Source organism: Shewanella eurypsychrophilus, from assembly GCF_007004545.3.
GTDB lineage: Bacteria > Pseudomonadota > Gammaproteobacteria > Enterobacterales > Shewanellaceae > Shewanella > Shewanella eurypsychrophilus.
The window spans coordinates 2,707,031-2,937,716 of record NZ_CP045503.2; the positions used below are offsets into that span (position 1 = coordinate 2,707,031).

Here is a 230,686-nt window from a genome sequence, read left to right on the forward strand (position 1 = left end):
GTTTTTTAGCATCTCGTCCTAAGAGCTGGGAAAATGAAGCTATTTCCTTAATGCTTGATATGGCTAGAGAATCAAAAGAGAAGGGCGATAACTGTAGAGTTCATATCGTCCATCTTTCATCGGATGAAGGGTTAGAATCCATTGCGACGGCTAAAAAAGAAGGTTTACGTTTTACCGCTGAAACCTGCCCGCATTATCTGACCATAGCATCAGAGAATATTCCCGATGGCAAAACCTTGTTCAAGTGTTGTCCACCCATCCGTGAAAACAGTAACCGTGAGCATTTATGGCAAGCCATAAGCGATGGTCGATTAGACTTTATCGTCTCAGATCACTCACCTTGTACCCCAGAGCTTAAACACATAGACAGTGGCGATATAGAAAAAGCATGGGGTGGAATTTCAGCGCTGCAGTTTGGTTTACCACTTATCTGGACCGAAGCTAAAGAACGCGGTTTCACCTTAGTAGACTTAACTCGCTTGATGTCGAGTGAAACGGCTAAGTTTGCTGGACTAGACAGCATTAAAGGCCAAATAAGTGTCGGGTTTCATGCCGATTTCTTAGTCTTTGATCCCGAGCACAGCTACACCATCACCAATGAGATGATCAAACATCGTCACAACATTACTCCCTACGCAGGGCGCACGGTAACGGGTCAAGTACAACACACGTTTGTACGTGGCCATCATGTTTACCAGCAAGATGAATTTATCAATGCACCCGTTGGGCGACCTTTACTTAAGGGACGACTGTAATACCAGTCGGTATAAGCGCTACAAGCATTTTTAAAGAATAACTAAATAACAACTAAATAAAGAACAGGAAGTCGAAGCTATGATGCTAGATATTGATACACAGCAACAAAACCAGTTAACAGGCGCAGCCCTTAAGCTTGAACAAAAATTTAAAGCCCAATATGTCGATCTGGCCAGCGAAGGCGTTGGCGGTGAAACGATCGCCTGTAGTGATGATTTTTTTGCCGAGATGGAAAACTTGATCAAGCCAGGTCGCGGGATCTTTATCGATGATAAGTTTACCGAACGCGGTAAGTGGATGGATGGCTGGGAATCTCGCCGTAGCTATGGTCGTGATAATGGCCGTGAATTCGACTGGTGTGTGATCAAGTTAGGCATAAAGGGTGTCATTCAAGGCCTGGATATCGATACCAACTATTTCCGCGGTAATGCACCAGAAGCGGTATCGGTTGAAGCATGTGTGAGTGAAGTTGAGCCTGATGCTGAAACGGTTTGGCATACAGTCCTTACCCAAACAGCTGTAGAGGCTCACAGCCAAAATATTTTTGAAATCAGCAATGATACTGCTTGGACCCATATCCGCTTTAACATGTTCCCAGATGGTGGCGTTGCACGCCTTCGCGTATACGGTGAAGCCGATGTGAATTGGGAACACTTTATTCCTGGTGAGTTAATCGATCTTGCTTACATTAAGAATGGCGGTAAAGCCCTGCTAGCCAGTGATATGTTCTTCAGTGATAAGAATAATCTGATAAGACCTGGCCGTGGTGTCAATATGGGTGATGGCTGGGAAACTAAGCGACGTCGTGACTTAGGTCCAGATTGGTCAATCGTCAAGTTGGCTTCTGAGGGCAGTATTAACAAGGTAGTTATCGATACGTGTCACTTTAAAGGCAACTTTCCCGATACCTTCTCATTAGAGGGAATGGTGTCAGACAGTGATGATTTCACCCATGGTCAACAGGAAGATAACTGGCAACCCATTATTGGACGCACAAAGTTAACAGCCCATCGTGAGCATCTTTTCATCAATGAGCTGTTAGCTACGAGCGAACAAACCTTTACCCACGTACGCCTCAATATATTCCCAGACGGCGGCATCTCTCGCATGCGTCTATTTGGTAAACGCAAAGGTTAACGGGTGCTGATATGAACTTAGAACAGTTAAATTGTTTATCAAACAGTGAAGCTACCCATGCCTTTATGCAGTGCTGCACTGCATCGAATTGGGTCAAGGCGATGGTCGATGCGCGGCCATTCGCCGATGATAAAGCATTGGCTAAAAGGGCAAACTCTGCCTGGTCTGATGCGGTTGAAGCGGATTTTATCGAGGCATTTGAAGGCCATCCGCAGATTGGTAATGTGGCGAGTCTAAGAGCAAAGTATGCAAATACTAAAGAGCTCGCCAGTGGTGAGCAAAGTTCAGTGAAGCAAGCTTCTGAGCAAGTCTTGGTCGATTTAGCCCAGGGCAATGCTGATTACCTTGAAAAATTTGGCTTTATATTTATCGTTTGTGCCACAGGTAAAAGTGCACAGCAGATGCTGGATTTGCTGCTCGCACGTTTGCCTAATGATAAGGCCACTGAACTTGCTAATGCTGCAGAAGAGCAGCGCAAGATCTTCCACCTAAGGTTAGATAAACTACTGTGAGTAATACATTATGAGTCAAATTACTACCCATGTACTGGACATCACGCGCGGCAGTCCTGCGCAAGAACTGCCTATTACACTGTCTGCTCACTCTGATGGTGCTTGGCATGAGTTAGCCTCGGGCGTCACTAATTCTGATGGACGCATTGCTGGTTTACTTGCCGATGAAGTGCAGCTTAAAGCGGGGATATATCGGATGCATTTTGATACCGGCAGTTACTTTAAGGCCAATAGCGAAAAGGGTTTTTATCCCTTTGTCGATATTGTATTTGAACTCGATGGTTCAAACAGTCATTACCATATCCCTTTGTTGCTTAGCGCATTTGGTTATTCAACCTATCGCGGCAGCTAACAGGGCTTAATCGTTTAACAGTAAAAGATGTTCCACAGGTAAAACAGCAGAATGGAAAAATTGATGACCGATAACGTACAAGTGATCAGCTCTAAGCTATTAACGCCTAGACCATTAACACAGGCGGCGTTCAGCGCCTATGGTGATGTGATTGAAGCCACCGCGGACAGTAATAACTTTGCTATTAACGATGGCCTGACTCAACGTTATCATGATTTAGCTAACGTCGATGTCAGCGATAATAATGGTCGTACCTTGATCAGTATTTTTCGCTCACAGCCGTTAGCACAACCCATTTCCATCGGCATGATGGAGCGTCACCCACAGGGTAGTCAGGCATTTATTCCTATGGGACAAAATGCCTATTTAGTGGTCGTGGCGCCTGCAGGTGAATTAGATGTCAGTCACATTGAAGTGTTTATCGCCAATTCAGATCAAGGCGTTAATTACCATAAAGGGACTTGGCATCACTTCTGTCTAGCATTAGGAGGTGAAAGCGATTTTCTCGTGGTGGACAGAGGAGGTGAGGGGGACAACTGCGACGTAGTGAAGTTAGATGGCTCACTCTTAATCACGCAAAGTTAAACCGATAATACCAATCAATATTGGTACTTCTATCATAGTTAAATAATAAAACTCAAATAATACGATGATAAAAAGGTAAATAACATGTTGAAAGTATACCGGGGAGAAATTCTGCATTTTTTGGCTGACCCTGCCAAAGTTGCTCTTGAAGAGAGTTATCAGCATATTGAAGATGGGCTGTTAATCATTGAGGATGGATTGATACAACAGGTGGGGGATGCAAGTGTATTGCTACCCACATTAGATCAGTCCATCGAAGTGATCCACTATGAAAATGGCTTAATCATGCCTGGTTTTATCGATACCCATGTGCATTACCCGCAAACAGAGATGATCGCCTCTTATGGTGAACAGTTACTCGAATGGTTAGAGAATTATACGTTCCCTTTTGAGCGCCAATTTGAAGATCTAGAGCATGGGAAAAATGTGGCTGAGTTCTTTTTAACTCAGTTATTAGACGCTGGAACAACGACTGCATTAGTGTTTGGCACGGTACACAAAGAATCGGTTGAAGCCTTCTTCACCGTGGCACAGCAGAAAAAACTGCGTATGATCTGTGGCAAAGTATTAATGGACCAAAACTGCCCTGATTACTTATCAGACACGGCGCAATCGGGATATGACGACAGCAAAGCACTGATTGAAAAGTGGCATAAAACTGATCGTTTACAATATGCCATCACGCCAAGATTTGCTCCAACTTGTTCTCCCGAACAGCTCAACAAAGCTGGCCAACTGCTAGCAGAAAACCCGAGTGTATATCTTCACACCCATATTAGTGAAAACACCGATGAAATCGCCTGGGTTAAAGAACTCTTTCCTGACAGTAAAAGCTACCTAGACGTGTATGACCAGAGCAACTTGCTCGGTCGTCGCAGTATTTTTGCCCACGGCGTCCATCTGCATGATGAGGAGTGCCAACGTCTAGGTGAAACCCAATCAGCAATCGCTTTTTGCCCAAGTTCTAATCTATTTCTAGGCAGTGGTTTATTTAACCTGCAACAAGCACAAAAGTATGATGTCAATGTCGGTTATGGCTCAGATATCGGTGCAGGTACCACCTTCTCGATGTTAAGCACCATTAATGAAGGCTATAAGACCCAGCAACTGCGTGCACAGAAATTGAGCCCATTTCAATCCTTCTTTCTGGCGACATTAGGTGGGGCAAGGGCATTAGATCTAGAAGGTACGATTGGTAATTTTACTAAAGGGGCTGAAGCCGATTTTATCGTACTCGATTATCACGCTACCCCTCTGATGGATAGACGAATGCAGCATTGTACTTGTTTGTCTGAAAAGCTATTTATTCTAAGCATGTTAGGCGATGAGCGTCATGTAAAAGCGACGCATATTATGGGTGAACGCGTGTAGGCGTTATTGCTGTAATAAATTAAAACTTAATAACTAAAACTATAAATTATAAAATTAAGGAAGATTATGGATCCCTATATTAATGAGTGGTTAAACTTAATCATTCGCTTCGCTCACGTGATCACAGGTATTGCCTGGATTGGTGCATCGTTTTACTTCGTCTGGTTAGATAACCATCTCGAAAAGCCCCCTCAATGGAAAGCCGATAAAGGCATTGGTGGTGATCTCTGGGCCATTCATGGTGGTGGTTTTTATGAGGTCGCAAAATATAAGCTGGCACCACCTCAGATGCCAACCACTTTACACTGGTTTAAATGGGAAGCGTATACCACCTGGTTAACAGGTTTCCTATTGTTATCATTGATGTTTTACGTGGGCGCCGAATCCTATTTGATTGACAGGCGCATTGCAGATCTTAGCCAGGTCCAAGCGATTGCGATAGGTATTGGGGCGATTGCTGTCGGTTTTGGTAGCTACGAGATTTTGGTCCGTACTAAATTAAGAGAGCACGGCATTCTTCTGGGCATTATCTTATTGATCGTCGGTACGGCTTTATCTTACGGACTAACCCAAGTATTTAGTGCCCGTGGAGCCTACATGCATATGGGCGCCATTATCGGTACCATTATGGCGGGTAACGTGTTTTTTGGCATTATGCCTTCGCAACGCGCCTTAGTTAAAGCGGTAGAAGAGGGCACGACTCCAGATCCCATCTATGGACTAAATGCTAAAGTGCGCTCGACGCACAATACTTATACCACGCTGCCGATCATCTTCATTATGATCTCTAACCACTACCCAATGACCTATAACCACAGTGCGAACTGGCTCGTCCTTATGGGGATTATCTTAATTACCGCAGCGGTACGTCAGTACTTCGTGTTACGTCATTTTGGCAAGCATAAGCCATTGATTTTGGCCGGCAGTGCACTTGCAGCTATCGCCCTTGCTGTTGCCATTTCGCCCACCCCCACTGAATTAACCGAAGCGCAAAAGACACAAACGGTTAACCTTGAGCAAGTTAAACAGATTATTGAGCAACGTTGTAGCAGTTGTCACTCCGATGCGCCAACCGATGATGTGTTTACCATCGCGCCAGCTGGCATTGTATTTTCAGATGAAGCTAGCATAACCCAATGGGCACCGCGTATTCAGGCTCGTGTGATAGATGCTAAAGACATGCCATTTATGAATAAAACTCAGATGACAGAGGAAGAGAGAACGACCTTAGCTATCTGGCTGGCGGATACAAGTCGCCAGTAATTCGAAGCTGTGCTTATTCTGATCTATGGTCAAGGTTCACTTGCCAAAAGGTAATCAAAAGCCTCACTAAGCGAGACTTTTGAGCTTGATATTGACTCGATAGTCTAAAAAAAGCATTAATAGGTCTAGCATTAAAAATAATAAATATAACAGAAAGTTGAACCGATTTTGTTCAGTAATCGATTAAGGTAATGGGTTGTAATATGAATAAACGAGTAATGAAGCATGGCTATAAAGTCGCCGAAAGTTTGTATAACTTTGTCGAGCATGAAGTATTGCCTGGGACTGGTATCGATGCTGAAAATTTTTGGCAGTCATTGGCTGATATATTTACTGAGTTCACCCCGAAAAACCAGCAACTACTCGCTACCCGTGTTCACTTTCAAAAGCAAATTGATGCATGGCATTTAGATAAAAATAATCAGCCGTTTAGCCAAGAGAAGTATCAAGCGTTTTTAGTCGACATTGGCTATATCGTGGCAGAAAAAGAAGATTTTTCTATCACGACGACTTATGTCGACGAAGAGGTTGGTACAGTGGCTGGGCCGCAACTCGTGGTGCCACTAATGAATGCCCGCTTTGCTTTGAATGCGGCAAATGCTCGCTGGGGCAGTTTATATGATGCTCTGTATGGCACTGACGTGATCAGTGATGATCATGGAGCTGAGATCACTAAAAGCTATAATCCTGTGCGCGGCGCAAAAGTACAAGCCTATGCACGACAATTTCTCGATGGCGTGATCCCATTAACCCATGGTAGCCATAACGATGTGATTAGCTACCAAATTGCTGGTGCAAAATTGGTAGTTAATTTGCAAACCGGTGAGCAGGTTAGCTTAGTTGAGCCAGAAAAATTTATTGCATTCAACGGGGATGAACAAAACCCGAGTGCGCTGTTATTTAAGAACCATGGCCTGCATGTAGAAATTAAGATAGACCCGAGTATGCCAGTGGCTAAAACTGATCCTGCATCGGTGGCTGACATTATTTTAGAGTCAGCGCTCAGTGTCATTCAAGATTGCGAAGACTCAATCTCGGCAGTAGATGCTGAAGATAAAACGGCGGTCTATCGTAACTGGTTAGGCTTGATGAAAGGTGATTTAAGTGAAACCTTACAAAAGAAAGGCAAATCGATTACCCGCACCTTAAACCCTGATAGACAATATAAAACGTTAGATAATGAAGCCTTGATCCTACCGGGGCGCAGTTTGCTATTTGTACGCAATGTCGGGCATCTAATGACCAACGATGCTGTCTTGACTCAGCACAATGAGCAAGTCCCTGAAGGGATCTTAGACGGGCTAATTACCACGCTTATCTCATTACACGATCTAAAAGGTAACTCTGCCTATAAAAATTCCCGCCAAGGGAGTGTCTATATTGTTAAGCCTAAGATGCACGGCCCTGATGAAGTAGCATTTAGTAATGCGCTGTTTACCCGTATTGAAGGGTGTTTAGGTTTGGCAACCAATACCATCAAAATGGGGATCATGGATGAAGAGCGTCGTACCTCGGTTAACTTAAAAGAGTGCATTCGCGCCAGTAAAGAAAGAGTTGCCTTTATTAACACAGGCTTTTTAGATAGAACCGGTGATGAGATCCATACCAGCATGTACGCAGGCCCTATGGTACGAAAAGAGCTGATGAAAAATGAAGCGTGGATCAGTGCTTATGAAAACCGCAATGTACGCATTGGCTTGCAAGCTGGATTTAAAGGCAAGGCGCAGATAGGTAAAGGAATGTGGGCGATACCCGATGAGATGGCCAATATGGTTGAAACCAAGATTGGTCATCCAAAATCTGGTGCAAATTGTGCCTGGGTACCGTCACCAACGGCAGCGACGCTGCATGTGTTGCATTACCATCAAGTGAACGTTAACCATGTGCAAGACAACAAGCTTAAGCAGTTTTCAGCTGAAACTTGTGACAGTGAATTAAGCGCTCTGCTAACCATACCGTTATTGAGTCATGCAACTGAATTGACTGCCAATGAAATTCAAAATGAATTAGATAACAATATTCAAGGCTTGCTGGGATATGTGGTTCGTTGGATAGATCAAGGCACAGGTTGTTCAAAAGTACCTGATATTAATAACGTCGGGCGTATGGAAGACAGAGCCACGTTACGAATTTCTAGTCAGCACATCTGTAATTGGCTCCATCATGGATTGTTAACAAGTGAGCAGGTTATCGCATCTTTACAAAAGATGGCCCAAGTGGTCGATAGACAAAATATCACCGATTCAAGCTATGAACCTATGGCAACAAACTTTGATACCAATATAGCGTTTAATGCGGCAATGGATTTGATTTTTAAAGGGAAAGAGCAACCAAGTGGCTATACCGAGCCGCTATTGCATCAAAGAAGAATTGAAGTAAAGGCTCTAAATTAATGTAAGAAGTTGGATATAGATACCATTTTTCATGGTTGAAAAGAGGTAACTTTTATTATCTAATTAACGAAAAATCAGTGACATGCTTTCATGTTGCTGATTTTATCTTTTAATATACATTAATACAGAGTTAACTTTTACAGGGAATTATAGTGGCAAAAGCTAAAGGGTCAGAAGGCAATATTCGACAAAAGAATAAGGCGGTTATTTTCAATGCTGCTAAGAAAGAGTTTGTCACCTACGGCTTTAAAGGTGCATCTATTAAGCGAATCGCCGAACGAGCCAATATTGCCAGGGCAAATATTCATTATTATTTTCAAGATAAAACTGATCTGTATCAGCAACTGCTAAGTAACATCATCGACGTGTGGAACAGAGAGTACGATACTTTGACTGTCGATAAAGAGCCAAAAGAAGCACTTAGTGCTTATATTCGTGCAAAAGTTATGCATTCTAAAGACGATCCTGATTCATCAAGGATCTTCGCTAGTGAATTGATCCATGGCGCCCCAGTATTAAATGACTACCTCAATGGCGATTTCAGAGAATGGTTAGAAAGCCAAGTAAGCGTCATTGAAGCTTGGATCGATCAAGGCTTAATCGATAAGGTTAATCCGCATCACCTGCTATTTCTTATTTGGAGTTCTACCCAGCATTACGCAGATTTTAATGTGCAGGTTGTTGCCGCGTTAGATAAAGAGTCAATGACTGACGATGACTTTGAAGATGTTGTCACCTCGCTGACTCAGATCATCCTCAAAGGTTGTGGGATCAAGTAAGAAGTGCGTTTCGAATACGCAAGCTCACTTCTGAGGACGGCAACAATTCGGCTTTGAGCTTCTGGAGCGTTTCGTTACCAGAACGTTCGCAAGCTTCTAATGAAGCTTAATTTTTTTGCTTCATTTTGCTTCATTTTGCTTCGTTTTTTTCGTTCGCTTCATTTTGCTGATATATCATTGGGTAGCATTTTGAAGGTTAGACCTTCAAGGCTACCAAATCTTCTCTGATTTGGTAGCTCGAAACCGCATCGAAACAGAATATTCCCCCTTCAACATAGCCACCCATAATTCCAGCCGCTTTCTCAAGCACCAACTAAGCTTAAAGTAGTCGCACTTGCATTGAGGTTGTTATGGCTAGACCCAGAAGCACATTAGTCAGTATCGAAGATACACCGTTTTACCACTGTATTTCGAAATGTGTGCGGCAATCCTGGCTCACAGGAGTCGATAAATTTACCGGAAAGTCATATGAGCATCGTCGAGATTGGGTTGAATCAAGAATTCTTGAGTTAGCCGAAGTGTTTGCGATAGATGTAGCAGCTTATGCTGTAATGTCTAACCATCTGCACTTGGTATTGAGAGTCGATATCTTTGAAGCTAATTCATGGACAGATAGAGAGGTGGTAGAGCACTGGCATCAACTGTTCAAAGGCTCTGACATTACTCAGAAGTTTGCTCAAGGAGAGTTAATTGAAAGCTTTGAGGTTGCAGGTCTAAAACACTCTATTGCTCAGTATCGAAGTCGGCTTAGTGATATTAGTTGGTTTATGCGCGCATTGAATGAACCGATTGCCAGGAGAGCGAATAAAGAGGATGGTTGTACTGGGCGATTTTGGGAGGGACGCTTCAAATCCCAAGCTTTATTGGATGAAACTGCGGTTCTGGCTTGTATGGCCTATGTTGACCTCAACCCAATTCGAGCCAAGGTGGCTGAGGCCCCTGAAACCTCTGATTTCACCAGTATTAAAAAACGCATCAAAGCAGCAAGAAAGGGAGAGCAACCCGAAGCACTTTTACCCTTTATTGGCAATGAGCGAAAAGAGATGGTTAAAGGACTCATGTTCAGCGCTAAAGATTACCTGCAATTGGTTGATGAAACAGGACGAATAATCAGAGCCGATAAACGAGGCGCTATTAGCCCAGATTCACAAAAAATACTCAATAGACTCAATATCCCTCAGGAAAACTGGCTGAAACTCACCACCGAATTTAGCCGCTTGTTTAAAGGGCCAGTCGGTACAGTTCAAGAGTTAGGTGTCTATTGCGAGCACTTAGAGCGAAAACGCAGACAAGGGGCAGCTAATTGCCAGAGGTGGCTCTGCAGCAGTTAACAAACCGTTAATGACTTAATAAACGGTACAACTTAAGATAAATAGCAGACCGAATCGAAATTCGGTCTTTTGGCTGCCTTAATCTAAGTGAGTCACCTTGTCATTTATCGATTTTCATCCATTTAGCTTTTACCTAGGCACATTTACCTACAAATATCTCAATCTTAACACTCCTCCCGACAAATCAGATGAAGTGGCAAATCATGGATATGTAAAATGGGTGGCTATGTTTATCTTACTTCAACAAATAGGTTAGCGTCTCAACCACTTGATCAACATTTGTCGCCCAAGCATGTGCTGCGGCGTCTACTTCTTTGAGGGGGTGGATGATATCTTCACTGTGCAGAGTGATGTAGGGTTTGCTGAGTGCAGCACAGTAGCCTGCATCAAAAGCGGCATTCCACTGTTTGTATTTGTCGCCAAAACGGATAATGGCGATATCACAAGCTTCAATCATGGTTTTGGTTCTAATCGCATTCACTTTTGCTGAGCGATGATCGCGCCAAAAACCTTGGCCTTCATCAGTATTGGCTTGCTTGAGTTGATCGCCGGCGCTGTCGCTCTGGTCGTGATCGGTAACGGCTGATGAGAAGACGATATTCAGATCGAGTTTCTGACAGGCTTGAATGATCTGCGCACGCCAATCGCTGTGGATCTCTCCAGAGAGGTAAACATTTAATTGCATCTTGACTCCTATGCTTTGATTTTTGTTTAGTTGTTATTTTTTTTAAGCACTGCGTGTTTCTTTTGCTCGTACTAACACTCGATCTGGATCAGATAAATCCAGTAACGAGAGTACCTGCAAAACAGGTAATTCTCTAGCCATCTTTAATGCTAAGGGGATATAAAGATGGCTTAGCATTAAAGATTGAAATAGCTCGCGAGCCCTTGCTCTTCGGCGAGTTTCGCCGCGACGGAAGCGACGGCTAAATCTTGCAGCCCTACACCGGTGCCATCGAATAGGGTGATCTCATCATCACTTGTACGTCCAATTTGAGTACCATTGATGACTTCTCCGATGGGAATGATGTCTGCTTGGTTAATTAAACCTGCCTTGATAGCATGCTGCGCTTCACCTAAGGTAATTGACTGAGCTAGCTCGTCGGTAAACACTCTCGCTGATGCAAAAATATTGGCATCAACTTCCTGTTTCCCTATGGTATCAGTGCCCATACAGGCGATATGAGTACCAGGTTTTATCCAGTTGGTATCAATTAAGGCTTCAAATGCAGAGGTGATGGTAATGATCACATCTGCCTGAGCACACAGGACTTCACGGCTAACAGATTCAAATGGGAGCGATAATTCATCACATATCACGGCCAGCCTGGTTAAGTTTTCTGGCTCCTTGTTCCATGCGATCACCTTTTCAAAATCACGCTGTTCTAATGCGGCGCGCAGTTGGAATGTTGACTGATGGCCAGCGCCAATAAGCCCCAGTACTTTTGAATCATGTCTTGCTAAATGGGCAATAGAAACGGCTGATGAGGCAGCGGTACGAATTGCAGTTAAATAGTTACCGCCTACCAGCGAGCGTAACTTACCCGTGTCGGGGTCAAACAAGATCACTGTCGACTGATGGTTAGTCAGATCTTTTTGAATATTCCCAGGCCAATACCCGCCAGACTTTAGTCCCAACACCATACCGTCACGGTCAAAGCCTGATTTAAAACCATATAGCGCATCAGCGTGGCCGATGGCTTCGCGGATAACAGGGAAGTTATAAGCACTGTTTTTAGCCATGGCGGAAAACACGTTTTCTACTGCACTAAAGGCCTCTGTGCGGCCCATGATCTGTTGACACACAGCTTCAGAGACAACACTGACGCCTTTACTGGTATTTTGGTTTGAATTAGTCATCGAATACTTCCTAAATTATGGGGAAACCCTGGTTTGCATATAAGGGTGAATTAAGGCTTTTATGTTAAAACTGACGTTATCTCTGTATAGATGGAAAAAGCTCCCACAGGCGAGTCTAAAAGGCGGTCATACTTCAAGAATGCACCGGTTTACACAGGAGCAAAGCGTAGCTGGGAACTAATACCAATTGGTATATGAAGCAATGGAAAACCTTTTACACTCGCACAGTGAGAGAAACGTGAAACTGTTTAATGTTACTTATCCATCTATTTAACCGTTTATCGGTTGTGTTACCTTTTTGTCATCATCAGCCTTAAAGTGTGAGGCTTAGTAAGCTTTACCACGGGCAGAAATTGGCCATAGTGTTTCAACTTTACCGTTGCGCACTCCGACATAGTAATCATGAACATTACAGGTTGGATCGCAGTGACCCGGTACTAGCTTAAGCTTGTCGTTGATTTTTAGTGCGCCATTAGGATCTGAGATAACCCCGTGCTCATCAGAACATTTAATGTATTCAACATCATCACGACCGAAGATATAAGGTAAGCCACTGTCGACCGATTGCGCTTTAAGCCCTGCATCACAAATCGCTTTGTCTGTTTTGGTATGGCTCATCACAGAGGTTAAGATGAAAAGCGAGTTTTCAAATTCAGAGATTTTTTTGCCGTCTTTATCATGAATACGTTGATAATCAGCGTCCATAAAGGCGTAAGAGCCACACTGTAGTTCATTGAAGACTCCAGAGCTGCCTTCAAAGTAGTAGGAGCCTGTTCCGCCGCCACCAACGATGTCACACTCTAGACCTTCAGCTTTTAGCATTTCAATCGTGCGAGCAACCATGTTGCAGGCGATATCAATTTTCTCTTTTCGCTCAAGAAAATTTTCCATGTGCTGCATCGCACCTTGATACGCCTGAATACCCGCAAACTTAAGTCCAGGTGTCGCTGCAATAGCTTTGGCGATATCAACAACAGGTTGACCTTCAGATACACCACAACGACCTGCGCCGCAATCTATCTCAACCAGACACTCGATTTCAGTATTATGCTTCTTAACGGCCGCGGCTAGCTCGGCAACATTATCAATATCATCAACACAACAAAGCGTACGGGCACCCAATTTAGGTAGACGGGCTAAACGGTCAATTTTTGCAGGATCTCGTACTTGGTTTGAAACCAACACATCTTTAATGCCTCCGCGAGCAAATACTTCTGCTTCAGATACCTTTTGACAACACACGCCGCAGCTATCACCGAGTTGTTCTTGCAATAGGGCGATATCGACAGATTTATGCATCTTGCCATGGACGCGGTGACGAACACCCATCTCTTTAGCAAGTTGTCCCATCGTTTTTATATTGCGCTCTAGTGCATCAAGATCAACCACTAAGCAAGGTGTTTGGATATCCGCTTCATCCATTCCGGGCAGTGCAGGTACGTCATAACCCACTTCTAAATCATTTGTTAGTGTCATGTTTATCTCCAAACATCAATTGTTATTAATATACTGATAGGTTCTAGGTTCTAGGTTCTAGTTGTTCATCCAAGGGAGCTTATCTAAATCGACATTGCCGCCAGTGATAATGATCCCAACACGCTTGCCTTTGAACAGTTCTGGGTTCTTCAAAATTGTGGCGAGGGTCACGGCGCTGCTTGGCTCGATAACGAGCTTCATACGCAACCAAACCAGTTTCATCGCCGCGACAATTTCATCTTCGGTGGCCGTTAAAATATCGGTTACATGGTTTTTCACAAAGTGCCAAGTCAGGTCTTTTAAGGGGACTTTTAGCCCATCGGCGACGGTATTAGGGGCATCGTCGGCAATAATGTACCCAGCTCTAAAAGAACGGGCTGCATCATCAGCATTAAGCGGCTCTGCGGCATATATTTTTACATCGGGGGCGATTGTCGATAAGGTTAAACAAGTGCCAGAGATCATGCCGCCTCCACCGATAGGGGCGATGACAATATCGAGGTTATCGACTTGATCAATTAACTCTTTCGAGCAAGTCGCCTGACCGGCTATCACCCGTGGATCGTTATAAGGGTGAACAAAATCAGCACCTGATTTGGCCACCACTTGTTCGAACACCGCTTCACGTGAGCTAGTAGAAGGTTCACATTCGACAATGGTGCCGCCATAACCGATAACAGCATCTTTTTTTGCCTGAGGCGCGGTGCGTGGCATGACTACGGTAGCGGCTATGCCACGTTGTCCAGCGGCGTACGATAATGACAGCGCATGGTTACCCGATGAGTGAGTTGCGACGCCAATCTTGGCTTTCTCTTCGCTTAACCCAAACACTGCGTTACATGCGCCACGTACCTTGAATGCGGCGGCTTTCTGTAAATTTTCACATTTAAAGAACAGCTCTGCACCCGTTAATTCGTTTAAAAACCGAGAGGTGAGTACTGGGGTCTTATGGATGTAAGGCTTAATACGTTCATGGGCGATTAGCACATCCGCATAAGTTGGAATGGTCATGGTTGGATTGGTTGTACGGGTCATATTTTCCTCTCAATACTCATTGTGCTAACGCTAAATTCAATTTCACTGTATGGAATATAATCATCCCTCGCAATGCATTTGGATTTCACAATGCGGAATCAAAGGTGCTTTTTTTAGCTGTTTACTGCTGTATTGTTACGGTAAATCAGCAGTTATCTTAAAGTGACTTGATGAATGATGGGGTTTTCATAATATGGAATATGACTGTATTTGCAGTATTAGCTTGTTTGATTTACGGCTCGTTTTCGAATAAGCAGGGATATGTTGTGCGCTTAGGCCTGGATATGTTGACCGTCATTGTTAACTAGAGTTAGGCTAACCACCTGATGTTAAAACAACCAAGAAAGATCAGCAGGCCCTGAATATGAAAAAAGAAAAACCAGAATCAAGAATCCAAGTGATAGACAGAGCTGCGACCTTGCTCGACGCCATCTCTCGCTATTCGATGCCAGTGACCTTGAAAGCGTTAAGCGCTGATACAAATTTAGCGCCATCGACGGCTTTTCGAATTTTGCATTCGTTAATCGATAATCGTTTTGTCGATAGGGACGCTGCTGGTAGATATTTATTAAGTGGCAGATTAATCAGGCTCAGTAATAACCCCAATACCAACATCGACTTTAGAAAAGTAGCGATCCCGTACATGGAAAAGTTACGCGATAAGTTTGGTGAAACGATCAACCTCACCACACGTGAAGGCGATGTGGTGATCTACGTTGAGAAAGCCATACCCAATAGAATGATGCATGTCCAACAGATCATCGGTAGCCGTGCACCCTTACATGTCACTGGTGTAGGAAAAATGATGTTGGGCATGGAAGGGGAAGAGGGGATAACGGGTTATGCTCAGCGGACGAATTTACCGACGTATACTCGCAAAACATTTTCACGTTTAGATACGCTAATTACTGAGTGTGTTGGCTGCGCCAAGCAGGGCTTTGCTTTTGATAACGAAGAAGCAGAGATGGGTGTCGGTTGTATCGGGGTGTTACTTCACGATCGGTATGGCGAAGTCGTGGCTGGCCTGTCTGTTTCTGCCCCTATTGAACGACGAAAAGATGAGTGGCTAGACGATTTAATTGCAACAGGGAAAGCAATCTCTGCCGAATTGGGCTTTATCGAGAGTAAGGCCATAGCGGTATAACAGTTAAAATAAACGATCCAAAATGAAAGAGTTATGGATATTAACCATATATAAATAAGGGGGTTATGGATGTTGATCATAAATAGATTAAATCAAGTGGAAGCCAAATTTATCATAGAGGGTGCGGTCATTAAGGCCAATAAACTGGGCGTGCCTATGTGCATTTCTGTTGTTGATGAATCAGGCAGCTTAATCGCTTTTGAACGCATGGATGGTGGCAAGATCCACAGCATTACCCTATCACAAGATAAAGCATTCACTGCAGCATCGTCCCGCAAGGCAACACATGAAGTCAATCAAGCTTGTATCCCTGGACATGAGAATAACTTATTTGGTATCCATACCGCGCTAGGCGGTCGAATGTGTATCATTGGCGGTGGGCTCCCCATCTCGTTTGAGGGCAAGGTCATTGGGGGGATCGGCGTGAGTTCTGGCACACCCAAGCAAGACTTAGCGTGTGCACAAGCTGGGGTGGATAGCTTTAATCGCATGTTATCTCAAGCTGCCAGCTAAGGGGTTTTAAGTGATATAAAACCACTTGATAACCCTCAACATGGCAAGGTTTGTTGGCCTATTTTACTGCATTTTTACGCTTATACTTCAAGTACACTAACGCATCCACTCTGGTGGTAAATACATGGTCTGCAGATATTTTATCGAGCAGTTTTATTTTGTTAAAATCACTGCGGACGCGTTCACAGACACTCGAGAGTAGTACTTCACGTCCCTCATCTTGATAACTCAAAATGATCTCTTCAATTGCTATGGTACTGGTTATACCGACAAATCGAGCATTGGTTAGATCGATCAACAGATCTTTATTTTCATCAGCATTAGAGACGCACTGCTTCAAACCTCGGGCGACACCAAATCCTATGGGACCAGAGATTGTCAGTAGGGTGACTCCATCTTCTATCTCTGTAAATATTTGCCGTTCAATAAAAGGCAGATGCTCAGCCTCTTTTGCCGTGTACAGCTTGATATTGTCCAGTTGTAACTCAGACAAGCGGCGTATAGTGACTAAATTATCGATAAATACGCCAATTAGCACTGCAGTCACTAGATCAAAAACGACAGCCATTACCATGGTCGATATCATCAGCACCACACTGAACAGAGATATTTTGTGAATGCGTTTAAGGAAATTCCAATCAATAATGCTGATGCCAACATGCATCAGTATTGCGGCCAGTACAGCAACTGGGATATAGGCAGTATATTCGCCCGCCCACAATACAATGGCTAAAATAAACAGTGAATGAAGAATGCCTGACAGAGGAGTGGTACCACCCGCTCTTAAGTTGGTTACGGTGCGCATTGTCGCGCCGCCACCAGGCAAAGCACCAAACAAGCCAGCAACCAAATTACCAATACCTTGGCCAACAAGCTCTTGATCAGAATCATGTAGGTCGTTATTGAGACTATCAACGGTCAGTGAAGTCATGAGTGAATCGAGTGTGCTTAAGGTCGCGATCAGCAGGGCTGATTTTACCATTTCGCCAGCTAAACCACTGTCCCATAAAGGCAAGTGAAAAGAGGGTAACTCACTGGCTATGGCTCCCACTACCGGAATGTCGCTTGCCGAAACGAGATAAAATATAGTGGCACCAGCCACTGCAATGATGCTTGCTGGCACGATATGGCTGAATTTTCTAGGCCACACAAAGAGCACCAATAGGCAAGCGAGTCCCACTAAGGTATTAGTGTTGATGAACGTGTTGACTGATAGGTTTAGGTCAAGCAATGAACTCCCAAATAAGGGCTCTATTTGTGACAGAATAATTAACACCCCAATCCCCGATGTGAAACCTGATATCACAGGGTAGGAGACCAAAATGAAATACTTACCTAGCTTGAAAAAACCAAATAAGATTTGAAAGACGCCAGCTAAGCTCACTACAGTAAATGCAGCGGCTAAGCCGTGTTCGGGTGACTGTGCGACAAAACTGCTCACTATCGCAACCATAGCCACGGTCAAACCGGTATTTGGCCCCGATATTTGTTGGTTGGTACCACCAAAAATTGAGGCAAATAGGCCTGTTATGATCGCACAATAGATGCCAGCAGTTGCACCTATTCCTGAGGTGACACCAAATGCTAGTGCGAAAGGCAGTGCAACAATGGTTGAGGTCAGCGCACCAAAGATGTCACCTTTGATAGACTGTCGATTAAAATGTGATAGTGAAAGCATAGCGGCCTAATTGGAAAGTTTGCTGGGCTATTTTAGCAAGATTATTGGCAATGATATGCTAATAAATAATCTAATTTGTGAATTTTTACTATGTGAAATGTTATCAGTCGTTTTGACTAGATATCAATTGTAAACTTGCAATCATTTTATTTAAAAAATGTCTATTTCTGTACAAAGACTCTCTATAGCTTGATTTATAAACAACTTAAAGTAAGTGGTTAATTATTCCCCTGCTATCTACGATAGACACTAGCATCAGTAAGGTCTGATGCGCTTTGCAATATGTTGTGTCAGTAGAAAATATCGCTCAGGCATGCTTGTTATCTAGGGACTGTCGCGCATCTGTTTTCACTTACTTAACCATCCAGCTGTTAACTTCCACATTGTGAAATTGAAACGGTTACTTTTTTGTTAACTTTAGGTTATTTATGTGCTTTATTGGGTTAGCTACAAAGAAATTGGGTCCAACACAGCCTCTTTCTAATCATTAGCCGCAGCTGGTATTACCTTTGTTAACTGGGTCAGCATCTAACAGGTCACATTTAAAAATAAAAAATGGCCTTAATAATCAATCAACGAGAGTACTGTAGTTATGGAACAGGTTAGTAAAGATACTTACGAAGAACAGGGCAAGCTGCCGCAAAAGGGCGGTTTATTAGAACGCATTTTCAAGCTGTCTGCACACAGCACCACAGTTAAAACTGAACTGATGGCAGGTTTAACAACCTTTGTGACCATGTCATATATCATGTTTTTAAACCCCATTATCATGTCTAAAACAGGTATGCCTTTTGATGGTTTATTTCTTGCTACCTGTCTAGGCGCCGCTATTGCTACCATCATGATGGGACTTTACGCAAACTGGCCTGTCGGTCTTGCGCCTGGAATGGGGCTTAACGCTTTCTTCACCTTCTCGGTAGTAGGCGGTATGGGCTACAGCTGGGAAGTAGCACTTGGCGCAGTATTCCTCTCTGGTGTGTTATTTGTGTTGATGAGCGTTACGCGTTTAAGGGAGTGGATGTTAGATAGTATCCCCTTAAGTTTACGCCTAGCCATGACAGCTGGTGTGGGTTTATTCCTTGGCTTTCTCGGATTACGTTTTACCGGTATCGTAGTGCCTGATCCAGACAATGCTTTAGCGCTTGCCGATATGACACATTTTGGTTTCGGTCAGTTTGGCCCTGAAGCGCCTGCTCTTGGATTCTTAAGCTTCTTGCTTATCTCTGTGCTTAGCTATCGTAAAGTATTTGGCGGTATCTTAATCGGTATCGCGACGACCACGTTAATTGCTTTTGCTATGACTTGGTTGTTACCCACTGATTTCTTTGTTGTCTCTGAAGCGGCTAAAGCATTTGCTCCAGCATCTGGTTTTGTTAGCTATAACGGTATTATGGCCATTCCAGAGTTCTCTGCACTTGAGCCCATCTTATGGAAAGCTGATATTGTAGGGGCATTTCAAGTCGCCCTAATACCAGTGATTGTGACTTTCTTGTTTGTGAACATTTTTGATACTGCCGGCACCTTAATGGGTGTTGCAGAGCGTGCAAACCTTCAAGATGAGAATGGGAAGATTAAAGGACTAAGCAAGTCATTGAAAGCTGACTCGCTAGCGTCAGTCATTGGTACTGGGTTTGGTTGTCCACCCGTGACCTCTTATGTCGAGTCTGCTGCGGGTGTTGAAGTCGGTGGCCGTACCGGTTTAACCGCTGTGACTATTGGTTTATTGTTTGCGGTAGGTATGTTCTTCTTGCCATTGGCACAGATGCTACCTGGGTTTGCGGTAGATGGCGCGCTGATCTACGTGGCTATGTTGATGATGAGCTCACTACGAGGCTTAGATTGGAATGATCTAACTGAGTATGCGCCAGCTGTTTGTACCACGATAATGATGGCCTTTACCTTCTCAATCGCAAACGGTATTGCTTTTGGCTTTATCACTTATACTGTACTGAAAGTCGGTGCGGGTAAATCTAACCAGATCTCAAAGGGTGTATGGGCACTGACTGCACTCTTTGTTGCTAAGTTTATCTTTATTACCTAAGCCATAAATCGCGATCAGCATAACTATCCGCTAAAGCCTTTCACTTGAAAGGCTTTTTTTTGACTAAAGTTATACCAATTCCATTAAACATATGATCAATTCAGAGCTTTCTCAGGGCTTTAAATTTAAGGCGCATTGTTGACGAAATGGTTATTCCCTTTTGAGGCAATGCAACGCAGAAGTAGAAGCCCTGAGAAGCTCAAGAAGTGCGGGTTTAAAAACACTTTAAGCTGCGAAAGTGGCTTTCGATATACGACTGCATGGATGCAGAAGGTAGGGCGAAGCAGGATGCCAGAGCCGAGAATAACTATTAGCTTCAATCCCCTTATCTTGCCTACAGCGTTTTTAACTCCCGCTGAATGGTCACTTATTTAATGGAAATGGTATTAAACTGTTCATTATTGGGAGTTATGCTTGCTAATGCCATCTAGAGTGTCGGATGTTGCCTTGATAGTGAAGAGATACCGCTGGTGAGTCTAAGCAATCACTTTTCAGCGAGACCAATCATTAGCCATAAGCAGTGACTATCCAGTCTTGATTAATCATTCTCAGTGATAAAGGCTAACACTCAATAAATCACTAATCAGCAAATTAAAATATGATTGGCTAGACTGCCATATTATTAGTCTTGTACGTCGCACTATCCATCTCACGGTTGCAATGACAATCGAACGCTTAGGTAGAGCAGATGTATAATAAAGCAGTTTATTTAAGGTTTGAGTCTACAGTTAATATAAAGTTCCACATTCAAGGCTGGAGGTTTTTATAAGTTACTTGAACATTTACATGGCGTATAAATATTAATTTATAACAAGTATGCTTTAGATGGCTTAGTTACTTTAAATGATGGGTGTAGGGTGGAATAAAATTGAATGTGATGAGGCTTAAGATGCTTGTATTTAATTTTGTTTTCAGAGTGGTTTTTAATTGGTTTGGCAATTGTTCGTTTGTAGACTGTAATTCCTAATTCCTAATTAATCGATAATTATATTGATTGTTTATTTAAAACCGTTTTAGCAAATAGTTAATCTATTCCAAATGTAGCAAAATAACAGGAATAGCAGTTGTGAACCCTGCTATCCCTTTTGTTCAATTTAGGGTATTTAGACCTTAAAACAAAATTCTGTAATGTGGAAAAGGCTGTTTTGATTCCGTATAGTGGAATCAAATGGCTAAAAAAAATAGCCTATTGGTTCAATGCATCTTCAAGCGCTGCTAGACATAAAGTGACATTTTCACTTCTTGCTGCATAGCCCATAAGACCAATTCGCCATGCTTTACCTGCAAGATCACCAAGACCAGCCCCTATCTCTAAGTTGTACTTATTGAGGAGGTAGTTACGCACTTTTGCGTCATCTGCGCCCTCAGGAATGTAGATAGCGTTAAGCTGAGGTAGGCGCTCATCTTCAGGAACGATGAACTTAATACCTAATTTATCGAGTCCTTTCGCAAGGGCTTCATGCTGCTCTTTATGGCGCGCTATGCGGTTTTCAAGGCCTTCATTTTGTAACTGCACTAAAGACTCATGTAATCCATACAGTGAATTCACAGGGGCAGTATGATGATAAGTTCGCTTGCCATCACCCGACCAATAGCTCATCACAAGTGATTGATCTAAGAACCAACTTTGAATGACAGTTTTACGCTCTTTGATTACATTGACCGCTTTTGGACTGAATGAAATAGGTGATAATCCAGGCACGCATGACAAACATTTTTGCGAGCCAGAATAGATAGCGTCAATGCCCCAGTCATCAACCTTTAGTTCAATGCCACCAAGGGATGTCACAGCATCAACAATCGTCAAGCAGTCGTGGCGCTGTGCTAATGAACACAATGCTTTAGCGTCAGATACAGCCCCGGTTGAGGTTTCTGCATGAACAAATGCGACGAACTTAGCATCGGGATTTTCAATCAAGGCTTGCTCTACTTTATCTACCTCAACAGCACGGCCCCATGTTGAGTCAACGACTACCGCCTCTGCACCAATTCGGGTGACATTTTGGAGCATGCGATCACCAAACACCCCATTGCGGCAGACTATGACCTTGTCACCGGCTTCAACCAAGTTAACAAAGCAGGCCTCCATACCAGCAGAGCCGGGAGCGGATAGTGCAATAGTAAACTCATTTTTGGTTTGAAAAGCATACTGAAGTAGCGATTTTACTTCATCCATCATTCCAACAAATAGTGGGTCAAGATGGCCTATTACAGGTCTTGATAGTGAAGCCAGAACTTCAGGACTAATGTCTGATGGGCCAGGACCCATTAAGATCCTACGTGGTGGATAGAAAGATTTTATATTCATTTTAATACGCCTTTATTTTTATGAATGTTGGTCAATTAACCATTTGATAACAAAGCTTGTCACAAGTGTCAAGTTCTGAGTGTGTTGCATATTTATTTATCTTTAATACTTAAAGCAGTGGCTAAAAATTAAGTTGACACGAGTGATGAGGTTTGTAAGTTTAATTAAGGTTTAACTAAAACATAAACTGTCGTTAACAGTTTTATTTGACCTGCTTGATTTGTGTTTGTCTATGGTTTGAATAATTCTGGAATTAATAAGTTAATTAATTTTTAATGTTTTATAAATCTCATGCTGAATGACTTTACTCATAAAGAATATCAGTAATAAATGCAAAATATAAAAAATAACGTTAATAAGGGATGATTATGAAGTTCTGTAAAATTGCTAGTGCTATTACTACAAGTCTAATTGTATCGTCAGCATTCATAACGACAAGTGCTACTGCAGAGAATTGGAGTAATACAGAAGTACAACTACAAGCCTTGGGTGAATTGGAGCGAGTGGGTACCGGTGGTACTGCTGATACCACTATTGTGACTTTTCAGCACGCTGGCGGTTGGGATTACGGTGATAACTTCTTCTTCGTTGATTACAGTCGTTACAGTGTCAATGATGATGCTAACTTCCCCGTAGAAGATAGCAGCGAATTTTACGGCGAGTGGTATTCAAACTTTAGTTTGGGTGCAATCACTGGCAGTGATTTATCTTTTGGCCCAGTGAAAGATATCGGTGTCGTGGCTGGTTTTAACTTTGCTCCTGAAGTTGATAGTGCATGGGTTTTGCCTGGTGTTAGGTTCGCACTAGACTTACCAGGGTTTGCATTCGCACAGATTGATGTCACTGGTTATATGCATCAAGGTGGCGGTAGTGCCTCTTCTCCGGTTTTCACTGTTGTCGATGAAGCGTCTAGTTTTATGGTCGACTTTGCTTGGGCTTATCCCTTCAAGCTTGGTTCTACAAGCTGGAGTATAGAAGGGCACTTAGAGTATATAGATGGTCGTGAACAAACCAACAACTTCGGTACTACAGATCTTGAGTACTGGATCCTGTTTCAACCACAACTCCGTCTAGATTTAGGAGAGGTGCTTGGCACTAAGGCTAACCAACTGTTTGTGGGTATTGAATACCAATACTGGAAAAACAAACTGGGTGAAAAAGGTACCGATGATAATACTGCACAATTCTTAGCAGTATGGCGCTTTTGATCGTATATAGATGGATCTAACCTGCATCCAAAATCTGACGCTAGCAAGTACTAATCTAAATACTTGCTAGCGATCAGCTAAATGCATAGCTAACACTTAGTGCGACAATATAGAGATTCAATTACAGCTCCCGTTTCAGATAAAAAGCGCTTTTCCCCAAGATTTGGAGCATTGCTATCTGCACTTCAGTCTACAAAAATATATTTATCCAAGGGTCACTTATGAGCAACTTAAAACAACGCGCGCTGGATTACCACGCGTACCCCACGCCAGGAAAAATAGCGGTCGAAATTACTACCAAGGCAGAGACAAGTGATGATCTGTCTCTGGCATACAGTCCTGGGGTTGCAGAGCCTTGTAGGGAAATAGCCGAAGATCAAGAGAATGTCTATAAATACACAGGCAAAGGTAACAGTGTTGCTGTGATATCCAATGGCAGTGCAGTACTGGGTTTAGGTAACTTAGGGCCTATGGCATCAAAGCCTGTGATGGAGGGCAAAGCACTGCTCTTTAAACGATTCGCCAATATTGATTCATTTGATATCGAAGTGACTCATGATACCTGTGATGAATTTATCAATACCGTAGCAAGCATTGCAGACACCTTTGGTGGGATCAATCTTGAGGATATTAAAGCTCCGGATTGTTTTGTCATTGAAAAAGCGCTACAAGAGCGCTGTAATATTCCGATATTTCATGACGATCAACATGGCACCGCCATAGTCACCGCGGCGGCCTTGCTTAATGCATTAGACATTCAAGATAAAGATATCACCCATGCGGATATCGTCTGTTTAGGTGCAGGGGCTGCAGCGATTGCTTGTATGGAGCTTCTTATCCAATGTGGTGCTAAGCGTGAGAAAATCTACATGCTTGATACTAAAGGGGTCGTGCATACTCGTCGCACCGATCTCAATGAGTACAAAACCTTGTTTGCCAACAATACCGATAAACGTACCCTTGATGATGCCATAGAGGAAGCGGATGTATTCATTGGTGTATCTGGTCCTAATTTACTCTCTGCAGAGCAGTTATCCAAAATGGCCGAACGACCGATAGTATTTGCCTGTTCTAATCCGGATCCTGAGATAAAGCCAGAGCTTGCTCACTCAGTCAGAAACGATCTGATTATGGCAACGGGTCGCTCTGATTATCCAAATCAGGTCAATAATGTGCTCTGCTTTCCATTTATCTTTAGGGGCGCGTTAGATGTACGAGCGTGCAAAATAAATAATGAGATGAAACTCGCAGCGGTTGACGCAATACGCACACTGGCAAAAGAGCCTGTACCACAAAGTGTGTTACAAGCCAGTGGTGAAAGTGCCTTAAGCTTTAGCCGCGACTATATAATTCCTCGCCCTATGGATCCTAGACTGTGCAACAGGGTGGCTAAAGCCGTTGCACAAGCTGCCGTTGACACAGGAGTGGCTGCACTGCCAATGCCAGATCACTATGTTTAAGTGCTAAAGCTATGTGCTCTAAGTACTAAAGCTAAGTACTATATCTGAGTCATAGCTCAGCCACTTGCCTGCTAGCAAGTTTCAAGTAGCTTTTGGTAGGGTTCATTGGGCTAGTTTCTTACTTGGTTAGTTTGCTGAGTACCAAAGCTTCATTGTTGTTTATTGCCTGCAGCAGGTGCTGTAAATGGATTTACGAATGTCACGATCACAAGGATGTGAATGAGTGACCTCACATGTAGCTACTTCAGTGGGTCGCTGCAAGTACAGTCCCTGTAAGCTCTACCAAAACATCCATGTTTTGGAAGCCCACCGCCGCATCTACATCGGGTTATTAATTTCTTCGATTGGATTTAGGGCTCGTAACTAACTTCTGGACAAAAATGTGATGACTTGTCGGATCACAAGTTACTTAAATATCCATTTAATTGGTTTCATTAGGCTAACTTTGTATTGGATTATTTTCAGGTAAACATAACTTCATTGTTATCTATTGCCTGCAGCAGGCTCACATGTAGATACTTCAGTGGGACGCTGTAAAGCCATCCCTGGCCGCTCTGCGGTTTCATCCTTGAAACCGAAGCCCACTGCCGCATCTACATCAGGTTATTCATTTCTTCGATTGGAGAGTAGGTCAGTAACTCGTTTCTGGACAGGAATGCGTTAGAATATTAACTCTAACATGCCCCCACTGGATTAGAAAAAGTAAGGTGGATACGGTTCAGAGGAAACAAATATATTGGAGAGTACCGCACTTCGGAGTTAAATTCTGAAACTACTTTTTAGACAACACACACATTTTAAAGCAGTAAAGCAAATAATAAAACGCGATAGGAAACATAAGTAACTTCAAACCAACTGACATAAAAAACAATACGTTAGACATGCTCAAAAAATCACTGTCGTAATAGATATAATCAGCTCCCCTAAGCATTATCGTGCGTCCGTGAGTAGTTACTTGATAAAAATCAAAGAGTATGAAAACTAACAAAAATAGGCATATAAACGAGAAAACTATTGATGGTTTACCCAGGGCACTGACATTTTTCATTTTTTACAAACCCCTAATTCACTAAAATAAGTCTTTTCATATCACAAAGTATGGTGAACGGATATGCGATAACGCCTTTAGAATGGGCCGGAGAAAACTGGCGCTTTTTGTGCGCAGCACAAAACGTGACAGTGGGCCTGTAAATAACTTTATCTGTGCCCATTGTATGAAATTTCATCGTCGTATATGCCAATATCCTTTCTCATTTCAGAAAAAACTTTAAGACTTTAATGCGAAACTCAGAGAACGAGTAATTATCCTGCTCTAAAGCATCATACAAATAATCTACCGTATCATTAAATGCATCAAATACATTTTGAGGTGCAAATAAGGATAATTGGGCAACAATATGCAATCTCTGCCGATCAAATTCAATCAAGTGATCTTTGGTGAGTCCTGATGTAGTAATTAATGAAGTAAACTCGACCAGTGGTGCTGTTGTTACTTTATATAATTCTATTTTATGCTGATAGTTTAACGACCGTTTCTGCACCAACGTGTCTAGCTGACTTTTAAATTCAGAGAGTTCTTTGTCATGCTCAGATTTTTCACACTGCAATATACGTTGCGCCCACATTTTTCCAAGGAAGCTTGATAGAGCGAATATGATTACGCCTCCTCCACCTAAAGACAGGAGTATAGCCTGTGCTATTTCGAATGCTTCAGTGCTCAATATGTGTTCTCTCTTTTGAAGTTAACGCCTGCTTAAGCAGACAAAAATGGCTGTCTATACTTGTTGAGGAACGAAACAAAGCCAACCGTTTTTGTTCCGACTTAAAGCGCTTGTTGAACGCAATTAAACAACACAGCTACTATTTGACAACCACAAGAAACTACCAAATAGATCACCGAAAGCCCACATAATAGTGCCTAGAATCGATGCTACGTATATTGCATGGTGAAGCCATTGCCTGACCGTAGTCTGGTTTGAGAGTAAAGTATTATACTTTTTAGGATTAGCTTGCAGATAGCCCTGCATAAATACTGCCAGCCCCACTAAAAGACCTCCAAACCTTGGCGTCCAACAAATACTTGGATTGATTACCTCGGCGATCATAGATAAAGCCAAAATGAATACATTTAAACCAATTACTAGTATCAACGGCCATATCTTTAGCATCATTATACTTTCCCTTGCGACTAGTGCTCCCACTAACATGAGCGATCTGCGACTTAGCAGTCTTATTCAATAGCAGCACGATAACGTTCTTGGCTGCTCAATTAACACTCCAAAGATACCATCGCTAAGTCTTTGTTGTAAATCGAATATTTTTGGTGAATAGGTAAATAATGCACAAAATACTGCTGAAGAAAGAATGCGTCTTTGTTTACGAGGTTGGTACAACACTTTTTAACATTTCTCAGTAGATTGATATGTATAGGTTTTCTCAAATGTTACAAAATTATCGATGCGTAGAAAGCTCATTTTGCGCATCCTTTGACGCCAAAATCATCTCAATTTTAAGCAAATCAGTTATACCTGTATAGGCAATCAGTCTGTGGGGCGGCAAGTCAAACGGTCAAAATAGATTAGAAAAAGTAAGACTATGTTGACTGGATCTGGATCGCCTAGTTGTTCCTACCAACACATTTTGGGGCATAAGTGAGTTACGAAGCCTGGCATTAAACCTAAACTGAAGAGATAGTCTGCTTGTGAAAACCTCAGTGTTGATACGGCTGCGAGCTTCCAAATCAGGGAGGATTTGGCAGAGTCCACAGGGATGTGCTTGCGGCGTTTCGCAGAAGTATCTACATAGCCCCCGCTGGGAAGCGTTAGGTTGCCATGAAAGTACGACTTTCAAAGACACAGTCCAACAAATGCTGGATTCCGGCTCAAAAGCTCTGCCGGAAAGACGGAAGTATCAACGACAATGTAATAAGCCTTCATTTGAAGGCTAACTAACTTTGGGGCAAAACGTGTTTCAAGTTGGCCTAGTGAATGTCCGGTAATGGTACAGAATTACCGGCTTTAGAAACTAAATCACTACTACGTTCTCCTCTGATAGTGATAAAATCTCCGCATCAGAATTAACGAGAAACTCTATGTTTATCCATCATGCTAACGGCATCGACTGGCTTGTGATTACAGCTTTTGAAGAACTGAAAACTATATTTATCGAAGAAGCCGGTGAGATTCCCTTTTGCTTCTCTACCGCCAGCGAATTGAACCTGATTGATCAAGCCAAGCGTACTTATGGATATTTGCCTACACTCAGCGGCGTAATCACCGATACCGGCACTTTTCAAAGTCAGGATAACGAAGATGATTTGAACCCACAGCTTGCCTGCCTAGTAGAGGGGCGTGGTCGGGTGTTTATCTATCACGGCGGCTTTGTGGCTTTTGTGGATAACGAGCAAACCTTTATTACCCGAATGGACTGAAAATTATTCAGTAAGTTGAAATCAGCGAATTGGCATCCCTAGCCGTTCATCCGCAAGCGTTTCGTTTATTAACAGGGTGCGAATCGAATGGAGCCGGATCCTAGCTTCAATAATAAAAGCAATGCTGCGGTTAACTGGCGAGCTGTATCCCTAGCAAGGAATGGGGCATAAACGTGTTAGCAATTCAAACTTAGACTTACCAATAAAATCCAAAATGTAGAAAGAAATAACCCCGTGTAGATGCAGCTGCGGACTTCGGCTTCAAGGATGAAGCCGCAGAGCGTATAGGGAAGACTCTAATGAAATCAAGAGCCAGCGTCTCGCAGAACCTTCTCAAAGTAAAGAGCGCACATTCCTCGCCGGACAGGCGTTTGGTTACATTGAAGGTACGACCTTCAAACAAACCATCCAACAAGTGCTGGATTCCGGCTCAAAAGCTCTGCCGGAAAGACGGAAGTATCAACGACAATGTAATAAGTCTTCATTCGAAGGCTAACTAACTTTGGGCATAAATAAGCTAGACCACCGGCCTAACTCAAAAGATATTTAAAAACTGAACAAAACGATTCACCACGGTGAATATGACGTAGTCATCAGCAATGAACGAGAGGCAGGGAGCCGAACTGGCTGTTAAACACGGACGTTATTGAACACGAGGGCACGGAGAAAGGCAACAGCTAAAGTCTTTGCAACTCTCAACTTTTAGCTCAATCTTTCCCTCCGTGTTCTTCGTGGAAGCGTAGCGCTTCGTGGTGATATTATGCTTGGGTTGAAGTTGATTAGAAAAAGTATCTTGGTTTATTCGGAAGCACTAATTCGTTACAACCCCTTTATCTTCAGCGAGTCTTGCTCGCTGAGTAGCTCGTTAAATGGTTTGCTATTTTGGTCGGAGCGTCTCAATAATCTGAGCATCCACCCAGTAGATAGTCACATCTGCATTTCCGCGTTGTATCCGACGATCAAAGAAAAGAAATTTGCCATCGGGTGACACACTTGGGTTTTTTTCAGAGGCTTCGGTATTTATCTTGTCTCCCAAGTTGATGGCAGGCCCCCATGCGCCATCCGCCTTCCGAAAGCTGATGTAGAGATCAGAGCGGCCATATCCGTCTTCTCTTACGCTATCAAAGACAATGTAGCTTTCATCCGGTGCAATGTAGGGGTGAGCATTATATCTGCCGATGCCAAACTGAGGGCCCAGTGATTTCGGCGTCTCATATTTGCCGTCAACCAAACGCGAATAGCGCAGAGGTGTATCCAGCTCTTTGGTATAGGTATCAAAATAAATGGTTCCGTTCGAGGAAATAGCAGATCGCATAATGCTGATACTTGCGAAAGGCTCACCAAGACTTTTCATCTCTGACCAACCGTCGCTTGTGCGTTCTATATATCCATTTTTGAATAAAATGGTATTTCCATCGGGAGAGATGGATGGTTCGCTCGCTGCCTTTGCAACAACCGAATGCTGCCATTTATTATTTTTATATTCAATGACTGCCAGCCCATAGGAAACTTCATCTCCTTTAAATTCTCCAACTTTAACTACGCCGGCATATTCTTCGCCTTCTCTAACGAAGTAAAAGGTATTCATGTCCGATCCGAACATGCCCTCAAGATCAGTAGAACCCTCTCTATTAACAATACCGGGCGCAAAAACCTCAGGAATTGCTCCTGGTGGTGTTTGACCTAGGTAGGGACCCTCTGGGATGGGGATATTATCTTGGCTGTAACTCGTGTTGCTCATCGCTAGAACTGAAAACAGTAGGACAATTGCAGTGTTAACACGCTTCATAATTTTCTCCTTATTTTGATTGTTTAACTTCCATATTGAAGTCGCTCTCTATTGTTCTAAAGCTCAATTGTGATTGAACCAGAGGTCAGTTTAAGCAAATCAGCTTCAAAATACCTGACATCCTAGAGACTTTCTAGATGATTTTGTTCCGCTGGAATGCTCTTTTTAGGCATTTTCAGGAGGAGCTTCATCATATTGTGGAACTCCTTCAGCAATAACTTCCCAGGATGCTTTTGATCCAACATAAATGTGTTTACCAAGTTTAATATCAGGATCTCCATTTACACACCCAAGAGTAACGCCGTGCACTACTCCTTTATAAATGCCACTGAGGGTTGAGCCACATTTACTACAAAATTGAAGACCGAATCCATGCTCACCTACAAACGAAGTTAAGAACTTTTCACCGGATATCCAGTTAAACGCTTTAGACTCAACGATTGCATAAGCCGATGCTTGAGCGCTAAATGCTTTACGACAACGAGAGCAATGGCATGACCTCGCATCATGAAGTTTTCCGTCAATACGGTATTTAGCTGCTCCGCAGAAACACTCACCTGTTATTGCCATTAAAGTCCCTTATGGTTTTTGTCCTGTTTGTTGGCTTGTTAGCTTTTACTACTTGCGAGCATGACTGCTCCCAACCAAGAAAACCATACAATTTGGCTTACACCAAAAATTTCTGTAAGCACTTCAGCAGGATAAACGGTGAGAATGCCAACAATGCCAACGAAAAGCCCAAAGTAGTTAAGTCTTTTAGAAAGCTCATCACCTTTTAAAGCGGCAAAACTTAACAATAGAACCCATAGCCCTCCAACAACTTCGTTCCCACCACCTAAACCTTCAACTACTGAGTAAATAGCTCGCCAGACTGTCATAGCTTGTTCTGGGTCTTTAGTTGATAGTTCCAAAACAGCAGATAAACCTATATTTGCAATCATTCCACTAGCAATGACTAAGCCCACCCAAACAACACCAAATATAGAGGCGATTTGTGAAAGGATTGGGGTTTTGCTTTTCAAACGTTCATTAAGCGCCAGCACTAATACAGCCAAAAAAATACCAAAGAGCACATACATAATGAGATTTACTATGGACAGAATGACCTGATTTTTAGCTAGAAAAGCAAACATTTGTACAGAATCAGCATCGGCAGGGAAGTTCCAGAACGCACCAAAGAATACAAACGCAGATACGTAAATAATGGCTTCAAAAATAGCGGAAACACCTCCTAATTTTTGCAATTTATTCAAAATATAAACTCCTTGTTATTTGAATGAACAGAAAGTATAAGGCTATATTGGCTGTTCTCAGGGTACCTAATTTCTCAAGCTAACACGTATTGGGGCGTACCATCTTATTAACGTGTTACCAATTCAAACTTAGACTTATCAATAAAACCCAAATCGAAGAAAGAAATAACCCCGTGTAGATGCAGCTGCGGACGTTGATGGCATGGCCAAAAATGTTCCCGACATTTTTCGGCATTCCCTATATCCATATAGGTCAGATGCCAACGCCGAGCCCACAAGGAAGTGCTTGCGGCGTTTCGCAGAAGCATCTGCATAGCCCCCGCTGGGAAGCGTTAGGTTACAATGAAAGGTACGACTTTCAAACGCAACCCAACATGAACTAAGCCAGAATATAAATCAGAAAATGTAACCAGTCTTCATTCGAAGGCTAGCAAACTTTGGGGCAGAAACGTGTCACGAAGCCTAGCCATAAACCTAAACTGAAGAGATGGACTGCTTGTGAAAACCTAAGTGTAGGTGCGGCTGCGAGCTTCGATTTCAGGGATGAAATCGCAGAGCCCACATGGAAGTGTTCACGGCGTTTCGCGGCAGCATCTGCATAAAAGCCCGCTGCAAGCGATAGGTAACCATGGAGGTAAAAGTTAAAACTCACTACCCAATACTAACTCAGCTAGAAGCTAAATCAGAAAATGTAACCAGTCTTCATTCCAAGGCTAGCAAATTTTGGTTGGAGGTATAACATAGGTTGCTGGGCGCGGTGAATGCTCAATAAAATAGTGAGCTACACAATGGAAGAAGTAAACGACAAGCAGGAGAAAGTGATGAAAAGGATTTTAGTCAGCCTCAGCCTATTAATGGCATTGGTAGCGGTGCCAAGTTTTGCAAATGATGCTGTTATAGCTAATGCTTTTGAATCAAAGCACAGTGATGTACAAGTCAATGGTAGTGGCACTGTTATTAGGTTACTGCCAGATGACACCCAAGGCTCTAAACATCAAAAGTTTATTCTTAAACTGAAGATCAAGCAGACCATTTTAGTGTCACATAACATCGATCTTGCGCCCAGAGTTCAAGCTCTGAATGTCGGCGATATTGTGCAGTTCAATGGTGAGTATGAGTGGAGTAAAAAAGGCGGCGTCGTTCATTGGACACATAAAGACCCGCAGGGGCGGCATGTTCACGGCTGGCTAAAACATAATGGCCGCCTTTATCAATAGCCTTTGTAGACGAACAGTTTCAAAGAAAAGCCTCAAAATTTACTTATTGAAGCCACTAGACTCCGGCTCCAAAGCGCTATGAAACCAGTTCCCTCAAATCAAAGAGGCTGCTTTGAGGGAACTGGTGTGAATGCGGCTGTGGGCTTCGGTTTCAAGGATGAAACCGCAGAGCTTACAGGGAGGTACTCGCAGCGACCCACAGAAGTTTTTACACATTCAGCGAGCCGCAGGCTATAGGTAAAGCTGAAGTATTGTTATTCATCAAGCCAACAAAGTACCTATCTCGCTTTATGAACTTACACAAAAGATACTTATAAGTTGCTATCTGGCAAGTAGTTAACTATTTGCATCTAAGTGCAGCATCGCCTCGAGCACGCTGCCTCCAATAGCGCGGGCCTTATCTGATACGGTAAGGTAGTCGGCTTCATCGCCTCTTGGGTCTATATCGCCAATCTTAAATCCTTCGGTGACCTCTAGACCTTCATTGAGCAAGCCTCGGACCATGCCAGCAAGCGGGGCATTGACTGGGGTATTGCCTATTTGAGCGATAAGATCGCCTTCTTTGACTATGTCTCCCAGTTTTACATGACAACGCATGACACCGGCATTGGGCGCGCGCAGTACTCGCTGATGGGTAAAGCCAGCAATATTGCCTGGAATACCGGTATTAGGCGTGGTTTCTCCGTTATAGATTATCCGGCCTAAATCATGACCTCGGTTGGTTTCGATAACAGCATGGCAATCGACACCGGCCATAAATCCAGGACCGAGTGCGATAGTGTGGGGGGCGAGGTCTTTTGTGGTGCCTAAGTTACGTTTCGCTAAAATGGCATCTACGACAAATCTAGGGTGAAGTTTGTCAGCGTTGCAGCACTCTTCGTCTGCAAGTACTGGGATCATGCCTTGATCGAGTATGTCATGAATGGTGCTGCAGCAGGTTGCTTTACTGGCTGTGATCCCCTCAACAGTGACATTGCCATCAAAAAGGCACTGAGCGAAGGAGACGCTGCGGCGGATCACTGTTGGTTTTGCCGTTTCAGTTAATACCACTTTAAAGCCTGCATTATGCAGACGTATCGCGACGCCGGTGGCTATATCACCTGCACCTCTGATCATGACCAGCTTTTTCTGGTTTATGCGGCTGTCATCTTTCATTAAGCCACCAGCGGCTGCATTTTTTACTTTTAAGACTTCACCCATCACACTGATGGCTATCTCTTCAGGCGTTTCTGCGCCTATGCTAAACCCAACAGGGGAGTAAACACCCTCAATCTTCCTGTCAGAAATGCCTATTTTTCTTAGGTGATTAAACAGGGTCTGCACTTTCCGTTTACTGGCCATTAAGCCGATATATTGTGCGTCTTGTTGAACGATTTTTGATATTGCATCTTTATCTTGGTGGTTGGTGGCAATGACGACAAAAGATTTTTCAGTGATGCTGAGTTGATCGATAGCATCTTCCATTGTGTCACCAAGGACTAACTTGGTGCCCTCTGGGAAGTTACCTTCCGCCAAGCTATCAGCGTATGCATCGGCCACAGTGATATCAAAACCCAGTACGTGACCCGCTTGAGCGACTGCACGGTTAACATGGCCTGCTCCTACTAATATGAGGGCAGGGCGAAGGCCGAATACATCAATATGGACTGACATGGTGCCACCACAATCCATCCCCATGGAATCGGGTCCTGAACGTGTCATGCGACCCTTAACGACTCTAGGCGCTCGCAGGGCGATGGCTTCAATGGCTTGCTCTATGACAAAGCGTTCTATCATGCCGCCGCCGACGGTACCGATAATTTTACCATCGGATTTTATGATCATCTGTCCTTGGTGACGAGGAGCTGAACCTGAGGTCTCTAAGATGTTGGCCATTGCGAATGGGATATTTTGTGATTCTAGTTGCGCTGCTTGTGCAAAAATATTCATAGTTGAACCTTGTATAAGCTTGTCTAACGTAACTGCAGATCGAAAATGGGCGCTGCTGACTGCATACTGGCTAAGCAGACTCCATCGAGTGAGCCATTGCGAGCTAACAAATCACTCGAGAGGCTTTTGATGTCGTCGTAGTTACTGGTTAAATCTAACTTGTTGATCAACCATATCCGCCGACAATCGGCGGGCACCTGCTTGAACATGCCGTCAGGGTGAGCAATCAGCCGCCCCAAAATTTGTTGATCCATTACATCTCCAGCCTTGCACCCAGTAACTTGTGTAAACTCGTTCCAACGATGAATAAGCTCAGCTGAGATAGGCTGACTAATGACTTCACAGCCAGTCACAGCGATAACAATATCAACATCAGATGGAATGCAAGGCTCATGCCTAGAAGGGGCTTTGATGGGTAGACGTCTAGCGCCATCAGCTTCAACAAAAATGATATCAAACTGACCAGATGCTTTTATAGAAGATATCTCATGCTTAGATAAGCCGTTTACCTTGGTTTTTTGTTGAGGATCACAGCTGTTTACTAAACCATGGTAAGCAAAAATAAGCAGACCAGTAGGATGAAGCTGCCTAGCACTTGGCAACGCGTGTTGACCCATGGTGAGATTAATTGAGTTATCTGTGTTTAAACTGTGATCTGTATCATTAAGGCGGCTAGCAGAAAGAGGGTCTACTCCTTGTTCCAGTACAAGCGATCCACTATCAGCGCTCTCAATATGATAGTCGTAACTATCATTATCACGGTTTTCCTTAGTGATAGCGGATGTATCGATAAACCCGTCGCATAAAGAGGGATCAGGTAAGTACATTTTTGTGCTTGTGGTGATGAGTACTCGTAGGCCTTTACTTTTAGCTTGCTGTGCAAGCGTGAAGGCACAAGTGGTTTTGCCTCCACCGCCTACTAATGCGATCAATTGGCAGTCAGTGACAGACTTAAGGTTCACTGGTTGCGACTTTTTGAGCAACCGCTTTTGTTGTAATTGATTTGGTTGCAGTAAATAGTCAAGCAGCATAAAGTATTTGCCTCCGCTTTATGTATGATTACCGGCTTAACTCTTTTAGAGACTGAGCATTTTTCCCTGGTCTCGAGATGCTTAACCGTTTGGGTTATTAATAGAGGAACAAGATTGATGCCAACTAGTGAGATGAATGCAGCAAAACAGATAGATTGTGTTATGCCTGCAGCGGGCCTCTCTTCTCGAATGGGGGAGTGGAAAATGATGTTAGCATATCAAAATCAAACCATTCTTGATAAAAGCATTGAAAATGCACTTAAATTTTGTTCAAGAGTGATTTTAGTTGCTGGGTATCGTAGTGATGAGCTTATCGAGCGATATAAGCAGCATTCTGGGGTGACAGTGACAGTCAACGAAGGTTATCGCTTGGGAATGCTAAGCTCTATCAAGGTGGGGATCGCTCAGGTTCAAAGTGAGCACTTTTTTATCGCTCACGGTGATATGCCGTGTCTTACTGCCGAGCTGTACCGTTATTGCTGGCAGCAACGTGGTCTTTATAGTCTGTTCCCAGGATGTGAGAAACAAACTGGACATCCTGTGCTCATTCCTAAAATCATGATCCCCTCTATACTTCACAGTGAGCAGACAGGTAATTTACGTCGAATTTTAACCAAGGCAAATGTGAGATATCTTAATCTTACCGACGAGGCGCTGTTTTTCGATGTTGATACGCCAGAGGCCTATCAGCAGCTGTTAGCCAATGCACAGTAACTTCCTATATTACATCTATTTATCTAGGCGCTAGGTTTCACATCATCAAGCTGACTAAACTATCTTTCTAATAGCGCCTTCTATCAATTTGATAAATATTCTTAATTTGATACCAAGTATCTGATAACCCCATCTTTCTAAGTTGAGAGTGATTTTCATTTCACTGTCTCTTCACAGCCTGATATCTGTCTTTATCCGAGTAACCCACCCAATAGTTTGAGCTAGATCACGAATTTATCTAATGGAAAGTCAGTTTTAAAAGCTTGGCTCATTAGTTGCCCCTTAAGACGTAATGAATTTGTTCTATTCCACTTTTTTAACAGTTAGAGCCGTCACATTGCTTGACGAAATGTTTGGTCTCTTAATAACAAAAAATAGAGTATCAGGAGTTTTTTTATGAGTGATATCATGCGTCCCGTTCCATTTAACGAGCTACTTACCCGCATGTTTAGCGAGTACAGCGAGAATGGTTCAATTTTCGGTATTCCCGCGAAACAGTTTTATAAGAAGCAAGCCGGTAAAAACCTAGATGTGTGGGGAGAAAACTGTGAAACCCCAGTAGGTCCAGCCGCAGGTCCACATACTCAGCTAGCACAAAATATTATCTGCTCATGGTTGGCTGGTGGCCGCTTTATGGAGCTAAAAACGGTTCAGAAGCTTGATACCTTAGAAATCGCTAAGCCTTGTATCGATGCAGAAGATGAGTGTTACAACACAGAGTGGTCCACTGAATTCACCTTAGTCAAAGCATATGATGAGTATTTAAAGGCTTGGATTGCGCTGCACCTTTTAGAGGAAGTTTTTCAGCCAATAGTTAATGGCGGCGATCGCTCATTTGTGTTCAATATGAGTGTGGGTTATGACCTTGCCGGCATTCAAACTGCGCCCATGCAGAAATATATTGATGATATGCTTGATGCCAGTAAACATGAAAACTTTAAACGTTATCTTTCTGAGTTAGAAGGGTTTATTTCTCAAGGTGATTTTACGCAAAAGTTTGGTATCGAACTGCCTATCATGCGTATCAAGCATTTGTGTGAAAAAGTTTCACCTCACTTGACTCAGGGGGTGACACTGTCAACGATGCACGGTTGTCCGCCAACTGAGATTGAAAAGATCTGTCAGTACATGATCGAAGATAAGCAGATCAATACGTTTGTTAAGCTAAATCCAACGCTTTTAGGTTTTAAGCGTGTACGCGACATCTTAGATAATTCAGGCTTCACGCATATTGTCTTGAGTGAAGAGTCATTCAGTCATGACCTTCAGCTTCCAGCAGCCAAAGCCATGTTACATCGCTTGAGGGCATTGGGCGCTGAGAAAGGGATTGGTTTTGGCGTTAAGTTAACTAACACGCTAGGTACACTCAATAAGAAAGGTCGTTTGCCTGATAAAGAGATGTACATGTCTGGCCGTGCGCTATTCCCACTATCGGTTAATGTCGCCCTCGAACTGTCACGTGAGTTTGACGGTGAGCTGCCTATCTCTTATTCAGGTGGTGCCAGTAAGTTCAACATTCAAGAGATCTTTGAAACGGGGATCCGTCCAATTACCATGGCGACAGATCTGCTCAAACCTGGTGGATATTTGAGATTGGCTGATTGTGCTATCGCACTTGAGAAGAGTGATGCATGGGATATGGACAAGGTTGATCTCGTCAAACTTGAAGCCCTAGCTGCCAAGTCTCTAGTCGCTGATTATACCCAGAAAGAGTGGCGTGGACCTGAAGATATCACCGTAGAAGAAGCACTACCAATCTCTGATTGTTCAGTCGCGCCTTGTGTGACTGCCTGTCCAATCAGTCAGGATATTCCTGAGTATATTCGCCTTATGGGTGATAAAAAATATACTGAAGCGCTAGAGCTAATCTATTCACGCAATGCATTACCTTCTATCACAGGTCATATCTGTGATCACCAATGTCAGTACAACTGTACCCGTCGAGACTATGAAGGGGCGCTTAAGATCCGCGAGATGAAGAAGGTCGCGCTGGATAAAGGTTGGGATGATTATAAAGCTAAGTGGCATCAGCCTGTTCTCGATGTCAATAAGCATCCAGTCGCAGTACTTGGTGCGGGGCCTGCTGGTCTATCGGCTGCCTACTTTATGGCTAAAGCGGGTCATCCTGTCACTATTTTTGAGAAAGAAGCGAATGCAGGTGGTGTGGTTAAGAACATTATTCCACATTTCAGAATTCCAGCCGAAGTGATTGAGCATGATATTAAATTTGTTACTTCACACGGTGTCAATATTGAATACGGTTGTGATGCAAACTTAACATTAGCCATTCTCAATGATAGTGGTTTTAAGTATATCTGTTTAGGTATTGGTGCTAATAAAGGCAATCCAATCAAGCTAGATGGTGATAACACCAACATCCATAAGTCGCTCGAGTTCTTATCTCAGTTTAACCAAGGTGATTTTAACGACGCTGATGCACCATTAGGTAAGCATGTGGCTGTTGTCGGTGCCGGTAATACTGCAATGGACAGTGCTCGCGCTGCATTGAAAGTTAACGGTGTTAATAAAGTGACGGTACTTTACCGTCGTACTCTTGCTGAAATGCCAGCCTACAAAGAGGAGTATGAGGAAGCGGTTGAAGATGGGGTTGAATTTATGTTCCTCACCAATCCTGAAGCATTCCACAGTACGGGTAAGTTAATCGCACGTGTGATGGAGTTAGGCGAGAAGGATGCTAAGGGTCGCCGTCGTCCGGTACCGACAGATAAAACTGTCGAGCTTGATATTGATGCATTGATCACCGCAGTGGGTGAGCAAAGCAACTGCGAAGTACTCAGTAATATCGGGATCCCTATGGGGAAAGATGGCTGGCCTATCGTTTCAAAAGAGACGGGTGAAACAGGCATAGAGAACGTTTACCTGATTGGTGATGCCAATACCGGCCCATCTTCAATTGTTGCAGCTATATCCGGTGGAAGAAAAGCCGCTTCTTCAATTCTTACCAAGGTTGCCATCGACGAAGATCAGCTTCATGTGAACTCGAATGTCGATGTGAAAGAAATTTACAGTCGCAAGGGTGAAATTCAAGTGCAGCTGGTTAGCAGTGCAGATGATAAAGATGCCTTTGTTGAGCAAGAAGCAAAACGTTGCCTAGAGTGCTCATATGTCTGCAGCAAGTGTGTTGATGTATGTCCAAACCGCGCCAATATTTCATTGCCTATTCCAGGCTTTAAAGATCAGCTTCAGGTGCTCCATATCGATGCCTACTGTAATGAATGTGGTAACTGCGCGCAGTTCTGTCCATGGCAGGGCAAGCCATATCAAGACAAGTTCACTATTTACAACCTTGCCGATGATTTTAAGAACAGTAAAAATTCCGGATTTTATGTCGAGGGTAGCAAGGTCTTGGTGAGAAAAGCGGATGAGATATATACAGCGCAACTCAGCAGTAAGGGTGTAATCGAACTGCCTGAGTTACTCAATGATGAAGCCAAGATGATTAACTATGTCGTCAAGCATCACAGCTACCTTCTTGGTCATGTTGAACTATAGGAGTTTCAAATGATTTTACTTAAAAATGCAACAGGGGTTCAATTTGAACCTGGCTTCATCAGGGAGAGTGTCGATATCGTTATCGATGGCACCGTGATAAAAGAGGTCGGCGATAACCTATCGGTCAAGTATCCAGACGCTACTGTGAAAGACATGAAGGGCAAGTTAGTGATGCCAGGTATTGTCTGCTCACATAACCATTTTTACTCGGGCCTTGCTCGAGGCATTATGGCCGACATTAAGCCAAGTCCAGATTTTATCTCAATACTTAAAAATCTCTGGTGGAAGATGGATATGGCGCTCGATGAAGAGGCGGTATATTACAGCGGGCTAATCTGTTCATTGGAAGCGATAAAAAGCGGTTGTTCATCGGTCATCGATCATCATGCATCGCCAAACTTTATCGGTGGCTCACTCAAGACATTGCGCAGTGGTTTCTTAAAGGCGGGTCTGCGTGGTATGACGTGTTATGAAACGACAGACCGCAATGGTGGCATTGAGGAGATGCGAAAGGGCGTTGAAGAAAACATCAACTTCGCGAACCTGATTGATTCAGCCAAGAAAGCTGGCAATGAGCCTTACTTAGTCGAAGCACATATTGGGGCGCACGCACCCTTTACGGTCAGTAATGAAGGCTTGGCTATGATGAGCGAAGCAGTTAAGTGTACTGGCCGTGGTGTCCATATTCATGTTGCCGAAGATCTTTATGATGTCAGTCATAGCCATCATCTTTATGGTCAGGATATTGTCGAGCGCTTAGATACCTTTGGGCTTATCAATGACAAGACCTTACTAGCACATGGCCTGTTTTTATCAGACCGTGATGTAGATATATTGAATGCCAAGAATGGTTTCCTTGTTCACAATGCGCGTTCAAATATGAATAACAATGTGGGATATAACCATAAGCTTTCTCGCTTCAAAAACGTCGCACTCGGTACCGACGGTATCGGTGCTGACATGCTTGAAGAGCTTAAATTTGCCTATTTCAAGCACAGAGATGCAGGTGGGCCGTTATGGCCTGATAGCTTCCTTAAGAGCTTGTGGAACGGTAATGAGATTCTAGCGAGAAACTTTGGTGCGAAATTTGGTCGATTAGAGGCGGGTAATAAGGCCGATTTGACTATTTTAGATTATATGAGCCCAACCCCGTTTGTTGCTGACAATCTAGCTGGTCATGTGGCTTTTGGTATGAATGCCGGCAATGTTAATAGTGTGATGGTAGAGGGTAACTTTGTCTATGAAGACAGAGCGTTTCCTTTTGATGTTGCACCAATCTATGCAGAAGCTCAAAAGGTTGCGGCCAGAGTGTGGCGCAATATGGATAAACTTAGCTAAACTGAGACAAAATTATGGTCACGGTAAATACGCAATTCAAACAAGCTGAAGCTTGTGGAGTCGCAGAGTATGTCGCCGATCGCCATTTCGAAGGACAATTGGAGGGGCGGTTTTACCGCTCCTCATGTTCTCGCGGCGTGATTGATGATGTTCAGCTCCCCACATTTCCTCCTGGGTACCATCTCTTTAGTGCAAGTGATGTCCCAGGTAAAAATGAGCTACCAATTGTTGAAAATGATTGGCCTGCATTTGCAGATAAAGAAGTTCGCTATATAGGCCAAGTGGTCTATCTCTTGGTTGGTCCAGATCCTGAGGTCTTAGAGGATCTCATTAAACAGATAAAAATCACCTACATCAGCTCCACTCCCGCCTTTACTATCTCTCAATCCCAAGCAATGAAAGACGGTCCTATCTGTGGTTCCGATAATCAGTTTGATCATCATGAGTTAATCAAGGGGGACATCGATAAAGGGTTTGCTGAGGCTGTGACCATTATCGAAGACTCTTGTTCAACCAGCTATCAAGAGCATCTTTATCTGGAAACCCAAGGTGTGATTGGTTATCCCAAAGAGGGGAAAATTGTTATCGAAGGTTCGATGCAATGCCCTTGGTATGTGCATCACTGTATGAGCCATGTACTCGGTCATGACAAGGTGAGAGCGATTCAATGCACAACGGGGGGTGGCTTTGGTGGTAAAGAGGATTTCCCTGATGTGTTAGCCGGGCCATTAGCGGTTGCTGTAGAGCATTTACAGTTGCCCATCAGACTCATTTTTAATCGTACAGAAGATATCGCCTTTACATCGAAACGCCATCCGGTTGAGTTTAACTATCGCACCGGTGTCGATAAAGATGGAAAAATTGTCGCAATGGATCTGAAGTTAGATATTAACTCAGGCGGTTACTTTAGTTTATCTGGCATCGTGCTACAGCGTTCGTTAACCACTTGCACCAATGTGTATGACATTCCTAATGTGAGGGTCAGCGGCACCGCCTGGGCAACCAATACAGTACCTAATGGTGCGTTTAGAGGTTTTGGTGCGCCGCAAACCTGTTTTGCCATCGAAACCCACTTAAGCCATGTGGCTAAAGAGACGGGTCAAGATCCCGCAGCCTTTAAGCAAGCGCACTTTCTTACCAGCCAGTCTAAGACGCTTACCGGTGCAGAGATCTATGGCGATATGGTACTCGATCAGATGATGACACGTGCCGATGAGCTTAGCGATTATCATGAAAAAGTTAAGAGTTACGCGGCACAGGTACAAATGAGTGACGATAAATTCGGTAAACGCCGGGGTATTGGTCTTGCTGTGTTCCAACATGGCTGTGGATTTGCCGGCGATCTAGAAGATATTTTAGTGAAAGCGAAAGTCGCTATCGTTAAGGACCCTCAAGGTAATGTCGAGATTCTAGCGTCAAATACCGATATTGGACAGGGACTAAGCCTGACCTTTTGTAAAATCGTTGCTGAGACCTTAGATATTCCTTTGGATCGCGTTCACCAGGCAAGGCCCGATACTGACAAGGTGCCAGATTCGGGGCCCACAGTGGCTTCACGCTCGATTCTTATCGTGGGTTACCTTCTGGAAAATGCCGCTAAGGAACTCAAAGAGAACTGGATTGAAGGTGTAGAGCAGCGTTTTGAGCAGGTTTATAAGAAACCTGATTATCATCACTGGGATCAGCAAACCTATCAGGGCAATGCCTATCAGGCCACGAGTTATGGCATCAATGTGGTTGAGATAGAGTTAGATCTTGTCACATGTCAAAGTGAAATTTTGGGGCTATGGGCTGTTTATGACGTAGGTCATGCCATTGATGCTCTGGTATTTCAAGGCCAAATAGACGGTGGTTTAGTGCAAGCCATTGGTTATGGGAGCAGTGAAAAGCTAGAACTGAATGAGCAAGGAACGTTTGCTCAAAAAAGTATGGCAGATTATGTGATCCCTACGTCGCTTGATGTGCCAAAGATCGTTAGCTCACTGGTCGAAAACCCTTATGAATTCGGTCCTCAAGGCGCAAAAGGCGGTGGCGAGCTTACCCATAATGGCGGTGCTGCGGCGTATGTTGCGGCGGTAGAATCAGCCATTGGCGTAAACATTTCATCGATTCCGGTGACTCCTGAGCTGATCAGCGAACTGCTCTATGGCTGCGAAAATGGTGACGAAAGTGGAGGCAAGAATGAAGATTGATTTTACGCTCAATGGCCAAGCGCGCAGTCTTAATGTTGACCCATTGCAGCCGCTGCTGACGACGCTGCGCGATGTGATAGGGCTTAAGGCAACCAAGGAGGGCTGCGGTGAAGGTGAGTGCGGCGCCTGCTCTGCCATTGTTAATGGCAAGCTGGTTAATACGTGTTTGTTTCCTATTGCCCAGGTTGATGGCGCACAAGTGCTTACGCTTGAGGGATTGAGGGAGACACCGAGGGGGCGCTGCTTAATTGATGCGCTACTGACAGCTAAAGGTGTCCAGTGTGGATTTTGTACACCAGGCATGGTGTTAGCGCTTTATCAGGTGCTAGTAAATAGCCCGGATGTGACCCAAATAACGGAACATGAAATCCGTGTGGGGATCTCAGGTAACCTTTGTCGATGCACGGGCTACGGCATGATTGTCGATGCGGTTAACATCGCTATCGAGCAAGGAGAAGGGTTATGGTAATTGCATATCGGCCAGAGACAACGGCGCAAGCGGTGGAATATTTAGCCAGAGGTGATGTGGCAATATTTGCAGGTGGTACTGACATCATGGTTGGTGATAAACCTGTCTGCCGCTCTTTCAAAGGAGAGCCCAGTGCCATGTTGTTTATCGATGCCATCGATGAACTTAAAACCCTGTCTGATAACAGCAAGACCATCACTGTCGGAGCAGGATTGAGCCTCACGGAACTTGAAAATGATCATCGTGTTCCTAAGCTGCTGCGCGACAGTATTTTACAGGTTGCGGCCCCTGGAGTGCGAAATTGCGCGACGATGGGAGGCAATGTATGTAATGCGTCGCCGGCAGCAGATACCTTGCCCATCTTATACTTACTCGATACTCAGGTAGTGGTCAGCTCAGTCAATGGTAAAATCACCTTTCCCATTGAACAATTTATCAAAGGGCCGGGGATTACGCAGCTTACATCAAGTGATCTCCTGACTCAGTTAGTGATACCTAAAACTGAGTTTAGCCACACTTTCTATCGTAAAGTGGGAACGCGCTGTGCCAATGCGCTGACAAAGGTCTCTATCGTTGGGGCTGCCAATATTCAAAATGGTCTGCTAAGTGATTGGCGAGTCGCATTTGGTGCGGTTGGGCCTACTGTGGTTCGTGATCAACAGATTGAATCATTGCTGATAGGTAAACCTGTTGCCTGGCTTAAGCAACATCATAATATCCAATCAATCATTGAGGCATATAAAGCTAAAATTAGTCCGTTAAGCGATCAACGTTCGACGGCAACGTACAGATTAAGGACGTCACTAAAACTACTGGAAAAGTGGTTAACAGAACTCAGCGATGGGTAAGTGATTCATCGCGATAGCCTAGAGAGTAATTTTGTTGATATTTTAGCAAAATTACTTGATCTGGGCCGTGATTTTATATCGATTTAACGCCGAGTACACCTATACTCATTTGATCGGAAAGGGTATAATTCTTTTCCGATTTATCATCGGATTAGGACCTACAAAATGCACAATCCTCTCTACAATAAAAATATAATCTCAATACCTGATCTATCCCGCAGTGAGCTTGAATTAATTGTTGCTACCGCTCAAAGTTTAAAACAGTCACCTCATCCAGAATTACTCAAAAACAAGGTTATTGCGAGCTGCTTCTTTGAAGCGTCAACCCGTACACGTCTATCTTTTGAAACGGCAGTTAATCGCCTGGGTGGCAGTATCATAGGTTTCCCTGATAGTGGTAACACCTCTTTAGGCAAAAAAGGGGAAACCCTTGCTGATTCAGTACAAGTGATCTCCTCTTACTGTGACGCTTTTTTTATGCGCCATCATCAAGAGGGGGCTGCACGCCTTGCCAGTGAGTTCTCGTCAGTGCCAGTGATCAATGGCGGTGATGGTTCAAATCAACACCCGACGCAAACATTACTCGATCTGTTCAGTATTTATGAGACTCAGGGAAGTTTAGAGAAGCTACAGGTTGCCTTTGTCGGTGATCTAAAATATGGCCGCACCGTGCATTCGTTGACGCAGGCGCTATCTCTGTTTGATTGTGAATTTCATTTCGTTGCTCCCCAAGCCTTGTCTATGCCTGATTACATCATCGATGAGCTAAAAGAAAAAGGAGTTAAGTTTCATCTTCATGATGATCTAGATACCGTCATCGGTTCACTCGATATCATCTACATGACACGAGTCCAAAAAGAGCGTTTCGATGAGACTGAATATCAGCATATGAAATCTAGCTTTATTCTTAATGCACAGATGCTAACTGGGGTTAAATCTAATCTCAAAGTGCTGCACCCACTCCCGCGTGTGGATGAGATCACGACAGATGTCGATCGCACTCCTTATGCCTACTATTTCCAGCAGGCTGAGAATGGCGTTTATGCAAGACAGGCGCTACTGGCGCTTGTGATGACCGATGAGTTTGGAGTTTGATGATGAAAAAGCATTTGCAAGTTGAAGCAATTCAGTCTGGTACTGTTATCGATCATATCTCTGCTGGGCAGGGGATTAAGATACTCAAATTTTTTGATCTTTCCAGTGAGTCACAGCGCATCACAGTGGGGCTAAACTTACCCAGTCACGATGGTGCCAATAAAGATCTTATTAAAATTGAAGGCCTGACTTTTAATAAAGAGCAAGGCAATCAGTTAGCCCTGTTTGCACCGAAAGCAACCATTAATGTGATTGAAAACTTCGAAGTGGTTAACAAGTTTAAGGTAGAGCTACCCCAGCAGATTGCTGGTGTATTCTCATGTCCTAACAGTAACTGTATCAGTCATAATGAGCCTGTTGATAGTCGCTTTAATCTGACGACTAGAGCACATCGTACTAAGTTGAAGTGCCACTATTGTGAGAAGGCCTTCGATAAGGGGCTATTCACTGAGCTAGATTAAGTTTTCTAATGCGAGTGATAAAGCGGTGTAGCTCTTGGCTGCACCGTTTTTTTATGTCTAAAAATTTGGCTTATGCTAAATAAGTAACTATCAATATCAATAGCTAAGGTTTGATGATGATATCTATCAAAGTGATAGTTTTTATTAATATGATAGTTTTTTGAGCACAATATTTTTGATGAGAGTTTATTTTAAACAATATTGATATAACTGAAAAAGGCTAACCGCACCATATCCCCCTTATAACCTGCTGTAAACTTATCTATTTATCCAACTTCTTGCGCTTGATCACACTTCGTATTCAAAAAAAACTGACCTACCTCTCTTGGCGTACATATTGCTCTTTAATCATTAATAGCTAGTTCATTTGAATTTTTTTATATAAAGAAATTAGCAATAAATAGGAAAGGTCAAAATATGATTCAGCAATTCTTAAAACCAGATTCAACATCAGAAGCGATGAAGCTGATGCGCTTGCACAGCAATAATGCGACTTGGTTTGCAGGTGGTTCTAAATTGAATGCAATGCCAACCAAGACAGATAAAACCATCGCTATCTCCCTTGCATCCCTTGGAACTAATAGTATTGAAAGCCGTAGTACTGGATTACACATTGGTGCAATGTGCCGCGTGCAAACCTTAGTTGAACATGAGTTAGTGCCGACAGCATTGCAGTTTGCAGCTAAATTTATCTACTCAAAACATATGCGTAATCAAGCGACTCTTGGAGGTGAAATTGCAGCATATCAAGCTGAATCTCTTCTTTTACCAACATTAATCGCCATGAATGCAAAGTTGATACTGGCAGAGTCTGGTGAAATCTTGGTGGAAGATTATATCGCCTCTGAACAGCGTGAACTCATTATGGAAGTGGTGATCCCCGATCCTAATTTAACCTGCCTTTCTTACAACATTACACGTTCGGCTGCAGGCTTGAGCATTGTACATGCTGCCGTTTCCCTAAGCAGTAAAGGTGAAAAAATTATTGTTCTAGATGGTGTCTCTCCCTTCAAACATGGCATACCTACACCCATTCGCTTACGTGACTTAGAGAACCAAGATCTTGAAGGTGATGCACTAGAGCAAGCGGTGAGATCCATGATTATGCCTGAGTCTGATATTAAGGGCAGCGCAGAATACAAGCGTTATATCGCCAGTATTGTCATCTCAGATCTACTGACTGAGTGTAAACGCATTCAAAAGGAGTGTTAATTATGGCTATTAAATTAACCATAAATGGTCGTGAAAAAACAATAGACAGTGATTTAGGCGAAAATGTACAGATCCTGCTAAAAAAATTAGGCTATAACTCAGTAAGAAATAGTGATGATGGTTTTGGCTTTGCCGGCTCTGACGTTATTTTAGTCAATGGCACACTGATGAACGCCTCACTGCTTATTGTAGGTCAGCTCGAGGGTTGTGAAGTTGAAACGGCTGAATCTTTAGGTAGCTGGAATGAGCTTAGCCATGTTCAGCAGGCAATGGTCGATGTTGGGGTGGTACAGTCGGGTTATAACGACCCAGCTATGTCACTTATTATAACCGAATTGCTTAAGCACAATCCCAATCCTAATCGTGAAGAGATTGATGATGCATTAACCGGGATCTTCAGTCGTGATACGGGTTATCAGCAATATTATGAAGTGATTGAACTTGCTGTCGCGCGTCTATCTAATCCTGATTATCAAAAGCAGTTTGCGCCAGAATTTCGTGATGACTTGTCGTTTATTGGGAAAAATACCCCTAAGACAGATGCCGCAATAATGGTGCAAGCTAAGCCATGCTATGTTGAAGATAGGATCCCTGCAGATGCTTGTGTGATCAAGATGCTACGCAGCCCACACCCACATGCATGGCTCACTCATTTAGATGTCACTAAAGCTGAGGCCCTAGAAGGCGTAGTTTCCGTGATCACTCATCTTAATTGTCCAGATCTGGCCTATACACCAGGTGGTCAAAGTGCTCCCGAGCCATCACCACTAGATAGACGTATGTTCTGTCAAAAAATGCGTCATGTGGGTGATAGAGTCGCGGCAGTTGTGGCTGAATCGGTTGAGGTCGCAGAGCTAGCGCTCACGTTAATCGAGGTTGAATATCAGGTGCTTAAGCCGGTTATTTCGATTGATGATGCAAGAGCCGAGGATGCACCAATTATTCATAATGGTCCTATCGAATATAAGGTTGCGCCTCCAGCGGATCTTGAAGAGCAGAATCGTAATGCCGATCCTAAAGAGGGCAAGTTTATCGTTAACTTCCCTATCGGCTGTTTTCCACGCAAGAACATCGCAGCGAGCGTACGTGGTCATATAGGCGATCTGCAAAAGGGCTTTGATGAAGCCGATTGCATTATCGAGCGTACCTATGAGTCTAAGCAAGTTCAGCAACTGCCAACAGAGACCCATATCTGTTACAGCTATATGGATGGTGATCGCCTTGTTATGCATGACTCGACTCAGGTGCCATGGCACGTACGACGTCAAGTCGCTAATATCATAGGTGTTAAGCAAAACAAAGTTCATATCATCAAGGAGCGCGTTGGCGGTGGTTTTGGATCAAAGCAAGATATCTTACTTCAAGATGTTTGTGCTTGGGCTACCTGGACCACTGGACGTAAAGTCTATTTCCACCATACCCGTGAAGAGGAGTTTATTGCTAACTCCACCCGTCACGTTGCTAAAGTGCATGTAAAAATAGGTGCTAAGAGTGACGGTACGCTCACGGCTATCGATATGGACTTCCTCGCTAACACTGGTCCTTACGGAAACCACGCCTTGACCGTTCCTTGTAATGGACCGGCTTTATCACTGCCACTGTATCCCTGTGATAACGTCGATTTTCGTGTAACGACTTATTATTCCAACATCTGTCCAACTGGTGCCTATCAAGGGTACGGCGCACCCAAAGGAAACTTTGCGCTGACTATGGCGATGTCAGAGATGGCAGATATGCTGGGTATTGATCACTTAGATATGGTCGAGAAAAACCGTGTTAGAGAGGGTCAAGAGCTTAAGATCCTTGCAGCCATTGGAGAAGGCAAGATGCCTGCTACGGCACCAAGAGCCATGAGCTGTGCCCTAGAACCGATCCTTAAGAAGGGTCGTGAGATGATTAACTGGGATAGTGAGAAGAAGCGCAATGGTGACTGGCGTATTGGCCGCGGCGTTTCAATTATTCAGCAAAAATCTGGGATCCCAGATATCGATCAAGCTAACTGTTCAATCAAGATGGCTTCTGATGGCACCTTTATTGTCCACTCCGGTGGTGCCGATATCGGTACCGGTCTTGACACCGTTGTAGCCAAGTTGACCGCCGAAGTGCTTCGTTGTCCACTCGACGAAATCACGATTCACTCTGGTGATACCGATCATGCTCCGTTTGATAAGGGCGCCTATGCCTCATCGGGTACCTGTTTTTCGGGCAACGCAGCTAAGATCGCAGCAGAAAATATGCGTGAGAAGATCTTAAAGTGTGGTGCTGAGATGCTAGAGGAGCAGGTCGAGGATGTCACCATTGTTGCCCCAGGCTTAGTCAAAGGCCAAAAAGGGCAGGTGAGCTTCTTTGATATAGCGCACCGCGCTGAAAGTGGCACTGGCTGGGGACAACTCCTGGCTAACGGCTGCTTTATCACTCCGTTATTTGCTTTCCCTTATGGCGCTAACTTTACCGAAGTTGCGGTCAATGTTCGCACCGGTGAAATTAAGCTTGAGAAATTCCATGCGCTGCTTGACTGTGGCACGCCAATAAACCCAGATCTAGCTCTCGGTCAGATTTATGGTGCCAGCATGCGCGCCATTGGTCACAGCTTAATCGAAGAGCTGATCTACGATGAGAACGGTATACCTCTCACTCGAGATCTGAAATCCTATGGTGCACCTATGATCGGTGATCTTCCAAAGGAGTTCAAAGCGGTATTGGTACCAAGTGATGACAAGGTTGGCCCCTATGGCGCTAAGTCTATCTCTGAAATTGGCGTCAATGGTGCAGCCCCTGCAATTGCTTCGGCGATTCATGATGCTTGTGGCGTCTGGATCCGCGACTGGCACTTCACACCTGAGAAGGTACTCGCAGGGCTAAGTAAGATATAAGACTTAGCGAGTTTTACCTGCAATCACGTGGGTGTTCAGACAAAGATATCTGTTCACCCTAATATTTTACGCGAGTTATCTGTTTCTGTTTGATCTGTAGTTTACCGAAAACCTCTGACTGCACATTTTGTGTGGTGAGATTGCATGACTCGCCGTTAAGAGTTGGGATAAGGAATCGAGATGAAACTGTTATACAAAGTTGAAGATAGGCCACCATTAGGTGCCGGAATTGTTTTGGCGCTGCAGCATATGCTTGCTGCGATGGGGGCAATTGTTGCCGTTCCACTTGTTGTTGGCTCAGCCATTGGTCTCTCTACTGGTGAGATGGTGATCTTAGTTAACGCAGCTCTAATGGTCTCTGGTATTGTGACCATCATTCAATGTAAAGGTGTTGGCCCCGTAGGTATTCGTTTACCTGTTGTCATGGGAACCAGTTTTACCTTTGTCGCTATCTCTATATCAATCGGTCTTGAATCTGGTGTCTCTGCCATATTCGGCGCGGCATTAGTTGGATCATTTGTGATGATCATTGGTAGCCGTTTTATGCCACAGATCAGAAAGCTATTTCCTCCGGTGGTTTCTGGCACCGTTGTCGTGCTCATTGGTCTAACTATTTTACCTGTTGCTGTCGATTGGTTTGCTGGTGCTTATGTTGGTCAGGAAGAGTATGGTCAGTTAAGCAATCTAATGCTTGGATCGTTAGTCCTACTGGTAGTGATTGTACTTTCGCAGTTCGGCAAAGGCATTGTCGCTGCTGCAGCGATAGTCCTAGGTATGTTAGTGGGTTACTTAGTCGCAATAGCGCTTGGTGTTGTCGATTTTAGCCCTATACAGGAAGCACAGTTTTTTTCCCTGCCAGAAATATTACCTTTTGGGATCAGTTTTACCATTAGCGGTATCATTGGGATGTCAATTGCCTACCTGGTGACAATTATGGAGTCAACCGGTGACTTTTTAGCCTTGAGTGATGCCACTCATACTAAATTAACGGGTGATAAACTGTCTAAAGGGATCCTATGTGACGGCTTAGGCAGTGCACTTGCATCTACATTAGGCACAACTCCTTTCTCATCATTTAGTCAAAATGTCGGAATTGTCTCAATTACGGGCGTTGCAAGCCGTCATGTTGTTGCGTTGACAGGTTTGATTATGCTGTTTGCCGGTCTTTTTCCTAAAATTGGTGCCCTTGTGGTGACCATACCCTCACCTGTTCTCGGTGGTGCTGGCATTGTGATGTTCGCCATGATTATCTCATCGGGCATAGGCATTCTCTCAAAAATCAATTTCACAAAACGTAACATGCTAATCATTGCTGTAGGTGTTGCCACCGGTATGGCTGTGACTATGCGCCCTGATATCCTTAATTATCTACCCGATTCCGTTAAGGTCGTTTTTGGCTCAGGGATCACTGCGGGATCTTTGGTTGCACTACTACTGAATATTGTACTTAGGGTGAGCAAGTCAGATGAAGCCCAGTGCACCGAAGAGAAGCGAGAGTGCTTAGAAGAGATGATTAAGGAGTGCGATGCCTGCGCTGCAGTGGCTCTGGAAAAGGAAGAAGCAAATAAAGCAAAAATTGAGACAACACAGTAATAAGTCAACATTGGAACGGATATCGGTCACAAAAGGTTGTACTGAATAAGACGCGGCATACTTGGACGATTAATAATAATCTTAGCATTCAAAAACAAGCGTATATTAGTACAACCTACTGATAGCAATAATAATTAGGGGTAATGATGGAATACAATCATACATTAAAAGCAATACGAGCATCGATGTTAGACGTCGCTTGTGTTGTGGATGATCCTGTAGATATTGAGAAAAATGTACGCTATATAGAAGATGGATTGCTACTTGTCACCAATGGCCGCATTGAGTGGGTTGGTGAGTGGGAAGAGGGCAAGGATAAGATCCCTGAAGGGGTAAGAGTACGTAGCTATCCAGGTAAAATAGTCATGCCTGGCTTTATTGATACCCATATCCACTATCCTCAGTCAGAAATGGTGGGAGCTTATGGTGAACAGTTGCTGGAGTGGCTGGATAACTATGTATTCCCTACCGAAGTACGTTACAAGGATAAAGACTACGCCAAGGAGATGTCAGAGTTTTTTGTAAAGCAGCTCCTTCGCAATGGTACGACTACCGCACTCGTATTTGGTACTGTGCATCCTGAGTCAGTCGATTCACTGTTTGAGGTGGCTGAAAATATCAATATGCGCATGATTGCCGGTAAGGTGATGATGGATCGTAATGCGCCAGATTACCTGCTAGATACGCCCGAGATAAGCTATAACCAAAGCAAAGAGTTAATTGAAAAGTGGCATAAAAAGGGACGTTTGCTATATGCCATCACCCCTAGATTTGCGCCAACCTCGTCTCCTGAACAGCTGGATATGGCGGGTAAACTTAAAAAAGAGTTTCCAGATACTTATATGCACACTCATCTTTGTGAAAATAAGAGTGAGATAGAGTGGGTTAAAGAGTTGTTCCCAGATCGTGCCAGCTATCTTGATGTGTATCATCATCATGGACTTACTGGGCCTAAGAGTATATTTGCGCACAGTATTCACCTTGAAGATTGTGAGTGGGATTGTTTACAAGAAACAGACTCTGCAATCTCTTTCTGTCCCACATCCAATCTATATCTAGGCAGTGGTTTATTCAAACTTCAAGAGGCGTGGAAACGTAAGGTTAAAGTGGGTATGGGTACTGATATTGGTGCAGGAACGACCTTCAGTATCATGCAGACTCTGAATGAAGCCTATAAAGTGATGCAGCTACAAGAATATCGATTATCGGCATTTGAGGCATTTTACTTGGCAACATTGGGAGGCGCCAAGTCGCTATCATTGGATCACCTTATCGGTAACTTTGAAGTGGGTAAAGAAGCAGATTTTGTGGTTATCGATCCCTGCGCAACCCCTCTACAGCAGCTTAGGTTCGACAACTCTAAGTCGTTAGCCGATGAGCTGTTTGTACTCATCACCTTAGGTGATGATCGCAGTATATACCGTACCTACGTAGATGGCCGTTTAGTCTACGCTCGAAACTAATTTTGACCATTTAGTCTACGCACGAAACTAATCAATAGCAAAAAGGAAAATCAAGTACGAACGGGAATATCCTGACCTTAGTGTCAAGATATATGGTGAAGTATGGGCTTACGGTAAGTTACCAGCAGTATAGCTGAGCTTATCTATTGAACATTAGGTTAAGGTTTACCCACGTTTATACCTACAGTGGTTGCTTTAGCTCGTCTGCTTGAAGTCTAAAATGACACTTGCAGGGTGGTCAGTCAGTCCATATTTTGTGGCTACAAAAGGAAGCAATGACATGTCTATAAGTAAAACTGTTAACGATGAAGTTGTACCGGCAGAAAAGATCCCTTCAAGTCGATTAGATCAGTATTTTCATATATCTGAGCGAGGAAGTAATGTCCGGCAGGAAGTAATTGCGGGCGTCACAACATTCTTAGCAATGGTTTATTCAGTGATTGTAGTACCGAGTATGTTAGGTGTCGCAGGCTTTGATCCTGGGGCTGTGTTTGTCGCTACTTGTCTGGTATCTGCTTTTGGCTCACTCTTGATGGGACTTTGGGCTAAATTACCAATGGCTGTTGGTTGTGCTATTTCACTTACCGCCTTTACCGCCTTTAGCTTAGTGTTAGGGCAAGGGATCAGCATTCCAGTTGCATTAGGTGCAGTATTCCTGATGGGTGTAGTGTTCACAGCTATTACAGTGACAGGCGTTCGACAATGGATATTAACTAACTTACCTTATGGTATCGCCCATGGTACAGGTATAGGTATTGGTCTGTTTTTATTACTTATTGCGGCAAATGGAGTTGGACTTGTCGTTGCTAATCCCCATGATGGTTTACCTGTTGCTTTAGGCGAGTTTAATTCACTCTCTGTGATCATGTCAGTCATAGGCTTAGCTGCAATTTTAGGGCTTGAGAAACGCCGTATTCCAGGTGGCATTTTGATAGTTATTGTCGCGATATCTATCTTTGGTTTGATATTTGATCCTGCTGTAACCTATCAAGGTCTTTTTGCTATGCCAGAATTTGGTGGTGAAAACTCACTGATTGGTACAATGGATGTGATGGGGGCAATGAATCCTATTATTATTCCGACAGTACTTGCCTTGGTGATGACAGCAATCTTTGATGCTACAGGGACTATTCGCGCTGTTGCAGGTCAAGCAAATTTACTCGATAAAGATGGTCAGATAATCAATGGTGGTAAAGCACTTACAACTGATTCGGTAAGTAGTATTGTTGCCGGTGCTGTGGGTGGCGCACCAGCTGCTGTTTATATTGAGTCTGCTGCGGGTACCGCTGCCGGTGGTAAAACAGGTCTAACTGCGACAGTCGTTGGTGGACTATTTATCTGTATGTTGTTTCTAGCACCGCTTAGTTACCTTGTCCCTGCGTATGCAACTGCACCCGCGCTGATGTATGTAGGTCTACTCATGTTATCAAACGTCAGTAAGCTTGATCTTAACGACTCGGTTGATGCCTTGTCTGGATTAATGTGCGCTGTATTCATTGTTCTGACTAGCAATATTGTTACTGGTATCATGCTTGGCTTCTCTGCACTTGTTATTGGCCGAGTGATCTCAGGTGAATATAAAAAACTTAATGTCGGTACCGTTATTATCGCGATTGTTCTCGTGGCATTTTATGCCGGTGGTTGGGCAATTTAGTAAGTTAAGCTTCATTTTATAGTGAAGTGAAATTCGTATTAAATTAATATTTTCAACGTGATCCGTTAAATGCATTATTAATGCGAAGTTTCAGATAAGCTTGTATTACACTCAAGAAACTACTCTAGATACCTCTATGGAACACGGGGATGTTTAGAGTGATATTTAATAAAAATATAATATTAGGTGAGAAATATGAACAACAAATGGATAATAGCCGCACTACTCGTAAGCCCTGCTGCATTTGCAGGTGGTGATAGCTTGATTCACTGGTCAGATTTTAGTGTAACAGGTCTTTATGGACAAAATTATCTTGAACCTGGTGAGCACTTTGGTGGTTACGAAGGCCAAGCAGATCAGACCACAATGACACTTGAGACCGCTGGAGGTTGGAAGAACGGTGATTGGTTCGCATTCCAAGATTTTCTTTACTATAACGATGGCAGCAGTGATGATAATTTTGCTAACTATGGCGAGTACGGTACACGCTTTAGTGCGAGTAAAATGTTTGACTCCAAGGTAGGTTTTGGTCCTTTAACTGATGTGTCGCTAGCCCTTCAGTTTGAGCAAGGTAGCGCAGCAGCAAGTACTTTCTTAGTGGGTATTGGTTCTGACTGGACTATTCCAGGCTTTAGCTACTTTAATCTGAATGTTTACCATCGCTCAGAAGTTGTTGCAGGTGCAGGTCCTAAAGGCGCAAGTGACGGTTGGCAGTTAACGCCTGTATGGAGAGTTGATTTTGGTGACACTGGTATTGTATTTGATGGCTATATAGATTGGATCTTCTCAGTTGATGATGAGATGCTAGATATATATGGTGGTAGAGTACATGCAGATAACATGGTCCACTTCAATCCACAACTTAAGTATCAATTTGCTGATTCAGGCTTCCTAGTGGGGATTGAGTACGATTATTGGAAAAATAAGTATGGTATTGACGGAATGGATCAAAACACTGGTTCTGTCATTGTTAAGTACCACTTCTAGACTTTAACCAATTCTAGAACCATCACTATCAAGCGAGCTGAAAGGCTCGCTTTTTATTTACCTGAAAAACGGAAAATAAAAAGAAACAGCTTCGCTGGAGCTAGATTACTCTTATGTCTATGAAGAGGCGGTAGTGCTCTATTCAACTGACTTGATGATAGTAAAGAGTAGGTAACGCTATTCTCTTCATATCGATTTGCTTTGTACTACTGAATTACAGGCATAAAAAAACCAGCTTTCGCTGGTTACTTCTCAATGAGTTATCTCAATTGAAAATTGGTTGCGGGAGCTGGATTACTCTTTATAAGGGCAGGGCAACGACCTTCGCCTAGCTTTTATAAAAGTTGAGCCCGACGAGCTACCATACTGCTCCATCCCGCGACTGAATTATAACTTTATAGATGTTTGATTCTTCTATAAAAGAATTGGTACAACTGAGTGGATTACTCTTACGAGGCAAAGAGTCCGACCCCAACCCCAACCCCAACCATGTCAAGGTAGTGCTCTAACCAACTGAGCTTAAGCTAAGTAGATGTTTAAATTCTTCTATAAAAGAATTGTTCGTGGGAGCTATATTATTCTTTTATAAGGGCAGGATAACGGTCTTCGCCAGTTTTTATAAAACATTGAGTTTGAATAAAAACACAAAAATTAGATATAAAAAAACCAGCTTTCGCTGGTTACTTCTCAATGAGTTATCTCAACTGAGAATTGGTACAACTGAGTGGATTCGAACCACCGACCCCTACCATGTCAAGGTAGTGCTCTAACCAACTGAGCTACAGTTGTATCGTGTTGCTGTCAAAATTGGTTGCGGGAGCTGGATTTGAACCAACGACCTTCGGGTTATGAGCCCGACGAGCTACCATACTGCTCCATCCCGCGTCCGTATTGAACGCATTAGTTGTTTGAATTCTACTAATAAAGAATTGGTTGCGGAAGCTGGATTACTCTTTATAAGGGCAGGGCAACGACCTTCGCCTAGCATTTATAAACAGTTGAGTCCGAGTAGCTTTTATACTGCTCCATCCCGCGTCCGTTTTACTTCTTAATAGATGTTTAGCTTCTTCTATAAAAGAATTGGTACAACTGAGTGGATTCGAACCACCGACCCCTACCATGTCAAGGTAGTGCTCTAACCAACTGAGCTACAGTTGTATCGTGTTGCTTTCAAATTGGTTGCGGGAGCTGGATTTGAACCAACGACCTTCGGGTTATGAGCCCGACGAGCTACCATACTGCTCCATCCCGCGTCCGATAAACGCATTAGTTGTTTTAATTCTACTAATAAAGAATTGGTTGCGGAAGCCAGATTACTTTTTATAAGGGCAGGGCAACGACCTTCGCCTAGCATTTATAAACAGTTGAGTCCGAGTAGCTTTTATACTGCTCCATCCCGCGTCCGTACTTTCTACAAGAGAACGCATTAAGTTATTTTGATTCGACTTAAAAAGAATTGGTACAACTGAGTGGATTCGAACCACCGACCCCTACCATGTCAAGGTAGTGCTCTAACCAACTGAGCTACAGTTGTATTGGTTGCGGGAGCTGGATTTGAACCAACGACCTTCGGGTTATGAGCCCGACGAGCTACCATACTGCTCCATCCCGCGTCCGATAAACGCTATAGTTGTTTTAATTCTACTAATTAAAGAATTGGTTGCGGGAGCTGGATTTGAACCAACGACCTTCGGGTTATGAGCCCGACGAGCTACCATACTGCTCCATCCCGCGTCCGTATTGAACGCATCAGTTGTTTGAATTCTACTAATAAAGAATTGGTTGCGGGAGCTGGATTTGAACCAACGACCTTCGGGTTATGAGCCCGACGAGCTACCATACTGCTCCATCCCGCGTCCGTATTGAACACATCAGTTGTTTTAATTCTACTAATAAAGAATTTGTTGCTGAAATAACAATTGAGTCAGAGTAGCTTTTATACTGCTCCATCCCGTATCTGTACTCTTTGCAACATCTTGTTCATTCGGCTAACGCCTTGGAACGAGCGCTATAGTAAGGGGGATAGTGCTTTGGTTGCAAGTAAAAAAATGGTTTTATTGTTTAAGCGGTGATTTGGTGTGCAACTCGCTCTTTTCTAGTACGAAAACTAGCTAAGAGGCGTAATTTCCTCCTAGCTAAATTGAAATGAGTGGGTCTAATATTTCAAGATTAGTGGCTTGTTTGGTCTTCTAATGCCGCCTTGCTAAAGCCTGACTTCTGAATGTATCTCAGTCTAAAGGCAAACAATACTGCTGCACTTGTTAAGCCTGCAATAAGTCCTATCCAGAATCCTTGTGCTCCCATCGCTGGAACAACCAGGTCGGTTCTTGCAAGTATATAGCCTATAACCATGCCTATACCCCAATAAGAGACGAGGGTGATATAGAATGCACTTCTAGTATCTTTATAGCCACGTAAAGCCCCCGCTGCGACGACCTGTACTGAATCAGATAACTGATAAAGTGCAGCAAAGAACATTAATGTACCCGCTAAAGAAACCACTTCAGGGTTATTATTATATAAGTGGGCTATTTCAGATCTAAAAAATACAGTAATAATTGCAGTAAACATAGCGAGTGCAAATGAGAGCATTAAGCCTACTTTGGTCACTAAGGCTGAGATTTCTCTTTTATCTTGCCCTAAGTAATAGCCAACACGTATTGATACGGCGATACCTATAGACAGTGGCAGCATAAATACGATGGATGAAAAGTTCAGTGCGATTTGATGTCCTGCCACGATATTTGCGCCAAGGGGGGCAAGTAATAGTGCGATAACAGCAAATAGACTCACCTCGAAGAACAGAGCCATAGCAATCGGGAAACCATGTTTAGTCATATCCCATATAGTATGCCAATGAGGCTTGTGGAAAGATTTAAATGGCGCGAGCTCTTTAAATCTTTTATGCAATTGCATATAGATGACCATAGCGATTAACATCGCCCAAAAAACCAGTGCGGTTGCAATGCCACAACCAGCACCGCCCATCGGCTCTATACCAAAGTGTCCATAGATAAAGATATAGTTGGCAGGTATGTTAACGGCTAGACCTACGAAGCCTATGACCATGGTTGGTAAGGTATAAGAGATCCCTTCGCTGCAACCTCTAAGTACTTGGTATAGTACGAAAGCGGGCACTCCCCAGGCAAAACCATCAAGGTAGCCAATACTTAATCTTGCTAATTCAGGTTCTAAATCCATCATTAAAAAGATCTTTTCAGCAAAACTGAGAAACACAATCACACCTATGCTGCCAATTATGGCAATATAAGCAGCTTGAAAGGCGAGTGGTTGTATGGCTTTTTGATTATTTGCACCATGGTGATGGGCAAAAACAGGGGTGAATGCGAGTAGTAACCCCTGAACAAAAAGCAATGCAGGTAACCACAAGCTAGTTCCTATAGCCACGGCAGCCATATCAACGGCACTGACTCTTCCAGCCATGACGGTATCGATAAAACCCATCATGGTTTGCGTTACTTGAGCGATCAATACAGGAAGTGCGAGTTGTATTAAACGTTTGGCCTGAAAGCCGAATTGATTCATGAAAACTGCCTTAAATACTAACGAGAGAGAAAATGTTTACAGGTATAGTTCAAGCCACGTGCGAAGTGGTTGCGATAAATAAGAAAGAAGGCTTAAATACGCTAGAGGTCGCTATGGAGCCGGATTTACGTGAAGGGCTCATAACAGGCGCAAGTGTTGCTAACAACGGAGTCTGTTTAACGGTTACACGAATTGCTGATGATAGGGTGTTTTTCGATGTAATGGAAGAGACCTTGAGCGTGACCAACCTCTCAGAATTACAAGTTGGCTTGCAAGTGAATATAGAGCGTTCTTTAACATTTGGAAGTGAGATTGGTGGCCACATACTTTCTGGCCATGTTCATACTCAAGCTAAGGTCTCTGAAATCAGCAATACAGATGAACACTTTAACATTAAACTAGACGTCGATAAAAAGTGGATGAATTACATTCTTTATAAAGGTTTTGTTGGTGTTAATGGCTGCAGTTTAACAGTGGGGGAGACAACAGAAGGGTCTTTCATGCTCCATCTGATCCCTGAAACATTGAAACTGACTAACTTAGATGCTGTGGCTGTGGGTGAGCGATTAAATATTGAGATAGACAGTCAAACACAAGCCATTGTTGACACTGTGGAGCGTGTACTCGCCCAAAGAGGTTTGTAACTCAGTTCAGTTAGCGCATAACTTGAACTTAAAGGTGGCGCAGTGACTAAAGTAGCTAATAAAGTCGTTAATATATTTGCTCGTCACCTGAGTCGATAAACAATTCTATTGTATGCCTAGCTTCATCTAAATGTAACCGCATGTGGATTGGGTTACAGCAGATCCTGCAATCATCATAATAATCTTGATCACCACTGGTGCCATCCACATCAATATGTTGATGGTGCCCACAATGGGGACAACTAATGGTCTGGGTTGCAAACTTCATAAAAACTCCTCGGTTTCTTCCAAGAAACATTAAGCTAAACGTTTCATCAACTCGCGCAGTTTCCTCTTGTGAGCGAGTGTAGAGAAAATCGTTACTGATCATATTCCGTCTATTTTTAAGCCCCCAAATAACCGGTTACTGTACGGCCGCCATCTACTGCGATAATTTGCCCTGATATATAGTGGCTATCTACCAAAAATTGCACTGTGTCCGCGATGTCTGAAGGTGCGCCGCATCGAGCTAATGGGATCTGTTTAATTATAGAATCTTGTGCGCCATTTTTACTATTTTCTGGCCATATTATTGCACCAGGAGCAACACCATTAACTCTTATCTCTGGGCCTAGCTCTTGTGCTAGAGAAAGCGTAGCCATCTGTAAAGCTGCTTTTGAGATAGAATACAAACCATGGTCTTTTAACGGCTTTGTCCCGTGTATATCGAGCAAGTTGATAATAGTGCCTTGATGTTTAGACAGTGATGTTGCAAGTTGTTGAGCAAGTAGGTAAGGGGCGAGTAGATTTATACTCAGAAGCCGCTGACAGTCATTGAAGTTCGCTGCTTCTAATGGCATGGGATAGAAGGCCGAAGCATTATTCACAAGTACAGCCAATGGGTAGTCTGCAGCTCGTTGTGCTAATTGCATAATGCCGAGTTCATTAGATAGCTCTGCTTGAACAATAACACTAGAGTTTTCTCTTAATCGATTAAACTCATTACATAAGGATTGAGCTTCACTGTGTGAATTTGAATAATGGATCAACACCTTGTAGCCGTTTGAATGTAACTTCCTTGCTATTACCCGTCCTATACGCTTAGCGCCCCCAGTTACCAATGCCCAACTTTCCATTTTTTATATTCTCCCAAACAATACATTCAAACTGTGAGTACACATTTATTCAAGGATTGAATTATCAGTGTTTATACAAAAAAGTAAATCAAAAGACACTTTTATATCTGCTGCAGCCGTTTGTCATAGCCCTCCTATGACGAATAATCATCTAGCAGTGAACTAGCCTTTATCATGCTCACTAATTGATACCATTTAATTAAATTCGAGGAATTAAACTAAGATGACTTTAAAATTTTAAATTCATGACATTAACACATCAATTACTGTCCAAATTAACACTAAAATGGCCATGACGATGCTTGCACTCGACATATAAAATCTCGTAGAATTGTCCGCTTGTGCCTTTGGTGAATAAGACTCTTGTAATGGCTTACCCCATAGGCGCTCTTAACTTTTAATTTAATTAGCAAGTGGCCCTACGTGGGGGTCACCACTGCATAAGGATTTTTCATGCCTGTTATTACACTTCCTGATGGAAGCAAACGTGAGTTTGCTAACCCGGTTTCTACTTTAGATGTTGCTGCCGATATTGGACCTGGTCTTGCTAAGGCTTGTATCGCTGGCCGTGTTAATGGTGAGCTTAAAGATGCTTGCGATATTATTGACACCGATTCAGAGTTGTCGATCATCACAGCAAAAGATGAAGCGGGCGTAGAAATACTTCGTCACTCATGTGCTCATCTACTCGGCCATGCATTCAAGCAATTATGGCCTGAAGCAAAGATGGCTATTGGCCCAGTTATCGATAATGGTTTCTACTATGATATCGACCTTGACCACAAGCTGACCCAGGAAGATATTGATGCGCTGCAAAAGCGTATGACTCAACTTGCTAAGACAGGTTATAAAGTCGAAAAGCGAGTCGGAAGCTGGCAAGTAGCCCGTGATACATTTGAAGCTCGCGGCGAAACATACAAGATGGAAGTCTTGGATGAAAACATCAGTAAAGATGACGAGCCTGCGTTATATCATCATGAAGAGTATGTTGATATGTGCCGCGGCCCTCATGTACCGAACATGAAGTTCTGTCAGAATTTTAAACTGATGAGTGTGGCTGGAGCATATTGGCGTGGCAACTCAGACAATAAGATGTTGCAACGTGTCTATGGCACTGCTTGGGCAGACAAAAAAGCACTGAAAGTACACCTTAATCGTCTAGAAGAAGCGGCTAAACGTGATCATCGTAAGATTGGTAAGCAGCTAGACCTTTATCATATGCAAGAAGAAGCGCCAGGTATGGTGTTTTGGCATAATGATGGCTGGAGCATATTCCTTGAACTTGAAAGGTTCATTCGTCAGAAGCTAGGTCAGTACACATACCAAGAAGTTAAAGGTCCTCTGATGATGGACCGTGTACTTTGGGAACGTTCTGGTCACTGGGATAAGTACTCAGAAGCCATGTTCACGACTAACTCAGAAAATCGTGAATATGCAATTAAACCGATGAACTGCCCTGGTCACGTACAAATTTTCAATCAGGGTCTTAAATCCTATCGTGATCTACCATTACGTATGGCCGAATTTGGTTGTTGTCACCGTAACGAGCCATCAGGTTCGCTACATGGCTTAATGCGTGTTCGTGGTTTCACCCAAGATGATGCACACGTATTTTGTACCGAAGATCAAGTTCAGCAGGAAGTGAGTGCTTGTATCAAGATGGTTTACGATACTTATGAAACTTTCGGTTTTAAAGATATCGTGGTTAAGCTATCGACTCGTCCAGAAAAACGTATCGGTGATGATGATATGTGGGATAGAGCTGAAGAGGCGCTAAAACAAGCGCTTGCTGCGAATGAGATTGAATTTGAAATCTTACCTGGTGAAGGTGCATTCTACGGTCCTAAGATTGAGTTTACACTTCATGACTGTCTAAATCGTGCATGGCAGTGTGGTACGGTTCAGCTTGATTACGCTTTGCCGGGTCGTCTTGGTGCAACTTATGTTGCCGAAGATAACAGTCGTCAAACGCCAGTAATGATCCATCGTGCAATTTTAGGTTCATTAGAGCGTTTTATCGGTATTCTTATCGAGGAATATGCAGGCAAATTCCCAGCTTGGTTAGCTCCACAACAAGCCGTTGTCATGAATATTACTGACAAACAGTCAGATTATGTCGATGAAGTGGTCAATTTATTAAAAGAAAGTGGAATTCGTGCCTCTAAAGACTTGAGGAATGAGAAAATAGGCTTTAAAATACGTGAGCATACCTTAAGGCGTGTACCTTATTTATTGGTCGTAGGCGATCAAGAAATGGAAAATAAGGAAGTTGCGGTGCGAACCAGAGATGGTGTTGACTTAGGCAAAATGCGAATCGAAGATTTCGCCGCCAAGCTCAACAAACAAATTTCGCTCCGTAGTCTCAATTTGTTGGAGGATTAGGTCATAAAGATCAAAAAAGCAGCAGGGCGCCAGGCGGCCCCGAATAGAATAAACGAACTCATCACAGGCGTTCAGCAAGTACGTTTGAACGGTCTAGAAGGTGAGCCACTTGGATTACTCTCAATGAGAGAGGCACAGGAACTCGCTGACGAAGCAGGTGTAGATCTTGTTGAAATTAGTCCTAACGCTGAGCCGCCGGTTTGCCGTATAATGGACTACGGAAAGTTCCTTTTCGATAAAGCGAAAGCTCAAAAGGAACAAAAAAAGAAGCAGAAAATCGTGCAGGTGAAGGAAATTAAATTCCGTCCCGGTACTGATGAAAACGATTACCAGGTAAAACTACGCAACCTGACTCGTTTTCTAACTGACGGTGACAAAGCGAAAGTAACGCTGCGTTTTCGTGGTCGTGAGATGGCTCACCAAAGTCTTGGTATGAAACTTTTGAATCGTATCAAAGATGATTTGGCTGAGATAGCAGTAGTTGAGTCTTTCCCGAAAATGGAAGGGCGTCAAGCTGTGATGGTACTCGCGCCGAAAAAGAAATAGTAAGGCCAACCTAAAAGTAGCAGAGGTCTGTTAAGGTCTCTGTTCGCCTTGCGTTTTATTAATGTCCCAATGCGGAGTTTTAGCAATGCCTAAAATGAAAACAGACAAGGGTGTAGCGAAGCGCTTTAAAAAAACTGCTAATGGTTTTAAGCGTAAGCAAGCCCATTTACGTCATATTTTGACAAAGAAGAGCACTAAGCGTAAACGTCACTTACGTGCAAAATGTCAAGTATCTAAATCTGACCTGCCTGCAATTGCACGTCAACTACCATACGCTTAATTAAAGGAGCAATGAACAATGCCTAGAGTTAAGCGTGGTGTAACCGCTCGTGCTCGTCACAAGAAAGTACTAAAACTAGCCAAAGGTTATTACGGAGCTCGCTCACGTACTTACCGTGTTGCTAAGCAAGCAGTAACTAAAGCTGGTCAATATGCTTACCGTGATCGTCGTCAGAAGAAACGTCAATTCCGTCAACTTTGGATTGCACGTATCAATGCGGCCGCTCGTCAAAATGGTCTGTCATACAGCCGTTTCATTAATGGTTTGAAGAAAGCCTCTATTGAAATCGATCGTAAGATCTTGGCTGATATTGCTGTTTTTGACAAAGTTGTATTTACAACTTTAGTTGAGAAAGCAAAAGAAGCATTAGCTAAGTAATTAGTTAGTACATCTATTAAAAAAGGACCTTCGGGTCCTTTTTTTGTACCTGAAATTTGGATACTTGATGATGGATGTATCAAATGACAGGCAAAAAAATAGTAGGCGTTTGCCTACTATTCTAATGTTTTATAGTTATTGATGGCTACTTTGAATCTAAGTAACGCTCGGCATCTAATGCTGCCATACAACCGGTGCCGGCTGATGTGATAGCTTGACGATAGTGCTGATCCATAACATCACCTGCTGCGAAGACACCTTCAATGCTTGCTTGGGTTGCGTTACCGTTAAGTCCACTCTGAACTTTGATGTAACCGTTATTCATCTCTAGCTGGCCTTCAAACATACCAGTATTTGGGCTATGACCGATTGCAACGAATACACCCATAAGTTCTAGCTCTTTAATAGCACCATCTTTTGTGCTCTTCATTTTGAGCCCTGTCACGCCCATTTCATCGCCAACAACCTCATCGAGAGTGTTGTCTAAATGAAGAATGATATTGCCGTTTTCAACCTTATCCATAAGACGCTTGGTTAAGATCTTTTCGCTACGAAATGTGTCTCTGCGGTGAATTAAGTGAACTTCTGAGGCGATATTGCTTAAGTAAAGTGCTTCTTCAACAGCAGTATTACCGCCACCTATGACTGCAACCTTTTGGTTACGGTAGAAGAAACCATCACAAGTCGCACATGCTGATACGCCTTTACCTTTAAAGGCTTCTTCTGAGTCGAGGCCTAAGTACATGGCTGAAGCGCCAGTTGAGATGATCAGTGCATCACAAGTAAATTCGCCATTGTCACCCGATAACTTGAACGGACGGACACTTAGATCAACTGAATGAATATGATCGAAAAGTATCTCAGTATCAAATTTCTCTGCATGTTTCTGCATACGCTCCATCAATGCTGGACCGGTAAGGTCATCCGCATCACCTGGCCAATTTTCTACTTCTGTGGTGGTAGTAAGCTGCCCACCTTGCTGTAAACCTGTTATTAAAACTGGTTTTAAGTTTGCGCGAGCGGCATATACTGCAGCTGTGTAACCTGCTGGTCCTGAACCTAAAATCAATAATTCACAGTGTCTAACTTGACTCATTCTTTTCTCCGTGCGGTTTAGCAAATTGCTGCGATTTTATGGGATTTCCTAGACGGGGTAAAGGCAATCTTTCAGATTGTCCTAATCGAAAAAAGGGAGCCTAGGCTCCCTTTGGTCATCACTACTAATATCAATAATTAGTTAAGAAGAATTTTTGGATCAACAAACTCTAAGTTCAAGGCTTCAGCGACTTCTTTACATGTGATCTTTCCGTGCATGACGTTTAGACCGTTAAGAAGATGCTTATCTTGTAATAAAGCGGCTCTGTAACCAAGATCGGCAAGCTTGATGATGTACGGTAATGTGGCGTTGTTAAGCGCAAATGTGGAAGTTCGAGCTACTGCACCTGGCATGTTAGCCACACAGTAATGCACAACTTCATCAACAATATAAGTTGGATCCTGATGAGTTGTGGCATGTGAAGTTTCAATACAACCACCTTGATCGATAGCAACATCGACAATGGCTGAGCCTGGCTTCATTTTAGCGATATGCTCTTTAGTGACCAGTTTAGGTGCTGCAGCACCTGGAACCAGTACGCCACCAATGACAAGATCAGCTTCAAGTACGTGCTTCTCAATGGCATCGGCTGTTGAATAGATAGCCTTTACCTTGTTATCGAACTGAGCATTTAAACGACGTAGGGCGTCGATGCTACGGTCCAAGATAACGACGTCAGCGCCAAGACCAACAGCCATTTGTGCAGCGTTAGTCCCTACCATGCCGCCACCAATAATGACGACTTTAGCTGGTTCTACACCTGGAACGCCGCCAAGTAGCATACCGCGGCCACCCATTGACTTTTCAAGTGCCATTGCACCCGCTTGGATTGACATTCGACCTGCTACTTCTGACATAGGTGCTAGAAGAGGCAGGGCACCACGGTCATCGGTCACAGTTTCATAAGCGATACAAACTGATCCACTTTTGATTAAATCTTCAGTTTGTGGCAAATCTGGAGCCAAGTGAAGGTAGGTAAATAACAGTTGATCTTCACGTAACATAGCACGTTCAACTGCCTGTGGCTCTTTTACCTTAACGATCATTTCAGCCTTTGCGAATACCTCAGCTGCAGTGGCTAATATAGATGCCCCAACATCTATATAGTCTTGATCTGTAAAACCAATTCCGTTACCAGCATTCGTTTCAATGAACACTTCATGACCTTTAATTGTCAATTCACGAACACTTGAAGGAACCATTCCAATACGATACTCGTGGTTTTTGATTTCTTTAGGTACACCAATTATCATCTTCGAGCCTCAATATGCATAAAAACCCATGTTATATGGGTTTAATTGTTATTTTGTCGTGTCCTGAACGTGATTGTTTCAGGGAAATCTAGTATAGTAGTTCTTCAGTAGTATATGCTGCTGAACTTTTGACATACGTAGTGAAATATATTGTTTTAGTGATAAAGCAAGGTTGAAAATATGCTTAATAATAAAAAGAGTCCTATAAAAGACTTAGATCGTATAGATCGAAACATACTTAATGAGTTACAAACAGATGGGCGCATTTCTAATGTAGAACTGTCTAAACGAGTAGGTCTAAGTCCCACTCCTTGTCTCGAGAGAGTTAAACGACTCGAGAAGCAAGGGTATATCAATGGATATACCGCATTAGTAAATCCCCATTTCTTGGGGGCATCTTTACTTGTGTTTGTGGAGATAACGCTGAATCGTGATAGTTCAGAGGTATTTGATAAGTTTAATCGTGCGGTTCAGTTATTAGATGACATTCAAGAATGTCATCTCGTTTCAGGAGATTTCGACTATTTGTTGAAAACCCGCGTGTCAGATATGTCCGCTTATCGTCGCTTGTTAGGTGAGACTTTACTGAGATTGCCATCGGTTTCCGACACTCGTACCTATGTAGTGATGGAAGAAGTTAAGCAAACTAATAAAGTAGCAATCAACGTTACTGCTGAATCAGTTTAAACTGCAGCAGTATCAAACTAAAAAGGAGCCAACTATGGCTCCTTTTTCATTTCGCACAGAAATCGTCCACTAGGATTAATTATCATAAAGATATTGGCTAAAACAGGCTAAAACGCTGCAAACACTTGGCATATTTGATATCTTAGCCATACCTGTCTTCATCTTTTTTGTGGGTTTTCATTTGGCTAAGGGAAATAGTGTTAAAACACTCAGCGGAGTACAACGTCTTTTAGAGGGGAGTCTCATTTTATGTTGTATGCTGGCAACGTATATCCTTCTTTCACTCAGTAGTTTCGACTCTTCTGATCCAGGTTGGAGTCAATCTAATTTCGAAGGTGATATCCAAAACGTCACAGGTGCCGTAGGTGCCTGGTTAGCCGATGTGTTGTTCTATTTCTTTGGATATACCGCTTATATTATCCCCGTTATTGTCGCGTTAACCGGTTGGCTATTATTTAAACGCACGCACAAATTATTAGAAATTGATTACTTTTCAGTAGGACTCAGATTGATTGGCTTCCTGCTTATTGTGTTTTGCCTTGCGGCGCTTGGTAGTATGAATGTCAATGATATTTATGAATTCTCTGCCGGAGGTGTGTCGGGGGATGTTATCCGTGATGCAATGTTGCCTTATTTCAATCAGCTGGGTACGACTTTACTATTAATGTGTTTTGTTGGTGCTGGTTTCACCTTATTGACCGGTATTAGCTGGCTTACTGTTATCGATTTAACTGGCTCATGTGTGATCTGGTTGTTTAATTTTATCCGTAAGCTTCCTGAAAAGTTACAAGGTCGTACTAGGGAAACAGAGGATACCCAAGGCTTTATGTCTGTTTTTGATAAATTCAAAGAAAGACGTGAACGTCGAAATGAAATTGAAGCGAGTAATGAACTCGAACAGTTTGATGAAGCAACAGATGAGCAAAGTGTTTATTCCGTTAATAGTGAGCGTGTCGAGCCTCAAATTGCTGCACAAACTGACAGCGATGATACGAATATACGTTTTAGAACAGAAGATTCACAACCAGAACGTATTGTCTCTCAAGGTAATGATGAAACAAGTATAGATTTTGACATTAAATCCTCAACAGGGGCAGTGACTCAAAGCGAGCGTGAGACGCTAACTAAGACTAAACCTGCCGTTCAGGAGTCAGCTAAAATTGTTGATGGGATTGTGGTTTTACCCGGTCAAAATGTGGACCAGCCCAAACAGCCAATCACGCCACTGCCATGTATTACCTTATTGGACGTCCCTAACAGAAAGAAAAACCCAATCAGTCGGGAGGAGCTCGATCAGGTAGGTGCCTTAGTTGAATCTAAGCTGGCAGATTTTAATATTGTCGCTAAAGTCATGGGGATATTTCCAGGTCCTGTGGTGACTCGGTTTGAGTTAGATTTAGCACCAGGTGTTAAAGCATCCAAGATAACCAATTTATCTAAGGATTTAGCTCGCTCCTTGTTAGCTGAAAGTGTCCGTGTTGTAGAGGTTATTCCAGGTAAGGCTTATGTGGGAATAGAATTGCCTAATAAGTTCCGTGAAACTGTGTTTATGCGTGACGTGCTAGACAGTAAAGCATTTGAAGATAACGCTTCCCACTTGAGTATGGTGCTTGGGCAAGATATCGCCGGCGATCCCGTTGTCGTCGATTTAGGTAAAATGCCCCATCTACTTGTCGCAGGTACGACAGGGTCAGGTAAATCAGTGGGGGTCAACGTTATGATCACCAGCCTGCTTTATAAGTCTGGTCCTGATGATGTTCGCTTTATCATGATAGATCCAAAAATGTTGGAGCTATCTGTGTATGAAGGTATTCCACACCTATTGTGTGAAGTGGTCACCGATATGAAAGAGGCGGCTAATGCACTACGTTGGTGTGTTGGTGAGATGGAGCGCCGTTATAAACTGATGTCTGCACTCGGTGTTCGTAACTTGAAAGGCTATAACGCTAAGATTAAAGAGGCTAAAGCGTCTGGTTCGCCCATTGTCGATCCTTTATGGAAGTCATCTGACAGTATGGAGCCAGAAGCCCCTGAACTGGAAAAGTTGCCTTCGATTGTGGTTATCGTCGATGAATTTGCCGATATGATGATGATCGTTGGCAAGAAAGTCGAAGAGCTGATTGCACGTATTGCGCAAAAAGCGCGAGCTGCGGGTATTCATTTGATTTTGGCGACTCAAAGACCATCAGTAGATGTCATAACCGGACTGATTAAAGCCAATATTCCCACACGTATGGCGTTCCAGGTATCTAGCCGAATAGATTCCCGTACCATTTTGGATCAGCAAGGCGCTGAAACCTTACTCGGGATGGGTGACATGCTCTATCTGCCCCCAGGAACCAGTGTGCCCATTCGTGTTCATGGTGCGTTTATTGATGATCATGAGGTCCATGCCGTCGTTGCTGATTGGCATCGCCGCGGCAAACCTCAGTATATTGAAGACATTTTACAGGGATCGGCAGAAGGCGAACAAGTATTGCTTCCAGGTGAAGCCAGTGAGTCCGATGATGATACCGATGTACTTTATGATGAAGCTGTGGCCTTTGTGACTGAAACACGCCGAGGTTCAATTTCAAGTGTGCAACGTAAATTCAAAATTGGCTATAACCGAGCGGCACGTATTATCGAACAGATGGAATCTCAGGGAGTGGTTAGCTCTCAAGGTCATAATGGTAATCGTGAGGTGCTTGCGCCGCCTCCACCGAAAACATATTAATAAGCCTGTAGCCTAGAGTGTTAATTTTATCGATTAAACCACTGGCTCAGGGATAAAGCATTTTGTATAAAGGAATAACTATGAAAAAGTGTCTGACCTTAATGACCATGGCTTTGCCATTTATGTTGTCGAGCATCGCCATAGCCGATGAGTCATCAGCATTAAAAGAAAAGCTGATTGAAGTTGCGACATTAAAGGCTAATTTTAGCCAGGTTGTCACAGATATAAATGGCAAAGAGATCCAAAATGGCAAAGGGGTGTTCGCCCTAGCTTACCCTAACAAGTTCTATTGGCACCTCACTGAGCCAGATGAGTCACTCATCGTTGCTGATGGCACTGACGTATGGATTTACAATCCGTTCGCTGAGCAAGTGTCAGTGATGGATCTCAACCAAGCTATTACAGCGTCACCTATAGCACTACTCGTGCATCGTGATGAAGCGACCTGGTCACAATATTCAGTGACATATAAAGATACTTGTTTTGACATAAAGCCTAAAAGTATTGATGCGGGTGTCGAATCTGTACAAGTTTGCTTTGATGATAAGACATTAACCAAGATGGTACTTCAAGATCAGCAGGGCAATGTGAGCAGTTTTCAGTTATCGCAGCAAGAGCCAATTGCTGCACAAGAGATGTCTTTATTTAAATTTACCCTTCCTGAAGATGTTGATATAGATGATCAACGTTTAAACGCTGCTAATTAAATGAGTAAAAGATAAGTGTCTAGTTTCAGCTTTGATTTCGCCCCGGACTTTAGGCCTTTGGCTGCGCGTATGCGTCCACAAGAGCTGTCACAATATATCGGTCAGTCTCATTTATTGGCAGAGGGAAAGCCACTTCGTAAAGCACTCGAAGCAGGCCGCGCTCATTCAATGATGTTGTGGGGACCACCTGGTACGGGGAAAACCACACTAGCGGAACTTGTTGCTCACTATTCTAATGCCCATGTAGAACGCATTTCTGCCGTGACCTCAGGTGTTAAAGAGATCAGAACCGCTATTGAGCATGCCAAGAATGTGGCAGAGTCCCGTGGTCAACGTACCTTGCTTTTTGTCGATGAGGTCCACAGGTTTAATAAAAGCCAGCAAGATGCATTCTTACCTTTTATTGAAGATGGTACGGTAATTTTTATCGGAGCGACGACTGAAAACCCTTCATTTGAAATCAATAATGCTTTGTTATCACGAGCGCGTGTCTATCTGATTAAGAGACTGACCAATGAAGAGATCGTAGACATTGTTAGGCAGGCATTGAACGATGACGAGCGTGGCCTTGGTAAAAGGCAGTTTAACATCCCAGATCCAGTGGCCAAAAAGCTGGCCAATGTATGTGATGGTGATGCACGTAAAGCCCTTAACTTAATTGAATTGATGAGTGACATGATTGCCGATGGCGAGTCATTCACCGAACAGATGATCATCGAAGTTGCCGGTCAACAGCTTGCGGGGTTCGATAAGAATGGCGATCAGTTTTACGATCTCATATCCGCGGTACACAAATCGATTAGAGGCTCGGCTCCCGATGCTGCTCTGTATTGGTTTTGTCGTATGTTGGAGGGTGGCTGTGATCCCCTGTATATTGCTCGTAGATTGCTAGCCATAGCATCTGAAGATATTGGCAATGCCGATCCCGTAGCCATGACTGTCGCAATCAATGCTTGGGAATGCTTTCACCGAGTTGGTCCCTCTGAGGGAGAGCGAGCTATCGCACAGGCCATAATCTATCTCGCCAGTGCGCCTAAGAGTAATGCTGTTTATACGGCATTTAAAGCGGCTAGACAATTAGCCCGTGAAACGGGTCAAGAGCCAGTACCTGAACATTTAAGAAACGCACCTACTCAGTTAATGCAAGATCTCGGTTATGGGGAAGGGTATCGATATGCCCACGATGAACCCAATTCCTACGCGAGTGGGGAATGTTATTTCCCAGAAGGTCTTGCCAATAGCCGCTTTTATTACCCAACAGAGCACGGATTTGAAAAAAGAATTAAAGCAAAGTTAGAGCAGCTTTCTCAGCTTGACAAGGACAGTGAGATCAAACGGTATGAATAATATTCTATTTGTGGCCTTAGGAGGATCAATTGGTGCAGTTTTTCGCTATATGATCTCAATATTGATGGTTCAGCTATTTGGCTCGGCTTTTCCTTTTGGTACACTATTAGTCAATATCCTTGGCTCTTTTATGATGGGCATCATTTATGCCTTAGGTCAGGTCAGTGAAGTCAGTCCTGAAATTAAAGCTTTGGTCGGTGTAGGGCTATTAGGAGCACTCACCACATTTTCTACTTTTTCCAACGAAACTTTGTTATTGATCCAAAGTGGTGCTTGGTTAAAGGCTTTTTTTAATATCGCTCTGAACCTTTGCCTGTGTATTTTCATGGTCTACTTGGGACAGCAGTTGGTTTTTTCTCGCATTTAACTATTAAGAATATAAAACATGTTAGATCCAAAATTTTTGCGTAACGAATTAGAAGTAACGGCCGAGCGTCTTGCTACCCGCGGTTTTATTCTGGATGTTGAACGTCTCAGTAAATTAGAGGAAAAGCGTAAGTCACTGCAGGTGGCTACCGAAGAGCTACAAGCCTCCCGTAATGCGATTTCGAAATCTATCGGCCAAGCTAAAGCCAAAGGTGAAGATGTTGCACCTATCATGGCACAAGTGGGTGACTTGGGCGCAGAGTTAGATGCTAAGAAAGCCGAGCTTGCCGAGTTACTCTCTGAGCTAAATGCTATCGCTATGAGCGTACCTAATGTACCTGATGAGTCTGCACCCATTGGCGCAGATGAAAGCGAAAATGTTGAAGTTCGTCGTTGGGGTACACCAAGAGAATTTGATTTTGAAGTGAAAGATCACGTCGCATTAGGTGAAGCTCTAGGTGGGTTAGATTTTAAAACAGCAGTTAAAATTAGCGGCACACGCTTCATTATTATGCAAGGGCAGATTGCTCGCATGCATCGTGCGCTCGCACAGTTCATGTTAGATCTTCATACCGAGCAACATGGTTACACTGAGACTTATGTGCCATTACTGGTGAATGAAGAAAGCTTGATGGGAACGGGTCAGCTACCGAAATTTGGTGAAGACTTATTCCACACTAAACCAGCAACTGAAGAAGGACAAGGCCTGAGCCTTATTCCTACTGCAGAAGTGCCTTTGACCAATATAGCCCGTGATTCCATTATTGATGAAGATGATTTACCCGTTAAATTGACCGCTCATACGCCTTGTTTCAGAAGCGAAGCAGGTTCATACGGTCGTGATACTCGCGGTCTAATTCGCCAACATCAATTTGATAAAGTTGAATTAGTACAGCTGGTTAAGCCAGAAGACTCTATGGCTGCACTGGACGCGCTAACCGGACACGCTGAAACTGTTTTACAAAAACTAGTCCTACCATACCGTACTGTGATCTTATGTACTGGCGACATGGGTTTTGGTGCGAGTAAGACATTTGATATCGAGGTTTGGTTACCTGCACAGGATACATTCAGAGAGATCTCGTCTTGTAGCAATATGCAAGATTTTCAGGCTCGTCGTATGCAAGCGCGTTACAAGGCCAAATCAGCCAAGAAACCAGCATTATTGCATACATTAAATGGCTCAGGTTTAGCGGTGGGTCGTACGTTAGTGGCTGTACTTGAAAACTATCAGAATGAAGATGGAAGCATCACAGTACCGGACGTATTACGTCCATACATGAATGGACTTGAAAAAATCGGCTAAGCCTATTGTTATGAGACCCATGGTATTGTTAGTTTGAATAATAGGTGGGTTTCATTTCAAGTATTTTGTCCTCGGTGGCGTTACTGTTCTAGTAGGGACTGTTAAGATAAAGTGTGGCCAAACTAGAAGACTAGAATAATAAAAATCTGGATATTAATACCATGGACAGTGGTTGGCGCTATTTTCAATGGCTTACCTATTTAGTGATCATCTGTGTATTTGGCGGAATTATGTTTGCTACATTTGGCGAAGCCGCAATAATTATTTTAAAAAATATTGTTTAATAAAAAGCCTCTAACGTTATGGTTAGAGGCTTTTTTTATGACCGATCACATCTTTATACTGATGGGTATTACAAACACTTTGCCGGTTTTGGCAGGCCTGCAATCTTAGTGGCTTGTTTCGCAGGCCCCATAGGAAAAAGTGTATAAAGGTATTTTGAGTTGCCTTTGTCGGCCCCGAGCTTCTGGCCAACAGCTTTTACTAGTATGCGAATAGCGGGACTGGTCTTAAATTCTAGATAGAAATCGCGCACGAAAAGTATCACTTCCCAGTGTGCTTCTGTTAACTCAATCTCTTCTTTATTGGCGATGATCTTAGCAATACCTTCATTCCAATCACCGACTTGTTTCAAGTAACCTTGATGATCGGTTGCTATTTGTTTGTCTTGATATGTTATCTGGTTTACCAAGTGATCACCTTTTTATGTATTAGGGTTTGTTCTACAAATTGATTATGTTCGATCTGTGTATAAGCAGCTAGGAGCTTCTCTAGACCGCGGGCTTGCACGTCAGTTTTAAGCAGAAAAACAGTCTTATCATTTAACCGGCTCTTCCATTTTTGTATAAGGAGAGCGTTAACGCCATTACCGGAAAACATAAAGCTATCTTCTACAGCCGCATACTTGAGTGCACAATCTAAGGCTCTGTCTTGACCGGGTGAGGTTTGAATATGATGTAAAATCATTAGAAAACGAGTACCTCATCGGCTAGCTGAATATGATCTGAAATTGTCTGAGTGTCTGCGATAGTGAGAGCGATAGTTAATTCTGCTTCTGATAGTCCGAACTGTGCAAGTGAATCAGAGCAAACGAGTACCGTATCAATATCGTAGAGTGACAATGCGCCAAATGTTGCAATGTAATCTTTGGCACCGGCCTGTTCAGGCTTTTGCTTAGGAAGCAGATTTAATACCCCTTCATCCATAAAGATTAAACTGACTTCTTGCTCGAAGCTTGCACTTAATAGCGCAAGATCTAGCGCTTCTCGACCCTGGGCTGTCCCATGAGGGGCGCGGCGAAAAATAATGGTTATTTTTTTCATTAAAAACTTACCACTCGATCGGCTTTCTCTATTCCTGTCACTAATTCACCTAGGCCACCCATAATGAAAGGAGCTTGCATGTTCCAGTGGCTGAGCTGGCTTTCGTTTGCTTCTGTTTCTGAAATGATCCCGCGCCTTAGCGCTGCCGATACACAGTTGACTAACTGGAGATCATACTCAGTCGCTAGCGAGCGCCATGCTTGTGTAATGTCATATTCGTCAGATGCGGGGCTATTAAATGTATTAGTGTTATAGACACCATCTTGATAAAAAAAGATCCGTATGATCTCATGACCCATCTCGAGAGCGGATTTTGCGAAGAGGTAGGCATTATAACTGGCGGAACTTGCGTACGCTGCACCGTTAACCTGAATGATAAATTTGCTCATGACAAAAAAAATGGCCCTAAAAGTAGGACCATTTTAACTCAATTAAATTTAATTGGTATTAGTCATCGTTGCCGATGCCCATTAAATGCAGAAGGCTGATGAACAGATTGAGAAAATCTAGGTAAAGCGAGATAGTTGCGCGGATATAGTTAGTTTCACCACCGTTAACGATGCGGCTTGTATCGTACAAGATAAAACCTGTCATTAGCAGCGCAATCCCAGCGTTAAGTGCCATAAACACCATACCGTTACCCAGGAACATGTTAACCAGCAAACCAACCACCATGATGACTAGGCCAGCAATTAGAAAGCCTCTCATGAAAGAGAAATCTTTCTTGGTGGTAATAGCATAACCAGATAAGGTAACAAAAATGATTGAGGTTAATCCCAGCGCTTGCATGATCAGTTGTGGTCCGTTAGCCATACCGGCGTAATGGTTCAAGATATAACCCAGTGAAGCGCCTTGCATACCGGTAAATGCGAATACCCAGAAGATCCCGGCACTGGAGTCGGCCTTTTTTAGGGTAACAAATAATAACACTAAACTACCGATTGATAATCCAAGTGACATCATCGGCCCGATAGCCAAAGCCATTGCCAAACCTGCACATACCGCAGAGAAAGCTAACGTCATCGAAAGTAGCATATAAGTGTTTTTTAGAAGCTTATTCACTTCCAGTGTGGAAGCTCCTGTTGAATACATTGTTTGTTGCGTCATAAATCTCTCCAGTGACCCTTGAAATCGAGTGTTTTTCTTGATGCTTGTAATTAGATAGTGATTAAGTGAAAGAGTTCCATGTTCTTTGATTAACCCCTATACATGTAGGCAAGTAATTGAATCATACCTTAGCTTGGTAGGGGGTTAAAGTCACAAAGTGTATTTTGCCTCTTCAAGTGGCAAATTATGCGAGCGTTTCCCTATTTATAGAAACCAATCATGGTGTAGCTTCTTACTGTCGCCTAAATAATCGAGTACCCAAGACATGGCTGGCGATTTATTTGCGCCATTCCAAGCCATACAACATGGGCTAGGGGCCTTAGGTCGCTCTATCTCTTTCTGTATTAAGGCGCCTGTTTTGATAAATGGCTCGGCAAAGTGCAAAGGGATATAACCAATCCCCAAGCCTTCACGAAAACAATTAATGGCTCGGATCCAATCAGGAACCACTAAGCGTCTTTGATTTTCTAACAACCAAGTCATTCGTTTGGGGATCTCTCGAGAAGTATCCTCAAGACAAATAGTGGGGTATTCACGTAGTTCATCATCCATGAGTGGTCTATCTATCTGAGCTAAAGGATGCTTCTTGCTGACAATAAAGGCCCACTCTATTTCACCCATATCTCTGAAATGATAATCTCCGCCGACAGGGATAGCAGTCGTGGCCCCGATAGCAATATCACTACGACCACTGGCAATTGACTCCCAAACGCCATTGAAGACTTCAATACGGATAATTAGTTCTATATTTGTAAAATTACGGTAAAAGTCAGCAATGAGTACACTGATCTTGTCTGCCCTGACTATATTATCAAATGCTATAGAAAGAGTAGGTTGCCAACCATTTGCAATACGCTTGGTATCATCTTTTATTGCTGCCATATTAGTCAGCACCTTGCGAATTTGTTTAACAAAATGCTCACCTGCAGGTGTTAAACTCACACTGCGATGATGGCGTTCAAATAAACTGACGCCTAAATCGCTTTCTACTTGTTTTACTGCATAACTGACTGCTGAAGGTACTTTGTGCAATTTGTTAGCTGCAGCCGTGAAACTACCTACCCGCGCGACCATATCGATTAGTTGCATAGATTGTTCAGAAAGCATACTCGCATTTCCCTGCTGTGAGTTTTTTTGAAGGCTGATATCAAAATTAAACGTTTCACTTCAATTTAGCAAGTGTTTAGACTGCGCAGCCCATTAATTATCTTTAGACTTTATCAGTAGTTATTTTTATGAATTCAGTATCCGATACCAAATATTATTTTTTCCTATCTTACTTAGCTTTACTTAGCATGCTAGGTTTTATTGCAACCGATATGTACTTACCTGCATTCAAAGCAATCGAAATCAGTATGCAGGCAACACCATCTCAGATCGCCAGTTCATTAACAAGCTTCCTGGCTGGTTTAGCCATCGGCCAGTTACTCTACGGGCCTTTAGTTCAACGCATAGGTAAACGTTATGCGTTACTTGTAGGCTTATTCATCTTCGCCATCGCCAGCTTTTCAATTGCATCGAGTGAATCTGTGCTGGCATTTAATATCTCTCGTTTCTTCCAAGCTCTGGGTGCCTGTAGTGCCGGAGTTATCTGGCAAGCGATTGTTATTGAAAAATATGACGCTGCCAAAGCGCAAAATGTGTTCTCTAATATCATGCCGCTGGTTGCCTTGTCTCCGGCGTTAGCACCTTTGCTAGGTGCATTTGTATTGGATATCACGGGTTGGCAGAGCATATTTTTACTGCTGACAGGTTTAGCCGTGATTTTAATGCTAATGACTTTCGTGTTTGTTCCTAAAGAAAAAAAACCTACTGGTACAGAAGCCAAGCCATCAGTAATGTCATATTGGGGTTTACTCAATAATCCTAAATATTTAGGCAACGTGATCATATTCGGTGCTTGTTCAGGTGCATTTTTTGCGTACTTGACCGTTTGGCCGATAGTGATGGAGCAGCATGGATTTGCTGCAAAAGAGATAGGTTTAAGCTTTATACCACAAACAATTATGTTCATTGTGGGTGGCTATGCCAGCAAAACCTTGATCAGAAAAGTGGGGGTTGAATCCGCGTTATCTGCACTATTAAGCTTATTTGCAATTTGTGTTGTCGCAATCATCGCTAGCACGCTTGTTTTCTCATTCAGCAGCATTCTGCCTCTGTTAATCTCATTTTCAGTTCTAGCGGCCGCCAATGGTGCAATATATCCAATTGTGGTTAACAGTGCTTTACAAGAGTTTACTCAGCATGCGACAAAAGCTGCTGGTTTGCAGAACTTCTTGCAGATCAGCATCGCCTTTGGCGCGTCAAGTCTAGTGGCTATGTGGGCATCATTGGGTGAGCTGGCAATAGGCTGGGGGATATTGCTTTGCTCTGTCGGTGTACTATTGGGCTATCTACTTAGGAAAAATAGTTCTTGGTCACAAGTAAGAGCAAACTTTGTTACGATCGATCCTGCTCGAATTGCAATTAACTGTGATGAGAACGAACCTAAGTAATCAATAGCAGTTAAAAGGCAGTTAAATAATAGACGAATAGCGACAATATTGAGCGGTCAGTCACTTAGTTAGGCTTTATGGTTAAAAAGTTTATTTAAGCACTTTACAAGTTCCCTGTGTCGCTATATTATTCGCGGCGTTCGGAGAGATGGCAGAGTGGTCGAATGCACCGGTCTTGAAAACCGGCACGGGTTTATAGCCCGTCTAGGGTTCAAATCCCTATCTCTCCGCCACATTCAGATGAAGCCCCTAGCAGAAATGCTAGGGGTTTTTTCGTTTAGGAAAGAAATAGTTTGATAGAGAGATGAACCCTTGGGTTCCTAATATAAGATCGCTATCTCTCCGCCACATTCAGAAAAGCCCGTTATCGAAAGATAGCGGGCTTTTTCGTTCTTACTTTTAAATATCGGAATGTGTCCCTCGTGTTCCTATTGTTTAAGTCAGCTATCTCGTCGCTATTTTTAAGAACGTTTAAATTTTAACAGTGTGTAGTAGCATCATCATATCTGTTACTTCTTGTGTAACCATAAGTTTTCATAGGGTATTATATTGTTAATTTACTCAGCTTTTGGCTGTATTATCTTGTTATTTAGCTCGTACTGGTTCAATCTTTGTTTTTTTACAGAATGACATCCATTTCATCCTGTAGCGGTACATAAAAGGAATTACTTTATGAAGTTTAGAATGAACAAACTCGCCTTAGCATCCTCGGTCTTACTTTCTGCTTTCGTATTACAGGCATGTGATAGTGGCTCTACGACGCCAAGCCAAGATACAGCGACAGCTGAAAAACAAGTCACAGCTGAGGTCACCGCAATGAAAACTTTGGATATCAATGTTATCTATTTAGACCGTAGAATGTTGCCACCTAATGCAGTACTCGAGGTGACACTGGAAGATATTTCTAAGGCCGATGCAGCCTCAGAGGTGATTGCCACTCAGTCTTTAACAGATATAGGTACACCACCTTATGCCGTGGGTATCGAATACGATGCCAGTAAGATACAAGATAGACACAGATATAGCCTGCGCGCGACGATTAAGGTCGAAGACAGCTTAGTGTTTACATCGACGACTAACATAAACCCATTCGCCGAAGGCCAGAGTAAGCCTATCGAGATTAAAGTGGATCGAGTCGCTCGTGCAAAGACAGCCGAGTCTGATAAAAAAGCCAATGCCGAGTTTACCAATACTTATTGGAAATTGATGAGTCTGGGTGAGAACCCTGCAAAATTAGGCGCTGGTGATAAAGAACTCTTTATCCAATTCGTCGCTGAGAAAAATGTCATCAAGGGTTTCTCTGGTTGTAATAACTTCACCGGCGCTTTCGAGGCGAATCAAGGTAAGTTAACCATGGGGCCGGTAGCGGGTACACGTAAGATGTGTATGCAAGGTATGGATCAGGAACAAGCATTCCTTCAATCTATCGGCGAGTTTGCCAGCTACAGCGTCAATGGTGAAGCACTGACAGTGAAGAGCGATAAGGGCGTTCTAATCGCAACTTTCGAGTCTCGTTACATGAACTAGTCTTTTTTGACAAGTCATAGCTCTTTAATACCAGGAATATAAACATAAAAATGCCGCTCTGTTTCCAGAAGCGGCATTTTTGATTTAGTGTTAAAGCCTTAAGTTAATACCAAAGCTTCACATAAGCTGAATATTATTTTATCAACTCTGGCTCCATGGCGTGATCATCGTCATGCTCAACACGAGACTTGCTGCCGACCAACTTTTTAATATCTTCAATAGCGAGATACAAGCAAGGGATCAGCATCAGAGTGACCACAGTGGCAAACAGAACACCGAAGGCGAGGGAGGTCGCCATTGGGATCACCATTTTCGCCTGCATACTGGTTTCAGTCATGATGGGCATCAAGCCGATAAAGGTGGTCAGTGAGGTCAGCATAATGGCTCTGAAACGTCTGCAACCCGCCTCAAGTACCGCCGTCTTCATCGCAATGCCTGTCTCTCTAGACTTATTAATGTAATCCACCATCACCAGTGAATCATTCACCACGACACCCGCTGCGGCGATGATACCGAACAGAGAAAGAGCACTTAAGTCGATTCCCATGATCATATGACCGAGTACTGAGCCAATGACGCCGAAGGGAATGACTGCCATGATCATTAAGGGTTGGGAATAGGATTTCAGTGGTATGGCCAACAGGCTGTAAATGATCAACAAAGAGATGATGAAGTCTCTTAACTGAGTCTTAGCGCTGTCCATCTGTTCCTGAATATTACCCGACACTTCACTTTGTACTCGTGGATACTTCTTTAGCAGCTGAGGCATAAAGTTATCACGAATGTCCTGAGCCAGCTTGAAAGGTTCGGCCTGATCGGCATCGACAGAAGCCCAGACATTGATGGTACGGTTACCGTTTTCACGGCGAATGCCATTGACCCCTTGAGTGACTGTGATATTAACCACTTCCGAGAGTGGCACTTCGGCGCCTTGTGGGGTGACAATCAATACTTCGCTGACCTGAGCGATAGAATTACGCTCTCTTTCGGGATAGCGCAGCATCACCTTTATCTCTGAGCCATGTCTCAAGATACGTTGAGCTTCCAGACCATAGAAGCTATTACCCACTTGAGAGGCTATGTCGGCTAAGGTGAGACCCAGACCATAGGCCTGAGGTTTGAGTTCAAACTGCACCTCTTTCGCGCTGGATTGACGACTGTCGTTGACATCACCCACCCCCTTGAGGGAGTTAAGCTTAGCCTTGAGTTCATTCGAAGCGGCAATCAATTGTTGCTCATCTTTTCCTTCCAGGCGGAAACTGATGTCACCATCGTCACGACCACCACCGAACAAGTTATCCTGAATTTCGAATGACTTCATTCCTGGTATGAGGGGCATGGCTTGACGCCATAGCTCAGCAAGCTCGAAGGTATCTAAGGGCCTAAGCTCGGGATCCACCAGCTTGGTCATGACTTCTGCCGAAGTACGCCCCTTAAGATCGACCTGCATGTCTGAGATCATGCCCTGACCATATTGCTCCTCAAGCTGCTTATCTACGTTATAAATAGCTTTCTCGATAGCGAGCGCCGCAGATAATGTCGCTTTCTCAGAAGCATCCACGTTCATCTCGAAGTTCACCCGAGGAAAATCATGGGGGATCTTAGGCTGTCCGATGAAGCGGATCATGCCACCGGCGTATAAACCTGCACAGATCAGTATAAAACTGATAAACAGCATAATGACCGTATAGCGATACTTGACTGCACTGGTGAGCGTCGGGCGGTATATATTCTGAATAAAATGTTGTAGACCCGTATCGACCTTGCCTTGAATAAAGTTAACGCCATTACGTAACCAATCCAAAGGATTTTTAGAGCCTGGTTTCACCTTGGTTCTAGGCTTCATTCTGGCCAAGTGTGATGGCAAGATGAGCTTTGACTCGACTAGCGAAAATATCAGGCATAAGATCACGATATAGCCTATGGCTTTACCGAAAGCGGAGGAGGGACCGTCATCGAGGGTCAGTGGCAAAAATGCCGCTATGGTGGTCAGTACGCCAAATGTTGCAGGCATGGCAACCCGCTTGACACCGCGGATTACATTTTCCAGACTCTGCCCATTTTGTTCACACTCATCGTGGGCGCTTTCACCCATGACAATGGCATCGTCCACCACGATGCCCAGTACCAAAATGAAGGCGAACAGGCTGATCACGTTCACTGTGACATCGATCATTGGCATTGGCATGAAGAGCAGGGTGCCGAGGAAACAAACCGGCAGACCCATCATGACCCAGAATGCCAGACGCACCCGCAGGAACAGGGCTAACATCATAAAGACAAGTACCGCACCGGTTTTCATGCTATCTAACATGAGATCTAAACGGCCTTCCAGGTAGTAGGTCATGTCAACCCAGGTCTCTAGCTTAAGCCCGTCAGGTAGTGCTTTTTGCTTCTCGGCGACATAGGCTTTAACGACCTCGGCCACATCTGTCATGCTTTGATCGTTCGCGGCACCGATAAAGAAGGTGACCGAGTTCTTACCGTTAAACTTTGAGTATTGAATACCTTCTTGAAAACCATCGATAACCGTAGCGATATCACCTAAGAGCACATTGGTACCATCTTGCAAGGTGATTAAAGGCAGGTTCTCGAACTCGTAACCTACGTAGGCCTGATTTTGAATTCTGAGGTTGATGTAACCGTTCTCGGCGCGGATCTGACCCGCCGACATGTTACGGGAGAAACCACGAACTGCCTTGGCGACATCGTTAAACGTGAGTCCAAATTCACGCAACCTGTCTCGACTGACTTCGATGGCTATCTCATAATCCAGTCCGCCGTAAAAATCGGTGATGTTAACCAAAGGCAATTGCATTAACTCATCATGAATTTTCTCACCCAGTACCTTAAGTTGTCTTGGTGTCATATCACCGTACAAGCTCATGTAGAGCACTTCTTGGCGCAGTTTAATACGCTCAACTTTTGGCCTTTCCATGCCATCGGGGAAACTGGATATCGAGTCTATTTCTGATTTGATCTCATCGAGTACGATTTGAGGATCGTAAGAATCCTCGATTCGAAAATAGCCAGTGGCAGAGTTACGATTAGAATAGGTGATCACCCGTTTGAGGCCTTGTACACTCTCAAGGGCTTCTTCAACCTTTATGGTGATCCCTTCCTCTACTTCTTGGGGGGCCGCGCCAGGATAGAAGGCATTAAATTCGACCCAGTTGATCTCTATCTGAGGGAAAAACTGCTTACGTATCGTATCGGCGGTCAAGAGACCACCTATGATAATGATCAGCATCAAGAGGTTAGCCGCAACACTGTTGCGGGCAAACCAGGCTATGATGCCCGTTTGTGTATCTTCGTGGGGTGTAGGTATCTGAGGCTCTTTGTTATCTGACATGGATTATTCCTTCTCTTCCATGGCGAGCTGCGTCTTAGACTCTTCGGAGTCATCGTCTTGCTGCAGCAGTTTGTCTTCCGGTAGCGCGAGTTGCATCCCTTCGACCGGATAATCGAGGGCTGAGGTGATCACATTCATGCCTTGATCTAATCCTTCGGAGATCACCACTTCGGCGCCGAATTGACGGATAACGTTAACCGTTTTATAGGTGAGCTTTTTATCATCACCGAGTACGGCAATTTGCCCGTTAACAATCAAGTGTCTCGGCAGCACAGTGACATCACCTGCCTGAGTGCCAGCAATGTTGGCGGTAACATAGGTACCAAATCTGAGTTCGCTCTTTTTGGATGCTAAACCATAAGGATCCAGGACTTCGGCGACCAGATAGGTCATGCGACTGAGTTTATCGACAACCCCTTCGCTACGTACTATGGTGCCGCTCCATTCTTGCTGTTTGCCACCTAAGTCGGCAACGAGAGTCACTTGGGCATGCTTACCTTTATTGATCAGGTATTGGATCTCTTTATCTGCCAAAGGCAAACGAATTTCGGCTTTATGGGTACTTAATACCTTACCAAGGGGAGTTCCCATGCTCACATAAGAACCTAATCCAATGTTGCGACTCTCAATGAGGGCATCATAGGGCGCCTTGATCACCGTACGTTCGACGTTGCGAATAGCACGTTTAAGGCCTGCTTCGGTAGAATTAAGTTTGGCTATCTCTTGGGCGAGCTGGGGTTTACGTAGACTTAGCTCAGAGGGGACGCCATTCTTAATGCGTTTCCACTCCTCTTCGGCGACCTTTCCGAACGCTTTTTCCTGCACTAAAGTCGCTCTTGCCGAGGCAAGGCTCGCCTTAGCATCGATAAGGTCGGCGTCGTAATCACTGGGATCTATTTTGGCGAGAATATCGCCTTTCTTAACGAAGCCCCCACGAACGAAGGTTTCGGACAAGTAAATGATCTCGCCGTTAACTTGAGAAACCAGTTCAGTTTCATACTTTGCGTTGACCACGCCGTAAGAGCTGACTGTAAAGGTCATAGGGCTGAATTCAACCTGTTTAACGGCAACCAAAGGCGTATTGTCTACCGCTTCCTTCTCTTGGGGGGGCTGCTTCAATGCTGATATAGCAAGGAAACCACCGATCCCGAGGGATAATACGACAATAGGCAAAATAATCTGTTTTTTTGTAGCCACGAACACTTCCTCTTGTTGAAGCCTGGATTTTTGTTTTACAGCAAAGTAAGCTATTTTAGTGACTTGGCTTACTTTGCTTATACATCGGCGAAAGAATTTTTAACTGCTATATGTTAAATGATCTGGATCAATGTTACATCTTGATTGTGTAAAAATGTATGTCATTGATGTAACTGAGCTAGGTAGGAGTTGTTAGATTACTTTTCGATGTTAATAGCATGATTTTAAAGGGGTTGTTTTTATCTCTTATTTAAACCCCTTGTTAACACTTGGTTAGCCTTTTAGTTGGGACGTTACTCTATATTGAAATAACGGGTCTGCGCGTCATAGTAGAAGGTAGAGTAGAGAGTAAAAATTGGACTTCTATATTATAAGAAGCCCGAATTCACACTCATTTATTTACCGTACCTAGCCACCATGGTGACCACCTCAATGGTGACCACCTCAATGGTGACCACCTCAATGGTGACCACCTCCATGATGGCCACCATTGCCATTGCCGCATTGATGAACCGTTTCTTGCCCGCCCTGAGAACCTGTTTCGATGGTGATAGAGCCAGAATCTTTAAACATCACAAACGTGCCATTACTGATATCATCGGTTATTGGATCATCCAGATGTCCCAAACAACTGTAGCCTACTCGGTATTCGCCCGCCGGCAGGTATCCCATGGCGAAGTGCCAGTTACCGTCAATATCTTGCATCATAGGACTTACCGCAGAAGGCGTTGTACGTTCAGGTGCAGTCATCGTTGCCATATCTGCCATCTGAGTTATGCCAGTGACGGTATTGGGATATAGATAAGCTAAATGGGTAAACTGACCACCTATGGGATCTGTGCTTGAGTATGTGGATTCGCAGTCTGCTATCCATTGAGGGTCGACTTCTCCTATTAAGTGGCCCATATAGCGGTTGTCAACACTCCACATTCCTTCATGGTTCAGCTGATATTGCCCTTGATGATATGAAAGCCCGCGATAGAGGTCTATCTCCATCGTGAGTGAAAGATGTTGGCCTTGGACTAAATCAAAATCCATAACGGGAAGTCGTCCATCAGTCACATGAAGACCGTGGCGTCCCTGACCATCCTCTACGTAACAACTCTGATTGCCGTCTCCCTGGCGAGTCGTGATATATACATCATGGTAATTTCCCTCAGGAAACTCGATGCCAGAGATCACACTGTGACTGTCCATCCCCTGAAAATCCAGCAGGTTAAATGTCATACCTTGCAGATCATGCTTGTGTATGACACCAGCAGCATCAGTCATAATGAGCTCATTCAAAACTAAGCCTAAATGTGACACTCCAGTCATGGGGGAGTCTGAAATGCCCAAGGACAACTGACCCGTTGACAGTACAGGTTCATTTTTAGGATCGGTGCCATCACTTCCACAGGCACTGAACAGTAGGAAAGAGGATACTAAGAGTGCAGAAGTTGTTTTCATTGTGGGGTCTACTTTATATGAATTTTTTCTAATGCTACTCCTTTGTAGGTGCTGAATTTTGATCTGTATCAATGATGGATCAAAGGTTGACCGCGTTACGACTAAGGTCTAATTGCTGGCGTTAGGTTTGTTTTGCTGTGATAAGCCGAGTGAAAATGGCATAAGCTTTGATATGGTAATGACTGAGTAAAGTGAGGTTGCACTGCGAAATTGAACTTGTTTCGCCGTTATTGATCTGTGTCAAAATTGAGTTGAAATAGTTAAAGTCCTGTTCTTTTCTGTGAGATGATGATTTGGTCCCTTACAAATAATTATAAAATCAGCTATTTCTTTTAGAACCTAAATGAGGAATGTCAAATGAGTGATTTAGACCACAGAGGCGGTGTTAAAGAAGTTAACCTTGTTGTCAGGCATTTAAAATTAGAGGGGATCACAGCTAAGAATAAGCAAGTCATCTTAGATAAGATCGATCGAATTATCGGCATTGATAGTGTGTCATTTGATGAGGACACGGCGACATTAAATTTGGCTTATGATGCGACACATTGTGATCTTGACCTGTTTCAGCAACTTATTCAAGAGGAAGGGGCTGACTTATCTCATAGTATGTGGACCAGAGTGAAAGAGGGTTATTACAAATATGTCGATCAAAATGTAAAAGACAATTCTGAGCATGATCCCTATTGCAATAATGCTTTACCTAAGGCTCTACCAGGAAGCAGGAAACATTAGTTAATCAACACTTAATTTTAGGGATATCTTGCCAACAAGTGGTGTATTGTGGCGTCAGCAATTCTCGCCTCATGTGCCATTTGGGCGTAATGCCTTGGGCCGCCATAAACACTGAGTGAGAGCCGTATCTATGGTTAAGTGAATCATAGACCTTCATTAGTTCGGGGTTTCTAGGGCTGGCAAAGAGATCCAATTGATTATTGGTTTCATTACTTAAGTCAATCAAACCCACACCCACTTTATAATAGCGAACTCCAGTGCGAAAATGTTGCTTGGCAATACGAGAAATGACTTGAGTGATCTCACCTATTTCATTGGTAGGGAAGGCGAATCTATGGGTGAACTTAAATCCTGTGGGCTGTTCGTCATAGGGAGAATTCGAAGCGAAAACAATCATCACCGAGCATAGCGAGTCTTGCTCTCTTAACTTGCTGGTGGCTATATCGGCATGTTTACTGAGTGCTTGCTGCAGCGAGGTACAATCAGTGATCCGCTCTCCCATGCTGCGGGTAGAGAATATCTGCTGTTTATCTGCTCTGGCCTGATCCCAACCCTTGCAAGGTTCCCCATTAAGTTCTCGTACCGTACGCTCCATCTCGATACTGAACTGTTTCTTGGCCAGTCCAGGTGCCATTTGAGAGAGTGCGTAGGCCGATTTAATTCCCATCAGATCCAGCTTATTCGATAAGCGCCGACCAATGCCCCAGACATGACTTGGCTTTATCTGCGAGAGAATCGCTTTTCGTTGGGCCGAGTTATCGATGACACAGACTCCATTGTAGTCTGCGAGTTTCTTAGCGGCATGATTGGCTATCTTAGCTAAAGTTAAGGTTTCGCCCATGCCCACAGACACGGCTAATCGGGTTTCTTTCCATACTGCACGCCTTATCATTTCCCCCTGTTTTATCAGGCAAGGAATGGCGGGATAACAGCGCTTAAATGACAGAAATGATTCATCGATGCTGTAAATATGCTGTTCGGGAGCGAAACGGCCAATGACTTCCATCATATTATTGGACAGTGAACCATACAATTCATAGTTTGAGCTAAGGGCAATAACGCCGAATCGGTCACATTGAGCTTTTATTTTAAAATAAGGCTCAAACTTGGGGATCCCAGCATCGATAGCTTGGCGATTTGCCGCCACAATACAGCCATCGTTATTTGATAGTACGACAATTGGACGGCCACGCCATTCGGGACGAAATACTTGCTCTGCGCTGCAATAGAAAGAGTTTGCATCGACTAAGGCAAACATAAGCGTTTCATATGATTATTGCAGTCAATTATTTTCAATGAAAACCATCCTATTTGCGCATTGGTGTATTTGTCAGCAGCGGGTTAGGGCGATGGCAGCGAATGGAGCGGATCACGACGCCTTCGACACTGAATTGGTCATACTCATGTATGGCAACAGGTTGATTTTCTTCATTAGCAGAAAGTAATAATCGCCGTTTGGTATCAATTATTTTGCAAACAAAGTTACCGTTGTAATTTGCCACTATCACATCTTGGTTTTGCACTTTTACATGCCTGTCTACGATAAGGATATCACCGTCATAAATGCCGACATTCTGCATTGAGCCTCCATTGGCTTGGCCAATAAAGGTGGCGCTGGGATGCTCTATGAGTAACTCATCTAAGCTTAAGGGCAATTGCTTGTAATCGGCAGCTGGGCTCTCGAAACCAGTAATACCCGCACTGGCCGATATAGAGATCACTTTCATCATGGTTACTTCACTGTTAACTGTATGTTTATACAGTGATAAGTTTAGCAGTAATCTTCATGTAGGCAATCTTTTTCGATCTGCTGTTTAGCCCTTTTGAGAACTAGGCTGCATCTCCTTGTATTAAAAAGCAGAAATAGTCGATGTAAACTACATTTATAAACAGGAGAGGCGTTTATGAGTGTTTGAAACTAATGGAGGAGTACCGTGAAATGTTTTCAGATGTTGATGGCACTTAGCCTATCCTTGTGGTTATCGACAATGGTGTTAGCCGAAGATATCGAGGTGACTATTTATGCCGATGCAAATTATCCACCTTATTCCTACTTCGAAGAGGGGGAACTGAAGGGCATTTACACTCAAATTATCAAGGTCGGCGTGTCGCGAATGAAAGGCTATAAGGTTAATCTTGTCGCCGTTCCTTGGAAGCGAGGCTTGCGCTTAATTGAAAATGGTGAAGGTTTTGCCATTTACCCTCCCTATTTTCATCTCGAAAAAAGACCTTATATCTGGCCTTACTCTATGCCTATCTTGGATGAAAGAGTGATTGTCATGTGCCGAGAAGAGCTATTTTTCAGGGCGCTGAGGTTGAATTGGCCTGAAGATTATTATGGACTCGTTATCGGTATTAACGCGGGGTTTCATTTAGGAGGCGACGCTTTCTGGCAAGCGGTCAAGGAGGGAGAAATCAGTGTCAGCGAGGTGAAAGGAAACCGAGAAAACATTTTACAGTTGGGGCTTAAGCGTATCGATTGCTATCTCAATGACAGGATCTCTATTTTGTGGGAGCTTAAACAACTCAAGTTAACTGGCGAGTATGATGAAGCTGGTAAACACGTAGTGCTAATGGAAGGTGCCACAGTGAGTATAGAGCAAGGCTTTGTCGGTTTTACCAACATGGATAAAGGAAAGTACCCATTTAAAGAAGATTTTAAGAAGCAACTCGATAGCGCTATATACAATATGCGCAGAACAGGTGAAATGCAAAAAATCGTCAACGACTTTTTGCGCTAAGCTCGGGTACAAAAATTCTACCATTTCGTCATCAATGTGCCTTTAATTGAAAAACTGAGGTACAAATCACTCCTGCTACAAGGTCTCGCTACCTGCGACTTTCGACATTTTTTGCTTAGCCACTCACTTAACTTCATGATTAAACCTGCTCTGGCATGCTTATTGTCAGTTAATGTTTTTCAAATGAGATGAATTTGGTAGAATAACGGTAATTAAAGGAGAGTTATCAATGTCAGTTTATGTAGTGGGCCATAAGATCCCAGATTCAGATTCAATTTGTGGTGCTATTGCACTTGCACACCTTAGAAATCAGATCGGTGAGCCGTCTATTCCTGCTCGTTTAGGTGAACTATCACCTGAAACCGCATTTATCTTAGAAAAATTTGGTTTTGAAGCGCCAGAATTTAAAACCAGCTATGCCGGTGAAGAGGTCTTTATCGTCGATCATTCTGAGCTGACTCAAGCGCCGGATGATATCGCCGAAGCGACAATCGTTGGAATTGTTGATCACCATAAGCTAGGTGATTTAACCACATCGACGCCATTAGAGTGTTGGATCCGCCCTGTGGGTTGTAGTAATACTATCATCAAGATGATGTACGATTTCCACAATGTTGAGATCACCAAAGATATCGCTGGCATCATGATGTGTGCAATTTTGAGTGACACGGTTATTTTTAAATCTCCTACTTGCACAACTGCCGATATCAAGTGTGTTGAAGCGTTAGCTGAAATCGCTGGCATCGAGGACTTTAAAGAGTTGGGCATGGATATGTTCAGAGTTAAGTCTGCAGTCGAAGGTACACCAGTACGTGATCTTGTTATGCGTGACTTTAAAGACTTCAAAATGAATGGTCACCTAGTCGGTATCGGTCAATTGGAAGTTATCGATTTAGCCGTTTTTGATGATATAAAGGTTGAACTAGAAGCTGATATCGCAGCATTAAAAGCTGAAGGTGGACGCCATAGTATGTTATTGCTATTGACCGACATCATGAAAGAGGGCTCTGAGCTATTGATCGTCAGTGATGATGCGACTCTGACCGAGCGTGCCTACGGTAAGACTACCGAGAATGGCCGCGTGTGGCTAGAGGGTGTATTGAGCCGTAAGAAGCAAGTTGTGCCTCAGCTACAGGAAGCACTGGCTTAAACTGATCTTTATAGACAGTTAACCACTGTTAAGTAAACAGAATTGAAAGGCCGAAACAGCAATGATTCGGCCTTTTATTTTGTCCGTGGAATGCTTGGTTTTAAATGCTCACTCTTAAGTTGAGGCTGGAGATGTCTCTCTTAGTTTACTCAAGCGTGCTTGGGCCAGACCTAATACCGAATCTGCTGGATGCTCATCGAGCTGCTTCGACTTTCTGTCTAGATTAATCCCGGACTCGATACCTGTCAGCAACTCGATGGCCTGACTGACATGGTCAATGGCCCAGATATTAAATTTGCCTTTCTTGACCGCCTCGACAATGTCGCTACGCAGCATCAGGTTCTGCATGTTCGTCTTAGGAATAATCACCCCTTGAGTGTTAGTACGTCCCTTGATAGTGCAGACATCGAAGAAGCCTTCTATTTTCTCGTTAACACCGCCGATAGGCTGGGCTTCACCGAACTGATTCATCGAGCCTGTGATGGCGACATCTTGTCTGATCGCCTGATTAGAAAACGAAGACACTATGGCACACAGTTCGGCCATGGTGGCGCTATCACCATCGACACCACCGTAAGATTGCTCGAAGGTAATATGGGTGGTGAGGGGGATCTTGGCGGTCTTCCCCAGCAAGGATGCCAGATAGGCCGATAAGATCATCACGCCCTTGGAGTGTAGGCTACCGCCTAAGTCCACTTTTCTCTCTATGTCGAACACCTTGCCTTCACCGAATGCCGTGGTTGCCGTGATGCGGTTCGGCGCACCGAACTGATGATCCGAGGTCGCGATAACCGACAGTGCATTGACCTGTCCGACGACATGATCTTTTGTGCTGATAAGAGTGGTGCCTGTAATGAAACTCTCCATCACATTGTCTTTGAGTCGGCATACGCGCATCTCATGATTGTGCAGGGCCTGCTCGACATGGCTGGCGCGGATCATGTTGGCATTGACAGCGCGAGCGCAGTAATTAGACTCTCGTAGCAGGTTGGCAATATCGGCCGAGTGCAGGGAGAGTTTGTTCTGATCATCGGCCTGACGAGAACTGAATTCTATGATGCGTTTTATGGCATTGCGATCACAATGCAGCATCTTGTTGCCATGGACGATACTGGAGATAAACTTGGCGTATAGGGCCTCAGATTTCTCGGTACGTGGCATCACATCTTCAAAATCTGCGGTCACCCTAAACAGTTCACTAAATTCGGGATCATAATGCTGCAGTAACTGATAAGTCTGATAATCACCGAATAAGATGATTTTTACATCCAGAGGAATAGCCTCGGGATCCAATGAGATGGTGCCAGACAGGGTGACTTCGCGTTCGAGGGAACTCAGACTGAGCTTGCGCGAACGAAGGGCACGCTTAAGGCCGTCCCACACATAGGGCTGTTCCAATACCTTGGCGGCATCTATCATCAGCACGCCGCCGTTGGCCTTGTGCAGACTGCCGGAGCGGATCAGTGAGAAATCAGAAAAGATGGTGCCCTTGAAGGTCGCATTCTCTATATAACCGAAGATGGAGTGATAGTTGGGTGACTCCTCGACTATGATAGGCATCTTGCCGTCGTCTTGATTGACCAGCACATTGACCTGATAGCGGCGGGGCATCTTTTTGTCTAAAGAAGCATAAGAAAGTGCCAGTTGCTCCTCGTTATCTTCGAGAAATAGATCTAAGTTATCGAGAATGTCTTTATGCATAGCACCAAGATAGCTCTTAACGGCCGGAATGGCGCTGTATTTATCCTTGAGCTTAGTCATCAGGTGGCTGAGAACATCCTGAGCCACCTGCTCATCTTGCTTCTGTTGCTTGTCAGAGTATTCCTCTTCCCACACGGTAAATTGACGGATTATGACTCTGAGCTTAGATTCGAGTTCGACGATAGAGGTTTCTAAGGCATCTTGCTGTTTCTTGGTCAGGGCCTTAAATGTCTCGTCGGTATGGGCTTCCTCACCGTTCATGGCCACAAGCTCATAACTGCCCTGGGCCGTGATGGTCAGGCTGATACTGGCATCTTTGGCTTCCTTAGTGAGGCCTGTAAGTGCAGATTCCTGCCTGTTCGACAGTTGACTCTTGAGCTTCTCGGCGCTGGAATAATACATCTCATTGTCGAACGCCAAAGGCAACGCCTTGGTCAGCTTGATGATGAACTTCTCGACATCTTTCTTGAACTCGATCCCCGAGCCGGCCGACAGCTTCAGCACCTTAGGCACTCGGGCTTCATCGAAGTTAATCACATAACACCAGTCATGAAGAGTATGACCGCGGCCGTTGGGCTCGTGACGATTGAGATAACGCATCACCATGGTGCGCTTACCCAAGCCGTTACGGCCGATGGCGTAGATGTTATAACCTTTGTCTGGCATGGACATGGCAAATTCGACGGCTTGTTGGGCGCGTTCCTGTCCGACAATTTCATCCAGGGGAGTTAAGTGTTTAGTCGACTTACAATCGGCCTCCAGGCCTGATAGCTCAGAACTGCGGTAAAGCTGGTCACTGCTTAGAGGGGATAACGGAGATATTGGCATAGGCAACCTCGTATATGACTCTTGATGATTTCAGTGTAGGCATGAAGATTTGAAATTTCAGTAGTTAATTTCGATAGTTAGCGAATTCTAGCCAATAAAGTGTTTAAGCGCTCATTTTATAAACACTCAGGTGGGTTTGTCGACAAAATAGATAGGGAAAAGCAGAGAAGCCGATCACTCAAATAGCTGATGACAGTGTTTATTTTAAATTAGGAGCTGTTGGATTTTATGATTACGACGCAAAAATAGCGGAGCTTTGACTTGAGCAAAGCCCCGCATATACCCATTAAGAAGTGATCACAGCTCTACGCTGCCTTATTCTTATTACTGAAGCGATACACCAGTAGATAGAGCACTGGCAGAACCACTAAGGTCAATAGTGTTGATGAAACGATACCGCCGATGACGACGGTTGCCAACGGTCGCTGAACTTCGGCGCCGGTGCCGACATTCAGTGCCATAGGGATGAAACCTAGACTGGCAACTAAGGCTGTCATCATTACCGGACGTAATCGCTGACTTGCGCCTTGTTTTATCGCATCGATAAGCTCTAACCCTTGCTGTTTTAGCTCCTTGATAAAGCTCAACATTACCACACCGTTTAGCACGGCGATCCCCGATAGCGCGATAAAACCGACCGCTGCAGAAATCGATAGTGGCATGTCTCTAAGCACAAGGGCTAATATCCCACCAGTTAGGGCCAGAGGCACGCCGCTGAAGATAATTAAAGAATCTCGAATAGAGCCAAAAGCACCATATAGCAGACCGAAGATAAGCAGTAAGGTCAACGGCACAAGGATCATCAAGCGGTTAGAAGCAGATTCAAGCTGCTCGAATGTGCCGCCGTATTCACTCCAGTAACCGCTGGGCAAATTAAGCTCATTACCCATGACTGACTTAGTGTCCTGAATAAAAGACCCCAGATCTCTGCCTTCAACGTTCGTGGTCACAACAACATGGCGCTTACCACTTTGGCGGTTTATCTGGTTAGGGCCAACTTTAAACTTGATGTCAGCAACTTCCCCCAAGGGGACATAGCTAAGATCTGGATTAAGCTCAGCGGGCAGAGCAATTGGCAGACTTTCTAAAGCCCGAAGGTCTTGACTGATACCATCAGCCATACGAACGACGAGCTTAAAACGACGATCGCCTTCATAGATAAGCCCGACAGGTACACCAGACACCGCAACTTGCAGCGCCTGTTGCACGTCGACGATGGTGAGTCCTAATAGCGCTAGATGATCACGATTAGGTTCGATAGACAGTGTCGGCAAGCCAGACATCTGCTCGACACGAACATCTTTTGCGCCATCAATCTGCTTGAACAGAGCCACGGCCCGATCACCCGCCTCTTTAAGGGTATCGAGATCGTCACCATAAATACGTAGGGCTACATCGGCGCGCACACCCGCAATAAGCTCGTTAAAGCGCATCTCGATGGGCTGAGTAAACTCGTAATTATTCCCAGGGACTTGTTCAACATGCTCTCTAAGCTCATCGATAAACTGAGCTTTAGTCTTAGTTGGATCAGACCACTGTGAGCGCGGCTTGATGATCAAAATGGTATCGGCAACACTTGGCGGCATAGGATCGGTCGCCACTTCAGGTGTGCCTATTTTAGAGAACACCCGCTCGACCTCATCGAGTTCACTGATAACCAGTTCAAGCTTTTTCTGCATCTCGGTAGATTGCTCAAGCCCAGTTCCCGTAATGCGCATGGCGTGCATGGCAATATCGCCTTCATCGAGTTTAGGTAAAAACTCAGAGCCTAAACGGCTCATTTGATAGCCGGTAACAGCCATCAAACTGATGGCTGTCAGCACGATAATCGCAGGGCGCTTAAGTGAGAAAAATAGCACAGGCTCATAGATGCTGCGTGCTTTGACCATTAAGAAGTTTTCTTTCTCGCTGACCTTACCTTTGACGAACAGCGCAATGGCTGCAGGCACAAAAGTGACCGACAAGATAAGCGCACCAATCAAGGCCGCGACAACAGTAAAGGCCATTGGGTGGAACATCTTCCCTTCAACACCGCTGAGGGCGAAAATAGGCAGATATACCAACATGATGATCAACACGCCAAACACGGCAGGGCGGAACACTTCTCGGGTGGCCTCGAAGACAACTTTGAGGCGCTCCTCTAAGGAAAGTAATCGACCATATTGATGTTGTGCCATGCCGAGACGACGAAGTGCATTCTCAACAATAATCACAGCACCATCGACAATAATACCAAAATCGATGGCGCCTAAGCTCATCAAGTTACCCGAGACGCGGTTTGCTGTCATACCTGTAATAGCGAACAACATGCTCAGTGGGATCACTAGCGCCGCGATAAGTGCTGCGCGGAAATTTCCCAGCAAAGCAAACAAGACTACAATGACCAGTACTGCACCTTCGAACAGGTTTTTCTGCACCGTCGCGATGGCCTTATCGACCAGAGCCGTTCTGTCATAGACAGCTTCTGCAACGATACCTTCAGGCAAGCTGGAATTAACCAGCTTGAGTCTGTCACCTACATCTTTGGCGACAACGCGGCTATTTTCACCCAATAACATAAAGGCTGTGCCGAGAACGGTTTCTTCACCGTTCTGCGTCGCTGAGCCTGTTCTGAGCTGTTTGCCATAAAACACGTCGGCCACATCACCAATACGTACCGGTGCATCATCACGCTTGGTCACGACGACTTGACGGATCTCTTCGAGATCTTTCAGCTGTCCAGGTGAGCGAACCAACCATTGCTCACCATTTCTTTCTATGTACCCGGCTCCAGCATTACGGTTGTTACGCTCAAGTGCTGTTATCACATCATTGATCGTGACCTTAAATGCCAGTAATTTGCCTGGATCCGGGGCAACCTGATACTCACGCTCATAACCACCTAGACTATTAATCTCAGTGACACCTGGCACTTTGACCAACTGAGGACGAATGATCCAATCTTGAATGGTACGTAGGTCTTCGGCGTTATAGGGGCTACCGTCTTCTTTTACTGCACCTTCGATAGCACGAATCGAATAGGTAAACACTTCACCGAGTCCACTACTTACAGGACCAAGAGCAGGCTCCGCTTCGACAGGTAATTCTGAGCGTATGCCTTGAAGGCGCTCAGTGATCTGCTGTCTAGCCCAGTAAATGTCAGTGCCTTCATCGAAGATCACTGTGACTTGAGACAAGCCATAGCGAGAAATGGATCGAGTATGGTCAAGGCTGGGGATCCCCGCCATGGCATTTTCAATCACATAGGTGAGGCGCTGCTCAGATTCTAGCGGCGAATAACCAGCGATAGCGGTATTGATCTGCACCTGAACATTGGTAATGTCTGGAACTGCATCAATAGGCAGTTTTAAGGTGTTGTAGACACCGAGCAGTGCGATGAGCAGCGTCATCCCGAGGACGAGCATTCGCCTTTTTAGCGCAAAGGAGATGATTGTATCCATGATTTTATTCTCCTAGTGTACGTGTTTAGCGGCATCTTTCATGATGTCTGCTTTTAATAAATAACTATTTTGGGTGACGTATTCGCTACCATTTTCAAGGCCGGCTAAGACCTCGGTATACACGCCATCACTTTCACCTAAGGTCAACATGCGTACCTCGAAGGTGTTGCCATGCTTTACAAATACCGCGGGCTTATCCATAAAAGTTTGTAAGGCATCAACACGAACCGCTAAAGGCACTGCTTTAGTACGGGTTTCTATGTGGGCTTGTATGTGCATTCCTGGGCGCCAGTGGCCATGCTGATTGTCAATCACAGCCCTGACTCGAGCAATATGACCACCTGTCATAGTGGGTGCTATGTAACTAATTGTGCTATTAGCGGACTCGAGACTGTGTTGATTGCCTTGTGCATCATGGTCATCGCCAATCGTTACTTTTTGGCCTATTGATAACTTATCTATGCTCTTAGGAAATGCAGAAAGGTCAATCCAAACAGAAGATAAGTCACTAATACGGAGCAATGCTCGGTTGAAGGTGTTGTCGCCTAAACTGAGCAGTTGCTCGGTGACTTGACCGCTCGCTGGGCTCATGACTTGATAGGTTTGCAAAGTGCTAGAATTACGTACCGTTGCAATCACTTGGCCCTTCAAAATCTTGTCACCTATGCTCACATGAAGCTGTTCGATAACGCCGGTATAAGGTGCGGTAACGCTGAATTGTTTATCTGCTATCGGCGCGACAATGCCAAATAAGGTGTCAATAAAAGTCAGCTGTTGGCTACTAGCTGATTGGGTTTTTACCCCAGATAATTGGAGTAAACGGTCATTAATCTCAGTTCGGCCGGTATAGTTTTCATAGTGCCAGTCAAAAGATTTGTCGTTGAATCCCGCGTGAACTTCAACTTCAAAAGAGTGAGGTTCGGCCACACTTTGGGTGCTCACCAGATAATCACCCTCAGAGATAAATGTCACTGTGTCGGTGTTACCACCGAGGCGGTTAAGCTTTAATTGCAGTTTGATCGCGTCAGGTGAAACCGGTTCGCCCTTATGATAGCCGTAGACTCGCATTTCTGGCGGGATCCCAGATTCAGCCATAGTGATCTCAATTTGAAAGTCACCCTGGTGTAATAGACGGCCACCATGTGGACCCTCTTCAACATGTTCCTCTTTCTCCTCATGACCGTGACCATGATCGCCACTCGCCCACGCAGTGTTAACTGGCAGCATAGTTGAAAGACTGAATACCGATAAGGTGATGGCAGCAGCGATAAAAGAGGATGTAAGCTTATTTAATTTGAAATTCATTATTTGTTCTCCTGTGCCGATATTGGCCCAGTGATAGAATGTGTTTGTAATTTAGCTTCTGAAACATGATGGCTATGAGAATCTAACTGTCTGGCACTCATCGACTGGCCAGTGATCCGCTCAAGCTCGAGCTGTTGTTGATAAACCGCAACCTTAGCTTCAATCAGCTCTCTCTCAACACGGAACAAGTCTGATTGCGCATCGGCTAGTTGCAATACATTGACTTGTCCTGCGTGGTAAGCCGTCTCAGTTTCTTTGAGCAAGCGCAGCGCTAGTGGATGAAGCTCATTTTTGAGTAAAATAGCTTGTTTAGCGTTGTTGACCATTGCCTGATGAATTTCAAGTAGCGTGAGTTTTAGCTGGCTTCGAGCAATTTTTTGTTGCTCAAAAGCCATATCTTGCTTAGCTTTTGCTGCAAGGATATTGCCTTGATTGGGGTTAGACAGAGAAATAGGCATTGAAAAATTGAACATTAGCGCGCCATCATCAAAACCATCATAGCTGCGTATACCTACGCCTAAGGTAATATCAGACTGCGCTTTAGCTTCTTCCATACGACGATTGGCATACATGACTCGCTCAATACTCAGCAATTGAAGGTATTGAGGTGCTGTTTCAATGGCATTGAGCACACTGGCTGCAGTCGGTAGCTGAGAAAGTGTATTTAACTCGCCTTTAACCTTCCCAAATTGTGCTTCGCTTGACCACATACTTGCAAGTCGATGTTTTGCAAGTTGAGTATCACCAATAAGCTGATGTTTAAAGGCGTTGGCTCGAGCTAATCGCAGTGCCATCTTAGAGACATCGGCTGCTGATACTGCGCCGGCTTTGGCTCGGGACTCAATGGTTTTTAACGCATTCTCTTCTACGCGGATCCGTCTTAGGTTCCAGTCGGTGAGGGCTTGAAGACGTAGCACTTGGTAATAGCGTTGAGTCGCTTGGGCCAATATATCCAAACGTAAGATCTCATATTGGCTCAAGATCTGACGCTCACTAGCCTGAGTGAGATCAATACGACGTTGGCGTTTGTCACCGAGTTCGATGAGTTGACTTAACCCTAAGGTTATCTCTGCGTTATTAACGCCCTGCATCTCACCAGTACCTAAGATGTTTTCGACCTCAACCGAGACTTGAGGATTAGGCCTGATCCCCGCTTGTAACGTTAGCGCTTCATTGACTCTAACTTCATAGGGGAAAGTCTGTAATTGAGGATGAGAAAGTAGTGTTTTCTCTAATACCCAAGGCAAACTGATTACGGTTCTATTTGTATCAGTCTGTGCAATTGCCTTACCAGCAAAAAGGGCAAGGGCACACAGACTCACAGTGACCAATGCACGTTGGCAGGCCACATAAGTGATATTTTGATCTCTCTTCACGAGAATTAACTCCAGTTAACACCGTCTGTCAATTGAGATTAATGAATTTAAACCTGCTTGATAAAAGCAGTTCGAACCCTATTAATCACTTGTACAGGCAGATTGACTCAAGTCTTGAGCGCATACTCAACATAGGCTGACATGAATTCCCTCACTCAATGCCCAAAAGAAAACGGGCAAGTGAAAGCATTATGTCGCGATAGATAAATCTAAGTATGCTGCTAAGACTCAATCAAACAAAAATAAGCGGTTATGTTTAATTGAGCTCAGCCATGAGGCGGCGGAATGGGCGGGGCGTAGCTTTTATTTTGATAGTGCACCGAGAAAAGGTACACATCTTGAGTTCGATTAACCTTAGTCGTAAACGTTAATTCCATAGGAGGATGACAAGAGGTATGAAAATCATCGTCGTGACTGTCTTGCTCACTAGCGTTATTAGCATGTCCACAGGTCGGTCCCTGGGTATGGCAGCAAGGTTCTGATATTTGGTACGAGTTGTTCACTTCAGAAGAGACGAGATCATTGATATGAATGTCAGAAGCAACGCAAGTCGGAAATAATTGCGACACGAACATCACTAGCAAGAGTACTAGTGCCAACTTAGATTGCATTATCTGTGTTGTTGTATTCGTATTGAACAAGTGTTATTTCCAATGTGAAAGTGAATAGGGCCTTATTTTAACTCATTTAAGCCACCCCAAGTGATACGTTTATCACCTCAGCCTAAATCAAGCGGTATTAAACCAGAGTCAGATTTTAAGGTCTAGAAAGAAATGATAAAATTTTATTAATTAAGCGATTGAATGCTAAATGCGTGATATAGGTTCTAAAATGGTGAAGATTCATAAATAAAGGAGGTTATTTCCGCAGCAATTCAATCCAGTACAGAGATCTAATTTTGTTTATTAAGTTAGCGGGTTTATACTTGTTTGACTCAATGTTGTTACTCAAATGTGTTACTCCCTCTGGATAGGGTATGATGTATAGCTAGCATTAAGCGAATCGACAAAGTGATAGAAAATCGTATGCACACGGTCAAGCCGAGTAAGACACGAACTAAATGAAATAAGTGACATTATGAATGAAGAATAACTCGTCAAAAAAAGCTTCATCAAACCTTGTTTCGGAGCTAATACAGCCAGATCTGCTGTCTTTTCTCTCTAATAACAGCCCAGTATTGCAGTTAATGATAGATACCTTGCCAGTGCCTATTTTCTACAAAGATATTGCAGGGGTGTATCTGGGGTGCAATAAAGCCTTTGAAGAGTTCATCAAATTGACGCGTAAACAGTTGATTGGCCGCAGTGTTTACGAATTGTTTGATAAAGAATTGGCAGATGTGTATCAACAGGCCGATCAAGCGCTATTTGATAGCCCTGGTAATCAAGTCTACGAAAAGCAGATCAAATCACTCCAAGGCGATGATCTATTCGTTAAATTTCATAAAACGAGCTTTATGGATACCGACGGTAACGTTGCCGGGCTTATTGGGGTTATCTTTGATATCACTGAGCAGAAAAGGCTCGAAGCAGTACTGACAAAACACGCGACACTAGACGACCTCACGGGATTATACAATCGTCGTGAGGGGCTCAGGCAGGGAGAGATACACCATAAGATCGCTAGCAGAGGGGGAAGTCAATTAGCAGTGTTCATGCTAGACGTCGACTATTTTAAGCAAGTTAATGATAGATATGGGCATATTGTCGGAGATAAAGCCCTGCAATTCATCGCTAAAAAATTGTTGTCAACGAGTAGAATGAACGATGTGTTAATCCGTTATGGTGGAGAGGAGTTTCTGATCATCGTCTCAGGAACGAGTGAAGGTGATGCTGCAGTGCTGGCTGAATATTATAGAGAAACCTTAGCAAACAGTGCCATGTCCTTAGATGATGGTAAACAGCTCAGACTCACGGTAAGTATCGGCGTATCCTACTTCAGGCAACAAAATTTGCAAACCATGATCCACCAAGCCGATACGGCCCTGTATGAAGCAAAAGGCAGAAATAGAAACACGGTCTGTAGTTTTTGAATACTGGCGCTTTTTAAGCGCTAATCTATCATCATGATAGTCACTGTTTTAAACAGAATATGACTCAAATTATTTAAATGCCATTACCGATTTACCCCTCAGAGACTCCCATGTTACCCTCATGAATATAGATACTATCTAAAAGATCAAAATCTTAGGATCTAACCTCATCATCCCCCCATTGAAACAAAAAGCAGACCGACTCATGACAGTTATGTATACAAGCTTCGCAGAAGGCACACGTTCAGAAACCGATCTATTAGGCTCGAAAGAGATCCCCAACCAAGCCTATTTTGGCATTCATACATTAAGGGCTGTAGAAAATTTCAAAATCAGCAATGAGAAGGTAGGTGATTGTGTCGAGTTTGTCCGTGGTATGGTCAAAACGAAGAAAGCGGCAGCCATGGCAAATGGTGAACTAGGAACGATTTCGACTGAAATAGCCGATTCAATCATTAAAGCCTGCGATACCTTGTTAGCTAGCGATGAATATTACGCACAATTTCCGGTTGATGCTTTTCAGGGCGGTGCGGGCACATCGGTCAATATGAACACCAATGAAGTGATTGCCAATATTGCGCTTGAACAAATAGGTCAGCCTAAAGGTGCATATCAGTTTATTAACCCCAATGATCACGTTAATAAGAGCCAGAGCACTAACGATGCCTATCCTACTGGATTTAGGGTTGCCTTGTTTGAACGAACCAATAGCGTTATTGAGGCACTAACATTACTGATTGATACTTTAATGGATAAATCAGTAGAATTTAATGATGTGTTAAAAATGGGGCGCACCCAGTTACAAGATGCGGTACCTATGACGTTAGGCCAAGAATTTCGCGCTTTTGGTATTACGCTAAAAGAAGAAATTAAGAGTATTAAGCGCTGTCAGGAGTTATTGCTTGAGATAAACTTAGGTGCAACGGCAATCGGTACAGGCCTTAATGCCCCCGATGGCTACTCAGTACTGGCTATCACTAAGCTTGCCGAGATCACCGGCCATCCATTCGTTCCTGCAGAAGATTTAGTCGAAGCAACATCTGACTGTGGCGCCTATGTGATGTTATCAAGTGCCCTGAAACGTTTCGCTATAAAGCTGTCTAAAATCTGTAATGATTTACGCTTGTTGTCCTCTGGGCCTCGTACAGGATTAAATGAGATCAATTTACCTGAGATGCAAGCAGGCTCGTCAATTATGCCAGCTAAAGTTAACCCGGTTATTCCAGAAGTCGTCAATCAGGTGGCCTTTAAAGTCTGTGGCAATGATTTGACTATCACTATGGCGGCAGAAGCGGGTCAATTACAGCTCAATGTGATGGAACCTGTTATTGGTCAGTGTCTATTTGAGTCGCTATCACTGCTTGAAAATGCGTGTTTCTCATTAAATGATAAGTGCATCAAGGGGATCACAGCAAACCGTGAAATCTGTCAGGAGTTTGTGCTTAACTCAATTGGCATTATTACCTATCTCAACCCGTTCATTGGTCATCATGAAGGTGATATTATCGGCAAGATATGTGCTGAAACCGGTAAGAATGTGCGTGAAGTGGTACTCGCCAGAGGTTTACTGTCAGAGTCACAACTCGATGAGATATTTTCAATCGAAAACCTCATGAATCCGCAATATAAAGCGCAACGTTTTAATAAATAACGCTTGAGTCATTGAGTTAAGCGACTTTAATCAAGAGACTTTAACAGCTGGTGGTTGGTAAGAAGCGCATCAATATGTTTTATGCGCTTCTTTAGCGAGGTGAGAGCAAGCTCCACGAAGTTCTCTGTAATAAATTCAAATGTTGGCTGTTGGATAAATTGATCGCTTTCATCCCAGACTGCTTAGTCATAATGGGTCATTGGTGAGCTTTTAGTACAAGTATCATAGTTATCTGGCGAACAAAAATTCAAAGGAGTATGGATGACTTCCTCATATTTTTGTTTTTTTACAATTTTAAGCAGTGTTAATATTGCTTGCCTGCCCATTTCATAGGGGTTTTGACCAATATTTACATGAGCAAGATGGTTACGCAACATTGCTAACTGAGGGGCTGATGCATCTGAAAGAACAACTACCATCTCTTTTCTATCTAGCTTCCCTTTGTACGGCTCAATCATTTTTCGATAGAGGGCATCGTTATTTTGAGGCCAACCACCAACAGCAATAAATGAGTCTGCTCGTATTGGCTGTCCTTTCATCACGGACTCCATTTGTCTAACAGCCCGAGTAAGCTGGTCAAAATTGAAAAAAGGCTCTCGGACTTCAGTCCATCCTTGATCGTTTAAGAGTAATTGTCCTGGAGGACTAGCATATTTCTTTCCTGAAAGCGCAGTACGTACGCCCATAATTCTCAGGTTCAAATTGGGAGAATCAGGTCGTCCGGATTGAATAATCAGTGTTCCTCCATTGGGCCGTAATATTTTTAATTGCTCCCCTAAAGCCATACCAAACTCAAAATTGTCTGTCCCTACATAAGCTAAACGCAAATCCTTATACTTTTCTAAGGTAAGAGCGTCAAAATCAGAATCATACGTAATAATAGGAATTCCTGCTTGTTTAGCTTGTTGTAGGCTATTCTCAGCGAGAAATTTAGATTGTGTGATGGCAACAGCGATACCATCGATGCCTTCATTGATCAGTTGTTCTATTATCTTGTCTTGTATTCTTACACTTGCTGTTTCAGGCCCACGATATACGCACTCTACTCCTTCTATTTGAGTGGCCACATCTTTACAACCATTTCCACTTTGATCAAAAAAAACACCATAAAACTTCGGCACAATAGCAAACCGTAAATCATTTGCACTCGCTGCAAGTGATGGGAAGAGGCTAAATATAATAAACAGCATAAGTAACTTTGCCACACTTCCTCCTAAAAATAATGAGTCGATTAGTTAAGTTTTAACAGGGTAAAGCCTTGTGTCACCTGTGAGTGCAGCTGGCTTTTGTTAAGATAACCTATTGAGCAAGTATTCTCTTTATTTTAGGCCAACTAGCTCGTAAAACGATTTATTTAGACAATTTGCGTATACATAAAAGTGATTTAAAAGGGAATTACCATTTTTACCAATGCCCTTTGAATTGAGATTTCAGAGAGTCTCTGAATTGATTATATGTTTAATGCAATGGGTATATCTCCTCATCTAACGTTGTAAAAACTCTTCTACGTATATTTCATTCGTTCAGATTTAGTCAAGATGAATAAATCTCACTTTGAATACTTTATCCAATTTGTTACTTTTTTGTGTCAGTTTTCATTTTATTAACAAATGGTCACGATTAACTGATCGCACTATTTTAGGAAGATTGAAAGTATTGGTCAGTTTAAACAATAATAACAACTAGATACATTGATGGAGTTTTATGTCTTCTAAAAATTGGGTAAGAGCAATTCCAGCCTTAAAGGTACGTTCATTTAAACCATTAGGCTTAAGCCTTGCTATCACACTAGCACTGAGTGCTTGTGGTGGAAGCGATGATACAGATACTGTCGTGGAGCCAGTGATACCTGTACCACCGATTGAAGAGGAACAAATTGGTGAGCCATTAGCATTAGGTCTAGTTACCGAGCATATCTCAACCTCTGAGCCAGTTTCTTTCTATGTTGATGTAGAAGAAGATTCACCAACACTGGTTGTCAGCCTGTTTAATGGTACCGCTAATGAAGCATTAGGCGATCCCGATGTGTACGTTAAATATGATCAAGTCGCTACAGCGGGAGAGACAGGGAATTTCGATTGTGTCTCTTATAACGGCGCAGGGGATAATGAAGCCTGTATCATAGATAATCCATTGGCAGGTCGATATCATATTTTGGTCGATGCCTATGCCGATTCGGCCACTGTGGATGCGTCAATTTTAGCAACAACGAGTATTTTCAATCACAGTCGATTATGTGATGACTCGGTACGTATTCGTTCTCAAGCCATGACGACAGAGCAGGTCGATAAAGCTTGTGCGGTGCTCATTGAAACCAAGACGCGTTTTGATACTGTGTTAAGTGAACTCATTGCACCGGAATTTGGCCAACCTGTTGACAAGGATCTTAACCAGATCACTAACTTCAATGTATTCGCCAGTCTATCTAATCATGCCGCATGGGCTGAACACTTGTTTGATACCAGTAATACCAGTGGAATTTATTTTGAAACGTCGCCCACAGACTGGTGGCATGACTCGACGGTGTTAACATTTAACGCCTTAGAGTGGAGCGGTGGACGTGATGTGATCCGCTCGCTAGATCATGAATATATTCATGCGTTAGACGGAAGATATAATAAAGAAGGCGGATATCGTAGTGATATGGGCTGGTGGTCTGAAGGCTTAGCCGAGTATTTGGGTACCTTCTATAAAGAGAGATACCAAAGTGTTATCACAGCAAAAGAAGCGCAAAAATATAGCCTAGCAGAGATTTTTGCCGGAGAAAGCAATGCTTACTCTTGGGGAGAGCTGGCGGTTAGTTTTCTTATCGAGACAAAGCCTGAAACAGTGACTCAGATGCTTAGCCTAATGCGCGCCGGTGACTGGGATGGCTATTATGCACTACTCGATACCGTGTCAATAGATAACCAGGCTGAGTTTGAGGCCTGGTACACCAATGAATTACCTTCACAATTTAGTGATAGCAACACAGATCTTCCACTGGGAGAATATGCCCAGATAAACGGTCGAGGAGGTTGGTTATATTCGGTGAGCATCCCCCAAGGGACCCAGTCTTTTACCATCAAGACACAAGGTGGCTCAGGCAATGTTGATCTGTGGGTGAATGAGTCACAAGCTTACCATCCATCAGTTGATGCCAGTGCTAGCTGTGTGTCCGCGACGCTTGATACCAACAGCGAAACCTGCACGATAGAAAACCCAGTAGCGGGTGACTATTATGTGACAATCGGCTCAGATTTTGTCGGTGCTGATATTATCGATCTGTATCTATCTGCTTGTTCGGGTATTGATTGTAGCGTTGAGCTACCTGCTGCGATGGAGCTTACACAAGTCACTGAACCGTATCTGCCCCATTGGCCCGCTAAAGGCACACTGGGTACATGTAGCCTCGCCGAAACTTATCGTACGTCTTATACCCATGCGACGGAAGTGGCGGTTACCAACACCACAGAGACACCAGTAAAGGTTTATTGGCTGAGTACTTCACAAGCTGATAAAGCCGGTGGCGCGTATATGACACTCGCTCAAGGTGAAAGTTTTACACCTGATAACTGGCGTGTTGGTGAGCGTGTGATGTTGACTGATGGCGGAGATAACTGTTTAGGCGTAGCGATACTCAATGATAGCGATAACCAGTTTGAGATCTTAGCTGAGCATGTTGTCGATGCGGTTAACGAAATCATCATCCCCGAAGCGACAGCCGAGATGGGCAGCTGTGATCTTGCTGTGCCGTATACTCGTCAATCAGGAAGTGCTCCTGAGTTTATTGTGGCAAATATTGGCACCACGGCATATAACTTGTATTGGATGGATACCGATTCCGGCCAACCATACCTAAGCAATGTGTACGCAACGCTAAATCAAAACGAGATGTACAGTGCAGATTTTTGGACTGTAGGCGACCGTATGATGGTTACTGACAGTAATGATCAATGTGTTGGGGTACTAGACCTAAATGACACGAGTAATATTTTCGTACTTGAATAATACCAATCGGTATAACCACTCACCACTTTTAATGAGTGATTAACGATAAAGGTTATCAAGATTCGCGGCGTTAGCGCTATGCCTAACGCCGCCTTTTAATGTATCGAGTTTAGTCACCGAAAATAACATAGGTATTTACTGACCTAATGGTGTTTTGACTTGAACCTAATAGAGCTGCATTAACAAGAGCTTGATTACGAAATCTGAATCATCTTCAACACAAGGATTGAATAATAGCGTCAAACTATTTAGTATCACGCCATCTAATTGCTAATAAGACACAATTTAATGACCACCGAGCTTTATTTTATCTACGATTCACACTGCCCATGGAGTTACGGAACGACTCCTTTAGTTAATGCATTAAAAGAAGCGTATCCAGAGATGAATGTTCATCTGTTACATAGTGCGCACTTTATAGGCACTGACAGTGCAGGCGAAGAACAGATGGAAGACGTTGCCAGGATCAGTGGACTTAAATTTGGTAGAGATCATATCCGTTACGCTAACAGCCCTAAAAACTCCATTAAAGTGGCAAACTTAATGGGTTGGATGCAGAGTAAACTGGCTGATAAACAACTGCCAGTGCTCAACGCACTACTAAGAGCGCACTTTGTCGAAGGCAACCCACTAACGACTAAGCATGATTTCACTGAAATTGTAGAGAGATTCAAACTATCTCCGTCAAATAAAGTGTTTAAGGATGAGTTGAGTAGCGATGCAGAATATGTATTATCCGATATCGCAGAAATCCAAGAGATGATTGGCACTACATCTTTTCCTGCGCTAGTGATGACGGTTGATGATCACGCCATCTTTATCGATCACTCACAATATCTTAGCAACCCTGAAGCCGTGGTTGTTGCTGTTGCCAAAGAGATTGCCGCAATTAAATAGCTGCCTAGTGATCCAAAAGTGACGAATAAATCAGGTCTAAATAGAAAGCCACGGTGAATACGTGGTTTTTTTATGCGACCATTGTATGCCTCCTTCCTAAATTTACCGCCAAATGTATGCCTTGTTTTACACCATATTCACAAACCCTTTTCATGAATAGTCAGGTTCGGTTGCCATGATCTGTTAGAATACCGCGCATAATAATATTAATAAGCACTTATTTGGGGTCCATGAAAGAATTTATCATCATTGGCGCTGGGCAGTCTGGACTGTCTATGGCGTATAACTTATCCAAAAATAACAAAGATTACCTAATTTTAGACGCCAATGAGCATATCGGTGCACCTTGGCTAAAACGCTGGGATTCGCTAAAGTTATTTACGCCTACTGAATATAATCATCTTCCGGGGCTGTTATTTCCATTTCCTAAAGGTTACTACCCCAATAAATATGAAGTGGCAGACTATCTGAAAAGTTATGTTGAAAAGTTTTCGATACCCATTGAATTTAATCAAAGAATCACCTCAGTAAAAAAAGTTAACGGCATATTTGAAATAATCAGTTCGACGGGGAGTTTCCAGGCCAAACAGCTCATTATAGCCACGGGTCCTTTCCATACGCCTTATACGCCCCCTTGCCACGCTGATATTGCTGAAAATGTGCTTCAATTACACAGTGAACACTACAAAAGTCCAGAGCAGCTACAAGATGGTGATTGTTTAGTGGTCGGGGCAGGAGATTCTGGTGTACAGATTTTATCAGAAATTGCAGAGACTGGACGCACTGTTCATTTCTCTGGAACCGATAAAATCACCGCGATCCCACAATCATTTTTAGGCAAAACATTATGGTGGTGGTTCACTAAAATTGGCTTTTTATCGGTGACACGTTTTAGCAGAATTGGTAAATGGTTGAGTAAAGGTGTGCAACCTGTGATAGGTACCGACGTAAAGACGCTACTGGCAAGAAAGAATGTGATCCATATGGGGAGAACATTATCAGCTGACGAAACCTGTATAAAATTCCAAAAAGGCAGCATCAGTAGTATCAAAAATATTATCTGGGCGACAGGATTTAAACCGAACTTTTTCTGGATTGAAAATATCACCTTCGATGAGATGAACTACCCGAGTAATTATCGAGGGGTCAGTGATGATGTCGATGGATTGTACTTTATTGGACTTCCTTGGCTGTATACCCGAGGCTCTGCAACTCTTGGTGGAGTGTGGAGAGATGCAGAATACTTAATGAGCTATATCCAGAAAAACCATTATGGTGATCGCGCTACAGTCACAGAAAAATCACCATATGGATCAAATTCTGAAGGGCTTGTAGAAGCTGTTGTTGAAGGCGTAAGAAAAGAGGTTGCAACGCTTAAGTAACGGCTATCAGAATAGGTTCAACATCGAGGCAGCCGTTAGTATCGGCTGCTTTTTATATTGAGTTGTCTAACAATCTTTGCAGCCATTAACATGGAATCTGATATCAAATCGAGTCCCCTGATTAAGATCACTGCTGACTTCTATTGAACCTCTCAACCCCTGTAAAACCTGATTGTAGATGATGTGTGCACCAAGGCCGACCCTACCTCGGTTGCGGCTAGTGGTATAAAAAGGGTTGAATATTTTCTGTTTCTGCTCATCAGTTAGTCCTATGCCGTTATCCTGATATATCAAGTGAACCTCGTCATCTATGCAGTTGATTGAGATTTTGATAAGCCCTTTTTTAATCGTATCTATCGAACTGATATCAGCATCGTCAGCTTTATGATTAAAACCGAATGCATGATGGACTGAATTAAGAATAAGATTTCTGACTATTTTGGATAATGTGCAAGGTTTACTCACAATGACTAAGCCTGGATCACATTCTAAGATGACGCTATAGCTGTGGTCTTTCACAGAATCATTGATTGAAAATATTATCCCGTCGAGGTATTCCTTAACCTTAAACTTGCGAATTTTGACATCTGAAGGCTCTACAGCAACCAGTTTGAAACTGCTGACCAGCAAGGCTGCCCGCTGAAGGTTTGATGTCAGCAGCTCGCAAGTTTGCTCTGTGGTGTCGATAAAGCTTTCAAGCTCTTCGGATGACAGCTCATTTGCCTTATAGGCTTGGCTAATTCTTTGGACATTTTGCTCAAGAAAAGAGGTCGAGGTGACGCCGATACCTATTGGGGTATTGATCTCGTGGGCAACGCCTGCAACTAACTCACCAAGGGATGCCATTTTTTCTCGCTGGATCAATTGATCTTGCGTGGCAGTGAGCTCTGTCAATGCGCTATTTAAATTTTGATTAGCATTTTCAAGCTCAAGAGTTCTATCCAAGACTTTTTCTTCTAAATTACTGTGATAGTTTTTCAGATCCTTTAATATTACTAGGCCTTCTAAGATTAGAAAAGTGACAGCCACCAAGTACGCCATTAATCTGAGAAGGTGCCAGCCCCACCATGCAAGATCCCATAATGCCGATTGTTCAAACATGATCGCAGCTGCGCCAAATAATAAACAGTGCATGCTAAACAGAAGATCATTAATATTATTGGTTTTCTGGTTAGTTTTTATTAGTTTAAATGCAGCAATAAAGAATCCAATTCCGCCAACAAGGTTAAGCATTAGGGCTGTCATAGTGAATTCACCTTCACGCACCATACTAGGTATTAACGGGGCGAAGATCAGGCTTAATACTCCCACCATAATAGAGGCTGCAAGTGTTATCCACGGTGCAGAAAAATTATTCGATAAGCCGCCTTTGGTCAGTAAAAAAGATGAGAATAACAGGCCGCCAGCGAGAGTGGCTAAACTGTGTAGCCAAACAAATTGCTGGCCGACTTCGACTATGGCATGAAAACCATCGAGTGTCCCCATGGCTATCATTGCGCAGGCGATTTCAATATTGTGGCTGGTACCCCGGCCGCTCTTCTCAAAGACGATTAATAAGACAGCAAGGAATAGGGCGATAGCAGAGCCAAACATCTCAATAGATGAGTGAGCCTCCGGCAGTGGCCAGACATAGGATTCAAGAATGGTGTTACTAATAATAAGTGCGGCAGCATGAACAGCTAGACTAATGCCTATGGTCAACCAAATAAATAGATGTGTATTAGATTTGTTCAATATCAAAACCAGTTGCTATTAACCAATACTTAATAAGGAAGCCGATAACTGGCTTGACCATGAATCGCCACTAGGCAAGCGTATTACCCCTAGCTGAAAGTGTAGTTCAAAAATACAAATTTAACTCTGAACTAGATGGTTAAATTCAGGACTTAAGGGCCATTCAAGACTTGGGCTGAGTAAAACGGGTAGGAACACTGGCAGAGAAACATTCTGACTATATTTCAGTTGTTTACCTAAAAGGAAAGAGTGAGTGTTGCCGTATTATTTAGGCCTGTCTCAGGATTTTGTGTTTCCAAGTTAGTTTCTAATTGTGATTCTGAATCTAGTTGTGATAGTGATAGTAACGGCTAAGAGGAGTAGGGGGCTCACAACAAGTTTTTCTGACTATTTACACTGATTACACTGAGATTAAATATCACAGAATGAATAGAAATTATAACTGATGGAATTGCATTATTAGAAATAAGTCTAGCAGGCATAAGTAACAGGAATTAAACAAGAAAATGACTCAATTATTTACCACACTGTATTTCTTTTTCTCGTATTACCCAGGCTGCAGCGATTGCTTCTTGGTCTGAGGCTAATAAGTTATCTCTTTCCAGCCTTTCAGTCATGATCTCTAACGTGTTAAGTGTCTTAGAACGTCTCAAAAGTAGAAGGAATTTTAATGTTATCTCATCAATTTCAGGGCTGTGCATGTATTTAACGAACCTTTATAAAAGTAATTAATAAAACGCTGAGTACAATGTATTGAATAAATCTAGATGTACCAGATGGGCTTAAACATAATTGAAGCACTAGCTAAGATCAGCCTAACATAATACAGCACGACATAGCCTATAGTTTTTGCTTTCTTAAAGTGGACTGCTTACTATTTTTACGGTTTCACCGACAATACAACAAATAAAGAGACAGCTAAAAACATATGTCGAAATTTGATAACCCTGAAATGAAGGCTTCCGTGACAACCATTGGTATCCAATCCACCCGAATATCGAAGTGCTTCTTCGTCTTCAACATATTTTCGATTGAAGATAATAATCAAACCCATCTAGCAGTGTACCTAGATATTCCAGCTTTAATGGTAAAGATGATTTTATCGACCAACTCAACTTAGTTACACGAAAAAAAACTATCTTCCCTAACTTCATATAAACTATTAGCTCTAAAATATTCCGAATTATTGGGTCATAATGATGCTAAACAATGTTTTTACACCTGTAACGTTATTAACTTTACTTTTTTTATCTACCACGGCCCATGCCAGTCAATTAACTGGTTGTGCTGCTAAAAAGCAAGAGATAAATACGCAAATAAGTTATGCAAAAAAATATGGAAATACTCAACGTTTAGAGGGTTTAGAAAAAGCACTGCAAGAAATCAGCGAAAACTGCACAGATGAATCTCTGAAAGCTGAGCGAATGGAAAAAATTGCTGAAAAAGAGAAAAAAGTGACGGAAAGAAAACAAGATTTAATTGAAGCAAAAGAGAGCGGTAATCTGAAAAAAATTGATAAAAAAGAGAGAAAGTTACGAGAAGCTATGAATGAACTTCAAGAAGCAAAGAATAGACTCTCACTTTAACCTGACACAGTTAATTTGGAGGAGTCGCTGGATACGAAATGAGCGAAACCTCTCAACATGGCACAACTCAATACATGGATAAATTATCACCAAGCATATCAAAATGTGACATCTCTAAATGGCTAGAATATGACATTAATATATTGCACGTACATTGGAATCCATCCATGCGTACAATAGGGTAGCCGTTATGTTGAACTGCTTTTTTTTGTAGAATCGTAGATAAAAAAATAGCCCTGAATAGGGCTAAGTTTACACATAATGCACATTGTGCGAATTTAATTACTCTACTTACAAGTCATATGCACTGTCGTCTTCAACAACAGGTTCTAATGCCTGCGGAGCAAATACAGCTTCCTCGAGCTTGTTATTCATAAACCAACTGCAAAGAATATTTTCCCCACCAGTTGTAGCTACGGTCATTGCTGGACCACCACTTTTTAATCGAACTATGTCACCTAAATTCATAATAAACCTACAATTAATTAAAATGAGGAATTAAAATACATCGGAATAAGATTCAAGTCCAATGGAAGGGATTATTAAACCGTAGGTTTGATGTTAGCGTAGCGTGACCGCTTGAAAGCAGTCACGCTTTTTTGTGGCTGTAGTCCTTCGACCTGCCAGACACTCTTTTGATTTTTTCTTCCGGGATTCGATAGGGCGTATATTTAAGAGTCCACATACTTTAACAGTGGACTCTAGTACGGATACCGTACTTTTCAGTGATAATTACTTAGCATTGCAGAGATGAAAAGAGGGGGAGGCAAGCGAAGCGCCCCCGATAGAAATCGACCTTAAAAGTGTTTGGGTTCCTGTTACACCCAAACTAACTCCGGACATCCGGATTCCTCAACTACTTCTGATTGACCATATTTTCAATCTTCGTTGATTCCTTTGCTGCATAAAGCTCATCTGCTGATATTTTATTTAGCTCATCAGAACTAAAGCCATGGCTTTGTTTTAGAGCCTTTTCTAAATGCCCTAAGAAATCTTGTTTCTCTGTAATACAATCGTACAAAATAGAGGTAAAAGTTACATCGTCTAGCAGCACTTTCACTGATGCGACTTTTTTCATGAAAGTAATAGGATCAATATGGCTCTCAGCACCAATTGTCCCGCTACAGATCTCTTTTTCTGTAATCTTCAGTATCTTGCTTAGCTTTTCCACCTGACTGGCCTTCGGCTCTGTAAGGTCACGCTCCCACTTGCTTACAGTTTGAACTGTTAAGCCTATCTGTTCGGCTATATCTTCCTGCTTGATATTTAATGCAATACGTCGGTCTTTTAATACGCTACCAATACTCATGTTTAAGTTTTCCATATTCACACCTACTTTAATATTAGTTTACACCCACTTTTGTTTGGCTTACTATCTAACCATACTTTTGTATCTCTTCACACAAACATTAGTTTAAGTGAAAGCTCTTGACAGGGATTTTAGAGAATTGTTTTTCATCGATCGTTTGTTCATGCAACAAGACCATCCTGCTGGCGGATTACCGCTCGTGGGTCGTCATGTTATTGAACGGATCGAACTCGAAACAGGCGAGCATTTACCACCGTCTGTTAATCAGAAAATCCTAGAGGGCTCATACAGTACTAAGCTCACTATCCGCTGTGATGGGCAACGGGTGAGGGTAGAAGGCAATCCTTCTCGATGGCAACGTATGGACAACCTTTTTGGTCTTCAAACGCTTGATGAGTGTGTGGAGATCTTTAACCATGTATTAGCTCGGTATGATTTGCCTCCGTTTACTAAAAACACCCAAATATCTCATCGTCAAACACCCGATGGAAAAACAACTCAATTGGTCGGCAACGGTGCAGAAATTACCGCAATCGACTGGACAGTCAATCATCAAGTAGGCAAGGGCAAAGAAGCTTCTTTTATCCGTGGAATGTCATCCATGCAAATTGGCCGAGGACGTAAACCTAAGCTGTATCCTGATGGACATACCTGCAATTGGGGTGAAGGTTCTACTTGGATAATGACCAAGCTCTATAACAAATCTGTTGAATTAAAAAGACATCTTGCAAAAGACCTCCGCAAAAAAGTAGGTGTCCAAACAGACAGACTTAACTATTTAGAAAACTTAATAAATTACTGTGAAAAAACAGGTGTTGTACGCGAAGAACACAGCTTAAGACAGGCCTTGCTAAAACGTCATACGTTGCAATTTTATGGCCGAGTATCAGAACTAGACTTTTATCCGCACCTAAAAGAGATCGAGACAGCTATGCAAACAATCCAAATCTCACATGATGAGCATCAAACTATTGCAGACCAATTAATATCCTTAGGTGTGGTGAAAAGTCGCCAAGCCGCTAACGCCACACAAAGCTACGCCATTATGTGGCAACACGGTGCAGACCTTAGGCAGTCCCTTAAATCCACACAGTTCTATGAACATAAAGCCCGCCTAAAAATTATCGGTATTGATATCGGTCAGAAATTCGATGTTAGCCGCATGTGTCCAACACTAAGACGTTCAGAAGTTATTGATGTTAAACCGTTAACCATCCCGCACTGGTATCTATTACCAGTTGTTGCACAATCAAACATTTTACCTTTTAAAGCCTACGCATAGGAGCTATTAACATGCTTAAAATTGAAGTTTTCCAAGAAGATATCAACGTCAATACACGTACCATGCAGCCTAAAGATGGTAAGCCTGGACGAACTATTTACGAGCAAACAGCATACGCATACCTGGGCGGTAAATTTCCAGTACAGATGCGCTTACAAGTTAATAGTCCTGCAGAAGCTTATTTAGCTGGTGAGTATGAAGTTGATAACTCAAGTTTCATCGTTAACAACTTTGGTGGGCTTGAGCTTAAACGCTTCGGCCTAACAATGTCACCAATCACAAAGCATGCAAGTAGCAGCGCGATTACTTCAGCTAAATAGCTAAGGGGAAAATCATGGAAGAACCTATACATACAGCAGTCAGACTTCGTTTCGAAATAAACATTATCAGTGAGTTTTTACTCAGAGATTTAGCACCTGAACAAGCACGCAGAGAGCTAATTGCTAAAAGCTGTGTATTGCTTGGTGAACTTGATGACGCACTTGAAATGATTAAGGAGGACTCATGCAAGTTATCAAATATAAAGGCGGTATGACTATGGTTGATCGATCTGATGCACCTGATTATCAATGCAAGAACTGCTTTAAGGTATGGTGGCGTGACGACTTCGAGCAATCTCTCTTTATTGCCTGTCAGAATTGCCACGGCCAATTACGCAACATTACCAATGACGATCCTATCGAAATATGAGGCTGTGGTGTACACGAGAGCGATATCATTCAAACCATTTAAAACACGCCTCAGAGACTCTCACGCATAAGTGCGCACAATAGGGTAGCCGTTATGTTGAACTGCTTTTTTTTGTAGAATCGTAGATAAAAAAATAGCCCTGAATAGGGCTAAGTTTACACATAATGCACATTGTGCGAATTTAATTACTCTACTTACAAGTCATATGCACTGTCGTCTTCAACAACAGGTTCTAATGCCTGCGGAGCAAATACAGCTTCCTCGAGCTTGTTATTCATAAACCAACTGCAAAGAATATTTTCCCCACCAGTTGTAGCTACGGTCATTGCTGGACCACCACTTTTTAATCGAACTATGTCACCTAAATTCATAATAAACCTACAATTAATTAAAATGAGGAATTAAAATACATCGGAATAAGATTCAAGTCCAATGGAAGGGATTATTAAACCGTAGGTTTGATGTTAGCGTAGCGTGACCGCTTGAAAGCAGTCACGCTTTTTTGTGGCTGTAGTCCTTCGACCTGCCAGACACTCTTTTGATTTTTTCTTCCGGGATTCGATAGGGCGTATATTTAAGAGTCCACATACTTTAACAGTGGACTCTAGTACGGATACCGTACTTTTCAGTGATAATTACTTAGCATTGCAGAGATGAAAAGAGGGGGAGGCAAGCGAAGCGCCCCCGATAGAAATCGACCTTAAAAGTGTTTGGGTTCCTGTTACACCCAAACTAACTCCGGACATCCGGATTCCTCAACTACTTCTGATTGACCATATTTTCAATCTTCGTTGATTCCTTTGCTGCATAAAGCTCATCTGCTGATATTTTATTTAGCTCATCAGAACTAAAGCCATGGCTTTGTTTTAGAGCCTTTTCTAAATGCCCTAAGAAATCTTGTTTCTCTGTAATACAATCGTACAAAATAGAGGTAAAAGTTACATCGTCTAGCAGCACTTTCACTGATGCGACTTTTTTCATGAAAGTAATAGGATCAATATGGCTCTCAGCACCAATTGTCCCGCTACAGATCTCTTTTTCTGTAATCTTCAGTATCTTGCTTAGCTTTTCCACCTGACTGGCCTTCGGCTCTGTAAGGTCACGCTCCCACTTGCTTACAGTTTGAACTGTTAAGCCTATCTGTTCGGCTATATCTTCCTGCTTGATATTTAATGCAATACGTCGGTCTTTTAATACGCTACCAATACTCATGTTTAAGTTTTCCATATTCACACCTACTTTAATATTAGTTTACACCCACTTTTGTTTGGCTTACTATCTAACCATACTTTTGTATCTCTTCACACAAACATTAGTTTAAGTGAAAGCTCTTGACAGGGATTTTAGAGAATTGTTTTTCATCGATCGTTTGTTCATGCAACAAGACCATCCTGCTGGCGGATTACCGCTCGTGGGTCGTCATGTTATTGAACGGATCGAACTCGAAACAGGCGAGCATTTACCACCGTCTGTTAATCAGAAAATCCTAGAGGGCTCATACAGTACTAAGCTCACTATCCGCTGTGATGGGCAACGGGTGAGGGTAGAAGGCAATCCTTCTCGATGGCAACGTATGGACAACCTTTTTGGTCTTCAAACGCTTGATGAGTGTGTGGAGATCTTTAACCATGTATTAGCTCGGTATGATTTGCCTCCGTTTACTAAAAACACCCAAATATCTCATCGTCAAACACCCGATGGAAAAACAACTCAATTGGTCGGCAACGGTGCAGAAATTACCGCAATCGACTGGACAGTCAATCATCAAGTAGGCAAGGGCAAAGAAGCTTCTTTTATCCGTGGAATGTCATCCATGCAAATTGGCCGAGGACGTAAACCTAAGCTGTATCCTGATGGACATACCTGCAATTGGGGTGAAGGTTCTACTTGGATAATGACCAAGCTCTATAACAAATCTGTTGAATTAAAAAGACATCTTGCAAAAGACCTCCGCAAAAAAGTAGGTGTCCAAACAGACAGACTTAACTATTTAGAAAACTTAATAAATTACTGTGAAAAAACAGGTGTTGTACGCGAAGAACACAGCTTAAGACAGGCCTTGCTAAAACGTCATACGTTGCAATTTTATGGCCGAGTATCAGAACTAGACTTTTATCCGCACCTAAAAGAGATCGAGACAGCTATGCAAACAATCCAAATCTCACATGATGAGCATCAAACTATTGCAGACCAATTAATATCCTTAGGTGTGGTGAAAAGTCGCCAAGCCGCTAACGCCACACAAAGCTACGCCATTATGTGGCAACACGGTGCAGACCTTAGGCAGTCCCTTAAATCCACACAGTTCTATGAACATAAAGCCCGCCTAAAAATTATCGGTATTGATATCGGTCAGAAATTCGATGTTAGCCGCATGTGTCCAACACTAAGACGTTCAGAAGTTATTGATGTTAAACCGTTAACCATCCCGCACTGGTATCTATTACCAGTTGTTGCACAATCAAACATTTTACCTTTTAAAGCCTACGCATAGGAGCTATTAACATGCTTAAAATTGAAGTTTTCCAAGAAGATATCAACGTCAATACACGTACCATGCAGCCTAAAGATGGTAAGCCTGGACGAACTATTTACGAGCAAACAGCATACGCATACCTGGGCGGTAAATTTCCAGTACAGATGCGCTTACAAGTTAATAGTCCTGCAGAAGCTTATTTAGCTGGTGAGTATGAAGTTGATAACTCAAGTTTCATCGTTAACAACTTTGGTGGGCTTGAGCTTAAACGCTTCGGCCTAACAATGTCACCAATCACAAAGCATGCAAGTAGCAGCGCGATTACTTCAGCTAAATAGCTAAGGGGAAAATCATGGAAGAACCTATACATACAGCAGTCAGACTTCGTTTCGAAATAAACATTATCAGTGAGTTTTTACTCAGAGATTTAGCACCTGAACAAGCACGCAGAGAGCTAATTGCTAAAAGCTGTGTATTGCTTGGTGAACTTGATGACGCACTTGAAATGATTAAGGAGGACTCATGCAAGTTATCAAATATAAAGGCGGTATGACTATGGTTGATCGATCTGATGCACCTGATTATCAATGCAAGAACTGCTTTAAGGTATGGTGGCGTGACGACTTCGAGCAATCTCTCTTTATTGCCTGTCAGAATTGCCACGGCCAATTACGCAACATTACCAATGACGATCCTATCGAAATATGAGGCTGTGGTGTACACGAGAGCGATATCATTCAAACCATTTAAAACACGCCTCAGAGACTCTCACGCATAAGTGCGCACAATGTATATTATGTTAAATGACCTTTATCTGTAATAATATCGATAGCACCACTTAAGTTGGGAATTTAAAGCAAGATGAGAATCTTGTTTCATTGTAGCTATCTTCCATCAATTAGAATTTGGTAACAGTTAACTTTTAACTTTAAATAAACTAAACAAGACTTTGGGAAACTTCAGTATCACCCATGCTAAAATTTATAAAAACAAAGTACACCGCTTTTTATAATGCGTGCTTAAATCTAAAGGAACAATATACTTTCTGATGGCGGTATTTATGTCATAACCATTTTTGTAGTAGCCTTAGTGATTGGTCAATTTACGTTATCGTTATGATTCTATATGGTAAAGCACGTTTCTCTGTGAAATCTAGCACACAAGAACCCACACAGTTTTAAAGAATTCACGTAGCAACGCCTTCATTTTCTGCATTAATCAGCATTCAGCTGAAATCTTCCTTCCTGTGTGCATGATGAGTTGATATCGATGCTGAATAATTATGTCTTAGTTAATCTCTGGTACTGCTCATTATGACTCTGATGACTTAGCTAGCTTAAGCCTAGAACTAGCATCGACCTTAATCATTAAGATCCAGTTATTACTGAATCTTAGAGCCGATTTGATAAAAGAAGTTGAGCTGGAAAAGCGATCATGTTGATCCTATTACTGCGTTGTTTAACAACATAGAACCCGTTTAAGGATATTCAATACTCGTGGTAACTTAGCCGCTGTAAAGTGGATATTCAACCAGTGGTCAACAGGTCCATTTAGACTTTTTACTCAATTGCCGATAATGACACTTATCGGCATTAACTTGTCAGTTATTTGGAAACCCAACATACACATTCAATTCAGTGAAGTGAATACTCGTCAATGAGTCTTCTTAAGACTATGGTGCTGCAGAACCTAGAACCTAGAACCTAGAACCTAGAACCTAGAACCTAGAACCTAGAACCTGGTTTACCCTATCCCTTGTAGGTGATCTAATGGTTTGTTTTGTGCACTCTGATGTCTCTCTATCTGAGAGGTATGCAGATATTGAGATGTGGTGTCGATACTCTCGTGCCCTGCATCTGCTTGCACATGTGACAACGGTCTGCCATTAATATTGATGTCGTGGGTGATCCCTGTGTGACGGATACTGTGTACGCTCAAATTTCTCATTTGTTTAGCATCTTCACTAAAACCATCATTTTCGGCGATGTTAGCTGCTTTTTCGATGATATTGTCTACATCTTCTCTTATCTGACGTATACCTAGATTGGCATTGATAGTGCCGACTTCCCTTCCCCGGCCAGCCGCTTTTCGACGAATAAATAATGGATGCTGCTCCCCCTGGGTTGGATAATCAGGTAGCTTTAAGAATTGTCTGTACTCTACAAGGCCATTGAGTAAGGCTTTAGATATTGCGACGCTTCGTCGTTTTCCTCCTTTACTATGAGGAATGTGAAAACTCCATATTCCTGTCTGTTTATCTTGTCTAAATTGACTCATCACTGGCGAATAGCCTGCCCTGGCCCCGACTTCAGATACTCTTAAATAGCAGAAGTAAATCAACTTGATCATAAATAAGCTGCGTTGGTGAACGTCGGGTTCTTGCTGCGCTAACGTCTCTACTGTTGCAATGACATAAGACCATTGGAGCTCAGTGAAAGCCAGCATGTTGCAGTCATCGGAATTAACGCGATACTTCTTTTTTGAAGAGAAACGACTGTGATTCATCCAAGCTTGAGCCGGATTGCGTTCACTAATATCCTCACTCATTAGATAGCTATAAAAAGAGGACAAAATAGCTATCTTGGTTTTTATCGCATTTTCACTCAACTGATAGGGTAACTCTTTACCCATGGCCTTCTTACCGACGAATGGGCGCCATGCCGAATTAGGTGCTCGCTCCCCCTCTGTCTTATCAAGTTTAAATTGTGCAACGTTAAAGTAGCCAATTAAGTTAACTGGAGGATTTTGACAATAGCTTAAGTAACGGCCTATTTCCCTTCTTGATAATGCAATGGGAGAGAGTATGGATACATCAAAACACCAGTGAAAGAATGTAGTTAATTCACTTCGATAGGCTTTATAGCTGTTTTCATTATGTTGTTGTTCAATGAGTAACTCGGCAGCGTGCTCATAGATCAAGCCTGCATCGGGTATTTTATCTAAACTTATCTGGGTGATGTATTGATTGACAATATAGTTGCCTTGTTCAATGTATTTTGCTGATTCAAATAGGGGTAAAACTGGAGGCATAAGCATACTGAAGTCTCTGGAGTGATCCATGCGCATTAAAATATTTTGGATCGAGTGTCTATAAACCTTTGATGTTAACAGTGTACTTGGCATGCTGCTATGTGTTTTAGCCTCTTCCTTGATAGAGGTATTTGATTTGCTTACCCATGATGATCAAATCCTTTTAGGTTTTAAACAAAACCTAGAGTAAACGTTTATATTCTCTTCTTTTATTTGTCTCTGATTGACTTGTTATTTCTTCAACTTGTTCAATACTTGAATGGGTACTGACTGGAGTCATGCTTGCACATAAAGCAGAGTCATTAATTGAGCATTCTTTTGTACAGTAGATCTTCTTACTGCAGCACCAAAGGCACATCTGCCAGACTTTTTGTTTAGAGTCTTGGTCAAGGCAACGAAGTTCAGCAGCACAAAGTGCTCCAGATTGTATTAGTTGAGCTAATTTTTCGGTACTAATTGAGAGGTTTACCCGCTGTTCAATCATCATGTTGCCTTTATTTATATAAACAACATAGAGTGTACATTTAAATGATAATGATTATCAACTGCAATTGTGTAATTGGAAGTACAAACGAATTAATCTGCCAGATAAGTACTATAGTAAGCAACTGCTAAACTTAATTGAGAATTTTTACGACAATTTTCCACTGTCTTAAACATTGATCTACACTCAATGTATAGGGATGCAAGTATTTTTCACATAATTGAGGTTGTCGAATGCTAATCGATATAGCAAAGAAGAGCCCCCTCTTTTCAGGCAAAAAGAAATCACAGCCTGTTGCGACAGGTCCTGCGTGGCGAATTCTAATCGTTGATGACGAGCCCGATGTTCATACTGTGACTAAGCTTGCCCTATCACGATTCAAACTCGATGGATGTGCACTAGAATTTATCAACGCGTATAGCGGTGAAGAAGCTAAGCAGATTTTAATTAAAGAAAAAGATATTGCTATGGCCTTTGTTGATGTCGTCATGGAGAGCGATCATGCCGGTCTTGAGCTTGTAAAGTGGATCAGAGAGGAACATAAGAACACTGCAATACGTTTGATCTTAAGAACAGGCCAGCCGGGTCAGGCTCCTGAAGAAGATGTCATTGTTAATTATGACATCAATGATTATAAGGCTAAGGCTGAGCTCGATTCTCGCAAGTTAGTCACCAGTGTCTATTCGGCCCTTCGCTCTTACCGAGATATTATAGAGATTGAAAAAGCACGAGCAAATCAAATCAAGCATAGAAAAGGCTTAGAGCGTGTTGTTAAAGCAACTTCTGGTCTATTTGAATTACGCACCTTACATAACTTTGCCGATGGCCTACTGACTCAAGTAGCTAACTTACTGAACCTTGATACAGAAACCTTATTGCTTTCTTGTAATGCTATGGATGCCATGAGTGACAATGTCAATACCGATGGTTTACATATTCTTGCAGGGACTGGTCAGTTTTCAAACCACCATGAAAAACCGGTTCCAGAACATATTAAACATCTACTAGACGATGCGCTTAAACAAAAACGTTGCTTGTATGAGGAAGATTGTTTCGTGGGATATTTCCCTGCGAAGAGTGGCTGGATCAACCTTTTGTATATGGATGGAATTAGTAAAATTGATGATCTAGACAAGAAGCTAATCGATATTTTTGCTATTAACGTGGGTGTTGCATTTGAAAATTTATTATTAAATAAAGAATTAGAAGATACACAGTCAGAGTTGATATTGCGTCTAGGTGATGTGGTCGAGAGTCGTTCAAAAGAAGCGGCATATCATGTTAAAAGGATAGCTGAATATTGCTATCAGCTAGCTCTACTTTCCGGTATGCAAGTACACGAAGCGGATTTGATCAAACATGCCTCGCCTATGCATGACATAGGCAAGATCGCGACTCCGGATGCGGTATTGTTAAAGCCTGGTAAACTTAATGCCGAAGAGTGGGAGATCATGCGTCAGCACCCTGAGGTCGGTTATCAAATATTAGCAAATTCTGAGCGACCGATTCTGAAAGCTGCTAGCACAATTGCATTGCAGCACCATGAAAAATATGACGGCTCTGGCTATCCTTCTGGTTTAAAAGGGACAGATATTCATGTGTTTGCACGTATTGTCGCAATTGCTGATGTGTTTGACGCCTTGTCACACGCCCGTTGTTACAAACCTGCTTGGCCTATAGACGAGGTGATGAAGGTGATGAAAGAAGGTGCTGGTAACCATTTTGACCCAGATTTACTTAAGGTTTTTATGGAAAATATTGATGTGTTCACCAAAGTTAAAGAGGAGTTTAGTGATCAAAATGCAGAGCTAGATATCATGGCGACTTAATACTTTCATTACCTTCACTTACCACTATCAGCAAGAAAGTCGAATATGGCAACATGCTGTAGGCCATTTTTTTTAAAACTCACTAAGGCACGCCAAACCATATAATTACTACTGCAAGAACCGAATATCAGCTGACCATTATATTGCTTTTCATTAACTTTAGCCAAATTTACTGGGATAACCCCCATAAACATGTCTCTTCCCTCAATTCGCATATTAATATCAGTTATCGCCTCAGAGCTTGTTAACTCGATGGTTAACGGCTTTTCGCTGGGTGTATTGAACGGGGTGATTAACAAGGACAAGTTGATATTTGAGACCTGTTTATAACAGGGTGACATACTGAAGTTACATAAGGATTTATCTTCGATAATTCCGCTTGATTGACCTTCAATTTGCTCGTCATCTTGAGGCGTGCAAGCTGAGACTAAAAGTAGGATAACTAATAGGTTCCAGCTATGTTTTTTACTAAATAACTTAATGCGTAGCACAAATATTAACCTTTACACTAAAAGTATTTACATTCTATGGCGTAGCTTGATCTAGATCAACATTTCACAACGCACATTTCCTATCTTTTTTGATATAGCTCAAGTATCATTGCTTTACCTTGTTAATATTACAATTATTACAAGGATACACGTTGACACAATACGACTATTTCCGTAGGAATGCCGCGTTTGTGTCTTTTTAACGGGTAAAGTCACATTTTACTCAAACTATAAATATAAGTAATAAGCAGTGGAAGCAATATGATGAACCATTCCCAGCCTCAAGGCGCTGATTACAATTACACCGTCGTCCGCCAATTTGCCCTCACAACCGTCTTGTGGGGAATTGTAGGTATGTCAGTCGGTGTATTGATCGCGGCGCAGCTAATCTGGCCACAACTAAACTTCGATACTCCATGGTTAACATACAGTCGTCTTAGACCACTGCATACTAATGCCGTGATTTTCGCGTTTGGTACTTCAGCACTTTTCGCAACATCTTACTATATCGTCCAACGTACCTGTCAAACCAAACTATTTGCGCCGAAATTAGCCGCATTTACGTTCTGGGGTTGGCAAGCAATCATTCTTTCAGCCGTAATCACATTACCTCTAGGTATTACCAGTGGTAAAGAATACGCAGAATTAGAATGGCCAATTGATATCGCTATCACCCTTGTATGGGTTGCTTATGGCGCGGTCTTCTTCGGTACCATAGTTAAACGAACCACTTCACATATATATGTGGCAAACTGGTTCTTTGGTGCTTTCATCATAACCGTTGCAGTTCTGCACATAGTTAACTCTATGGCAATGCCTGTCAGTATGTGGAAGTCATATTCTATCTATGCCGGCGCAGTCGATGCGATGGTGCAGTGGTGGTATGGTCATAATGCCGTAGGTTTCCTACTCACAGCAGGTTTCTTAGGTATGATGTATTACTTCGTACCGAAACAAGCTGGTCGTCCTGTTTATTCTTACCGTCTTTCAATCGTTCATTTCTGGGCATTGATAGCACTGTATATTTGGGCTGGTCCTCACCACTTACATTACACAGCCTTACCAGATTGGACACAATCACTTGGTATGGTGATGTCGTTAATTTTATTCGCACCATCTTGGGGTGGAATGATCAACGGTATCATGACGCTATCTGGTGCTTGGCATAAGCTAAGAACCGATCCGGTATTACGTTTCCTTGTTGTTTCATTGTCTTTCTACGGTATGTCTACCTTCGAAGGCCCAATGATGGCGATTAAAACCGTTAACGCACTATCACACTATACTGACTGGACCATTGGTCACGTTCACTCTGGTGCGTTAGGTTGGGTTGCTATGGTTTCAATTGGTTCGCTATATCACCTTATACCGGTTCTTTACGGACACGGTCGTATGTACAGCACTAACTTAGTGAATGTTCATTTCTGGTTAGCGACGATTGGTACGGTTCTTTATATCGTTTCTATGTGGATCTCTGGTGTTATGCAGGGTCTGATGTGGCGTGCAGTTAACTCTGACGGTACATTGACTTACAGCTTCGTTGAAAGTATTGAAGCGTCATACCCGTTCTACTTTGTACGATTCCTTGGTGGCTGTTTCTTCGTTACGGGTATGCTGTTAATGGCTTACAACGTAATTAAGACTGTTAAAGCACCGAAAGAGTCTTTACCAGCACTCGCTGAAGCATAAGGGGGATACGATGAAATTTAATCATGAGTTAGTCGAGAAAAATATCGGTCTCTTGGGGATCTTTACTGTCATAGCCATTAGTTTTGGCGGATTAGTACAGATCACTCCCCTGCTCTTCCAAAAGGATACGACTGAGCCTGTTGATGGTTTGATTCCTTATACAGCTTTGCAAACTGAAGGTCGTGATATCTACGTCCGTGAAGGTTGTTATAACTGTCACAGTCAGATGATCCGTCCTTTGCGTGCTGAGACTGAACGTTACGGTCATTATTCTGTTGCTGGTGAGTCTGTTTGGGATCATCCGTTCCAGTGGGGCTCTAAGCGTACAGGTCCTGATCTTGCCCGTGTTGGTGGTCGTTACAGTGATAAATGGCATGAGGTACATTTAATTGACCCACGTGCTGTTGTGCCTCAGTCTAATATGCCAGGTTTTCCTTGGTTAGCTGAGAATAAACTTGATGGCAAATTGACAGGTAAGAAGATGGAGATCCTTCGTAACTTCCACAAAGGTGGAAATAAAGGTCAAGACCTTTATACCGACGAAGAGATCGCGGGTGCTCAAAAAGCCGTTGAAGGTAAAACTGAAATGCAAGCACTCATCGCCTATCTGCAGTCCCTAGGGCATGCATTGAAATAATAGGAGTCAATGATATGGATTACGGAGTAATACAAGGGATCATTACTATTGTTGTGATGCTCACCTTTCTCGGTATTTTTGCATGGGCTTATAGCTCGCGTCGTAAAGATCAATTTGACGAAGCGGCCAATCTTGTTTTTTCTGATGACGAATCTAACAAGAGTGCAGGAGAACAAAAGTGATGACAACCTTCTGGAGTATATGGATCACAGTACTGACATTAGTCGTGATCGCGGGATGTTTCTTCCTGTTAAAAGCTGTCTCTAAAAACAATACTGGTGTTGAAGAAGGCAAATCAATGGGTCACAGCTTCGATGGTATCGAAGAGTTGAACAACCCATTGCCAAAATGGTGGAGCTATATGTTTTATATCTCTATCGTTTTTGCCCTAATCTATTTAGCGCTTTATCCTGGACTTGGTAACTTCAAAGGTTTCCTAGGCTGGTCGAGCTCTAACCAGAGTATTGGTACTGAAAATGGTATTAAGGCCGATTCTGAAGCCGCTATCGCTTTAGCTGTTAAAGAGGGTCGTTGGGTTCAATATGACCAAGAAGTTAATCGTGCCGATGCAAAATACGGCCCTATCTTCAAGGCATATGCCGAAACACCATTAGACGAATTAGTTAATAACAAAGATGCACTTAAAGTGGGTGGTCGTTTGTTTTTACATAACTGTTCGCAGTGTCACGGTAGTGATGCTCGTGGTAGTAAAGGCTTCCCTAACTTAACTGACGGTGATTGGTTATATGGTGGTGAATTAGCCACGATTAAAACCAGTATCATGAATGGTCGTCACGGCATGATGCCGCCAAAAGGCGGTTTACCTATCGAAGACAGCGAAATAAAAGGTTTGGCTGAATACGTAGTTAAGTTGTCTGGTCGTGAACACGATGAAGCACTTGCAGCACAAGGCCAAGGTTCATTTATGAAAGGTTGTTTTGCCTGTCATGGAATGGATGGTACCGGTAACAAGATGATGGGCGCACCGAATATTGCGAACAACATGTGGTTATACGGTGGCAGTCGTGGTGCGATTGAAGAGACAATCAAATATGGGCGTAGCGGTGTGATGCCAGCATGGAAAGATGTGCTAGGTGAAGAGAAAGTTCACGTTATCACAGCTTATGTTTATAGCTTGTCAAACAAATAGTTACATATAAGTAATAACTGGGCCTCGATCTTATCGAGGCCTTTTTTTTAGATGCTAAATCACACATTTAGCGGTAAAATGAACTTAATTATTTTAATGGGTATGAAACATGAACAAGCAACAAGCCTGGTATAAGCAGTTCTGGCCTTGGTTTTTAATTATTTTGCCTCTTTGTGCAGTTGTCGCGAGTGTAAACTTGCTTTATCTAGCTGTTGTTAATAAGGATTCTTTAGTTTCTGAAGACTATTATAAAGACGGCAAGCGCATTAATATGGATCTTAAAAAAATTAAGTATGCTAAGCAACTGGGCTTGCAGTTTGAGTTATTAGTCGATGAAAATACGCTGACTATTACTCAGCATGGTGGCGAAGACTATAAGGCCGGTCTTAATGTTGAGTTTTTCCATCCAACCATTGAAGAGCGTGACTTTACTCGTTTGGTTTCCGCCGATGGCGATCAAGTTTATCGCATTGCACTCGATGGCCCTATCACAGGTTCATGGGAAGTCAGATTAGACGGTTTCGATCGTAAATGGCGAATTCAGAAGCGATTAGAGATCAAAGATGACGGCGTGTATTGGTTGAATTAATACATGTTTCCTTCCTTAGAGGAGTGCTTTAAGCGTTTTTCTAAGGAGCTTGTTACCATTCCCCACACTCAAACTCTTTTTTGACGTTCATCAGGATGTGATTGAGTTTTCAGTTTTTACATAGGTTTTTACAGATTGACTATGAAGCATCTTGATTGTTTCCATTGTGCAGAGCCTGTCTTAACAGGTACTCAATTTACTACCTTCATTAACAATGAAGAGCAAGTTATGTGTTGCCCTGGCTGTCAGGCCGTTTCTGCTGCAATAATAGATGCCGGTTTAACCAATTATTATAAATATAGAACAGAGCCTGGTAGTAAACAAAATGCATTAGTGCCCGAAGAGCTTTCTAGTTTTTCAGCTTTCGATTTGCCCGAAGTTCAACAAGATTTTGTCCATCAGTCCAGTAATATCTCATCAGTTTCACTCTCAATCGATGGCATCACTTGTGCCGCCTGCGCCTGGTTAATCGAACATAAACTTAAGCACGTAAATGGTATTGTAAAAATTCAAGTTAATACCACAACTGAACGTGCTCTAGTCAGTTGGCAAGAAAACACCATTCAACTCAGCAAAATCTTAAATCACATTAGTGCTATTGGCTATCAGGCTGCTCCATATCAAGTTGATGAGCAAGAGATAAAGAGTAAGAATAACAGTCGCCAGTTTTTATTGAAGCTGGGCCTTGCCGGTTTTGCTACCATGCAAGTCATGATGTTTGCTCTGGCACTTTATGCTGGCTACTTTACCGATCTAGAAGTTCAATATCGAGATTATTTTAGATGGGTCAGTCTGATATTTGCTGCCCCTGTGGTCTTCTATTCGGCTCAACCTTTCTATTTTAGTGCGATCCGTTCGATTTTCAGCGGCCGTTTAAATATGGATGTGTCAGTTTCAATTGCGATTTTAGGCGCATATATTGCCAGCTGTATCGCAACGATTAATGAGAATGGTGAGGTGTATTTCGAATCTGTCAGCATGTTTACCTTTTTCCTTTTACTTGGTCGTTACTTCGAGCAAAATGCACGGCAAAAAGCATCCGTTAGCTCGAGTAATTTACATAAACTGATCCCGTTAACCGCCCATCGAGTAACAGAAAATGTAACAAAAGAAATTCCAGCTAAAAGCCTAAAAATAGGCGATGTCATCTTGGTTAAGCCTGGTGAGGTTGTCTCTGCTGATGGTGTGATCACACAAGGCATGTCTAGTATCAATGAAGCCATGTTAACCGGTGAACAGTTGCCTGTTAGCAAAGGGGATCGCTGTGAAGTCTATGCTGGGACCATCAATATTGAGCAGCCAATACATGTTCAAGTCACCGCTGTTGGACAAGATCAGTTAGTTGCCGAAATCATTCGATTACAAGAATCTGCATCGAATAATAAACCCAAAGTTGCCCTGTATGTTGATAGCATCTCTAACTATTTTACTTGGACAATTCTTTTCGTCGCCGTATTAACTTATGTCGTATGGAAAATATACTGGCCTGAGGATGCTTTTTGGGTCACGTTATCAGTATTAGTGGCAACCTGCCCTTGCGCTCTAGCGCTTGCGACCCCAACTGCAGTAACCTGCGCGACGGGTATATTTACGCGTATTGGTGTTATCGTAAGAAAGCCGGGTGTATTTGAAAAACTCCCCAAAATACAGCATGTCGTATTCGATAAAACGGGTACCCTCACATGTGGTGAGCTTGAAATCAATTCAGCCGAGCTCTTTTCTGCTATGAATAAGCAAGAAGCCCTTGCCATAGCTGCAGCACTAGAGATGAGCTCTCTGCACCCGATTGCAAGAGCATTTGATTCATATCGAGACCATCAAATATCGGCTCATAGCACTCAAAGTCACATAGGTTTAGGCCTGAGTGGTAGTGTTCTGGGGACTCACTATAAAATTGGCAGTGCTAAATTTGTTAACTTAACAGACTCTGATGACCATGCCATTTATCTGCATGACACTAAACACTTGATTGCGAAATTTATACTCAGTGATTCGATTCGGAGTGATGCTGCAAAAACAGTCAAGACCTTATTGGCACAGGGGAATAGAGTCTCTATTGCAAGTGGGGATACTTCTACTCACGTCGATGAAGTTGCAGATAAAATTGGTATTACCGAAGTCAATAAAGGACTCAGTCCTGGTGATAAGCTGGCGTTGATCCAGCAATACCAAAGCCAATCAAATGTTGCCATGTTTGGTGATGGTATTAACGATGCTCCGGTACTTGCCGGCGCGAATTTATCGATTGCAATGGGCAGTGGCGCCGCGGTCACTAAAAGCTCTGCTGACTTGATCTTACTTGGCGATCAACTCTCACGTTTTACCGATGCGGTAAAGGTCGCTAAGTTAACAGAAAAAATTATCAAACAAAATTTATGCTGGGCGCTGGGTTATAACCTGTTTATAATCCCACTCGCCGTTACGGGACATGTATTGCCCTATGTTGCCGCCCTTGGTATGTCCGCCAGTTCTTTGATCGTTGTGGGCAATAGTCTTAGATTATTAAAGGTTCGTTTATGAGTATCATTTATGTGTTAATTCCCATTGCCATGTTATTTGTCTTAATAGCCATCGGTATTTTTTTCTGGGCTGTGAAATCAGAACAGTTTGATGATTTAGATAGACAAAGTGTCTCTATTCTTTTTGATGATGAGACACAAGCGAGTAAGGTAAGCAAAGATCAACAATCAACCGACTCAAGCAAACCTTGATCGACTATAACGTCACAGGGGCATTTTTGGTTGGTCTGATGGGGGCTGGTCATTGTATTGGTATGTGTGGTGGTCTAATTGGTGCTTTTTCTTCACAAATACCTAAACAACAGAATCAATTCTCTTCTCGATTAAACTTCCTTCTGAGTTACAACATTGGACGTATCTTAAGTTATTCTCTCGCAGGCGCTTTAGTCGGTGGCTCTGCTAGCGCGCTAGGCTTGCTGTTTGATATCGATCTTTATCTTATTACATTGCGTATCATTGCCGGATTGATGATGATAGCAACGGGTCTATATATTGCAAAAATATGGTCCGGAGTGGTACAGATTGAACGCGTAGGAAAGCTTCTGTGGCGTTTTATCTCACCATTGGCCAATCGGATAGTACCAATCAAAACACTGCCTCAAGCTTTCATTGGGGGGGTGTTATGGGGGTGGCTACCTTGTGGATTAGTGTATAGCACACTTACCTGGGCTGTAGCAGCTAACTCAGCAGGACAAGGTGCGATGATAATGGCTGCATTTGGGCTAGGAACCCTTCCTGCCCTGTTGAGTGCTGGCATGGCTGCAAATATACTTGGTCGTTGGGTACAGCACCGCGCAGTACGATTGGTGAGTGGATTAGTATTGGTAGTTTTTGGTTTACAAACTTTATACATTGCATTTGGACAGCTTAACTAGCTCCAATTATTAAATTAGTTTAACATATATGTAATCGCGAAATTTGAGAAACACTATGACAGACAAGAGTAAGAGTCGTCGCTCGACAGTGCCTGGATGTGCCATTCACTGTCATGACTGTAGTATGGGGAGTCTATGTATTCCTTTCACACTCAATAGCAACGAACTCGATCAGCTAGATGACATCATTGAAAGAAAGAAGCCGATTCAGAAAGGTGAGCAAATCTTTAAGTCTGGTGATCCGCTAAAATCCCTTTTCGCAATTCGCTCAGGCACAGTTAAAAGCTTTACTATCACTGAACAAGGCGATGAACAGATCACGGGTTTTCACCTCGCTGGTGATGTCATCGGCTTTGATGGCATACACTCACAGCAACATCAAAGTTTTGCGCAAGCATTAGAAACTTCAATGGTGTGTGAGATCCCTTACGCCACATTAGATGACTTGAGTGGCACTATGCCCAAGTTAAGACAGCAAGTCATGCGCTTAATGAGCCATGAAATCCAAAGTGATCAAGAGATGATCCTCTTACTCAGTAAGAAGAATGCTGAAGAAAGACTTGCAGCATTTATCAGTAATTTAGCCAACCGTTTCGGCAGCCGTGGATTTTCTCCAAAAGAGTTCAGGTTAACGATGACTCGTGGTGATATCGGTAATTACTTAGGTTTAACCGTTGAAACGATTAGCCGCTTACTAGGTCGCTTCCAAAAAGCGGCACTGATTGAAGTTAAGGGTAAGTACATCACTATCATTAATTTCGAACGACTTTCTGAACTTGCTGGCAACAATGCAATAGCCAGATAATCAACATCGGGCAATCAAAGTTATTCGCTTAGATTGCCCTACCTTCAATATGACATTCCATTATTATTTTGGTTATAAGCACAAGAATCTTAGGCTTTTTTTGATTAAAATCATTGCATTTTTTACTCTTTAGCTCATTATTAGACAACAGTCTGAATAATGGAGTGACTATGAAGGAATTAAAGAAACTCTTAGTCGTTATTGATCCCACCAGTGACGTACAACCTGCCCTTGCACGAGCCATTGAGTTAGCCTCTCCGACGAATGCCAGCATTACTGTTTTTTTGTCTATATTTGATTTCTCATATGAAATGACATCGATATTGTCAGGTCATGAACGGGAAGCCATGAGACAAGGTGTTATCGCGCAACGTCAAGCTTGGTTAGCCGAGCTACTAGAAGGCTATGCTAATGATAGCATCAGCATAGAAAGTGATGTTATCTGGCACAACCGGCCGTTCGAAAGTATCATTCAACATGCGATTGCGGGTAACTTTGATATTATCGTTAAAGGCACACATCTGCATGATAAGTTAAAATCCGTCATTTTTACTCCTACTGATTGGCATCTGATGCGTAAAGCCCCTGTTCCCGTGTTATTAGTCAAAGATCATGACTGGCCGGTAGCGGGTAAAATCTTATGTGCTATTAATGTTGGTTCAGAAGATGATGATCACCAAACATTAAACGGTAAAATCATTGAACATGCCAAAGTACTTGCCGAGCAATTTGATGCTCAGGTCCACCTCGTTAATGGCTATCCAGGAACACCTGTTAACCTAGCCATCGAGCTACCCGATTTCGATGCGCATACTTACGGAGAAACTATCCGTATGCAGCATGAACAAAGGGTATGTTATTTAGCCAATGGTTACGGGATATCGAGCGATTTTTGTCACGTAAAAGAAGGCCTGCCTGAAGATGTTATCCCAGAGATCGCACGTCAACTTGATGCAGAGCTGGTGATTTTAGGTACTGTTGGTCGAACTGGCTTTTCGGCAGCCTTAATTGGTAATACTGCAGAGCATGTTATAGATAGTATCAATTGTGATTTATTGGCCATTAAACCCGATGGGTACCGTTCACCTTTAGAAGAGGATAACAGTTAGGCGAGTTGCTTTAACTTTTTGATATATTCTCAATGCAAGATTTTTGCTATATAATACGCGCCCAGAATTCAAGTGTAATTAGGCGCGTTTTTTATGTCCGACATACTCTCAAAAACACAGCTCACCCGTATGAGTAAGCTACAAAGAAAATTACGTAGTGAAGTGGGTAAGGCGATTGCTGATTACCAGATGATAGAAGAAGGTGATCGTGTCATGTGTTGTCTGTCAGGTGGCAAAGACAGCTATGCCATGTTGGATATCTTGCTCAATCTTCAGCAGAGGGCCCCGATTAAGTTTGAGATAGTGGCAGTGAACTTAGATCAGAAGCAGCCAGGTTTTCCTGAAGAGATACTGCCAAACTACTTGGATTCTCTCAATGTCCCTTACCATATTTTGGAGAAGGACACCTATTCTATCGTCAGATCAAAGATCCCTGAGGGACAAAAGACCTGTTCTTTATGTTCACGTTTACGCCGAGGCACTCTTTACGGCTTCGCTCAAAAAATTGGCGCGACAAAAATCGCGTTAGGCCATCACAGAGATGACATCATAGAAACCATGTTTCTTAATATGTTCTATGCCGGTAAGCAAAAAGCCATGCCGCCAAAGCTATTGTCTGATGATGGGGCGAATATGGTGATCAGGCCATTAGCTTATTCACGAGAAAAAGAAATAGCGGAATATGCCGAGTTAAAGTCATTCCCTATTATTCCTTGTAACCTTTGTGGTTCTCAAGAAAATCTCAAACGTGCATCGGTAAAGTCCATGCTCGAGCAATGGGATATTGAGCACCCAGGTCGAATCGAATCAATCTTCACCGCGATGCAAAATACTTCGCCTTCCCAGGGTGTTGACCGGGAACAATTCGACTTTCTATCACTCAAAAGAGATGCCGATGCCCCATTAAAAGGTGAAGTCGCCGAATCTGACTTACCCGCTTTCGATTTTCTAGATGTAGCCAATAATGGTCATATCGATCTGGATGCGGCAAGCCGAGTGTCTAAAGAACAAAAGATTGATGTCGTGAATACCTATACGCCGTAACGATTATTTACTTTCCGAATAATAAAAATCCCGCTATTAAGCGGGATTTTTATTGATTAAAGCCTAAGGTAGATGAATTATCAGCCGTTTGTCCATGGACTAACGACCAATGGTTTAGTGTTAAACTCAATACTCGAGAGGCTATTGATTTGCTCACTAGACAGCCTGAGCTTATCTGTGACTATTTGCTCTTTACCATCAATCACTACAGATATTTTACTGTCTGTAGCAAACTCAAAGTTGACGCCGGCGATATCATTACTGAAATAGCGCATAGGAAACCCCTGCATATCACTGAGCATTCTGTTCATTTCAGCTTGGATTTCTAATACCTGTTTTTGACTGTACTCTTGCTGTGTATTTTTAGCTCTAACCTGCATGGCAATACTGCATTTATCACTAGGGCCATCGATATCTAACTTAATCAAAGCTCTATCAGATTTTAGCTTAGCATCGTAAGGTAAAAATATTCTTTGTTGCTCTGTGATAGTTAATGGAAACGACTCTTTTTCAGTGGTCAACACTCCGCTCTTTACTCGGCAAAGTGCTTTATTGGGAACCGAAAATGCAATCTCTATTAAAGGATAATTTCCTTTGTTAACTTGTTTTAGTCTTTGATAAAACCCTTGATACTCGAGCGAAATTGGTGCTGCTTGTACACTCGTTACTGCAACCATTAAACAACTAAACAGAAGGACTTTCTTCATGATTCTCCACCAAATACTGCTTGTTTTGACGTAACATCTCCAGGAGCTCATCGATATAAGCTTCCTGTCGTTCGGAATAATTAACTAAGCCATACACTAGCTGTTCTGCTACTGGCTGTTTATCTTGAGCGCGTAAATCTGCACGGATAGAACGTAATAATGAATAAGCCGCATTGGAATTTAAATTTCTCATATAAGAAGCTACTGAATCTTCAACAGAATTAAACTTTGCAACTTCATGGGACTTACCCGCTGAACGTGCTTGAGGCACTAAACCACAACCCGTTTTAAAACACCACTGACCAAAAAAGTTAAGCCCCTCTTTAGCAAATCTTGAACTGCCCCAACCTGTTTCATTAGCCGCCTGTATAAGCACCATCGACTCAGGGACGATGTCAGTTCTAATGAGTAACTCCTTGAGGGTTTGATCGTTAATACTCCTTGAGGAGTATTGATATTTATTGGCAATTTCTTCAACTCGATATTGTTCAGCATCTGTGAGGACTAATCCATCATTTAGGTGCTGTTTACTTCTTTGTAAAAACAGACGTTCATCGAGGATAATCGCATTTTGATGTCTAACAGCTGGGCGTAAATAATCGAAGAATGCCTGTTTTTTTACTGTGATATTGGTCATTGATTCAAAATCAGGGATCAGACTCATCGGCTGTTCATTTTCAATTAACTTTCCGAGCGTACTCTGCTGAATATTATCTGTTGTTATAAAGAGTAATCTAACAATGAGCAAAGTTAGTATCACCAGACTCAGTGCAACAGTTATTCTTGCGACTCTACCTGTTCTCATTTATCTCTCTAGTTGTAGAAAACCGATGGCAATTATATGCCATATATCATAATTGACAAAACCCAACACAACACAAAGGTTGTGAGGTATAATTTTATGCTTCAGAAGTGCTTTTTCATTGGGTATTCAGGAAGGAACAACCCGAATGCATAATAACAAATTAAATCAGTTTAACAATATCGTCGCTGTTGGTGGCGGTCATGGATTAGGTCGTGTGTTGTCTGCACTGTCTTTCCTTGGGCCTAAGCTTACCGGTATCGTTGCGACAACTGATAATGGTGGCTCCACCGGACGGTTACGACAACAGCAAGATTGTATTGCTTGGGGCGACCTAAGAAACTGCTTATCGCAGCTGTCGAATCATCCATCAATTGGCTCGTTACTGTTCGAGTATCGATTTACTGGCGAAAACGAACTTAGTGGCCATAATCTTGGCAATTTAATATTGTTAGCATTAGACCAGCTTTGTGTTCGTCCTTTAGAAGCGGTCAACCTCATCAGGCAATTGCTAAAAATTGAAACAAAGGTCATCCCTATGTCCGAGGAACCAACGCATTTAGTCGCCACTGAGGCGAGTGGCAATCGCGTATTTGGTGAAACCAGTGTAGATGGAATGGATTGCCACCCTATCGCTTTATCGTTAGAGCCAATGGTTACGGCCACGTGTGAAGCATGTGATGCGGTTAGAAACGCTGATCTTGTTCTCTTAGGCCCTGGAAGCTTTCTCACTAGCATTATGCCACCATTATTATTGCCTAAGTTTGCCAAAGCCTTAAATGAGTCACGAGCGAAAGTGATTCTAATCGATAACTTAACCCGAGAGCCTTCACCATCTGCAGATTTTTCATTGCAGCAGAGAATAGACTGGTGCCATCAGATATTAGGGCTCAATGTTGTCGACCAAGTCTTATGCCATTCAGATAAAAGCTATCAAGACGGGATCATTTCCTACCGCCCTCTCGTCAGTAAACATCACATAGGACTGCATGACCGTGACGCCTTAGCGGATGCATTGGCGAGCATGGTTGAATTAAATGTAGACGTTAAGGCGAGTGCGACAGGATAAAATGTTCAGCAATTAAAAAGGACAGCAGATGCTGTCCTTCTTTAAATAACATGAACTCGTTAATCCATTACGCAAGTACTGCTGCAATGGCTTTACAGATCACAGGCATATTTTCTTTCGTCATGCCAGCAACACTGATACGACCTGATCCAACAATATATACCGCATGCTCATCTTTAAGCTGAGCAACTTGCTCTTTGGTTAAACCTGAGAAACTGAACATGCCGTTCTGGCTCGAGATAAAACTAAAGTCTTGGCTGACACCCTCACTTTTTAGGGTTTCAACAAAAAGTGTGCGCATTTTAGCAATGCGTTCGCGCATTTCTGTAAGCTCAGTTTCCCAAAGCAATTTCAGCTCTGCATCGGCCAAGATAGTGCTGACGATTAAAGCGCCATGAGCTGGAGGGTTCGAGTAGTTTCCTCGAATGGTACTTTTCACCTGACTAAAGGCTTTAACGGCATTAGACTCAGTATCTGCAACTACCGTGACGGCACCAATTCTTTCATTATATAAACCGAAGTTTTTAGAAAAAGAGTTCGCTATGATGAGCTCGGGCACCTGACTTGCTACAATACGTAAACCTTGTGCATCTTCATCAACACCGGTTCCGAATCCTTGGTAGGCAAAGTCGAACAAAGGAACTAAACCATTATCTAGACATAACTTAGCCATCACATGCCACTCAGCTTCAGTGAGATCGATACCCGTTGGGTTATGACAGCAACCATGTAATAGTACTAAGTCGCCCGTTTTAGCCATTTTTAAGTCGGCGACCATAGCATCGAAATCTTTGCCGTGTGTCTCAGCCTTATAATAACGGTACTGCTCTATGGAAAGACCCGCAGATTTGAAAATGTTCTGATGATTCGCCCAAGTCGGATTACTCACCCAGATAGTTTTAGACTCTGTATTTCGCATTAAGAATTCAGCGGCAACTCTTAAAGAGCCGGTTCCACCGGGAGCTTGAGCAGTTAATGCACGTTTATTCTTGATGATTTCGTGATCTGCACCAAACAATAAGCCTTGAACGGCACTGTTATAGGCTTCAACGCCTTCCATGCCTAAGTAACTTTTGCTCTTTTCTGTGGCGAGTAATATTTCTTCGGCTTGTTTTACCGATTTTAAAATTGGGGTCAACCCAGCTTCGTTCTTATAAATCCCAACACCAAGGTTCACTTTATCTGTTCTTTTATCAGCTTTAAAAGCATCAGTAAGGCCTAGAATGGGATCGGCAGCAGCAAGTTCAACCTGGGTAAATATCATGTCGTCTTTCCTAAAAGATAATGTAGGGTGTTATAGGCATTCTTTATACCACTGTGAGAGAACATCTGATAGCGCATTTCTATACGAGTAGAAAAAATAGTTATAAATTGGGATAACCAACAGTTATTCACTATAAATATGAAGAAAATGAATATTTTGGGTTAGTTTTCTGAGAATTCTCATTTATACGCTGTAGGATTTATCAAAGAGGTTTTAGTCCTATTGGCTGAACCAGCTCTGTAAAGAGTTGTCAGTGATTTTAAGTCCAGTTTAGGATATTTAGATACAAAAAAGCCCCGACTAATGTCAGGGCTTGAATGATGGTACCCGAGGCCGGAATTGAACCGGTACGTGCCCTGTTAAGAGTAGCGGGGGATTTTAGATCCTATTGGCAGGAGCTAAGCACTGTTCAACAAAGGCTAGATACAAAAAAGCCCTGACATTAGTCAGGGCTTGAATGATGGTACCCGAGGCCGGAATTGAACCGGCACGTGCCCTGTTAAGAGTTGCGGGGGATTTTAAATCCTATTGGCAGGAGCTAAGCACTGTTCAACAAAGGCTAGATACAAAAAAGCCCCGACTAATGTCAGGGCTTAAATGATGGTACCCGAGGCCGGAATTGAACCGGCACGCCTATTAAGCGAGGGATTTTAAATCCCTTGTGTCTACCGATTCCACCACTCGGGCAAACTCGTTGATTTTGATGATACGTATTATCGGTAGTTAATACTGTGTCTCTTGATAGCAATCTTTCAAGAATTAAACACTCACCAAATTCTAAATTGTGGAGGCGCGACCCGGAGTCGAACCGAGATCGACGGATTTGCAATCCGCAGCATAGCCATTCTGCCATCGCGCCACATTTATTTCGATTGTATGATTGGAGCGGCCTTCTCTTATGAAGAGAGGTTCGAACCAGCAAACCTTAATTTAAGGTCGTATATCATATATATGATTGGAGCGACATATCGGGTTCGAACCGATGACCTATACCTTGGCAAGGTATCGCTCTACCAACTGAGCTAATGTCGCTTACATAATCATATCAATCTTATCTGCATCAAGTTCTTGCTTAAGAAGCTTCCCCTTGACTACGGAATGGCATTCTACCGATTTACTGCTGATAGTCAATCAACAAAATAGCTAAAAATACGCTTTTTAAACTGACTGATGCTAAAACGATCATAGTGGTTAAAATTAAACAAATATCTGTTTAATCAATACTCAACTTGCCGTGTTAGGTCATAAAGTAGGCTTGTTTATTCCTGCATTTTCTACAAGCAAGGTACTTATCGAAGAGATTTGCCCTTTAACTAACACGTCCGTCATTTTTATTAGATAAATGACAGAGTTCTATAAGCATGAGTAACTAAATCACTACCAATCACTACTAGCACTAGAAAGGCCGCACGAGACGTTCCCCGCTAAAATAAAACGGAATAATATTGAAGGCTAACCATCATCGGCTATTTAACAATGACATTGCCCACTTCCCTACTCTATTAACTTCTACTTAGACAGCTTTAACATTCAGCTTTTCACTCAACTTCTATACACATACTAGGAGGTGAAATTGGTGAGTTCATTAAAATGTCTCCTGCAAACCAGTAAGTATAATCAAACCGCATAACTGAGTTGTTTAGCTGCAACTCATCAACAAGAGAACTTTCACGTGAAACTAAATGTAAAGCAAATAGTGCCAGTTGCTATCGCAGCAAGCTTATTCAGTACTATGGTCATAGCTAAAAGTGAGATCCTGCAAACCAATACTGGAACTATCTCAGAGATAGGAGACTGGATGCAGATTATTATCCCTACTGGGGCTATGGTAGGAAGTCTGGCTATCGGCGATACTGAAGGGGCATGGCAGTTAACTAAAGGATTAGGCACCTCTGCAACAATTACTCATGGTTTAAAGTTTGTCTATAGAAAGATGAGGCCTGATGGCACAAAGCCGAACTCTTTCCCATCAGGCCATACTTCTGCCGCGTTCGCTGGTGCGGCTTATCTTCATCATCGATACGGTGATGCTTGGGCAGTTCCTGCGTATGGCGCAGCTGTATTTGTTGGCTTTAGCCGCGTACACGCAAACAGACATTTTATTGATGATGTCATGGCCGGTGGTGCTATATCAGTACTCACTAGTCTCTATTTCACAGAGCCATACCATCAGTCAGATTTAATGCTTGTCCCCTCTATTACAGAAGACGGTTTCGCGGTAAACGCCAGTTATGTATTTGGACGAGAGAAAAAGCAAAGGGCCGGGTACAGTAACGTTAGAGATAGCACTGATCTCCGCAACAGTTATTCTCTGTTTATCGGTGGTTCAAGTACTAAAAGAAATAGTATTAACGATGGCATGAATATTCCATTCGATCTCTATCATTTTGGACGAGATAACGAGCCAAACACGTATGCAGCTTCTCACCTCACGTTTGGGATCTCAGACAATCAATATATAAACCTCTCGTTCACTCCTTATGAATCTAGGACTCAGAAAGAACATATGGAAGATGTGAAGTTTAAAAGTGAAACATACCTTGCAGGCAATGAGATTGTAACGGCCTATAGCCTCTGGAATGCCACTGCTGATTATATGTTTGAGTTATTACCGGACAGTAACTGGAAGCTGGATGTCGGTGTCGGTTTATCCATGAGCTTGTTGTCTTTCAGAATGGACTATGTCGCGGGTGAACACTTAGCTGAGGCCGGTAATTTCTTCGTCGCGCCATCAGTGGCCACTGAAGTTGGATACCAATTAACAGATAAGCTGTCTGCTAACCTAGGGATGCGGATCACAGCCTCTTCAATGCTGAACTCTCAAGACGTATGGTCAAGCATTGATTATAAGTTTAATCATCGCTGGGCTGCTTCTATTGTTGTTGGCAGCTTTGAACAGCAAGTAGAGTCAAAACATATAAGTAATGATCTATCTCTTGATTATAGTGGTTTCAATGTTAAATATTCGTTCTGAAATCCTAGAGCGCTAATTTGATCTTGGGTGTGAACTTAGCAATACAAAAAAGCCCCGTAGATACGAGGCTTTTAAATATTGTTATTGAATTAAATATTAGCCAATAGGCAAAGATTGGTAGTTTAGTTCAAGCATCTTTTGCATTACACCGACGACTTGGCAGCTGTAGCCAAACTCGTTGTCATACCATACATATAAAATGGCACGGTTGCCTTCAGCAATGGTGGCGTGAGAATCGACTACACCAGCGTAGCGCGAGCCAACAAGATCTGAAGACACAATCTCAGTAGACTCAGTGAAGTCGATTTGGTTTTGCAGTTCAGAATGCAGTGACATATCACGCAGGTACTGATTTACATCATCTTTGCTATTAGTCTCATTATCTAGATTCAATGTAATGATTGCCATTGAGACATTAGGTGTAGGTACTCGAATAGCATTACCTGTCAGCTTACCAGCAAGTTCAGGTAAAGCCTTAGCGACTGCCTTTGCTGCACCCGTTTCGGTGATCACCATATTTAATGGTGCGCTTCGTCCACGACGATCGGCGCTATGATAGTTATCGATTAAGTTTTGGTCGTTGGTATATGAATGAATCGTTTCAACATGGCCATTAGTAATGCCATATTTATCATTCATTGCTTTTAAAATTGGTGTAATAGCGTTGGTTGTACAACTAGCCGCCGATACGATTTTATCTTCACTGAGAATATCAGCTTCATTGACACCATAAACGATGTTCTTAATCTGACCTTTTGCAGGCGCTGTCAGTAGAACTTTAGCCACGCCTTTAGATTTAAGGTGTAAGCCGAGCCCATCTTCATCTTTCCAAATACCAGTATTGTCTACAACTAGTGCATTACTGATGTCATATTTAGTGTAATCAACTTCATCTGGAGAGTTCGCATAGATAACTTGAATATAAGTACCATTAGCGATAATGGCATTATTCTCTTCATCGACTTCAACAGAGCCATTAAAGGGTCCATGAACGGAATCACGTCTTAACAAGCTGGCACGTTTCTCTAAATCACCTTTACGGCCACCACGAAGTACGATGGCACGAAGACGAAGTTTATTACTAACGCCTGTTCTTTCTATTAAAAGACGCGCAAGTAAACGGCCAATTCGACCGAAACCATAAAGCACCACATCTCTTGCTTCCTGGGTATCTTCATGATCAATGGCAGCAGCCAGTTCACGACTCATGTAGGCTTCGATGCCACTTGCATCATCGTTTTCACGCCAATATTTAATCGCTAACTTGCCGATATCAACTTTACATTGCTTAACGGCTAATTTGCTTAATGCTTCTACAAAAGGAAAACTTTCACGTAATCTTAGCTTGTAGCCGACAAAGCGACGGACGAGACGATGTGATTTGATGATCTCGATAGTTGATGCGTTAAGTAACGGCTTACCGTATAAAACGACTTCTACACCTTGATTACGATATAATTTACCAAGCAAAGGTTGCATAGCCTCTGCCATTTCGAAACGTTCTTGCCAGCTTTGTAGGTGTTTATCAGCGCTCATTTACGAATCCTTTATCTCACTATTCTGTTTTTTTTGCAGAAATGATTGAGTAACAAAAAGAAAAGACCAATACTTAGTTTTATATTAAGGGGGGGAAGCCCTCTAGGTCGGCGCTATTGTAATGAAAAGTAGCCTTACAGGCTAGAAAGATATTTTTTGTAACGCTGTAATTTTATTAGCAAAAAACTGGCTCGGAGCCTATTTTGAACAAAAATTTTGTAATAATTACATCATTTATTAGCTTTATTGCATTTTCAAGCCTGCTAGGTTGCGATAATCAACGGGATACAGGATCAATATGTAAAAAAAATCCTGAACTTTGTAGTGATCTTCATGCCGATAGTTGGTGCCGATATGAGAAAGCAGACCTAATTCGTAAACGTTTTAAGCTAAAATTCACCGAATCTCCCACAGGTAAGGAGATCTATCAACATCTTCTTAATTTAGAAAAATACAATCAATGTATAGAGCTCGCTGCCGGCGTCCAACATATATTGCACCCTGAAAGAACCAATGATCGACTTCGCGCTTTCGGCCTTAGTGCGCAAAGCTTATCGCAAATGCAAGATACAACGAAAGAGAGTAAAGACCTTTATCTGGCATTTTATCATTGGACACGCTTTAGTGATCTCGATGCTGAGAAAATTGTCCTTACTGCACAAAGCGCAGATCAAATCGATGATATTGTAATTTTGTCCCACATAGCCTCTTACTATCAAAAGTTTGATGCAATAAGAGCGATATCTATCTACCTAGAAGTGCTCGACATGAGTAATGAAGATAATTTTAACCCTGATTGGTTGTTAGGTTTAGCTAACAGCTACCAAAGGCTAAATGATTTTGAGCTTACTTATCTGCTGTCTCGTGCCAATGTGTTAATGACTGATCAAAAAGTATCTGAAGACAAAATGCTTGCCTTAATTGCTGGTGATGCAGAACTCAGCAGGTATCTGGATAAGCAAGCTGATGAATTAGTCGATGTGATTGAAGCTGGTGACTTTAAACAAAGTGCGATTAAAGCCATATTCGAAAGAGAAGCCCCTAGTAAGTAGGGAACCAATCAGTGATAGAAAAATGTATGCCATAACGAAGAATATTTACAGAGAAAATACCACTTTCTGTAAAAAACATGACCAATGTAATAAAAAAGACGATTATGTTAAGCATTAATGGCTTTATAAAGTGATATTACTTGACGGTAGCTGTCAGTTTGGTAATTTTACAACCAGAAGATAATTTTACATTCACCAGAGGGATATCAGATGACTATCCGCGTAGCAATTAACGGTTATGGCCGTATCGGCCGAAATGTTTTACGTGCACTTTATGAAAGTGAAAAAGACTACCCAATTCAGATCGTTGCTATCAACGATTTAGGTGATGCGTCTATTAACGCTCATTTAACCAAGTATGATTCAGTTCATGGCCGTTTCAACGCGAAAGTTGAACACGATGATGAAGCTATCTATGTTAATCAAGATAAGATCCTGACCTTTTCTCAACGAGATCCATCAAAACTGCCATGGGCTGATTTGAATGTTGATGTCGTTTTCGAATGTACTGGTATGTTCACATCTAAAGAAGCTGTTCAGCCTCACTTAGATGCAGGTGCTAAGAAAGTCCTTATCTCTGCACCAGGCAAGAACGTTGATGCAACTGTTGTTTACGGTGTTAACAACGATGTAATAACTGCAGACATGACGGTTATTTCTAATGCTTCTTGTACTACTAACTGTTTAGCGCCTATCGCTAAGCCGTTAAACGATGAGATCGGTATTGAATCAGGTCTGATGACAACGATTCATGCTTACACGAATGACCAACGTTTGTCAGACGTATATCACACAGATTTACGTCGCGCTCGTGCTGCAGCAATGTCTATGATCCCAACTCAAACTGGCGCCGCTGCGGCAGTTGGTCTTGTGGTACCTGAACTTGCTGGTAAATTTGATGGTCTAGCGGTACGTGTACCTACGGTAAACGTTTCACTTGTCGATCTATCATTTATCTCCTCTCGTGATACTACCGTCGAAGAAGTTAACGCGATAATCGAAAAAGCTGCTGCATCTGCGCCAATGAGCGAAGTGTTAGCTGTTAATAAAGAGCCATTGGTTTCTATCGATTTTAACCACAACCCGTTCTCATCTAACTTTGATGCAACTCAGACCCGTGTTAAAGGTCGCTTAGTTAAAGTGATGTCTTGGTATGATAACGAGTGGGGTTTCAGTAACCGCATGCTTGATAATGCTGTTGCTTTGATGACTGCAAAATAATCTTATTCACTAAGATTCACAAGAGCCAACCTTAAGGTTGGCTTTTTTATGCCTGTTAAATAAAAATCTATCAAACTTCTATACACAAAGTGAGTCAGTCGTTCAATGGTATTATGTTAGTTAATGCCGGCGACAATGATTAGGCGATAAATAATCATAGGTTCTGATTTACTTTCGTAACACTTAGGGTAAGAATATGACCACTTTTTCTTAGTGTAGTTTTTGTATGTCTCTTGCTATTGTTCTCGTCGAACCCACTCGTCCTGCTAATGTAGGTGCTGCCGCTAGGGCTATAAAAACCATGGGGTTTGACCAACTCGTTTTAGTTAATTCACATCTTCATCTTGAGAAGGAAGCTCATTGGCTAGCCCACGGTGCCACTGATATCTTAGAGAACACCTTAGTTTTAGACTCGGTAGCTGAGGTTAAAAGTCAGTTCGATCAACTGATAGCTACTACGGCGAGAGAAAGAGGAATACAAAGGCATTACTTAACCCCTGAGGCTCTCAATGAGGCCTTATTAAGTCAAACGACTTCAGTTAATAACACAGCATTACTTTTCGGTAGAGAGTCCTGTGGATTGTCTAATAGTGAACTCGCACTCTGTGACTTGTATTCATATGTTCCCCTTATCAATGACTACCCCTCCCTTAATTTAGCTCAAGCTGTCATGGTTTATAGTTATGCTTTAAGTCAGGTCAATAATCGACTGAAGATAAAGCATATAGATGCTGGCCAAGGACAACTGCAAGCCTTAAAGCAGAGAACCAGTGACTTACTGCAAAAGCTCGAAGCTCAAGATGATACGAAACTGACTCAATGGCTGCTAGATGGTATTAGTTTACTCGGTGATAGAGACTGTAAGATGGCTCACCAATTACTCAACGACATACATCGCAAGCTCTAGTGAATACATTCCCCCCCGCGTCATAAACGGGTAAATTGCCGATAATATAATGTTCCGATATCTCATTGGACATTATATTAATGGTCAGCTACGCATTCTTAATGCGAATACCTCTCCTTTGTGTTCTAAATTGCTTATCTTTCACGCACATATCATATTTTCGGCTATATGAATTTGTTCTAACAAGTGATGACATATTGCCTATCATTTAATTGATGTAGATCAATTTTCAATCGTTTCAGCCATCAATAGAAAGATAAGCTTGCTCAGCCAGATTGGTCTTGTCTGCAATACAGACGTAACGAATAACCTGAACTGAGCGTACTAACACGATAGAGAAACAGGAGAGTGCTGATGAAGGGTAAGACTAAAGTCACCAGTGTATTGAATCAAATGCTGATATTAGAGTTAACTTCTATCAATCAATATTTTTTGCATGCCAGAATATACAAGAACTGGGGGCTAGAAGAACTCAATGAGCAAGAATATAAAAAATCAATTCTGGACATGAAACAAGCAGATGATTTAATTGAACGCATACTGTTTCTCGAAGCATTACCTAATTTACAGCAATTAAATAAATTAAGAATTGGTGAGCACACCGAAGAGATGATCCAATGCGATAAGGATTTGCAAGATGAGCAAATCCTGGCGCTACGAGAAGCTATCGCCCTGTGTGAAACCGAAGAAGATTACGTTAGCCGTGAATTGCTCGAAAAAATATTAGAAGGTGAAGAAGAACATCTAGATTGGATTGAGTCACAGCAATTCTTAATCGATGCTACAGGCATTGAAAACTATCAACAAACGATGATGGAGGATTAACATGAAAGGTGTTCAGAATGTTATTAATCACTTAAATAAACAGCTGACATTAGAGTTAACCTCGATGGATCAGTACTTAGCTCATTCCAAAATGTATGAAGATTGGGGGATAAATAAACTACACGAAAAGTTAGCCCATGAGTATGAAGAAGAGTTAGAACATGCCAGACGCTTAACTCAGCGGATTTTGTTTCTGGAAGGCACTCCAGATACCGCATCAAGGCAACCGATTAAAGTTGGTGACAACGTCAAACAGATGCTAGAAAACGATCTGGAAGCAGAGAGAACCGTAGCGGCTAGTTTAAGAGAAATCATAGGGATCTGCGAGACATCCCAGGATTATGTGAGTCGAGAAATTCTTGAAGATTTACTCGATGATACTGAGATGGATCATATCTACTGGTTAGAGCAACATCTCGGACTTATCGATAAGGTCGGACTTCAGAATTACATACAGTCACAAATGGGTAGCCAAGACGGTTAATCCCCTGCCCTAATGCATACAAAGAGCCTCTTACTAAGCATAAGTAAGAGACTCTTTGCTTATACCAAGTATTAAATCGGTTGCCTAGCCGGACTCAGTTTAAGCCCATCATCTAATGCATTAATGGTCTGATCAATATAACCAAATAGGATATCTTGTTCGGTCATTGAAAGTGATGAGCAAGCTATATCTCGATACATGTCTAGTGCAAGGATTTTATGGGACAAGAGGCAAGACACGTCTGAACGATCAACATTGAGGTAGTGCGCCAATAAACTACTTTGAGTTAACCGACTTATGTCTTGAATCGTAGACTTGAGGCGATGAGCATTGGAGAATCCGACAGCTTGGTGAGCATCATCTTTTTCGCTTATCGTATTAAAATATGTGGGTTGAGAACCATTTATTTGATGTGTACATGTCTGCATAACCACCTCGTTGATATAACGGTATTCCGTTGACAAGGTGATTATCTAATTTATTTACTGAACCATAGCTTAACCGTATGACGTATCAGACTTTAGGTTGATAAATAAGGGTTCACATTCAAAAAAGCCCACGCATTTGTGGGCTTCATAAACGATAATTTAAATTAATTTAAAACAGTGTAACCGCGATTTATCATACAATTTTTTACTACGGTTTGTTTCTCTGCTTCATGACTCGCTTCATTTTGTCTCTTAGATCGGTTTCGACCTAATGCCCCGCCAACGACACCAATAGCTGCGCCTGTTTTAGCACCATCAGTACCTGAGCCCCCAGAAATTGCGCCAGCTGCCGCCCCGAGTGCAGCCCCTTTCGCAGCCCCAGAGACCAAACCACCTTCTGTTTGCTTCTTTTGAGCCTGCTGGGACAGTTCAGTACATTCATGCATATCAAAGATATAGTCTTTTTCATCCACACCGGATTTGTCGATAATAACATTCGACGCCGAAGCCGACGTGTGTAACACGAGTAAACCCACCAACAAAAATGCTTTCTTCATCAGAACACCTAATTGTAATCATATTGTTAATACAGTACTACGATCTGTATAAGTCGTAAATAGCTGAGAGTATATGGGGGAATGACTGAATGAAAACTTAACGGCACGTTACATTGTTATGCTTAAGAAACAGATATGGGACTAGGCTAGGAATGTCACAAAATGTGGCTCACAGAGTCATGCATCGTATTCTAGTACCTTTTAATGCGTACTACTTTCATTACTTCTATCTCAAATCCTGCGACTTTTTCAGTTTCTGGATAATAGGTCATGTTAACCCTATTTCCCTTCAGGCATCTAAATTTTTTGGGGCGCTTAAATTTAAAAGGTGCATCACACCCTTCTATCATTACCGTGTGTTGTACCCACTCCTCTACTTCTCTTTGAGTATGAGATATGATTTTCACGCCTTCAGAGTGAACTAAGTTATCGTGAGTGTTAAGCATTTTATCAAGATTTGATTTCATTATGTTCCCCCAATTAAACAGTCATTAATAATAGCAATTGAAATTGAATTTCGCACTAAAGTTCATAACTTCTATTAGGGTGTAAAACCTAAGCTAAACTTACATAGAAGTGCAAGATCTTTTGGCACGTAAAGTACACATACTAACATATAATGACAGGTGATATATGCAGTCAATCTACCGTAAGTGCCTGCCGAGTATGCTAATATTATTCATTATCCCATTATTCTTTATTTCTTCGCAATCTATTTCACATGAAATACATAAACATCAAACCCTTAGAGTTCTGACTTGGGAAGGCTATGTTACTGACGCGGATGTGCTTGAGGTGAATAAACTGCTTGAGGAAAGCGGCTACCACTATAAAGTAGAAATTATATTGCCTTATGCCCAGGGCGCCGAACAGATGTTTGACCTCATTCGAGCAAAGCAATGTGATGTTGCATTCCTAACGCTTTTTTTCATTAAGATGCAAAAAGAGCGTACGGCCAAATTATTACAAGAGATTAATACCAATTCTCCACGACTTTCCAATTATAAGCATATCTACCCTAACCTGACTGGGCTTGAAATGGGAATGAACAGTTTAAATCAGCCTTTATACATTCCATGGGGAGGTGGTATTTATGGGTTTTACATCAACAAAGATAAAGTCCCAGATGATAAGATCCCAACTTCTATCAATGCTTTATGGGAAGACGAGTGGCATAGAAAATTCTCTCTGAATCAATCTCAACAATGGTACAACTTAGGCTTAGCCTTCATGAGTCAAGGGCTGTCACCTTTCTATATGTACGAAGCAATAGTAGAGGGTGACCGAAACAAGGTTAGAGAATTGTCTAAGCCAAATAGCATGCTACAACATAGATTATCTGAACTGTATTTATCGGCAGGAGGGTTTTGGAAAACGTCACCAGAGTTTAATAATAATTTGCTTATTATTAGCAGTTGGGGGCCTGAAATCCATGCAGAAAATGCCAAGGGGGCTAACTGGCAGCTAATCGATTTTGATGAGGGACACATGGCGTGGTTGGATACGATTAACTTTGTTAAGGGGCTGGAAGGTGAGAAACTCGAGGCCGCTGAAATATTCGCCAATTACTTTATAGGAAAACAAGTACAGAGTAGAGTTGCCAATGAGTTATCTATGGTTCCAGTTTCTAAGCTAGCGCCCATAAATCCATTATTAGGCGGCGCTCAAGAAATATTCAAAGAGAATATGTTTGTTCCACCCTATAATTACAGTTCATATGAACTCATGAAGAAAATGACCGATAAAGCAAGCTTAGCGGTCGAACACTCTAAAAAGAACCCATAAAAAATTACCCATATCTATCCCTAAGCCAACCATAGTGATAATAGCCCCACTGACCCAGTCTACGAATTCTTGCCATCGGAAAATTGGGTAAGGCTTGTTGGTACAAAGGCAAATTGGGCACTTGTCGTCCTGCAATTCCTTGTGCTAAGCGAAAGGCGGCTTGTGCACTGAATGAGACTCCTGAACCACAATACCCAAGGCTGTAGCCAACGCCTCCTTTGTGATACACATGGGGCATATCGTCAAGTGCTGCAGCAATCCAGCCAGTCCAGTTATAGGCAACAGATACCTTGTCCAAAGCAGGAAAGCATTGGTCTAATGCGTATTTTAATCTCATGCCATATTTAGGGTTTGCACCATCTTTACCATATATCGCTCCTCTACCACCAAATAACAATCGATTATCCGGTAGCAAACGGTAGTAATACTTTAAAATACGAGTGTCCATCGTGACTTGATGAGTGGCTAAGCCGGTGCGAACCAACTGCTCAGCAGTGAGAGGTTCAGTGACGATAATATTACTTAAGATAGGCAAAAACTTGTTGTCTATTCTAGCGTTGAACGTCTTAGGCGAATAGGCGTTACCGGCGGTGATGACCTGTTTAGCAACCACTTCACCACCTGGGGTGATTAACCTGTGTTTGCCCTCTTCTTCAATCCATTGGTTTACGCAAGTATTCTCATAAATACGCACTCCCAAGCGTTCAACCATCTGCTTATAGCCTAGTAGCAACTTTAAAGGGTTAATGCCAAAACCATCCTCTAAACGCAATGCGCCGTAAGCTTGATTATTTACCATATATTTATCCGACAACTGATCGACGGTGATTATTTCAGCCTTACCTCCCAGCTGCTCTTCGATAAATAAGGCAGATTGCTTTAATTGGTTCAAAGCCTTTGGAGTGTGAGCAACTTTTAAATACCCCTTCTCTTGAGGCTCGCAATCAATATTGTGCTCACCGATAAGCTCACTGACCCTGGCAACGGCTTGCGTGTATTCGTTATATATCCCCTGAGCAGTATGTAGATCCCATCGCTTCGCCATGTGGCCATAACCAAGACGACCAGAGCCTTTGAGAACAAAACCAGCATTTCTACCACTGGCACCAAAACCAATCTGATTAGCCTCTAATACCGTCGCGTGAATATCGAACTCACTAGCTAAATAATAGGCAGTTAATAACCCAGTGTAACCTCCCCCTATGATTGCGACATCAGTTTGTGTGTTCCCTTTCAGCGCAGTATTAACCTTGGGCTGTTCAATCAGTGTATTGGCCCAATAAGAGTTTGGCCAACTAAGGCCTTCGGGAGTCTCTGCGACAAGGGGATCAAATTGAGAGTGGCACGCTTGATTCGGCGTCATAGTAGAACCTAAAGGTAATCATGTTAAACACACAGGTAAATAGAAGGAAACGACAGCTAAATAATTGTCATATACTTTTATAGATAAAGTTAATCAATCATTTGAAAATAAGTAACATTTCACAGGCTGTGCAATGGCAGTCTGCACCACAAATAACACAGATATAATCAGGATGCTCTAGGGTGTCATTCCAACGTTCAGCGTGCTCTTTAATTAACATACCGCCCGCTTTCGTAAAGTACTTCACTGCAGAATTATTGGGACTTTGCTTCCAAAGATGGCTTACCCCGGCTTTTGCACCTTGATGTTTAGTCGCAGCAATAGAGGCCCTTAGTAACTTACCTCCGATCCCCATTCCCCTGAAACTTTCTTCGACGGTATTACACTTAAAATAACAAACATGTGCTAAATCTATCCCCCATGCATCTGGTGTGCACCATTTATCTGTCTGCCAGTTACCAGGGGCAAAAGTCAGTCGAAACCCAACCAGTTTACCCTCTTGATGTGCTACAAAGTTAGCGTTGATATCATCTTTAAAGCCTTTTAAATATAGGGCCTCCAAAGATGAATGGTCTAAATAACCAGCGCCATGCACATGGTTACCTAATCGGATCACATCATCGAAATGTTCTGGGCTTAAAGTCTGGATCATAGCTCTCTCCTGGAATTCATAAAGGATAAGCTAAACAAAAAATTGGGATAAGTACATAGTGAAGCAAAAATCTCAGTTTTATACAGGCTTTATCAAATCACTATTTCCCTGTAACGTACTGGCCAGTATAAAAAGAAGATGGGGAAATCTTTCAAATGAAAAAGACATTATTATCCATAGCGCTATTAGCAGCGTTAGCGGCTTGTTCTCATGAAGTAGAAATGAGTCATAGCCAGCCAGGTTCATCTGCAGCTATCAATGAAAATTCGTCGATAAAAGCCAAAGAAACCTATCAAGCCATGCTAGATCAATTCGTATCAATAGATATGCAGGCTGATCTTTCTAACTTAAGCATCCTTGATAAACAAGTTCTTCGAAAGCTCATTGCTGTGGCTGATATTCTTGATGCTGTTTATTTACGCCAAACCTTTGAGGCTAATGCGGAAATTAGATCGAGTATTGAACAAGCTAAATTACCCAATACAGAGCAATTACTTTCCCTCTACGATCTACACTATGGACCATGGGATACATTAAACGCAGACCAAGCATTCTTTGGTGATATCCCTCGACCAGATGGCGCTGGTGTGTATCCGGTAGATATGACTAAAGAAGAGTTCAATCAATGGATAGTTGACCATCCAGAAGATGAGGCAGCCTTTAAAAGCGGCTATACCGTGATTAAACGCCAGGGAGACAGACTCATTGCAGTGCCTTATAGTCAAATGTATGCCAAAGAGATGAAGCAAGCAGCACGACTCATGCGTGAAGCTTCCGAGTTAACTCAAGATAAAAGCTTAAAGACATTCCTATCCAAACGAGCCGACGCTTTTTTGAATGATGAGTACCGTGATTCAGAAATGGCGTGGATGGATCTCGACGGTAGCTTAGAAGTTGCGATTGGGCCTTATGAAACTTATACCGATAAATTGTTCGGCTATAAAACATTTTTTGAAGCCTTTATTACCGTACGAAACCCAGAAGACAGCGCTAAATTAGACATTTACAAGAAATACCTCAAAGAGATGGAGTTGAATTTACCCATTCCAGAGCAGCATAAGAATTTACAACGAGGTTCAGAGTCTCCTATTTCAGTCGTCGATCAAGTTGCTGGAGGCGGTGACAATAAGCCAGCAGTACAAACTACCGCATTCAATTTACCCAATGATGAATATGTACGAGAAGTCAAAGGCAGTAAAAAAGTGATGCTTAAGAATGTTCTCAACGCTAAGTACAATGCTGTCATGAAGCCTATCTCTGAGCTTATTATTGCTCAAGATCAACAAGCACTTTTAATGGAAAGTTACTTTTTTAACGAAACACTTTTTCATGAGTTATCCCATGGATTAGGACCTGGAACGATTATTAAAGACGGTAAAACAACCACCGTTGCAGAACAGCTGCAAGAAACTTACTCAAAAATTGAAGAAGGTAAAGCAGATGTTATGGGGGCATACAACATGCTCTTCTTAATGGAGAAAGGTCAATTGCCACTGGCTGAAAAGAACAACATGTTAGTGACATATTTTGCCGGGTTATTTCGTTCTATGCGATTTGGTGTTCATGAAGCGCACGGTGCAGGTGCCGCTTTTCAATATAATTACTTCAAAGAAAAACAAGCGTTTAGCTTCGATTCCACGACACAAAGATATACTGTTGATTTCGACAAAATGACCCTGTCTATTACAGAGCTGGTCAATGAGGTGTGTATGATCCAAGCGCTTGGGGATTATCAAGCGTCAAAAGATTTCCTCAACAAGTATGCCGTAATGGCAAAAGAAGTCGCTGACTTAAATATCAAGATGGCGTTTATTCCTACCGATATTAGACCCAATTACCCAAAGATCTAGTGATACCATTTCCATTAATCACTCCCCCTTTAATCATCAATGGTTGAGGGGGGTTTATGTTATACCAGTTCCATTAAATAAGTGATCATTCATCGGGAGTTAAAAATGCTGTAAGCAAGTAAGGGGATTGAAGCTAATAGTTATTCTACATCGAAAGCCACTTGCGAAGCATAAAGTGTTTTTAAACCCGCACTACGTGAGCTTCTCAGGACTTCCACTTCAGCGTTGCATTGCCTTAAAAGGGAATAACCATTTCCTCAGCAATGCGTCTTGAATTAAAAGCCCTGAGAAAGCTCTGAATAGATCATATATTTAATGGAATTGGTATTATTAACAGGATATGAAATCGAGTGAAACCATTGGAGCATTTGTTAACTAGAGGTTATCATTCCTAGCATATAGTTGAATATAAAGGATTAGATTATCAATGGAACAGCTGCCACAAAAAGATACTGGCACACGCTATAGAAAAGCCATCAATGCGCCAAGAAAGTTGTTTGTCATCGCCTATGAACTCTTCAGCAAAATTATCAGTTCAATTGGTGGCGTACTTTCAAGACTCACTTCTGCTCAGAAGCTTTATTTGGTTGCACTCACTTTACTCGGAGTTTCAGATAACTTAGGCCTGGTAGCCATCATTACCATATTTGCTTTAGTGTTGGAGTTTTGGCCTCTATTTGAACGAATATGGCATACCTTGTCAGGCAAAGCGGTATTGCTACTCTTTTATGCCGTTATTGCTAATTTTGCCATTGCCGGTGCTGCATCAGTGGTAAACGAAGTCGTCGGCGTTGCAACAACCCATTTCTCTTATACTCATAATTTCGCGATTTTACTCTACCTGCCTGCTTGGATTATCGCCATGACGGCACTGGCTATTTTGTTATTGCAAGTGGCCGTCCCGTTTTACTTAGCAGGCCTGCTACTTTTAAAACCATTCGGAGTCAAAGGATTAAGGCTGATTAATCATAATTACTTTCGGTTTACGACTATGATTATCCGTTTTATTCTCTCAAGTGTCGTCCTATATCATCTCGTGTTGATTGCTAGTTTAGATGATGAATTATCCACTGATCTTAATGACCCTGACGGCATCGTTAATCAGGAGCTTAATGAAGCAGATAAAGCTGAGTTAGCTCGAGAGCTGAAAAATATAAATCGTGATCTCGAGACTAACCAGCAAGATGATGAAGTCACCTTAGGTTTGTCTTTCGCTACGGACGAAAGTAAGAAGCTACAAGAGGAGTTTTATAAAGATGTACGGTCTAACTATGAAAATAAAGTAAGGACATTTATCGCCCAGTTTGCCTATCATCTCGAGTCTGATAGCCGCTCACGTTGCGCGATAACTGAAGGAGCCAATATCGTCGAACTCAATGATTATGAAATTGTAGAGATAAGAAAAGATAAGTCCGCAGAATACGGTTTTACTTTCGAGGTTAAAAAGTGTGTATCCCCTGCTTTTCCAGCTATTGTATCGAAAACATAATCAGCAAATTAACTCATACTTGCCGGTAAAAAACGTTAACAGTCTGACTGTTAACGTTTTTATGAATTATGCATGCTCGATCCCTACCAAGGGATCTCTTGCCCCTTATAGTCGAAAAACATGCCAGTTTGCGTCATATCTAAATGGTCTAAAACTGTTTTCAACCCGGTGACTGATTCGTCAACGTCAATCAATCCATTGGGACCACCCATCTCGGTTCTGACCCAACCAGGGTGAAGCGCGATAACACTTATTTCATCTTCAAATAGATCAACCGCTAAACTTTTTACCACAGAATTTACAGCGGCCTTAGACGAACGGTATAGATAAGCACCGCCACTGCTGTTATCAGTCATGCTGCCCATCTTTGATGACAGTACCGCAAAACACGATGATTTAGCACGTTTTAAGTGTGGCCTGAAAGCCTCTAACAATTTCAATGGCGCGATTGAATTAATTTCAAACACTTTACGCCACTCATCAACGGGTGTACTTCCAAGCATGCCACCTTTTGGACCATAATAGCCCGCATTATTGATCAACAGATCGATAGGCTCTTCTGTCAGGTTCGCAGCCAACAGTTCAACCGACTCATAATCTGTGACATCGAGTTGAAAGATAGATAAAGCGTCAAATTGCTGGAGCAAATCAGTTAACTCTTGTGCCTGTTCTGGTTCTCTACAACATGCGGTCACGATCCAACCATCATTGAGATATTGCTTAACCATGGTGAGACCAAGTCCACGATTCGCGCCGGTGATAAACAGATGTTTAGCCATTAATGTTCAACCTTAAACTTACGTCGTTATTTTTGAAAGGAACTCATCTATCATCACAGATAATTGTTCATGAAAGTGCTCTTCAAAATCATCGAGATCACAGTCAAAATGGGCAAGGTACTGAGCAGCCTTGTCATGATTTAACTGTTTTTTATTAACAGAATATTGCATTTCGGCCAATGATTTATCGTAACGCGGGAGCGGTAGCCAAATAATAAAATTACCATCGACTCGTTTCAACTCTTGATTAGCAAAGCGGCAGAAATCCTCGATATGATCTAAGCCCTTAGGTCCTAAACAGCCAGGTTCTATTCTGCATAATACTGTGATCTTTTTTTCTTTCGGTAATTCAACGGATTTGGGCATAACCTTTACCATATTTATTTCTTCTAATAATTATAACGCCTTTGATTTAAAACGTTACCATATTGGTCGTAAGCAGATATTTTAGCTGATATAAACTTAAAATTCAGATGGATAAATCGTACCGCTATATCACTTTTTATCTACTAAATTATTCAAGTAAGTTTAACACTGGAATCGAACCAATATAGCGTGTATACAATATACCAACAAAAATAAAAGAGTGCTCACATGCTCACAATTATCAAAAAATCATTGGTTGCTCAACTCACTCTAGGCCTATCAGTTGCCTTGCTTGTTATCACGGTTATTAACGGCATCGTTAATATTCAACGAGTAACAGAAACTACACAAGATTTTTACCAAAGGGAAGTGACTCTAGCGCTAGAACGGGTAGAAACACAACTCAGTGGTATTTTAATCACAAAAAAATTGCAATCTGATATGCTTTTCATGAATCCAACCACACTCGATGCCATCGAAAGTTTGCAGGTAAGAGCAGAGAGTTATGATGATAATCAAGCCGTGGTAACACTATTGAATTTTATTAAACAAGTTGCAGATCAAGACCCTTTAATCGTGACCCCTTATTTTTCTTCAGCTATTACCCATGAATATTTCGACAAGTTTGGCCGTTATATTGAAAATGATTATAACGTTTCTCAGCGTCCTTGGTGGCAAGACCTTTTAAAACAAAACAAACTATACATTGAAGATCCTCAACGAGACTTGTCTGGCCGTCTCGATTTGGCGATGCGTCAGCCATTGTATCGAGACGGTATACTCATTGGCAGTGTCGGCATGGACATTCAGATGACTGAATTTACAGAAGAACTGATGAAAATAGCAAAAATCAATGGCCTTGGAGAGTCATTTTTAATGACAGATAAAGGCACCGCAGTGGCGTTTCCTGAAATGGAAAAATTTACAGGCAGTAAGCTAACTATTTCAGATGTTGATCGCCATTATACCGGTGCGAAAGGATTTACTCAGCTTCAAAATACAATGATGGAGCATACCGTCGACGGAGTGAAGGTCATCTGGCAAGGCGAGCAATATCTCGTTTACAGTCAGTCTATTCGCTTACTGTCACCCTATTTAGACTGGCAAGTGGCCATCATGTTGCCCGAAAGTGCCATTACCACCCCTGTGAAAGCTGCTCAAATGGAAGAAGGACTTAGAGCATTCACTATTCTTGTTATTATGATCCTTGTGATTGCTTTCTATAGCAGATGGCAACTAGCACCATTAAAGGAATTATTGGCCGGCCTGGAAAGTATTGCATCAGGTGATGCAGATCTCTCGAGACGGATCACCCTCAACAGACAAGATGAACTTGGCGCCTTAGCGAAAGCATTCAATGATTTTGTTAATCAACTGCAAGGTATCATTACAGCGACCAGAGGGACTGCAAATGATCTCGAAACCGAAAGCGTAAGTGCTTATGCCGCAATCGACCTTTCAAAATCATTTATCAGTAGCCAAAAACAAGCAATAGAAACTGTAGTTGCCGCAGCCACAGAAATGGCCCAAACCTCTGAGCATGTTGCAAATAGAGCGGATTCAGTCCATCAACTGGCCAAAGATGTCGGTGTAAACGTCGATGAAGGAGTCCTTGTCGTCAACCAATCAGTGCTCGGCATCGAAGACCTCTCCGACAGAATATGCCAGGCTGCACATGTCGTGAAAGGCCTAGAAAAAGAAGCAATGAACATCTCTGAGGTGCTCGAAGTGATAAGAACCATTGCCGAACAAACGAACTTACTGGCACTAAATGCTGCCATTGAAGCTGCCAGAGCGGGTGAGCAAGGTCGTGGATTTGCAGTGGTGGCCGATGAAGTACGTTCTTTAGCATCAAAAACGCAAGACTCAACGTCGCATATTCAAGACATTATTAATAAATTACAAACCAGTGCATCACAAGCCGCAATGGTAATGAACACCAGTCAAGAAGAAGCGATAAACTGTAAGCAACATAGTAGAGACATAACCCGAGTATTTGAACAGATCTCCCTCGTACTCAATCAATTTCAATCGCAAACAAATGAGATCGCTAGCGCAATTACACAGCAAAGCGTTACAGCACAGCAAGTCAGTATAAACATCACAGACATTAGTGAGAAAGCGGAGCAAAGTGTAGTTCAAATTCATAAAGTTAATCTATCAATCAGCAACACTGGTGAGCAGGCGAAAAAATTAAATACACAGATTTCAAAGTTTACAGTTTAAATGTAAGCTGAATATGCATGCTTGATTTGCGTTTAAGAATGGCGCCAAATACACTTTTGTTGCGCCATCAATCTATCCAAGGTACACGTTCTAGGTTATCATCGTTGAAAATAACTTAGTGGTATGAGCTTGAATACAGAGCAATTTCTTTTGCATGCGTTAAATGCGACACACGTTTCGCCAATAGAAACAATACAAGAACTGTGGAGCGGTTACGGCAAAATTGAACGTTACCACGTTGAAGGCGACACAAGTCCTAGTCGCGTCATAGTCAAATCTATCAGGCCTCCTGAAGCTGTTGAACAAATAGCCCATCCAAGAGGCTGGAATACGTCAGCCTCTCATCAAAGGAAGTTATTCTCCTATCAGGTGGAATCAAACTGGTATCAATATTGGAACTCATCTTGTGATACTAGTGTTCGGGTCCCCGAATGTTACGGAGTCATGTGCGGAACTGATATTTTTATCGCTAAAAAAGATGAACTCACAGAACAGCTCAACAATGATCAGCATTCAGTGCCCTTCCCCCAGAATGAAGCAAGTTACATTAACAAGCAGGATCACAACGAGCAAAACAGCACTATTCTAATGAGCGATCTTGACAGTCAAGGGTTTGCAAAACGCCATCAGAGTCTTTCATTGACACAAGCGCGCATATGTATTCAATGGCTTGCAAATTTTCACGCTACCTTTATGCAAGATTCTCCTGACAGTGATTGGCCAAAAGGCCTATGGCCTGTAGGAAGTTATTGGCACCTAAATACCCGTGAAGATGAATATCAAAATATGCCTGAGTCAGCATTAAAACAAGCGGCTCACCATTTAGATCACTTACTCAATCACACACGTTTTAAAACCATCATTCACGGTGATGCTAAGGTAGCCAATTTTTGCTTCAGTGAGGATGACACTGATGTAGCGGCTGTCGATTTTCAATATGTGGGTGCTGGCTGTGGTATGAGAGATTTGGTTTATTTTATCGGCAGTTGTTTATCAGACGTTGAATGTGAACAACATCATCAACAGCTAACTAAATACTACTTTTCAGAACTTACCACAGCTTTATTGTCAAAAAAAATCAACATAAACCCAATTGAAGTTGAACGAGAATGGACAGGCTTATTTGTTATAGCATGGGCTGACTTTCAACGTTTCATACTAGGTTGGTCCCCTAATCATCATAAAAATAATCAATTCAGTCGATGGGTAACCAAACAAGCAATATCAGATTTAAAATAAGTCTTTAGCTCTATCAGCATTGAATCAGTAGGCATATTCCCCCTCTCTATAATGCTCCTACGGTTAATCAAAAAAACTGGATGAATAAAGGGATACAGGCTGATTTGAGTTGTTTTTTTGTCGTCAAATAATATCAATTTTAGTTATTCTCAACTAAACTTTGTTACAAGAGAGCTAAAGGATAAACGTAAAACGGCATTACGCCACACGTGTCATCGGACACTCAAATTACGATATCATGGCTCTCTTGCTAATCGATTGTTTTCTTTAACGTACAATAAACTTCAGACTTAAAATCCACAACAAATTCTTCGGTGAAGTTCACTCAATTTGTGATATAAACACTTTATACCATTTTTAACAGTGACTGCTTTTATGATGAATAAATTCATTATCTTATTCTTTGCTCTTTTTTCCGGTCAAACACTGTCTGCTGATATTGTTTTTATACATAGCTATCATACTGAATATCCATGGGTAAAAGAGTACAGAGATGGATTTTTATCAAGTGTAGATTTACATAGTTTACGTGAATATGAGATGGACACTAAACGTCAACCTATCAAAAAACATGTTGAAATAGCTAATGAAGCTTGGAGGGTTATTGAGCAAGAATCCCCTAAACTTATCCTTCTCGCCGACGACAATGCATTAAGATTACTCGGCCCACGTATTGAGCAGCAACAGATCCCTTTAGTTTTTCTAGGAATAAATGCTAACCCAAGGCACTACATAAAACTTAATAAAAACATCAGTGGTACCTTAGAGCGTCCGTTACTCAAACGCTCGGTGATGATGTTAAAAAGCATTATGCCAGGGATCAGTAGAATAAAAGTTCTGATGGATGCTAACCCGACCTCTTTCGCGATATTAGAAACCTCGTTCGATGATAAGTTTAATCAACAAATTGCAGCCACTGCAGTTGACACAAAGTTGAAGCGAACTTTTGCAGAGTGGAAGACCTCGATAAAAAAATCAAAACAGCAAGGGTATGATGCAATTATTGTCGCTAACTATGCCGCCTTAACCGATGAACAAGGTAACAATGTGAGTTTAGATGAAGTCAGTGAATGGACAAGTGAACATAGTCCGGTCCCTATGTTCGCATTTTGGGGCTATTCAATTGGAAAAGGAAAAGCCATTGGAGGATTAACGATCAGTGGAACACAGCAAGGGATAGAAGCTGCAAAAAAGGTTAATCATTTTTTTAAAACCGGAAAACTTCCAGCAATTTCCACACCAGCAAGAGGAACGTTTGTTTTTAGTGAGCATGAACTTAAACGCTGGGCTATAGAGCTGCCAAAACAAATTGAGAATAAGAGTACGTTATTACTCTAGTGCGTGCTAATTAAAATTATTTTCTATTCCTGTTCAATATCTTTCTGCATCTCAGCTTCAGACAATAGATTATCGATAGCTTGATCGAAACTGTCTAAACTATTCCTTTGCATATAATCTTTTAACTTACCGATAAGATCTTTGCTTAGCTCTATATGGGATTTCTTTTGACGCTTCTTAATTTGCGATAATTCTTTGCGCACCATTCGCCAACCAAAATCACTGAAGTAATTATTTAATTTATTATTCAATTCTATTAATGATTGTTCGACCGCTGTGCCTTTTTTTCTATTTGTTGTTACCACCTGTAAGCAATCTACTAATGAAATATATTGAGAATTTTGTTTTTCATCTGCAGCAACGACTTGTGTTGCAAACCATTCCTTTCTTACGTCAATTTCTGCTGGGTGAATTAATCTAAAAATGAGTGGCAGAGAAATTGTCAGCTCACTAATTTCAAGCAGTAATAATTTCCTACCTGCTTTTGGTGAGTCACCGTGATAGTTCCAAGCTTGTTTGTTACTCATCAACTTCCTCATAATTTAAAGACTAGATATTTTCACCTAGCACCTAGCACCTAGCACCTAGCACCTAGCACCTAGCACCTAGCACGAGTATAAGCATCTCTTCATGAACCAATAGTATGGTTGAACCATTATTATCTAGTAGTTTAATCAAAAGTTAAAGTACTAATTACTAGAAGAAATATTTTATGACACGCCATTACTATGGTTGAACCATTCTTTATTTATTGGGCATGTCTGTACTCATCAGCAGTAAAAATAAAATTTGTATAGTGTGAATACTAGACAAAACCAAGCATTAAATATGACCGGTCACACCCAGCCGTTCAACAAATAACCACATTGGGATGTTTGCGTCTAATATTTATTCAGTTAATGAACCTACCAGTGATAATGACGATTATCACTGGTAGAGAACAGTCTCTAACGATATAATTTAAAACCCTATCTGTGAGTCATTAGGGATAACTTTTATTATTAAGGTCTTTAAAGCATGTCTGGCGTAGCGAATAAACGGGTTAGCAATACAGCTTTAATTGATGTCCACCAGCAAAAAATAGCAAACGGTGAATCATTCTTCGAGGAGCAATCGCTACCGATCTCGATACTCGATGACTTTAAAAGTGCAGCCAGCGAGACTGAGTATGAAATATCCGCCAACACTCGACGAGTCTATCTGTCTAGTTTTAGAATATTTGGTGAATATTGTCAGCAACATAAATTAAATACATTACCTGCCGACCCTCGATCTGTGATCGCTTTTATTGGTCAGCAGAAGGAAATAATTAACCCAAAGTCTGGTGCACGATTATCGAAACAGACCTTAACTACTCGTCTCGCGGCAATTCGCTTTTACCATATTCAGGCAGGATTTCACTCACCTACCGAACACCCCTTAGTGTTAAGAGTCATGCGTGGCCTCAGTAGAAATAAACATAGAGTGACATCGGACTATGATCAGCAGCCTATTATGTATGATGAGCTGGAACTGTTATTGCAAACTATTGATAAGCAATCGCAAGCTCTCACTAAGGCTAGAGATAAAGCCATTATTCAATTGGGTTTTCAAGGGGGATTCAGACGATCAGAGCTAGCAGAGATAAGGGTTAATCACGTAAACTTTCTGCGCAATAAACTAAAAGTGAGATTAGCGTTTTCTAAGAGTAATCAGCAAGGTCATAAGGAATGGAAAGATCTGCCTGAGTCTGAAGAATTTTCGGCGCTAAGTTCTGTCAAACACTGGTTAGAGATCTCGAAAATTACACAAGGTCATTTATTCCGTTCTTTATCTCGAGATGGTCAACAACTTCGCCCCTATCAACTCGCCAGTCATAGTCATGCCGATAATGGTGAGACTAATAATAATAGCGGTTTTCTTAGAGGTGATGATATTTATCAAATCATCAAAAAGTATTGTGAGAAAGCAGGATTAAGTTCAGAATTTTATGGTGCGCACAGTTTACGCAGTGGTTGCGTCACCCAACTGCATGAAAATGACAAAGACCATCTTTATATCATGGCACGTACCGGCCATACCGATCCCCGCTCACTACGACATTACCTAAAACCAAAAGATTAACTCAGTATAAGTATAAGAGTGAATGGTAAAACAAGGGTCATAAAATGGTTCAACCATTCTATAGGCCTTTGGTTTTTAATCTATCACGTCTGCCAACAAATCGCTGTAACAAACATTGAAGTGTTTTAAAATTAATCGATTAGAAATAAAAAAACGAAGCTATTGATAGCTTCGCTAATATTTTTACTTACTGCTAGAACCTAGAACCTAGAACCTAGAACCGCTCGTATCACAATTTCTGTAAATACTGATCGACACTGGCCTGTTCACGTTTCTTCAGTTTGACACAGTTAGCCACTTTCTCATTGAGCTTAGCCAGAGTGCGTTTAAATTCTGGTGAGTTGGCTAACTTAGGCTCGAAGAATTTATTGGTTGTTTCAAGTGACGCTAGATCACAACCATTGCCCGTATAGTTAGGTAATTTGGCCACTGCGAAAGGCGGTAACTTAGCCTTTACTGCTGAATAATTGGTGTATAACCAATCCCTAAATAGCGTTTTTCTAACCTGAGTATAAGACTGACCAGACATGATGTACTTCATATCTGGAGAGTTTAATTTATCAGTTAAGCTATAATCTAGCATAGCGACTTGCTGTTTAGGGTCGGCAACATAACCTAATGCATACATGAGTTTAGTTCGTTTTTGAGGGTTTTTAGTTGTCTCAAAAGTGTCTTTAAACTGTTGAATTAGTTGTTTATCTCCATAGAAGACAGCAATCTGAAGTTGCGTTCCGATCAAGTAAGCATCGAACTTTTTACTTCCTGCTAAATAGACCAAACTGGCTTTTTTTGCCTGCTTAATAATGCTGATATCTTTGCCTTCAAATGCCAGGATTGAGACCAAGCTAGGACGTAACTTGCTTATCGCAACACTCTCCCCTTCTTTAGCGACACGACCATATTTCTCTAACGCAATACCTGCTTTACTGCTAATAAACTTAGCCCAATCAGCATCATTAGTTTCATCGATAAACGTCTCTTTCTGGATCTGTAAATAGCTCAATGCCGAAGCAACAATTTGTGGATGAGCATCATCGACAAACTCACCTAGAATCGACAATAACTCACCAGCGCTAATAAACCCACCATCGAGTAAAGCATCAGCCGACGAGATAAGCGCCTTTCTTTCTCTATCTGTCAGAGATGATTTAGCATTAGCGAGTAAGTTAGCTAATTGCTTATCATCTAATAACCAACGGTAATAACCCATTGCATCGGCATCGGGATATATCCAATCAGGCGTAAATTCAAGATCAAGTTGTTTAGATTGACTATCTAACAGCACAGTTTGGGTAACTTGCTTATCGCCTTTTCCATACTTGATAGAAACTGGCACAACCCATTCTTGTGCGGGGGCTTTACTGTTAGCAAAAACAAAACGTTCTTGAGAAAGAGTTAGCTTATTCCCCTTCAACTCAACTGTGATAAGAGGATATGACGATTGCTCGATAAAAGTTCTGAGTACCTGACCAACATCTTTTCCTGATGCTTTAGATAAAGCATTCCAAAGATCATCAGCCGTGGTATTTTTAAAGGCGTTATCTTTAATGTACTGACGGATCCCCTGCTTAAAATTATCCTCACCAATCCAGTTTTCAACCATAGATAACACGGCAGACCCTTTGCTATACGCAAGTCCTAACCCATCCATGATATCCGCTTCGGTTTTAATCGGTTTGCGAATAGGCTTAGTCGAAAGACGTGCATCCATACTCATGACACGATTTTTTGATAAACGTAGGTTTGATTCAAATTCAGGGTGGAGATCATGAGTGACTTTAGCTGCCATCCAACTGGCAAATGCTTCGTTCAACCACAAATCATTCCACCACTGCATAGTGACTAAATTGCCATACCACTGATGTGCCAGTTCATGTGCGACAACAGAAACGGATGAACGCTTGGTGTTCTGGTTAGCCGTCTCTTCATCAAGAAGAAGAATATCTTCACGGTATGTTACCAGTCCGGCATTTTCCATCGCCCCGAATGGGAATTCAGGTAATGCCATAGAGTCGAGCTTTTGATATGGGTAATCCACACCAAAGTAATCTTCTAGACGCTCAAGAATCGCTGGCATCTCTTTTGCTGCGTAATTTGCCAGTCCAATTTTTCCCTTAGTGGTGATCACGTTACCAGGGATCTTCATACCTTCTATAGCAACAGATTCAAAATCACCTACCGCATAGGCTACTAAATAAGAAGGAAGAGGTTTAGTTTGAGCAAAAACGTGTGTGGTTTGATCGCCAACCACCTTGGTATTCACTACTGGTGTATTACTGTATACCTTTTCATTTGACGGAGCGGTGATGGTTACTTGAAAAGGGATCTTGTATTCTGGTTCATCGAACACAGGGAAACTTCTACGTGCATCGCTCATTTCAAACTGAGTAAATAAGTAAGGTACACCAGCATCTATTGTTTTATAAAGACCGACTGACTGGCGATTATACGGCGCGGTAAAATCGATATCTAATTGATAATCGCCCGGCATAATTTCACTATCACAAATTAAATTGACGATGCCAGTATCGAGCATCTCGGCGGTCATATCACAGGTTTGATCACCGGTTAATTGAATATTTGTCGCGCTATAATCTACGCCATTTAGCTGAATAACTTTCGTCTTTTCAATTACTTGAATTTGAATTTTGGTGCTGCCTGAAAAGTTATCTTTATGTGGGTCTAGCGCTAAGCTTACAGCTTGAGAGACTGGTTTAGCATGCTTGCTGAGGACAAATTGGTTTGCTTGTAAATGTCCAGATCCTAGCAAAGAGACTGTTACTAAGCCGGTGGCCATAACTCGATACATTTCAATTCCTTTAATTATTATTAGCGCGATAGTCGGGTTTGATTAACAATAAGCGGCTGATTTTAACAAAGCTCATACAGGCAAAGCTAGGGAAATTAAGATTTTAAAATGGACTGTTACACTTTATTGTCATTGATTCTAGAGAAATAGGATGCTCAAAAATCAACTCTGAAGCATGCAACATTAATCGACTAGACATAAAGTAGGCTTCATCAGTGGCGTAAAGATCGCAACCTAAAATTGGGTGGCCTATATGCTGGCTATGCAGTCTCAGTTGATGTGTTCGACCAGTAATGGGTTCAAATTCAACCCGAGTGACCTGTCTATTACCAGCCCTGAGATCATCGACGAAGAAGCTATCCCTGGTAGATTGAGTAAACCTTTCTATTACACAGTATTTAGAACGTGCAGGCTTACCTGTCTGTTGGCATAACTTCATCAGTGGGAAATTATCACTGTCCTTAGCGACACCCTGATCTACCAATCCCGTATCTTCAACGAGTGTGCCATGTAACAAGGCAACATAACGTTTACTGACACGCCGCTCACTAAATTGTTTACATAACAGCGCATTGATCTGTTTGTTCATCGCTAGCAGCATAACGCCCGATGTACCGAAATCTAAGCGGTGAATTAAGGCACAAGTTGGAAATGCTTGCACCAGCCGATGATGCACCGAATCTATATTTAATGGGTGCTTACCAGATAGACTAAGCAGACCGCTAGGTTTATTGATCACCAAGATATGCTCATCCTGAAACAGGATCTCAATTTCATCATGGCATTTTGGAACGATAAAGGGATCAGCTTGGGGCTGCATAGAGCTATTACAACAAAGAGTCAAAGTTATGCTGAATTTTACACAAATATTTCGTACTAACAAAGCAGAAATAGCGATGTGAATTAAACGGGTATCGAGACACAGCTATGGGAGGACAGAAATTGAAGTACAAATTGTGCGCGCTCCAACAAAGTTCAGGCATGCTTCAGTTCACAAAGCTGAATATTTGCTGAACGTATGACTGTAACCTGCCAATAATCCGTCTTTTTTACTTTGCGACAAGCTTGTAAATGTTAATATCGTTGCAAATAAAAGGTGTTATGGCCAACTGATGTTAATTCGAAAAGCAACTATCCCAATAGTTTTATCCCTACTGTTACTCTCGTGCTTAACAGGCTGTAATAATAAGGCCTATATCTTAAAAACCAATATACTACTTGATGGGATCATCGCTGGGCCAAGTGAGATAAAAATCGAAAATGGTGAATCTGTTGAGTTTGCTGTAAAACTAAAAGACGTTAACTATATCCGCTATACCTTATCTGAGAATCAACAACAGGTAGATATCACAGCACAAATCATTTTCAGGCAAGGTGACTTTGTTAATACTAATACCTTACCTAGCTTCTCTATGCTTGCAGATGGCCAAGAAGCATTCATGGAGTACAAAGCCGAAGAGAGTGCGCCAAATGTCCAATGGACCGTGTCTGTAAAACCATCTTAGGTTAGTCTTTGCTGAGCATCATTTGGTAAAAAACAAGTTCCATATCCCCTAATGGGTCCTTATGAATACCTTTCTTTAAGAAGCTCATTCCCAGCTTTTTCATGATGTTGATTGAGCCTACATTCTCTTCAATGGCGATTGCCGATATTTTGTTTATTTTACTAGATTGACTCACCACATTCATGACAGCGAAAGCAGCTTCAGTAGCAAAGCCTTTGCCCCAAGCGGCTTGTTTAAATCGCCAACCTAGTTCTAAATTATCCCACTGTGGCTTATCACTAAAGAAGTCCATAGGACGAACTAATATCCAACCTAAATACGTATCAAGACGCTCTTTGGTTCCCAGCCCTAACGACACATTCATCGTGTCAGCAGTTAAGTCATTTAACGATACCTTCCATATGCCCCAGCCTTCAACCTGATTGGCGTAACTCTGCAGTCTAGGAATAGCGATAGACTCAATGTCATCCATACTCGTCATCTTACCTCCATTGATAAAGCGCATAACTTCAACATCTTGGTCAAGCTCGAACAGACTTATAGCGTCATCCTTGGTCATAAAATCAAACCTGAGCCTTTGTGTTTCCGTGATTATCATGCAGAGTCCTCATATTGAGATTAGTATCATTATTAGGCTTCTATCTTACTGTTTTTATTCGTGGCAATAAATATATAGCCTAATTGTATTTGTAGTTATCACTACCGCAAGCAGCAACCTATTAACGCTGGGATGACAGCCTGCTTTAACCCTTAACGATGCACTAGCTATTCACTACCCATGTACAACTACGCGTCACTTACTGCATTACTTATGCGCCACTTATGCGCTTTTTATGCAAAAGGCAAAATATATCCCCGAGATATTTCTAACAAAACTGAATATTCAAGAATAAACATGCAGTATTAAGCACACGTATGGACAGTCAATAAAAGGTTTATGCATTTTTTAACACTAGATCTACCTCCTAAATTATCATTTAACGACGAAATAGGATTAACAGCTAAACTTAGGGCAAGAGTCTTGTAATGCGGATGACGAATGCACAGTCAAACTGATGATTTACAGCAATTAGTCGATGTGATCGCTGCCAGTGTAGCCATCGTCGAACAGACTAAAAGTGGCAAGTTTAAAGTCGTTGCTTACAATGAGCTGTTTTTAAGAATGCTTGGTAAGGAAAAAAGCCAAAGCGATTCATCTAGCGCGTCTCACCAACCTTGCTTACTGAGTAGCTTAAGTTCCGAATCAGCACACAATGTGTTTGCTGCTTATTTACCTCAGGTTTTTAGAGTACTTGAACCTATCGAAATTGAACAAAATTTTGAATTATCCGATGAGCAACCTTGGTGGCGACTATTTTTAAATCCAATGGAGCGACCTCCAAATCTGCCACAACGCGTGATGATCATCGGCATTCATATGAGTGACAAACAACAATTGCAGTCTGAGGTTAACAACGACAGCAATCGATTTAGCTCGGTAATTGATACCGCATTCGATGGCATTATTACCATGAATGTAAGCCAAGAAATTTTATTGTTTAATCATGCTGCAGAAAATATCTTTGGCTATAAAGCCGAGGAGATCATCGGCAAACCAATCACAATGCTAATGCCACAAAAATTCAGAGCTAGCCACGCAGCTTACACCAAGCAATTCGAAAATTCTCCGATGCAGTCTCGCGACATGTTATCTCGGGTGATGATATCGGCAATGAGAAAAGACGGCAGTGACTTCCCCATTGAGATCACCATTTCAAAAATAAAAGTTAATGGCAATATGGAGTTCACCGCTATTATCCGCGATGTGTCGCATCGTATTGCTTATATAGAACACCTTCAAAAGCAAATTAATACCGATAATTTAACAGGTTTGAAAAACAGAAATTACTTCGACATGCAGCTTCAAGATATGATCCAGAAATTTAACCGTTTCAGCGAACCATTTTGCGTGTTGATGTTCGATCTTGATAAATTCAAAACCATTAATGACACCTATGGACATTTAACTGGTGACAAAGTCATCCAGGAGTTTTCTACCACGGCGAAGCTGTTATTAAGAGAAGTGGACCTACTCGCGAGGTACGGTGGAGAAGAGTTCGTGGCCATATTACCCAATACCCAATTAGCTGGAGCCATGGAGACGGCAGAACGTATTCGTAAACGAATAACCAAGATAATGGTTCTTAGCCAGAAGCACGAATCGATCACTTTTACCGTGAGTATTGGTGCCGCCGAGTTTACCAAGCAAGATGACATCAAAACAATAGTGTCAAATGCAGATGAAGCCATGTACCGCGCCAAACACCAAGGTAGAAATAGAGTTTCAGATTAGCTGCAGTGTCACAAAACTGAGATGACGGCTTCACCTAGGAGAGCTAAAAGGTTTGGAAGTGCTAAGACGATGCCCTTTGGGCTGGTGAAGCCAAGATGACGGTTTTACCTATAAGAGCTGAGACGATGGCTTACAGCCTGTTAATGCTAAGATCGAAGAAAAAAAATGGATTCCGGCCAACAAGCATGCCGGAATGACAAAAGTATAGCTCTCTTCCATCTTTGCTAGTCATACCGGACTTGTTCCGGTATCCATTCTTAGCTTCCTAGCGCAGCGTCATCTTAGCTCTCATAGCGATAGCATCATCTTTGCTCCACTAACGAAGTATCATCTTTGCCCTATCCCCTCACTAACAATTAACACAATCATAACCTTCTTACATGTGATAACTTGCTGTAAACGCTTCTTGCTGCTTTAAACAGTGATGAAGCAATCTTTTGCGCTAAAAATCAAAAACAAGGAAGCCACAGAGATGGTCATCAAAAACATATCATTCATGGATCTTAATACTTTTATTAAGAAGCAATCTCTTCAGCTCTCCTTGGCTGCGGCATTAGCCATTACCACCAGTTTACCAAGCTGGGCACAAGATACCTTATTGATTGCCGATGCGTACGTAGATGTGGTCAAAGGTAAAACCATTCAAGATGTCGCCATCGTGATCAGTGGCAATCAGATTAGCCAAGTGACGAAACAATCCAAAATTCCAAGCAACAACGACTACACGCTGGTGGATCTTAGCGGAAAAACGCTATTACCGGGTGTAATGGACATGCATGTTCACCTATCAGGTGATGCTGAAGATAACTTTTTAGCATCTCAAAATTACTCTATTCCTCGTCAAACCGTAAAAGCAGTTAAGAATGCAGAAAAGACATTAATGGCAGGATTTACCACAGTGCGTGACCTAGGGGCTTCAGGCTATGCGGTTATTGCCACTCGTGACGGCATTAATGCTGGAGAAATTCCAGGGCCAAGAATTTGGGCGGTGGGACATGCAGTTAGCATAACTGGCGGCCATTGTGATGATAACTTTTCTGCACCAGAGAAACATGCAAAAGCGCAAGGAGTGGCTGATGGTCCGTGGGCTATTCGAGCCAAGGTTCGCGAGAATATCAAGTACGGTGCTAATGCGATTAAAGTCTGTGCTACTGGCGGTGTATTTTCCAAAGGCACCAAAGTGGGTGTACAGCAACTAACCTATGAAGAGTTAAAATCAGCTGTCGATGAAGCCCATATGCGAGGTTTAGTCATCGCCGCTCACGCTCACGGAACCAGTGGTATTAAAGCGTCAATCAAAGCGGGGATTGACAGCATTGAGCATTGTAGTTTTATGGATGATGAAGCTATAAAAATGGCCGTTAAAGCCGGTACTTACCTATCTTGCGACATCTATAACACAGAATACACCCTTGCTTTTGGCGCTGCTAATGGTGTACCTGAAGAGAATATTAATAAAGAGAAGCTGGTATCTCAAGCGCAGCGTGACAGCTTTCGAAAAGCTGTAAAAGCGGGGGCAAACATGGTGTTTGGCTCAGATGCCGCAATATACCCTCATGGGGATAACGGTAATCAGTTCTCGCGTATGGTTAAGTTTGGCATGACACCAGCTCAAGCCATACAGGCTGCAACAATCAACAGTGCAGCCCTACTTAAGCAAGATAACCTAGGTCAAATAAAACCAGGCTTCTTAGCTGACATTATTGCCGTAGAAGGCGATCCACTGAAAAACATCAGCCTGATGGAAAACGTCACCTTCGTAATGAAAGATGGCAAGATCTATAAGCAATAGCTTTTTAACATAAAAACAAAGGTGACGGCCGTCGGCCTGATAAAGTTGAGATGACGGTTTCACCTGGAAAAGCTAAGATGATGCCCTACGGGCTGGTAGAACTGAGATGTCGACTCTAGGTCTAGAAGTGCATAGATGATGCCCTTCAGGCTGAATAAGCCAAGATGACGGTTTGACCTAGTAGAGCTAAGACGATGGCTTACAGCCTGTTAATGCTAAGAGCGAAGAACAAAATGGATTCCGGCTAACAAGCATGCCGGAATGACAAAAGTATAGATGTCATCCCTCCTTGACTGTCATACCGGACTTGTTCCGGGATCCACCTTTTGCTATTGATATATAGAAATGGATTCCGGCCAACAAGAGTGCCAGAATGACAAAGGTTTAGATGTCATTCCTCCTTAACTGTCATACCGGACTTGTTCCGGTATCCATTCTTAGCTTCCTAGCGCAGCGTCGTCTCTGCCTTACCAGCGAAGTATCATCTCAGCTCTCACAGCGATAGCATCGTCTTTGCATCACCAACGAAGTGCCTTCTTTGCCTTACCTCTACAGCTATTGATTTAAATCCTTATGTAGTTCTGCATACATAATCTCTCTCATCTTAGCTTTGTAAATTTTGCAATATCTCCGCTGCAAAGGATCGGCATCGCTAGTTTTAACTTATCCATTGGCCAGTCCCACCATTTCATTTGCAGCAGCTTGTCTATGGCTGCATCATCGAATCGTTTTCTGATCACCTTATTATGACCAACGACCAGTGTGTAAGGCTCAACGTCTTTGGTGATCACAGCGCGGGCACCTATTACAGCGCCATCGCCTATCTGCACACCTGGCATTATCATGGCTTCGCTTCCAATCCAAACATCATTGCCAATAACGGTATCACCAGCTCGCTCAAAGCCACTTTTAACTCCATCACCGAATACCTCATTAGAAAATGGAAACGTGGAGATCCAATCAATTCGATGACCCTGATTTCCAGCTAACATAAAGCAAGCACCTGATGCGATTGAACAGAATTTGCCAATGATCAGTTTATCGACTTCACCGTATACACCGGCTTCCCATATGTCCCTGGTCGAACTGTCACCGAGTAAATAACGTACGGCCTGTTCTTCAAACGACTTGCCATGATAAAAACCTGAGTAATAGGAATGTTCGCCGACCTCGATATTTGGGTTTGTGATCTGCTCCTTTAGCGTTCTAGACGCTAACCAACTGGTAAATTCATTCATGTTCAGTTTCTCTTTTCTCTTTTCTATTGCTAACTTTTTCTATATCAACTATTACATCTGATTGTAAAGAGTCTAACCAATCACTATTATTACCAGAACCGCACAAACTGATAATCAGAATTACCATATGGAAACAAACTGGCTAAATTACCTCCCCCTCTATATTCAGCTATGTGAAGAGCGCAGCATCGCAGCAACCGCCAAACGCTTAGGTTGCTCAAATGCTCATGTCAGTCGTCAGTTGGTAAAACTTGAATTATTGCTCAACAAGCAGTTGATCCACAGAACCACACGTAAGTTTGTGATCACAGCTGACGGACAAGCTTTTTACAGAAATGCCAAAGCCTTGATGGAACACGCCGATGAGGTAGAAAGCAGAGTATTTGATAGTGAAACCATTACAGGTAAAATCAGGGTTTCAGCTTCGGCATCATATGGAGCCACCAGGCTATCAGCACTGATGGCTAAATTTAGTAACCAGTATCCGGAGATAGAGCTAGAACTTTCATTTACCGAGCAGCCAGTCGATCTGATTGAGCAAAGCTATGATCTAGCTGTTTACCTGACAGACACTCCAGATGATGCTTATGTCGGACATAGGCTTAAGCCTGTCAACTGTGTGCCTTATGCCCATAAGCATTACATTGAGAAACATGGTGAAATCACGCATCCAAATCAACTAGATAACTACAATCACATCATTTATAAGAGTGATATCCTCAAACTGGATTCCTGGCAGTTTGCTTACAATCCTCAAAGACACAATAGTAAAATCGAATACTGTAAAGTCAATCTCAGTGGTAACTTTAACACCAACCTGATCCCATCTATGGTCGAAGCCATGTTAGCCGGTTGCGGGGTCGCCATGCTCGCCGATTTTGCTTTAGACAAGCTAACCAACGCAGAAAAATACTCACTGGTTCGCTTGCTACCAGATTGGAGCACGACAGGCATTCTCCCCCTCTATATCCTCTATCCAAGGAGAAAACACCTGCCCAAGCGCACCAGTTTATTGGTCGAGTTTTTAAAAGCAGAATTAGGGTAAAATGATAAAAGCTAGATGACGGCTTGTTGCCTGTTACTGCTGAGATGTCGAATATAGGCCTGTTACTGCTGAGATGTCTGGAGGCACTACAACTTCTCTTGCTGTCAGACCGGACTTGTTCCAGGAACCAGCTTTGGGTTGTGATACATAGAAATGGATTCCGGCCAACAAGAGCGCCGGAATGACAGAGGTTTAGAGGTCATCCTTGTTAGTTTGTCATACCGGACTTGTTCCGGTATCCACTCTTAGATTCCTAGCGCAGCGTCATCTTAGCTCTCATAGCGATAGCATCGTCTTTGTCTTACCAACGAAGGCCATCTCAGCTTTAATAGCGCAGCGTCTTCTCAGCTTAACAGCGCAGCGTCGTCTTAGCTCTCATAGCTATAGCATCTTCTTCGCTTTCCCTCTATCTAATACTCATTAAATTCTGTATAATCCCGCGCTGCTTTATAGGCTCATTTATTCCGCTATTTACCCGAGGACCGCCGTTATCATTAGTACGAACAACATCACCATGCAGTTTGGCGCTGAGCCATTATTTGAAAACATTTCAGCTAAATTTGGACACGGCAATCGCTACGGTCTAATTGGCGCAAATGGTTGTGGTAAATCCACATTCATGAAAATCCTCAGTGGCGAGCTTGCACCTAGCTCGGGCAATGTCTCAATCACACCTGGCTTAAAAGTCGGTACCTTGAGCCAAGATCAGTTTGCCTTCGAGCAATACAGTGTTGTTGATACCGTTATCATGGGTGACGCAAAACTTTGGAAAGTTAAACAAGAACGTGATCGTATCTACTCGCTACCAGAAATGAGCGAAGAGGACGGCATGCAAGTGGCTGAACTTGAAAGCGAATTTGCAGAGATGGACGGTTACAGCGCAGAAAGCCGCGCGGGTGAGATCTTATTAGAAGCGGGTATCGAAGAAGATTTCCATTTCGGACTCATGAGCCAAGTTGCTCCAGGTTGGAAGCTGAGGGTACTACTTGCCCAATCACTGTTTTCAAACCCAGATATTTTGTTACTCGATGAGCCTACCAACAACTTGGATATTCATACTATCTCGTGGTTAGCGGGTGAGCTTAATAAACGTAAATGCACCATGATCATCATCTCGCACGACAGACACTTCTTGAATTCTGTCTGTACGCATATGGCGGATATCGATTATGGCGAGCTACGTGTTTACCCAGGCAACTACGAGTACTTCCTAGAAGCTGCAGGCCTTATTCAAGAGCAGCTGTTAGCCGGTAATGCCAAGAAGAGCGCCGAAATGGCAGAGCTTCAAGACTTCGTAAACCGCTTTGGTGCTAACGCGTCAAAAGCGAAACAAGCGAGCTCTCGTGCTAAGAAGCTTGATAAAATCAGTTTAGATGATGTGAAATCATCAAGCCGCATGACGCCGTCACTGCGTTTCGATGAAAGTAAGAAGATGCATCGCCAAGCACTCGTTATTGAAGAGCTAGGACATGGCTTCGATGGCGAAACCTTGTTCCAAAATGGCGAGCTAATTTTAGAAGCGGGCGCAAAACTTGCCGTTATCGGTGAGAACGGTGTGGGTAAAACCACCCTACTACGTTGTCTCGTTAACGAGCTTGCTAACAATCAAGGCACTATCAAGTGGTCAGAAAATGCCGCTATCGGTTACTGCCCACAAGACAGCAGCAAAGATTTCGATAATGATCTGTCTTTGTTTGACTGGATGTCACAGTGGCGCACACCTAAGCACAACGACCTTATGGTCCGCGGCATGTTAGGTCGTCTATTGTTTACCGAAGATGATGCCAACAAGAAAGCTAAAAACTGTTCTGGTGGTGAAAAGAACCGTCTGTTGTTCGGCAAGTTAATGATGCAAGACATCAACGTGTTAATCATGGATGAGCCGACTAACCACATGGATATGGAAGCGATTGAAGCATTGAATAATGCGCTTAAATTGTTTGAAGGCACCCTCATCTTCGTCAGCCATGACAGAGAGTTCGTCTCTTCACTGGCCACTCACATCATCGATGTGAAGGACAAAGAGCTGGTTAACTTCCACGGTAGCTTCGATGAGTATCTTGCAAGTACCGCCGAAGCGGAAGCAAGAAAAAGCGCTTAAGCTAAATAAGTTATAAAAAACGCCGCTAGACGAGAGTCCAGCGGCGTTTTTGTATCTGGTCTTTGCTACTGTCATCACTCTTCGATTGTCAAAGAGTCGATGGTTGTCATCTGACTTACTGGGAAGTAGGACCGGGATCCTGCTCTTGTCTTAAATCTCTAAAATGTGAAATCAAAACGTGGATTCCGGCCAACAAGCATGCCGGAAAGACAGCGAGTAAGCACAGCAGGAAGACAAGACCGATTTACTTGTCATCCCGGACTTGTTCCGGGATCCAGCTCTTGGCTTTAATCTCTAAAATGTGAAATCAAAACGTGGATTCCGGCCAACAAGCATGCCGGAAAGACAGCGAGTAAGCACACCAGGACGACAAGACCGATTTACTTGTCATCCCGGACTTGCTCCGGGATCCAGCTCTTGTCTTTGATCTCTAAAATGTGAATTCAAAACGTGGATTCTGTCCTAAAAGAGTGCCGGAAAGACTGAGAATAAGCACACCAGAAAGACGAGACCGGTTTACTTGTCATCCCGGACTTGTTCCGGGATCCAGCTCTTGTCTTTGATCGTTAAAATATGAATTCAAAATGTGGATTCCGGCCAACAAACATGCCGGAAAGACAGCGAGTAAGCACACCAGGAAGACAAGACCGATTTACTTGTCATCCCGGACTTGTTCCGGGATCCAGCTCTTGGCTTTGATCTTTAAAATATGAATTTAAAACGTGGATTCCGGCCTAAAAGAGTGCCGGAAAGACTGAGAATAAGCACACCAGAAAGACGAGACCGGTTTACTTGTCATCCCGGACTTGTTCCGGGATCCAGCTCTTGGCTTTAATCTCTAAAATGTGAAATCAAAATGTGGGTCACGGCGGAAATGCCGGTTATGCAGGAGCTATTACCGGCTTAGCTCTTCTTAACTTTCCCAATTTTGCGAGCGAATGATCTCTTCATCTACCCATCTTAATAACTGCTTAATGGCTTTCGAGAGGATCTGGTTTTGTCGCACAATATAACCAAGGCTCGTGGTGGGAAACTCGGGCAACGGTGTCACTTGGGTCTTTAAATTACGCTTAGTATAAATTGAAAACTCAGGCACTATCGCGACACCAAAGCCCGCTTCTGCCCAGTCTATTTGTGCATCGACGCTGCCTACTTCCATAATTCGATACTTAGGTAAGTTCAGCGATGGCAGTGCTAAATCAAGCAGATCTCGGGTGCGGGTATCGTGGCCTAATAAAATCAAGGTAGGTTCGCTCTCTAATACCAGCTCAGGTTGCAGCTTCGCTTGTTGCCATAGCGCTAGATTATCTCCTAACGCGCACCATCGTATCTGTTGTAACTGGGTGAAATGCAATGGCTGACTCTCTTTTTGAGCGATCACGAAACCCAAATCTGCTTGTGCATTTTTGACTAATGCAGAGGCTTGTGAAGAGGTGGTATTTAACAGCGAAAAATCGATACCTGGAAACTCAGCTTTAAACAACTGAAATGGTGAGATCAAAAGTAACCGAGAAATAATGTCACTGGCCGCAATGGTGAGCGTACCTTGACTCAGATCGTTAATGGCGTTGAGATCTGCCTGACAAACCTGTAGCTCCATCAAGGTTTTTTGACTGGACTCGAGTAATCGAACCCCCGCTTGTGTTAAGTGAAATGGGTTACGTTCAATAAGCTTAACCCGTGTTGTACTTTCTAACTGTTTGATATGTAAGCTGACATTAGGCTGTGTCATGTGTAGCACTGCGGCAGCCTTACCAAAATGTTGCTGCTGCGCTAAGGTGACAAACGTTCTAAGCCAATTGAGATCGAGCATAGCCTTTACCTGATTATTTATATCGTTTCGCTCACATGATATATGAGTTACTTATCAAATTGATAATAATTATTAATTTTCCATATCCAAAGTATTCCATTAGCATAGCCTCTTAATCATTCAGGAGTGTGAGTTATGCCGTCTATTGTTGTTGTGGGTGCTAATTGGGGCGATGAAGGTAAAGGCCGTATCGTTGATTTTCTTGCGGCAGATGCTTCTGCAAGCATTCGTTTTCAAGGTGGTAATAATGCGGGGCATACTGTCGTTAATGACTTTGGTACCTTCAAATTACACCAGCTTCCAAGTGGCATATTCAATCCAGACTGTTTTGCGGTACTGGGTCCTGGCATGGTCATCAGCCCTGCGGCATTAAGTGAAGAGATAGCCGAAGTGAAAGCGGCTGGTGTCAGTGTAAAGCTACACATCTCAGATCGCGCTACATTATGTCTGCCTCTACATGCACTCGAAGATACCCTCGAAGAGCAACGTTTAGGCGATGCAGCTTACGGTTCAACTCGTCAAGGTATAGCGCCAGCTTATGGCGATCGCGTCATGAAAAAAGGTATTCTAGTCGGCTGGTTAAAGCAACCAGAAGTGTTGCTTGAGCGTATTCAATTTATGCTCAATTGGAAAATGCCGCAGTTAAAAGCGTTATACCCAAGCTGTGATTTCAGCCAAAGTGCTGAAGAGATGACCGCATGGTTATTAGAAGTCACGGAGCCATGGCGTGAATTCATCTGTAACGTGACTGAGCCGTTAAAAGTGATGCAAAGCAACAATGCTAATTTGTTGTTTGAAGCGCAACTAGGCGCAGGTCGTGACTTGGTTTATGGCGAATACCCTTGGACCACCTCTTCAAACGTTACCGCAGCTTATGCAGGCATTGGCAGTGGTTTACCGGCATTACGTCCTGAGCGCATCATAGCCGTGGCGAAATCATTCAGCTCATCAGTGGGCACAGGTACCTTAGTGACAGCAATGGAAGAGCAAGATAACTTCCGCGAAACATCTAATGAATACGGCGCAACCACAGGTCGTCCTCGTGATATGGGATATTTTGATGCTGTCGCAACCCGTAATGGTGTCGAGTTACAAGCCGCTACCGAAATCGCACTGACTAAAATTGACTGCTTAACTGGCATGACAGATCTAAAAATCTGCGTATCTTATGCTGGCGAACATACACAGAACCCAATCTGGCCTCAAACAGCAGCCCTGACTCCTGTCTATGAAGAGATGCAAGGTTGGAGCGAAGACATCACAGGTTGCAGAACCTTTGCAAGCCTACCAGGAGCCGCTCAACACTATGTGCTACGCATCGAAGCGCTAATGGGAGTACCAATCAAAATGGTATCAGTAGGCCCAGAACGTGAGCAGATGATCCTTAGATAATACAGTTATCCCAGTAAAAACGGGAAATATCTCTATGTTAGTCATACCGGACTTGTTCCGGTATCTAGCTCTTGAACTTAACTCAAATGCAATGGATTCCGGCCAACAAGCATGCCGGAATGACTAAGTACGGTGTCATACTGGTAAAGCCGGGAACATCGTTACTTCTGTCATACCGGACTCGTTCCGGTATCCAGCTTTTGAACTTAACTCAAATGAAATGGATTCCGGCCAACAAGCATGCCGGAATGACCAAGTGCAACGCTATACCGGCTAAATTCTGTTTTTGTCATACCGGACTCGTTCCGGTATCTAGCTCTTGAACTTAACTCAAATGAATTGGATTCCGGCCAACAAGCGTGCCGGAATGACCAAATGCAACGCTATATTGGCTAAATTCTGTTTCTGTCATACCGGACTCGTTCCGGTATCCAGCTTTGCTCAAACAGCGCACTTAGTGCGCATCATCTCAGCCTTACAGCGGAGCATCGTCACTGCTCCACCAACCGAGTGCCATCAGCTCTACCAACAAAGTATCATCTTTGCTTCCCAAGGCCGAAGGTCGCCGTCTCAGCACTGCCTACCGTCTTAGCTTTACTCTGCTTCTTAGCCCTACGCCCTATAAACTCCTTCCTAACAAACGTCAGTAAAGCGAAGCTCACCATAGCCGTTCCGACAATGGAGCTAATAATCAGCATAAGCAAATACCAGGTTGGCATTCTCGCACCATCATGTAAAAATCGTGCGCTGTAAATCGCCTGACCTTTAATGCCCCTTTCGGCGAAGGTTATTGCTGAGTATAGTTGGCCAGTTTCAAAATCAATTTTGATCGTATCAGCCTGTTGTAGCGCAAACACGTTGCTAGCGTTAAAATTTAATGAGTAAATTAAGCTATCAGGTTGTGGTCTACGCGGCTTTGATACTGATACGAGTTCAGCATCTGGCCATAATTTTTGCGCCGCTAATATCTGCGATTGCCAGTCATTGGCTTGCCCCATGACAGGCTTAGCACGATTATCATCTAATGTTGCACCGCCTCTTGGACCATAGGTGATGTACGCGCCACTGATGGCCATTATCAAAAGCGGAATTGAAAAAATCAGTCCAAGTTGAATATGACTCTTGATCAGCGCACTATTTTTACTGTTTTTAGGAATAGTATGCTTCCATTTAAAGCCCCTACGTATCAACCACCATAGGTAGAGTCCAATAAACATAATCACAGTCGCCAAGATAGAGCTGATGGCATTAACATGTTTACCTGGGTCACTTAACTGGAAGTTACGATGAAAGAAGAAGATAAAGCGCCATACTTCATTATCACTCTTAACTTGAGTGCCTAGCTCTTCAAGCTCAGTAGTCAGAAAGGTAGATTGCTGTCTGGAATATGTCTCTACATAGGGAGACATTTCGGTTGGTAACTTTACACCTGTTGCATCAGGATAGTTCGACAGAGCTTTAGCAGCGATACCCGCTTTTTGCTCATTGCTTAAAGCTGAAAACACCTGCCCTTTATCATCAAAACGCTTAAGCAGATCAACACTACCTAAGTAGATGCCTGTAGTGAGTACCACCAGCATGATCAAACTGATAAAAAAGCCTACCCAGTTATGAATTAGTTTAAAAATTTTAGTCATAGTGTATTTTTATTATTTGCCCACAATGGCGCAAAGGTTATCAGTAACGATTGCTATTACAATACTCAAAATAGGATTTACAAAGTAAGGATTTAGCACCTGACATAAACTTACAAAAATTGACACAAACTGTTATAAATATTGAATAATAAATAGCTTCGAATGCTATTGTTTCAGTATAAAGTCAGACAGTAAAAGTACGAGTAAACATACGATTGAAAGTACCCGTCGCCAGCGATTATAAATACAGCAAAGCTGCCAAGCAGAATACACAAACATCTCATTCTGAACGCTCAAATATGTAACTCTAGATAGGTCATCCCGGACTTGTTCCGGGATCCAGCTTTCTTTCTTGTTCTAACAAGTGCTTTCAAAAGTGGATTCCGGCCAACAAGCATGCCGGAAAGACAGAATGTAAGAATGTAAGAATGTAAGAACACCGGATAGGCGGAGTAGGTATAGCTCCAACAACGAAGCATCGTCTTAAACCCAACAGCCAAGCATTATCTCTGCTTTACCAAGCACATGCAATGAGCATCATCTGACCGCAAGGGATTGCGGAAATGTCGGTTATGCATGGAGCAATTACCGACGTAGCCCCAACAGCGAAGCGCCTTCTTAGCCTTCTAACCTTTAAATCTCAATTAAGCCAGAAATAAGATAAGCCTGCGATAATGATACTAAATTAAACAGCGCTAAAGAAAGAGACAATCAGGAAAACATGAATCAGATTATTTTTATCGCATTAGTCACCTTTGCCATATTTATCATGGCAACCATCATTATCATTCCAGTGACTAAGTTAATGTTCAATGTTGCCATCACCCTCATCCCCTTTTTAATCGTCTCAATCGGCGCATATTTTATCTATCAGCATTTTATGAAAAGGAATAAGCAATGAATACAGCCATAGTAATCACCACAATCATTTTCTTCGCAGTTATGCTAGTCATGGCTACAAGCAAAAAGAAGTAGATTCAAACAATTTGATTCTAAAAGTGGATTTCGGCTAACAAGAGCGTCGGAATGACAGAAAGGAAATATGCCGAAAGGACGGAAGGAGTTGTCGATGCGTGTCTTCTCCTTTTAGCAGTCTTTCCCCTTTAGCTGTCATACCGGACTTGTTCCGGTATCCAGCTTTGGATCTTGATTCAAACAAGTGGACTCAAAATGGATTCCGGCCAATAAGCTTGCCGGAAAGACAGAAAGGAAGCATGCTGGAAAGACGAAGTACTTTATAATAAGTACTTTATAATAAGTACTTTATAATAAGTACTTTATAATAAGTACTTTATAATAAGTACTTTAAGATCCACTTACTCACGCTACGAATATCGATTTAGCAATTCCAGCACCAGCGTCATTTTAGCTTCCCAAGCTCATGAAATGAGCATCGTATTAGCCCTTACAGAGAAGCGTTATCTGACCGCAAGGGGTCTGTGATATTCCCGATATAACTTAGATATTCCCCATATCCCTATAGGTTAAAGCACTAATGTCTTCCCGGACCTGTTCCGGGATCCAGCTTTTGCTCTAAGCGCTAAAAAGTAGATTCCGGCCTAAAAGAAAGCCGGAAAGACGCAGTAAGAATCCTCCATCTTGCCCTTACAGCGAAGCATCATCTTTGCTTTACCAAGCTCATGAAATGAGTATCGTCTTAGCCCTTACAGCGTAGCGTCGTCACAGTTCCATCAACGAAGTGCCTTCTCAGCTTCAACAGCTTAGCGTCATCTTTGCTTTACCAAGCTCATGAAATGAGCATCATCTTAGCTCTACTAAACTTCTCGTATATTGACAGCTATTCACATCTTTCATTCTGTGCAGGCTACAAGCCAAAAACGCCTTGCCGCTTTTACTGTTGGTCCGCATGATAAGCTTGCCTGACACACACTCAGGGCAAACTTGTTGTTGATGGCCACATTGCTCAGATGCGCATACATGATGGGTTTCATTGCGTAACATAGGAGCGCTGTTACAACTCGTGCATGCGTCCAACTTGGTATCGCAATAATGATGGCCTAATGAGCAAGTATAAAATAGGCCATAGCGCCCTTGCGTCGGAATAAGCTTACCTTCATTGCATTCGGGGCAAGATAATGAGTCGATATACAGAGGTGCAAGATCGCTGAGGAAACAGCGAACATCATGTTTGTAAGTACGCAGCTCTTTGACAAAGACTGACTCCTTACCCAGTTCTGCTTGAACAAATACCGACTTTTTAGCTCTGGATAAGGCGACATAAAACAAGCGGCGCTCTTCGGTATAGGCATAATCATCAAGCTTAGGCAGCAAAGCTTCTAAAATCGGATCGCTCGCAATCTTGCTCGGAAAGCCATATTTGTCATCATTCACATCGAGCATGATAACAAAGTCGGCCTGCTTTCCTTTTGAGCCATGGGCCGAACAGCCAGAGATCTGTAGTTGTGGATAGCGTTTCTGCCAGACACTTAAATTTTTCAACGAAGAATTAAAACGGCTGATCACCATCACGCTCGTAAAACCTAGCTCTTTTGCTTTCCCTGCACCCTTCCTAACCGCCTTATCTAAGCCTAAGTCTAAGCCAGAGCTTTGAGCTCGTTCACAGCCAGAGTCCATAACCTCAACAATGCGATCAAAAGCTTGCTCTAGCCCTGTCTCTTTTGAGTTAATCAATAAACAAACTTCAGGATCATCACTGACAGTGTGGGTAGTCAGGGTTTTCTTTAGCTGAGCCGGGTTAGCTTGAATAAAGCTTGAAGCAACCTTCTCTATCCTATCGTTAAACCTGAAGGTCTTATCTAAGGTGACAACTTGAGTCTCGCCAAAAGCCTGCTTAAATTCGGTGGTTAGCTTAAGGTCGCTGCCGGTAAAGCGATAAATCGCCTGCCAATCATCACCCACACAAAACAGCGCACAACCAGGTCTTGAATCCCGCAATTGCGTCACCAGCTTGGCGCGCTCAGCAGAGATATCCTGAAACTCATCGACCATTATGTACTTAAAACGAAATTGTCCGTCTGTCTTCTGATGAAAGTCACTCGCACCGATTAAATCAACCGATTGGCTGATCATATCGGAAAAATCTAAAGTGTTAAGCGACCTTAAGTGCGCCTCATACTTGGCTATCACCCACCTAAACAGGTGCAAGAAGGCTTTCCATCTGACTTGATTATAAAGGGTACTTTGTTTATCACTCTTATCCTTATTAACACTAGCTGGTGTCAGCTTGATCAGTTCAAGATCGGCTAACGAGAAACTCGAAGCTTTAAAAAGAGACAGAAAACTCGACATTAGCCGACTGACATTGCGATAGACGCCCAAGGCCTTTACCTGAGCAAAAACGGCTTCGGGTGATAAAGGTTTAAACAATTGATCTTCATCCATCCCTATCTCTTCACAACGCTCACATAGCAGGGTTTCTAAGTGCTTCTCTAACTGCCCCTTGTCAGCTTGCCAGCTAAAGGTCTGCAATAAACAGGTGTTATTACCTTGATGAGTCTCTATTTTCCATTCACGGCTCAGGTTATAGGCAGTTTTATCGATATCTGGCCGAGTGTTACCTTGCTTATCGATACCAAAATGCTCTAAGTAAGCATCGAGCACCGGAATATAAAAGTCAGGTTGATAAGCACTTTTCCCCGGCTCACTGACTGAAATTGCATATTTGGGCTCATACTGAAACTGTATGCCGTGAGTATAAAGATAATTACAGATAGTGAGCTCTTGGAAGCTCTTCACCAAGTCGCCAGAAAGCGCTCGAATCTCATTATTTTTAAGGTATGAACGGTATTGACCTTGAGTTTTAAAATCTAGTTCGTTCACTTGGGGATACAGATAACGGCCAAAATATTCGGCAACAGGATCGGCCATTTTTGGATCGGAGACAATGGCATCAATCTGTTGATCGACAAATTGCGTAAACTTCTTAGTATCACTGGCAAGCACTGACACTTGAGTAGAGCTATTGAGATAAGATTGAATAATCTCTTTGCCTAGGCCATGAAAGGTACTCACCTTTACCGTATTAAGGCCCGCAATACCATCAACCCGCTCCTTGAGTTCAACCATGGCATCTTTACCATAAGCCAGCATCAAGATTTCTTCGGGCTTAGCCAAACCCTGTTTAACCAGATACGCGGCCTTGGCCGCCATGGTGCTGGTTTTCCCCGTCCCCGCACCGGCAATGACTAAGGTATTGTTCTCATCGATAACGCACGCCTGGCGCTGTAGCGATGTTAAAGGATGAGTTTCTAGTGAATCAAACAGTCCTTGATAAGACTCTAATTGCTTACCCTGCCACCATTGATTATATTTAGTCGTAAACTGCTCTGGTTGCTTAATAAACTTAGCCAATCGGCAATTAAGCAGAGTGACATCAAAGCCAAATGCTTTGAAATGAGGCGTGAGTTTGAACGCAGCCAAGGTCCCAAGGTAACCTTGCTGTAAGCGTGTTCTGTCTGAATGACGCAAGAAACGTTGGTGCTGACTAAACTCTTCATCAAAGCTAGTAATATCCACGAGCAAGTCATCGTATGTTTGCAGTAAACCAGGCCTACAAGACACAAGTCTGTTGTGCTTAGCTAATTTGAACAGAGATTTGCTTGGAGTGAACCTGAAAAAGGTAAACTTATTGTCACCCCACACCAAGGTCTCAGTAAACCAACCAGCCCTCACGGTAACGGTTTTGTCGATGCTCGGATAGTTAAATAATCTACCGTCAATGGCTAAACCCCGATCACACAAACTTGCCGTTTTAGCAAAAAACAGCCCCTGCAGAAAACCAAATTTAACCGCATGTCGCCTAAGCTCCATCTACAACCTCAAAAATGCAAAATACCTGTGCATATTATCAATTAAAAGCATATGGCAATAGTACTGACTACAGACTTGTCGCTAGAAACTCAACTACAAACACAAGAATAAATATTCACCGCAAAGCAATGAATCAAATGAAGAATAAATAATGAGCACCTTTACTCTTCTTTGATTGTCATGCCGGACGCGTTCCGGCATCCAGCTTTTATCTTTAAGCTCTAAAGTGTGAATTAAAGAATGGATTCCGGCCAACAAGCATGCCGGAAAGACGAAGTAGACATCATTCTGTCTTGACTCCTTCTCTGTATGTTCATCCCAGACTTGTTCTCTTTATGGTCATCCCGGACTTGTTCCGGGATCCAGCTTTTCTCTAAGCTCTAAAAAGTAGCTCCCGGCCTAAAAGAGTGCCGGAAAGACGAGCTAGATGTCATCGAGCCTTCTTTTACTGTCTTCCCGGACTTGTTCCGGGATCCAGCTTTTCTCTAAGATCTAAAAAGTAGATTCCGGCCTAAAAGAAAGCCGGAAAGACAGGATGTAAGTACACCGGATAGACGAGAACGCTATTTCATCAAATCAATTAAGTAAAAAGCCACTCAATCGAGTGGCTTTTTATGGAGATTACCTTAAGGCTTTATTCAAAAAGCACTATTCAGAGGCTTTTTTAGGAAATGTTTCATGATACACGATCATAAAGTCTTCCCTGATCAACTGCTCTAAATGAGCTGCGCGCTCTGTAGGGCAAAAAATCGTAATATGCACCATCTGCTCACCTGCAGGTCCGCTATGAATTTGAATGTGTGGCTCAGGCCCAGGCAAATCGACACCTGCATGTCTCTCAATAATACTATTATATCGAATCGCCACATCATGAAAATCTTCACAATGCACCTCAATTTGTTCAATCAGCTCAGGAAATAACGGATACAGATTCACGAACTCAACAATCGTTATATTGAAACTATGATAAACATAGCGTTTCATAAAATTGTGGTTTTTAACCGCGTAACTGAAAAACATACTATTTGGAAACGTGACCGTTTTCCCCGTGTAATTATATTGGCCGTGAAGTATGTCTATCTCTTGAATGACTGTCGCCATCAAGTTGTGCTCAATCACCTCACCACACAACTTACCCACTTCAATCCAATCACCAATCACAAACGAACGCGAGCTTGCCCGCTGTATTGAGCCAGTAAAGCACAAGATGATCTCTTTAGATGCCACCACAAAGGCAATGGCAATCGCAGTAACTGATAGGGCAAATTTATTAATTTCAGTCTGCCACAGTAGAAACAACACCATAATAATGATGATGAAAGTGCCATTTTTGGTACGTGACATCCACTTACGCTGCCCTTCGGTGACAAAGGGCAAGTCACCACGAATTTTAGATACCACCAAGCGCTTAAGAAACGAAATACACACAATGACGATGACGGTAAACAAAAGCTTATAGGTTGAAAAAAATTCGATGACTATGTTTAGTTTATCCACAAAACCTTCTTAAACAGTGACCAGTTAGCTAATACAAATGAAGTAAATTGCTGGTTATATTGCCAGAAACCGCATCTTAACATCAACTATGCTGATGACACGACACAGTTACGGCCATTACTCTTAGCCTTATACAAGGCGTTATCGGCTCTAATAAACATATTTTCGTCACTGTCTCCCTTAACCGCAACCGTTACACCAAAACTAGAAGTCACTTTTTTAACCTCAGTAAATTCAGTTTTCTCGATAAGCAGGCGTATTTTTTCTGCCAGCTTTATCGCACCATCGATAGTGGTTTCAGGACAAATAAGCAGAAATTCTTCCCCGCCCCAACGACCCACCAGATCATTCTTACGCACATTTGAAGCCAATACCTCTCCCATCTCGATCAGCACTTTGTCACCAATCTTATGGCCATACTTATCATTTACCTGTTTAAAATGATCAATATCGAGCAAGATCATAGAAAACTGCCGTTTATATCGATTGAATCGGTCATATTCCTGGCTAAACAGATCATCGAGTCGGCGACGGTTATTGAGTCCGGTAAGCGTGTCAGTAACGGATAAACGTTCAATCTCTTTTTTGTCGGTAATATCATGACTGATTGAAGTAAAACCAACAATATTTCGATTATCATCAAAATCAGGAGTGATAACATGATTAAGCCAAAAGCTGTTGCCATCCTTATTTTTTACTTTAATTTCCCCACGCCATGTTTTACCTTTCAAAATAGTATTCCAGATCACCTCATGGGTTTCAGTCGCTGTATCAAAATGTTTTACGATATTGTGTTTCTTCGCTTTCAGCTCTTCTGCAGAGAAACCATATACCTCACTTAAGGCTGCACTTGTTGAGAGGATATGCCCGGCTTTATCAGTTGAAGATGTAATGACATACCGATTGATGATCTCGGCATAGTTTTTAATTTTGAAGTACGCATCACTCAATTTATTTTGCAATCGGGCAGGAATAATGGCCACTAAACCCGACAAAATAAATGAAACAATGAGTACGGTCAGCGCGGTAAGATATGCCGTTAACATATTATCTTTCTGGAACTTAGCAAGCAGACTCTGACGCGGAACAGCCATTACAAATGCTTCATCGTCATTCATAAAAATTTCATTTATCGAAAAGGTAAATAGATCAGCTTGATGGCTATCGGTCACTTCTAAAATTGAATCTCCAAATTCAGGAAATTGAGTCAGCACATTTGAACGGTTGGGCAAGTATCGGCTCCAGCTAAACTCTGCTGATGGATGAAGAATAAACTCTCCCTCTTTATCTATAATATAAATATCAAAATCGGAAGAAGCACTCAGTGCCGAAAGAAGCGACTCGATAGAGATGTTCGCCACAATGAACCCCGAAAATTGATCATCTGAAAATACTGGCGTCGCAATACGAAAGGTTGGTCGAATAGGCATCTCTATCTGACCGTGTTCAATATTTAAGTCTAAATTTGAATGCCAATACATTCCCTTAGATAAGCGGGCCGCCTCGTCAAAATAGTATCTGTCTTTCTTATTCTGCAACTCGTTTTCAGCAACAATAGCTGGCGTATCAGCGCCTTTAATTCGGTCAATCCTTACCGATTCCATGCCCGATGAGTCGATGAAACGCAGCTGCATAAATGAATCATTAGACACTGTGGCTGCAAGCAAAAGTTGATTGAGATTATCATGGGCATTCTGACTGTTTGTAGTGACATATTTAATGGTCAAATCGCTGTTAGCTATAGCCCCAACAACATTTTCTGCATGCTGCATAAATTCCTTGAGCAGAGCATATTTAACCGTCTTTTCTACCGTGATTTTTTCCCGGAGCTCACTTTCTATATTGGTATATTGAATGTTGTAATTAATCAGAGAGGTGACAATCGCGACTAAGCTGCCAAACAGCAGGAAAAAAAGCGTGAAAATCCAATAATAGCGCCTCCGTATTAAGGATATGGAGAAATTTGAACTATCGAAACGAGGTTTCATATCGAGCCTTTTACCGGGTTAATGTCGTTGCTGAATGAGGATCCACTTTTAGGCGGATAGAGATAACTCCCACTTTACCTTCATATGATAAATTCTATATTTAGGAGACCTAACTAGGTTGTTTCTTAGGGGGATTATCAAGGAAGTTGTCAAACAACAATCCTTTGATTCTATAATTTACAGCATCTTACCAACTTAACTCTGCAAGGCAAGTCACACGTGTATATGGATATCTACTCGTGTGATCAACCTTTAAAATGTCCTCTTAAACGATGCTTTTTAAAACAACACCCGCACTTAAATTATTATAATTGCCAACCAACCTAAGCTTGCACAAGGTATTGATATCAGCCTAACTGAGATATCAAATGTCGAAGCTTGTCATCCCGGACTTGTTCCGGGATCCAGCTGTTGTCTTTAGGTTCAAAGAAGTGGATTCCGGCCAACAAGAATGCCGGAAAGACGGAGTAGATATCGCTCCTTCTATTTCCTGTCTTCCCGGACTTGTTCCGGGATCCAGCACTTTCCTTTAAGTCCAAACACGTGGATTCCGGCCTGAAAGAATGCCGGAACGACAGAATAGATATTGCATAGTCTTAGCTTTTACAACCTAGTGTCATCTGACCGCAAGGGGTCTGTGATATTCCCGATATAACTTAGACATTCCCCATATCCCTATGGGTCAATGCGGAAATGTCGGTTATGCATGGAGCAATTACCTACGTTGCTTCTCTAGGCGAGCCGTCATCCTTCTCTGTCTACCAATTGTGATATCGCGCAACTTTAGCTACACCTGAACCAATTCAAGATCACGTTTTCATCATAAAAATCACAGCTTTTACTTGAACTCTATCTTTATTGAGCTTAGTTTATAGCCAAGCTTAAACTTAAGTTTGGTATCCAAACAAATGTTTGTTTGGCGTGTAAACTGGATAATCACTATGACAGAACGCGAACTAGAGATACTGGCACTACTCAAACAAGACCCACTTATCGCACAGCAAAGCTTGGCCGATCAGTTAGGCATAAGCCGCTCTGCTGTTGCCGGGCATATCATGAACCTCACTAATAAAGGCGTCATTCGAGGCAAGGGCTATATCTTAGCCGAGTCCCGTTATGCGGTGGTTATCGGCGGGGCCAATATGGATATTCTTGGTCGTCCGCTAAGCGCATTGCAAGTGGGTGATTCAAACCCTGGCAGTGTGAGCTGCTCTCCCGGTGGTGTCGGGCGTAATATCGCCGAGAACTTAGCAAGGTTAGGTTCACAGACGCGGTTAATCAGTGCTATAGGCAAAGATACTTATGGGCAGATGATCATGAGTCAATGCCAGCAAGCCGGTATCGATATGAAAGGCTGCTTACAGCTCAATGATGCCAATACCTCTACCTACCTTTCAGTGCTCGACGGCGACAGCGATATGCATGTCGCTATCAATGACATGGCTATTTTAGAGCGTTTAAGTGTCGAGGTGCTCAAAGAGAAAGAAGAGCTATTAAGGCGTGCAGATCTTATTATTCTCGATGCCAATCTATCAGCTGAATCACTGGAATACCTGCTTAATAATTTCGCCGACAGACCCATCTTTGTCGATACAGTTTCCTGTGTTAAAGCTAAGAAAATAAAACCGTTTTTAAGCTCAGTTCACACCTTAAAACCCAATCTTAAAGAGGCCGAACAGCTCTCAGGGATTTTCATCGAAGACTATAGCGAGTTACCTGCTTTAGCTAACTGGTTCCATAACCAGGGCGTTAAACGCATCTTCCTCAGTCTTGGCTGTGATGGTGTCTTTTACAGTGATGAAGGCGCCCAAGCGCTTATTCCTGCCATACCAATAGCCATGATTAATGCAAACGGAGCAGGCGATGCGTTTCTTGCCGGCCTTGCTCATGGCTGGATCCAAGAATGGGGAATCGAGCATTCCACCAAATTTGCAATGGCCGCAGCCGTCGTGGCGCTGTCACACCTTGCGACCATTAATCCAAATATGTCCGAAATATCAGTAAATCGAATTATCAAGGAGTCAATATGTTAGAGCAGTACCTAGATATTAACCCAGAAGTCGCCGCAGCAATTGCAGCTGGAAAGCCCGTTGTTGCACTGGAGTCTACGATTATTTCACACGGAATGCCGTATCCACAAAATGTGGAAACAGCCTTAAAAGTTGAGCAGATTATTCGTGATAATGGCGCTATCCCAGCCACAATAGCCATTTTAAAGGGACGATTGAAAGTTGGCATGACTCATGAGGAGATCGAATATTTAGGTAAGGCAGGTTTAGATGTCATTAAAACCAGTCGACGCGATATCCCCTTTATTGTCGCTAAGCAGATAGATGGGGCAACGACAGTTGCCTCTACCATGATCTTGGCTCAAATGGCGGGCATTAAAGTATTTGCCACTGGCGGAATTGGTGGAGTTCATCGTGGTGCACAACAGACATTTGATATCTCAGCCGATCTTCAAGAGTTAGCCAATACCAATGTGGCAGTGATCTGTGCAGGGGCTAAATCAATTTTGGATATCGGCCTGACTCTAGAGTATCTAGAGACTCAGGGCGTACCGGTTATCGGCCATCAAACCGATACATTACCCGCTTTCTACACCCGTGAAAGTGAGTTTGGTGTCGACTATAGACTGGATACCCCCAAACAGATCGCCACGGCGATGAAAGCCAAGTGGGACATGGGATTAAAAGGTGGTGTTGTCATTGCCAACCCTATTCCGGAAGAGTATCAGCTCGATCGTGGCATGATAGATAAAGTGATCATTGACGCCGTGGCCGAGATGGACAGCAAAGGCATATCGGGTAAACAGTCTACCCCCTTCTTACTGGCCAAGGTTGCAGAGAAAACAGAAGGCAGCAGCCTCAAAGCAAACATCCAGCTTGTGTATAACAATGCAAAGTTGGCAGCCAAGATAGCCGTCGAGTACGCCAGCTAGAACTGTTCGCTAATATCAATAGATGATCAGTCAATTATCAGATGACAAGTATGGCTGTCTGATTTTAAATTAGACGTAAATAGAAAGGCGCCAATGGTGCCTTTCTATTGATTCTTATAATCAATATATTCCGTCTTTACCGCATGGACTGCTCTGGCAGCTACATTGTTATCAGTTGCACATAATTCTATTACACCAATAACGCATCAAAATCTTTTCCCTTTAGCCAAAGCGGCGAACTGTTCTGTGCCGCGAGCTGGTATGCCCAAGTAGCTATCGCTTCGGAGCGCTCACTCTCACAAACAAAGTAGCTATTTAACTCTGAGGTAATGATCTTTTCATGCATGATGATGTTCTGCTCGAACCAGCGATCTTTATGTTTTTCTGCGGCTAAGTGATCACGCTTGGCGTTATTACACTTGCTGTGTGCCAGTACAAAGTTATGGCCAAGATCTGACGGGTAACGCGCCCAGGGGATAAAGTGGTCGACTTCGCCCTGCTCTTTCAACGGTTGCAGACAATAGAAGCAGTTACCATGCTGTATCTGCAGCAATAAAGGTCTCGCTTGGATGATGGCTTTGCGATCACTGCCGAATAGGAAGTCTGAAAGATTGCCTTGGCCGCCAATTACATTTTGATTAGAAGCAAAGTCACACACCTTTTGTGTCCAGTGACTGCGAGCAAGAGAGACAACCAGATCATGAAAACGTCTGAAACAGAATGCTATACCTGAGTTGAGCTTAATGTATTTTTTACTCTTGTCATGGGGATAATAAAAGCACTCCGCATTACCAGCCAATAGCTGTAATCGCCACAGTGGGCCTTCTTTGAGTGTTTTACGAGTATCGTTGCACAACTTACGCCAGCCACTATGGGCTTTAAGTTGCGACAGGTTTCTTACCCCTTGTCTACGAAAAACACTTAGGTTATTAATTAATGCAGATTGCTTTCCGCTATTTTGTAAAAGCAGTAATGGTTCGGCATCTGTGGCGCTAAATGGCAACGAGTGTTGCCAGTAGAGTTCGATAAACTTCTCGACGATTTCATCTATGGTGATGATGCCATCAGTTTCCTGGCTTATATTCGAGCTTGTATTTGGGCGTGTGTAATGAGCCTTTTCAATACAGATATCTGCCAGTGCATGAAGCAGAGCAAACTTATAGGTGGCGACAAAGTCCCCTTCTACCAGTAGACGCTGTAAGTAAGCGATAAACTCGACCTGCTTTGTGGCATCAACCTCTTTCAAAAATGAGTCTTTTAAGAGTGCATTATTCACAGAGTGACCTCATACTTCAATAACCTCATGCTTGCAGTTGAAACACTTGCGTGTACTAGCACTAAGGTTTGCCAATAGACTTCTGCCCTTCCTAGCTTATCGGCTTCGTTTGCAGTGGTATCGATAACGGTTAGCCCCACACTCTTTGCCAACTGTACGAGTTCGGTGTCACTTACCTGAAACATCTGGCGCTCATCACTGCACGGACCATGACGAAGCGTGATGACAAGTTTTCCATTTGGATCGAGTAATTTAGCGAACGTTCGTATCGAATCGGCTCGTTCTTGTGTTGGAATGTGCATCCAGATAGCACTGAGCAAGATGAGATCGAATCTGGTATCTAAACTGATGACTCGTGATAAAACCGGTAATGCATCATCAAGCCAAGTGACATTAAGATCTTGAGTGAGCCTCTTGCCCAGATTAGCCAAGGTTTGTGCGGGCTCGACGGCATAGACTTGTACCGACTGATTCGTAGTGCCTTGCTCTGCCAGATATTTAACATCGCGCCCCGCTCCAGCGCCGATATCTAAGAAGCGCAGCTTGGCTTTTTGTTCACTTGGATTGTTAGCGATATGCGAAGGCTCGGGTAACCTATGGGGTGTAAATGCAGACTTAACTGATGACGGATTGAGAATACTTTTAAGATGAGACAGCCAAGACGCGTGAACCTCTTCGAAAGACTTAGACAGATACTGTTCAGCTAGATCTTCGGCATTGGTGTTATAAAAGCTGTTGTTGAGGCCGTCATAAATCTCAGTTGTCACTGTCGCGATTCCCTCTGCGCTGATGGGTTACCAAATTTGTGGTTACTCATTTGATATAACTATCAATTATGCCAAAGACGTTACCATAGTGACGCGGAGAAAAGAACAGTGAAATACTCTATTTACTTGACCTATAACATATGGTGGTCAGATGATGAATAAGAGCAGTTGCGAACTGCTGGTAAAGGTTACTGTTAGCCATGAAGCCTACTATCTTTCCAGCACGCTTTTAGGCCGGAATCCACTGTTTAGACCTAAAGACAAGAGCTGGATCCCGGAACAAGTCCGGGATGACATTTTCGTAGTCGAATGTATTTTTTAGAACGTATGTGTTCGATACTTTCGACTATTAATCCAAGCTATCCAGTCTGTATGTAACTTGTTCAAGCCACTAGGATATCGGCTGAGTACGCTTTTAGGATCTGATGCCTCACATCTGGTTTGTACCATGTGAGCTAATAGCTTTGTAATGGTTTGCTTGCCCTGCTTACTGCTCATTAAGAAATGAATAAGCGAATGTGACTGAGCATACAGACTAGTTTGCTGGCTTCCTGCCCAGGTTTGACGCTTTGCGCTGAGTAACGCGTTTACACTCAACTTTTTACCTGCAAGCGTACGTTTCCAGTCTCTTGCGGGTATTTTGGCTACGAAACCTGACATCTCGATACTTTCAAAATATTCAGCCATACCTTCATTGAACCAGCGCGGTGTTGGACCAAACAAACCAGCATTGAGTACGTGCACAGCTTCATGCACTGAGGTTTGATGGGCTTGTTTATCATTTTTATGATGTACCACGGCCATATTTTGTCTGGCCACATAAAATCCCTGGCTCGGGCCAAGCTTAGGCGCGTATTTAGCCTGTAGTCTGTTATAACTGGATTTTGATTTTGCTAAGGTGAGATTTACTTTTACTGGTGCTACACCAGATTCTGGAAGATAGCTTTTATAGATGTCGCTTACTTTTTTGATAGCAGCGGTCACCTTGTCCTTATAAAACAGAGGCAACTTGCCACCAGTCGAGTTAACTTCAAGTTCAAATGAATATTCAGGCTCTTGGTATTGAGTAAGCGCTATATTGTGTTGAGCGTATACTCTGTCGTCATCGGTGAAATGAGTCTGGCCGTTTTCATCGGTCCAACTATAGATACGCTTTCTATTTTGTTTTCTTTGAGTCTGCTCGGCTTCAGTCATTGTTGAAGTAGCACAACCAGGGATATGGGTAAAAAGTGGTGAGTCTGGATCATTAAACTGATATTGGTGTTGTTCAGTGCGATTTTGAGACGCTGATAACTCAGGGTTTTGGGGCTGGGAAGTTGACTCTTGTTTAGGTCCTTTACTTAACCCTTTATTTGGCTGTTTATTTGACCATTTATTTGAGATGGAGTCAGGCTGAGAGCCGAGGTTGAATCGACTTCTTGGTAACTCTGCCCAGTTTTGACAAAACTGCCAGCCTTTATCTCGGCAGATAGCTCCAGCTTTATAGCGATTCGACAAGAAGTGTTCGATGACCTTGTCTTTAGTGGTCATACGTATTCCGTCGTTGCCGTACTCTTCAACGACTAAACCAATAATTAACATTAACAATATGAGTAATAAGTAACGGCTTAAACGAGTTTCCATCTAACATCCATTTAGCTTCTATTTAGAAAGTTGCAATCCATTGAGGCAAGCTAGAGAATACCTGTTCGTTGTAGATGGTGGAAGCTGAGAAGGTAAGAGTTCCTAGTTTCGAGTGACGAGGAAAGTCTAAGACCTCTTTATTGCTGTCATTCCGGCATGCTTACCTACCGTCTTTCCGGCGTGTTTGTTGGCCGGAATCCACTGCTTAAAACCTAAAGACAAGAGCTGGGTCCCGGAACAAGTCCGGGAAGACAGCTAAACCTACCGAGTCATTCCCGTAAGCTTACTTACTGTCTTTCCGTCGTGCTTGTTGGCCGGAATCTACTGTTTACGTCAGTTTATGTTATGTATCAAGAGATAGTCTCTACGAATGTTGGCTTAGGCGCTTAAAATATTGTTGCGCACCAGACCTCGGCGCACGTTTTTGCAGAGCTTGCCAAAGCGGGAGATCTCATCGAAATTAGGGATAGCGCCGCGCTCGATGGCCGACTCCCAATAGGTCAATTCAGTATCGACCAGTTCCAAGAGTTTCTTTGGGCAACCTTCGCAGCTGCCGTCCGGACCACAGATGAAGGTGTCGGGTTCATACAGGGGCAAGCCATCTTTTACTTGCTCAATCAAAAGTAACATGGCTGTCTGTCTATCTGGCTTCTTACTCATTTGCCATTCCTGTTCTGTTCCTAAGTAAGAATAAATCCTAGGTAAGAATAAATGCTGATAACTAAAATTTGGTTGTTGCCGAATTCTATGCTGCTAGTGCGCCTAAGGCCAGATAAGTTTCGAGTTCCTAGTTCCGAGTGGCTAGGAAAGTCTAAGACCTCTTTATTTCTGTCTTTCCGGCTTGCTCGTTGGCCGGAATCTATTCTTCGCACCAAGAGCAAAGCTGGATCCCGGAACAAGTCCGGGAAGACCATACAGGAACCAAGACGGACACTGCGCTTCTCTGATTCAACAGCAAGGGCTGGATCCCGAAACGAATCCGGGATGACGAGCGTCTAACAAGCTTTGAATATATCGGTTCATAAATAGTCCTTAATACGACCGCGCGTGGACCGATCCCAATCGCGTTTTCATTGGTTGGATCGATCCATGGCGAATAGCAGCGATTTAGTTATATCGAGTCGCAGGTAGCAGCTAGCTATGCTGCAAATTCAAATCATTCCTCCCAACTTGCTCTAAAACTTAGTCGATTGACCTAATTTATCACCAGTTAGCCTTATTTATCACCAACCATCCTTTTAACGCGATGTTGTTATCGGCAAAGGCATGCTATTATCGCCGGCTTTTTATCATCCTCACGCCACTTTGCTGATTTAGTGTGGGGGAATACATGGCTTCTTAGCCCTAAAACGTGAATTACTTTATGTCAAATATGTCAAACGCCGAGCTTCATGCGCCTATCGAGGATTCAGACTATTCTGCAATCCACCCACCATCGTTATCAGAGAAACTCGAGCTAAATAACCCCGTCTTCTGGTTAAGTGGTAGTTTTCTTACTCTATTTGTCCTGCTGGCTATCACAAACGCCTCCGCTCTTACCTCTGTGGTAAATTCAGGATTCAGCTTCGCAACTCAATACTTCGGTGCCTTCTGGCAAGTTTTATTACTTCTTAACTTCCTTGTTGGTCTAGCTATCGCGCTAGCTCGAACTGGTTACGTGCGTTTAGGCGGTTTAGCTAAACCTGATATTGATAACTTTAAATGGTTGTCGATTGTCCTCTGTACCCTACTCGCAGGTGGTGGCGTTTTTTGGGCGGCCGCAGAGCCTATTGCCCATTTTGTTTCCGCCCCTCCGCTTTTCGGTGATGCGCTACCGAGAGTCGCGGCTATTAATGCACTTTCCCAATCCTTCATGCATTGGGGCTTTCTCGCATGGGCCATTCTTGGCTGTCTTTCTTCTATTGTTTTAATGCACTTGCACTACGACAAAGGGCTTCCACTAAAGCCTCGTACATTGCTTTATCCTATTTTTGGCGACAGAGCGATCAACGGTTGGATAGGCAATGCCGCTGATGCTTGTTGCATCATTGCCGTTGCAGCAGGAACCATTGGGCCGATCGGGTTCTTGGGCTTGCAAATCAGTTATGCGTTGAATGCACTGTTTGGTATTCCAGATGGATTTATCACTCAAAGTATCGTGATCATGTTTGCAATTAGCATGTATACACTGTCAGCTTTGAGTGGCGTTAGTAAAGGTATTCAATTAGTTAGCCGTTACAATATCATTCTTTCAGTTGCTCTTATTGCCTACATCCTGATTTTTGGCCCAACTCGTTTTATTTTCGATGGCTACATACAAGGGGTTGGCAGCATGCTCGATAACTTCTTCCCTATGGCTCTGTACCGTGAAAATACAGAATGGTTGAGTTGGTGGACGGTCTTTTTCTGGGGATGGTTTATTGGTTATGGTCCAATGATGTCGATTTTCATTGCGCGAATTTCTCGTGGCCGCACCATTCGGCAGTTAATTTTATCGATCAGTGTTGCGGCACCGCTCATTACATGTTTCTGGTTTAGCATTGTTGGTGGTAGCGGTTTAGCTTTTGAATTAGAAAATCCTGGGTTGATATCTGGCGCTTTTGAAGGCTTTAACCTGCCAGCGGTACTACTGGCTATTACGGCTGAGTTACCTTTCCCTATGCTGATTTCAGTCTTATTTCTCATCCTAACGACGACTTTTATCATTACCACTGGTGATTCTATGACTTATACGATCAGCATGGTTATGACGGGCTCTACAGAGCCAAACGCTGTGATTCGCTCGTTCTGGGGAATTATAATGGGTGTTGTTGCCATTGCGCTTATTTCGATGGGATCTGGCGGCATTTCCTCTCTACAATCTTTTATCGTGATCACTGCGGTTCCAGTATCTTTAATTTTAATGCCTAGCCTGTGGAAAGCCCCTCAAATAGCCAATCAGATGGCAAAACAGCAGGGCCTCATTTAACACATCTAAGTTCTAAGAGATAAACAACGGCTTCTCCACCAGCGGGAAAAGCCGTTGCTTTACATTATAAAAACAGCTCATCACCGCAGCGTTAAAAACTCACATTGTCTTTAGTTTTTGCAGCACAGGACTTACAAGACTCACTAGGTGATCGACAATATCAGGAGAGACCTATTGTACGACGAGGGTCAGATAGCCTATTTGGCAGAGCGAAACAAGATCAAAGAAGAAGAGTAACTGCCCTATCTCCTGTCATTCCTGCACTCTTTTCTATTGTCATTCCGGCACTCCTGTTGGCCGGAATCTACTGTTTTGAACTCAAAGACAATGGCTGGATCCCGGAACAAGAAAGCCCGGGTCGATAATTGCTCCTCGGTTCTGGCATCCTGCTTCACTCTACCTCCTATATCCATATAGTCGTGCATGATCGACATTTCCTCCCTCCATGGCGGTCAGAGACAGCAAAAAAGAAGAGTAACAGCCCTATCTCCGGTCATTCCTGAATTCTTTTAGGCCGGAATCCCTGTTTTGAACTCAAAAACAAAGGCTGGATCCCGGAACAAGTCCGGGAAGACAGCAAAAAAGAAGACTCACAGCCCTACCTACTGTCATTCCTGAATTCTTTTCTATTGTCATTCCGGCACTCTTGTTGGCCGGAATCCATTCTTGTCTGCTTTTATCCCAGCTCCTTGTGACTCACTAGTCTAAAATTAGATTTAATTAAACTCCATGGACGAAGAGCATGCAGCCTTGTGTGTACATATTGGCCAGCAAAAAGAATGGGACCTTGTATGTTGGGGTCACTAGCGACCTGATTAAGCGCATTTGGGAGCATAGAGAACACCTAGTAATGGGATTTACTGATAGATATCATGTGACCCAGCTGGTTTACTATGAGCTCACAGATTCTATGTATTCAGCTATATCCCGTGAGAAGAAACTTAAAAAGTGGCGTAGGCAGTGGAAAATTAATCTTATCGAAAACCAAAATCCTGAATGGCGTGACTTGTGGGATGAGATTCAGAGCTGAGCCTCTTTAGAACCAACATCAAAAGCTGGATCCCGGAATGAATCCGGGATGACACCAAAACGACGAGTCCAGTTTTCTTCAATCTCGTCTTTCTGGCATGTATAGCTATGTCCTTCCAGCACTCTTTTAGGCCGGAATCCATTCTTCGCACCAAGAGCAAAGCTGGATCCCGGAACAAGTCCGGGAAGACCAGACAGAGCCAAGACGGATACAGACTTGGTGGAGTCAAGTGTACGGCCGTATGCCTGAGAAACAAAGGTGGGTTTTGAACATCAGGCTCAAGCTAATCTATTATCTAGCTTGTCTATTATTCGCATAAGGTCTCGATATTCTGAGTCACTAAGTACATCGAGTAGCCTTGCTTCCCATTTAAGTGCTTCGGGCGCGATGGCTTGGTAGAGCAGTTTGCCTTCTTCGGTCAGTGTTAACAACGAGGCACGTTTATCTTTGTCGTCGGTGTGCTTTACTAGATAACCTTTAGCTAGCATTAGTTTGACTGCACGCGAGACGGTAGATTTATCCATTGACGCCATTAGAGTGAGATCTTTAGCACTGATCCCATTGCCTTGCTCATTAACACTATGTGAACGTGCATTCGTTGAAGTATTTGCTTCCTCGGCTAGGTGTACCAGGATGCGCCATTCAGGCACTGTCAGGTTAAAGTCACTTTGATATACCTCGGCAAACTTTTCACTGACGTTTTGAGCCAGACTCACTAATCTATAAGGCAGGAAGTCTTTTAATATCAGTCTGGACTTGCTTGATTCAGCCATTAGCACTCTCCATTAGTACTCTTTGCTTGTTTGCATGAGCATTTACAATCAGATAAGAAGATAATCAGATGCTTATCAGCTTGTAGCGTTTTATTTACACCAGTCAGTCGAAGTTGACAGCTATTCTCATGGTTATTAATAGCACAAAGATTGAAACTAGTCTCACTTGAGAGTAGTTTTATTGTAATCGTGATGAATAACAATAAAAGAACAGATCAATTAGCCTAGGATCTGTCTAGCATAAAGGACGAACAAGCATGACTAATGAACTTAAATACATGACAGGTTTTGGTAATGAGTTTGAGACTGAAGCCCTACCAGGTGCCCTGCCCATTGGTCAGTTTAGTCCGCAAAAGGTCAAGTATGACTTGTATGCCGAGCAGTTTAACGTCACCGCTTTTACCGCGCCTCGCTGTGATAACCGCCGCAACTGGTTTTACCGTATCCGCCCTTCGGTAGTTCAGGGCGAATATGAAGCCATAGACAATGGCTTAGTTCGCAGTGCTCCTATCACCGAAGTTATGACCCCACCGACTATGCTACGTTGGGATCCCGTTCCTTTACCTGATTCTGAGTCAAAAACCGATTTTATCGATGGCCTAGTGACGATGGCGGCTAACGGTAGCGTTAATAGTCAGGCGGGGATCGGTATTCATATCTATGCAGCGAATAGCTCTATGGATGGTCGTTATTTCTGTAACGCCGATGGTGAGATGCTGTTTGTGCCAGAACTTGGCGAGATAATGTTAAACACCGAGTGTGGCAAGCTAGCGGTAAAGGCTGGCGAGATTGCAGTTATTCCTCGTGGCATTAAGTTTAACGTTGAGTTATTGACTGACAACGCTCGCGGCTATATTTGTGAAAACTACGGTCACCCTTATGTACTTGCTGAGCGTGGGCCTGTTGGCGCGAACGGTTTTGCCAATGATAGAGACTTTAAATACCCCGTTGCTTACTTTGAAGATATCGAAGGTGACTTTGAGTTAATCACTAAGTTCGGCGGTAACCTGTTCCGCTGTGATATAGGCCACTCGCCACTCGATGTAGTCGCTTGGACGGGCAACAGCGCTCCGTACAAGTATGATCTAGCCCGCTTCAATGTGATGAATACCGTGAGCTTCGATCATCCCGATCCTTCTATCTTCACTGTACTGACCTCGCCTTCTGGTACACCTGGTGTGGCCAACCTTGATTTTGCTATCTTCCCACCGCGCTGGATGGTTGCCGAGAATACCTTTAGACCGCCTTATTATCATCGCAATATGATGAGTGAGTTTATGGGCTTGATTGAAGGTGTGTACGATGCCAAGGAAAACGGTTTTGTGCCAGGCGGCTCTAGCCTGCATAACTGCATGTCACCACACGGTCCTGAAGCTGAAGTATTCGAGAAAGCTTCGAATGCCGAACTGGCTCCCCAGCGCTATGAAAACACCATGGCATTTATGTTCGAGTCACGCTACATCATACAGCCGACAAAATTTGCACTCGAAGGCGATACTCGCCAACCAAATTATTCGCAGTGCTGGAAGGCGATAAAGAAGAAGTTTAAAAGTTAAGAGCTAAGAGGACGCCCGATGGCCTGTTAAAGCTGAGGCGGCGGTTTCACCTGAACAGCTAAGATGATGACCTTCGGTCTGGTGGAACTAAGAAGACGGCTTTGCCTGGGGAAGCTAAGACGAAGGAAAGTAGTTCCTAGTTTCGAGGTAGAGCAGAGAGGACCTTCCTCTATCGTCTTTCCGGCACTCTTTTAGGCCGGAATCCATTCTTCGCACCAAGAGTAAAGCTGGATCCCGGAACAAGTCCGGGAAGACAGCAATAGAAAAATTGCAATAAAGCAAGTTGCGAGTATAGAGCTAAGACCTCTTTACGCCTGTCTTTCCGGCATGCTCGTTGGCCGGAATCTATTGTTTAGAATCTAAAGACAAAAGCTGGATCCCGGAACGAGTCCGGGAAGACAGAAAAAACCGGGTCGATAATTGCTCCATGCATGATCGACATTCCGCCTTGACCCATAGGGACATGGGGAATGTCTGAATGATATCGGGAATATCACAGACCCGTGGCGGTCAGATGACAGCAATAAAGAAATAGCAATAAGCAGTTACGAGTCTCGAGTTGCGAGGACAGTCTAAGACTCTTTATGTCTGTCTTTCCGGCATGCTTGTTGGCCGGAATCTATTCTAAAAAAATCAAGATTAAACGTATTTCCATTTGGGCAATAGCTGTTGTCGTAATGGCAACTCGCGCTTTTATACATAACTCATTAATCTCTCGGTCATTCCTGTTTATCAAAATAAGACCTTGATTGATAATGTTCAGATACCTTATATCCAGTTTTGCTTTAGTGCTTATGTATCCCTTAGGCATAGATCTCTATTTAGTTGGCCTACCTGACATCGCACGCGATTTGAGTGCTACACAGGCTGACTTGCATGTGGCCTTCTCTATTTATCTGGCTGGTATGGCATCGACTATGTTGTTAGCTGGTTGGCTGGCTGATCATGTTGGGCGCAAACCCGTAGCCTTGATGGGCGCAGCTATATTTGCTGTCGCTTCCTGGTATGCAGGTAACTCGGTATCTATCGATTACTTCCTTTATGCCCGCTTCGGCCAAGGCATTGGAGCAGGTTTTTGTTATGTGGTGACCTTCGCAATTTTGCGTGACACTTTAGATGATGATAAACGGGCTAAGGTGCTGACCATGATCAATGGTATTACCTGTATTGTGCCAGTCTTGGCTCCTGTGATTGGTCATGTGATCTTATTGCGATTCGAATGGCCAAGTCTATTTATCTCTATGGCCATCATGGCCGCATTGATCTTTCAGCTTTGTTTGTTGATTTTGAAAGAAACTAAGCCTATTCGTTTTGATAGCACTAACAGTCGCTCCAAAAGTAACTTAAGTGCATCAAGTCAGCAGCAGACTTGTATATACAAGGAGAAAGCAGGCAAATCCGAGATAAAAGAAACAAGAAATGAATCGCTAAGATCACGATGTTTTATCAGCCGTTTGATTATGACCTCATTGGCTGTCACTGCGATTCTCACCTACGTGAATATCTCTCCTATGTTATTGATGGAGCAGATGGGTTATTCCACCGGCGAGTATTCCGCAGCTATGGCAGGTTTAGCCGCGATTAGCATGACGACTTCGTTTTTAGCGCCTACATTACTGACCCATTTTGGCCAACAAAGGATAATGTTAGCGTCACAGTGCTTGTTTATAGGTTCTGCATCTGTGCTAATGACGGCTTCTCAGTTCGAGTTTAATAGCAGTTTGATTCTTATTGGCATCAGTTTCATTTGCGCCGGATTTTCACTGGGATTCGGCACGGCTATGAGTCAAGCACTGTCACCTTTTCATCATAGAGCCGGTATGGCGAGTTCGGTGTTGGGTATTTGCCAGATAACCTGCTCAGCCATTTATATCACTGTGATGGGCTGGTTAGGCATAAGTGCGATTAATATGTTGATTATCTTGTTGCTGGTTGCAGGCGTAAGTAGCATCATACTGCTGCTTGTTGTCCCCACATCGAGTAATAATCATAAGGCTTCGGAGCAAAACAATAATGATAAAGTCCCTGCATCGTCTTGATTTAAATCTGTTGTTTACCATGCAGTTACTCTTAAATGAACGCAGCGTGACTAAAGCGGCTAAGAAATTGTCAGTGACGCCATCGGCTGTGAGTAAATCACTAACTAAACTGAGAGATTGGTTTGACGATCCCTTGTTTGTTCGAACGCCACAAGGGCTTCAAGCTACACCGCTGGCATTGAGTATGGAGGGAGAGCTGTCTGAATGGTTTCAGGTTGCTACTCAAATTGCATCCAAACGCAGTAGCGAAACGCCCAAGGGCGTTAGCTTCCAGCTAATGATGGAGTCTCCGCTGCACATGCTTAAGCTTGGCGGGCTCCCCCAGCGCATTAATCAACAATATCCAGATGCCAACATAAAAATCCGTAACTGGGAGTATGACTCGTTATCGGCCATTATCAATGGTGAGGCCGACATCGGCTTATGTGGTAGAGAAAGTCATCCACGCTCATCAGAGGCTCTCGACCTACTGCCCTACTTTATTGACTATGTAGTGCTGTTTAATGACCAGCCAATTGTGTATCTCAGAGACGACCATCCAGCATTGGATGAATGCTGGAATATGGACACCTTCTTAAAATACCGACACATCAACATTCTTTGGGAAAAAAGTGAGACCTGGGCACTGGACGAAATATTGGCTGAAACCGGGCTGAGTCGTAACATCGGCCTGTCACTGTCTACCTTTGAGCAGTCCTTGTTTATGGCAGCCCAGCCAGATCAAACTATGTTCACCACAGCACCTAGCTATTGCCGCGACTACATTAAGCACTATCACCCGAATTTAGTTACCAGACCTTTACCCATCAGCGCTGAAGCCAGCAAGAAAATAGCGATCCCCATTACCTTGATGTGGCATAAGCGCAATTCTCATAACGCTAAGTTGCGTTGGCTGAAGGAGACAATTAAGGAGATGGTTAGTTTAAGCTAGGAAAGGGAAAGCTGAGATGGGGAAGAGCAGTTACGAGTTTCGAGTCACGAGGTAAAAGCTGAAAAGATGGCCGTTGGCCTAGGAAAGCTAAGAAGTCGGTTTCACCTGAACTGCTAAGATGATGACCTTCGGTCTGGTGGAGATGAGTCACGAGGTAGAAGCAGAGAGGACGGCAAAAAATAAACTTCAGGATGAAAGTCCGTGGAGTTAGACGACCTTCCCCATCTTGTCTTTCCGGCATGCTTGTTGGCCGGAATCCACTCTGTAGAGTTTAAAAACAGAAGCTGGATCCCGGAACTAGTCCGGGATGACAGCAATAGCAAAATAATTAAAGCTGTTTCTAGTTGCGAGTTACGAGTTACGAGTTACGAGCTTGAAGCAGAGAGGAACTTCCCTATCTTGTCTTTCCGGCATGCTCGTTGGCCGGAATCCATTCTTTAGCACCAAGTACACAAGCTGGATCCCGGAACAAGTCCGGGATGACAATCAAAGAGGGATGACGGATAACTTTGTTTGATGTTTTTAAGGAAAAGAGCATTCTCACCACGGAGCGCTGCGCTACACGGAGAACACGGAGGTCGAGATCTGAGAGTGAGTGTAGCTACATGCTACTTTGTCTTTTATCCGTGGTGCTCTCTGCCCTACGTGGTTGATAGCTTTTTTGATGTTTCTATGGAAAAAGCATTCTCATCACGGAGCGCTGCACGGAGGTAAAGTTGAAACCTCAATGATTATCTCGTTTTGGCTCTTCTCCGTGTCCTCTGTGTTCTCCGTGGTGAATAGCTTTATTTGATGTATCTAAGGAAAAGAGCATTCTCACCACAGAGCGCTGCGCTACACAGAGAACACGGAGGTAGAGATCTGAGAGTGAGTGTAGCTACATGCTGCTTTGTCTTTTATCCGTGGTGCTCTCTGCCCTACGTGGTGAATAGCTTTGTTTGATGTATCTAAGGAAAAGAGCATTCTCACCACAGAGCGCTGCGCTACACAGAGAACACGGAGGTAGAGAGTTGAGAATAGATTTACTTACTATTTTCTGCTGTAAGTTAGCCTTGTACATGATAATTTTGGATGCTTGGTTTTCATCTGGTTTTAAACATTATAACTAGAATCAAAAATATTGATGACAAATGCAAGGCTAACCGATTGAAAAATGACTACTAAAACACTATCGATAAGCATTTTATTGAAATGTAGTTATTAAAGATTAATTTTTTCACAGGAAAATAATAATGAACTTATTAAAAATAAGTCGTAAAACCCATAAATGGTTAATGCTATTTTTGGGTGTTCAGTTTGTGATCTGGACTGTTTCAGGCGCGTACATGGTGATCTTCGATATCGACTATATTCACGGTGATAGTTTAGTGGAGAATCATCAAACTAAAATCAATCCCGATAAGATTAACTACTCGTTAAATGCCCTAACACAAGCCTATCCAAGTGCTGAACGCGTATCACTGGGTATGTTTATTGAGCGTGAAGTGTACCGCTTTGAGCAAGACGGCAAGCAACAGCTTGTAGATGCTGACACTGGCAAATTGCTATCACCGCTTGATAAATCTTCTGCAGTTGCCATGGCAAAGCATGAATACACGGGTCGTGGCCAAATTATACTTGCAGAGCTGATCACCAAAGACTCAGACAACAGGCCTTTCGAGCTGAGTAAACGTTACTTACCTGCTTGGCGGATAAATTTTGACGATATGGGTAGCCCTTCTCTGTATATCTCTGCCCAAACAGGCAAGCTAGTGACTAAGCGCCATGAGTTCTGGCGCACGTTCGATTTGATGTTTAGCCTACATGTAATGGATTATGAAGATGAAGATCCGAGTAACTGGTTGTTATTCTGGTTTGTTCTGTTTGCTTTAACCGCTTCAATCTTAGGTTTGATCCTCACCTACTACAGAATATTCAAAGCTGAGCCACTTTCTACTGATAACAACCAAAAAGTGGAGGCTAACTAATGTCATTTCTAAAACTTATGCCTCTAATAAAAATCAGTCATAAATGGTTATCTCTGCTGGTGGGTTTACAGCTATTAATCTGGATTGGAACAGGTCTTTATTTTAATGTGATGGACTCGGTTAAAGCCTCAGGTAACCAATATCGTGTCAAGGTAACCGAGCCAGCTGCTGATTTAACTCACCTCGTTGAACCCAAACAAATCTTACAAGATTTTGATGCTGCTGTCTCGTTATCAACGATCACTTTGCTCTCTAAGCCCTACTATCTGCTGACCCAAGATAAGGCGCTGTATCCTTATTTTAAAAACCAATACACCTTGGTCAATGCCAGTACGGGCAAGCAAGCCTTTGTCGATAAAAGCATGGCCAGTGAGCTTGCCACGGCATCTTACAATGGGCCTGGGAATATTGTTAAGGTGGTAAAACAAGATCCGCCCTTTGACGATCGCTTGAAAGAAAAAAATACACTTTGGCGGGTCGATTTTGATGACGAAATCAATACCCGTGTTTATCTAGATGCTAGCTCAGGACGCCTTGCGGCACATACTAACGATGATAGACGCATCGTAGATTTTGTTTTCATGCTGCACTTTATGGATTATGCACAAGAGCGCAGCTTCAATAATGTTCAGATCATCGTATTTGCTATTTTTACACTTTTCTTTGCGCTTACAGGCTTAATCTGGACGATAGAACTGGGATTTAATGGCCAATATCAGTTTTTGTCATTATTTGGCAGTAAGGCTAAATCTAAGCAAATAAAGATATTCGATAAGCATGATAAATTGATTGATACGCTAGCCATGTCTAGCCAAGAAAATTTACTCGATAGCTTACTCAATCATGATATCGCCTTGCCTTCTACATGCGCTGGCGGCGGCACTTGTGGTCGTTGCAAGATTAAAATTTCAAGCGATAGCCGTACGACCTCTGCCGATAAAGCCCATTTGAGCCAAGATGAACTGGCATCGGGCTACCGATTGGCTTGTCAGCACCGCAGTGATGAATTAACCAGTTTGACTCTATTCGATGTGACTCAGGCTTCCAATCACCTGCTTAAGCTTATCAGCAGTGAATTTATTAGCCCCTATATAAAAGAGCTGAGATTTAAGACTATTGATGGCCAGCCGGTAAGCTTTAAAGCGGGTGCCTATATGCGTTTCTTTATTCCGGCCGCCAAAGGGATTGCGGTTCCGGTTAATTTACCGCCTGAACTAATGCATCACTGGCAGGATGTCATCGACAATGAATATGATCACTTAGCTTGTAGCCGTAACTACTCATTGGCTAATGGTGATGGTCAAAGTAACGAGCTAGTGTTTACCATAAAAATCCAAATGGCACCTGACAGCGTGGTAAAACCCGGCATCGGCTCAAGTTATATCTGTAACTTGGCTGTTGGGGAAACCATTGAGGCCGTCGGCCCCTTCGAAGACTTTTTTGCTAAAGTGGAGCCAACATCAGCTCCTATGGTTTTCATTGGCGCAGGCTCTGGCATGGCGCCACTAAAAGCCTTGATAGAGGAGCAGTTAATCAAACTTACGACTAGCCGCCCTATTCACTTCTACTTTGGAGCACGTTCACAATCTGATTTGATCTATGCCGATCTATTTGAGAGCTTGTCAGACACTTACTCTAACTTTAACTACATACCGGTTCTTTCAAGACCGACAGATGACTGGCTTGGTATATCTGGTTACGTACAAGATCAATTGAGCTTAGACTTTGAACTGCTGTTAGGGACTCACTCAATCGAAGAACTTGAGTTTTATCTTTGTGGTCCTGCAGCGATGATGAACTCAAGCATTGAACTAATTAAATCGAAAGGCGCGACAGACGAGAAAATTGCATTTGATGATTTTTCTTGATGAATAGAAGTTTAGGGACAAAAGGTTCTAGGTGCGAGTTATAGTAGTTGTGAGATAGAAGCTGAGACGACTTCCCTTTCTGTCTTTCCGGCATTCTTTTAGGCCGGAATCCATTCTTTTGCATCAAGAACAAAAGCTGGATCCCGGAACAAGTCCGGGAAGACTATACAGGAGTCAAGACGAGGGAAAGTAGTTCCTAGTTTCGAGTCACGAGATAGAAGCTGAGACGACTTCCCTTTCTGTCTTTCCGGCATTCTTTTAGGCCGGAATCCATTCTTTTGCATCAAGAACAAAAGCTGGATCCCGGAACAAGTCCGGGAAGACTATACAGGAGTCAAGACGAGGGAAAGTAGTTCCTAGTTTCGAGTCACGAGATAGAAGCTGTGACGACTTCCCTACCTGTCTTTTCGGCATGCTTTTAGGCCGGAATCTACTCTTTCATCAAGAACAAAAGCTGGATCCCGGAACAAGTCCGGGAAGACTATACAGGAGTCAAGACGAGGGAAAGTAGTTCCTAGTTTCGAGTCACGAGATAGAAGCTGTGACGACTTCCCTATCTGTCTTTCCGGCATGCTTTTAGGCCGGAATCCATTGTTTAGATTCTCAAAGGTAAAAGCTTGATCCCGAAACAAGTTCAGATGACCTAGATTAAGGAAGACGTAGATAAGGGGGCACATCCTTGTGCTGCTTTGCTGGGAGCACTAATCCGAGCAGTGATTATTCTGTTACTGACTACACTGGAAAGTTAGAAGTCGTAACGTACACCGAAGCTGATGATGGTGTCATCGAAGTCATCATGCTGTTTGACGTCAAACTGGCCGACTTCTGTGTGTAAGCGTGTAGATTTTGATAAGCGATATTCTGCACCGACTGCCCATGTGGTTATTTCTGGTGCTTCTGTTAAAGTCTCGCCAATTGCATCATAGATTTTACCCGCGATGCGACCTGTACCTGAATCATCTTGTCCGTATTGCGCTTTAAGCAAAAGTTTGTCGATCTTATATTTTGCGCTAACGATAAATCCTGAACCATCACGCTGTTCCCAGCCTGTTTTACTCTCGTTGACTAGCTCTGACGCTTGGTAAATCGTACCTAGCATCAACTTATCAAGTTTCACCTGAGCAACAGCGCGGAAACCTTTAATGTCTTCAACACCATCTGTGTATGCACCAGCTAGATAGACGTTGCCAGATTTGAAGTGCTTATCACCATAGGTTAAAGCAATCTGGTAATTGCCATTCTCTTTGCGTTGGTCGCCGTCTTGATAATAGTTGTCTTCCATTAGATAACTCGCACCAAGTTGTAGCTTGTTCCACTTGGCCGATTGGTATTTTAATGAGTCTCCCCAGCGCTTATCTCCGGCGAACAGGCGGTCATGCTTGAGTGAATACATGTCCATGGCATCAGCGCCGCCTTTGGCCATCTTAAATACGGGATCGATACGACCAACAGCAAGTTGACCAATACTTGAATGCTTCAGACCAATAAAAGTAGGCCGTGCTGAGAATGGATTGCTGCCTTTATCTTGTGAACCGCCATTGACGCCCACCTCAATTTGATAAAACAGATCTAACTCAGTCGCAAGCTCTGTCGCCCCTTTAATCCCAAGGCGGCTCCAGTTATTTTCTAAAACGGTTCCGCTCTTGCCATTATGAGTCGCACTACCACTGTCTGAGTTAGTAATAGAGTAATCAATACGGCCATAAAATCGGTAATCATCCGCTAGCAGTTGGGGGGAAGCTAATAATGCAGCAGTTAGTAAGCTCAATTGAAATTTGTTCATCATCGTCTCTCTTAATCTAATAATTTTATAATTTTTTATCAGCTCCGTGGACAGCAAAAGCGCCACGGAGAATCATCTAAATAGGTTTTTTATGTTCGATAATCACACCATCGAGGCGCATCTGCTTATAGAGAAGTTCGGCTTGATTGAGGTAGATGTCCCAAGAGTTTGAGCGCTTGGTAAAACCTGTTGCGGCGTAGCTGCCTGTATCACCCGTTGCTGGAAGGTCGTTGATGTCGAACAGTGACCCACCCGTTTGAAGATGGCTGTCGAGTGCATCCACCATGACGTTAAAGCCGATGCGGGCTGGCTCTACATAGTTAATCGATGCATATTTAGATTGGCGGTAGAATTTCTTTAATGATGCATCTTTAATTGAGACTTTATCATCTGCAAAAATCTCATCATAATAGGCTTTTGTAATGCCCTTAGTTTGAGTGTCGACAACCAGACGTAATACGGCAGTTACACCTGTCCATTTACCGTTTTTATCCATTAACTTTTCAGCATTTTGGTAAAACTTCAGTGTTGTGCCTTCACCATTTATTTGATTATGAATTTTGGCCGTTAATGGGATCATCGATTGCTGGATACTGTTAGAGGCACCCGCTACCACATCGATGTCGGCATACTTAAGGCGATTTGGCTGTTTTAGCTTATTTCTAAATGCTGGATCGTAATCAGGGTTAAGTTCAAAGGTTAACTTGTCCTGTTCGACCATCAGCTTTTCCATGGTCAGAGCTGATTGAACCCAAGCGGTGCCTTTCTTCTTACCCATAGAGAAGTTGTACTCAGACATACGCTTTGGGACATCTTGATACATGCGGGTGTAGTAATTAGGGCGGCCACTTTCATTAAATTCTGCAAGGATCACATCACTCGGGTTACTACTGTCTAGTACAACCGCCATGCTGCCCATGTGGCCCTGGCGAAATCTTGCTTCTTGATAATAGTAATCACCGATGATCATGCCAAGTTGTGGCTGAATCGACCATTTTAGTTTGAAGTCTTCACTGCTAGCGTCATCTTTAGAACCCACAGACACATACTCAACTTGACTGCCATCAGTTCTTGGCAAAGTGTTGATCGCTTTTAAAATGCCATTAGAAGAGAAGGTTGCGCCAGATACCGCGTCGATACCTTCATGGCCGTTGTTAGCAACAATCTTGGCTAACAATCGTTCTGCATTAAGAAACAGTGATTCTGTTTCATTATGTGACTTGGTGGTGATGTCAGTAATTTTTCCCTCAGCAACTTGTACATTAAGGGTAATAAGGCTCTTTTTGCCTTTAGCGCTAACTTCATGTGTACCATCGACATACTTGCCTGCTGGGACTGTTGCTGAACATCCCATCACCGCAAATGTCACAGCGGTACAAATTAGACTTTTTTTAATCAATTTTATTGTGGTCATTGTTTCTGCCTTAATCATTTTCTTAACTTGTGCTTAAGAATAACCAAGCCAATAATTGCCACAATGACGGAAAACCGAAGGTTTAGGTTTTTAATTTATAATATTTGATCTAGTTAACAATAATCAGGGTTTAATTATTAAGATATAGCTCGCCGTGTTACTTATTTAATAACACTTCTGATAGTCAACCTATCAGATGCACAAATAAATATTTTGGAGAGTTATGAATAAACGTTATCAATCACTTTTAATGCAGGCATTCATATTCCCAACATTGATCATTTCAAGTTCACTGTTTGCAGAGCCAATGAGTGATGAAGGATTAATAAATAAGCAACAAGATACTGCTGAGTTTATTCCATATCAATGTGATGGCAATGCTATTATCAGTGAAAATAATGGCGTGTTCAGTTTGCACACCCTAAAATACTTTGGCACCTCGATCACTATCGATATTTATGATCACCAAATCTCTGATGCTAGAGGCGCACTTTGCAAGTCTCTCAATGTGATTCAGAAGTATCATTATTTAGCGTCAAATTACAGTACATATCCTCACGTGACCAATATTAAAACGATCAATAACTCACCGAGTGAGACTCACCATATTGCAGCTGAACTCACTGAGTTATTGGCTTCAAGCATTGAATGGTATGGGTTAAGTGATGGATACTTCAATATCGCATTATCACCGGTTATCGACATATGGAGAAAACACAGAAGCGATTGTAATAAAAAGGGTATTTGCACTTTACCATCTAAGTCTGATCTTAAATACGCATCACGTTTAACTCATATAAAAGACATACACTTAGATGTTGAACACAATACGATTACAATGGCCCCAGGGATGAGTATTGATCTTGGCGGCATCGCTAAAGGCTGGATGGCTGAAAAAGTGTATGACCAATTAAAGGCAGATGGAATAACCTCATTTATGATCAACGCGGGTGGTAATATTCGCCATTTTGGTAGACACCCAGAGGGGCGTGAATTTGTCACGGCGATTGAAGATCCACAATGCAAAAAATATGATTATCAATTAGCAAGGTGTCAGTCACAAAGTGGTTTATATCATCAGATAATTAAGGGAGAAGACCTTACGGTCGTATCGAGTGGAAATTACCTGAGATACTTTACTGTCGATGGTAAAGATTACCATCACATTATTGACCCTAAAACCTTGTATCCCAAAGAGCAAGGGATCTCAGTATCAACAATATTAGATTCACAACATATCTATGCGGATGTTATTTCAACGACGTTATTTTTAATGCCTCTTGAGGATGCTATAAAGTTCACCGATGATAATACATATATTAAAGCAGTTTGGTATTTAGACTCTGATGGGAATAAAGCGTACAGTAAAAACTTTAACGAAGTTTCAGATGTGAATATAAAATAAATTCTGAGCATTTGTAATTATATATAAAAACCCAAAGTAGCAATACTTCGGTTTACCGCAAGGGTCTAGACTCTGTGAAGTGAGTCATGTTTTGCTCTCTTCACAGAGCTATTATACTAATATAATTAGTATAATAGTGTTATCTAATCAAGCGGTGTTAATTAACCTGTATGTGCAAGCTCTTCTCACTCCTTTTAAAAACGACGCTGCTGCTCAGTCTTTCTCTCTCTGAACTTGCATTAGCCAATGAGCCTATGCGTGTCGGCGCCCTCGCCTTTGCATCCCCCGAGGCAGTGACTAAACGCTGGCAACCAACCTTTGATCGTGTGACAAGTGATACAGGTATTGAATTTCAGCTGATCCCTCTGACGCCACAGCAACTCAATGAGTTTGTTGCAAACAACAAACTGGATTTCATCATTGGTAATGCGCTGACAACCGTTGAATTTAAAAAAGATTATGGTGTGAGTCATCTACTTACTTTAGTGCCAGATCAACATCTTCGTCCTGAGCATTCTGTCGGTTCTGCGCTAATAGCCAGATCTTCATTGCAAGTTGATAGCTTTACCGACCTAAAGAACCTCTCTGTTATATCCTCTGATCCAAAGGCGTTTGGTGGCTTTCAAATCATGGCTGGTGAGCTGGCAAATCATCAACTTAACCCGTTTAATGATCTGGGTAAACTGACCTTCGTTGGGTTTCCTCAGAGTAAGTTACTCGATAACATTTTAGACGGACATGCTGATATTGCGATATTACCGACTTGTGTGCTTGAGGCGGCGATAAAAACAAACAAGATCCCAGCAGATAGCCTTAAAGTGGTCCTTAGCACTTCTGAGCAAAATTTTGAATGTCAGTCATCGAGTCGTTTATACCCTTCTTATGCATTATCAAAACTCGGTCATACTGACCATAAGTTAGCCAGTGAGATTGTTTATTCCATGCTTGCGATTACAGCGCAGGACAAGGAAGCAAAACTGGGGCGATATCAATACTGGTCAACTCCAGTTAAAGATAGTCATGTTTTTCAGTTGCTAAAACAGCTCAATCGATGGCCATTTGTGACCAATTGGGATCGGATCGCCCGGGACGCTGTCCCATGGACTCTAGCTGTTTTTATTCTGCTATTGCTAGGCTACTTACATCATATGAGAGTAAAACGCTTGGTCGTGCAGAGAACGCGAGCACTATCTGATGAGATGGAGCAACATAAAACCACTCAAAAGGCTCTGTTCGAGCAGCAAAAACAATTTTATAAGGCCCAGCGAGTGCTTCTCACTGGCGAGATGGCATCAGGAATTGCCCATGAATTGAATCAGCCTCTCGCGGGTATTCGTTATTTAACTCAGGGATGTATCTATCGCTTGAAGGACGAACAAGCAGAACTAAAAGCTGCGCTTGATAAAACGATACAACAAGTAGACAGAGCTCAGAGTACCATTAAACGATTCAGACAATTTTGCCACCAATCGAGTCAGTTTGAACGCTGCGATCTCACCAGTTTAATTGATGACGTGTTGAACTTAATGCAAGCAGATTTTAAACGAATGCAAATTAATCCAACACTCGATTTAGACAAGATTGAGATAGAAGCAGACATCAGCCTGTTGCAACAGGTATTGGTTAATTTACTCAAAAACTCTCTAGATGCGATGGAAACTGTCATCTATCCTAAACTGTCTATCACCTTGTCTGCTAAGCAAAACCTGGCATTAATCGACATTCAGGACAATGGCATTGGACTATCAGACACAGCTTTAGAACGCCTGTTCTTTCCATTTGAAACTTCAAAAGAGAACGGTCTTGGACTTGGAATGGTGGTGTGTAAGCGCATCATTGAAGAACACGGTGGCCTGATCACAGCGACTAACAAGCTCACTGATGCAAGGGGAAATTTGACCACTGGTTTGTTAATCTCGATTACCTTGCCGATTAAAAAAATACCTTAAGGGAACTATAACATGTGCAATATCTACCTTGTGGATGACGATCAAGATGTGCTCGACTCTTTGAGTTGGATGTTAGAAGGGCTGGATCTCAAAACACAGTGCTTCCTTAATGCCGATTCCTTTCTACAAACCATAGACATTAAACAGCCAGGTATTGCCATTTTAGATATACAGATGCCAGGCATGGACGGCATAGCCCTACTCAAGCATATTAAGCAACAACAGAGCCCACTTAGTATCATCATGCTAACGGGTCATGGCACCATATCCATGGCGGTTAACACCATTCAACAAGGTGCCATGGACTTTCTTGAAAAACCCGTCGATGGCGATAAGCTCAACCAACTGTTAAATGAAGCTAAACAGTTAACGATAAATAGCTTTCAGTCTCAGTGTCAGCTCAGCGATATTAAAGACAGGATCAGTCATTTAACCGCCCGCGAAAAACAGGTGATGAGTCAGGTTCTTGATGGGAAACTGAATAAGGTGATCGCGGCAGAGCTGAATATTGGTCAGCGCACCATCGAATTACATAGGCAAAAAGTGATGCAAAAAATGCAGGTGAGCAATGTCGCCGAGCTGGCTTATCTAATGGCAAACTCAAAAGAGTGAATTTATTGGGATGAACCACGTATCGAGCACTCGACATTGTTTACCTATACCTTTCAGCCAAGTTTTTTCTTCAAATCCAATAGCTGCATAAATAGCTCAATATCGAGTGGCTTTTGTAGATAGGTGATATCTGGGTACCTATCTGCATTAAGGATCTCACTCTTATCATTGGCCGATAATATGAAGTAGTGAACCTGACTGGTTTGTAATTTTTGCATCTTACCTATCATGGTGACTCCATCACTGTTATCGAGTCTATAATCCATGATCACAATTTCAGGTTGAGATACATAGAATTCGGCTAGTGCCGCTTCTCCATCTAGCATTGAAGTGACGTTAAAGCCTTTTTTTTCAAGAATATTGCCACATACTTCTAAATTAAATCGATTATCATCAACCAGTAATAATGATTCATTGGTCCTACTTTCAGGGTTTAAATGAATACTTTTGTTTTCATCACTCAAAGAGACGGTTGCAATTGGCGCTAGCCCATTTGGCACTCCAGATATTGGTTTATAAGGAAATCGAAACAAGATGAGTGTGCCCCGGTTTTCCTGGCTACGGATACGAATACTACCGCCGACGTCTTCTATTACCTTTTTACAGGTATACAGACCGATACCGATACCTGACTGTGAGCTAGTTTTTACATTAGGATCGGTATTAAAAGGCTGAGTGATCGCCTTTTTAGACTCAAGAGACATCCCCTTGCCAAAATCTTTAATCCCTACCCGAACAAAATGCTGTCCGGCCACACATTTTAAACTGATATCAAACAGGACTTCACGCCCGCTACTGTACTTGAATGCATTGTTGATAAAATTGGTGGTTAGCTGGAAAAACTTGGTTTTATCTAGCCCAATCAGTACAGGAACTTTTCCATGAATAGTCATAATCAATCGTTTTTCGTGGGTTTGACTAAAGGCTTTGTAATAGTCATCGATAGAATGCAGTTCGTTGAAAAGATTAACTTCACTGTTATCTAATGTGAGATGCCCAGCTTCCGCTTTTGTAAAATTAAGCGTATTTTCTGCCACACTGTTGAGCAGATTTGCAGACCAGATAATCTTATCTAAGGTGTTTCTTCCGGTTACATCACAATAATCACTGTCTTTTAGCATTTGACTGTAACCAAGCACTGCATTGATAGGCGTGCGGATCTCATGGTTTATGCTCGATAACAATGCAAGTTTAGAGTTTGTCTCAATTGTTAACTGCGCAAGCCTAAGATGGTTGCGCACTTTTAAATACATCAAGGTTGAGAGACTAAAGCCCATGGCCGCTATCAGTAGCACCAGTAAGCCAACTTCATACGCTTCTCGGGATGGAGCAACATACCAAACATCAAGCATATATTCTTGGTGGTATTCTGGAATTTTGACTACATTGGAGCCACGATAATAAAATAGAGCAGATGCCCAGCTAGCTTGTGCCTTGGTACAATAGTCATTTTGAAAGCGTGTATTATTGAGTGTAAGCTGTGCGCAGACACCTTTATGATTATTTAACCTTTGTTGCACTCTTTTGTGTGAGATGGCATACACCAGGTAAGGCATATTGGGCTCATCAATGCGTACTATAACGCTCGAATACCCTTCAATCTCGTACAGGACCTCATCGCTACTTTCCTTAAACTCTCCTTTCAAAATATCTGTTCTAAAAACAGGATCTGACACATATTTCAGCTGATTTTGACCATCCAATGTAAACGCTACGGCGGATTTTATTTTTAGTAGCTCTTCGGAAAATATATTAAACTCTTCTGGTGTCACTATGGCCGATGCGTTAAACAATGAACGTAGCGCATTAAGCATGATTTTATGCTGTAACAGCATGTCATATGTGGAGTTAAACAGTAGATCAGCTTTCCGTTTATAGTCATCTTCGAACTCATTATATGAATGATTGAGTAAAATAAAGATGACTAAAACAGTCGTCAAAAAACCGGTAATACAACTTAATAACGCCGACGAATTAGATCTCACTTTTAACGACCTCAATCTCATCTTTAAGCATCAAAATATTTAATAGCAGTTCTTGTTTACCGCTTATTTTGTGAAAAACTGGCTCATTTTGGATCTTCAAATAGCCACAAAGGCCTTTAAAGTTGTGAGCCAGTTTAGACACTCCATTTGCTTCAGCTACATCCAACATCTGGGCTTGTTCGAGTAAACTGTCTAGTTCTTGGCACAAAACAGAAAGCAGATGATGCTTTTTGTTTTCTGGTTGCTGGACAAAAAATGCAATGATCTTGTTTCGAATTAGATGGTTAGTAGCAAACATATATACCCTACCTATAGTTGTAGTTTTCAACCCAGGAGTTGACATAACGTCCTTCAATTGGGGGACTAAAATAATATCCTTGGGCAACTTCACAACCTAAATTTTTCAATAACTTAAGTACACTCAAGGTTTCTACACCTTCGGCGACAACCTTCACTTTGAGCTTTTTCGCTAAGGCGATAGTTGATTCGACAATGGCTAAATGTTTTGGATTTCTGTCCATATCCGAAATAAAATCCTTATCGATTTTTATTTCATCGAATGGAATATTATCTAGACGTTCGAAGGTTGAATAACTTTTGCCGAAATCATCTAAAGAGATAGAGATATCGTTGATGATCAACTTAGCAATAGACCTCAACGCCAGATCTTGATCTATGGTTTCTTGTGATTCGGTTAATTCTAATATCAACCGAATGTTGGGGAGGTGATGTTTTTTATCTATGACGTAATTGACGAACGCTTCAGAAAGCAGGTCTTCAGCGCTGATATTGACCGATAATGAAAACTGTTGCAGTTGCGGACAAAGCGCCCATTGTGTCAATGCCTGCTCTAACACCAACTCTGAAAACTGACAATTGAGTCCAGCTTTATTAATCAACGGAATAAACCTATCAGGATAGATAAATCCATCTCCTTGAATACACAATCTGGACAAGGCTTCGAAACCGACAATTGACTGGCTAACAATATCAATTTTGGGCTGGTAGCAGAGAATGAGATTATCTTGATTCAATAAATTAGCGATGTGTTCATGGCTCAAAACGTCAGTATCGATAGGCTTCCTTGGTTTTGGCGCCTTGTATTTAAGCGCTGTTAACAAGGTAAATAGATGGCCAATGTCGACAGGCTTTTGAAATACGCCGACTAAGTTAAGGTTAAAACTTTCAGTAATATTACCGATCAATTCTAAGGTTCTCACATCAGAACTGCTCACCACTGCTAATGGGATCTCACAGCAGGCCTTACAGGTAGCCATATGATTAATAACGGCAAGCCCGTCGCCATTATCCATTTTAAGATCCGCAATGACTAAATCAAACAATGCAGGTGAAGCGTTTTCACTCTGTTTTAAGAGCTCAATAGCTTGATTACCACAGTTCGCTTCTGAAAACGCTAATGGGTGATTATCAATTAAGGTTTCAAAATCACTTTTAATTGTTTCACGTATAAAGCGTTGGTCATCGATAATAAGAATATTCATCTTGCTTATTTTCCTTTAACACTAAGATCGAGTATTTCACTCAGACTCGAAGGTGTGATCACTGCTAGCTTTAATAAAAAACGATTTGCCATTACTTCTGAACGACTAATCAAGAATGAGGTGATATCACCTTTTTTGTTTTTTTTAGCTACAGACTGCACTTTAAATGGCACCAATTTGGCGCTATTTAGTTTTTTGGTGAATACATCATCACACACACTGAAACCTAAATAACTGAGGTACTTACGGGTTGCAAAGTGATTCATGTAAATCGACATAAGGCTATTTTCAATTTGAGTTGTTGCACCAGCGGAAGAGATAACCAACACAGCATTCGAGTGTCTTAACACTTCACTTTGAGTCATCTGTTGTAGATTAATTTTAAAGTTCAGTAACTCAAGTATCTCCTTCGATGTTGTCTCAAGGAATAGACAATGGCCAACGACCTGACCACCAAACGCACTTGCGATACTTATTTTTAATTCACTAAGCCTGTGTCGATTGCTGTCTATGTCATCTAAAGATAAACAAGGGTTGTCCTCGTATTGCAAAATCATCCCTAAGATCAGATGAAAGCAAGGGTGCTGGTTGTTTATCTCTTCAATCACGTACTCATCACTCCTGTAATAAGGGTGAGAGGATTTACGTTGGTTTATCGGTAATGCCAATAGCTTAGTGCACTCGGTTAAAAACTCATTGTCATTACCATATATGTCCACTAACTCTTGGTTATATAGTTCAACAATTTCAGCCTGTTTCGCCAGCGAAGGAATATTAACTCCCCTTTCCCAGCGACTAACAGTGATCGTATCCAAATTATAAAAGAGACTGCTTTGCTTCCTTAAATACAGACAAAGCTGCTCCTGGGACAGATCGTTATTTTGTCGAGTATGTCTTAAGAATTTTGAGAACACGTGACTATCTTTATCATTTACGCAGCAGTAAGCTGTAGAGGTCATATCGTGTTCCATTGGTTTTGCTTATATTTTCTAAAAGGTCCAAGTATTCATCTTTATTGATGCCATCAATACGTTCAGGATGCATTTCGGTGTAAAGGATCCACATACGATGGAGTTTTCCGACAAAATATAGTCCGGTCACTTGTTCATCAACCATATTTTCCCCCTAGTTTTCAAATCATCGTTAATTGTTAAATTATCTAACATACGAGTTTAAAACATTCTCGATCTTGGATACATTGGCAACTTCAACCTGAGTGCTGAATTCAAATGCCTAGCAATAATGTATACAAAAATTGGCTACAACTCAGCTTCATGATGAATACTGGTTGCAGAGGATAGAGGGGGTGAATATATGGCTGGAAAACTTGCAAGTTGGCTAGAATAAATTGCACGACAAATTACAGGAGGGTTACGCCAAGCGCCCCCTTCTGTAAGCCCAACCTTCGCAGAACTCCCAGCCATTTTCACGGCAGGCAAATCCAGCTTGATAACGGTTGTAAGTGAACATTGTCGTATTCATCGTATCTATAGCTGATTTAATACTTTTGTTGACGTTCAGGCTTTGGTCAGCAGTAAAAGAAGTGGACGTTGTGATGAAAGTACATGAAAAAGCGGCACTCAAGATGAATGGCAGTAGATTGTGTCTCAGTTTGTCTGTCATCTATTACTCCTTTGACTGGCTTGTCTGTTAATTAGGTCAATCAAATAGATTAATTATCGATGAGTGTTGTTCATCGCTTTTATTTACACTTCGTTTACTAATATAGGGAAGTGTTCTGCAGATGGCAAAGCTTGTGAGAAAACTTATTCAACAAAGTTATCACACAATCGATATTTTATATCTAATATCATAAAGAGCTTGCCGTCAGCACAACAGCTAGCTCCTTATGTTTAAACAAGTTTACTCACTACCAGTCTCAATCATTGAAGCTGGTGACGCCTGAGTTTCTGCACTCGTCTGATGAACGTCGAGTAACTCCTGCTGAGTCAGTACGCCTCCCCCTACCGAGCGATAAAGGGTGATCATAGAAAGTAGCCTGTCTCGTTTAACTTGGCTTAATGTCAATTGTGCACTAAACAAACTTCGTTGAGCATCCATGAGATCCAGTGAGCTTGACACGCCATTACGGTATCTGAGCGTCGCTAAGCGGGTATACTCTTTAGATGCCACGACCAACTCTTGCTGGGCGTCAATAGCCAGCTCTGAACGCCGAAAGCTATTCATGGCATTATTGACTTCAAAGTATGCTCGCAGCACTGTACTGCGATAGGATAATTGAGCCTGCTTAGATTCTTGTTGTGCTATCTGATATTGAGCAGAGATACTCCCCGCATTAAATATTGGCGCCGTAATACCACCAAGCAAAGACCAGGTCACACCTTGGCTGTCAAAGATACTACTCAAGTCATCGGTTTCAGTGCCATAGCTACCTTTGATGGTAAACGATGGGAAGAAGGCCGTTTTCGCCACACCTACATTGGCATTCACCGCGATCAAAGCTTGCTCTGCTGCCTTGACATCGGGTCGCTGTGACAGCATCTGCGAGGGAATTCCCACACTGAAGCTATTGGGAAATAACTGGCTCTGTGCTTTGAGCTCGGCTTCAGTTTTAATCTCTAGAGGATAATCAAACTCACCGAGTAAGATCTTCAGTTGATTGGCTTTTTCTTGACGCTCAAAGTCTAAATCCGGCAAGGTCACTTTTGCACTTTGATATTCAACTTCAGCCTGTCGAACCTGTAAACCTGAAATAACCCCATTCTGCTTACGTAATCTGGCCAGATCGCGCTCTTTTTGTCGCAGTTCGACGGTGTTAAGCGATATTTGATAGCGCTGCTCAATATCTATCCACTCATAATAGCGGCTGGCAACATCACTAATAAGACTGATCACTGCGAGATTTAACGCGTCTTGTGCCGACAAAAAGTGCGCATATTCAGCTTCACTTCTGCGCCGATTAGCGCCCCAAATATCCAGTTCCCAAGATACTGTGCCCTCGAGGGTAAATTCATTGCCATGATCTGGGTTGCTGCTGGTGATCCCACTGTCAATTGAACGCTCTGCCCCAGCATCAAGGCCTAAGACTGGATATAACGCAGCATCTGTTACCGTGACTTTAGAGCGAGCTGCGATTAGACGTGAGCGTACAGCCTCCAGATCTAAGTTCTGTGCTAAAGCATGGGAAATAAGCACTTGCAGGTTAGGGTCTAAATAAAACGCTTTCCATTTGGATAAACCCACATTGTTATTTGAGTCTTGAACCAGTTCACTATCAAATTGAGTGGGCAGTTCAAGTGCCGGCCTTTGATAATCTGGGCCCATAGCGCAGCTAGTCAATAACAAGCTTAAACCCACTGATACCGCTATCTGTGTCAATCTATGAGTGGATAATTGTATTTGAGCCTTATACATTATCAGCCCCCTCGATAGTCGTGTTGTTAGATTGGCTTGTTGTCACTTTAGATTTAAGCCATCCCGCCGTGGTGACAAAAAATAGCGGCACCATGACAATGCCGATCGTGGTGGCAAATATCATCCCACACAAGATAGGGATTGAGATACTCTGCCTACTCACGGCACCAGGACCGACTGACAGCACCAAAGGCAATACGCCCAGAATGAAGGCCATAGAGGTCATCAAGATAGGTCTGAAACGCATATTGGCCGCTTCAAGTGCTGCATCGACTCGGCTCTTACCGGATTTATGCAACTGATTAGCAAATTCGACGATTAAGATGGAGTTTTTAGCCGCCATACCGATAAGCGCGATAAAAGCGACCTGGAAGAACAGATTACTTTCCATGCCACTAGCCCAAGTCCCAAGCGCAGCGCCGAGCATGGCGATTGGGGCGATAAGTAACACCGCAATAGGAATGGTCCAACTCTCATAAAGCGCCGCCAGAAACAGAAACACAAACACCATAGCCAGCGTAACTGCAATGCTTGTTTGATTCGCCGATTGCACCTCTTGATAAGTAATACCCGTCCACTCGTAACTAAATTCATTAGGCAGCATGGGTTTAGCCACACGCTCGATGGCTTTAATCACATCACCGGACGCATAACCTTGTGCTGGCGTTGCATTGATTGAGGCACTGGTAAACAGGTTATAGTGTGTCACGGACGCAGGCCCCACCGAGTAATCATACTTAGCGAGTACACCAATGGGCACCATAGCCCCAGTTGCCGAGCGAACATAATAGTCTTTTATTTGTTCTGGAAACTGTCGATAGGTCTCTTCTGCCTGTACTTTTACCCGGTACACGCGGCCAAACAAGTTAAAGTCATTGACCGTCGATGAGTCGGTAAAGGTTTTAATCGTGCTGTAGATATCCGCAACATTAACGCCAATGGCCATGGCCTTTGCCTCATCTACCGTTAGGTGAAGCTGTGGAATTGCACTTTGTAACGACAGTCCTGCCGTGGCTATTTCTGGTTGAAGCTTTAGTTTTTCGACTAACTCATCTGCCGTTTCCATCAGGCCTTTAAAGTTAGTCCCTGAGGTATCTTGTAGCTCCATCTCTACCCCAGAGCCATTACCAAGCCCTGGCACCGCTGAGGGTAAATAGAGGTTGAATTCGGCTTCCAAAATTCCTTGTAGTGATGCATTAATCTGTTTCATCACCTTTTGCACCGTTGCATCAGTATCTACACGCTCAGCCCAAGGTTTAAGAATGATCTCAAATTGGCCATTAGCCTGATTAGAGCCCGAGCGTCTATTCTCACCCGCTAGAGTAAAGGAGTAAGCAACGGCGGGGTTGGCTAGCACATGCGCTTCAGCTTTTTTCAATACAGCTTGTGAGCGGTTCACCGTCGCGCCATTGGGCAGAGTCATGTCGATAAAGAATCGACCTTGATCTTCATCTGGCATAAAGCTCGACGGTAAACTCGACATGATCATATAAACGCCGCCAACCATCAGCGCAAACAGCAGATAGCTGCGCTTTGCATGTTTAGTCGTGAGCGCAACCAGGGCAACATATTTGCTGGTGCTGGTGTCGAGCTTATCGTTCATCCATTTAAAGAATCCCGATGTAGGTTTGTCGCCGGGTTTGAGCAATAAGGCACATAAAGCGGGCGAGAGGGTCAAGGCTACAATGGTTGAAATAAGCACGGCGACGGTTATTGCTACGGCAAACTCTCGATACATGATGCCGGTGATGCCAGACAAGAAGGACACAGGTACAAACACTGCTGCTAAGACTAGGCTTGTGGCAACCAGCGCGCCTGAGAGCTCTTTCATCGCTGTTCTGGTGGCTTCTACCGGGGACAAACCATTCTCATTCATCAAGCGCTCTACGTTCTCAACCACCACGATGGCGTCATCTACCACAATGCCGATGGCCAATACCAGCGCAAGTAAACTCACTGTGTTGATGGTAAAGCCAAATGCGAGCATGGCGGCTAAGGTACCAATTAACGAGACAGGGACAGCAATGGCCGGAATTAACGTCGCACGGATATTCTGTAAAAACAGGTACACCACTAATATAACCAGAATGAGTGCTTCAACCAGGGTCTTGACCACCTCATCGATAGAGTTTTCGATAAATACCGAGGCATCAAAAAAGACTTCCCAGTTCATACCTTGCGGAAACTTATTGGCAAGTTTAGCCATCTCATTCTTGACATTCTTTGTCACTTCTAAGGCGTTTGAACCCGGTAACAAATACACCTGCAAGATGGTCGCGTTAGCCCCGTTGAGCTGGGATTGTAAAGTGTAAGCCGATGAGCCTAACTCGATTTTGGCTATATCACGCAGGCGAATGATTGAACCATCTGTATTGGCTCGAACGATGATCTCATTAAATTGTGGCACACTGCTCATGCGACCTGCTGCGGTGATAGGCAAGGTCATACTAAGTGATTCACTGTTAGGCTGTGAACCAATAGAACCTGCTGGGGATTCATTATTTTGCGCCTTGATGGCACTGATCACATCAGCTGTAGTTAATCCATATCCCGCCATGGTGTCGGGCTTTAACCAGACTCGCATCGAATAGCTACGCGATCCTGTGTTACGCACTCGGCCAACACCCGGAATACGCTTCAGAGCAGACTCGATATTGATGGTGCCATAGTTACTGAGATAGATCTCATCGTAACGTTCATCACTGGAGGTCAAGGCTATTTTAAGCAGTTCAACCGAGGCTTCTTTGGATACTGATACCCCTTCAGTTTGAACATCTATGGGTAGACTGCCGTTCGCTTGCTGTGTGGAGTTTTGTACATCGACAGCGGCGAGATCGGGATTGGTGCCTACATCGAATGTAATCGTGACATTTGCGCTGCCAGAGTTAGTGCTCTTCGAGCTCATGTAGATCATGTTAGGCAAGCCATTTAACTCTTGCTCAAGTGGCGTGGCCACCGACTCTGCCGCTGTGGTCGATGTCGCTCCAGGGTATGAGGCTGAAACTTTAACCTGCGGCGGCGTAATATACGGGTATTGATCGATAGGCAGTTTAAACATGGCAATAAGGCCAAGCAAAACGATCACTATTGAGATCACACAAGCATATACCGGACGGTTAACAAAGAACTGGGCCATTATTTTTGCTCCTGTTCTTGCTCTAATGCCTGTTGTTTAAGTGCCTGCTCTTTTTGCTTTATATCATCTTTTTTCAAATACTGCTCTGCGGTTAATGGCTCTGCAAGCTGACCATGACGAACTCTGTGCATGCCCTCTGTGATGACTAATTCTCCCGCCTTTAAGCCACTCTTAACCACAACGCCCATCTTGCCCTGATGTTCAATCACAATGAAACGGCGTTCGACTTTATTATTGGGTAATACAACCATCACATACACCCCGCCCTGTTCCACCTGAGTGGCTTTATGGGGTATGACTATGGCGTTTCTGACTTCATTGAGCTTAATGCGAACATTGGTATACTGACCTGGAAGTAATTCTTTATCAGGATTTGGTAGTTCAGCTCTAACCTGAAATGTCCCCGTTTCAGGGTTAACGGATGGATCGGTAAAGCGTACATCACCCAGATAACGGTATTCGCTATTGTCGGGTAATGTGATGCTAACAAAGCCTTCGACGGCCTTACCTTCTGCCTCAGCTTCTTTCTTATCTGAGTAGCTCGTCATACGTCTACGGGCATTAAGATAATCCAGGGCGGACATATTAAACGTGACATAAATGGGATCTACCTGTTTCACTCGGGTCAATAATGACTGGCCACTGCTACCGACTAAAGCACCAATATCGACTTCAGAGCGGCTGACTAACCCAGATATTGGCGAGCGGATCTCTGTATAGCTTAATTCAAGCTCAGCCTCCTCAAGCTCAGCCTTACTCGCAGCCAGACTCGATCTTGCTTGGGATAAGAGAGACAGGGCATTATCAAAATCAAGTTGGCTGGCAGCATCTTGCTCATAAAGGGGTTTTAGTCTTTCAACATCGCGTCTGGATTTATCCAACACAGATTGCTGAGATTCGACATTGGCTTTAAGCCTATTCACAACGGCTAAGTATGGGCGGTTATCGATACGATATAATACAGCGCCAGATTTAACCGCACTGCCCTCAATAAAGCTCTTATCTTCTACGAAACCATTAACACGGGCCCTAACTTCAACATCGAGCGAAGCTTTAGTCACACCGATGTAGTTACCATAGAGTGGCACTGTGGCGGTATTGACTTGCTCAACCACTACCATCTTAGGCGTTATCTTAGGTGTAGGCTTTTCACAGCCAGACAAGGTTGCTGCTGCAATGATTATTGCTAATGTGAGTCTGGTCGGTGTGAAGATGTTTGCCATAGCTGTGCCCCAAAAATTATTTATGATGACCGGTGTGATTTTTGTTTGATCCTAAATCAGATAATCCATCGCCCTGTACGACAGGAACATAAATTAAACTGTTAACGCATTGTAAGTTCTAAACATCTATGACAGCAAGAGAAGGTTTGCTTTAAGGAAGGATTAATACCAATCGGTATAAAGATATGGTCATTCAGCGAGAGTTTAGCGCTTGTGAGGCAAGGCAACGAGTGAGAGACATAGTTATTCTACGTTTAAGCTCGTTAACGCCGTATCAGAAGTGCTAAAACTCGCCTTCCAGGAGTGTTTTTGGCAGCCTACTTCTGTGTTGAATGAGTTCAAAAGGGATCACCATTTCCTCACTCATTCGCCTTGAATTATGCCGCCAAAAAATAACTCTGAATTGACCACTTACTTATACCGATTGGTATAATCAATAACGGCTCATTAATTCGGCTAAGGTAGCCGATGCTAATTGTACTTATTTAACCTATGTAATTGAAAATGTCGTAGATATAGTTTTCTCAGAGTGGAAGTTAACGACAAATAGGAGGCTAGTATCAAGATAAATAGCCAGTATCTGCCGCTATAGCTATTAACCGCCCCTTAACATGTACGCTAGCAACTAAGCACTCATCTGTTTACTGTTAATTTGAATGCTTGCTGTAAAGAGTCTAAAGGCGTTAGATTTTTCGCACTGTGGCGGCTACGGCTAAACAGAGAGGATTCTATAAACAGGTCAAACCAGGCATTAAGTGCTTCGGAGTTGCTTTGTTCTCCCGAAACCGCCAATGCAAGCGAGGCCACTTCGGCTGTGCCTAGTTGAAAATCGCGGCTTCCTTTTCTTAAGCCATACTTTGCGATGGAGTCTGGAGAAAAAGATAACATCGGCAGATGATGTAAATAAGGGCTTTTACGGAACATCTTAATGGCTTCGCGCCAGCTACCATCAAGCATGATAAACAGAGGTCTCTTACCAGCCAAAGTGTTACTGGCAGGCACTTGATTCACCACAGGCTGATCAGGATTTGCATACTCACTTGGAAAAATTAAGAACGGCTGATAAGCGGGATCTTTGATCAGTTCAAGCATCTTTCGATTAGCGTGAGTGCGGGACCAGATATATGCGTGAGTATCCGGAATAAGATCGGCGATTAATCGTCCACTGTTGCTGGGTTTTAATACTTCATCATCATACATGATCAGTAAAAAAGAATTATTGGATTGAACGAGTTGACGATGTGCACAGGTACAATACGTTGCGGCCAGCAAACATAAGTCACAGCGAACAATATTTTTACCGCGGGCAGTAAATGGCTTTGAAGAGATGGCTTTACGGTATTGATACAGCTTATGAACTGCGTGTTGAGGTAAACTCATAGTGGCCTTGTGTGACAGGCCTAGGTTTTAGCACCTAGGCCCTAGAACCTAGGTTCTTTAAACTCGATTATAGTATTCTTCTGAGTAAGAAGTCGGCTTTTAAACGACGGATCCGAGTCATTATTTTTCGCACTGGCGCAGGATAGTTATTTAATGTCTCTATCTGACTGTAGTGATACAAGCGATCTGTATGCTGCAAAATATGTTGCTGCTCTTGCTCAAAACTTTCCCGCCAGGCGCCACACTCATCATGGAGTAATAGACCATTTTCTAAATCTAATGCCCAAGCACGAGGATTTAAATTACTCCCAGTGATCAGATGTCGCTTACCGTCGGCACTGATCCCTTTCAGGTGATAGCTGTTGATACCATCCTTCCAAAGATGAATATTTAACTGACCAGATTCAATTGCCCATTGCTGACGTTTAGCAAACTTTCTCAAAGACTGCTCATACATATAGGGCAAAGCACCTATCGTTGAAAAGTCTTGCTCAGGTGGAATATAAAAATCATTTGCCGTTTTATCGCCAACAACGATATCGATACGCTTACCGTCTTTCAGATGTTTGGCTAATGCGCGCGCAAGGATATAAGGCGGATTAAAATAAGGTGTA

General features: G+C 42.7%; 187 protein-coding genes and 12 tRNA genes (2 of these 199 cut by a window edge). 107 read left to right on the forward strand and 92 right to left on the reverse strand.

All coding sequences use genetic code 11. From position 1 onward, the window contains the following. The 10 genes from allB to FM038_RS11455 form a co-directional block, all read left to right on the forward strand. On the forward strand, positions 1–755 hold the 3' portion of the coding sequence (gene allB / locus FM038_RS11410) for an allantoinase AllB (protein WP_142871161.1). The gene continues 625 nt to the left of window position 1, outside the view; 755 of the gene's 1,380 nt are visible here — the last part of the coding sequence; its start codon lies off the left edge, out of view; the stop codon is at positions 753–755. A gap of 79 nt (positions 756–834) precedes the next feature. Further along, complete coding sequence (alc, locus tag FM038_RS11415) at positions 835–1,893, forward strand: allantoicase (protein WP_223293056.1); 1,059 nt, start codon at positions 835–837, stop codon at positions 1,891–1,893. Positions 1,894–1,904: 11 nt separating this feature from the next. Continuing rightward, entirely contained in the window at positions 1,905–2,405 is a 501-nt protein-coding gene (gene uraD, locus FM038_RS11420; protein WP_142871160.1) for a 2-oxo-4-hydroxy-4-carboxy-5-ureidoimidazoline decarboxylase, read from the forward strand. A 10-nt stretch (positions 2,406–2,415) separates the two neighbouring features. Further along, the gene (gene uraH, locus FM038_RS11425) at positions 2,416–2,757 is read left to right on the forward strand and encodes a hydroxyisourate hydrolase (protein ID WP_142871159.1); all 342 of its coding nucleotides are present in this window, start codon (positions 2,416–2,418) and stop codon (positions 2,755–2,757) included. A gap of 63 nt (positions 2,758–2,820) precedes the next feature. Continuing rightward, positions 2,821–3,342: an ureidoglycolate lyase gene (locus FM038_RS11430; protein ID WP_185965698.1), complete on the forward strand. Its 522-nt coding sequence runs from the start codon at positions 2,821–2,823 to the stop codon at positions 3,340–3,342. An 84-nt stretch (positions 3,343–3,426) separates the two neighbouring features. Then, the gene (guaD, locus tag FM038_RS11435) at positions 3,427–4,713 is read left to right on the forward strand and encodes a guanine deaminase (RefSeq protein ID WP_142871158.1); all 1,287 of its coding nucleotides are present in this window, start codon (positions 3,427–3,429) and stop codon (positions 4,711–4,713) included. A gap of 66 nt (positions 4,714–4,779) precedes the next feature. Next, positions 4,780–5,976, forward strand: coding sequence for a urate hydroxylase PuuD (locus tag FM038_RS11440; protein ID WP_142871157.1), 1,197 nt, complete (start codon positions 4,780–4,782; stop codon positions 5,974–5,976). 203 nt (positions 5,977–6,179) lie between these two features. Continuing rightward, the gene (locus FM038_RS11445; RefSeq protein WP_142871156.1) at positions 6,180–8,369 is read left to right on the forward strand and encodes a malate synthase G; all 2,190 of its coding nucleotides are present in this window, start codon (positions 6,180–6,182) and stop codon (positions 8,367–8,369) included. Positions 8,370–8,521: 152 nt separating this feature from the next. After that, on the forward strand, positions 8,522–9,148 hold the full coding sequence (locus tag FM038_RS11450; protein ID WP_142871155.1) for a TetR/AcrR family transcriptional regulator: 627 nt from the start codon (positions 8,522–8,524) through the stop codon (positions 9,146–9,148). Between the two features lie 350 nt (positions 9,149–9,498). Next, positions 9,499–10,479 carry a transposase gene (locus FM038_RS11455; protein WP_142871154.1) on the forward strand — a complete coding sequence of 327 codons (981 nt, stop codon included), beginning with the start codon at positions 9,499–9,501 and terminating at the stop codon, positions 10,477–10,479. A gap of 235 nt (positions 10,480–10,714) precedes the next feature. On the opposite strand, the gene FM038_RS11460 is transcribed toward FM038_RS11455, so the two are convergent. The 4 genes from FM038_RS11460 to bhcB all read right to left on the reverse strand — a co-directional run bounded on the left by FM038_RS11460 (position 10,715) and on the right by bhcB (position 14,850). Beyond that, entirely contained in the window at positions 10,715–11,164 is a 450-nt protein-coding gene (locus tag FM038_RS11460) for a YtoQ family protein (protein WP_142871153.1), read from the reverse strand. A gap of 176 nt (positions 11,165–11,340) precedes the next feature. Next, positions 11,341–12,339 carry an iminosuccinate reductase BhcD gene (gene bhcD / locus FM038_RS11465; RefSeq protein WP_142871152.1) on the reverse strand — a complete coding sequence of 333 codons (999 nt, stop codon included), beginning with the start codon at positions 12,337–12,339 and terminating at the stop codon, positions 11,341–11,343. Between the two features lie 327 nt (positions 12,340–12,666). Continuing rightward, complete coding sequence (gene bhcC / locus FM038_RS11470; protein ID WP_142871151.1) at positions 12,667–13,815, reverse strand: 3-hydroxy-D-aspartate aldolase BhcC; 1,149 nt, start codon at positions 13,813–13,815, stop codon at positions 12,667–12,669. Positions 13,816–13,872: 57 nt separating this feature from the next. Beyond that, a complete protein-coding gene (bhcB, locus tag FM038_RS11475; protein ID WP_142871150.1) occupies positions 13,873–14,850 on the reverse strand; it encodes a beta-hydroxyaspartate dehydratase BhcB in 978 nt (325 codons plus the stop codon). Positions 14,851–15,214: 364 nt separating this feature from the next. On the opposite strand from bhcB, the gene FM038_RS11480 reads away from it, so the two are divergent. Both FM038_RS11480 and FM038_RS11485 read left to right on the forward strand, forming a co-directional pair. Beyond that, positions 15,215–15,994 carry an IclR family transcriptional regulator gene (locus FM038_RS11480; protein ID WP_142871149.1) on the forward strand — a complete coding sequence of 260 codons (780 nt, stop codon included), beginning with the start codon at positions 15,215–15,217 and terminating at the stop codon, positions 15,992–15,994. 69 nt (positions 15,995–16,063) lie between these two features. Next, a complete protein-coding gene (locus tag FM038_RS11485) occupies positions 16,064–16,507 on the forward strand; it encodes a GlcG/HbpS family heme-binding protein (RefSeq protein WP_142871148.1) in 444 nt (147 codons plus the stop codon). Positions 16,508–16,565: 58 nt separating this feature from the next. On the opposite strand, the gene FM038_RS11490 is transcribed toward FM038_RS11485, so the two are convergent. Next, positions 16,566–18,185, reverse strand: coding sequence for a SulP family inorganic anion transporter (locus FM038_RS11490; RefSeq protein ID WP_142871147.1), 1,620 nt, complete (start codon positions 18,183–18,185; stop codon positions 16,566–16,568). Positions 18,186–18,777: 592 nt separating this feature from the next. Between FM038_RS11490 and FM038_RS11495 the strand changes: the two genes are divergently transcribed. Then, positions 18,778–20,226, forward strand: coding sequence for an NCS2 family permease (locus FM038_RS11495; RefSeq protein WP_142871146.1), 1,449 nt, complete (start codon positions 18,778–18,780; stop codon positions 20,224–20,226). A 1,186-nt stretch (positions 20,227–21,412) separates the two neighbouring features. On the opposite strand, the gene FM038_RS11500 is transcribed toward FM038_RS11495, so the two are convergent. Continuing rightward, on the reverse strand, positions 21,413–22,534 hold the full coding sequence (locus tag FM038_RS11500) for a pyridoxal-phosphate-dependent aminotransferase family protein (RefSeq protein WP_142871145.1): 1,122 nt from the start codon (positions 22,532–22,534) through the stop codon (positions 21,413–21,415). Between the two features lie 368 nt (positions 22,535–22,902). Between FM038_RS11500 and FM038_RS11505 the strand changes: the two genes are divergently transcribed. Both FM038_RS11505 and FM038_RS11510 read left to right on the forward strand, forming a co-directional pair. After that, complete coding sequence (locus FM038_RS11505; protein WP_142871144.1) at positions 22,903–23,742, forward strand: outer membrane protein OmpK; 840 nt, start codon at positions 22,903–22,905, stop codon at positions 23,740–23,742. Positions 23,743–23,963: 221 nt separating this feature from the next. Next, positions 23,964–25,202 (forward strand): malic enzyme-like NAD(P)-binding protein, encoded by a 1,239-nt coding sequence (locus FM038_RS11510; RefSeq protein ID WP_142871143.1) that lies wholly within the window; start codon positions 23,964–23,966, stop codon positions 25,200–25,202. Positions 25,203–26,452: 1,250 nt separating this feature from the next. Here FM038_RS11510 and FM038_RS11515 read toward each other — a convergent pair. Then, positions 26,453–26,923, reverse strand: coding sequence for a hypothetical protein (locus tag FM038_RS11515; RefSeq protein WP_142871142.1), 471 nt, complete (start codon positions 26,921–26,923; stop codon positions 26,453–26,455). 123 nt (positions 26,924–27,046) lie between these two features. Continuing rightward, positions 27,047–27,373, reverse strand: a complete 327-nt coding sequence (locus tag FM038_RS11520) for a hypothetical protein (protein WP_142871141.1) — start codon at positions 27,371–27,373, stop codon at positions 27,047–27,049. A 920-nt stretch (positions 27,374–28,293) separates the two neighbouring features. Between FM038_RS11520 and FM038_RS11525 the strand changes: the two genes are divergently transcribed. Continuing rightward, positions 28,294–28,632 carry a cytosolic protein gene (locus FM038_RS11525; protein WP_142871140.1) on the forward strand — a complete coding sequence of 113 codons (339 nt, stop codon included), beginning with the start codon at positions 28,294–28,296 and terminating at the stop codon, positions 28,630–28,632. Positions 28,633–29,509: 877 nt separating this feature from the next. Here FM038_RS11525 and FM038_RS11530 read toward each other — a convergent pair. The 3 genes from FM038_RS11530 to FM038_RS11540 form a co-directional block, all read right to left on the reverse strand. Next, a complete protein-coding gene (locus tag FM038_RS11530) occupies positions 29,510–30,421 on the reverse strand; it encodes a TolB family protein (RefSeq protein ID WP_142871139.1) in 912 nt (303 codons plus the stop codon). Positions 30,422–30,586: 165 nt separating this feature from the next. Beyond that, a complete protein-coding gene (locus tag FM038_RS11535; protein ID WP_142871138.1) occupies positions 30,587–30,991 on the reverse strand; it encodes a GFA family protein in 405 nt (134 codons plus the stop codon). Positions 30,992–31,029: 38 nt separating this feature from the next. Further along, positions 31,030–31,674, reverse strand: a complete 645-nt coding sequence (locus FM038_RS11540) for a DUF4386 family protein (protein WP_142871137.1) — start codon at positions 31,672–31,674, stop codon at positions 31,030–31,032. Positions 31,675–32,435: 761 nt separating this feature from the next. Here FM038_RS11540 and FM038_RS11545 point away from each other — a divergent pair. Continuing rightward, on the forward strand, positions 32,436–32,891 hold the full coding sequence (locus tag FM038_RS11545) for a DUF3465 domain-containing protein (RefSeq protein WP_223293057.1): 456 nt from the start codon (positions 32,436–32,438) through the stop codon (positions 32,889–32,891). 336 nt (positions 32,892–33,227) lie between these two features. On the opposite strand, the gene yqeB is transcribed toward FM038_RS11545, so the two are convergent. Together yqeB and yqeC are read right to left on the reverse strand one after the other, a co-directional pair. After that, positions 33,228–34,820: a selenium-dependent molybdenum cofactor biosynthesis protein YqeB gene (yqeB, locus tag FM038_RS11550; RefSeq protein WP_195873260.1), complete on the reverse strand. Its 1,593-nt coding sequence runs from the start codon at positions 34,818–34,820 to the stop codon at positions 33,228–33,230. A gap of 23 nt (positions 34,821–34,843) precedes the next feature. Continuing rightward, positions 34,844–35,851: a selenium cofactor biosynthesis protein YqeC gene (gene yqeC, locus FM038_RS11555; protein WP_142871135.1), complete on the reverse strand. Its 1,008-nt coding sequence runs from the start codon at positions 35,849–35,851 to the stop codon at positions 34,844–34,846. A 117-nt stretch (positions 35,852–35,968) separates the two neighbouring features. Here yqeC and FM038_RS11560 point away from each other — a divergent pair, with 117 nt between their 5' ends. The 14 genes from FM038_RS11560 (at position 35,969) to FM038_RS11625 (ending at position 56,263) form a co-directional block, all read left to right on the forward strand. Next, entirely contained in the window at positions 35,969–36,565 is a 597-nt protein-coding gene (locus FM038_RS11560) for an NTP transferase domain-containing protein (protein WP_142871221.1), read from the forward strand. 396 nt (positions 36,566–36,961) lie between these two features. Continuing rightward, positions 36,962–40,078, forward strand: coding sequence for a putative selenate reductase subunit YgfK (gene ygfK / locus FM038_RS11565; RefSeq protein ID WP_142871134.1), 3,117 nt, complete (start codon positions 36,962–36,964; stop codon positions 40,076–40,078). 9 nt (positions 40,079–40,087) lie between these two features. Further along, on the forward strand, positions 40,088–41,416 hold the full coding sequence (ssnA, locus tag FM038_RS11570) for a putative aminohydrolase SsnA (RefSeq protein WP_142871133.1): 1,329 nt from the start codon (positions 40,088–40,090) through the stop codon (positions 41,414–41,416). Between the two features lie 14 nt (positions 41,417–41,430). Beyond that, entirely contained in the window at positions 41,431–43,608 is a 2,178-nt protein-coding gene (locus tag FM038_RS11575; RefSeq protein WP_142871132.1) for a xanthine dehydrogenase family protein molybdopterin-binding subunit, read from the forward strand. Further along, positions 43,598–44,077, forward strand: a complete 480-nt coding sequence (locus tag FM038_RS11580) for a (2Fe-2S)-binding protein (protein ID WP_142871131.1) — start codon at positions 43,598–43,600, stop codon at positions 44,075–44,077. The genes FM038_RS11575 and FM038_RS11580 overlap by 11 nt, the downstream gene beginning before the upstream one ends. Beyond that, positions 44,071–44,925, forward strand: coding sequence for an FAD binding domain-containing protein (locus FM038_RS11585; protein ID WP_142871130.1), 855 nt, complete (start codon positions 44,071–44,073; stop codon positions 44,923–44,925). The genes FM038_RS11580 and FM038_RS11585 overlap by 7 nt, the downstream gene beginning before the upstream one ends. Before the next feature lie 165 nt (positions 44,926–45,090). Continuing rightward, positions 45,091–46,020 carry an aspartate carbamoyltransferase gene (gene pyrB, locus FM038_RS11590; RefSeq protein WP_195873261.1) on the forward strand — a complete coding sequence of 310 codons (930 nt, stop codon included), beginning with the start codon at positions 45,091–45,093 and terminating at the stop codon, positions 46,018–46,020. A 2-nt stretch (positions 46,021–46,022) separates the two neighbouring features. Then, on the forward strand, positions 46,023–46,481 hold the full coding sequence (gene pyrI, locus FM038_RS11595) for an aspartate carbamoyltransferase regulatory subunit (RefSeq protein ID WP_142871220.1): 459 nt from the start codon (positions 46,023–46,025) through the stop codon (positions 46,479–46,481). A 417-nt stretch (positions 46,482–46,898) separates the two neighbouring features. Next, on the forward strand, positions 46,899–47,693 hold the full coding sequence (gene ygfM / locus FM038_RS11600; protein WP_142871129.1) for a molybdopterin-dependent oxidoreductase FAD-binding subunit: 795 nt from the start codon (positions 46,899–46,901) through the stop codon (positions 47,691–47,693). 2 nt (positions 47,694–47,695) lie between these two features. Next, on the forward strand, positions 47,696–50,566 hold the full coding sequence (locus FM038_RS11605; RefSeq protein WP_142871128.1) for a molybdopterin-dependent oxidoreductase Mo/Fe-S-binding subunit: 2,871 nt from the start codon (positions 47,696–47,698) through the stop codon (positions 50,564–50,566). Positions 50,567–50,746: 180 nt separating this feature from the next. Further along, positions 50,747–52,159: a nucleobase:cation symporter-2 family protein gene (locus tag FM038_RS11610; protein ID WP_142871127.1), complete on the forward strand. Its 1,413-nt coding sequence runs from the start codon at positions 50,747–50,749 to the stop codon at positions 52,157–52,159. A gap of 146 nt (positions 52,160–52,305) precedes the next feature. After that, the gene (gene guaD, locus FM038_RS11615; protein ID WP_142871126.1) at positions 52,306–53,622 is read left to right on the forward strand and encodes a guanine deaminase; all 1,317 of its coding nucleotides are present in this window, start codon (positions 52,306–52,308) and stop codon (positions 53,620–53,622) included. A gap of 280 nt (positions 53,623–53,902) precedes the next feature. After that, on the forward strand, positions 53,903–55,276 hold the full coding sequence (locus tag FM038_RS11620) for an NCS2 family permease (protein ID WP_195873262.1): 1,374 nt from the start codon (positions 53,903–53,905) through the stop codon (positions 55,274–55,276). 195 nt (positions 55,277–55,471) lie between these two features. After that, entirely contained in the window at positions 55,472–56,263 is a 792-nt protein-coding gene (locus FM038_RS11625) for an outer membrane protein OmpK (RefSeq protein WP_195873263.1), read from the forward strand. 712 nt (positions 56,264–56,975) lie between these two features. On the opposite strand, the gene FM038_RS11630 is transcribed toward FM038_RS11625, so the two are convergent. From FM038_RS11630 to FM038_RS11670, 9 genes are all read right to left on the reverse strand, one after another. After that, positions 56,976–57,052: transfer RNA gene (locus FM038_RS11630), tRNA-Val, on the reverse strand. Between the two features lie 19 nt (positions 57,053–57,071). After that, a tRNA-Met gene (locus FM038_RS11635) sits at positions 57,072–57,148 on the reverse strand. Between the two features lie 196 nt (positions 57,149–57,344). Further along, a tRNA-Val gene (locus FM038_RS11640) sits at positions 57,345–57,421 on the reverse strand. An 18-nt stretch (positions 57,422–57,439) separates the two neighbouring features. Then, positions 57,440–57,516: transfer RNA gene (locus FM038_RS11645), tRNA-Met, on the reverse strand. 204 nt (positions 57,517–57,720) lie between these two features. Continuing rightward, positions 57,721–57,797: transfer RNA gene (locus FM038_RS11650), tRNA-Val, on the reverse strand. 2 nt (positions 57,798–57,799) lie between these two features. Then, positions 57,800–57,876, reverse strand: a tRNA-Met gene (locus FM038_RS11655). A gap of 44 nt (positions 57,877–57,920) precedes the next feature. Then, a tRNA-Met gene (locus FM038_RS11660) sits at positions 57,921–57,997 on the reverse strand. A gap of 45 nt (positions 57,998–58,042) precedes the next feature. Continuing rightward, a tRNA-Met gene (locus FM038_RS11665) sits at positions 58,043–58,119 on the reverse strand. 313 nt (positions 58,120–58,432) lie between these two features. After that, on the reverse strand, positions 58,433–59,809 hold the full coding sequence (locus tag FM038_RS11670; RefSeq protein ID WP_195873264.1) for an MATE family efflux transporter: 1,377 nt from the start codon (positions 59,807–59,809) through the stop codon (positions 58,433–58,435). 32 nt (positions 59,810–59,841) lie between these two features. Between FM038_RS11670 and FM038_RS11675 the strand changes: the two genes are divergently transcribed. Further along, complete coding sequence (locus FM038_RS11675) at positions 59,842–60,453, forward strand: riboflavin synthase subunit alpha (protein WP_142870889.1); 612 nt, start codon at positions 59,842–59,844, stop codon at positions 60,451–60,453. 67 nt (positions 60,454–60,520) lie between these two features. Here FM038_RS11675 and FM038_RS11680 read toward each other — a convergent pair whose 3' ends face one another. Continuing rightward, positions 60,521–60,721: a CPXCG motif-containing cysteine-rich protein gene (locus FM038_RS11680; RefSeq protein WP_142870890.1), complete on the reverse strand. Its 201-nt coding sequence runs from the start codon at positions 60,719–60,721 to the stop codon at positions 60,521–60,523. A 115-nt stretch (positions 60,722–60,836) separates the two neighbouring features. Further along, a complete protein-coding gene (locus tag FM038_RS11685; RefSeq protein WP_142870891.1) occupies positions 60,837–61,568 on the reverse strand; it encodes a pteridine reductase in 732 nt (243 codons plus the stop codon). Between the two features lie 453 nt (positions 61,569–62,021). Here FM038_RS11685 and thrS point away from each other — a divergent pair, with 453 nt between their 5' ends. The 4 genes from thrS to rplT all read left to right on the forward strand — a co-directional run bounded on the left by thrS (position 62,022) and on the right by rplT (position 65,154). Beyond that, positions 62,022–63,950 carry a threonine--tRNA ligase gene (thrS, locus tag FM038_RS11690; RefSeq protein ID WP_142870892.1) on the forward strand — a complete coding sequence of 643 codons (1,929 nt, stop codon included), beginning with the start codon at positions 62,022–62,024 and terminating at the stop codon, positions 63,948–63,950. 3 nt (positions 63,951–63,953) lie between these two features. Next, positions 63,954–64,496, forward strand: a complete 543-nt coding sequence (gene infC, locus FM038_RS11695; RefSeq protein ID WP_142870893.1) for a translation initiation factor IF-3 — start codon at positions 63,954–63,956, stop codon at positions 64,494–64,496. Positions 64,497–64,581: 85 nt separating this feature from the next. Continuing rightward, the gene (gene rpmI / locus FM038_RS11700; protein WP_142870894.1) at positions 64,582–64,776 is read left to right on the forward strand and encodes a 50S ribosomal protein L35; all 195 of its coding nucleotides are present in this window, start codon (positions 64,582–64,584) and stop codon (positions 64,774–64,776) included. A gap of 18 nt (positions 64,777–64,794) precedes the next feature. After that, on the forward strand, positions 64,795–65,154 hold the full coding sequence (gene rplT, locus FM038_RS11705; protein WP_142870895.1) for a 50S ribosomal protein L20: 360 nt from the start codon (positions 64,795–64,797) through the stop codon (positions 65,152–65,154). A gap of 145 nt (positions 65,155–65,299) precedes the next feature. Here rplT and trxB read toward each other — a convergent pair whose 3' ends face one another. Beyond that, positions 65,300–66,250 (reverse strand): thioredoxin-disulfide reductase, encoded by a 951-nt coding sequence (gene trxB, locus FM038_RS11710; RefSeq protein WP_142870896.1) that lies wholly within the window; start codon positions 66,248–66,250, stop codon positions 65,300–65,302. Between the two features lie 137 nt (positions 66,251–66,387). Then, complete coding sequence (ald, locus tag FM038_RS11715; protein WP_142874876.1) at positions 66,388–67,503, reverse strand: alanine dehydrogenase; 1,116 nt, start codon at positions 67,501–67,503, stop codon at positions 66,388–66,390. A 180-nt stretch (positions 67,504–67,683) separates the two neighbouring features. On the opposite strand from ald, the gene lrp reads away from it, so the two are divergent. From lrp to serS, 6 genes are all read left to right on the forward strand, one after another. Then, positions 67,684–68,190 carry a leucine-responsive transcriptional regulator Lrp gene (gene lrp / locus FM038_RS11720; protein WP_142874877.1) on the forward strand — a complete coding sequence of 169 codons (507 nt, stop codon included), beginning with the start codon at positions 67,684–67,686 and terminating at the stop codon, positions 68,188–68,190. 181 nt (positions 68,191–68,371) lie between these two features. After that, the gene (locus FM038_RS11725; RefSeq protein ID WP_195873265.1) at positions 68,372–70,906 is read left to right on the forward strand and encodes a DNA translocase FtsK; all 2,535 of its coding nucleotides are present in this window, start codon (positions 68,372–68,374) and stop codon (positions 70,904–70,906) included. An 80-nt stretch (positions 70,907–70,986) separates the two neighbouring features. Then, the gene (gene lolA, locus FM038_RS11730) at positions 70,987–71,613 is read left to right on the forward strand and encodes an outer membrane lipoprotein periplasmic chaperone LolA (RefSeq protein ID WP_142874878.1); all 627 of its coding nucleotides are present in this window, start codon (positions 70,987–70,989) and stop codon (positions 71,611–71,613) included. 15 nt (positions 71,614–71,628) lie between these two features. After that, on the forward strand, positions 71,629–72,960 hold the full coding sequence (locus FM038_RS11735) for a replication-associated recombination protein A (RefSeq protein ID WP_142874879.1): 1,332 nt from the start codon (positions 71,629–71,631) through the stop codon (positions 72,958–72,960). Continuing rightward, the gene (crcB, locus tag FM038_RS11740; protein ID WP_142874880.1) at positions 72,953–73,327 is read left to right on the forward strand and encodes a fluoride efflux transporter CrcB; all 375 of its coding nucleotides are present in this window, start codon (positions 72,953–72,955) and stop codon (positions 73,325–73,327) included. Before FM038_RS11735 ends, crcB begins: the two co-directional genes overlap by 8 nt. An 18-nt stretch (positions 73,328–73,345) precedes the next feature. Continuing rightward, on the forward strand, positions 73,346–74,632 hold the full coding sequence (serS, locus tag FM038_RS11745) for a serine--tRNA ligase (RefSeq protein ID WP_142874881.1): 1,287 nt from the start codon (positions 73,346–73,348) through the stop codon (positions 74,630–74,632). Between the two features lie 352 nt (positions 74,633–74,984). Here serS and FM038_RS11750 read toward each other — a convergent pair whose 3' ends face one another. The 6 genes from FM038_RS11750 to punR form a co-directional block, all read right to left on the reverse strand. Continuing rightward, positions 74,985–75,323: a TusE/DsrC/DsvC family sulfur relay protein gene (locus FM038_RS11750; protein WP_142874882.1), complete on the reverse strand. Its 339-nt coding sequence runs from the start codon at positions 75,321–75,323 to the stop codon at positions 74,985–74,987. Next, positions 75,317–75,598, reverse strand: coding sequence for a sulfurtransferase complex subunit TusB (gene tusB, locus FM038_RS11755; protein WP_142874883.1), 282 nt, complete (start codon positions 75,596–75,598; stop codon positions 75,317–75,319). Before tusB ends, FM038_RS11750 begins: the two co-directional genes overlap by 7 nt. Beyond that, a complete protein-coding gene (gene tusC / locus FM038_RS11760) occupies positions 75,598–75,954 on the reverse strand; it encodes a sulfurtransferase complex subunit TusC (protein WP_142874884.1) in 357 nt (118 codons plus the stop codon). Before tusC ends, tusB begins: the two co-directional genes overlap by 1 nt. Beyond that, on the reverse strand, positions 75,954–76,343 hold the full coding sequence (gene tusD / locus FM038_RS11765) for a sulfurtransferase complex subunit TusD (RefSeq protein WP_142874885.1): 390 nt from the start codon (positions 76,341–76,343) through the stop codon (positions 75,954–75,956). The genes tusC and tusD overlap by 1 nt, the downstream gene beginning before the upstream one ends. Positions 76,344–76,401: 58 nt before the next feature. After that, positions 76,402–77,061 carry a Bax inhibitor-1/YccA family protein gene (locus FM038_RS11770; protein ID WP_142874886.1) on the reverse strand — a complete coding sequence of 220 codons (660 nt, stop codon included), beginning with the start codon at positions 77,059–77,061 and terminating at the stop codon, positions 76,402–76,404. 204 nt (positions 77,062–77,265) lie between these two features. Beyond that, a complete protein-coding gene (punR, locus tag FM038_RS11775; RefSeq protein WP_142874887.1) occupies positions 77,266–78,168 on the reverse strand; it encodes a DNA-binding transcriptional activator PunR in 903 nt (300 codons plus the stop codon). Between the two features lie 128 nt (positions 78,169–78,296). Between punR and punC the strand changes: the two genes are divergently transcribed. From punC to FM038_RS11790, 3 genes are all read left to right on the forward strand, one after another. After that, positions 78,297–79,556, forward strand: coding sequence for a purine nucleoside transporter PunC (gene punC / locus FM038_RS11780; RefSeq protein ID WP_142874888.1), 1,260 nt, complete (start codon positions 78,297–78,299; stop codon positions 79,554–79,556). Between the two features lie 142 nt (positions 79,557–79,698). Then, positions 79,699–79,789, forward strand: a tRNA-Ser gene (locus FM038_RS11785). Positions 79,790–80,228: 439 nt separating this feature from the next. After that, positions 80,229–81,083: an META domain-containing protein gene (locus FM038_RS11790; protein ID WP_142874889.1), complete on the forward strand. Its 855-nt coding sequence runs from the start codon at positions 80,229–80,231 to the stop codon at positions 81,081–81,083. Between the two features lie 133 nt (positions 81,084–81,216). On the opposite strand, the gene FM038_RS11795 is transcribed toward FM038_RS11790, so the two are convergent. The 3 genes from FM038_RS11795 to FM038_RS11805 form a co-directional block, all read right to left on the reverse strand. Beyond that, positions 81,217–84,435 (reverse strand): efflux RND transporter permease subunit, encoded by a 3,219-nt coding sequence (locus FM038_RS11795; protein ID WP_195873266.1) that lies wholly within the window; start codon positions 84,433–84,435, stop codon positions 81,217–81,219. Between the two features lie 3 nt (positions 84,436–84,438). After that, positions 84,439–85,632 carry an efflux RND transporter periplasmic adaptor subunit gene (locus FM038_RS11800; protein ID WP_142874890.1) on the reverse strand — a complete coding sequence of 398 codons (1,194 nt, stop codon included), beginning with the start codon at positions 85,630–85,632 and terminating at the stop codon, positions 84,439–84,441. Positions 85,633–86,091: 459 nt separating this feature from the next. Next, positions 86,092–87,081 (reverse strand): DUF4382 domain-containing protein, encoded by a 990-nt coding sequence (locus tag FM038_RS11805; protein WP_142874891.1) that lies wholly within the window; start codon positions 87,079–87,081, stop codon positions 86,092–86,094. Between the two features lie 357 nt (positions 87,082–87,438). Here FM038_RS11805 and FM038_RS11810 point away from each other — a divergent pair, with 357 nt between their 5' ends. Next, on the forward strand, positions 87,439–87,813 hold the full coding sequence (locus FM038_RS11810; protein ID WP_142874892.1) for a cation transporter: 375 nt from the start codon (positions 87,439–87,441) through the stop codon (positions 87,811–87,813). Between the two features lie 4 nt (positions 87,814–87,817). Here the strand turns inward: FM038_RS11810 and FM038_RS11815 are convergent, their stop codons facing one another. Together FM038_RS11815 and FM038_RS11820 are read right to left on the reverse strand one after the other, a co-directional pair. Continuing rightward, positions 87,818–89,071, reverse strand: coding sequence for a Y-family DNA polymerase (locus FM038_RS11815; protein ID WP_142874893.1), 1,254 nt, complete (start codon positions 89,069–89,071; stop codon positions 87,818–87,820). 49 nt (positions 89,072–89,120) lie between these two features. Further along, entirely contained in the window at positions 89,121–89,540 is a 420-nt protein-coding gene (locus FM038_RS11820) for a LexA family protein (protein ID WP_142874909.1), read from the reverse strand. Positions 89,541–89,747: 207 nt separating this feature from the next. Between FM038_RS11820 and FM038_RS11825 the strand changes: the two genes are divergently transcribed. Both FM038_RS11825 and FM038_RS11830 read left to right on the forward strand, forming a co-directional pair. Then, positions 89,748–90,554, forward strand: a complete 807-nt coding sequence (locus tag FM038_RS11825) for a substrate-binding periplasmic protein (RefSeq protein ID WP_223293058.1) — start codon at positions 89,748–89,750, stop codon at positions 90,552–90,554. Positions 90,555–90,783: 229 nt separating this feature from the next. Beyond that, positions 90,784–91,704, forward strand: a complete 921-nt coding sequence (locus FM038_RS11830; RefSeq protein ID WP_142874894.1) for a manganese-dependent inorganic pyrophosphatase — start codon at positions 90,784–90,786, stop codon at positions 91,702–91,704. A gap of 114 nt (positions 91,705–91,818) precedes the next feature. Here FM038_RS11830 and FM038_RS11835 read toward each other — a convergent pair whose 3' ends face one another. From FM038_RS11835 to FM038_RS11855, 5 genes are all read right to left on the reverse strand, one after another. After that, positions 91,819–94,233, reverse strand: a complete 2,415-nt coding sequence (locus FM038_RS11835) for a Lon protease family protein (protein WP_142874895.1) — start codon at positions 94,231–94,233, stop codon at positions 91,819–91,821. Between the two features lie 305 nt (positions 94,234–94,538). Next, positions 94,539–97,673, reverse strand: a complete 3,135-nt coding sequence (locus tag FM038_RS11840) for an efflux RND transporter permease subunit (protein ID WP_419555632.1) — start codon at positions 97,671–97,673, stop codon at positions 94,539–94,541. Between the two features lie 12 nt (positions 97,674–97,685). Further along, entirely contained in the window at positions 97,686–98,978 is a 1,293-nt protein-coding gene (locus FM038_RS11845) for an efflux RND transporter periplasmic adaptor subunit (protein WP_142874897.1), read from the reverse strand. Beyond that, entirely contained in the window at positions 98,978–100,354 is a 1,377-nt protein-coding gene (locus FM038_RS11850; RefSeq protein WP_142874898.1) for a TolC family protein, read from the reverse strand. The genes FM038_RS11845 and FM038_RS11850 overlap by 1 nt, the downstream gene beginning before the upstream one ends. A 266-nt stretch (positions 100,355–100,620) precedes the next feature. Then, positions 100,621–100,995, reverse strand: coding sequence for a hypothetical protein (locus FM038_RS11855; RefSeq protein WP_223293059.1), 375 nt, complete (start codon positions 100,993–100,995; stop codon positions 100,621–100,623). A 440-nt stretch (positions 100,996–101,435) separates the two neighbouring features. Here FM038_RS11855 and FM038_RS11860 point away from each other — a divergent pair, with 440 nt between their 5' ends. Together FM038_RS11860 and aspA are read left to right on the forward strand one after the other, a co-directional pair. Next, a complete protein-coding gene (locus FM038_RS11860) occupies positions 101,436–102,386 on the forward strand; it encodes a GGDEF domain-containing protein (protein ID WP_142874899.1) in 951 nt (316 codons plus the stop codon). 205 nt (positions 102,387–102,591) lie between these two features. Further along, positions 102,592–104,037, forward strand: coding sequence for an aspartate ammonia-lyase (aspA, locus tag FM038_RS11865; protein WP_142874900.1), 1,446 nt, complete (start codon positions 102,592–102,594; stop codon positions 104,035–104,037). A 182-nt stretch (positions 104,038–104,219) separates the two neighbouring features. Here the strand turns inward: aspA and FM038_RS11870 are convergent, their stop codons facing one another. Further along, positions 104,220–105,242: a substrate-binding domain-containing protein gene (locus tag FM038_RS11870; protein ID WP_223293060.1), complete on the reverse strand. Its 1,023-nt coding sequence runs from the start codon at positions 105,240–105,242 to the stop codon at positions 104,220–104,222. A 499-nt stretch (positions 105,243–105,741) separates the two neighbouring features. Between FM038_RS11870 and FM038_RS11875 the strand changes: the two genes are divergently transcribed. The 3 genes from FM038_RS11875 (at position 105,742) to FM038_RS11885 (ending at position 110,306) form a co-directional block, all read left to right on the forward strand. Further along, positions 105,742–108,027 (forward strand): collagenase, encoded by a 2,286-nt coding sequence (locus FM038_RS11875; RefSeq protein WP_142874901.1) that lies wholly within the window; start codon positions 105,742–105,744, stop codon positions 108,025–108,027. 288 nt (positions 108,028–108,315) lie between these two features. Further along, on the forward strand, positions 108,316–108,924 hold the full coding sequence (locus tag FM038_RS11880; RefSeq protein ID WP_142874902.1) for a thioredoxin domain-containing protein: 609 nt from the start codon (positions 108,316–108,318) through the stop codon (positions 108,922–108,924). A gap of 230 nt (positions 108,925–109,154) precedes the next feature. Then, positions 109,155–110,306, forward strand: coding sequence for a flavin-containing monooxygenase (locus FM038_RS11885; protein ID WP_223293061.1), 1,152 nt, complete (start codon positions 109,155–109,157; stop codon positions 110,304–110,306). A gap of 66 nt (positions 110,307–110,372) precedes the next feature. Here the strand turns inward: FM038_RS11885 and FM038_RS11890 are convergent, their stop codons facing one another. After that, a complete protein-coding gene (locus tag FM038_RS11890; RefSeq protein ID WP_142874903.1) occupies positions 110,373–112,040 on the reverse strand; it encodes a sensor histidine kinase in 1,668 nt (555 codons plus the stop codon). Between the two features lie 1,196 nt (positions 112,041–113,236). Here FM038_RS11890 and FM038_RS11895 point away from each other — a divergent pair. Continuing rightward, positions 113,237–113,626 (forward strand): DUF1090 domain-containing protein, encoded by a 390-nt coding sequence (locus FM038_RS11895; RefSeq protein ID WP_199242689.1) that lies wholly within the window; start codon positions 113,237–113,239, stop codon positions 113,624–113,626. Between the two features lie 291 nt (positions 113,627–113,917). Here the strand turns inward: FM038_RS11895 and FM038_RS11900 are convergent, their stop codons facing one another. Continuing rightward, entirely contained in the window at positions 113,918–114,094 is a 177-nt protein-coding gene (locus FM038_RS11900; protein WP_142874904.1) for a YodC family protein, read from the reverse strand. Positions 114,095–114,482: 388 nt separating this feature from the next. Beyond that, positions 114,483–114,950 carry a helix-turn-helix domain-containing protein gene (locus FM038_RS11905; protein WP_199242690.1) on the reverse strand — a complete coding sequence of 156 codons (468 nt, stop codon included), beginning with the start codon at positions 114,948–114,950 and terminating at the stop codon, positions 114,483–114,485. Between the two features lie 148 nt (positions 114,951–115,098). On the opposite strand from FM038_RS11905, the gene FM038_RS11910 reads away from it, so the two are divergent. The 4 genes from FM038_RS11910 to FM038_RS11925 are packed head-to-tail and all read left to right on the forward strand — an operon-like array spanning position 115,099 to position 116,907. Further along, positions 115,099–116,217, forward strand: a complete 1,119-nt coding sequence (locus FM038_RS11910) for a phage/plasmid replication protein, II/X family (RefSeq protein WP_223293062.1) — start codon at positions 115,099–115,101, stop codon at positions 116,215–116,217. An 11-nt stretch (positions 116,218–116,228) separates the two neighbouring features. Then, positions 116,229–116,537, forward strand: a complete 309-nt coding sequence (locus FM038_RS11915; protein WP_142874906.1) for a single-stranded DNA-binding protein — start codon at positions 116,229–116,231, stop codon at positions 116,535–116,537. 14 nt (positions 116,538–116,551) lie between these two features. Continuing rightward, entirely contained in the window at positions 116,552–116,752 is a 201-nt protein-coding gene (locus FM038_RS11920) for a hypothetical protein (protein ID WP_142874907.1), read from the forward strand. Continuing rightward, the gene (locus tag FM038_RS11925) at positions 116,722–116,907 is read left to right on the forward strand and encodes a hypothetical protein (protein ID WP_142874915.1); all 186 of its coding nucleotides are present in this window, start codon (positions 116,722–116,724) and stop codon (positions 116,905–116,907) included. Before FM038_RS11920 ends, FM038_RS11925 begins: the two co-directional genes overlap by 31 nt. Positions 116,908–117,101: 194 nt before the next feature. Here FM038_RS11925 and FM038_RS11930 read toward each other — a convergent pair whose 3' ends face one another. Continuing rightward, positions 117,102–117,278: a YodC family protein gene (locus tag FM038_RS11930; RefSeq protein ID WP_142874904.1), complete on the reverse strand. Its 177-nt coding sequence runs from the start codon at positions 117,276–117,278 to the stop codon at positions 117,102–117,104. Positions 117,279–117,666: 388 nt separating this feature from the next. After that, positions 117,667–118,134: a helix-turn-helix domain-containing protein gene (locus FM038_RS11935; protein WP_199242690.1), complete on the reverse strand. Its 468-nt coding sequence runs from the start codon at positions 118,132–118,134 to the stop codon at positions 117,667–117,669. A gap of 148 nt (positions 118,135–118,282) precedes the next feature. Here FM038_RS11935 and FM038_RS11940 point away from each other — a divergent pair, with 148 nt between their 5' ends. The 4 genes from FM038_RS11940 to FM038_RS11955 are packed head-to-tail and all read left to right on the forward strand — an operon-like array spanning position 118,283 to position 120,091. Further along, entirely contained in the window at positions 118,283–119,401 is a 1,119-nt protein-coding gene (locus tag FM038_RS11940; protein WP_223293062.1) for a phage/plasmid replication protein, II/X family, read from the forward strand. Between the two features lie 11 nt (positions 119,402–119,412). Continuing rightward, entirely contained in the window at positions 119,413–119,721 is a 309-nt protein-coding gene (locus FM038_RS11945) for a single-stranded DNA-binding protein (RefSeq protein WP_142874906.1), read from the forward strand. Positions 119,722–119,735: 14 nt separating this feature from the next. Continuing rightward, entirely contained in the window at positions 119,736–119,936 is a 201-nt protein-coding gene (locus FM038_RS11950) for a hypothetical protein (protein ID WP_142874907.1), read from the forward strand. After that, positions 119,906–120,091 carry a hypothetical protein gene (locus FM038_RS11955; RefSeq protein ID WP_142874915.1) on the forward strand — a complete coding sequence of 62 codons (186 nt, stop codon included), beginning with the start codon at positions 119,906–119,908 and terminating at the stop codon, positions 120,089–120,091. Before FM038_RS11950 ends, FM038_RS11955 begins: the two co-directional genes overlap by 31 nt. Positions 120,092–121,126: 1,035 nt before the next feature. Here the strand turns inward: FM038_RS11955 and FM038_RS11960 are convergent. Continuing rightward, positions 121,127–122,419, reverse strand: a complete 1,293-nt coding sequence (locus FM038_RS11960) for a tyrosine-type recombinase/integrase (protein WP_142874916.1) — start codon at positions 122,417–122,419, stop codon at positions 121,127–121,129. 711 nt (positions 122,420–123,130) lie between these two features. Between FM038_RS11960 and FM038_RS11965 the strand changes: the two genes are divergently transcribed. Further along, positions 123,131–124,726 (forward strand): DUF3369 domain-containing protein, encoded by a 1,596-nt coding sequence (locus tag FM038_RS11965; RefSeq protein WP_142874917.1) that lies wholly within the window; start codon positions 123,131–123,133, stop codon positions 124,724–124,726. Positions 124,727–124,740: 14 nt separating this feature from the next. Here FM038_RS11965 and FM038_RS11970 read toward each other — a convergent pair whose 3' ends face one another. Continuing rightward, positions 124,741–125,217 carry a hypothetical protein gene (locus FM038_RS11970; protein WP_195873267.1) on the reverse strand — a complete coding sequence of 159 codons (477 nt, stop codon included), beginning with the start codon at positions 125,215–125,217 and terminating at the stop codon, positions 124,741–124,743. A gap of 261 nt (positions 125,218–125,478) precedes the next feature. Between FM038_RS11970 and ccoN the strand changes: the two genes are divergently transcribed. The 11 genes from ccoN (at position 125,479) to ttcA (ending at position 135,634) form a co-directional block, all read left to right on the forward strand. Beyond that, a complete protein-coding gene (gene ccoN, locus FM038_RS11975; RefSeq protein ID WP_142874918.1) occupies positions 125,479–126,906 on the forward strand; it encodes a cytochrome-c oxidase, cbb3-type subunit I in 1,428 nt (475 codons plus the stop codon). Between the two features lie 10 nt (positions 126,907–126,916). Then, entirely contained in the window at positions 126,917–127,543 is a 627-nt protein-coding gene (gene ccoO / locus FM038_RS11980; protein WP_142874919.1) for a cytochrome-c oxidase, cbb3-type subunit II, read from the forward strand. Between the two features lie 14 nt (positions 127,544–127,557). Then, a complete protein-coding gene (locus FM038_RS11985) occupies positions 127,558–127,725 on the forward strand; it encodes a cbb3-type cytochrome oxidase subunit 3 (RefSeq protein ID WP_142874920.1) in 168 nt (55 codons plus the stop codon). Then, entirely contained in the window at positions 127,725–128,693 is a 969-nt protein-coding gene (gene ccoP, locus FM038_RS11990; protein ID WP_142874921.1) for a cytochrome-c oxidase, cbb3-type subunit III, read from the forward strand. The genes FM038_RS11985 and ccoP overlap by 1 nt, the downstream gene beginning before the upstream one ends. Before the next feature lie 109 nt (positions 128,694–128,802). Further along, a complete protein-coding gene (locus FM038_RS11995) occupies positions 128,803–129,282 on the forward strand; it encodes a FixH family protein (RefSeq protein ID WP_142874922.1) in 480 nt (159 codons plus the stop codon). 141 nt (positions 129,283–129,423) lie between these two features. Continuing rightward, the gene (locus FM038_RS12000) at positions 129,424–131,802 is read left to right on the forward strand and encodes a heavy metal translocating P-type ATPase (protein WP_142874923.1); all 2,379 of its coding nucleotides are present in this window, start codon (positions 129,424–129,426) and stop codon (positions 131,800–131,802) included. After that, entirely contained in the window at positions 131,799–131,993 is a 195-nt protein-coding gene (gene ccoS, locus FM038_RS12005; protein WP_142874924.1) for a cbb3-type cytochrome oxidase assembly protein CcoS, read from the forward strand. The genes FM038_RS12000 and ccoS overlap by 4 nt, the downstream gene beginning before the upstream one ends. Beyond that, entirely contained in the window at positions 131,990–132,676 is a 687-nt protein-coding gene (locus FM038_RS12010; RefSeq protein ID WP_195873268.1) for a sulfite exporter TauE/SafE family protein, read from the forward strand. The genes ccoS and FM038_RS12010 overlap by 4 nt, the downstream gene beginning before the upstream one ends. Positions 132,677–132,731: 55 nt before the next feature. Then, complete coding sequence (gene etrA / locus FM038_RS12015) at positions 132,732–133,481, forward strand: electron transport transcriptional regulator EtrA (protein ID WP_142874925.1); 750 nt, start codon at positions 132,732–132,734, stop codon at positions 133,479–133,481. Between the two features lie 170 nt (positions 133,482–133,651). Then, the gene (gene uspE / locus FM038_RS12020; protein ID WP_142874926.1) at positions 133,652–134,590 is read left to right on the forward strand and encodes a universal stress protein UspE; all 939 of its coding nucleotides are present in this window, start codon (positions 133,652–133,654) and stop codon (positions 134,588–134,590) included. A gap of 93 nt (positions 134,591–134,683) precedes the next feature. Continuing rightward, positions 134,684–135,634, forward strand: coding sequence for a tRNA 2-thiocytidine(32) synthetase TtcA (ttcA, locus tag FM038_RS12025; protein WP_142874927.1), 951 nt, complete (start codon positions 134,684–134,686; stop codon positions 135,632–135,634). A gap of 80 nt (positions 135,635–135,714) precedes the next feature. On the opposite strand, the gene FM038_RS12030 is transcribed toward ttcA, so the two are convergent. Together FM038_RS12030 and FM038_RS12035 are read right to left on the reverse strand one after the other, a co-directional pair. Further along, positions 135,715–136,341 (reverse strand): DUF2987 domain-containing protein, encoded by a 627-nt coding sequence (locus FM038_RS12030; RefSeq protein WP_142874928.1) that lies wholly within the window; start codon positions 136,339–136,341, stop codon positions 135,715–135,717. Further along, positions 136,319–137,146 (reverse strand): glucosaminidase domain-containing protein, encoded by an 828-nt coding sequence (locus tag FM038_RS12035; protein WP_142874929.1) that lies wholly within the window; start codon positions 137,144–137,146, stop codon positions 136,319–136,321. The genes FM038_RS12030 and FM038_RS12035 overlap by 23 nt, the downstream gene beginning before the upstream one ends. Positions 137,147–137,291: 145 nt before the next feature. On the opposite strand from FM038_RS12035, the gene yvcK reads away from it, so the two are divergent. Further along, positions 137,292–138,212: a uridine diphosphate-N-acetylglucosamine-binding protein YvcK gene (gene yvcK / locus FM038_RS12040; protein ID WP_142874930.1), complete on the forward strand. Its 921-nt coding sequence runs from the start codon at positions 137,292–137,294 to the stop codon at positions 138,210–138,212. Between the two features lie 67 nt (positions 138,213–138,279). Here yvcK and FM038_RS12045 read toward each other — a convergent pair whose 3' ends face one another. From FM038_RS12045 to FM038_RS12060, 4 genes are all read right to left on the reverse strand, one after another. Continuing rightward, positions 138,280–139,476, reverse strand: a complete 1,197-nt coding sequence (locus FM038_RS12045; RefSeq protein WP_142874931.1) for an amino acid aminotransferase — start codon at positions 139,474–139,476, stop codon at positions 138,280–138,282. A 601-nt stretch (positions 139,477–140,077) separates the two neighbouring features. Then, a tRNA-Leu gene (locus tag FM038_RS12050) sits at positions 140,078–140,163 on the reverse strand. Between the two features lie 98 nt (positions 140,164–140,261). Beyond that, positions 140,262–140,335, reverse strand: a tRNA-Cys gene (locus tag FM038_RS12055). A gap of 97 nt (positions 140,336–140,432) precedes the next feature. Continuing rightward, positions 140,433–140,508, reverse strand: a tRNA-Gly gene (locus tag FM038_RS12060). Positions 140,509–141,148: 640 nt separating this feature from the next. Here FM038_RS12060 and FM038_RS12065 point away from each other — a divergent pair. Then, on the forward strand, positions 141,149–142,450 hold the full coding sequence (locus tag FM038_RS12065) for a phosphatase PAP2 family protein (RefSeq protein WP_142874932.1): 1,302 nt from the start codon (positions 141,149–141,151) through the stop codon (positions 142,448–142,450). A 96-nt stretch (positions 142,451–142,546) separates the two neighbouring features. Here the strand turns inward: FM038_RS12065 and FM038_RS12070 are convergent, their stop codons facing one another. Then, on the reverse strand, positions 142,547–143,986 hold the full coding sequence (locus tag FM038_RS12070; protein ID WP_142874933.1) for a glyceraldehyde-3-phosphate dehydrogenase: 1,440 nt from the start codon (positions 143,984–143,986) through the stop codon (positions 142,547–142,549). A gap of 203 nt (positions 143,987–144,189) precedes the next feature. Here FM038_RS12070 and FM038_RS12075 point away from each other — a divergent pair, with 203 nt between their 5' ends. The 5 genes from FM038_RS12075 (at position 144,190) to bfr (FM038_RS12095) (ending at position 148,475) form a co-directional block, all read left to right on the forward strand. Next, positions 144,190–145,038 (forward strand): DUF2989 domain-containing protein, encoded by an 849-nt coding sequence (locus FM038_RS12075; RefSeq protein WP_142874934.1) that lies wholly within the window; start codon positions 144,190–144,192, stop codon positions 145,036–145,038. Between the two features lie 210 nt (positions 145,039–145,248). After that, on the forward strand, positions 145,249–146,259 hold the full coding sequence (gene gap, locus FM038_RS12080; protein ID WP_142874935.1) for a type I glyceraldehyde-3-phosphate dehydrogenase: 1,011 nt from the start codon (positions 145,249–145,251) through the stop codon (positions 146,257–146,259). A gap of 226 nt (positions 146,260–146,485) precedes the next feature. After that, on the forward strand, positions 146,486–147,166 hold the full coding sequence (locus FM038_RS12085; protein ID WP_142874936.1) for a tRNA/rRNA methyltransferase: 681 nt from the start codon (positions 146,486–146,488) through the stop codon (positions 147,164–147,166). Positions 147,167–147,520: 354 nt separating this feature from the next. After that, positions 147,521–147,991, forward strand: coding sequence for a bacterioferritin (gene bfr / locus FM038_RS12090; RefSeq protein ID WP_142874937.1), 471 nt, complete (start codon positions 147,521–147,523; stop codon positions 147,989–147,991). Position 147,992: 1 nt separating this feature from the next. Continuing rightward, positions 147,993–148,475 carry a bacterioferritin gene (bfr, locus tag FM038_RS12095; RefSeq protein WP_142874938.1) on the forward strand — a complete coding sequence of 161 codons (483 nt, stop codon included), beginning with the start codon at positions 147,993–147,995 and terminating at the stop codon, positions 148,473–148,475. A gap of 71 nt (positions 148,476–148,546) precedes the next feature. On the opposite strand, the gene FM038_RS12100 is transcribed toward bfr (FM038_RS12095), so the two are convergent. The 3 genes from FM038_RS12100 to FM038_RS12110 form a co-directional block, all read right to left on the reverse strand. After that, positions 148,547–148,903 carry a hypothetical protein gene (locus tag FM038_RS12100; protein WP_142874939.1) on the reverse strand — a complete coding sequence of 119 codons (357 nt, stop codon included), beginning with the start codon at positions 148,901–148,903 and terminating at the stop codon, positions 148,547–148,549. Positions 148,904–149,067: 164 nt separating this feature from the next. Then, positions 149,068–149,460, reverse strand: a complete 393-nt coding sequence (locus FM038_RS12105; RefSeq protein ID WP_142874940.1) for a glycine zipper family protein — start codon at positions 149,458–149,460, stop codon at positions 149,068–149,070. Between the two features lie 191 nt (positions 149,461–149,651). Then, entirely contained in the window at positions 149,652–149,927 is a 276-nt protein-coding gene (locus FM038_RS12110) for a hypothetical protein (protein WP_142874941.1), read from the reverse strand. Between the two features lie 166 nt (positions 149,928–150,093). On the opposite strand from FM038_RS12110, the gene FM038_RS12115 reads away from it, so the two are divergent. Then, on the forward strand, positions 150,094–151,245 hold the full coding sequence (locus FM038_RS12115) for an ABC transporter substrate-binding protein (protein ID WP_142874942.1): 1,152 nt from the start codon (positions 150,094–150,096) through the stop codon (positions 151,243–151,245). Positions 151,246–151,249: 4 nt separating this feature from the next. On the opposite strand, the gene FM038_RS12120 is transcribed toward FM038_RS12115, so the two are convergent. Together FM038_RS12120 and FM038_RS12125 are read right to left on the reverse strand one after the other, a co-directional pair. Next, a complete protein-coding gene (locus FM038_RS12120; RefSeq protein WP_142874943.1) occupies positions 151,250–152,608 on the reverse strand; it encodes an NAD(P)/FAD-dependent oxidoreductase in 1,359 nt (452 codons plus the stop codon). A gap of 97 nt (positions 152,609–152,705) precedes the next feature. After that, a complete protein-coding gene (locus tag FM038_RS12125) occupies positions 152,706–153,260 on the reverse strand; it encodes a GNAT family N-acetyltransferase (RefSeq protein ID WP_142874944.1) in 555 nt (184 codons plus the stop codon). A gap of 155 nt (positions 153,261–153,415) precedes the next feature. Between FM038_RS12125 and FM038_RS12130 the strand changes: the two genes are divergently transcribed. Next, the gene (locus tag FM038_RS12130) at positions 153,416–155,110 is read left to right on the forward strand and encodes a dipeptidyl-peptidase 3 family protein (protein WP_142874945.1); all 1,695 of its coding nucleotides are present in this window, start codon (positions 153,416–153,418) and stop codon (positions 155,108–155,110) included. A 427-nt stretch (positions 155,111–155,537) separates the two neighbouring features. Beyond that, the gene (locus FM038_RS12135; RefSeq protein ID WP_142874946.1) at positions 155,538–156,599 is read left to right on the forward strand and encodes a hypothetical protein; all 1,062 of its coding nucleotides are present in this window, start codon (positions 155,538–155,540) and stop codon (positions 156,597–156,599) included. A gap of 83 nt (positions 156,600–156,682) precedes the next feature. On the opposite strand, the gene FM038_RS12140 is transcribed toward FM038_RS12135, so the two are convergent. Then, the gene (locus tag FM038_RS12140) at positions 156,683–157,378 is read right to left on the reverse strand and encodes an SDR family oxidoreductase (protein WP_142874947.1); all 696 of its coding nucleotides are present in this window, start codon (positions 157,376–157,378) and stop codon (positions 156,683–156,685) included. A gap of 18 nt (positions 157,379–157,396) precedes the next feature. Continuing rightward, on the reverse strand, positions 157,397–157,744 hold the full coding sequence (locus FM038_RS12145) for a hypothetical protein (protein ID WP_142874948.1): 348 nt from the start codon (positions 157,742–157,744) through the stop codon (positions 157,397–157,399). Between the two features lie 228 nt (positions 157,745–157,972). On the opposite strand from FM038_RS12145, the gene FM038_RS12150 reads away from it, so the two are divergent. The 3 genes from FM038_RS12150 (at position 157,973) to FM038_RS12160 (ending at position 162,547) form a co-directional block, all read left to right on the forward strand. Beyond that, complete coding sequence (locus tag FM038_RS12150) at positions 157,973–159,970, forward strand: methyl-accepting chemotaxis protein (RefSeq protein ID WP_195873269.1); 1,998 nt, start codon at positions 157,973–157,975, stop codon at positions 159,968–159,970. Between the two features lie 123 nt (positions 159,971–160,093). Beyond that, positions 160,094–161,209 carry a phosphotransferase gene (locus FM038_RS12155; RefSeq protein WP_195873270.1) on the forward strand — a complete coding sequence of 372 codons (1,116 nt, stop codon included), beginning with the start codon at positions 160,094–160,096 and terminating at the stop codon, positions 161,207–161,209. Between the two features lie 375 nt (positions 161,210–161,584). After that, positions 161,585–162,547, forward strand: coding sequence for an ABC transporter substrate-binding protein (locus FM038_RS12160; RefSeq protein ID WP_185965877.1), 963 nt, complete (start codon positions 161,585–161,587; stop codon positions 162,545–162,547). 23 nt (positions 162,548–162,570) lie between these two features. Here the strand turns inward: FM038_RS12160 and FM038_RS12165 are convergent, their stop codons facing one another. After that, positions 162,571–163,074: a hypothetical protein gene (locus tag FM038_RS12165; protein ID WP_142874952.1), complete on the reverse strand. Its 504-nt coding sequence runs from the start codon at positions 163,072–163,074 to the stop codon at positions 162,571–162,573. A 490-nt stretch (positions 163,075–163,564) separates the two neighbouring features. Between FM038_RS12165 and FM038_RS12170 the strand changes: the two genes are divergently transcribed. Then, complete coding sequence (locus FM038_RS12170; protein WP_142874953.1) at positions 163,565–164,650, forward strand: tyrosine-type recombinase/integrase; 1,086 nt, start codon at positions 163,565–163,567, stop codon at positions 164,648–164,650. Between the two features lie 229 nt (positions 164,651–164,879). On the opposite strand, the gene FM038_RS12175 is transcribed toward FM038_RS12170, so the two are convergent. Next, entirely contained in the window at positions 164,880–167,459 is a 2,580-nt protein-coding gene (locus tag FM038_RS12175) for a M1 family metallopeptidase (protein ID WP_142874954.1), read from the reverse strand. A 103-nt stretch (positions 167,460–167,562) separates the two neighbouring features. Beyond that, positions 167,563–168,279, reverse strand: coding sequence for an RluA family pseudouridine synthase (locus tag FM038_RS12180; protein ID WP_142874955.1), 717 nt, complete (start codon positions 168,277–168,279; stop codon positions 167,563–167,565). A gap of 292 nt (positions 168,280–168,571) precedes the next feature. On the opposite strand from FM038_RS12180, the gene FM038_RS12185 reads away from it, so the two are divergent. Next, entirely contained in the window at positions 168,572–168,964 is a 393-nt protein-coding gene (locus FM038_RS12185; RefSeq protein ID WP_142874956.1) for a hypothetical protein, read from the forward strand. Between the two features lies 1 nt (position 168,965). On the opposite strand, the gene FM038_RS12190 is transcribed toward FM038_RS12185, so the two are convergent. After that, on the reverse strand, positions 168,966–169,562 hold the full coding sequence (locus tag FM038_RS12190; RefSeq protein ID WP_142874957.1) for a GNAT family N-acetyltransferase: 597 nt from the start codon (positions 169,560–169,562) through the stop codon (positions 168,966–168,968). A gap of 441 nt (positions 169,563–170,003) precedes the next feature. Here FM038_RS12190 and FM038_RS12195 point away from each other — a divergent pair, with 441 nt between their 5' ends. Next, the gene (locus FM038_RS12195) at positions 170,004–171,296 is read left to right on the forward strand and encodes a sensor domain-containing diguanylate cyclase (protein ID WP_142874958.1); all 1,293 of its coding nucleotides are present in this window, start codon (positions 170,004–170,006) and stop codon (positions 171,294–171,296) included. A 472-nt stretch (positions 171,297–171,768) separates the two neighbouring features. Then, positions 171,769–173,088 (forward strand): Xaa-Pro dipeptidase, encoded by a 1,320-nt coding sequence (locus FM038_RS12200; protein ID WP_223293064.1) that lies wholly within the window; start codon positions 171,769–171,771, stop codon positions 173,086–173,088. 599 nt (positions 173,089–173,687) lie between these two features. On the opposite strand, the gene FM038_RS12205 is transcribed toward FM038_RS12200, so the two are convergent. Continuing rightward, entirely contained in the window at positions 173,688–174,326 is a 639-nt protein-coding gene (locus tag FM038_RS12205) for a CatB-related O-acetyltransferase (RefSeq protein WP_142874959.1), read from the reverse strand. A 127-nt stretch (positions 174,327–174,453) separates the two neighbouring features. Between FM038_RS12205 and FM038_RS12210 the strand changes: the two genes are divergently transcribed. Both FM038_RS12210 and FM038_RS12215 read left to right on the forward strand, forming a co-directional pair. Continuing rightward, the gene (locus FM038_RS12210; protein ID WP_142874960.1) at positions 174,454–175,371 is read left to right on the forward strand and encodes a LysR family transcriptional regulator; all 918 of its coding nucleotides are present in this window, start codon (positions 174,454–174,456) and stop codon (positions 175,369–175,371) included. Between the two features lie 490 nt (positions 175,372–175,861). Next, complete coding sequence (locus tag FM038_RS12215; RefSeq protein ID WP_142874961.1) at positions 175,862–177,472, forward strand: ABC-F family ATPase; 1,611 nt, start codon at positions 175,862–175,864, stop codon at positions 177,470–177,472. Between the two features lie 913 nt (positions 177,473–178,385). Here the strand turns inward: FM038_RS12215 and FM038_RS12220 are convergent. Continuing rightward, on the reverse strand, positions 178,386–179,285 hold the full coding sequence (locus tag FM038_RS12220) for a LysR family transcriptional regulator (protein ID WP_142874962.1): 900 nt from the start codon (positions 179,283–179,285) through the stop codon (positions 178,386–178,388). Between the two features lie 135 nt (positions 179,286–179,420). Between FM038_RS12220 and FM038_RS12225 the strand changes: the two genes are divergently transcribed. Next, entirely contained in the window at positions 179,421–180,677 is a 1,257-nt protein-coding gene (locus FM038_RS12225; RefSeq protein ID WP_142874963.1) for an adenylosuccinate synthetase, read from the forward strand. Positions 180,678–181,213: 536 nt separating this feature from the next. Here FM038_RS12225 and FM038_RS12230 read toward each other — a convergent pair. After that, complete coding sequence (locus FM038_RS12230) at positions 181,214–182,314, reverse strand: PepSY-associated TM helix domain-containing protein (RefSeq protein WP_142874964.1); 1,101 nt, start codon at positions 182,312–182,314, stop codon at positions 181,214–181,216. Between the two features lie 721 nt (positions 182,315–183,035). Here FM038_RS12230 and FM038_RS12235 point away from each other — a divergent pair. Continuing rightward, a complete protein-coding gene (locus FM038_RS12235) occupies positions 183,036–183,215 on the forward strand; it encodes a hypothetical protein (protein ID WP_142874965.1) in 180 nt (59 codons plus the stop codon). 860 nt (positions 183,216–184,075) lie between these two features. Here the strand turns inward: FM038_RS12235 and FM038_RS12240 are convergent. The 3 genes from FM038_RS12240 to FM038_RS12250 form a co-directional block, all read right to left on the reverse strand. Further along, complete coding sequence (locus tag FM038_RS12240) at positions 184,076–187,105, reverse strand: UvrD-helicase domain-containing protein (protein WP_142874966.1); 3,030 nt, start codon at positions 187,103–187,105, stop codon at positions 184,076–184,078. A gap of 648 nt (positions 187,106–187,753) precedes the next feature. Further along, a complete protein-coding gene (locus tag FM038_RS12245) occupies positions 187,754–188,602 on the reverse strand; it encodes a mechanosensitive ion channel family protein (protein WP_142874967.1) in 849 nt (282 codons plus the stop codon). An 86-nt stretch (positions 188,603–188,688) separates the two neighbouring features. After that, positions 188,689–190,590, reverse strand: coding sequence for a diguanylate cyclase (locus FM038_RS12250; RefSeq protein WP_142874968.1), 1,902 nt, complete (start codon positions 190,588–190,590; stop codon positions 188,689–188,691). A 941-nt stretch (positions 190,591–191,531) separates the two neighbouring features. Between FM038_RS12250 and FM038_RS12255 the strand changes: the two genes are divergently transcribed. Together FM038_RS12255 and FM038_RS12260 are read left to right on the forward strand one after the other, a co-directional pair. Then, positions 191,532–192,623: a PfkB family carbohydrate kinase gene (locus FM038_RS12255; protein WP_142874969.1), complete on the forward strand. Its 1,092-nt coding sequence runs from the start codon at positions 191,532–191,534 to the stop codon at positions 192,621–192,623. After that, complete coding sequence (locus FM038_RS12260; RefSeq protein WP_142874970.1) at positions 192,617–193,531, forward strand: pseudouridine-5'-phosphate glycosidase; 915 nt, start codon at positions 192,617–192,619, stop codon at positions 193,529–193,531. Before FM038_RS12255 ends, FM038_RS12260 begins: the two co-directional genes overlap by 7 nt. A gap of 190 nt (positions 193,532–193,721) precedes the next feature. On the opposite strand, the gene FM038_RS12265 is transcribed toward FM038_RS12260, so the two are convergent. The 4 genes from FM038_RS12265 to FM038_RS12280 form a co-directional block, all read right to left on the reverse strand. Continuing rightward, on the reverse strand, positions 193,722–194,807 hold the full coding sequence (locus tag FM038_RS12265; protein WP_223293065.1) for an HNH endonuclease: 1,086 nt from the start codon (positions 194,805–194,807) through the stop codon (positions 193,722–193,724). After that, entirely contained in the window at positions 194,804–195,574 is a 771-nt protein-coding gene (locus FM038_RS12270; RefSeq protein ID WP_142874971.1) for a class I SAM-dependent methyltransferase, read from the reverse strand. Before FM038_RS12270 ends, FM038_RS12265 begins: the two co-directional genes overlap by 4 nt. Positions 195,575–195,892: 318 nt before the next feature. Beyond that, the gene (locus tag FM038_RS12275) at positions 195,893–197,197 is read right to left on the reverse strand and encodes a DUF1570 domain-containing protein (RefSeq protein WP_142874972.1); all 1,305 of its coding nucleotides are present in this window, start codon (positions 197,195–197,197) and stop codon (positions 195,893–195,895) included. 378 nt (positions 197,198–197,575) lie between these two features. After that, the gene (locus FM038_RS12280) at positions 197,576–197,857 is read right to left on the reverse strand and encodes a hypothetical protein (RefSeq protein ID WP_142874973.1); all 282 of its coding nucleotides are present in this window, start codon (positions 197,855–197,857) and stop codon (positions 197,576–197,578) included. Between the two features lie 712 nt (positions 197,858–198,569). Between FM038_RS12280 and FM038_RS12285 the strand changes: the two genes are divergently transcribed. Together FM038_RS12285 and FM038_RS12290 are read left to right on the forward strand one after the other, a co-directional pair. Beyond that, positions 198,570–200,144, forward strand: a complete 1,575-nt coding sequence (locus tag FM038_RS12285; protein WP_419555643.1) for a BCCT family transporter — start codon at positions 198,570–198,572, stop codon at positions 200,142–200,144. Between the two features lie 742 nt (positions 200,145–200,886). After that, on the forward strand, positions 200,887–201,174 hold the full coding sequence (locus FM038_RS12290) for a GIY-YIG nuclease family protein (protein ID WP_142874975.1): 288 nt from the start codon (positions 200,887–200,889) through the stop codon (positions 201,172–201,174). Between the two features lie 278 nt (positions 201,175–201,452). Here FM038_RS12290 and FM038_RS12295 read toward each other — a convergent pair whose 3' ends face one another. Then, complete coding sequence (locus tag FM038_RS12295; protein ID WP_142874976.1) at positions 201,453–201,947, reverse strand: MarR family winged helix-turn-helix transcriptional regulator; 495 nt, start codon at positions 201,945–201,947, stop codon at positions 201,453–201,455. Positions 201,948–202,204: 257 nt separating this feature from the next. Between FM038_RS12295 and hmgA the strand changes: the two genes are divergently transcribed. The 5 genes from hmgA to FM038_RS12320 all read left to right on the forward strand — a co-directional run bounded on the left by hmgA (position 202,205) and on the right by FM038_RS12320 (position 210,308). Then, the gene (gene hmgA, locus FM038_RS12300; RefSeq protein ID WP_142874977.1) at positions 202,205–203,503 is read left to right on the forward strand and encodes a homogentisate 1,2-dioxygenase; all 1,299 of its coding nucleotides are present in this window, start codon (positions 202,205–202,207) and stop codon (positions 203,501–203,503) included. Between the two features lie 755 nt (positions 203,504–204,258). Further along, positions 204,259–205,542 carry an MFS transporter gene (locus FM038_RS12305; protein WP_142874978.1) on the forward strand — a complete coding sequence of 428 codons (1,284 nt, stop codon included), beginning with the start codon at positions 204,259–204,261 and terminating at the stop codon, positions 205,540–205,542. Further along, positions 205,517–206,473, forward strand: coding sequence for an HTH-type transcriptional regulator YidZ (gene yidZ / locus FM038_RS12310; RefSeq protein WP_142874979.1), 957 nt, complete (start codon positions 205,517–205,519; stop codon positions 206,471–206,473). Before FM038_RS12305 ends, yidZ begins: the two co-directional genes overlap by 26 nt. Positions 206,474–207,705: 1,232 nt before the next feature. After that, positions 207,706–208,440, forward strand: coding sequence for a PepSY domain-containing protein (locus FM038_RS12315; protein WP_142874980.1), 735 nt, complete (start codon positions 207,706–207,708; stop codon positions 208,438–208,440). Continuing rightward, positions 208,440–210,308: a 2Fe-2S iron-sulfur cluster-binding protein gene (locus tag FM038_RS12320; RefSeq protein ID WP_223293066.1), complete on the forward strand. Its 1,869-nt coding sequence runs from the start codon at positions 208,440–208,442 to the stop codon at positions 210,306–210,308. Before FM038_RS12315 ends, FM038_RS12320 begins: the two co-directional genes overlap by 1 nt. 745 nt (positions 210,309–211,053) lie before the next feature. Here FM038_RS12320 and FM038_RS12325 read toward each other — a convergent pair. Continuing rightward, positions 211,054–212,094, reverse strand: coding sequence for a porin (locus FM038_RS12325; protein ID WP_223293067.1), 1,041 nt, complete (start codon positions 212,092–212,094; stop codon positions 211,054–211,056). A 73-nt stretch (positions 212,095–212,167) separates the two neighbouring features. Then, a complete protein-coding gene (locus FM038_RS12330; protein ID WP_142874981.1) occupies positions 212,168–213,505 on the reverse strand; it encodes an FMN-binding protein in 1,338 nt (445 codons plus the stop codon). A 223-nt stretch (positions 213,506–213,728) separates the two neighbouring features. On the opposite strand from FM038_RS12330, the gene FM038_RS12335 reads away from it, so the two are divergent. From FM038_RS12335 to FM038_RS12345, 3 genes are all read left to right on the forward strand, one after another. Then, entirely contained in the window at positions 213,729–214,910 is a 1,182-nt protein-coding gene (locus FM038_RS12335; protein WP_223293068.1) for an FAD:protein FMN transferase, read from the forward strand. 170 nt (positions 214,911–215,080) lie between these two features. Next, positions 215,081–216,859: a sensor histidine kinase gene (locus FM038_RS12340; protein ID WP_223293069.1), complete on the forward strand. Its 1,779-nt coding sequence runs from the start codon at positions 215,081–215,083 to the stop codon at positions 216,857–216,859. Between the two features lie 12 nt (positions 216,860–216,871). Beyond that, the gene (locus tag FM038_RS12345) at positions 216,872–217,471 is read left to right on the forward strand and encodes a response regulator transcription factor (protein ID WP_195873001.1); all 600 of its coding nucleotides are present in this window, start codon (positions 216,872–216,874) and stop codon (positions 217,469–217,471) included. A 53-nt stretch (positions 217,472–217,524) separates the two neighbouring features. On the opposite strand, the gene FM038_RS12350 is transcribed toward FM038_RS12345, so the two are convergent. The 11 genes from FM038_RS12350 to pssA all read right to left on the reverse strand — a co-directional run. After that, on the reverse strand, positions 217,525–219,456 hold the full coding sequence (locus FM038_RS12350; protein WP_195873002.1) for an ATP-binding response regulator: 1,932 nt from the start codon (positions 219,454–219,456) through the stop codon (positions 217,525–217,527). Then, positions 219,446–219,754: a hypothetical protein gene (locus FM038_RS12355; RefSeq protein WP_142874984.1), complete on the reverse strand. Its 309-nt coding sequence runs from the start codon at positions 219,752–219,754 to the stop codon at positions 219,446–219,448. The genes FM038_RS12350 and FM038_RS12355 overlap by 11 nt, the downstream gene beginning before the upstream one ends. Before the next feature lie 7 nt (positions 219,755–219,761). Continuing rightward, positions 219,762–220,958: an EAL domain-containing response regulator gene (locus FM038_RS12360; protein WP_142874985.1), complete on the reverse strand. Its 1,197-nt coding sequence runs from the start codon at positions 220,956–220,958 to the stop codon at positions 219,762–219,764. A gap of 5 nt (positions 220,959–220,963) precedes the next feature. After that, complete coding sequence (locus FM038_RS12365; protein ID WP_142874986.1) at positions 220,964–221,917, reverse strand: helix-turn-helix domain-containing protein; 954 nt, start codon at positions 221,915–221,917, stop codon at positions 220,964–220,966. After that, positions 221,886–222,074 (reverse strand): hypothetical protein, encoded by a 189-nt coding sequence (locus tag FM038_RS12370; protein WP_142874987.1) that lies wholly within the window; start codon positions 222,072–222,074, stop codon positions 221,886–221,888. The genes FM038_RS12365 and FM038_RS12370 overlap by 32 nt, the downstream gene beginning before the upstream one ends. A gap of 255 nt (positions 222,075–222,329) precedes the next feature. Beyond that, positions 222,330–222,581: a hypothetical protein gene (locus FM038_RS12375; RefSeq protein ID WP_142874988.1), complete on the reverse strand. Its 252-nt coding sequence runs from the start codon at positions 222,579–222,581 to the stop codon at positions 222,330–222,332. Positions 222,582–222,821: 240 nt separating this feature from the next. Next, on the reverse strand, positions 222,822–224,333 hold the full coding sequence (locus FM038_RS12380) for an efflux transporter outer membrane subunit (protein ID WP_142871124.1): 1,512 nt from the start codon (positions 224,331–224,333) through the stop codon (positions 222,822–222,824). Then, positions 224,326–227,469 (reverse strand): efflux RND transporter permease subunit, encoded by a 3,144-nt coding sequence (locus FM038_RS12385; RefSeq protein ID WP_142871123.1) that lies wholly within the window; start codon positions 227,467–227,469, stop codon positions 224,326–224,328. Before FM038_RS12385 ends, FM038_RS12380 begins: the two co-directional genes overlap by 8 nt. Beyond that, positions 227,469–228,692: an efflux RND transporter periplasmic adaptor subunit gene (locus FM038_RS12390; protein ID WP_142871122.1), complete on the reverse strand. Its 1,224-nt coding sequence runs from the start codon at positions 228,690–228,692 to the stop codon at positions 227,469–227,471. Before FM038_RS12390 ends, FM038_RS12385 begins: the two co-directional genes overlap by 1 nt. 633 nt (positions 228,693–229,325) lie before the next feature. Then, positions 229,326–230,072: a tRNA-uridine aminocarboxypropyltransferase gene (locus FM038_RS12395; RefSeq protein ID WP_142871121.1), complete on the reverse strand. Its 747-nt coding sequence runs from the start codon at positions 230,070–230,072 to the stop codon at positions 229,326–229,328. 67 nt (positions 230,073–230,139) lie between these two features. Further along, positions 230,140–230,686, reverse strand: the 3' portion of a protein-coding gene (gene pssA, locus FM038_RS12400) for a CDP-diacylglycerol--serine O-phosphatidyltransferase (protein ID WP_142871120.1). It continues 767 nt past the right edge of the window; 547 of the gene's 1,314 nt are visible here — the last part of the coding sequence; the start codon falls outside the window, past its right edge — the gene reads right to left on this strand; it ends in the stop codon at positions 230,140–230,142.

Coding starts and splice junctions, on each gene's coding strand:
- FM038_RS11820 (WP_142874909.1), bottom strand. CDS start 89,540: ATGAAAGTGATCTCTATATCGGCCAGTGCGGGTATTACTGGTTTCGAG.
- FM038_RS12130 (WP_142874945.1), top strand. CDS start 153,416: ATGAAAAAGACATTATTATCCATAGCGCTATTAGCAGCGTTAGCGGCT.
- FM038_RS11830 (WP_142874894.1), top strand. CDS start 90,784: ATGTCAGTTTATGTAGTGGGCCATAAGATCCCAGATTCAGATTCAATT.
- yvcK (WP_142874930.1), top strand. CDS start 137,292: ATGCATAATAACAAATTAAATCAGTTTAACAATATCGTCGCTGTTGGT.
- bfr (WP_142874937.1), top strand. CDS start 147,521: ATGAAGGGTAAGACTAAAGTCACCAGTGTATTGAATCAAATGCTGATA.
- FM038_RS11530 (WP_142871139.1), bottom strand. CDS start 30,421: ATGAAGCGTGTTAACACTGCAATTGTCCTACTGTTTTCAGTTCTAGCG.
- ygfM (WP_142871129.1), top strand. CDS start 46,899: ATGATTCAGCAATTCTTAAAACCAGATTCAACATCAGAAGCGATGAAG.
- lolA (WP_142874878.1), top strand. CDS start 70,987: ATGAAAAAGTGTCTGACCTTAATGACCATGGCTTTGCCATTTATGTTG.
- FM038_RS12170 (WP_142874953.1), top strand. CDS start 163,565: ATGTCTGGCGTAGCGAATAAACGGGTTAGCAATACAGCTTTAATTGAT.
- FM038_RS11995 (WP_142874922.1), top strand. CDS start 128,803: ATGAACAAGCAACAAGCCTGGTATAAGCAGTTCTGGCCTTGGTTTTTA.
- yidZ (WP_142874979.1), top strand. CDS start 205,517: ATGATAAAGTCCCTGCATCGTCTTGATTTAAATCTGTTGTTTACCATG.
- FM038_RS11545 (WP_223293057.1), top strand. CDS start 32,436: ATGCTCAATAAAATAGTGAGCTACACAATGGAAGAAGTAAACGACAAG.
- serS (WP_142874881.1), top strand. CDS start 73,346: ATGTTAGATCCAAAATTTTTGCGTAACGAATTAGAAGTAACGGCCGAG.
- thrS (WP_142870892.1), top strand. CDS start 62,022: ATGCCTGTTATTACACTTCCTGATGGAAGCAAACGTGAGTTTGCTAAC.
- FM038_RS11935 (WP_199242690.1), bottom strand. CDS start 118,134: ATGGAAAACTTAAACATGAGTATTGGTAGCGTATTAAAAGACCGACGT.
- crcB (WP_142874880.1), top strand. CDS start 72,953: ATGAATAATATTCTATTTGTGGCCTTAGGAGGATCAATTGGTGCAGTT.
- FM038_RS11670 (WP_195873264.1), bottom strand. CDS start 59,809: ATGAATCAATTCGGCTTTCAGGCCAAACGTTTAATACAACTCGCACTT.
- FM038_RS11770 (WP_142874886.1), bottom strand. CDS start 77,061: ATGACGCAACAAACAATGTATTCAACAGGAGCTTCCACACTGGAAGTG.
- FM038_RS12175 (WP_142874954.1), bottom strand. CDS start 167,459: ATGTATCGAGTTATGGCCACCGGCTTAGTAACAGTCTCTTTGCTAGGA.
- FM038_RS11510 (WP_142871143.1), top strand. CDS start 23,964: ATGAGCAACTTAAAACAACGCGCGCTGGATTACCACGCGTACCCCACG.
- FM038_RS12345 (WP_195873001.1), top strand. CDS start 216,872: ATGTGCAATATCTACCTTGTGGATGACGATCAAGATGTGCTCGACTCT.
- FM038_RS12100 (WP_142874939.1), bottom strand. CDS start 148,903: ATGCAGACATGTACACATCAAATAAATGGTTCTCAACCCACATATTTT.
- FM038_RS12315 (WP_142874980.1), top strand. CDS start 207,706: ATGAACTTATTAAAAATAAGTCGTAAAACCCATAAATGGTTAATGCTA.
- FM038_RS11560 (WP_142871221.1), top strand. CDS start 35,969: ATGCCAACTAGTGAGATGAATGCAGCAAAACAGATAGATTGTGTTATG.
- FM038_RS11680 (WP_142870890.1), bottom strand. CDS start 60,721: ATGAAGTTTGCAACCCAGACCATTAGTTGTCCCCATTGTGGGCACCAT.
- FM038_RS12290 (WP_142874975.1), top strand. CDS start 200,887: ATGCAGCCTTGTGTGTACATATTGGCCAGCAAAAAGAATGGGACCTTG.
- rplT (WP_142870895.1), top strand. CDS start 64,795: ATGCCTAGAGTTAAGCGTGGTGTAACCGCTCGTGCTCGTCACAAGAAA.
- lrp (WP_142874877.1), top strand. CDS start 67,684: ATGCTTAATAATAAAAAGAGTCCTATAAAAGACTTAGATCGTATAGAT.
- FM038_RS12110 (WP_142874941.1), bottom strand. CDS start 149,927: ATGAAATCAAATCTTGATAAAATGCTTAACACTCACGATAACTTAGTT.
- guaD (WP_142871158.1), top strand. CDS start 3,427: ATGTTGAAAGTATACCGGGGAGAAATTCTGCATTTTTTGGCTGACCCT.
- FM038_RS12360 (WP_142874985.1), bottom strand. CDS start 220,958: ATGAATATTCTTATTATCGATGACCAACGCTTTATACGTGAAACAATT.
- FM038_RS11840 (WP_419555632.1), bottom strand. CDS start 97,673: ATGGATACAATCATCTCCTTTGCGCTAAAAAGGCGAATGCTCGTCCTC.
- FM038_RS12395 (WP_142871121.1), bottom strand. CDS start 230,072: ATGAGTTTACCTCAACACGCAGTTCATAAGCTGTATCAATACCGTAAA.
- FM038_RS12330 (WP_142874981.1), bottom strand. CDS start 213,505: ATGACCACAATAAAATTGATTAAAAAAAGTCTAATTTGTACCGCTGTG.
- punC (WP_142874888.1), top strand. CDS start 78,297: ATGAATTCAGTATCCGATACCAAATATTATTTTTTCCTATCTTACTTA.
- FM038_RS12210 (WP_142874960.1), top strand. CDS start 174,454: ATGGAAACAAACTGGCTAAATTACCTCCCCCTCTATATTCAGCTATGT.
- FM038_RS11910 (WP_223293062.1), top strand. CDS start 115,099: ATGCAACAAGACCATCCTGCTGGCGGATTACCGCTCGTGGGTCGTCAT.
- FM038_RS12260 (WP_142874970.1), top strand. CDS start 192,617: ATGTTAGAGCAGTACCTAGATATTAACCCAGAAGTCGCCGCAGCAATT.
- bfr (WP_142874938.1), top strand. CDS start 147,993: ATGAAAGGTGTTCAGAATGTTATTAATCACTTAAATAAACAGCTGACA.
- rpmI (WP_142870894.1), top strand. CDS start 64,582: ATGCCTAAAATGAAAACAGACAAGGGTGTAGCGAAGCGCTTTAAAAAA.
- FM038_RS12220 (WP_142874962.1), bottom strand. CDS start 179,285: ATGCTCGATCTCAATTGGCTTAGAACGTTTGTCACCTTAGCGCAGCAG.
- FM038_RS12120 (WP_142874943.1), bottom strand. CDS start 152,608: ATGACGCCGAATCAAGCGTGCCACTCTCAATTTGATCCCCTTGTCGCA.
- FM038_RS11525 (WP_142871140.1), top strand. CDS start 28,294: ATGTTTATCCATCATGCTAACGGCATCGACTGGCTTGTGATTACAGCT.
- FM038_RS12235 (WP_142874965.1), top strand. CDS start 183,036: ATGAATCAGATTATTTTTATCGCATTAGTCACCTTTGCCATATTTATC.
- FM038_RS12030 (WP_142874928.1), bottom strand. CDS start 136,341: ATGAAGAAAGTCCTTCTGTTTAGTTGTTTAATGGTTGCAGTAACGAGT.
- FM038_RS11900 (WP_142874904.1), bottom strand. CDS start 114,094: ATGAATTTAGGTGACATAGTTCGATTAAAAAGTGGTGGTCCAGCAATG.
- FM038_RS12105 (WP_142874940.1), bottom strand. CDS start 149,460: ATGAAGAAAGCATTTTTGTTGGTGGGTTTACTCGTGTTACACACGTCG.
- FM038_RS11985 (WP_142874920.1), top strand. CDS start 127,558: ATGGATTACGGAGTAATACAAGGGATCATTACTATTGTTGTGATGCTC.
- FM038_RS11440 (WP_142871157.1), top strand. CDS start 4,780: ATGGATCCCTATATTAATGAGTGGTTAAACTTAATCATTCGCTTCGCT.
- FM038_RS12375 (WP_142874988.1), bottom strand. CDS start 222,581: ATGACAGACAAACTGAGACACAATCTACTGCCATTCATCTTGAGTGCC.
- FM038_RS12045 (WP_142874931.1), bottom strand. CDS start 139,476: ATGATATTTACCCAGGTTGAACTTGCTGCTGCCGATCCCATTCTAGGC.
- FM038_RS12340 (WP_223293069.1), top strand. CDS start 215,081: ATGTGCAAGCTCTTCTCACTCCTTTTAAAAACGACGCTGCTGCTCAGT.
- ccoN (WP_142874918.1), top strand. CDS start 125,479: ATGATGAACCATTCCCAGCCTCAAGGCGCTGATTACAATTACACCGTC.
- FM038_RS11835 (WP_142874895.1), bottom strand. CDS start 94,233: ATGCCAATATCTCCGTTATCCCCTCTAAGCAGTGACCAGCTTTACCGC.
- FM038_RS12370 (WP_142874987.1), bottom strand. CDS start 222,074: ATGGTTGATGAACAAGTGACCGGACTATATTTTGTCGGAAAACTCCAT.
- FM038_RS12365 (WP_142874986.1), bottom strand. CDS start 221,917: ATGACCTCTACAGCTTACTGCTGCGTAAATGATAAAGATAGTCACGTG.
- FM038_RS11605 (WP_142871128.1), top strand. CDS start 47,696: ATGGCTATTAAATTAACCATAAATGGTCGTGAAAAAACAATAGACAGT.
- ttcA (WP_142874927.1), top strand. CDS start 134,684: ATGTCCGACATACTCTCAAAAACACAGCTCACCCGTATGAGTAAGCTA.
- FM038_RS12305 (WP_142874978.1), top strand. CDS start 204,259: ATGTTCAGATACCTTATATCCAGTTTTGCTTTAGTGCTTATGTATCCC.
- ccoP (WP_142874921.1), top strand. CDS start 127,725: ATGACAACCTTCTGGAGTATATGGATCACAGTACTGACATTAGTCGTG.
- FM038_RS12275 (WP_142874972.1), bottom strand. CDS start 197,197: ATGGAAACTCGTTTAAGCCGTTACTTATTACTCATATTGTTAATGTTA.
- ald (WP_142874876.1), bottom strand. CDS start 67,503: ATGATAATTGGTGTACCTAAAGAAATCAAAAACCACGAGTATCGTATT.
- FM038_RS11895 (WP_199242689.1), top strand. CDS start 113,237: ATGATGCTAAACAATGTTTTTACACCTGTAACGTTATTAACTTTACTT.
- FM038_RS12035 (WP_142874929.1), bottom strand. CDS start 137,146: ATGAGAACAGGTAGAGTCGCAAGAATAACTGTTGCACTGAGTCTGGTG.
- FM038_RS12145 (WP_142874948.1), bottom strand. CDS start 157,744: ATGCCCAAATCCGTTGAATTACCGAAAGAAAAAAAGATCACAGTATTA.
- FM038_RS11445 (WP_142871156.1), top strand. CDS start 6,180: ATGAATAAACGAGTAATGAAGCATGGCTATAAAGTCGCCGAAAGTTTG.
- bhcC (WP_142871151.1), bottom strand. CDS start 13,815: ATGACACTAACAAATGATTTAGAAGTGGGTTATGACGTACCTGCACTG.
- FM038_RS11885 (WP_223293061.1), top strand. CDS start 109,155: ATGAAAGAATTTATCATCATTGGCGCTGGGCAGTCTGGACTGTCTATG.
- FM038_RS11930 (WP_142874904.1), bottom strand. CDS start 117,278: ATGAATTTAGGTGACATAGTTCGATTAAAAAGTGGTGGTCCAGCAATG.
- ccoO (WP_142874919.1), top strand. CDS start 126,917: ATGAAATTTAATCATGAGTTAGTCGAGAAAAATATCGGTCTCTTGGGG.
- FM038_RS11455 (WP_142871154.1), top strand. CDS start 9,499: ATGGCTAGACCCAGAAGCACATTAGTCAGTATCGAAGATACACCGTTT.
- FM038_RS11940 (WP_223293062.1), top strand. CDS start 118,283: ATGCAACAAGACCATCCTGCTGGCGGATTACCGCTCGTGGGTCGTCAT.
- FM038_RS11520 (WP_142871141.1), bottom strand. CDS start 27,373: ATGATGCTAAAGATATGGCCGTTGATACTAGTAATTGGTTTAAATGTA.
- FM038_RS12000 (WP_142874923.1), top strand. CDS start 129,424: ATGAAGCATCTTGATTGTTTCCATTGTGCAGAGCCTGTCTTAACAGGT.
- FM038_RS11905 (WP_199242690.1), bottom strand. CDS start 114,950: ATGGAAAACTTAAACATGAGTATTGGTAGCGTATTAAAAGACCGACGT.
- FM038_RS11620 (WP_195873262.1), top strand. CDS start 53,903: ATGTCTATAAGTAAAACTGTTAACGATGAAGTTGTACCGGCAGAAAAG.
- FM038_RS11480 (WP_142871149.1), top strand. CDS start 15,215: ATGAAAAAAGAAAAACCAGAATCAAGAATCCAAGTGATAGACAGAGCT.
- FM038_RS12190 (WP_142874957.1), bottom strand. CDS start 169,562: ATGATAATCACGGAAACACAAAGGCTCAGGTTTGATTTTATGACCAAG.
- FM038_RS12230 (WP_142874964.1), bottom strand. CDS start 182,314: ATGACTAAAATTTTTAAACTAATTCATAACTGGGTAGGCTTTTTTATC.
- ccoS (WP_142874924.1), top strand. CDS start 131,799: ATGAGTATCATTTATGTGTTAATTCCCATTGCCATGTTATTTGTCTTA.
- FM038_RS11575 (WP_142871132.1), top strand. CDS start 41,431: ATGGTCACGGTAAATACGCAATTCAAACAAGCTGAAGCTTGTGGAGTC.
- FM038_RS11505 (WP_142871144.1), top strand. CDS start 22,903: ATGAAGTTCTGTAAAATTGCTAGTGCTATTACTACAAGTCTAATTGTA.
- FM038_RS12320 (WP_223293066.1), top strand. CDS start 208,440: ATGTCATTTCTAAAACTTATGCCTCTAATAAAAATCAGTCATAAATGG.
- yqeB (WP_195873260.1), bottom strand. CDS start 34,820: ATGAATATTTTTGCACAAGCAGCGCAACTAGAATCACAAAATATCCCA.
- FM038_RS11500 (WP_142871145.1), bottom strand. CDS start 22,534: ATGAATATAAAATCTTTCTATCCACCACGTAGGATCTTAATGGGTCCT.
- FM038_RS11875 (WP_142874901.1), top strand. CDS start 105,742: ATGTCTTCTAAAAATTGGGTAAGAGCAATTCCAGCCTTAAAGGTACGT.
- FM038_RS11925 (WP_142874915.1), top strand. CDS start 116,722: ATGCAAGTTATCAAATATAAAGGCGGTATGACTATGGTTGATCGATCT.
- FM038_RS12240 (WP_142874966.1), bottom strand. CDS start 187,105: ATGGAGCTTAGGCGACATGCGGTTAAATTTGGTTTTCTGCAGGGGCTG.
- bhcD (WP_142871152.1), bottom strand. CDS start 12,339: ATGACTAATTCAAACCAAAATACCAGTAAAGGCGTCAGTGTTGTCTCT.
- FM038_RS12155 (WP_195873270.1), top strand. CDS start 160,094: ATGAGCTTGAATACAGAGCAATTTCTTTTGCATGCGTTAAATGCGACA.
- FM038_RS12165 (WP_142874952.1), bottom strand. CDS start 163,074: ATGAGTAACAAACAAGCTTGGAACTATCACGGTGACTCACCAAAAGCA.
- FM038_RS12355 (WP_142874984.1), bottom strand. CDS start 219,754: ATGTTTGCTACTAACCATCTAATTCGAAACAAGATCATTGCATTTTTT.
- FM038_RS11810 (WP_142874892.1), top strand. CDS start 87,439: ATGAGTGATTTAGACCACAGAGGCGGTGTTAAAGAAGTTAACCTTGTT.
- aspA (WP_142874900.1), top strand. CDS start 102,592: ATGACAGTTATGTATACAAGCTTCGCAGAAGGCACACGTTCAGAAACC.
- hmgA (WP_142874977.1), top strand. CDS start 202,205: ATGACTAATGAACTTAAATACATGACAGGTTTTGGTAATGAGTTTGAG.
- FM038_RS11880 (WP_142874902.1), top strand. CDS start 108,316: ATGACCACCGAGCTTTATTTTATCTACGATTCACACTGCCCATGGAGT.
- FM038_RS11460 (WP_142871153.1), bottom strand. CDS start 11,164: ATGCAATTAAATGTTTACCTCTCTGGAGAGATCCACAGCGATTGGCGT.
- FM038_RS11920 (WP_142874907.1), top strand. CDS start 116,552: ATGGAAGAACCTATACATACAGCAGTCAGACTTCGTTTCGAAATAAAC.
- FM038_RS11805 (WP_142874891.1), bottom strand. CDS start 87,081: ATGAAAACAACTTCTGCACTCTTAGTATCCTCTTTCCTACTGTTCAGT.
- FM038_RS11860 (WP_142874899.1), top strand. CDS start 101,436: ATGAAGAATAACTCGTCAAAAAAAGCTTCATCAAACCTTGTTTCGGAG.
- FM038_RS11430 (WP_185965698.1), top strand. CDS start 2,821: ATGACCGATAACGTACAAGTGATCAGCTCTAAGCTATTAACGCCTAGA.
- ygfK (WP_142871134.1), top strand. CDS start 36,962: ATGAGTGATATCATGCGTCCCGTTCCATTTAACGAGCTACTTACCCGC.
- FM038_RS11955 (WP_142874915.1), top strand. CDS start 119,906: ATGCAAGTTATCAAATATAAAGGCGGTATGACTATGGTTGATCGATCT.
- FM038_RS11585 (WP_142871130.1), top strand. CDS start 44,071: ATGGTAATTGCATATCGGCCAGAGACAACGGCGCAAGCGGTGGAATAT.
- FM038_RS11625 (WP_195873263.1), top strand. CDS start 55,472: ATGAACAACAAATGGATAATAGCCGCACTACTCGTAAGCCCTGCTGCA.
- FM038_RS11675 (WP_142870889.1), top strand. CDS start 59,842: ATGTTTACAGGTATAGTTCAAGCCACGTGCGAAGTGGTTGCGATAAAT.
- FM038_RS11950 (WP_142874907.1), top strand. CDS start 119,736: ATGGAAGAACCTATACATACAGCAGTCAGACTTCGTTTCGAAATAAAC.
- FM038_RS12325 (WP_223293067.1), bottom strand. CDS start 212,094: ATGATGAACAAATTTCAATTGAGCTTACTAACTGCTGCATTATTAGCT.
- FM038_RS12150 (WP_195873269.1), top strand. CDS start 157,973: ATGCTCACAATTATCAAAAAATCATTGGTTGCTCAACTCACTCTAGGC.
- FM038_RS11490 (WP_142871147.1), bottom strand. CDS start 18,185: ATGCTTTCACTATCACATTTTAATCGACAGTCTATCAAAGGTGACATC.
- uraD (WP_142871160.1), top strand. CDS start 1,905: ATGAACTTAGAACAGTTAAATTGTTTATCAAACAGTGAAGCTACCCAT.
- FM038_RS12385 (WP_142871123.1), bottom strand. CDS start 227,469: ATGGCCCAGTTCTTTGTTAACCGTCCGGTATATGCTTGTGTGATCTCA.
- FM038_RS11795 (WP_195873266.1), bottom strand. CDS start 84,435: ATGTCAGATAACAAAGAGCCTCAGATACCTACACCCCACGAAGATACA.
- FM038_RS12180 (WP_142874955.1), bottom strand. CDS start 168,279: ATGCAGCCCCAAGCTGATCCCTTTATCGTTCCAAAATGCCATGATGAA.
- FM038_RS12160 (WP_185965877.1), top strand. CDS start 161,585: ATGATGAATAAATTCATTATCTTATTCTTTGCTCTTTTTTCCGGTCAA.
- yqeC (WP_142871135.1), bottom strand. CDS start 35,851: ATGCTGCTTGACTATTTACTGCAACCAAATCAATTACAACAAAAGCGG.
- FM038_RS12285 (WP_419555643.1), top strand. CDS start 198,570: ATGTCAAACGCCGAGCTTCATGCGCCTATCGAGGATTCAGACTATTCT.
- etrA (WP_142874925.1), top strand. CDS start 132,732: ATGACAGACAAGAGTAAGAGTCGTCGCTCGACAGTGCCTGGATGTGCC.
- FM038_RS11485 (WP_142871148.1), top strand. CDS start 16,064: ATGTTGATCATAAATAGATTAAATCAAGTGGAAGCCAAATTTATCATA.
- FM038_RS12250 (WP_142874968.1), bottom strand. CDS start 190,590: ATGAAACCTCGTTTCGATAGTTCAAATTTCTCCATATCCTTAATACGG.
- gap (WP_142874935.1), top strand. CDS start 145,249: ATGACTATCCGCGTAGCAATTAACGGTTATGGCCGTATCGGCCGAAAT.
- FM038_RS12255 (WP_142874969.1), top strand. CDS start 191,532: ATGACAGAACGCGAACTAGAGATACTGGCACTACTCAAACAAGACCCA.
- punR (WP_142874887.1), bottom strand. CDS start 78,168: ATGCTTTCTGAACAATCTATGCAACTAATCGATATGGTCGCGCGGGTA.
- FM038_RS12070 (WP_142874933.1), bottom strand. CDS start 143,986: ATGAGCGCTGATAAACACCTACAAAGCTGGCAAGAACGTTTCGAAATG.
- FM038_RS11945 (WP_142874906.1), top strand. CDS start 119,413: ATGCTTAAAATTGAAGTTTTCCAAGAAGATATCAACGTCAATACACGT.
- pyrB (WP_195873261.1), top strand. CDS start 45,091: ATGCACAATCCTCTCTACAATAAAAATATAATCTCAATACCTGATCTA.
- tusB (WP_142874883.1), bottom strand. CDS start 75,598: ATGATTTTACATCATATTCAAACCTCACCCGGTCAAGACAGAGCCTTA.
- FM038_RS11845 (WP_142874897.1), bottom strand. CDS start 98,978: ATGAATTTCAAATTAAATAAGCTTACATCCTCTTTTATCGCTGCTGCC.
- FM038_RS11610 (WP_142871127.1), top strand. CDS start 50,747: ATGAAACTGTTATACAAAGTTGAAGATAGGCCACCATTAGGTGCCGGA.
- FM038_RS11960 (WP_142874916.1), bottom strand. CDS start 122,419: ATGCTTATGCCTCCAGTTTTACCCCTATTTGAATCAGCAAAATACATT.
- FM038_RS12185 (WP_142874956.1), top strand. CDS start 168,572: ATGTTAATTCGAAAAGCAACTATCCCAATAGTTTTATCCCTACTGTTA.
- FM038_RS11815 (WP_142874893.1), bottom strand. CDS start 89,071: ATGTTTGCCTTAGTCGATGCAAACTCTTTCTATTGCAGCGCAGAGCAA.
- FM038_RS12390 (WP_142871122.1), bottom strand. CDS start 228,692: ATGGCAAACATCTTCACACCGACCAGACTCACATTAGCAATAATCATT.
- FM038_RS12225 (WP_142874963.1), top strand. CDS start 179,421: ATGCCGTCTATTGTTGTTGTGGGTGCTAATTGGGGCGATGAAGGTAAA.
- tusC (WP_142874884.1), bottom strand. CDS start 75,954: ATGAAAAAAATAACCATTATTTTTCGCCGCGCCCCTCATGGGACAGCC.
- FM038_RS12085 (WP_142874936.1), top strand. CDS start 146,486: ATGTCTCTTGCTATTGTTCTCGTCGAACCCACTCGTCCTGCTAATGTA.
- trxB (WP_142870896.1), bottom strand. CDS start 66,250: ATGAGTCAAGTTAGACACTGTGAATTATTGATTTTAGGTTCAGGACCA.
- FM038_RS11580 (WP_142871131.1), top strand. CDS start 43,598: ATGAAGATTGATTTTACGCTCAATGGCCAAGCGCGCAGTCTTAATGTT.
- uspE (WP_142874926.1), top strand. CDS start 133,652: ATGAAGGAATTAAAGAAACTCTTAGTCGTTATTGATCCCACCAGTGAC.
- bhcB (WP_142871150.1), bottom strand. CDS start 14,850: ATGACCCGTACAACCAATCCAACCATGACCATTCCAACTTATGCGGAT.
- FM038_RS12205 (WP_142874959.1), bottom strand. CDS start 174,326: ATGAATGAATTTACCAGTTGGTTAGCGTCTAGAACGCTAAAGGAGCAG.
- FM038_RS12200 (WP_223293064.1), top strand. CDS start 171,769: ATGGTCATCAAAAACATATCATTCATGGATCTTAATACTTTTATTAAG.
- ssnA (WP_142871133.1), top strand. CDS start 40,088: ATGATTTTACTTAAAAATGCAACAGGGGTTCAATTTGAACCTGGCTTC.
- FM038_RS11915 (WP_142874906.1), top strand. CDS start 116,229: ATGCTTAAAATTGAAGTTTTCCAAGAAGATATCAACGTCAATACACGT.
- alc (WP_223293056.1), top strand. CDS start 835: ATGATGCTAGATATTGATACACAGCAACAAAACCAGTTAACAGGCGCA.
- tusD (WP_142874885.1), bottom strand. CDS start 76,343: ATGAGCAAATTTATCATTCAGGTTAACGGTGCAGCGTACGCAAGTTCC.
- FM038_RS12125 (WP_142874944.1), bottom strand. CDS start 153,260: ATGATCCAGACTTTAAGCCCAGAACATTTCGATGATGTGATCCGATTA.
- pyrI (WP_142871220.1), top strand. CDS start 46,023: ATGAAAAAGCATTTGCAAGTTGAAGCAATTCAGTCTGGTACTGTTATC.
- FM038_RS11535 (WP_142871138.1), bottom strand. CDS start 30,991: ATGGCAATAACAGGTGAGTGTTTCTGCGGAGCAGCTAAATACCGTATT.
- FM038_RS12335 (WP_223293068.1), top strand. CDS start 213,729: ATGAATAAACGTTATCAATCACTTTTAATGCAGGCATTCATATTCCCA.
- FM038_RS12295 (WP_142874976.1), bottom strand. CDS start 201,947: ATGGCTGAATCAAGCAAGTCCAGACTGATATTAAAAGACTTCCTGCCT.
- FM038_RS11495 (WP_142871146.1), top strand. CDS start 18,778: ATGGAACAGGTTAGTAAAGATACTTACGAAGAACAGGGCAAGCTGCCG.
- uraH (WP_142871159.1), top strand. CDS start 2,416: ATGAGTCAAATTACTACCCATGTACTGGACATCACGCGCGGCAGTCCT.
- FM038_RS12380 (WP_142871124.1), bottom strand. CDS start 224,333: ATGTATAAGGCTCAAATACAATTATCCACTCATAGATTGACACAGATA.
- FM038_RS12135 (WP_142874946.1), top strand. CDS start 155,538: ATGGAACAGCTGCCACAAAAAGATACTGGCACACGCTATAGAAAAGCC.
- FM038_RS11790 (WP_142874889.1), top strand. CDS start 80,229: ATGAAGTTTAGAATGAACAAACTCGCCTTAGCATCCTCGGTCTTACTT.
- FM038_RS12280 (WP_142874973.1), bottom strand. CDS start 197,857: ATGAGTAAGAAGCCAGATAGACAGACAGCCATGTTACTTTTGATTGAG.
- FM038_RS11965 (WP_142874917.1), top strand. CDS start 123,131: ATGCTAATCGATATAGCAAAGAAGAGCCCCCTCTTTTCAGGCAAAAAG.
- FM038_RS12195 (WP_142874958.1), top strand. CDS start 170,004: ATGCACAGTCAAACTGATGATTTACAGCAATTAGTCGATGTGATCGCT.
- guaD (WP_142871126.1), top strand. CDS start 52,306: ATGGAATACAATCATACATTAAAAGCAATACGAGCATCGATGTTAGAC.
- FM038_RS11685 (WP_142870891.1), bottom strand. CDS start 61,568: ATGGAAAGTTGGGCATTGGTAACTGGGGGCGCTAAGCGTATAGGACGG.
- FM038_RS12115 (WP_142874942.1), top strand. CDS start 150,094: ATGCAGTCAATCTACCGTAAGTGCCTGCCGAGTATGCTAATATTATTC.
- FM038_RS12140 (WP_142874947.1), bottom strand. CDS start 157,378: ATGGCTAAACATCTGTTTATCACCGGCGCGAATCGTGGACTTGGTCTC.